Annotated in this window: 169 protein-coding genes, 2 tRNA genes, 9 pseudogenes and 2 riboswitches (1 of these 182 cut by a window edge); of the genes and pseudogenes, 74 read left to right on the top strand and 106 right to left on the bottom strand. The window is 42.2% G+C overall.

Annotated elements, in window-relative coordinates; translation table 11 throughout:
• The 6 genes from IPJ86_09035 to IPJ86_09010 all read right to left on the bottom strand — a co-directional run.
• On the bottom strand, positions 1-726 hold the 5' portion of the coding sequence (locus IPJ86_09035) for a hypothetical protein (GenBank protein ID MBK7887429.1). 579 nt of this gene lie to the left of the window's left edge; 726 of the gene's 1,305 nt are visible here — the first part of the coding sequence; its start codon is at positions 724-726; its stop codon lies beyond the left edge, outside the window.
• An 8-nt stretch (positions 727-734) separates the two neighbouring features.
• Positions 735-1,235, bottom strand: a complete 501-nt coding sequence (locus tag IPJ86_09030) for a hypothetical protein (GenBank protein MBK7887428.1) — start codon at positions 1,233-1,235, stop codon at positions 735-737.
• Positions 1,213-2,076, bottom strand: a complete 864-nt coding sequence (locus tag IPJ86_09025; GenBank protein MBK7887427.1) for a hypothetical protein — start codon at positions 2,074-2,076, stop codon at positions 1,213-1,215. The genes IPJ86_09030 and IPJ86_09025 overlap by 23 nt, the downstream gene beginning before the upstream one ends.
• A gap of 123 nt (positions 2,077-2,199) precedes the next feature.
• Positions 2,200-4,149 (bottom strand): menaquinone biosynthesis decarboxylase, encoded by a 1,950-nt coding sequence (locus tag IPJ86_09020; GenBank protein MBK7887426.1) that lies wholly within the window; start codon positions 4,147-4,149, stop codon positions 2,200-2,202.
• 55 nt (positions 4,150-4,204) lie between these two features.
• The gene (locus IPJ86_09015; protein MBK7887425.1) at positions 4,205-5,095 is read right to left on the bottom strand and encodes an RHS repeat protein; all 891 of its coding nucleotides are present in this window, start codon (positions 5,093-5,095) and stop codon (positions 4,205-4,207) included.
• Positions 5,037-5,531, bottom strand: coding sequence for a YbaN family protein (locus tag IPJ86_09010; protein MBK7887424.1), 495 nt, complete (start codon positions 5,529-5,531; stop codon positions 5,037-5,039). Before IPJ86_09010 ends, IPJ86_09015 begins: the two co-directional genes overlap by 59 nt.
• A gap of 193 nt (positions 5,532-5,724) precedes the next feature.
• On the opposite strand from IPJ86_09010, the gene IPJ86_09005 reads away from it, so the two are divergent.
• Positions 5,725-9,483: a PKD domain-containing protein gene (locus tag IPJ86_09005; GenBank protein ID MBK7887423.1), complete on the top strand. Its 3,759-nt coding sequence runs from the start codon at positions 5,725-5,727 to the stop codon at positions 9,481-9,483.
• Between the two features lie 237 nt (positions 9,484-9,720).
• Here IPJ86_09005 and IPJ86_09000 read toward each other — a convergent pair whose 3' ends face one another.
• The gene (locus IPJ86_09000) at positions 9,721-11,328 is read right to left on the bottom strand and encodes a T9SS type A sorting domain-containing protein (protein MBK7887422.1); all 1,608 of its coding nucleotides are present in this window, start codon (positions 11,326-11,328) and stop codon (positions 9,721-9,723) included.
• A gap of 205 nt (positions 11,329-11,533) precedes the next feature.
• On the opposite strand from IPJ86_09000, the gene IPJ86_08995 reads away from it, so the two are divergent.
• On the top strand, positions 11,534-11,917 hold the full coding sequence (locus IPJ86_08995; GenBank protein MBK7887421.1) for a hypothetical protein: 384 nt from the start codon (positions 11,534-11,536) through the stop codon (positions 11,915-11,917).
• Positions 11,918-11,934: 17 nt separating this feature from the next.
• A complete protein-coding gene (locus tag IPJ86_08990) occupies positions 11,935-12,381 on the top strand; it encodes a hypothetical protein (protein ID MBK7887420.1) in 447 nt (148 codons plus the stop codon).
• Between the two features lie 432 nt (positions 12,382-12,813).
• Here the strand turns inward: IPJ86_08990 and IPJ86_08985 are convergent, their stop codons facing one another.
• From IPJ86_08985 to mutS, 5 genes are all read right to left on the bottom strand, one after another.
• Positions 12,814-13,158, bottom strand: a complete 345-nt coding sequence (locus tag IPJ86_08985) for a four helix bundle protein (protein ID MBK7887419.1) — start codon at positions 13,156-13,158, stop codon at positions 12,814-12,816.
• 467 nt (positions 13,159-13,625) lie between these two features.
• Entirely contained in the window at positions 13,626-13,970 is a 345-nt protein-coding gene (locus IPJ86_08980; GenBank protein MBK7887418.1) for a four helix bundle protein, read from the bottom strand.
• 427 nt (positions 13,971-14,397) lie between these two features.
• Positions 14,398-14,481, bottom strand: a tRNA-Leu gene (locus IPJ86_08975).
• A gap of 149 nt (positions 14,482-14,630) precedes the next feature.
• A tRNA-Gly gene (locus tag IPJ86_08970) sits at positions 14,631-14,706 on the bottom strand.
• A 45-nt stretch (positions 14,707-14,751) separates the two neighbouring features.
• Positions 14,752-17,358, bottom strand: a complete 2,607-nt coding sequence (gene mutS / locus IPJ86_08965) for a DNA mismatch repair protein MutS (protein ID MBK7887417.1) — start codon at positions 17,356-17,358, stop codon at positions 14,752-14,754.
• Positions 17,359-17,415: 57 nt separating this feature from the next.
• Between mutS and IPJ86_08960 the strand changes: the two genes are divergently transcribed.
• Both IPJ86_08960 and ruvC read left to right on the top strand, forming a co-directional pair.
• On the top strand, positions 17,416-17,952 hold the full coding sequence (locus IPJ86_08960) for an RNA methyltransferase (protein MBK7887416.1): 537 nt from the start codon (positions 17,416-17,418) through the stop codon (positions 17,950-17,952).
• Positions 17,953-18,002: 50 nt separating this feature from the next.
• On the top strand, positions 18,003-18,557 hold the full coding sequence (ruvC, locus tag IPJ86_08955; GenBank protein ID MBK7887415.1) for a crossover junction endodeoxyribonuclease RuvC: 555 nt from the start codon (positions 18,003-18,005) through the stop codon (positions 18,555-18,557).
• 191 nt (positions 18,558-18,748) lie between these two features.
• On the opposite strand, the gene IPJ86_08950 is transcribed toward ruvC, so the two are convergent.
• The 6 genes from IPJ86_08950 to IPJ86_08925 all read right to left on the bottom strand — a co-directional run bounded on the left by IPJ86_08950 (position 18,749) and on the right by IPJ86_08925 (position 28,835).
• The gene (locus tag IPJ86_08950) at positions 18,749-19,144 is read right to left on the bottom strand and encodes an HIT family protein (protein ID MBK7887414.1); all 396 of its coding nucleotides are present in this window, start codon (positions 19,142-19,144) and stop codon (positions 18,749-18,751) included.
• Between the two features lie 100 nt (positions 19,145-19,244).
• On the bottom strand, positions 19,245-19,724 hold the full coding sequence (gene greA, locus IPJ86_08945) for a transcription elongation factor GreA (protein MBK7887413.1): 480 nt from the start codon (positions 19,722-19,724) through the stop codon (positions 19,245-19,247).
• Between the two features lie 83 nt (positions 19,725-19,807).
• Positions 19,808-20,872: a PorV/PorQ family protein gene (locus IPJ86_08940; protein ID MBK7887412.1), complete on the bottom strand. Its 1,065-nt coding sequence runs from the start codon at positions 20,870-20,872 to the stop codon at positions 19,808-19,810.
• 34 nt (positions 20,873-20,906) lie between these two features.
• Positions 20,907-24,839 (bottom strand): hypothetical protein, encoded by a 3,933-nt coding sequence (locus IPJ86_08935; GenBank protein ID MBK7887411.1) that lies wholly within the window; start codon positions 24,837-24,839, stop codon positions 20,907-20,909.
• 370 nt (positions 24,840-25,209) lie between these two features.
• Positions 25,210-28,227 (bottom strand): TonB-dependent receptor, encoded by a 3,018-nt coding sequence (locus IPJ86_08930; GenBank protein ID MBK7887410.1) that lies wholly within the window; start codon positions 28,225-28,227, stop codon positions 25,210-25,212.
• Positions 28,228-28,358: 131 nt separating this feature from the next.
• On the bottom strand, positions 28,359-28,835 hold the full coding sequence (locus IPJ86_08925) for a hypothetical protein (GenBank protein MBK7887409.1): 477 nt from the start codon (positions 28,833-28,835) through the stop codon (positions 28,359-28,361).
• A 203-nt stretch (positions 28,836-29,038) separates the two neighbouring features.
• Between IPJ86_08925 and smc the strand changes: the two genes are divergently transcribed.
• Complete coding sequence (gene smc / locus IPJ86_08920) at positions 29,039-32,596, top strand: chromosome segregation protein SMC (protein ID MBK7887408.1); 3,558 nt, start codon at positions 29,039-29,041, stop codon at positions 32,594-32,596.
• A gap of 2 nt (positions 32,597-32,598) precedes the next feature.
• Here the strand turns inward: smc and IPJ86_08915 are convergent, their stop codons facing one another.
• Together IPJ86_08915 and IPJ86_08910 are read right to left on the bottom strand one after the other, a co-directional pair.
• Complete coding sequence (locus IPJ86_08915) at positions 32,599-32,901, bottom strand: hypothetical protein (protein ID MBK7887407.1); 303 nt, start codon at positions 32,899-32,901, stop codon at positions 32,599-32,601.
• 94 nt (positions 32,902-32,995) lie between these two features.
• Positions 32,996-33,403 carry a hypothetical protein gene (locus IPJ86_08910; GenBank protein ID MBK7887406.1) on the bottom strand — a complete coding sequence of 136 codons (408 nt, stop codon included), beginning with the start codon at positions 33,401-33,403 and terminating at the stop codon, positions 32,996-32,998.
• 74 nt (positions 33,404-33,477) lie between these two features.
• On the opposite strand from IPJ86_08910, the gene IPJ86_08905 reads away from it, so the two are divergent.
• Positions 33,478-33,918 carry a hypothetical protein gene (locus IPJ86_08905; GenBank protein MBK7887405.1) on the top strand — a complete coding sequence of 147 codons (441 nt, stop codon included), beginning with the start codon at positions 33,478-33,480 and terminating at the stop codon, positions 33,916-33,918.
• Positions 33,919-34,081: 163 nt separating this feature from the next.
• On the opposite strand, the gene IPJ86_08900 is transcribed toward IPJ86_08905, so the two are convergent.
• Positions 34,082-35,401: an adenosylhomocysteinase gene (locus tag IPJ86_08900; protein MBK7887404.1), complete on the bottom strand. Its 1,320-nt coding sequence runs from the start codon at positions 35,399-35,401 to the stop codon at positions 34,082-34,084.
• Positions 35,402-35,567: 166 nt separating this feature from the next.
• On the opposite strand from IPJ86_08900, the gene IPJ86_08895 reads away from it, so the two are divergent.
• Together IPJ86_08895 and IPJ86_08890 are read left to right on the top strand one after the other, a co-directional pair.
• The gene (locus IPJ86_08895; protein ID MBK7887403.1) at positions 35,568-36,137 is read left to right on the top strand and encodes a 4'-phosphopantetheinyl transferase superfamily protein; all 570 of its coding nucleotides are present in this window, start codon (positions 35,568-35,570) and stop codon (positions 36,135-36,137) included.
• A pseudogene (locus IPJ86_08890) lies at positions 36,138-36,877 on the top strand (geranylgeranylglyceryl/heptaprenylglyceryl phosphate synthase).
• A gap of 80 nt (positions 36,878-36,957) precedes the next feature.
• Here the strand turns inward: IPJ86_08890 and IPJ86_08885 are convergent.
• Both IPJ86_08885 and IPJ86_08880 read right to left on the bottom strand, forming a co-directional pair.
• Positions 36,958-38,910: a S9 family peptidase gene (locus IPJ86_08885; protein ID MBK7887402.1), complete on the bottom strand. Its 1,953-nt coding sequence runs from the start codon at positions 38,908-38,910 to the stop codon at positions 36,958-36,960.
• Positions 38,911-39,053: 143 nt separating this feature from the next.
• On the bottom strand, positions 39,054-39,989 hold the full coding sequence (locus tag IPJ86_08880; protein MBK7887401.1) for a helix-turn-helix transcriptional regulator: 936 nt from the start codon (positions 39,987-39,989) through the stop codon (positions 39,054-39,056).
• 235 nt (positions 39,990-40,224) lie between these two features.
• On the opposite strand from IPJ86_08880, the gene IPJ86_08875 reads away from it, so the two are divergent.
• The 5 genes and pseudogenes from IPJ86_08875 to IPJ86_08855 all read left to right on the top strand — a co-directional run bounded on the left by IPJ86_08875 (position 40,225) and on the right by IPJ86_08855 (position 46,189).
• Positions 40,225-40,806: a nicotinamide mononucleotide transporter gene (locus IPJ86_08875; GenBank protein ID MBK7887400.1), complete on the top strand. Its 582-nt coding sequence runs from the start codon at positions 40,225-40,227 to the stop codon at positions 40,804-40,806.
• Complete coding sequence (locus tag IPJ86_08870; protein MBK7887399.1) at positions 40,803-41,402, top strand: ATP-binding protein; 600 nt, start codon at positions 40,803-40,805, stop codon at positions 41,400-41,402. Before IPJ86_08875 ends, IPJ86_08870 begins: the two co-directional genes overlap by 4 nt.
• A gap of 255 nt (positions 41,403-41,657) precedes the next feature.
• A complete protein-coding gene (locus IPJ86_08865; protein MBK7887398.1) occupies positions 41,658-43,025 on the top strand; it encodes a pyridoxal-phosphate dependent enzyme in 1,368 nt (455 codons plus the stop codon).
• A 21-nt stretch (positions 43,026-43,046) separates the two neighbouring features.
• A pseudogene (locus IPJ86_08860) lies at positions 43,047-43,862 on the top strand (ABC transporter substrate-binding protein).
• A 29-nt stretch (positions 43,863-43,891) separates the two neighbouring features.
• A complete protein-coding gene (locus tag IPJ86_08855) occupies positions 43,892-46,189 on the top strand; it encodes a patatin-like phospholipase family protein (protein MBK7887397.1) in 2,298 nt (765 codons plus the stop codon).
• 5 nt (positions 46,190-46,194) lie between these two features.
• Here IPJ86_08855 and der read toward each other — a convergent pair whose 3' ends face one another.
• The 4 genes from der to ung form a co-directional block, all read right to left on the bottom strand.
• A complete protein-coding gene (gene der / locus IPJ86_08850; GenBank protein MBK7887396.1) occupies positions 46,195-47,514 on the bottom strand; it encodes a ribosome biogenesis GTPase Der in 1,320 nt (439 codons plus the stop codon).
• Positions 47,515-47,598: 84 nt separating this feature from the next.
• Entirely contained in the window at positions 47,599-48,477 is an 879-nt protein-coding gene (era, locus tag IPJ86_08845) for a GTPase Era (protein ID MBK7887395.1), read from the bottom strand.
• 343 nt (positions 48,478-48,820) lie between these two features.
• Complete coding sequence (locus IPJ86_08840) at positions 48,821-50,656, bottom strand: BamA/TamA family outer membrane protein (protein MBK7887394.1); 1,836 nt, start codon at positions 50,654-50,656, stop codon at positions 48,821-48,823.
• Positions 50,656-51,363 (bottom strand): uracil-DNA glycosylase, encoded by a 708-nt coding sequence (gene ung, locus IPJ86_08835; protein MBK7887393.1) that lies wholly within the window; start codon positions 51,361-51,363, stop codon positions 50,656-50,658. Before ung ends, IPJ86_08840 begins: the two co-directional genes overlap by 1 nt.
• Before the next feature lie 839 nt (positions 51,364-52,202).
• Between ung and mgtE the strand changes: the two genes are divergently transcribed.
• The gene (gene mgtE / locus IPJ86_08830) at positions 52,203-53,582 is read left to right on the top strand and encodes a magnesium transporter (protein MBK7887392.1); all 1,380 of its coding nucleotides are present in this window, start codon (positions 52,203-52,205) and stop codon (positions 53,580-53,582) included.
• A 52-nt stretch (positions 53,583-53,634) separates the two neighbouring features.
• Positions 53,635-54,588: a hydroxyacid dehydrogenase gene (locus tag IPJ86_08825; protein ID MBK7887391.1), complete on the top strand. Its 954-nt coding sequence runs from the start codon at positions 53,635-53,637 to the stop codon at positions 54,586-54,588.
• Positions 54,589-54,631: 43 nt separating this feature from the next.
• On the opposite strand, the gene IPJ86_08820 is transcribed toward IPJ86_08825, so the two are convergent.
• The 3 genes from IPJ86_08820 to IPJ86_08810 all read right to left on the bottom strand — a co-directional run bounded on the left by IPJ86_08820 (position 54,632) and on the right by IPJ86_08810 (position 64,812).
• The gene (locus IPJ86_08820; protein MBK7887390.1) at positions 54,632-57,079 is read right to left on the bottom strand and encodes a penicillin acylase family protein; all 2,448 of its coding nucleotides are present in this window, start codon (positions 57,077-57,079) and stop codon (positions 54,632-54,634) included.
• Positions 57,080-57,304: 225 nt separating this feature from the next.
• Entirely contained in the window at positions 57,305-59,557 is a 2,253-nt protein-coding gene (locus IPJ86_08815; protein MBK7887389.1) for a T9SS type A sorting domain-containing protein, read from the bottom strand.
• Between the two features lie 113 nt (positions 59,558-59,670).
• Positions 59,671-64,812 carry a T9SS type A sorting domain-containing protein gene (locus tag IPJ86_08810; protein MBK7887388.1) on the bottom strand — a complete coding sequence of 1,714 codons (5,142 nt, stop codon included), beginning with the start codon at positions 64,810-64,812 and terminating at the stop codon, positions 59,671-59,673.
• 101 nt (positions 64,813-64,913) lie between these two features.
• Positions 64,914-65,005, top strand: a riboswitch (TPP riboswitch).
• Between the two features lie 31 nt (positions 65,006-65,036).
• Between IPJ86_08810 and IPJ86_08805 the strand changes: the two genes are divergently transcribed.
• Entirely contained in the window at positions 65,037-67,496 is a 2,460-nt protein-coding gene (locus tag IPJ86_08805; GenBank protein MBK7887387.1) for a TonB-dependent receptor, read from the top strand.
• Between the two features lie 598 nt (positions 67,497-68,094).
• On the opposite strand, the gene IPJ86_08800 is transcribed toward IPJ86_08805, so the two are convergent.
• The 8 genes and pseudogenes from IPJ86_08800 to serS form a co-directional block, all read right to left on the bottom strand.
• Positions 68,095-69,015 (bottom strand): hypothetical protein, encoded by a 921-nt coding sequence (locus tag IPJ86_08800; protein MBK7887386.1) that lies wholly within the window; start codon positions 69,013-69,015, stop codon positions 68,095-68,097.
• Entirely contained in the window at positions 68,925-69,680 is a 756-nt protein-coding gene (locus IPJ86_08795; GenBank protein ID MBK7887385.1) for a hypothetical protein, read from the bottom strand. The genes IPJ86_08800 and IPJ86_08795 overlap by 91 nt, the downstream gene beginning before the upstream one ends.
• The gene (locus IPJ86_08790) at positions 69,677-70,525 is read right to left on the bottom strand and encodes a DNA ligase-associated DEXH box helicase (GenBank protein MBK7887384.1); all 849 of its coding nucleotides are present in this window, start codon (positions 70,523-70,525) and stop codon (positions 69,677-69,679) included. The genes IPJ86_08795 and IPJ86_08790 overlap by 4 nt, the downstream gene beginning before the upstream one ends.
• Before the next feature lie 374 nt (positions 70,526-70,899).
• Positions 70,900-72,399, bottom strand: a complete 1,500-nt coding sequence (locus tag IPJ86_08785; protein MBK7887383.1) for a T9SS type A sorting domain-containing protein — start codon at positions 72,397-72,399, stop codon at positions 70,900-70,902.
• A 139-nt stretch (positions 72,400-72,538) separates the two neighbouring features.
• A pseudogene (rsmA, locus tag IPJ86_08780) lies at positions 72,539-73,322 on the bottom strand (16S rRNA (adenine(1518)-N(6)/adenine(1519)-N(6))-dimethyltransferase RsmA).
• On the bottom strand, positions 73,319-73,621 hold the full coding sequence (locus IPJ86_08775; protein ID MBK7887382.1) for a DUF4286 family protein: 303 nt from the start codon (positions 73,619-73,621) through the stop codon (positions 73,319-73,321). The pseudogene rsmA and the gene IPJ86_08775 overlap by 4 nt, the downstream one beginning before the upstream one ends.
• A 658-nt stretch (positions 73,622-74,279) precedes the next feature.
• Positions 74,280-76,103 (bottom strand): tetratricopeptide repeat protein, encoded by a 1,824-nt coding sequence (locus IPJ86_08770; GenBank protein MBK7887381.1) that lies wholly within the window; start codon positions 76,101-76,103, stop codon positions 74,280-74,282.
• Positions 76,100-77,374 (bottom strand): serine--tRNA ligase, encoded by a 1,275-nt coding sequence (gene serS / locus IPJ86_08765; protein ID MBK7887380.1) that lies wholly within the window; start codon positions 77,372-77,374, stop codon positions 76,100-76,102. The genes IPJ86_08770 and serS overlap by 4 nt, the downstream gene beginning before the upstream one ends.
• 75 nt (positions 77,375-77,449) lie before the next feature.
• Here serS and IPJ86_08760 point away from each other — a divergent pair.
• The 5 genes and pseudogenes from IPJ86_08760 (at position 77,450) to IPJ86_08740 (ending at position 83,227) form a co-directional block, all read left to right on the top strand.
• Positions 77,450-78,262, top strand: a pseudogene (locus IPJ86_08760) (purine-nucleoside phosphorylase).
• Complete coding sequence (locus IPJ86_08755) at positions 78,259-78,648, top strand: hypothetical protein (protein MBK7887379.1); 390 nt, start codon at positions 78,259-78,261, stop codon at positions 78,646-78,648. Before IPJ86_08760 ends, IPJ86_08755 begins: the two are co-directional and overlap by 4 nt.
• Before the next feature lie 177 nt (positions 78,649-78,825).
• Positions 78,826-80,043: a Glu/Leu/Phe/Val dehydrogenase gene (locus IPJ86_08750; GenBank protein ID MBK7887378.1), complete on the top strand. Its 1,218-nt coding sequence runs from the start codon at positions 78,826-78,828 to the stop codon at positions 80,041-80,043.
• 11 nt (positions 80,044-80,054) lie between these two features.
• A complete protein-coding gene (locus IPJ86_08745; GenBank protein MBK7887377.1) occupies positions 80,055-81,155 on the top strand; it encodes a mechanosensitive ion channel family protein in 1,101 nt (366 codons plus the stop codon).
• A gap of 128 nt (positions 81,156-81,283) precedes the next feature.
• Positions 81,284-83,227 carry a cyclic nucleotide-binding domain-containing protein gene (locus tag IPJ86_08740; GenBank protein MBK7887376.1) on the top strand — a complete coding sequence of 648 codons (1,944 nt, stop codon included), beginning with the start codon at positions 81,284-81,286 and terminating at the stop codon, positions 83,225-83,227.
• A gap of 62 nt (positions 83,228-83,289) precedes the next feature.
• Here the strand turns inward: IPJ86_08740 and IPJ86_08735 are convergent, their stop codons facing one another.
• The 4 genes from IPJ86_08735 to trmB form a co-directional block, all read right to left on the bottom strand.
• Positions 83,290-84,087, bottom strand: a complete 798-nt coding sequence (locus tag IPJ86_08735; GenBank protein ID MBK7887375.1) for a TPM domain-containing protein — start codon at positions 84,085-84,087, stop codon at positions 83,290-83,292.
• The gene (locus IPJ86_08730) at positions 84,087-84,533 is read right to left on the bottom strand and encodes a TPM domain-containing protein (GenBank protein ID MBK7887374.1); all 447 of its coding nucleotides are present in this window, start codon (positions 84,531-84,533) and stop codon (positions 84,087-84,089) included. The genes IPJ86_08735 and IPJ86_08730 overlap by 1 nt, the downstream gene beginning before the upstream one ends.
• 2 nt (positions 84,534-84,535) lie before the next feature.
• Complete coding sequence (locus IPJ86_08725) at positions 84,536-85,126, bottom strand: LemA family protein (GenBank protein ID MBK7887373.1); 591 nt, start codon at positions 85,124-85,126, stop codon at positions 84,536-84,538.
• Positions 85,127-85,212: 86 nt separating this feature from the next.
• Positions 85,213-85,878, bottom strand: a complete 666-nt coding sequence (trmB, locus tag IPJ86_08720; protein ID MBK7887372.1) for a tRNA (guanosine(46)-N7)-methyltransferase TrmB — start codon at positions 85,876-85,878, stop codon at positions 85,213-85,215.
• A gap of 56 nt (positions 85,879-85,934) precedes the next feature.
• Between trmB and IPJ86_08715 the strand changes: the two genes are divergently transcribed.
• Positions 85,935-87,029: a glycosyltransferase gene (locus tag IPJ86_08715; protein ID MBK7887371.1), complete on the top strand. Its 1,095-nt coding sequence runs from the start codon at positions 85,935-85,937 to the stop codon at positions 87,027-87,029.
• Between the two features lie 12 nt (positions 87,030-87,041).
• A riboswitch (cobalamin riboswitch) is annotated at positions 87,042-87,247 on the top strand.
• Positions 87,248-87,360: 113 nt separating this feature from the next.
• Complete coding sequence (locus tag IPJ86_08710) at positions 87,361-88,428, top strand: hypothetical protein (GenBank protein ID MBK7887370.1); 1,068 nt, start codon at positions 87,361-87,363, stop codon at positions 88,426-88,428.
• 41 nt (positions 88,429-88,469) lie between these two features.
• Here IPJ86_08710 and IPJ86_08705 read toward each other — a convergent pair whose 3' ends face one another.
• Both IPJ86_08705 and IPJ86_08700 read right to left on the bottom strand, forming a co-directional pair.
• Entirely contained in the window at positions 88,470-89,024 is a 555-nt protein-coding gene (locus IPJ86_08705) for a hypothetical protein (protein MBK7887369.1), read from the bottom strand.
• 44 nt (positions 89,025-89,068) lie between these two features.
• A complete protein-coding gene (locus tag IPJ86_08700; GenBank protein MBK7887368.1) occupies positions 89,069-90,301 on the bottom strand; it encodes an insulinase family protein in 1,233 nt (410 codons plus the stop codon).
• 157 nt (positions 90,302-90,458) lie between these two features.
• Between IPJ86_08700 and IPJ86_08695 the strand changes: the two genes are divergently transcribed.
• A complete protein-coding gene (locus tag IPJ86_08695) occupies positions 90,459-92,642 on the top strand; it encodes a TonB-dependent receptor plug domain-containing protein (protein ID MBK7887367.1) in 2,184 nt (727 codons plus the stop codon).
• A 4-nt stretch (positions 92,643-92,646) separates the two neighbouring features.
• Here IPJ86_08695 and IPJ86_08690 read toward each other — a convergent pair whose 3' ends face one another.
• The 8 genes and pseudogenes from IPJ86_08690 to IPJ86_08655 all read right to left on the bottom strand — a co-directional run bounded on the left by IPJ86_08690 (position 92,647) and on the right by IPJ86_08655 (position 99,193).
• Complete coding sequence (locus tag IPJ86_08690) at positions 92,647-93,150, bottom strand: hypothetical protein (GenBank protein MBK7887366.1); 504 nt, start codon at positions 93,148-93,150, stop codon at positions 92,647-92,649.
• Complete coding sequence (locus IPJ86_08685; GenBank protein ID MBK7887365.1) at positions 93,147-94,103, bottom strand: hypothetical protein; 957 nt, start codon at positions 94,101-94,103, stop codon at positions 93,147-93,149. Before IPJ86_08685 ends, IPJ86_08690 begins: the two co-directional genes overlap by 4 nt.
• A gap of 8 nt (positions 94,104-94,111) precedes the next feature.
• Positions 94,112-95,449, bottom strand: coding sequence for a hypothetical protein (locus IPJ86_08680; GenBank protein ID MBK7887364.1), 1,338 nt, complete (start codon positions 95,447-95,449; stop codon positions 94,112-94,114).
• Between the two features lie 17 nt (positions 95,450-95,466).
• Complete coding sequence (locus tag IPJ86_08675) at positions 95,467-95,967, bottom strand: hypothetical protein (GenBank protein ID MBK7887363.1); 501 nt, start codon at positions 95,965-95,967, stop codon at positions 95,467-95,469.
• Between the two features lie 9 nt (positions 95,968-95,976).
• Positions 95,977-96,852 carry a hypothetical protein gene (locus IPJ86_08670; protein ID MBK7887362.1) on the bottom strand — a complete coding sequence of 292 codons (876 nt, stop codon included), beginning with the start codon at positions 96,850-96,852 and terminating at the stop codon, positions 95,977-95,979.
• A gap of 189 nt (positions 96,853-97,041) precedes the next feature.
• Positions 97,042-97,401 (bottom strand): TM2 domain-containing protein, encoded by a 360-nt coding sequence (locus tag IPJ86_08665; protein MBK7887361.1) that lies wholly within the window; start codon positions 97,399-97,401, stop codon positions 97,042-97,044.
• A 10-nt stretch (positions 97,402-97,411) separates the two neighbouring features.
• A complete protein-coding gene (locus tag IPJ86_08660) occupies positions 97,412-97,732 on the bottom strand; it encodes a DUF2752 domain-containing protein (protein ID MBK7887360.1) in 321 nt (106 codons plus the stop codon).
• Positions 97,733-97,821: 89 nt separating this feature from the next.
• Positions 97,822-99,193 (bottom strand): annotated as a pseudogene (locus tag IPJ86_08655) (dipeptidase).
• 140 nt (positions 99,194-99,333) lie between these two features.
• On the opposite strand from IPJ86_08655, the gene IPJ86_08650 reads away from it, so the two are divergent.
• Positions 99,334-102,840 carry a PKD domain-containing protein gene (locus IPJ86_08650; protein MBK7887359.1) on the top strand — a complete coding sequence of 1,169 codons (3,507 nt, stop codon included), beginning with the start codon at positions 99,334-99,336 and terminating at the stop codon, positions 102,838-102,840.
• 180 nt (positions 102,841-103,020) lie between these two features.
• On the opposite strand, the gene IPJ86_08645 is transcribed toward IPJ86_08650, so the two are convergent.
• Positions 103,021-103,875 carry a hypothetical protein gene (locus IPJ86_08645; GenBank protein MBK7887358.1) on the bottom strand — a complete coding sequence of 285 codons (855 nt, stop codon included), beginning with the start codon at positions 103,873-103,875 and terminating at the stop codon, positions 103,021-103,023.
• 328 nt (positions 103,876-104,203) lie between these two features.
• On the opposite strand from IPJ86_08645, the gene IPJ86_08640 reads away from it, so the two are divergent.
• The 3 genes from IPJ86_08640 to IPJ86_08630 are packed head-to-tail and all read left to right on the top strand — an operon-like array spanning position 104,204 to position 108,968.
• Entirely contained in the window at positions 104,204-106,129 is a 1,926-nt protein-coding gene (locus IPJ86_08640) for a tetratricopeptide repeat protein (GenBank protein MBK7887357.1), read from the top strand.
• Positions 106,015-107,277, top strand: coding sequence for a tetratricopeptide repeat protein (locus IPJ86_08635; GenBank protein ID MBK7887356.1), 1,263 nt, complete (start codon positions 106,015-106,017; stop codon positions 107,275-107,277). The genes IPJ86_08640 and IPJ86_08635 overlap by 115 nt, the downstream gene beginning before the upstream one ends.
• Before the next feature lie 26 nt (positions 107,278-107,303).
• The gene (locus IPJ86_08630; protein MBK7887355.1) at positions 107,304-108,968 is read left to right on the top strand and encodes a hypothetical protein; all 1,665 of its coding nucleotides are present in this window, start codon (positions 107,304-107,306) and stop codon (positions 108,966-108,968) included.
• A gap of 238 nt (positions 108,969-109,206) precedes the next feature.
• On the opposite strand, the gene IPJ86_08625 is transcribed toward IPJ86_08630, so the two are convergent.
• On the bottom strand, positions 109,207-110,349 hold the full coding sequence (locus IPJ86_08625) for an acyl-CoA dehydrogenase (protein ID MBK7887354.1): 1,143 nt from the start codon (positions 110,347-110,349) through the stop codon (positions 109,207-109,209).
• A gap of 5 nt (positions 110,350-110,354) precedes the next feature.
• Complete coding sequence (locus IPJ86_08620; protein MBK7887353.1) at positions 110,355-111,263, bottom strand: helix-hairpin-helix domain-containing protein; 909 nt, start codon at positions 111,261-111,263, stop codon at positions 110,355-110,357.
• A 132-nt stretch (positions 111,264-111,395) separates the two neighbouring features.
• On the opposite strand from IPJ86_08620, the gene IPJ86_08615 reads away from it, so the two are divergent.
• From IPJ86_08615 to IPJ86_08595, 5 genes are all read left to right on the top strand, one after another.
• Positions 111,396-111,644: a hypothetical protein gene (locus IPJ86_08615; GenBank protein MBK7887352.1), complete on the top strand. Its 249-nt coding sequence runs from the start codon at positions 111,396-111,398 to the stop codon at positions 111,642-111,644.
• Between the two features lie 86 nt (positions 111,645-111,730).
• On the top strand, positions 111,731-112,285 hold the full coding sequence (locus tag IPJ86_08610; protein MBK7887351.1) for a hypothetical protein: 555 nt from the start codon (positions 111,731-111,733) through the stop codon (positions 112,283-112,285).
• A complete protein-coding gene (locus IPJ86_08605) occupies positions 112,282-112,614 on the top strand; it encodes a transposase (GenBank protein MBK7887350.1) in 333 nt (110 codons plus the stop codon). Before IPJ86_08610 ends, IPJ86_08605 begins: the two co-directional genes overlap by 4 nt.
• Positions 112,520-112,795, top strand: coding sequence for a hypothetical protein (locus IPJ86_08600; protein MBK7887349.1), 276 nt, complete (start codon positions 112,520-112,522; stop codon positions 112,793-112,795). Before IPJ86_08605 ends, IPJ86_08600 begins: the two co-directional genes overlap by 95 nt.
• Before the next feature lie 265 nt (positions 112,796-113,060).
• Complete coding sequence (locus tag IPJ86_08595; GenBank protein ID MBK7887348.1) at positions 113,061-114,584, top strand: T9SS type A sorting domain-containing protein; 1,524 nt, start codon at positions 113,061-113,063, stop codon at positions 114,582-114,584.
• Between the two features lie 139 nt (positions 114,585-114,723).
• Here IPJ86_08595 and pyrF read toward each other — a convergent pair whose 3' ends face one another.
• From pyrF to IPJ86_08565, 6 genes are all read right to left on the bottom strand, one after another.
• Positions 114,724-115,548 (bottom strand): orotidine-5'-phosphate decarboxylase, encoded by an 825-nt coding sequence (gene pyrF, locus IPJ86_08590; protein MBK7887347.1) that lies wholly within the window; start codon positions 115,546-115,548, stop codon positions 114,724-114,726.
• Between the two features lie 211 nt (positions 115,549-115,759).
• On the bottom strand, positions 115,760-116,854 hold the full coding sequence (gene prfA, locus IPJ86_08585) for a peptide chain release factor 1 (GenBank protein MBK7887346.1): 1,095 nt from the start codon (positions 116,852-116,854) through the stop codon (positions 115,760-115,762).
• 6 nt (positions 116,855-116,860) lie between these two features.
• Positions 116,861-118,030 carry a phosphoribosylformylglycinamidine cyclo-ligase gene (locus IPJ86_08580; protein MBK7887345.1) on the bottom strand — a complete coding sequence of 390 codons (1,170 nt, stop codon included), beginning with the start codon at positions 118,028-118,030 and terminating at the stop codon, positions 116,861-116,863.
• A 62-nt stretch (positions 118,031-118,092) separates the two neighbouring features.
• The gene (locus IPJ86_08575; GenBank protein ID MBK7887344.1) at positions 118,093-120,087 is read right to left on the bottom strand and encodes an OmpA family protein; all 1,995 of its coding nucleotides are present in this window, start codon (positions 120,085-120,087) and stop codon (positions 118,093-118,095) included.
• 959 nt (positions 120,088-121,046) lie between these two features.
• A complete protein-coding gene (locus tag IPJ86_08570) occupies positions 121,047-121,571 on the bottom strand; it encodes an NAD(P)H-dependent oxidoreductase (GenBank protein MBK7887343.1) in 525 nt (174 codons plus the stop codon).
• A gap of 303 nt (positions 121,572-121,874) precedes the next feature.
• The gene (locus IPJ86_08565) at positions 121,875-123,368 is read right to left on the bottom strand and encodes a glycosyltransferase family 39 protein (GenBank protein ID MBK7887342.1); all 1,494 of its coding nucleotides are present in this window, start codon (positions 123,366-123,368) and stop codon (positions 121,875-121,877) included.
• A gap of 293 nt (positions 123,369-123,661) precedes the next feature.
• Here IPJ86_08565 and gyrB point away from each other — a divergent pair, with 293 nt between their 5' ends.
• Together gyrB and mdh are read left to right on the top strand one after the other, a co-directional pair.
• Positions 123,662-125,632, top strand: coding sequence for a DNA topoisomerase (ATP-hydrolyzing) subunit B (gyrB, locus tag IPJ86_08560; GenBank protein MBK7887341.1), 1,971 nt, complete (start codon positions 123,662-123,664; stop codon positions 125,630-125,632).
• A gap of 309 nt (positions 125,633-125,941) precedes the next feature.
• A complete protein-coding gene (mdh, locus tag IPJ86_08555) occupies positions 125,942-126,883 on the top strand; it encodes a malate dehydrogenase (protein MBK7887340.1) in 942 nt (313 codons plus the stop codon).
• A 46-nt stretch (positions 126,884-126,929) separates the two neighbouring features.
• Here mdh and IPJ86_08550 read toward each other — a convergent pair whose 3' ends face one another.
• The 5 genes from IPJ86_08550 to IPJ86_08530 all read right to left on the bottom strand — a co-directional run bounded on the left by IPJ86_08550 (position 126,930) and on the right by IPJ86_08530 (position 133,779).
• Entirely contained in the window at positions 126,930-127,361 is a 432-nt protein-coding gene (locus IPJ86_08550; GenBank protein ID MBK7887339.1) for a DUF393 domain-containing protein, read from the bottom strand.
• 14 nt (positions 127,362-127,375) lie between these two features.
• Positions 127,376-128,860: a hypothetical protein gene (locus IPJ86_08545; GenBank protein ID MBK7887338.1), complete on the bottom strand. Its 1,485-nt coding sequence runs from the start codon at positions 128,858-128,860 to the stop codon at positions 127,376-127,378.
• Complete coding sequence (locus IPJ86_08540; protein ID MBK7887337.1) at positions 128,860-129,315, bottom strand: hypothetical protein; 456 nt, start codon at positions 129,313-129,315, stop codon at positions 128,860-128,862. The genes IPJ86_08545 and IPJ86_08540 overlap by 1 nt, the downstream gene beginning before the upstream one ends.
• Before the next feature lie 97 nt (positions 129,316-129,412).
• Complete coding sequence (locus tag IPJ86_08535) at positions 129,413-131,587, bottom strand: VCBS repeat-containing protein (GenBank protein MBK7887336.1); 2,175 nt, start codon at positions 131,585-131,587, stop codon at positions 129,413-129,415.
• Entirely contained in the window at positions 131,584-133,779 is a 2,196-nt protein-coding gene (locus IPJ86_08530) for a T9SS type A sorting domain-containing protein (protein ID MBK7887335.1), read from the bottom strand. The genes IPJ86_08535 and IPJ86_08530 overlap by 4 nt, the downstream gene beginning before the upstream one ends.
• Before the next feature lie 327 nt (positions 133,780-134,106).
• On the opposite strand from IPJ86_08530, the gene IPJ86_08525 reads away from it, so the two are divergent.
• The 9 genes from IPJ86_08525 (at position 134,107) to IPJ86_08485 (ending at position 140,860) form a co-directional block, all read left to right on the top strand.
• Positions 134,107-134,598: a YajQ family cyclic di-GMP-binding protein gene (locus IPJ86_08525; protein ID MBK7887334.1), complete on the top strand. Its 492-nt coding sequence runs from the start codon at positions 134,107-134,109 to the stop codon at positions 134,596-134,598.
• Positions 134,599-134,844: 246 nt separating this feature from the next.
• Positions 134,845-135,612 (top strand): MotA/TolQ/ExbB proton channel family protein, encoded by a 768-nt coding sequence (locus IPJ86_08520; protein MBK7887333.1) that lies wholly within the window; start codon positions 134,845-134,847, stop codon positions 135,610-135,612.
• A gap of 34 nt (positions 135,613-135,646) precedes the next feature.
• Complete coding sequence (locus tag IPJ86_08515) at positions 135,647-136,282, top strand: biopolymer transporter ExbD (protein MBK7887332.1); 636 nt, start codon at positions 135,647-135,649, stop codon at positions 136,280-136,282.
• Positions 136,283-136,297: 15 nt separating this feature from the next.
• Positions 136,298-136,921 (top strand): biopolymer transporter ExbD, encoded by a 624-nt coding sequence (locus IPJ86_08510; GenBank protein ID MBK7887331.1) that lies wholly within the window; start codon positions 136,298-136,300, stop codon positions 136,919-136,921.
• 10 nt (positions 136,922-136,931) lie between these two features.
• Entirely contained in the window at positions 136,932-137,732 is an 801-nt protein-coding gene (locus IPJ86_08505) for a TonB family protein (GenBank protein ID MBK7887330.1), read from the top strand.
• 175 nt (positions 137,733-137,907) lie between these two features.
• A complete protein-coding gene (locus tag IPJ86_08500) occupies positions 137,908-138,141 on the top strand; it encodes a hypothetical protein (GenBank protein ID MBK7887329.1) in 234 nt (77 codons plus the stop codon).
• Positions 138,142-138,287: 146 nt separating this feature from the next.
• Positions 138,288-139,223: a substrate-binding domain-containing protein gene (locus IPJ86_08495; protein ID MBK7887328.1), complete on the top strand. Its 936-nt coding sequence runs from the start codon at positions 138,288-138,290 to the stop codon at positions 139,221-139,223.
• 33 nt (positions 139,224-139,256) lie between these two features.
• Positions 139,257-139,676, top strand: a complete 420-nt coding sequence (locus IPJ86_08490) for a hypothetical protein (protein MBK7887327.1) — start codon at positions 139,257-139,259, stop codon at positions 139,674-139,676.
• Positions 139,677-139,711: 35 nt separating this feature from the next.
• Entirely contained in the window at positions 139,712-140,860 is a 1,149-nt protein-coding gene (locus IPJ86_08485) for a tetratricopeptide repeat protein (protein ID MBK7887326.1), read from the top strand.
• Between the two features lie 164 nt (positions 140,861-141,024).
• Here IPJ86_08485 and IPJ86_08480 read toward each other — a convergent pair whose 3' ends face one another.
• A complete protein-coding gene (locus IPJ86_08480; GenBank protein ID MBK7887325.1) occupies positions 141,025-141,711 on the bottom strand; it encodes a hypothetical protein in 687 nt (228 codons plus the stop codon).
• Positions 141,712-141,797: 86 nt separating this feature from the next.
• Positions 141,798-143,273: a proline--tRNA ligase gene (locus IPJ86_08475; protein ID MBK7887324.1), complete on the bottom strand. Its 1,476-nt coding sequence runs from the start codon at positions 143,271-143,273 to the stop codon at positions 141,798-141,800.
• Positions 143,274-143,425: 152 nt separating this feature from the next.
• Here IPJ86_08475 and IPJ86_08470 point away from each other — a divergent pair, with 152 nt between their 5' ends.
• Both IPJ86_08470 and IPJ86_08465 read left to right on the top strand, forming a co-directional pair.
• Complete coding sequence (locus IPJ86_08470; protein ID MBK7887323.1) at positions 143,426-145,228, top strand: hypothetical protein; 1,803 nt, start codon at positions 143,426-143,428, stop codon at positions 145,226-145,228.
• Between the two features lie 152 nt (positions 145,229-145,380).
• The gene (locus tag IPJ86_08465; GenBank protein MBK7887322.1) at positions 145,381-146,868 is read left to right on the top strand and encodes an outer membrane protein transport protein; all 1,488 of its coding nucleotides are present in this window, start codon (positions 145,381-145,383) and stop codon (positions 146,866-146,868) included.
• A 67-nt stretch (positions 146,869-146,935) separates the two neighbouring features.
• On the opposite strand, the gene IPJ86_08460 is transcribed toward IPJ86_08465, so the two are convergent.
• The 7 genes from IPJ86_08460 to IPJ86_08430 form a co-directional block, all read right to left on the bottom strand.
• Entirely contained in the window at positions 146,936-147,778 is an 843-nt protein-coding gene (locus IPJ86_08460; GenBank protein MBK7887321.1) for a hypothetical protein, read from the bottom strand.
• A complete protein-coding gene (locus IPJ86_08455; GenBank protein MBK7887320.1) occupies positions 147,738-148,844 on the bottom strand; it encodes a glycosyltransferase family 39 protein in 1,107 nt (368 codons plus the stop codon). The genes IPJ86_08460 and IPJ86_08455 overlap by 41 nt, the downstream gene beginning before the upstream one ends.
• Positions 148,845-148,860: 16 nt before the next feature.
• Positions 148,861-149,613: a 23S rRNA (guanosine(2251)-2'-O)-methyltransferase RlmB gene (rlmB, locus tag IPJ86_08450; GenBank protein MBK7887319.1), complete on the bottom strand. Its 753-nt coding sequence runs from the start codon at positions 149,611-149,613 to the stop codon at positions 148,861-148,863.
• Positions 149,614-149,625: 12 nt separating this feature from the next.
• Positions 149,626-150,924 carry a GWxTD domain-containing protein gene (locus IPJ86_08445; GenBank protein ID MBK7887318.1) on the bottom strand — a complete coding sequence of 433 codons (1,299 nt, stop codon included), beginning with the start codon at positions 150,922-150,924 and terminating at the stop codon, positions 149,626-149,628.
• Positions 150,925-150,935: 11 nt separating this feature from the next.
• A complete protein-coding gene (locus IPJ86_08440) occupies positions 150,936-151,685 on the bottom strand; it encodes a DNA recombination protein RmuC (GenBank protein MBK7887317.1) in 750 nt (249 codons plus the stop codon).
• Positions 151,661-152,299 (bottom strand): DNA recombination protein RmuC, encoded by a 639-nt coding sequence (gene rmuC / locus IPJ86_08435; GenBank protein ID MBK7887316.1) that lies wholly within the window; start codon positions 152,297-152,299, stop codon positions 151,661-151,663. Before rmuC ends, IPJ86_08440 begins: the two co-directional genes overlap by 25 nt.
• 74 nt (positions 152,300-152,373) lie before the next feature.
• Positions 152,374-152,829 carry a type I restriction enzyme HsdR N-terminal domain-containing protein gene (locus IPJ86_08430; protein ID MBK7887315.1) on the bottom strand — a complete coding sequence of 152 codons (456 nt, stop codon included), beginning with the start codon at positions 152,827-152,829 and terminating at the stop codon, positions 152,374-152,376.
• A 60-nt stretch (positions 152,830-152,889) separates the two neighbouring features.
• Here IPJ86_08430 and IPJ86_08425 point away from each other — a divergent pair.
• From IPJ86_08425 to IPJ86_08415, 3 genes and pseudogenes are all read left to right on the top strand, one after another.
• Positions 152,890-153,659, top strand: a pseudogene (locus IPJ86_08425) (AMP nucleosidase).
• A gap of 58 nt (positions 153,660-153,717) precedes the next feature.
• Entirely contained in the window at positions 153,718-154,779 is a 1,062-nt protein-coding gene (holA, locus tag IPJ86_08420) for a DNA polymerase III subunit delta (protein MBK7887314.1), read from the top strand.
• Positions 154,780-155,577, top strand: a complete 798-nt coding sequence (locus tag IPJ86_08415) for a menaquinone biosynthesis protein (GenBank protein MBK7887313.1) — start codon at positions 154,780-154,782, stop codon at positions 155,575-155,577.
• Here the strand turns inward: IPJ86_08415 and IPJ86_08410 are convergent.
• Both IPJ86_08410 and IPJ86_08405 read right to left on the bottom strand, forming a co-directional pair.
• Positions 155,545-155,832, bottom strand: a complete 288-nt coding sequence (locus IPJ86_08410; GenBank protein MBK7887312.1) for a hypothetical protein — start codon at positions 155,830-155,832, stop codon at positions 155,545-155,547. The two genes, IPJ86_08415 and IPJ86_08410, sit on opposite strands and share 33 nt — an antisense overlap.
• A gap of 41 nt (positions 155,833-155,873) precedes the next feature.
• A complete protein-coding gene (locus IPJ86_08405; GenBank protein ID MBK7887311.1) occupies positions 155,874-157,499 on the bottom strand; it encodes a PAS domain-containing protein in 1,626 nt (541 codons plus the stop codon).
• 262 nt (positions 157,500-157,761) lie between these two features.
• Here IPJ86_08405 and IPJ86_08400 point away from each other — a divergent pair, with 262 nt between their 5' ends.
• A complete protein-coding gene (locus tag IPJ86_08400) occupies positions 157,762-158,190 on the top strand; it encodes a response regulator (protein MBK7887310.1) in 429 nt (142 codons plus the stop codon).
• Between the two features lie 162 nt (positions 158,191-158,352).
• On the opposite strand, the gene IPJ86_08395 is transcribed toward IPJ86_08400, so the two are convergent.
• From IPJ86_08395 to IPJ86_08360, 8 genes are all read right to left on the bottom strand, one after another.
• The gene (locus IPJ86_08395) at positions 158,353-159,633 is read right to left on the bottom strand and encodes an aminotransferase class I/II-fold pyridoxal phosphate-dependent enzyme (GenBank protein ID MBK7887309.1); all 1,281 of its coding nucleotides are present in this window, start codon (positions 159,631-159,633) and stop codon (positions 158,353-158,355) included.
• 266 nt (positions 159,634-159,899) lie between these two features.
• Positions 159,900-161,207 (bottom strand): hypothetical protein, encoded by a 1,308-nt coding sequence (locus IPJ86_08390; protein ID MBK7887308.1) that lies wholly within the window; start codon positions 161,205-161,207, stop codon positions 159,900-159,902.
• A complete protein-coding gene (locus tag IPJ86_08385; protein MBK7887307.1) occupies positions 161,188-161,841 on the bottom strand; it encodes a hypothetical protein in 654 nt (217 codons plus the stop codon). The genes IPJ86_08390 and IPJ86_08385 overlap by 20 nt, the downstream gene beginning before the upstream one ends.
• Positions 161,842-162,063: 222 nt before the next feature.
• Positions 162,064-163,158 carry a 4-hydroxyphenylpyruvate dioxygenase gene (gene hppD, locus IPJ86_08380; protein MBK7887306.1) on the bottom strand — a complete coding sequence of 365 codons (1,095 nt, stop codon included), beginning with the start codon at positions 163,156-163,158 and terminating at the stop codon, positions 162,064-162,066.
• A gap of 262 nt (positions 163,159-163,420) precedes the next feature.
• A complete protein-coding gene (locus IPJ86_08375; protein MBK7887305.1) occupies positions 163,421-164,476 on the bottom strand; it encodes a T9SS type A sorting domain-containing protein in 1,056 nt (351 codons plus the stop codon).
• Between the two features lie 229 nt (positions 164,477-164,705).
• The gene (locus IPJ86_08370) at positions 164,706-165,239 is read right to left on the bottom strand and encodes a hypothetical protein (GenBank protein MBK7887304.1); all 534 of its coding nucleotides are present in this window, start codon (positions 165,237-165,239) and stop codon (positions 164,706-164,708) included.
• 75 nt (positions 165,240-165,314) lie between these two features.
• Positions 165,315-167,198, bottom strand: coding sequence for a membrane protein insertase YidC (gene yidC, locus IPJ86_08365; protein MBK7887303.1), 1,884 nt, complete (start codon positions 167,196-167,198; stop codon positions 165,315-165,317).
• Between the two features lie 67 nt (positions 167,199-167,265).
• Positions 167,266-168,942 (bottom strand): CTP synthase, encoded by a 1,677-nt coding sequence (locus tag IPJ86_08360; protein ID MBK7887302.1) that lies wholly within the window; start codon positions 168,940-168,942, stop codon positions 167,266-167,268.
• A gap of 113 nt (positions 168,943-169,055) precedes the next feature.
• Between IPJ86_08360 and IPJ86_08355 the strand changes: the two genes are divergently transcribed.
• The 6 genes from IPJ86_08355 to IPJ86_08330 all read left to right on the top strand — a co-directional run bounded on the left by IPJ86_08355 (position 169,056) and on the right by IPJ86_08330 (position 173,422).
• Positions 169,056-169,232, top strand: coding sequence for a DUF2256 domain-containing protein (locus tag IPJ86_08355; protein ID MBK7887301.1), 177 nt, complete (start codon positions 169,056-169,058; stop codon positions 169,230-169,232).
• A gap of 13 nt (positions 169,233-169,245) precedes the next feature.
• Positions 169,246-169,743 (top strand): SRPBCC family protein, encoded by a 498-nt coding sequence (locus IPJ86_08350; GenBank protein ID MBK7887300.1) that lies wholly within the window; start codon positions 169,246-169,248, stop codon positions 169,741-169,743.
• 60 nt (positions 169,744-169,803) lie between these two features.
• Positions 169,804-171,096 carry a DUF2851 family protein gene (locus tag IPJ86_08345; protein ID MBK7887299.1) on the top strand — a complete coding sequence of 431 codons (1,293 nt, stop codon included), beginning with the start codon at positions 169,804-169,806 and terminating at the stop codon, positions 171,094-171,096.
• Positions 171,093-171,314, top strand: coding sequence for a PspC family transcriptional regulator (locus IPJ86_08340; protein ID MBK7887298.1), 222 nt, complete (start codon positions 171,093-171,095; stop codon positions 171,312-171,314). The genes IPJ86_08345 and IPJ86_08340 overlap by 4 nt, the downstream gene beginning before the upstream one ends.
• 99 nt (positions 171,315-171,413) lie before the next feature.
• The gene (locus tag IPJ86_08335) at positions 171,414-172,457 is read left to right on the top strand and encodes a potassium channel protein (GenBank protein MBK7887297.1); all 1,044 of its coding nucleotides are present in this window, start codon (positions 171,414-171,416) and stop codon (positions 172,455-172,457) included.
• Positions 172,458-172,510: 53 nt separating this feature from the next.
• On the top strand, positions 172,511-173,422 hold the full coding sequence (locus IPJ86_08330) for an SDR family oxidoreductase (protein ID MBK7887296.1): 912 nt from the start codon (positions 172,511-172,513) through the stop codon (positions 173,420-173,422).
• 17 nt (positions 173,423-173,439) lie between these two features.
• Here IPJ86_08330 and IPJ86_08325 read toward each other — a convergent pair whose 3' ends face one another.
• From IPJ86_08325 to secDF, 4 genes are all read right to left on the bottom strand, one after another.
• Positions 173,440-174,192 carry a hypothetical protein gene (locus tag IPJ86_08325; GenBank protein ID MBK7887295.1) on the bottom strand — a complete coding sequence of 251 codons (753 nt, stop codon included), beginning with the start codon at positions 174,190-174,192 and terminating at the stop codon, positions 173,440-173,442.
• 152 nt (positions 174,193-174,344) lie between these two features.
• Positions 174,345-175,838, bottom strand: coding sequence for a T9SS type A sorting domain-containing protein (locus tag IPJ86_08320; GenBank protein ID MBK7887294.1), 1,494 nt, complete (start codon positions 175,836-175,838; stop codon positions 174,345-174,347).
• Positions 175,835-183,325: a T9SS type A sorting domain-containing protein gene (locus IPJ86_08315; protein MBK7887293.1), complete on the bottom strand. Its 7,491-nt coding sequence runs from the start codon at positions 183,323-183,325 to the stop codon at positions 175,835-175,837. Before IPJ86_08315 ends, IPJ86_08320 begins: the two co-directional genes overlap by 4 nt.
• 363 nt (positions 183,326-183,688) lie before the next feature.
• Positions 183,689-186,694 carry a protein translocase subunit SecDF gene (gene secDF, locus IPJ86_08310; protein ID MBK7887292.1) on the bottom strand — a complete coding sequence of 1,002 codons (3,006 nt, stop codon included), beginning with the start codon at positions 186,692-186,694 and terminating at the stop codon, positions 183,689-183,691.
• Positions 186,695-187,195: 501 nt separating this feature from the next.
• On the opposite strand from secDF, the gene IPJ86_08305 reads away from it, so the two are divergent.
• Both IPJ86_08305 and IPJ86_08300 read left to right on the top strand, forming a co-directional pair.
• Positions 187,196-188,152 (top strand): glycosyltransferase, encoded by a 957-nt coding sequence (locus IPJ86_08305; GenBank protein ID MBK7887291.1) that lies wholly within the window; start codon positions 187,196-187,198, stop codon positions 188,150-188,152.
• Positions 188,142-189,269 carry a glycosyltransferase gene (locus IPJ86_08300; GenBank protein ID MBK7887290.1) on the top strand — a complete coding sequence of 376 codons (1,128 nt, stop codon included), beginning with the start codon at positions 188,142-188,144 and terminating at the stop codon, positions 189,267-189,269. The genes IPJ86_08305 and IPJ86_08300 overlap by 11 nt, the downstream gene beginning before the upstream one ends.
• Here the strand turns inward: IPJ86_08300 and IPJ86_08295 are convergent.
• The 4 genes from IPJ86_08295 to IPJ86_08280 form a co-directional block, all read right to left on the bottom strand.
• A complete protein-coding gene (locus IPJ86_08295; protein MBK7887289.1) occupies positions 189,245-189,952 on the bottom strand; it encodes an ATP-binding cassette domain-containing protein in 708 nt (235 codons plus the stop codon). The genes IPJ86_08300 and IPJ86_08295 overlap by 25 nt on opposite strands.
• Positions 189,953-189,974: 22 nt before the next feature.
• Positions 189,975-190,187 carry a fructose-6-phosphate aldolase gene (locus IPJ86_08290; GenBank protein MBK7887288.1) on the bottom strand — a complete coding sequence of 71 codons (213 nt, stop codon included), beginning with the start codon at positions 190,185-190,187 and terminating at the stop codon, positions 189,975-189,977.
• A gap of 304 nt (positions 190,188-190,491) precedes the next feature.
• The gene (locus IPJ86_08285) at positions 190,492-191,934 is read right to left on the bottom strand and encodes an SUMF1/EgtB/PvdO family nonheme iron enzyme (protein ID MBK7887287.1); all 1,443 of its coding nucleotides are present in this window, start codon (positions 191,932-191,934) and stop codon (positions 190,492-190,494) included.
• 38 nt (positions 191,935-191,972) lie between these two features.
• Positions 191,973-192,983 (bottom strand): type IX secretion system membrane protein PorP/SprF, encoded by a 1,011-nt coding sequence (locus IPJ86_08280; GenBank protein MBK7887286.1) that lies wholly within the window; start codon positions 192,981-192,983, stop codon positions 191,973-191,975.
• 269 nt (positions 192,984-193,252) lie between these two features.
• On the opposite strand from IPJ86_08280, the gene porU reads away from it, so the two are divergent.
• The 3 genes from porU to IPJ86_08265 all read left to right on the top strand — a co-directional run bounded on the left by porU (position 193,253) and on the right by IPJ86_08265 (position 198,896).
• A complete protein-coding gene (gene porU / locus IPJ86_08275; protein MBK7887285.1) occupies positions 193,253-197,083 on the top strand; it encodes a type IX secretion system sortase PorU in 3,831 nt (1,276 codons plus the stop codon).
• A gap of 103 nt (positions 197,084-197,186) precedes the next feature.
• Positions 197,187-198,395 (top strand): type IX secretion system outer membrane channel protein PorV, encoded by a 1,209-nt coding sequence (gene porV / locus IPJ86_08270; GenBank protein MBK7887284.1) that lies wholly within the window; start codon positions 197,187-197,189, stop codon positions 198,393-198,395.
• A gap of 18 nt (positions 198,396-198,413) precedes the next feature.
• Positions 198,414-198,896 carry a 2-C-methyl-D-erythritol 2,4-cyclodiphosphate synthase gene (locus IPJ86_08265; GenBank protein ID MBK7887283.1) on the top strand — a complete coding sequence of 161 codons (483 nt, stop codon included), beginning with the start codon at positions 198,414-198,416 and terminating at the stop codon, positions 198,894-198,896.
• A 958-nt stretch (positions 198,897-199,854) separates the two neighbouring features.
• Here the strand turns inward: IPJ86_08265 and recG are convergent.
• Together recG and IPJ86_08255 are read right to left on the bottom strand one after the other, a co-directional pair.
• The gene (recG, locus tag IPJ86_08260) at positions 199,855-201,963 is read right to left on the bottom strand and encodes an ATP-dependent DNA helicase RecG (GenBank protein MBK7887282.1); all 2,109 of its coding nucleotides are present in this window, start codon (positions 201,961-201,963) and stop codon (positions 199,855-199,857) included.
• A gap of 119 nt (positions 201,964-202,082) precedes the next feature.
• Positions 202,083-202,277, bottom strand: a complete 195-nt coding sequence (locus IPJ86_08255) for a cold shock domain-containing protein (protein MBK7887281.1) — start codon at positions 202,275-202,277, stop codon at positions 202,083-202,085.
• Positions 202,278-202,427: 150 nt separating this feature from the next.
• Between IPJ86_08255 and ade the strand changes: the two genes are divergently transcribed.
• Entirely contained in the window at positions 202,428-204,053 is a 1,626-nt protein-coding gene (ade, locus tag IPJ86_08250) for an adenine deaminase (GenBank protein MBK7887280.1), read from the top strand.
• Between the two features lie 363 nt (positions 204,054-204,416).
• Here ade and IPJ86_08245 read toward each other — a convergent pair whose 3' ends face one another.
• Genes IPJ86_08245 through IPJ86_08230 form a run of 4 tightly spaced genes read right to left on the bottom strand, consistent with a single transcriptional unit; the run spans position 204,417 to position 207,617 of the window.
• Positions 204,417-204,617: a hypothetical protein gene (locus tag IPJ86_08245; GenBank protein MBK7887279.1), complete on the bottom strand. Its 201-nt coding sequence runs from the start codon at positions 204,615-204,617 to the stop codon at positions 204,417-204,419.
• A complete protein-coding gene (locus IPJ86_08240; protein MBK7887278.1) occupies positions 204,614-206,140 on the bottom strand; it encodes a L,D-transpeptidase family protein in 1,527 nt (508 codons plus the stop codon). The genes IPJ86_08245 and IPJ86_08240 overlap by 4 nt, the downstream gene beginning before the upstream one ends.
• A gap of 6 nt (positions 206,141-206,146) precedes the next feature.
• Positions 206,147-206,896: an ATP-binding cassette domain-containing protein gene (locus IPJ86_08235; GenBank protein ID MBK7887277.1), complete on the bottom strand. Its 750-nt coding sequence runs from the start codon at positions 206,894-206,896 to the stop codon at positions 206,147-206,149.
• Between the two features lie 19 nt (positions 206,897-206,915).
• Positions 206,916-207,617, bottom strand: a complete 702-nt coding sequence (locus IPJ86_08230) for an ABC transporter permease (protein MBK7887276.1) — start codon at positions 207,615-207,617, stop codon at positions 206,916-206,918.
• Between the two features lie 875 nt (positions 207,618-208,492).
• Here IPJ86_08230 and IPJ86_08225 point away from each other — a divergent pair.
• The 3 genes and pseudogenes from IPJ86_08225 to IPJ86_08215 all read left to right on the top strand — a co-directional run bounded on the left by IPJ86_08225 (position 208,493) and on the right by IPJ86_08215 (position 211,686).
• On the top strand, positions 208,493-208,717 hold the full coding sequence (locus IPJ86_08225; GenBank protein ID MBK7887275.1) for a ferrous iron transport protein A: 225 nt from the start codon (positions 208,493-208,495) through the stop codon (positions 208,715-208,717).
• Between the two features lie 54 nt (positions 208,718-208,771).
• A pseudogene (feoB, locus tag IPJ86_08220) lies at positions 208,772-210,887 on the top strand (ferrous iron transport protein B).
• A gap of 82 nt (positions 210,888-210,969) precedes the next feature.
• On the top strand, positions 210,970-211,686 hold the full coding sequence (locus IPJ86_08215; GenBank protein MBK7887274.1) for a SprT-like domain-containing protein: 717 nt from the start codon (positions 210,970-210,972) through the stop codon (positions 211,684-211,686).
• Between the two features lie 171 nt (positions 211,687-211,857).
• Here IPJ86_08215 and IPJ86_08210 read toward each other — a convergent pair whose 3' ends face one another.
• From IPJ86_08210 to IPJ86_08190, 5 genes are all read right to left on the bottom strand, one after another.
• A complete protein-coding gene (locus IPJ86_08210) occupies positions 211,858-212,751 on the bottom strand; it encodes an exopolyphosphatase (GenBank protein MBK7887273.1) in 894 nt (297 codons plus the stop codon).
• A gap of 99 nt (positions 212,752-212,850) precedes the next feature.
• A complete protein-coding gene (gene ppk1 / locus IPJ86_08205; GenBank protein MBK7887272.1) occupies positions 212,851-214,902 on the bottom strand; it encodes a polyphosphate kinase 1 in 2,052 nt (683 codons plus the stop codon).
• 18 nt (positions 214,903-214,920) lie between these two features.
• The gene (locus IPJ86_08200) at positions 214,921-215,238 is read right to left on the bottom strand and encodes a hypothetical protein (protein ID MBK7887271.1); all 318 of its coding nucleotides are present in this window, start codon (positions 215,236-215,238) and stop codon (positions 214,921-214,923) included.
• A gap of 110 nt (positions 215,239-215,348) precedes the next feature.
• Positions 215,349-215,846, bottom strand: a complete 498-nt coding sequence (locus IPJ86_08195) for a histidine phosphatase family protein (protein MBK7887270.1) — start codon at positions 215,844-215,846, stop codon at positions 215,349-215,351.
• Positions 215,847-215,978: 132 nt separating this feature from the next.
• Positions 215,979-217,028 (bottom strand): endonuclease/exonuclease/phosphatase family protein, encoded by a 1,050-nt coding sequence (locus IPJ86_08190; protein MBK7887269.1) that lies wholly within the window; start codon positions 217,026-217,028, stop codon positions 215,979-215,981.
• Between the two features lie 160 nt (positions 217,029-217,188).
• On the opposite strand from IPJ86_08190, the gene IPJ86_08185 reads away from it, so the two are divergent.
• Both IPJ86_08185 and IPJ86_08180 read left to right on the top strand, forming a co-directional pair.
• A complete protein-coding gene (locus IPJ86_08185; GenBank protein ID MBK7887268.1) occupies positions 217,189-219,963 on the top strand; it encodes a TonB-dependent receptor in 2,775 nt (924 codons plus the stop codon).
• 29 nt (positions 219,964-219,992) lie between these two features.
• Positions 219,993-221,489, top strand: a complete 1,497-nt coding sequence (locus IPJ86_08180; protein MBK7887267.1) for a hypothetical protein — start codon at positions 219,993-219,995, stop codon at positions 221,487-221,489.
• 66 nt (positions 221,490-221,555) lie between these two features.
• On the opposite strand, the gene hppD (IPJ86_08175) is transcribed toward IPJ86_08180, so the two are convergent.
• On the bottom strand, positions 221,556-222,707 hold the full coding sequence (gene hppD, locus IPJ86_08175; protein ID MBK7887266.1) for a 4-hydroxyphenylpyruvate dioxygenase: 1,152 nt from the start codon (positions 222,705-222,707) through the stop codon (positions 221,556-221,558).
• A 153-nt stretch (positions 222,708-222,860) separates the two neighbouring features.
• Positions 222,861-224,052 (bottom strand): annotated as a pseudogene (locus IPJ86_08170) (homogentisate 1,2-dioxygenase).
• Positions 224,053-224,252: 200 nt separating this feature from the next.
• On the opposite strand from IPJ86_08170, the pseudogene purH reads away from it, so the two are divergent.
• The 6 genes and pseudogenes from purH to IPJ86_08140 all read left to right on the top strand — a co-directional run bounded on the left by purH (position 224,253) and on the right by IPJ86_08140 (position 230,459).
• Positions 224,253-225,779, top strand: a pseudogene (purH, locus tag IPJ86_08165) (bifunctional phosphoribosylaminoimidazolecarboxamide formyltransferase/IMP cyclohydrolase).
• Between the two features lie 150 nt (positions 225,780-225,929).
• Positions 225,930-226,952: a rod shape-determining protein gene (locus IPJ86_08160; protein ID MBK7887265.1), complete on the top strand. Its 1,023-nt coding sequence runs from the start codon at positions 225,930-225,932 to the stop codon at positions 226,950-226,952.
• A gap of 73 nt (positions 226,953-227,025) precedes the next feature.
• A complete protein-coding gene (gene mreC, locus IPJ86_08155; GenBank protein ID MBK7887264.1) occupies positions 227,026-227,868 on the top strand; it encodes a rod shape-determining protein MreC in 843 nt (280 codons plus the stop codon).
• Positions 227,865-228,383, top strand: a complete 519-nt coding sequence (mreD, locus tag IPJ86_08150) for a rod shape-determining protein MreD (protein ID MBK7887263.1) — start codon at positions 227,865-227,867, stop codon at positions 228,381-228,383. The genes mreC and mreD overlap by 4 nt, the downstream gene beginning before the upstream one ends.
• Before the next feature lie 150 nt (positions 228,384-228,533).
• Positions 228,534-229,229: a hypothetical protein gene (locus IPJ86_08145; protein MBK7887262.1), complete on the top strand. Its 696-nt coding sequence runs from the start codon at positions 228,534-228,536 to the stop codon at positions 229,227-229,229.
• 564 nt (positions 229,230-229,793) lie between these two features.
• Positions 229,794-230,459, top strand: a complete 666-nt coding sequence (locus tag IPJ86_08140) for a hypothetical protein (GenBank protein MBK7887261.1) — start codon at positions 229,794-229,796, stop codon at positions 230,457-230,459.
• The last annotated feature ends 227 nt before the right edge of the window (positions 230,460-230,686 follow it).

Below are 230,686 nucleotides of genomic sequence, written 5' to 3'. Positions count from 1 at the left end.
TTCTGTATTCCTCACCATCGGGACATCCTGCAGGACAGGTTCAACAAATGAACGATTCAGAAAATCGCGCATGGTACCCATCTTTTGCCTTTCCGTTGTTGTGAAGGACCGGCAGAGATCAATGGGCTTATAGTTTCCGCTCGTAAAAACACTCAACGGACTAAAAAAATTGGCGCCGTATTGCGCGCCATAGTCGGGGCTGATGCTATAGGCGAGGTTTTCATTCTCCCCTATATGATCCGACACCCACCAGGCATTCAAGGCAGAATTGGAAGGACTATTGTGTTTGCGGTAATACTCGAACAAGGTAGGATACGCAGCCGGTTGATTGAAATTAATATCATATCCGGTATAACGGCCGGTGATAGCCGTAAAATGCCCCTGATAATGTCCGGGAGAAATATTCGCATAGCGAAACCCTTTGAACAAGGTACCATAGTCCTGCAATGGCGTTGCCAGCACCGGCGCAGGAACCGGATCAAAGCCGGGAAGGATATCCGGAGAGATGGATTCTGTTCCGCGAAGGATATTCGGCATCAGATTTCCCTCTGCTTTATCGATGGACTCCAGATTTCTGACACCACCTGCATAGAGGCAGAGCACGACATGGTTCGCGAGGCGGGTACCGGTGGCTGCAAAGAGTCGACCGGAAGGTAATATATACGGAACTGCAAATGCACCTGCGGCGGACAGTCCCAATGACTTTACAAATTTTCTACGATTCATATCTTTCTTTAGAAATAACTATATTCTTCTGCACTCATAAACACATAATACACCATGACCGGATTCATCGAAGTATCCTGCGTAATTTGATTCTGCACTGTCCATCGTTCCAGGTCAGAGGGATCTCTTTTATAGAAACGACGGTAGGTATCTCCTACAAATTTCTCAGGGTCACTGCGCATCTCTGCTACAGATGGAATGACGGCTGCAGTACGCTTCAGCAAATCGCGGATGATCATATCGCGTATCATTTCCTTATCACTATTGGCATCATAGCAATAAATGGCCTCATCCAATTCAGAAGTAGTAATCTGCTTCTTCATGACATCGGCAAAGGCTCCCGAAACAAACTGCCGATCAGTTTTCACTGCCTTCTTTTGACCACCCTGTATTTCCACAAGGATGGGTTCCACCTCATAGATCGGTTCCGGTTCCATGCAGGCGGTGAAGCAGGCAGCAAGGAGGAGAAACAGCGTATTTCTTAATTTATTCACCACGCAGGAATTCATTGGTTAAGAATATTTGACGCATCAGTAATTTATGATCCATCGTATTACTGAAACTGTTTGTATAATTCAGCAACTCTGAAGTATTGGGTTCACGATAGAGATGCTCCCTGAACAATGCTCTCACCTGGCCTTCTTTGAAAGGACGGGAAGAGAAAAATATCTGAATAAAATCTTCCTTTGATGCACCGGTCTGCAGAAAAAGATAAGCAGGGAAACCTTCCAGCATCGTACCGGACTGATCCAGTTCATCCAAAGTGGGTAAACGAAAGAGGAAGAAGCCAAACACCGCTTCGATCCAGGCATCTCCATAACCATTGGCATAAGTGAAGGCCACAGAGGCTGTCATCCGACGCTGCACTTCCGCCAGATTTATTGTTCCGTTGATATAATCCTGCTTAGCCGTCTGCAATTGCTGCATGGCAAAGAGTTGACGATTCAAAATTGCAGTATCAATCGTACTTGTACTATTTAAGTCATCCTGAATATCATCGATGATATCATTAATTTCTGAAGATGTAATTGCTTCCAGCAGCAGATCATTTTTTGACACATACTGACTCGTCTTATATAAAGGATTTGCAAACAGGCGATCCAATAAATTTGAACGATCATTCACCGAGCAATTATTCCTTGCCAGAAAATTAATCTCATTGACCATATCCGTATCGGAAGGAACGGTGCCAATAATCGCCAGATAGACTTTTTGCACATATTGCCTGATCTGCACCGATGAAACCGTAGGATCAGAAGGTGCTACATTGCCGGAGATGATCTCCGATTCCTTTTCACAGGAGGAGCAACTGAGCGCAACAATCAGTAACAGATATAGGATCCCTTTCACGAAAACAAATTTCGTTTGCGGAAGAGGTATAAAAAAGTTGAACTAAGCAAAGACCTTACAAAAGTCGATTTCTTAAAGAACAAAAAACGTTAAAACCTTACAACACCTTTTAACCCTTTAATACTATTCTGCAACCGGATTACTTAACGCTTCCGGATCAGCAACAGCACCACCTGCATACAACTGCCGACTGTACTTTCGGGAGGGCGAAGGAATCATTGGACCCAAACCCAGCTTCGACCAAATAGCATCTATACGATTCATAGTTGTTTCATCGGAAGCTAAAATATTGGGCCAATCGCGGTCAAAACCATCAAATTCTTTCAATTTACGTGTGCCGTCGAAAGCGATATGATTCACTTCTCCCTGTTTACCGGCAGGGAAATTAAAGTGATCGCGTTTAGGGTCGAAGTTATTGGAGAAACGCCAGACGGCATCGGCCACATCAGCAATTTCCATGGTATGTTCCAGAAAGATCAGCACCTTCACTAAACGAAACGCGTCCATCTCCAGTAATTTTCCGGCAAGCTCTTTTACATGACCTTTGCGATTCTTTTCTATGGAAACAAACACCAATGGAACGCCGATTTCCAGCAATGAACTATTTACTTCCCTGATTTCAGAATACATTTTAGATGCTTCCAAAATAGCAGGAACAGATTTATTCAAATCTCCGATAATTACTTTGTCAGAAAGTGCACCGGGCAATGTTTCCTCTTCCAGCTTCGCAGTTGCATCCACGCCCATCTTTCCTCCGAAAGCCATACGGGAACAACTATGATCGAGTACATCTGTAGGACCTTGTGAAAAAGTAATGTCGCGCAACGGATCCACATGATTGGCGATATACTGCGCCACTTCCACCTGATTGTGAATATTCACATCTCCATCCACAATCACCATCATTTTGGTAAACATCATTTGTCCGGCTCCCCAGAGCGAATTCATCACCTTTAACGCCTGACCGGGATAATCTTTTCTGATCTTCACAATCACGAGATTATGAAACACACCTTCAACAGGTAGAACCATGTCCACAATCTCCGGAACCATCGTCATCTTTATCGGTGCCAGAAAAATGCGTTCGGTGGCTTTTCCGATCCAGGCATCTTCCTGTGGAGGGATCCCCACGATGGTGCAGAGATAGACAGGATCTTTTCGGTACGTGATAGCCGTTATATGGAAACGGGGATAATAATCCGCGAGGGAATAATAGCCCGTATGATCACCAAAGGGACCTTCAAGAATAAACTCTTCGTTCGGATCCACATAGCCCTCAATGACAAAATCTGCATCTGCAGGTACGTGCATATCAATCGTCAGACATTTTACCAGCTCCACCCGCTTCTTGCGCAGAAAACCCGCCAGCATAAATTCATCCACGCCGTCGGGCAAGGGCGCTGTCGCGGAATAAGTATACGCCGGATCTCCGCCGATAGTAACGGCAACGGGCATACGCTGTCCAAGCTTTTTATATTCATTAAAATGACGAGCCGATACTTTATGACGGTGCCAATGCATTCCGGTCATGGTGGGTTCAAAGACCTGCATCCGATAGAGACCCACATTGCGAATACCGGTATGGGGGTCGCGGGTTTGTATGACGGGCAAGGTGACAAAGGGACCCCCATCTTCCGGCCAGCACGTCAGTACAGGCAATTTGGTAATATCCGGATCCTTCATCACTACTTCCTGACAGGCTCCTCTCCCACTCACTTCCTTCGGCATCCAGGAGGCAATTTCTCCCAACTGAGGAAGCATCTTTAACTTATCCAAAAATGAATGCTTAGGTCCCGTCATCGTTTTAAAAAGTTGTTCGATCTCCGCGGCTACATCATCCAATTTTTCCACTCCAAGCGCCATCGCCATCCGCTTCTCGGTTCCCATGGAATTGATCAACACCGGAAAATCATAACCTGTGTTCTCGAATAACAATGCGGGACCATATTGTTTGGAAATACGGTCAGCGATTTCCGTAATCTCCAACTTCGGACTCACATATTCACGAATACGCACCAACTCGCCTGCTGCTTCAAGCACCTTAATAAAATGTTGCAGATTTTTATATGCCATTCTCTTTTTCTATTACATGGATAGAACAACCGGTTGAACAGGAAGTTTTATCCTATTAAAAAAATTCATATTCATAGCGGCTGGAGAGATGTGTATCTCGCCCGGCGCGTGTTAAATCTGTTTCATACACGGTTTCCTCCAGCAGGCGACCGCCATCGTCGTACGACATGCGATTCCGCGAAATCACAAATCCATTACCATCCGACAAAGCTTCTTCCGTCACGCGTCCCAGTTCATCGTATTCGTAATCGCTCACCCGCGTATAAAAACCATTGGATACTTTTCGTTTCAATCTTCCCAATTCATCATACTCTGAAAGCTGACGTGAAACCAACTTTCCTTCACCGTTAAACTTCGCCACTATTGTTTCCTTGCCTTCCTCATCGTAATCCAGCTTCACACTCGCCACCAATTTCCCGTCCTTATCGTATTCTTCTTCACCTGCAAGATTCCCCTTTTCATCATAGCTAAATCGAAACTCACGGTTACACTCAGCCGGCGAATTAATTTTTCTGCTCATCAACCTAGACTGATCATCATACAGCAAATCTTCCTCCGCTTCAAATTCACCATCCGCATCGTAGCGATGAATTTTTACCGGTTGCGCATGGGTACCGTAGGTATATTCCGTCTTCTCACCGGGATCTTCCCCATAATACTTTATAATCATTAACGGATATCCATCACCGTTACGGGTAGTCAGAAAACGCTCGCTGATATTATCGGAAGGAATTTCAAAAATATGTTCGATGAGATTTCCCCGATCATCGTAATTGAACGTATGTACTTCTTCCAATTCACCGTTCAGGTCATACTTTTCTTCACTTACTAAAAGATTCTTCTCATCATATGATGCGACGAGCATTAAAACTTCGCCGACATCAGAATCATTTCCCCCTCGGAGTGGAGACTTGAGAGGAGTGGTGAACTTCCTTAGTGTTTTCAAGGGATTTGACAGAGCCATATTCAGTGGATTGAGGTATAGGTACTATTGCGGGTTTACTCTTTCTTGTTTTAACAGATAAAATATATGCATTGATCGCCAATATGGAGAAAAAAATAATCCATTTCACCCACACCAACTTCACCATAAATATGGCACTGAAGGAGAGACTTATGGTTACGAGTAAAATGGCCAGAACTTTTGTCTTCATGCGCATCCCCCTTCCTCTTTTCCAATCCATAATTTGTGGACCAATTTGAGGATGTGCTAAAATTTTACGCAGCATACGCGGAGAACTTTTCGCAAAACAAAAACTCGCCAAAATAAAAAACACCAGTCCCGGCATCATCGGCAAGATAAAACCGGCAATGCCCAGTCCTGTGAAAAGGAAACCGAAAACGATCCAGACGGGTTTAGGGAGATTGATTTTATCCAACATAGTTTTTGCACGGTCAGCCGACAGCCATCCAACGTGCCCACAAAGGTAAACAATGCACCCCATGACTTGTTTAATTTATCTCTATAATCATCCAAAACATGTCATTTTTTCAATGATTTTCAGTGTCTTTTCAACAATTCAAATAAATATTTATATCTTAACCCTCTATTAACCACGCAATTTATCCATCCCTATGAAAAAATTAATCTTACTCGTGCTGCTGTTATTCAGCGGCCTTAGCCGGGCACAAGTCCCGCAAAAAGCACCACTTCCCGGATGTTCCAGCGACGAGCATCGCCACTCCAAACTGTCCCGTGATCCCGATTACCGAAACCGGATGCGGGAAATGAATGACTATCTCTATCAGAAAATCCAACAATCATCCGTTAACCGGCAAAGCAATACTGTGCTGACAATTCCTGTAGTGGTGCATATCATTCACAACAACGGCCCCGAAAACATTTCAAACGCGCAAGTTAATACTGCCATACAGTATCTCAATCAGGCCTTTTCAAACACCGGACCCTTTCAAACCGCTAATGGTGTAAATACCAACATACAATTTTGTCTGGCATCGCAGGATGAAAACGGAAATTACACTACCGGCATCAACCGTGTCGTTTCCACACTAACGGATATGATATCCGAAAATGATGATGACACGTTAAAGAATCTCATCCGTTGGAATCCCAATTACTACCTGAATATTTGGGTAGTGAATTCCATCACTTCTATAGGAGGCGGTAGTGGTGTTGCAGGATATGCGTATTTACCGGCATCACATGGAAATGATGAAGACGGTATCGTAAACGAAGCGGCTTATTTTGGAAATAGCCCTGATGCCACTAAAGTATTGATACATGAAGCGGGACATTATCTCGGGCTCTATCATACCTTTGAAGGGGCTTGTGGCAACAACAACTGCCAAACCGATGGAGATAAAGTTTGCGACACGCCCCCCGATCAGAGTACAGGAGCGGTAGGATGTCCGCTCACTGCCAACACCTGCAACAGCGATGATGACGATTTAAGCCCCAACAATCCATTCCGGCCAGTTGGTGTTGGAGGATTAGGAGATCAAAATGATCTCATCGAAAATTACATGGACTATGGACTCAACAGTTGCAAAGTTCTTTTCACCACCGGACAAAGCGATCGCATGCAAGCTGCACTATCAGGTGTGCGGGCCAGTTTATTGCAATCTGTCTCCTGTCAACCCACTTGCCTAAACCCCATCATTGCTGATTTCAACATGAGTAATAATGTGGTTGTCATTGGCGGGAGTTTAAATTTCTCGGACGCTTCAACCGGTGCAATTGCCTATGAATGGTATGTAAACAACCAACTCATCTCCACTTCTGCCAATACAACGCATGTGTTTACCAGTCCGGGATACTATTCGATTACATTAACCGTAAACAGCAGTGATTCCACCTGTGAAGAAAGCATTACTAAAATCGTTGAAGTACTTTGTGATGCCCAGGCCTTCTTTGTTGTAGCCCCGGCCAGCGGACCCTATGCCATAGGGAGTACATTAAATTTTAACGACGGCAGCACCAATTCCAATTCCGCGCAATGGGTGCTGGATGGTGTAAATCAGGGGACGATACAAACATTCATACAGACCTTCAATACGCCGGGCAGTCATTACATTTATAACATTGCAAACAGCAATCAATGCAGTGATACTTCTGAAGTCTTCTATTTCAAAATTGGAGATTGCGGAGATGCGGGCATGTTAGAGAACTGGTATTTGCCGAATTTCTCTCTGCTTTTCTCAGGTACAAGTTTACCGGTAGTCGGCTATAGTGCTGTTCCCGGACAAAGTGTTGCCGACGAATGCACCTCTTCTCTCTCTGATCGTGATGGAAACCTATTGCTATATACAGATGGGTTAACAGTATGGAACCGCAATCATCAGCCCATGCCCAACGGAAGCGGACTCGCCGGATGCTATTCCTCTACACAAGGATGTTTGCTTGCACCGAAACCCGGATCTACTACACTCTACTATCTTTTCACAGCTGATTGCGGCGAGAACCAATATACAGGAGGTTTAAAATACAGCGTGATTGATCTTTCGCTAAATGGTGGTTTAGGAGATGTGATCACCGGACAAAAAAATTTACCGGTACGAAGTAAAATCAATGAACATGTTGGAGGCACGTATCATGGCAACGGCACTGACATCTGGATATCCGCAGCATCCTTTGACGGAGATACGATTTATTCCTATTTACTCAGTGCTGCAGGACTTGCAACCACACCTGTCATCTCCCCCTTTGCAAATGGAGGTTTTAACGGAGGTATCGGAGAAATAAAATTTTCAAATGACGGGCTCAAGGTAGCATACTGCATCAACTCAACCGTTTTACCCAACCGCGTACGAGTTGCAGATTTCAATAAAAATACAGGAATTGCTTCGAATCCGTTTGAAATCACCTACAGTTCTTTAGTCAATGAAACACATTACGGCATTGAATTCTCTCCAGACAATTCGAAATTATATGTTGGACTTTTGCGACAGGGAAAAGTGTTTCAGTACAATATGGCCGCGGGTACACCTGCAGCAATTCTGGCTTCTGAAATCCGTTTAGATCCATTTACCGGAACGACAACCAAACAATTTGCCAACATGAGTTTAGGCCCTGATGGACGCATATGGATTTCAAGAGATCAGTTCTATATTGACTATATTGATCAGCCCAATCTTGCCGGTACTGCGTGTGGATATACTGTAGATTTCCTAAATAATCCCAACCCGTTATGGTTTGGTTGGGCGATGCCGAATTTTGTAAAGGGCATTGAGCTCCTCAGTACGCCACGCATATCCGGACCACGAAAAATTTGTGTGAATGTCACGGAAACATTTGAAGTCGCCTATGCCTTACCGGGTGATTCTACTATCTGGATGCACCATGGTCCGGGAACGGTGAGTAACCCAACGGACAGTACCATCGAACTAACGGGATCTATTGCAGGAAGCATTGACACGCTCACCATAAAGTATTTTGGTTACTGCGGTGCCGTTATAGATACCTTCATCGTTGAAACCATCACGGCAGCCCCCATTGATTTCGGACCGGACACCATCCTCTGCGGATTCGCCTTATTATCCATTGGCAATAACTGGCAGTCGTTTGTGTGGCAAGACAACAGCACTTCTTTCTCCAGCTATGGTGTGAACACCATCGGAACCTATTGGGTCGTAGCTGTTGACACCAATCGTTGTATCGCGAGCGATACCATCACCTTCACACAAGGATTCACGTACGGCAATGTGGAGATCGGTAAAGACACTACGATTTGCGCCGGCAATGTTTATACGATCATTCCCAACACCACCTTCCTCAACTACGAATGGCAGGATGGAAGCACTGCTTCGACCTACACTGCATTTGGACCGGGCACCTATTGGTTACATGTCACAGGAGGCTGCCAGGATTCCTACGACACCATTCAGATCAGCATGACAGAGTTAAATGTCCCCCTTGCACTCGGCAGCGATACCGTCATTTGCGGCAGTGGCTATCCCTACACGCTACAAGGTGTGCCGGGCTATTCCCATCTCTGGCAGGACGCCAGCAGCAATAGCAGCTTAGTGATCAACGGACCAGGATCATATTGGGTAGAAGTCCGTGACAGCATTGGCTGCATGGCGAGAGACAGCATTATGATCACCGGTTGTGTAGGATTGAATGAAACATTAGGAAACATGCTGCAACTCTTCCCCAACCCGGCGGTAGATGAACTCATCATCCGTTTTCCATCTGCGGTATCCGTACCGGAACTTGCACTTTACGATATGATGGGACGACTACTCCGAAAAATAAACACCGGAGAACAAAAAGAAATACGAATTGACACGAGTCAGTTTCCGGAGGGAGCGTATATATTGAGGGGGACTGTGGAAGAGGGCGTTTTTAGTAAGATGTTTATGGTGGCAAAGTAAGGACAGGTCGCGACCTGTCCTTACAGATCGGGTATGTAGTGACAGGTCGCGCCCTGTCATACCTGTCATCACGACGCCCCCGTGAACGGCAACCGTAGCCGCGTTACATGTAACGCGGCTACGGTTTGCAACAAAACGGTGACAGATCGCGACCTGTCACTACGTACCGACGATACGACCTGGAACATCACTGGTGACAGGTCGCGACCTGTCACTACATACTGACGATACGACCTGTTACCATTTAACAAATCTCCCCGTTAAGACTTCCTTCTCGGTACTTAGCCGAACTATGTATACACCATCGGGTTGGAATGAAAATGAACTGCTTTTGCTAAAATAACTTCCATCTGTTCCGGCAGAAATTCGATCAATTAATTGCCCGTTGACATTATAAAACTCTAATGTCGCTTGTCTTCCATGTAACTCTTCTGCATTGACAAAAATTGTTTGCCAGGATTTGTCAAAATATAGTTTCAAATCTTTATTTTTAGGAAATAAGTCCAATAATCCAACGGATGTAAGTGTGTCACATGGACTACCTTGTAAAGTATCTAGTTCGTAGTTGTGGTTATTTGGTAAACCTACATATGTTTTATGTCCTCCTAAATTAAAACTAAAAGGTTGATAATTGCATGATGCACCAGCGCTATCAGGATAGTTTATTACTGACAAATTAGAGTTGGTTGTATTCACAGTTCCATAACAATACAAATAATTATAACAGGTATCTGGACCGGACCAATTAATACTTACGTATATTTTACCATTTGGACCTAATTCTAATAGGCCTGGTGTATCTGGTGATAAATAAACTCCTAATGTATCTGCACTTGCCAGAAAATTTGAGGCGTTCAGATCGAATTGGAGGATATAACCTGTATCTTGATTGAAGGTTTGATAAATAAGTGAAGTGTATAATTTACTTTCGTCAGGAGAAACTTCAAATCCCCAAAGTCCTAAATATGGTCCCCCAGGAACTAAATAATTCACCTGATTTGAAAATATTCCTGTACATCTATCAAAATCAAATCTATCAATAACACCTTTTATTGAAACATTGTATAAGTGTGATCCATCATTATTGAACTTTAACCTGACAGCACTGTCCAACCAAGTAAGAGTTCCAATATATTGAGTAGGGTAAGCAATGACTCCATTCGGACTGACTAAATAAGCTGTAATATCGTTAGTTGGCACATCTTTCCAACTTCTAACCACCACCCACCAATCCCTTCCATTTCCATGCCTAACTGCGGTAATCCCATCGCACAAAGTGTCATTTCTAATTTGAACATTTTTTTGAATTACTTTTCCTAAGCCGTTATTGTATGATAAATCAACAATGGTATAATAAAGTCCAACTACCGGCTGTGTTACACCTGCGCAAAAAATATAAAACCGGTTATTGTTTCCCGGATCAGGAATAATCACCATTTCCTGATACCACAAAAGACCAACAATTGAATCTCCTTTTTCCATCAATTGATGGTTTTTATTTATAACATGCCCATATGTATAATTAAATGTAGGCACCGTATTCCATTGATAAACATAAGGACTTCCACAATAAAATAATAAATCACCTGTACTATCGCAAATGCTTGCGCATGTCCCTCGAACACGAAGTATACTGTTTGCTGGCTGAGGATTGCTGAGGTTTTTAAAATTAATAGCCGCACTATCACCAAATGCCCAGTAGCGATCAGTGAATTGGGCATGGACATCCGAAGAAAATATCCGGAAAAAAAATAACAACAGAAATAATCCTCTGATCATAACCACAAGAGTGGGTTTTAATTGCAAGGTATAAAGGTATGATAATTTATCTTCAGCAATAGCCATTTTCAAACGGATAAAAGTGTTTATAAAACGGTTGCCCGTTGTGTATACAATAAATTTGTAACAGGGGCCGGGACGATACATAGTGAAGGAATCCAAACAGCAGAAATGGCTACAAAACAAGCTGCTGATAGCGTATTTAGAGAAGCAGTTATTGTATTTACAATTTTATTTTTTATTCCACTCAAAATTTTATCTGAATAACAGCATGAAACAAATTTCCATGAATGACGTTTTGGAATTGATCAAGACAAAGGAATTTGAATTAAAATCGACGCATAACAGGTTATGTTTACCTATCATCGTCCGTATCTACAAGAAAATGGTTCTTGGAATAAAATTTTCCGGAATTAATGTCGACCAAAATTTGATCATTGATGGTCATCACAGGTATCTGGCCTCTAAATTGGCTGGAATTCAGCTCGAAATAAACCCGACGAGAAGAACCTCCGCAACTGTTATAACTAATTGGAGTTCAATAGAAATCGATGTCGAAGATTGGGATACTAAGGCAAAAATAAAAAGATTAAATGAAGCGGATGCCCATTATAACAACATGAGTGTTGAAGAAATTAGCAAACAGCTCGAATAGGCCGTATCTTTGCAAACATGTTCATCTTTCTTGACATAGATGGTGTAATGGTTCCTGCTAAAGGTTGGAAAAGCCCTGAATTATTAAATGATGGGTTTCCTGCTTTTAGTCCTTTGGCTGTTCGTGCCTTACAATGCTTGATCACTGAAGATACGAAGGTAGTGCTTACTACTTCCCATAAATCCAGATTTACTCAAGATTCCTGGAAAAGTATTTTTGAAACAAGAGGTCTTTCAGTCGGTAAGCTGGAAACCTTAGCTCAAAACACCATCTTTCCTAATAGAAAAGAAGAGATTTTGAACTGGTTCAGCTTGAACATTATCAATGATGATTTTTTGATCATTGATGATGATACATCGTTGAATGATCTTCCAAAGGATTTAAAAGAAAAACTCATTCTCACCAGCCCGCTCATTGGACTTACAGAAAGAGATTTGGAGCATGTGAAATACAAGGCTCTTTAGAGATTTAAAATTGCCTGATATCATTAAAACCGTTTCAAAATTTCGAAACGGTTTTTTATTTTCCTTACCATTTTTGTCATCCGGAACCAGGCCAAACGCACAACTCCAATGACAGGTCGTGTCATGCTGGTGACAGGTGACAGATCGCGACCTGTCATAACGGATGGGATTCGTGTGTCGGGTTCGTGCGTTATTGTAGCCGCGTTACATGTAACGCGGCTACAATAACGCGAACAGTGGAATGTATTTTCGAAATATGTTTTTTTGCGGATAAATGAGTGCAATTTTAGTGATTGTGTTAAAAAATAATCTATGGACTATGGTTAAGTCGATTACCAAAAGGAACATACTTTTTTGTTTAAGAAAGTGATTACGGAAAGATGAAAATAAAGAGCGAGGAACAGAGCGAGGTAGGAAGTGTGATTTTCTTTTTCAAGATAATTTTTTGATCATCGCAAACAACATCCTGGACAATTCATCTGCCTGATTGTAGATGGAAACAAATTCATCATGATTCAGAACTGCGGTGTCACAAAGAATATCAGCAACCGCAACACACTCCAGGACCGAACCACGTGCAGTCACATAATAATTGCGCCGATCGGCATTTGAGAATTTTCCGGAGCCTTCGGCGATGTTCAATGGAACACTGAATGATGCGCGCCCTAGCTGGTCTCTGACGTAGGAATCGAGTTTGCGGGTAAGGATGATCTCCTTACAATGAAGATGGAATAATTTGGATTTCTTGTAAACTTCAAGATTTTGGAATGGGAACATAAGATTTGGGTTTGAAAAGGGGTTTATGGTAAGTAACAATACTTTAGCATATGATTTAACAACCTGTTTCTCCGCTCTGTTACTCGCTCTCGATTTTTAAGTTTAGAAGATTCTTTTTATTGAGAAAACGGGACGCAACGAGAGGAAGGAACAGTAAGAGGTAGTTTTTAGGATTGGAATATTGGAACTTTTGGTAGCCTTCAGGACTTGATTTAACCCACTGTTTCTCCGCTCTGTTACTCGCTCTCGGTTTATAAGGTTAGAAGATTTTTTTGAGTTGAGAAAACGGGACGCAACGAGAAGCAGGAACAATGCGGGGTAGTTTTATGGACTGGATGATTGATACTATTGGTTGCTTTCAGGACTTGATTTAGAAACATGATGTTTTTTTGTTTGAAAAGGAATTTTTAGTAATATACTATTTAAGAGCGAAGTTAGAGTGCGAGTGAGCAGTGTGATTTTCTTTTTCAAGATAATTTTTTAATCATCGCAAACAACATCCTGGACAATTCATCCGCCTGATTGTAGATAGTTACAAACTCATCCTGATTCAGTATTCCTATATCACAAAGAATATCAGCAACTGCAACACACTCCAGCACCGAGCCACGTGCCGTCACATAATAATTGCGTCGATCGGCGTTTGAGAATTTTCCGGAGCCTTCGGCGATGTTCAATGGAACACTGAATGATGCACGCCCTAGCTGGTCCCTGACGTAGGAATCGAGTTTTCGGGTAAGGATAATCTCCTTACAATGAAGATGGAATAATTTGGATTTCTTGTAGACTTCAAGATTTTGGAATGGGAACATAAGATGATTGGTTTGAAAAAGGGTTTATGGCAAGATACTATTTAAGAGCAAAGATAGAGTATAATAGAAATGGGAACGGTTTTTTTCAGCTAACTCATTGGATGATTGGAACTTTTCGTCGCCTTCAGGACTTGATTTAACCCACTGTTTCTTCGCTCTGTTACTCGCTCTCGGTTTTTAAGGTTAGAAGATTTTTTTGAATTGAGAAAACGGGACGAAGCGAGAAGAAGCAACAGTACGAGGGAGTTTTTAGGACTGGAATATTGGAACTTTTCGTAGACCAAAGGACTTGATATAGAAACATGGTATTATTAGTTTGAAAAAGGATTTATAGTAAGATTCTATTTAAGAGCGAGGAAAGAGTACGAGTGAGCAGGAAAAACAGAGCTGAAACATCGCTCTCGCTCAGTTTCTTCGCTCTGTTTTGTACCCGGGACGGGAGTCGAACCCGTACAGCTGTAAGGCCACAGGATTTTAAGTCCTGCGTGTCTACCAATTCCACCACCCGGGCGGTTATTTCCAAAAAATCAAATCCTTAGTTTTCAATAAGAATTGGAGGTGCAAAAGTAATAGTTTTTTGAATTGAACTAAGATATGGTATCAACTCAAACTTTGAATTCTCATAAACAAAAAAGCCTCCTGCAATGGAGGCTTTTGTTTTGGAGCGAAAGACGAGATTCGAACTCGCGACCCCGACCTTGGCAAGGTCGTGCTCTACCAACTGAGCTACTTTCGCAATGGGTTGCAAAAATACAACTTAATAGGCCTATATTTCAAATTCTCAGGCGTTTAAATTCACTTTCTCTCTCGAAATCAACTTCTTAATTTCATTTAATTTCATTAGCGCCTCGACGGGAGTGAGTGTATTTATATCAGTTTGGAGGATTTCATCACGGATTTGCTCCAAAACCGGATCATCTAACTGGAAGAAACTCAATTGCAACTCGTCCTTTTTGGCCTTTGCATCGCTGGATTTTACAATTTCATTGAGGCCATGGGCTTTTTCGAGAGTTTCGAGCATCTGCTGTGCCCGCTTCAGGACTTTGCTCGGCATTCCGGCCATTTGCGCTACATGGATTCCGAAACTATGTTCACTGCCACCTGGAATGAGCTTACGCAGGAATAGTATTTTGTTGCCGCTTTCGTGAATGGCGATGCTGAAGTTTTTAATTCTTCCAAAGCTCTCTGCCATTTCGTTGAGTTCATGGTAATGTGTGGCGAAAAGCGTTTTGGCTTTCGCTGTAGGATGATCGTGAATGAATTCGGCAATGGCCCAGGCGATGGAGATGCCATCGTACGTACTGGTGCCTCGCCCGATTTCATCCAACAATACCAGACTCCTGTTAGTGATGTTGTGCAGAATACTCGCCGTTTCATTCATCTCCACCATGAAGGTAGATTCTCCCTGCGATAAATTATCGGAAGCCCCTACCCTGGTAAATATTTTATCTACCATGCCAATGGTCGCTTCCTGTGCCGGGACAAAGCAACCCGTTTGTGCCATCAGGACGATCAACGCTGTTTGGCGGAGTATGGCAGACTTTCCCGCCATGTTCGGACCGGTGATGATGATGATCTGCTGTTGCTCATTGTCTAAGTAGACATCATTGGGAATATAGCTTTCGCCGAGAGGTAGCTGTTGCTCTAAAACCGGATGGCGGCCATTCCGGATATTCAGAATCAGCGATTCATCTAATGTGGGTTTAACATAGCCGTACTTCATCGCCACTGAGGCAAAACTGCAGAGGCAATCGAGGCGGGCCATCTCCGAAGCATTCTGCTGTAACAAAAGAATGTACGTAGACATATATTCCAGCAATTCCGCGTAAAGTGTTTCTTCAATCTTCTGAATCTTTTCTTCAGCACCCAGAATTTTCTCTTCGTATTGCTTCAGTTCTTCTGTAATATACCGCTCTGCATTGGTCAGCGTTTGTTTGCGCACCCAGGAGGCCGGCACTTTGTTTTTATGCACATTGGTGACTTCAATATAATAACCAAAGACATTATTAAAAGCAATCTTCAGTGAGGTGATGCCTGTTTTTTCACTCTCTTCGCGTTGAATTTTCAGGAGATAATCTTTTCCTTCAAAGGCCAGTTCCTTTAGCTCATCCAATGCGGCATGATAGCCTTTCCGGAATGTTCCTCCTTTGTTTAGTAAAGCAGGAGGATCATCAGACAAAGCCATCGTTAATTTATTCAATAATTCTTCGCAGGAATGTAAACGACCGGCGATGGCTTTTAATCCGGGATGGCTGATCTTTTCCAGTTGTTCCTTCATGGGAGCCAGCAAGAGGAGAGATCGCTTCAACTGCATGGCTTCCCGCGGGCCCAGTTTACGAATAGCAATTCGGGATGCGATGCGCTCGAGGTCGCCTACTCCTTTCAGATCAGCTTGGAGTTTTTCCAACAGTTCTTCACTTTTCGTTAATACCTCAACGTTATCCTGTCGCTCTTTGATGGGAATAATTTCTTTCAGCGGTAACAACAACCAGCGGCGTAACATCCTCCCTCCCATCGGTGAAACCGTAAAATCCAGTACGCTCAATAATGTCCGGGCATTTTCATGGGGAGAATTCACCAGCTCCAGATTCCGAATGGTAAAACGATCAAGCCATACATAACGATCTTCTTCCATACGGGAGAGGGCGGAAATATGGACGAGTGTTTCCTGACGTGTTTGCTGCAGATAATACAAGGCGGCTCCTGCTGCTACTACACCTGCCTGCATCTCCTCAACGCCAAATCCCTTCATAGAAATGGTTTGAAAATGCTTCAATAATGTTTCTCTGGCAAACAACAACTGAAAGGCCCAGTCATCGAGGGAATAGGTATAAAACCGCTGACCATACTTTTGTTCGAAATTCGCTTTCGCGCTACGTGGCACCAGTACTTCGCTGGGCTGAAAGCTCTGCAATAATTTATCGATATAATCACTATTGCCCTCTGCTACATAAAACTCTCCGGTGCTGGCATCTACTAAAGCGAGACCCGATTTACTGCCCGACTCTGATGCCGGATAAAAAGCAGCGAGGAAATTATTCGATTTATGATCCAGAATTTTATCACTGAATGTCACACCCGGCGTTACCACTTCGGTCACTCCGCGCTTCACAATTTTTTTTGTTGTTTTCGGATCTTCGAGTTGATCACAGATGGCTACGCGCATGCCGGCACGCACCAGTTTAGGTAAATAGGTATCGAGGGAATGATGTGGGAAACCCGCGAGCTCCATGTCGGAAGCGGCACCATTGCTTCGCTTGGTAAGCACAATGCCCAACACTTTAGAAGCTTTAATGGCATCTTCGCTAAAGGTCTCGTAAAAATCTCCCACACGAAATAATAACAGCGCATCCGGATATTTCGCCTTGATGCTATTGTACTGTTGCATGAGGGGTGTCTCTTCTTTCACGGCTATACTTAACTTTGCGCTAAGATACCCATTCGCGTGCAGAAGCTAACCAACGAAGAACTCGGTCGCCCCGACCTCACTGCTTATCAACAGATAAAGAAATTACCAATTATTTTGATATTGGATAATGTACGCAGCGCCCTCAATGTAGGCTCTGTTTTCAGGAGTGCGGATGCCTTCCGGATCGGGAAAATTATTCTCTGCGGCATTACGGCACAACCGCCTCATAAGGAAGTTTTAAAAACGGCTCTTGGTGCTACCTCTTCTGTTCCATGGGAGTATGAGACGGACACCCTTACCGCTGTAAAAAAGCTTCAGCATGAGGGGGTAAAAGTCTATGCTTTGGAGCAGGTGCAGGAGAGTATTTCGCTTGAGGATTTTCTTCCGCAATTACCCGCCACGGCCATTATTTTCGGGCATGAGATGGATGGCGTGAGTCAGGAGGTGGTTGATCTTTGCGATGGAAGTATTGAGATCAGGCAAGAGGGTACCAAGCACTCGTTGAATGTGTCGGTCTGTGCGGGAATTGTTTGCTGGGAACTTCATAAAAAACTCTCACATTTGCAGCAGTGACGAAAGCGAAAGAGAGAATCATCTTAGGTATTGACCCCGGCACGCTCGTTATGGGTTATGGTGTGATCAGTGTAAGCGGGTCGAAGCTCAAACTTATTTCTGCGGGCATTCTCAAAATTGACAAAAGCAGTTCTCATTTCGATCGGCTGAAAGATATTTTTCAATTCGTGGTGCAGTTGATCGAGCGACATCACCCGGATGAACTATCCATTGAAGAGCCCTTTTTCGGAAAAAATGTACAATCGATGTTGAAATTGGGAAGGGCGCAAGGAGTGGCTATGGCGGCGGCATTATCGCATCAGATCCCGGTGTACGGGTATTCTCCCCGACTCATCAAACAATCCATTACGGGCAAGGGGGCGGCCTCCAAGGAGCAGGTATCGGCGATGTTGCAACGTTTACTGGCCTTTGAGCAGTCGCCAAAATTTCTGGATGCTACGGATGCAGTGGGTGTAGCATTATGCCATTATTTTCAAACGAATACCGTTTTGGAGCAATCCACTTCTAAAGCTACAAAAATTGTTGGTGCGGCAAAAAAGTCCGGCAAATCCTATTCGGGATGGGCAGCTTTTATAACTGAAAATCCCGGCAGGGAAAAGAAGTAGCTGCTTGCTGCTTGCTTTTTTTGAGAAGTATTGTTAAAAAAGACAAAAATTTATACCAAACATAAGCTGTTTCAAACAAGCAGATAGCCCCTTACTTTTTTTCGAGCAGCAGCCTGAATCCGGTAGCTGGTAGCCGGAATTGCCGGTAGCCAAAAGTTGTTTGATCCAGACAAAATTTATTGACCAAGAACTTATCGTAAGACAGAAATTATTTTATCAGCAGTTGCTGCTAATTCGGATTGTGTCGGAGTAAGTTTTGGTCTTGAAAAATTTATATCACCAATTGAATTAAGCGGCACGAGGTGAATATGCGCATGAGGGACTTCGAGGCCGATAACGGCGATGCCTATCCGTTTACAGGGAATGGCTTTTTCGATGGCAGGGGCGACAGACTTTGCGAAAAGCCAGAGTCCGGAGAAAAGGTCATCGTTTAAATCAAAAATATAATCCACTTCCCGTTTAGGAATGACCAGCGTATGACCTTCCACGAGGGGCATGATGTCGAGGAAGGCGAGGAAATGTTCGTTCTCGGCAATTTTATGGCAGGGGATTTCTCCGTTAACGATGCGGGTAAAGAGCGTGGACATAGTGAATAAAGAAGATTTTTTTTTGAAATACTATTTTAGAGGGAACGCTGATTACACGGATTTAAATGATTATCGCGGATTTTTTACTGCCACTGTAGCTCTAATGATAGAGGGCGATATCGAGCACTTCAAATTTGATGATGCCGCCGGGAGTTTGGATGTCGGCTACTTCACCTACTCTTTTTCCCAGCAAGCCTTTACCAATGGGAGATGAAACTGAAATTTTTCCGGACTTCAGGTCGGCCTCATTTTCTGCTACTAGAATATACGACATTTCTGCCTTATTGCTGATGTTCTTAATGCGCACTTTACAGAGCACAGATACTTTTGAGATATCCAGTTTTGATTCATCAATGAGTCGTGCGCTTGCAACCAGCTCTTCCATTTTTGAGATCTTCAATTCCAGGAGTCCTTGTGCATCTTTTGCCGCGTCATACTCTGCATTTTCCGATAAATCACCTTTATCTCTTGCTTCAGCAATCTGACGGGAAATACTAGGACGTTCCACCGACTTCAGGTGACTCAACTCTTCCTGTAATTTCTTCAATCCTTCTTCGGTGAGGTATGTGATTTTTGACATAGTACAATTTCTTAGTTATAATAATAATGCGGAAGACCTCTCCCTGAACAGGAGAGGTCTTCCGGTTAATTTTCAAGAACGGATTAGAGATTAAATCGTGCACCGATGGTATGTGTACCATCAAATGTTTCGGTTGCACGGTAACCATAATCAATTCCGAATGTCTTTCCGGATTTTCCGAGGGGCACCATCACGCTCACGCCGGCACTTGGACCGATCAAAGCAGAAATCTCATCATCAACGATGGCATTTCTATCTTTCTTATCGAAAGTATAACCGGCACGCAGCATAAACAACTGACGGAATCCATATTCTACTCCGAGTCCGATCTGATCACGGATAAATGAATTCGCTGTGAATGATAAGGAAGGGGTAAGACGATGTTCTTCTTTCAATTTAATATCATAAGATACACCAATCGCCACCAATGAAGGCATTTCGAAACGCTCTGCGCGCTGTTGTTGAAGGACACTGATATTGCTGGAAGCATTATCATTTCTAAAAGAAAGACCTTCGCCATCAAACTTCATTGGAGTTCCTACATTACGAAGAGCAATCCCGAATTTCAGATCATCTTTTGCTTCGTTAAATCCGGTTACATACTGGATACCGGCATCAACCACGATTCCCTGAGATTTCACATCATTGATTGACTCAGAAATCATACGGACACTCAGTCCTCCGTAAATGCTATTGCTAAAACTCTTCGCATAGCTGAAAGCGATAGTAAGGAACTGAGGGGTAAACTTACCCAGTCCACCATCAGGTTGAGCTTCAGTAGTACGATCGATATCACCGAAATTCATAGAGGTAACTGCAAGACCAAGTGATCCTGACTCCCCTACTTTTTGTGCTAAACCAAAGGCTGAAATTTTGATATCAGAACCTTTCATCCAATCGGTTTGAGCGAAAGTAACTTCGGTGCCTTTATTATGCGCCATTCCGGCCACATTTAAACTTAAGGCTTCCACCCCGCTAACCAGAGCGATGTTACATCCACCCCAACCTGCCGTTCGGGCCCATGGGTTGATGAGCAGCTCATTCGCTCCGGCCTGACCTGCACGGTCTTCATTACCGGCGAAGGCAGGTGCTCCCGTCAATCCAAGAGCTACACTAACAATTGATATATAATTTAGAAGTTTTTTCATACGAATTCAGGGTTGTTATTTAACAATTAACTAATCAGAAAGAATCAAGATCTATAGGTCTCATAACTCCGAACCATTTTACCACTTTTTCACCAAGATAACCTGCATCCACATGAATAATGTAAACGCCGCTAGCCACGGTAATACCGGCAGTATTTTTCAGATCCCAATCCAGCGTTGTCGCCTGATTAAAGTCCTGACCTTCCACAACTGCAAGTCCATCCGACACATCACTCTGGAAATCTCGTTTAAACTGACGGATTAATGTTCCATTGATCGTATAAATTGATACAGTGCATTTGCTTGGCAGATTGGTTACGCGAACTCTATTATCCAACTGATCCTTACGCGTCTTTTCATACGACGAATAGGCATAATATGGATTTGGAACAACTCTAATCAGATCCAATGCTTCTTTAGCTGCTTCAGTTTGACCTGTGCTGGCCACTGATGATTGAGGAATTTCAAATTCATACAATGGATTTCCTCCATTCACCTGAGAGGTATTGCTGGAAGTAAATGTTCTGTAATTCTTCGCAACTCGTAATCGCACTTTCGCGTCAGTAGCTAACAGCGGATTTCCGCCAAGAGCCAATGGTAATGAAGTCCAGATACAATCTTTGAACACATTCCGTTGCGCAACCGCATTTAAGGTATTCAGTAATGAATCTACTCTCACACCGTTATCATAAATCGGAATATCAGTAGCGAGAACTCCATTTTTATTGAAGATGTAGATATAATGCATACCACCGAATGCTAATCTGCCATTTGCATCAGTACCGATGTTAGAGGTAGGATTCCAAATCATATCCTGGCTATTTTCTCCAACTAATGATGAATTCTCACCGAATGCAATATTCAATCGCTCTCCTGTTTCTACATTAATTGCATAACCCGGGAACCAACCCATTCCTGTTGCAGAAACGAAGTCTGCATCATTCGGATCAGTGGAAACTACACCATCACCTGCAACACCATTCTTATCCACGGAAGGAGATCTGCGTTTATCAAACTTTTTAGCAGCTCCGATGTTCGGCATAGTATCTTCACCTGTTTCAACCACAGAGCATCGTGTCCATTTATTTTTATCAGATGTAAATACCACATCCACACTTGCTAATGAAGTCCATTTTGACAATACATCCACGATAGAAGAATTCAACTTCGGTGCTCCAACAGCTGCACGTGCTACCATTTTGTATGGCGCCCATGTTCCTTCCAATACTCCTTCATAAATTGAATTGCGATCTAAAGGAATACCGGCGGAAGCCAAATCCGTTGATTCTGTTCCGGATAGAATCCAATCTTTGGTTGGTGAACCATCCAGATCAGCCACACCTGTTAACCAGGGTTTAGCCGGATTGGAGTAAGTCAAAGTAGCTTCAAGGAAACCATTTTCATCGGATCCATCACCGGGTTCCTGACCGGTGATTTTGAAAATATTGAAAGCGATTTTATTGTTCTCCAACAGTTGCTCATAAGGATTGTTCAATGTGAACAAACTGCTATCAATAAGGGTTCCTGCAGGATTATTTTCAATGAAGTATCTGGAATCATCTGCTACGCCATTGAATCGCACTCTGAAACCACCACCTTTCACTTTCAAAGGATCATAGATACTTACATCGATAGGACCCAGTCCTGCTTCATAAACAGGATTCACAGCTCTGTTATCTACACTTCCTAATATCTCTGCTACAGTTTCGCTGGTCAAATCCAATACATTACCACCATTGCCGGTTCCTTCAATACGTTTAATTTTAAATCCATCACCAAAAGAGGCATTCATTACAGTTCCACCGTTGTTTACAACAGGCTTATGCGGAATCGCTGAATAGATTTTAACATTTTTACGACCTTGAAGATAAGGTTCTGCCTGTGTTTGCACAGGATCCGGGGCAAATGCATTAAATGTTCTATAGTTATTACTTGCATAAGAAATTACCATGAAGTAGTATGGACTATAATTCGCCAAAGGCTTCAAAGTAAACTGATCCTGATTGATAATAAAATTATGAGTAATCCCTGCATTTATATCCTCGGTTTTCTGAGTTGGTATAAAGGCCTGCAGGTTATTATCAAAGGAATAATTCACCAATTTCGTAACGTCATCTTCCAAATCAATTTGTGCAAGCAATTTTGCCTTTGCAGGATCACTGATATCAGAGATAGAAACGTTTTCATCACTTACCTGATACACTTTGTACCCTTGAAACTTATAGCTTCTTTCTTCGATAGACAACGTATCATATACGATAGTAGAATCATTGATCTGATCCGCTATAACACCGGGTATATTTTTATCAAACTGTGAATACAACTCTACTTTATCATTTCTTGTATTTTCCAATGATAAAATAACCTGTTGATCCATTTCACGAATCGCTACTTCAGGAGCATCCGGACCATCCAAAACCTGGAAACAGTTATTAAATAATCGTTGGGCTAAATCGTCAGAGCGTTTGATCACTTCAACGGAAGCTAAAGGACCACCTGCTGTTGCACGACCCCAAACTACCCCTGTTGTAATGTAGTTAACAGCTCCCGGCTGTAAGGTAAAAATACCGGCAGATTGTAACCAACGCATATCAGTAGGTTGAATTCCTGCAGTTACCATTGTCCATGGTGTGGAGAATTTAGGGTCTGTAGTTCCGGGGAACATGTACTCGCAAGGTGTTGTAGTAGCACCGGGTCCTATTCCTTTTCCATTTCCGCCGTAAGTAATCGGCGCACCATCCAACCAGCTTCCGCTGAGGTATTCATAATAATCATCCGTTACTGCCGGATTACCATTCGGAACGCTGTTTACGTTTTCATAATAGACAAAACGAGACATAGTAATTTGCTCACCGGGCTCATCCACGCGACCATCTTTATTGTTATCGACACCATCATTCAAATCTGCTAAAGGTCCCTGGAAGAAATCAATACCGACTGCAGGAGGATTTAATCCATAACCACCACCACCATCATCATCCGGGTCACCATTGTAGCAATAACCTAATCCCAATCCCACATCACAACCCACATAGTCATCTGATGCATTCCCGAGATCCGGGTCACACCATACTCCAAAATAGGTTGAATCCAATTCATTACTGGATCTATTGATGACCTGGTATTTATAAAAGGTCATGAAATTCACATCATTTGTGGTATTGAATGCAAATGCCTGTGCTCTGATCTCTAAACCGATAGGATTACTATTCGTTTCCGTTTTACTGTTACCTACGTCATTAAATACCCACCAGATAGACTCATCACCGAAGATGTAATCATTACATACTGTTTCATTGGTATTCGGATCAGTAGGATAATCACCATCTAATTTGAAATAGGGATAATCACCGTCTTCATGATTATAAGTACCATCATTATTGGCATCAAAATAAGGAGCCAAAAATGGAAGTTCTCCATTAGCCACATTACCATTTCCCGGCCATGATTCAATATCCGGTGTAGTTACTCCATTGGCAAGGAAGTTCTCTACATCTTCTCTTTTGATAGTCCAGAACTTATCAAACTCCAGACATCGTGCATCTGTAATGCTGATGGCACCGGTACCGTTATCTCTGGATATTGGACCTCCCCAGAAATCATTAGCACCTTGCTGACGATAGGTTTGAGCTGCAACGAGCAACTGATTACTTTGATCAAAACCTCCGATCCACAATGCGCCTGAGTAAAGGGCGTTTTTATTAGAACCGATAGGCACTTCATAATAGGGGGTTTGTCCGAATGGATCCCACCATAAGTCTCCACCTACCAGTACACGGGCACGGACCTGATTCACATCCAGGTCAATCTGAGCTTGAGTAACAGGACAGGCTGCGGCAGTTTTTGCTCCGGTATTGGGTACTGAAGCCAAACGATTTGCACCCACGTTCATCTTAGCAAACGTAGCTGCTGATCCCGCTAACATAAGCACAAGGCTTAGCGTGATCTTATATCGAAATATTTTCATAGCGTTTTTTTACGAGTTTGTAGTGGTTCAGATTAGAAGTCAAAACGAAGACCAAGTCTTGTTCTGCGTGGTAAACTGTAGTTATCAGGATTCTGAATGCGAATGTTATATTGATCAACAAATGCCTGTGGATCTGTTTGAGCGCTTGCGAGCTGCTGTCCGTCAGGTGAATTAATAAATCCATCATCCTGCGCATTTCCTGTTGCACGGTAAACACCGGTAACATTTTGTGTATTCAGCACATTCTGCACCCATAAGTATACGTTCAATGTCGCTTTCTTCTTTTCGCTCAGTTTCAGATTGAAGTCCTTTTCAATTCGTGCATCAATTCTGAACTGCCATGGTGTACGTGCGCCGTTGATCACCCCTTCTACAACACGCTGACCATTATCCTGCCAGCCGATTGCTGCTCCCTCACGGGTGGCACGTGCCTGACGGGTATATGGTGTTCCGGAATTCGTACGGAATACCAGATTCGCTCCTGTATTCTGAAGGAAGGGCTTACCCCATAACATCGGACCATTATATTCGTAAATGCAGAACTCTTACTCACTACCTGCTTAAATCCAACCTCATAATCAGTAGTCCGCTCAGGTAATAAACCGGCATTATTGATCAATCCATCAGGATTACGGATCAATGAAAGATATTCCATCGGATCATTTCTGAGATTTGAAGTAGGACGTTGCGTCAATACATCATAATGAGCAAAGAACTGCGCCTGATCAGTAATGGAGAAACTAAATGCAACACGAGGCATTACGACGATTTGAGGTTCGTAATCCTTAAAAACAGCATCTACGTTCCAATCTTCTCCTGCAACAGTTCCGGCACCATCTTTTTTAGCAGGAAGGATAAGACCGGAAGAAGATTTCTGGGCAATCAAATCAGGGTTACTTACAATTTGTCCTGTTGCGTCATACCATACATCACCATCACGATAACCGATTACTGAAGTTAAATCATTTGCATTAGCGATATAAGGAATAAAGTCATTTCCGATATTATCCGGTTTTCCTGCAATGGCTACAGGGAAGTCTCCTACATTATAGGCATCTAACAAAAGATAACGATCCTTCAATTGCTTTTGATTCGCATCGAAACGATCCACACGTAAACCAATATTGAAGTTCAGGTTATCGATGGCGAAGTTATCCTGAATATAAGCGGCCAGATAAGTTGGACGGAAAGCATCAATTTCACGGGTATATACACCGTTTACTTTCTTGGTGAAGAAATCTTTAAAGGTGGTAGTACCGGTGAACTTATCTCCTTTATAATCGAAACCGTAATATCCACCAACTACATTGTTGAGGATAAGTTCATCAGCAGTAAACATACCGATGTCAAGCTGTTCCGGGCTAAGTGCATCGAAATCCACGTATTGATTGTTGGCAACACCAAGTCCGCTACGTAAATTTTCATAGAAACCGTTAACGATATTACCGTCTCCATCCACAACAGGAACATAACCGGTTCCATAGTCATTTCTTACAGTTCCATCCACGAAGTTCGTATCAGAACTGATCAGATTACTTTGGTCAACGAGCAACAATTTATTCAGGTCATTGGCGAATAAACGACCCAGAGTCCATAATCCACGAGGTCCAAGGCTGTAAGCACGATCGATACGTTGTTCAAATTCAAAACCAACCTGAATAGCATGCTTTTTGATATCAGCATTACCACTCAAGGTGAAACGGTACTGATCATTATCGAAATTCTGATATAAATTTCTTCCATTACCCATTGCTTCCCAAATAGCCATCACACTGGCCACACCATCACCGTTACGTATTCCACCGGGACCACGAATAGTATTAATATTATTAAAGGTAGAAGAACCGGTAGCAGATTGAAGGAAATCATAAGCCGAGATATTATAAGCCTCACTTAATGGATTTACACCAACCGGCTCATAACTGAAATTATCGAGATAAATAGGTGTTTCAACCAGGAATCCTGGGGAATCGATACTGGTAGGTACAAAACTTTTTACACGGGCATTTGGAAAACGTCCAAACCATCCATAGCGCCAAAAATCATCCTTATGATCAGGGTCCTGATTCAATTGCTGATTTTTATTGTATTCTGCCTGGAAAGAGAAGTATACATTTCTAAATGCTGAAGAAGAATTTGCTCCCTCTTCAGACTTATAAGTAGAGGCAATTCGCTGCGTAATACGAGCAAAAATCCGATAATCCGTATCCTTAATATTTGGATTTTCCTCTGAGTTATAAGCCACCCTGTTAATAGCATAACTGGTACGGTCATTCACGTTAAAGGAACCTCCTAATGTAAAGGTAGTATTATCCACCGGTTGGAAATCAAGTTTAGCTGTGAAACGATAGCCCAACTGATCCACATTATCCTTATTATCTACTTTGTCAAAATCATCTTTCGTATAAAATGCTGCTGCATTATCGAAACCGAAACCATTCGCAGTTTGATAGGGGCGAATCGGATTTTGCTTCATATCATTATATACAGCATCTTTCAACCGATACATTCCGATCGCAGAGGGATCAGGATCTTTATCTAACTGAAGTTCACCACTTATAAAGAATCCGAGAACCGACTTCGTAGCACCATTCTCCAGCTTCTTCTTTAATATGGGACCGGATAAATTACCTGAAACCAGATTATATCCAAATTGATCCAACACTTCTGAAGTTACTACTTCTATACCACCGGAGAAATCCTTAGATGGACCCCTGGTGGTAATACTGATGATACCACCCGTTGCATCACCATATTGTGCTGGCGTACCTCCAACAATAGTGGTTACCTGCTCTACACCGGCTTGAGGAAGATTAGTACTTCCTCTTATACGAATACCATCTACATAGTAATCGGTAGCTTCACTTCTCGATCCACGAACGTTAACTCCGTCACCGTCATCTTTTTGAAAGACCCCGGCAGCCTGTGATGCCACCGAACGCACATCCCGGGTTGGAGCGGCTTCAATTTCCTCACGGGTAAGAGTTGCACCTACTGAAGTATTACCTTTATCAATCAAAGGCACTTTGTAGGCAATAATTTCTACCTCTTTGGTTTCCGTCACTTTCTTACCGACTGAAAGATCCTGGAAGGTAATCTTGTCATTTGAAACCAGTACTCCGGTAATCACCAGATCGGTATAACCAACATACGTTACTTTGAGGGTGTAACTTCCCGGTTGCAGTGGTTTGATGGTGTATTCTCCTTCAAAATCCGACTGGGAACCACCAACTTGGGTTCCATTCATTTCTGCAACTACCGAGGCAAATGGTAATGGTTCCTTGGTAGCTTTGTCCAGAATTTTACCTCTGATAGCACCGGTTTGCGCTAGAGCGCCGGCAGTAGTCAGAAATAAAAGCACTAGTGTTAAGTAGACATTCCTTATCATAGGGTTTAGTTTGTAGCTTAATCAGTGTTAATGTTAGGTTAATTATTAGGGTGGGGTTAAAAATAGAAACAATTGATTTGAATTTCAAAATCCGCTTTCAAATGGTTCCAAGTTTTCAACATTATTTTTTTTCACCGGAAATGCTGGTGTTTTAATAACTCATTGATTACCACTGCCCGCTTCCAGTTAAAAGTTCCATTCCGGATTTCTTCTGAGATATCGGAACCTATTGAATTTCTGTGCTCTTCGTGATGGTCAAGAATTTGAACTTCCTGCATTACAGTCTCTTCACTAAATAATGGCTTTCTTTTTGAAAAATAGTTCTCGTAATTAACAACTTTTCCATCCCCTTCACTTTTTTTGATGGATTGGGGCACATTTCTACTCATATTTGGTTGTCGAACCTGCTTTTGCCTTGGGAGATTTACCACCGGCCTTTGCACCGGCCCCCTGTTTTCGTTCGGAACAATAACCGGACCCTCAGCCCGTTTGTTAGTTTCCCTGGATTTCTTGTTTGCTTCAAGAAATGTTGAAAGGAGCCAGATGATTCCGATCGCAACATAAAAGAGAGTCTTTATTTCCATGGGCTCAAAATAAACACTTTTCAACACAAGTATTGTCATGCTGGTATCAGAAGGTCCTGTTTTTTACATTTGCATTGCGTAAATACTGAAATTTCAACGAAAATCCGGAAACTTCCACTTGAAGGTGAAGGATCTCTCTTTGTATTCCATGCGCATTAAACCATGAATAAGCAGGTTTCCGAGGTATGCACGGGAAACTTTCTTTTCTTAATCTGAGATAAAGTAAGATGAGATTAAAGTCACTTGAAATTAAAGGATTTAAAAGCTTTGGCGACAAAGTAATTATTCACTTCGATGAGGGAGTCACCGCCATTGTAGGTCCAAATGGCTCCGGAAAATCAAATGTTGTAGATGCGATGCGCTGGGTATTGGGGGAGCAGAAAACGCGGCTGCTCCGAAGTGAAAAGATGGAGAATATCATCTTTAACGGGACGAAGCAACGTAAGCCGTCAAATCTGGCAGAGGTAAGTCTGACATTTGAAAATAATAAAGGCATTCTTCCTACAGAATATACCAATGTATCTATTACACGCAGACTCTATCGTTCGGGTGAATCGGAGTACTTATTGAATGGGCTTACCTGCCGACTAAAAGATATTAACGATCTTTTTCTTGATACAGGTATCGGACCTGACTCTTATGCTATCATAGAGCTAAATATGGTAGATGATATTTTAAAAGACAGGAACAATACCATCAAAACATTGCTGGAAGAAGCTGCCGGTATTTCCAAATATAAAATAAGGAAGCGACAAACTTTTCAAAAGCTGGAAGAAACGGATGGAGATCTGAACCGGGTGAACGACCTTCTTTTTGAAATAGAAAAAAGTTTGAAGCAACTGGAGTCTCAAGCCAAGAAGACGGATCGCTATTACCGAATCAGAGAAGAATACCGAACCATAAGTACTCAACTTGCTCTATATAGCATAAGACATCAAAGCGGTGCACTTATCGATTTTCAGAAAAAGGAACAAGAGCAACTGACTATGAAAGGGGCCTTGCAGGAGGAGTTGGAAAAACTGGAACTATCGCTTCAAAATTCAAAGACGACGGCTTCCGATAAAGAAAAACATTTTCAGGCCGTTCAAAAAGCACTGAATGAAAAGCTTATTGAAATAACACGATTTGAGAACGAAGAGAAAAACAGAAATGAGCGGCTGAACTTCCTTGTTGAAAAACAAAAGCAATTGCAATTGCAAACGGAGCAGGATGATAAATCCCTTGTAGAAATTCAGAACAACCTGCTTGAACTCCAGGATGAAAAAATCCGCGAAGAAGAACATCTGCGTCAGCTGGAAGACACCGTTAGTAAACTCAAAGCGGAATCCGAACAAAGTAAATCTGCCTATGAAGCTTCACAGGTTAGTATTCGTGAACTCAATCAACAGACGTATCAGTTACGAACCATGATCAATGAGTTCGAAACAAAACAGGCGGTGAAACAATCGCGTTTTCAATCCATAAAAGATGAAGTAAAAAGACATCAGGATCAGCAAGCAGAACATGCAGAGAAATTAATAAACTTAGAGCAGGAAATTGCAGCCATACAGCCGGATAAAGAAAAAGCGGATCAGGAATTAAAACGCCTGAAACAATTGCGCCTTGAGTTGGACGAGAATTTAAAACTCTCCGAAACGAGGTTGAAAGAACTCAATCAGGTCTTGCAAGCAGAATCAAGAAAACTTGATGCCCGACATAACGAATATCAATTAACGAAAAATTTGCTGGAGCAGATGGAAGGTTATCCTGAATCCATTCGCTATTTAAAGAAAAACCATCAGCGTTTTAAAGAAGCACCCTTGCTGAGTGAAATCATTGTTTGTGAGGAACCCTTTAAATTAGCAATAGAAAATTTCCTGGATCCTTACCTGAATCATTTTGTGGTGGACACTATGGCGGAAGCCTGGGCGGCATTACAAACGCTGAATGAATCCGCAAAAGGAAGAGCGCACTTCTTTGTATTAGAAACACTTCAACATTTTAAATCCGGATCAGTAGCTTCTCTGGAAGGATGCACTCCCGCGATGAATGCCATCGAGCGAAATCATAAATACGATGGGCTTTTTCATTTCCTTCTCGGACATGTGCAAGTGTTGGATAAAGATCGTTCACTGCAGGATTATCCCTTCGAAGGGGATCAATCTGTTGTTATTATTTCACAGAGCGGACATTTCCTGCGTCAGAAATATGCTGTCGGGGGCGGATCAGTCGGTTTGTTTGATGGAAAACGCACAGGGAAGTTTCGAAATCTGGAGAAACTCGCGGAAGAACTGAAACAGCAGGAACTCATTATTGAACAATACCGTGATCAGGTGAAACATGCTGAACAGGAATTGGCTGATATCAAACACAACACACAAGAGACTCAACAGCAAATTAACCGACAGGAAAATGACTTTATCCGTTTAAACGGACAGGTAAATACCTTGCAGAGTAACCGTGATTTCTTGTCGAATAATTTAGAGCAATCAAGGAAAAACAGTGAACGATTGGATGAGGAAGCCGGCGCCATAGAAAAATTATTACTGGAAGAACAATCAAATCCTGAATTGAGTCCTACCCTGCTGCGCGAACGATTAGAAAAACTCGTACAGCAATTGAATTTACAGCAAGACCTCACCCAAACTTTGCAAAGAGAATCCGGTGAAAAATCGCAGCTTTTCAATCAGCAAAATATTGTGTTGTTACAACAGCAGAACCGCATTCAAAATATCATTCGTGATATTGGCTACAAGACAAATCAGGCCCAATCACTTCGTAAAAACAAGGAGCAATATGCAGTTGATCTTGATACTGTAAAATCCCAGACGGACCAACTCATCGGAGGACTTGAAAACAACAGCGAAGCCTTTAAGCTCATGCTCGAAGAAAAAGTATCTTTTGAAACCGCCTATAAAGAAACCGAAACAGAATATACACAATCACGTAGTGCTATTGAAGCGGAAGAAAAAAAGCTGCATGAATTAAGGAGACAAAAAGAACAGGCAGATAATGGTTTGCAGCAAGTCCACGATGAACTGAATGAATTGAAGTTGCAGATGCATACGCTGAAGGAAAGGTTGAACATTGAATTCAACATCGATATACAGGATTTATCCGATCAGGAACCCGACCCTGAATTTAACGAAGAGGAGATGCGACCAAGAGCCGAACAATTACGAAAACGCGTAAATGAGTTTGGGCCTATCAATCCTATGGCATTAGAGCAATACAAGGAAATTAAGGAACGCTATGATTTTATCATCAATGAAAAAACGGATCTCCTCAACGCGAAAGAAGCCTTGTTAAAAACGATCAATGAGATTGATGAAACCGCCAAGACGGTATTTATGGAAGCCTTTACACAAGTACGTGCTAATTTTATCAGAGTATTCCGTTCTCTATTCACCGATGATGACAATTGCGATCTGATCCTTTCAGAGTCCTCCAATCCGCTGGAAACCGACATTCAAATTATCGCACAACCGAAAGGCAAAAAACCATTGAGTATTCACCAGCTATCCGGAGGAGAAAAAACACTAACGGCAACGGCTTTGTTATTTGGTATCTATCTCTTGAAACCGGCCCCCTTCTGTATCTTCGATGAGGTAGATGCTCCGTTGGATGACAACAACATTGAAAAGTTCAACAACATCATCAAGACCTTCAGCCACGAATCACAGTTTATTATCATCACGCATAATAAGAAGACGATGGCTGCAACGGATATCATGTATGGTATCACTATGGCGGAACCGGGAGTAACTACTGTAGTTCCTGTTGATATGCGGGCATACGCTGATTAGCACTAACGATTCTCAGGTCGCTTACGTGGAAAAATACGTTGCCAGAAATTCGGGCGGCGATCGAAAGAATCAACATGCTTATACTTACGCTTATTTTTCTTCCAACGCTTCTTCACATCCTTCGACTGCAATTTCAAATGACGCTTGCGACCGATTTCATCAGCCTTCATTTGCTTTTTTATTTGCTCCTGCTTTGCCTTTTCGGCTTGCTTTTGCTTCTTACGGGCACTGCCATCAGATTGCGCTGTGGCAAAGGCGACAGGCAATATCAAAACGAATAATAAGATCCGAAGGAAGCTTTTCATCTTTATATAACGCAAACATACACAGAAACGATACTTGCATTAAATAAAAAACCCTGTCTTTCTAACAGGGTTTTAAAGAATATTTGAGAAAACCTTAACGTGGTTGAGGAGCATCAGGTGCTCTGAACTTTACAGCGTGTTGCTGATCGTTAAAGGTATAGCTAATACTATAGAGATAAAGTGGATAATCCCGGGGTGGAACTACTGTAAAAGCACCATTATTAATTCTTACGTCTTTTTCGAAATGCTGTTTGGTCGTTTCTATAGCAACAATCGTAATATCTGCCATTTCAGGCATTACTTTCAACGATTCTCCGTTCATATCACAAGGATAAAAATTAACTTTGCTACCATCATCAACAATTTCGAAATAGACTTGTTGCTCACCACCAACGATATATCCACCACGCTTGCCTTTGACAAGTTTATCGGATTGGGCCATTAATCCAATTGGTAAGATCATCACAAGAGAGAAGATCAGAGAGAATAGTTGCTTTTTCATGTTTTGGAGTTTCAATTAACGATCAAATATATGTATATTTCATTCAAAAATACAAATAATAATTAAAAAGAATCATGAAGAATTCCGTGAATATGTTTCCGCTATGGGTGATAAGTCTATTCCTTTTCCTCAGTTCAACCGCCTGCAAAAAGAACAATGACAGGGTTCCTACCGTTGCAGTGGATGAATACCTGAACCTCAACTTACCTGAATACTTCAATTTAAACGCTATAAACAACTGGGTTTATTATAATTATGCCGGAAACAAGGGAATAATTGTTGTTCGGAAATCCAATACGGAATTTGCTGCTTATGAGCGCACCTGCACCTTCGACCCCAATGTTTCAGCTTCCATTGTGGAAGGAATCACCAATGACATTTTTGCTATTGACTCTATATGTGGCAGTAAATTCAGTTTGCTGGATGGATCAATTGTCAATGGTCCTGCCGGCCAGCCTTTATTACAATACAGGACTCAGCTCTTAAGTAACAATATACTCCATATTTACAATTGAGGTAATATACTTAATTTCAAACACTTATATCAATTCTATATCTTTTTTATATCAATTTTATATCTTTTTCATATAAATTTCTAAAGACGCGAATTGAACCAGCAAGGCGAAAAAAAAAGGCCGTTTTTCAACGACCTTTTTTTCACTGTATAGGGTTTTGTAATTAATAGCGATAGGTATCCAGTTTATAAGGGCCCTGTACTTTCACGCCAATATAATCCGCTTGCTTTTCAGAAAGAATGTCGATATCAACACCAATCTTTGAAAGGTGTAAACGCGCAACCTTTTCATCGAGATGTTTCGGCAGGGTGTATACTTTATTCTCATATGCACCGGTATTCGTCCAGAGTTCTAACTGAGCCAATGTTTGATTGGTAAATGAATTGGACATTACAAAACTAGGGTGACCCATTGCACAACCCAGATTTACCAAACGACCTTCCGCCAGAATAATGATATCTTTTCCATCGATAGTATACTTATCTACCTGAGGCTTAATGGTTTCTTTGGTGTGACCATAATTGGTATTCAACCAGGCCATATCAATTTCATTATCGAAGTGACCGATATTACAAACCACAGCATTGTGTTTCATAGCACGGAAATGTTCTTCAGTGATGATATTATAATTCCCGGTAGCTGTAACGATGATATCCGCTTCTTTCACGGCATTCAGCATTTTCTTTACTTCATAGCCTTCCATAGCCGCCTGCAACGCGCAAATCGGGTCAATTTCAGTAACTATAGTACGAACTTTAGCATCCTTCAATGACTCTGCAGAACCTTTACCTACATCACCAAAACCGGCGACAACAGCCACTTTTCCGGCAAGCATTAAATCGGTTGCACGACGCAATGCATCAACCAGTGATTCACGGCAACCGTACTTATTATCAAATTTAGATTTTGTTACAGAGTCGTTGATATTTATAGCAGGCATTGGCAGCGTGCCATTCTTCATACGCTCATACAAGCGGTGAACACCTGTAGTGGTCTCTTCGGACAGACCTTTGATTCCGGAAATTAACTCAGGAAATTTATCCAACACCATATTGGTGAGATCACCACCATCATCAAGAATCATATTCAAAGGCTTCTTGTCTTCACCAAAGAACAATGTTTGCTCAATGCACCAGTCAAATTCTTCAGCATTCATCCCTTTCCAGGCATAAACCGAAATACCGGCAGCAGCAATGGCCGCAGCAGCGTGATCCTGCGTTGAAAAAATATTACAAGAAGACCAGGTCACTTCCGCGCCCAGTTCCACTAACGTTTCAATAAGAACAGCAGTTTGGATAGTCATGTGGAGACAACCCGCGATTCGTGCACCTTTCAACGGCTTTTGCTTTCCGTATTCCGTACGGAGTGACATTAAACCCGGCATTTCATCTTCGGCAAGTCTGATTTCCTTACGACCCCATTCGGCTAAGGACATGTCCTTTACCTTAAATTTTACATACTGCGCTGTTTGCGTTTTCATCATTTTTAGAAATTTTGTGCAAAGGTACGTTTCTCTCGTCAGGAAACAATACCTTGCGGTTCTATAATTGTTAATATAAATGCCCCTGAGTTTTAATCAACTTATGCCTTCCGGAGCACATATCTGGATTTGGCACCTCACTGAAACGAAGGAAGCCTTAGAAAAGTTTGTGCGAAAAGAAGATTTTAATGAAATTTTGATTCGCTATAAACATCCCCAGCGGCAGCTTCAAAAAATGGCCATCTCCATACTCACCCAACAGCTAGGCGATGGACATATAATTGATATTCAATATGATGAACTGGGAAAGCCAGCACCAAAGGATTTTCCGGGATTTATTTCTATCTCCCATACCACGAAATATGCAGGACTTCTGTACCATCCTTTGCACCCCTGCGGACTTGATTTGGAAGAAATTAGTCAACGGTTGCTTAAGGTGGCTCCGAGATTTATTAATGAGATCGAAAAGAAGTGGTTAGATACAAAAAATCCTTTAAACGACATCGGCCTCATCTGGAGTGTCAAGGAAGCTCTATTCAAAAACATAGGTGGTGGCGGAATCCTATTTAAGGAACAATTGGAAGTGAATAAACCTTCATTTATTGATGATGTTAGTGGAAGGGGATGGGCAACCTATAAAAAGGATAATCTGCTGAGGACATTTGAATATCGGTTCATTAATTTGGAGGATGTGCTGCTAGTTCATACTATTGCAATTGAAAGCGAGAGAAACATTTAGATGATGATTTACCAACAGATTCAGGAGGCGATGAATAACGGACGACGTTTGTTGTCGGTCCTTGTTGATCCCGACAAAGTGGGAGAAGCCCATCTGAACAGGATTTGCAAAAATGCGACGGAGGCGGCTGTCGATTTCTTTTTGTAGGTGGAAGTCTCATCACACAAGGAGATATTGCCCGAACTATTGCATCGCTTAAAAAGAGGTGTGATATTCCCATTGTCATCTTTCCAGGGAATCATCAGCAGGTAGATGAACATGCCGACGCGATTCTTTTGCTTAGTCTGATTTCCGGCCGCAACCCTGATCTCCTCATCGGCCAGCATGTTCTTGCAGCCAAACGACTGAAAGCCGCCGAAATTGAGATTCTCCCTACAGGTTATTTACTCATCGATGGCGGAAACATGACCACTGTTCAATATGTAAGCGGTGTAGCTCCTATTCCGGTTGATCAGCCCGACATTGCTGCGACCACCGCTTTAGCCGGAGAACAAATGGGCATGAAATTGATTTTCGCAGAAGCCGGATCCGGTGCCAAACACCCTGTGCCTGTCGAAATGATCAAAGCCATCAAACGAGAAATCAATATCCCATTGATTGTAGGTGGCGGCATTCGCACGTCCGAAAAAGCAGAAGAAATCTACAGGGCCGGAGCGGATATTGTTGTTGTGGGGAATCAATTTGAATCCCATCCTGATCTCATTCACGAAATTGCAGCTACACGCAATAAAGTGAGTTGAGAAAATACCTGCGTCAATTTTCCTGGTTTCGACATTTACTTTTAACCCGGAAGAACTAACGCTATGCCACTAAGGTAATACTACTCCTGATTCAGCAGATATTTCTTCACAAATAAAATCGTCGAATAAAACTGGTAGTCACTATTCGTCTTTTTCCTGAATCCATGTCCTTCATCTTTGGCCTCGAGATACCAGACCGGTATATTATTTTTCTTTAACGCCTCTGCCATTTGCACAGCCTCTGTCCGGGGAACACGCGGATCATTTCCGCCCTGTACAATGAACATAGGGATTTTAATTTTTGTCACATTGGTCAGAGGAGAAATTTTTTCGAGGAAGGCATACATCTCCGGATTTTGTTCATCACCGTATTCTACACGTCGTAGATCGCGGCGATAGCTTTCCGTATTTTTTAAGAACGTATTGAAATTGGAGATACCCACGATATCATTGGAACATTTAAGGCGATCGCTGAAATGCACTGCACAGGCAAGGGCCATATATCCACCGTAACTTCCACCCATAGTCATCACACGTGAAGCATCAAGGTCAGGTTGCACCGCTATCCAATCGAGTAAGGCACCGATATCTTTTACTGAATTTTCGCGCAGGTAACCGTTATCCAATTTTACGAATGACTTTCCATAACCGGTACTTCCACGCACATTCGGAAAGATGATCGAAACACCAAGTTCATTGAGAAAATAATTATTACGTCCGAGAAAATTAGGTAAAGACTGTCCTTCCGGCCCACCGTGAATCATAATAATGACGGGTCGCTTTCCTGTAAATTTAGTCGCTGCCTTATAATAAAATCCGGAGATTTCCTGTCCGTCAAAACTCTTCCATTTAACAAGCTTTGCATCATTAAGCTGTGATGCCACCAAACCGCCCAATTCACTTTCTGTCCAACGTTCAAATTTTCTTGACTTCAGATTAAACACATAAATATCACCTGAAGAAGTTGCATTGGAATAATTGAAAACAACATCCTCTCCGTTATTGTGAAAGGCAAATCCACCAATCAATCCATCGGAAATTTCCTTCATCAATTCATAGGTATCGGTAAGAGTATTTAACAAGTACACTTTCGATAAGCCGGCTTCATTGGTACTGAAAATCATTTTGGTTCCATCTTTAGAGAGATCATAGTTAGAGATTTCCCAGGGAATGGCTTTAGTAATTGCTTTTATCTTGCCTGTGGCAATATCCATTTTCGCCAGGTATTCGAATTCATTATCCATGTCGGTGGTGAGATAAATACTCTTTCCGTCGGGTAGGTAAACTGCTCCGCCAAAAACAGCCTGATCCTTTGTTTCAGGAGATAATCTCTTTTGCGTTCCTGTTTTCAAATCGATCAACCATAGACGACTTTCATTCACAGAGATTCCTTCACCAATGATGACGCTATTATCATCAGGTGCCCAGTCATTCATTCCGAAACCTCCACCCTTTGCTTCAAAAATTAATTTTTCCGTTGAAGGATTTAAGGGATCCATCATATAAATATCACGATCGGCACCATTTCTTTTTGTGGAAGCATAGGCGACACGATCCCCTTTTGTATTCCAAACAATGCCACCATTCTGAGAACGTTTTCCATCGGTAAGCAAGGTGATATTACCATCACCCATATCGTACCGATACAACTGTGCGAATTCATTTCCACCGGCATCGCGGGAAAACAGAAAATACTTTCCTTGATTCGGTTCGAAGGTTGCATTTCCAACGGGCTCATCAAAAAAAGTGATTTGCGTTCGTGCACCCAAAGGCATTTTTAGATGATGCAACTGGCTGGTATTCCCAAAACGGGTTGACATGAGCATCTCTCGTTTAACAGGATGCCAATCGGCAAAACCTGCTCCACGGACATTGGTATAACGATTCAATTCTGACACCAATGAAAGTGGAACCGGAGCTACACCATCTACAATAAGATTATCCCCTGCTTGTAAGATTTGTGTTTGCGGGGTTTGAGCATAAACAATGACGGCAAATAAAAGTGCCGGAGCGGACAATAGAAATTTTTTCATGGATGAGATTTATACTGCGAGTTTAAGCAAAAACACAATAGCTCCGGAAAAAAATCGACATTTCTTATTATTCTACCGACCAACTTAAAAACTTACACAGTACTTCTAAAAAACCGCATTAACCAGCTTTACTTCATATATCGTTAAATGGTAATTATGCTTTCCTTCCGGATCTGGTTCGCATTCTTATTGAATTTCATCTTAAACCTCCTGCTAAAATAAGCGGGATCCTTGAAACCTATATTATGCGCGATCTCCTGCACATTATCCTTTGTAGTGCGTAACAGATAATGCGCTTTTTCCAAACGTTGATTTTCGATATAATCCTGAAGATTAGCATTGGTCATGGTTTTAAAAAATTGTCCGATATAATCCTTGGAAACATAAGCCAGTTGCGCAATGGTCTGGTTCGACAAATCACCTCCCAGATTAGACTGGATGTACTGAATGATATTCACCAATCGTTTATCCAGCAGATAATTTATTTTTTCAAAGTTCTTTTCGTACTGTGGCTTATTGGAAATATATCTGCAAATATGTACCACCAATTCTTCGGCCAGATTGCGTTGCAGTCTTTCTCTTCCTAATCTTTTATTTTCCTCTTCACTGACTAATGCTTCCATTAAATAACTCATCTCTTCATCATAGGGTATTACAAAACAGGGCAGTTCCAGTATAGAAAAAAAAGGAATGGCACCATAAATATGAACATCGAATCCGGCAATGGTAAAGATATCTTTGGAATCATCATAGCCCTCCCGCAGCAATCTCGATTTCACATATTGCTCCCGTAATTCAGGAGAGGCGAACCCTTCCTTTCCAAATGCAGGGTATTTAGTACTCTTTCCATGCCTGAAATAGATAGGCGAACCTACCGGCATAAAATAAAAATAACCCTTTTCGATTTTTGTGAAATCCCGTTCTCCATAAAAACTACCGGATTTCACTTGCACCAAAATATTGCGTGGCTCGATGGAACCATTCAACTCTACCGGCTTCAGCACTTCACGGATAGCAGCTCTGTAATACTTCACCTGCAGCGATTCGATAATCCGGTTAAAAGCGTCCTGAGGGGTCATGTAGCCTGCTAATTCAAAACAAATTTAACTTTCGGAACAATACAAAGCAAGCACATCCTTGAGATAATACAATTCTTAGAATAGTTCAAGTTGCATACTTATTGTTTTTCAGCTACTTACAGCTTAATATATTTCCCAATCTGATTAAAATACAAATAGGGGTTATCGATTATTATTCTCCCATTCAAAAAAAACGTGGCTTTGAAGATCTTAAGTTTGCAGACGAATCTGGAAGATGGAAGAAAACCTGGAACTCATAGCATTTATTACCGGCATTACAGGAATCTGGCTGACGATGCGTCAAAAAGTCTGGTGTTTTCCGGTCGGATTGATCAATGTGAGCCTGTCAATGGTTATTTTTTACGAACAACATTTATATGCTGATGCCATTCAGCAAATCATGTATATCACTTTACTGCTCTACGGATGGTACAATTGGAAACGAAAGGGAAGTATGAATGAAACGCTTCGTGTAAGTCGTCTTTCAATAAAAGAAATGGCGGGATACTCCGTGCTCATTCTTCTCTCTACCTTACTCCTTGGGGGATTGCTCATCAGGCTCACTGCTGCTATTTTCCCCTGGGCGGATAGTCTGGCTACTTCGGCGGCATTTGTGGCTCAATATCTTGTAGCGCGAAAAAAAATCGAGAACTGGTTACTGTGGATGGGTGTGAATCTGGTGTACATCGCCATCTACTATCATAAAGACCTTCAACTCTACGTCATCCTTTTTAGTGTATATCTTATTCTATCCTTTTTCGGTTTGTATCAATGGAATAAAGAATTAAAATCACAACCTGCTTCTCCACATCCATGACAACAGTTAAAATAGCAATAGTAGGTCCTGAGAGCACGGGCAAATCTGCTCTGGCCCTGGATCTGAGCCGGCATTTCAACGCCCCGTATGTACCTGAAGTAGCAAGAGATTATCTGGAGAAAAACGGGCCCGATTACGGATATGATGATTTAAAAAAGATAGCCACATTGCAATGCGAAGCGGAAGACCGGCTCCTTGCTTCAGATCCCCCACTCTTAATTTGTGATACGACGTTAATGGTGATCAAAATCTGGAGCGAGTTTAAGTATCAAAGCTGTGACGATTGGATTATTGCAGAAGAAAAAAGCCGATCGTATGATCTGTTTTTATTGACCGACATTGATCTCCCCTGGGAACAAGATCCGTTGCGGGAACACCCTGATAAACGGAAGGAATTATTTACCGTGTACTATCGCTATTTGCTCCGTTCAAACCGGCCATTTCATATCGTTTTTGGAAGTGATAAGGAAAGAACAAACCGCGCTATTCATCTGACTACAACCTTCCTGAAGCAAAGGCATTATACCGTCAATTCCGATAAACGCAATTCTGAAGACACCGATGGGAATGGGAATTGGGTGAACTTAAACTTTTAACGTTCGGTGACGGGGACCTTAGGAGTTGCAACGATAGGTCCTACTAATTAGCACCTTCAGAAGTAATTGAGTAGCCTATAAATCAACAGGAAAATCAAAATTTATTCTCCATGAAAACTTAGAATTCATCCGTAGGGCTTAACTTCGCACTCTGAAACTTAAAAACAGTTGCTATCCAAGCTCCGGTTTTACAATACTACGGCTTCAATAATAAATTACCGGGTCCTTAAATCTACGTCTAACAACTATAATTCAATGAAAATCTGCAATACCATACTCGACGCCATTGGCAATACACCACTTGTAAAGCTCAATAAAGTCACCTCATCCGTTGCTGCTACTGTGCTCGCTAAAGTGGAAACTTTTAATCCGGGCAATTCTATTAAAGACCGGATGGCGCTGAAAATGATTGAAGATGCAGAAGCTGCAGGTATTTTGAAACCCGGAGGAACAATCATCGAAGGAACTTCCGGAAACACCGGCATGGGACTGGCCATTGCTGCCATCGTAAAAGGCTATAAATGCATCTTCACCACCACTGATAAGCAATCCAAGGAAAAAGTAGATGCCTTGAAAGCTTTCGGAGCAGATGTAATTGTTTGTCCAACGAATGTAGAACCTGAAGATCCCCGCTCCTACTACTCCGTAGCTGCTCGACTCAACCGCGAAATTCCCAACTCCTTTTACCCCAACCAGTACGATAATCTTTCCAATCGTCAGGCCCATTATGAGCAGACCGGACCTGAAATCTGGGAGCAAACAGACGGTAAAATCACCCATCTGGTGGTTGGAGCCGGAACAGGCGGAACAGTAACAGGAACCGGGATGTACTTAAAAGAGAAAAATCCAAATATTAAAATCTGGGCCATTGACACCTATGGATCTGCTTTGAAAAAATATCATGAAACCGGACATCTCGACAAAAACGAAATCTACCCTTATGTAACGGAAGGCATAGGAGAAGATTTCATTCCGAAAAATTATGACTTCAAAGTCATTGATCATTTTGAGAAAGTGACCGATAAAGACGCTGCGGTGATGACGCGTGAGCTCTGCCGCCAGGAAGGCATCTGGGTGGGGTATTCTGCCGGCTCTGCTGTGGCGGGATTAATTCAACTAAAAGATCAGTTAAAGAAAGATGATGTGGTGGTCATTATTTTCCACGATCATGGCACACGTTATATTGGTAAAATCTTCAACGACGAATGGATGTTGAAGATGGGCTATCTGGACAAAGCGGGAATGACAGCACTCGATATCGTTTCCGGACGCATGAACATTGACATTACCACTGTAGAAAAACATGAAACGGTGGGTCATGCTTTGAAATTAATGATGGACAATAATTTCAGTCAGCTTCCGGTCACTTCTGACGGACGCATCGTAGGATCCATCTTCGAAAACAAAATCATGAATTTACTCATTCAATCTCCGGAAAAAAAGAACAACCGCATCGAAGAGATCATGAGTAATGCCTTGCCCTTTGTTGATATCACCACTCCTGTGGATACATTGGCAAAAATGGTTGCCGGAGAATACGAAGCGGTGCTGGTTAAGGATTTTAAGAGAGACAAGAACTACATCATTACCCGCTCTGACCTTGCGGAAATCATGATTCGTTAAACATCAACCGCATTGTCTGCAATGAATGCCGGCGAAATTTCTTTTACGGACCAATTGGGACGGGAGATTTTCATCCCGCGGTCTCCGCGACGGATCATTTCATTAGTACCTTCTCAAACGGAATTACTGCATGAGCTGGGCTTAGAAGAGGAAGTTGTTGGGATCACAAAATTTTGCATTCATCCGGAGGAATGGTATTTATCTAAAAAGAAAATCGGAGGCACTAAGGATTTTAAACCGGATGTCATTCGGGAATTACAACCGGATTTGATTCTTGCGAACAAGGAAGAAAATACAGCGGAAGGGCTTGCTGAATTGATGGGTGAGTTTCCGGTTTAGATAAGTGATGTAAATTCTTTGGAAGAGGCCTTGTCGATGATCAGATCTGTTGGAGAAATGACAAATCGGAAGGAACAATCCGGGGCATTAATCCAGCAAATCGAAGAAAATTTCAATCAACTAAAAGCATTTCTCCAACTTCTTCCCCATCAACAATCAAGGGTAGCCTACTATATCTGGAAAGAGCCCTGGATGATTGCCGGAAAAAGTACTTTCATTAATAGCCTATTACAGGAATGCGGGTTATCCTCCATCGGAACAAAGACGAGATACCCTGCAATATCCTTTGATGAACTCAAATCCGAAAAACCGGACTTCATCTTCCTTTCGTCGGAACCTTATCCTTTTAAGGCATCCGATAAAACGCATTTTTCAGAAATTATATCACCTGACAAAGTCATTCTGGTAGATGGCGAATATTTCAGCTGGTACGGTTCAAGGCTTAAAAATGCGCCTTCCTACTTTAAATCCCTCCTTAAAAGCCTTACGGATATTTAAGAAGCAGTGCTTTATCGTATTTTTACACCGTGTTCCCCGCCCCTCATTTCCGCCGAATACTGCTGGTCATTCTGCTTTGCAGTTTTTCACAGTATCTGATCGCACAGAAAGTAGGGCTCGTTTTAAGTGGTGGCGGGGTACGGGGAATGGCCCACCTGGGCGTAATTAAGGCATTGGAAGAAGCCAATATTCCCATTGACTACATCACAGGGACATCGGCAGGAGCATTGATTGGCAGCATGTATGCGATTGGCCTGCGACCGGATCAAATTGAAAAGGTAATGACGAGTAAGGATTTTGTTAAATGGGCTTCCGGTGTCTTCGATGAAGACCATAAATACTATTACCTGAGGAACCCGGATGATGCGGCCTGGGCGACGATTAAACTCCAGATCGATTCTATCATCAAGACCCAATTACCCAGCAATGTAGTGAATACTGCCGAGATTGATTTTTCATTAATGGAACAATTCGCTTCCCCTTCGGCTACGGCCAACTATGATTTTGATAGTTTACTCGTCCCCTTTCGATGTATTGGTTCCGACATCACCGCGAAAAAACCCATCATCTTTTCAAAAGGAGATCTGGCACAAGCGGTAAGAGCAAGCATGGCCTTCCCTTTCTATTTTTCACCCGTCCTCATCGGAGAAAACATCCTTTATGATGGGGGTATCTACAACAACTTTCCGACAGATATTATGCTGAACACTTTTCAACCGGATATCATGATTGGCGTTAGTGTAGCAAGTTTACCGGAAATGCCCTCCGCCAACAATTTTTTGAGTCAGCTTAAAACGATGATTACTCAAACCACTGTTTACGCTGTTCCCCGGGCACAGGATATTTTGATAGAACCAAAACTCAGTGACATCAATACCTTTGAGTTTAATGCAGTCTCTGCTACCATTGACAGTGGCTACCAGAGCACAAAGCGACTTATTGCAACCATTAAAGCCGCAATACCCCGAGCTGCGAATCCAGTTCAGTTGGAGCAAAAAAGAAAACACTTACAACAATCCGGTTATCATGTCACCGTGGACCGGATTTACGTCTATGGAGTAAATGAAGATCAGGCCACTTACATACGTTCTGTTTTAAATCCCCGCAACCAATGCCTCAACGTTACACAACTGCGTAAAAACTGGTTCAAGTTAATCGCCGATGAAAATCAGGTGTATTTGTTTCCGCGATTGATCTTTAATGCTTCCACCAATGAATACGATCTGCATGTAGACGTCAGAAAAAGCAAGGGCTTGTCGATAGATTTCGGTGGAATCATCTCGTCCAAGCCCATCAATACCGGCTTTATCAGCATCAGACATAGTTTTTGGGGACAACAAAGCGTTCGTATGCAAGGAAATTTATACTTCGGTAAACTCTATATTTCTGCACAACTGAAGATGCGACTGGATATTCCCGGCCGACTCCCCTTCTTTGCAGAACCTTCCTTTACCATCAACAAGATGGATTATTTTAAAAGCAGTACATCTTTCTTTACGGATGTAAAACCCTCTTTTTTAGTTCAGAATGACAGGAGTTATGCCATGAGTTTCGGGATACCGGTACGAAATGAAGGAAAATTGATTGGAGGAATCAACGCATTTAAAAACCTGGACAAATATTATCTCACCAGAAGTTTCAGTGAAAAAGATACAGCGGATGAAACTTCCATGGAAGGATACTCTGCTTATTTATTTTTTGAAAGAAGTACTTTAAATAAAAAGATGTATCCCAACGACGGCACCTTTTTCGAAATTCGCGGTCGCTATTCTTATGCAGAGGAAATAACAAAACCCGGCAGTACATTGATTTTACAGGACACCATTATCGAAAAGCACAATTGGTTTCAATTGAACATGCGCTATGAAAATTATTTTAAGACGGTGAAGTGGTATAAAAGCGGCTTCTTTATGGAGATGAATTTCACCAATATGCCTTTTCTCTCCAACTATATTGCCTCGAAAGCACAAACGCAGGGTTTCCAGCCAATACCGGAAATGCAAACTTTATTTATTGAAAGTTACAGGGCCCATAATTATATTGGCATAGGTCTTAAAAATGTTTTTCGGATTACAGAAAATTTAAATCTTCGACTTGAAGGTTATGCCTACCAACCTTTTCAGGAGATATTAAAGCGTGGAAATTTCAAACCTTATTATGGGGATGCTTTTAACAAACGTTACTTCATTGCAACACTCAATGCGGTTTACTACAGCCCGTTTGGTCCGGTAAGTGTGGCAGGAAACTATATAGAAGGCAGGGAAAAAGAACTCTCCTTCATGTTTCACCTGGGCTACCTCTTATTCAACAAGCGATCAACCCAGTAAACCCATTAGCTTTCCTTATTCTTTTCCTTACTACGGAAGTATAACGTGAGCGGCACTCCGCTAAAATCGAAATTCTCTCTCATCTTATTTTCCAGAAAACGTTTGTACGAAGCCTGCACATATTGCGGATAATTGCAAAAGAACGCAAAGGTGGGTGCAAAGCCGGGCAACTGCGTGATGTATTTAATATTGATGTTCTTTCCCTTGATCGATGGGGGCGGGTAATTATCGATATAAGGGAGAATTAACTTGTTCAGTTTCGATGTCGGTACTTTCTGTGTCTTATTTTTAAACACATTCACCGCTGTCTCTAATGCTTTATGGACACGTTGTTTTGTAGTAGCAGAAGTAAACACGATGGGAACATCTTCAAATGGAGCGATACGTTCACGGATAGCCGCTTCCATTTTCTTGGTGGTATTGGTATCCTTCTCCATCAAATCCCATTTATTCACGAGGATAACTACGCCTTTCCGGTTTCGTTCACAGAGGTGAAATATTTTCAAGTCCTGCGAAGTAATTCCTGCCGTGGCGTCAATCATCAGCAAACAAACATCTGATTCTTCTAATGCACGAATTGAACGCATCACTGAATAAAATTCCAGGTCTTCGGTTACATTTCTCTTCTTCCGCAAACCAGCCGTATCAATCAACAGGAAATCGAAACCGAAACTATTGTAACGTTTGTAAATGGTATCGCGGGTAGTACCTGCCATCGGTGTGACAATACTACGCTCTTCACCGATCAATGTATTCAACAGGGAAGATTTTCCGACATTAGGTTGACCAATAATGGCCAGACGGGGCACATCGGGTTCATCGAGATCTTCCGGTTCAAAAACGGCCACCATATCATCTAACAATTCTCCGGTCCCGCTACCACTCATCCCTGAAATACCATAGGGATCACCCAATCCCAGCGCATAAAATTCATTCACATCATGAATTCTTGCCGAACTATCTACTTTATTGGCGACGAGGAAAATTTTCTTGCCGGACTTCCGCAACATATTGGCCACTTCCTTATCCAGGTCAGTCAATCCATCGGCCACATCCACTACGAACAAAATAATATTGGCTTCATCAATCGCAAGATCCACCTGCTTACGAATTTCCTTCTCGAAGATATCATCCGAACCCACTACATAGCCACCGGTATCAATCACCGAAAATGTACGACCTATCCACTCCGCCTTACCGTAATGACGATCGCGGGTCACACCTGCTGATTCGTCGACGATTGCTTTGCGTGACTCTGTTAAACGATTAAAAAATGTTGATTTTCCTACATTGGGGCGGCCCACAATGGCAACGATATTGGCCATGAATTCTTTTCTTTATTCGCGATTGATCTGTTCATCATCAATCGAATTTAATTTTACTACTACTTTCAATAAATTAATTTCCCTTTACTCGTACCCGAAACGTTTTAACATTTTATCGTTATCGCGCCAATCGTCGGCTACTTTGACGGTGGTTTCGAGATAAACTTGTTTTCCTACAAACTCTTCAATCTTTTTTCTGGAATCTATTCCCAGCTTTTTGATGGCTGCGCCACCATGTCCGAGAAGAATTGCTTTTTGCGATTCACGGGCACAATAGATGACCACTTTGATACGGTCTATTTCCGGACTTTCCTTGTATTCAGTCACGATCACTTCAACAGAATAAGGAACTTCCTTCTGGTACTGCTGAAGAATTCGCCCTCTGATAATTTCAGTGACGAAGAACCTGGTATTTCTATCGCTGATATCTTCATCCTTATCGAAATAGGCAGGACCTTCCGGCAACACTTCCAGTATTTTATTCAGCAAAACATCCAGATGGAAATTATGCAAGGCAGAAACGGGCAACACTACTTCCGGATCCAGCAATTCCTTCCAGAGCTGAACGGCGGCTTCTACTTCTTCCTGATTGCCTTTGTCTACTTTATTCAGCAGCACAAACAAGGGCACATGCCGGTTTTTAAGCTTAACGGCAAGATCCTCCTCCAATTTCCTGTCGCCAAATTCGGTCACAAAAAGGATCAGATCGGCATCCGTAAATGTCTCCTCCACAGCATGTAACATCTTCTCATGCAGTTTATAAGCGGGTTTCATAATTCCGGGAGTATCCGAGAAAACAATCTGGTACTCATCGCTATTCAGAATGGCCTTAATGCGGTGCCGGGTGGTTTGCGCTTTGGGCGTTACCACGGATAAGTCTTGGCCCATCAATGCATTAAGCAAGGTGCTCTTCCCCACATTGGGCTTTCCAACAATATTTACGAAACCGGATTTATGCGACATGGGCGACAAAGATACGGAAACGGACAATGCCAATTTAACAAAAGCCTGATCTTGTACAAATTAGAGCTTGACACAAATATAATTTCCGATTCTAAAGAATGGATTTGAAAATTTGAAAATGGGTTAATCTCCCTGGCGGGAGACAGGTTTGAAGATGGGCTGATCTATTTGTCAGGAAACAGGATTGATGAATATCTTAAAGAAATTAAATTCCTGTTTTAAGAAAATTCCTCCGTGACTCTTCGTGTTCTGAGTGCCTTAGTGGTTAAAAAGGAAAATCGTTTTGAGACGATGATCTGTAAACACCAAATTGTTACTGTATTTTAGGTAGGATAATTTACAACTAAAAATAATTTACTAATCCGAAATGCACTTTCGCCGCACGGAATTCAATAGGATTACTTTGCTGTGAACCGAGGGCGTAGGTGAAGGAAAAAATACCGAGCTTGGTATCGAAGGTGATACCGGCACCGAAGCCATAAGGAGTGTCTGTAAGTATTTCTTCCCGACTTTGATCTTCATACCAGGCACGGTTGTAGAAAAGCAATAAGTAGGAATTTTGCTCGAGGATAAACCGGTATTCTATTTTTCCGACGACATAAGAAGATGCGAGTAAGGAAGCTTCGTCAAATCCCCGCAATGAACGGAGCCCGCCGAAGCGATACAATTCATTGCTGAAGATGTTTTCATTTTGCATCCATCCGCCCATCGCTCCAATGTTGACCACGGCCCGGGTAAAGAGCGGAATATAAAAATCAACAATTCCTTCTGCCTTGTATTGTGTCGCCCGCAAACTCAGACTATCATATGCTTCCGGATTTATTCTGGCATTCTTGTCAATCACCCTAACTCCTGCACCGGCATTGACATCTACAGAGAAACCCTGACGCGGATTCAAACGATAATCCAATCGTTGAAACAATACGCCGAGTCCGAAAGTATTCGCGCCAACGTCAGCAAATGGTGGCAGACTGGTAATATTCTCATACCCCTTGGTGGAAATCAGGTTACTTGTTTTTCGTCCGAAGAAGACCCGAAAGGAGTTATTCCCCGCAAAAAAATAACGGAAGCCAATCTGTCGGTTCAGCTCCAGAAAAGTGGAATCTTTTTTAAAGAGCATCAACTCTCCTTCCACCCCTACCGGCAAGGAAAAGAGAAACGGATAACTGAACTTAACTTTAAGATCCTGTGAACGGGGCAGCGGATTGCTCCAGTTGAGATCTAACAGTTCTGCCTTACCGAAAGCATTCAATAAGCGCAGTCGCACATCTCCCGTAACGAATACTTTCCCGGGATTGACATTATCCGGCTGCACCCCCACTACTCCATTAAACTGACTGGCTTTTCGCGATTGCAGAAACAAGACCGGTCGTGCTTTTCCCGGAGTAAACTCCAGTTCAAAGGGCCGGGCTTCGGTCACAAAAGGAATTTCGCGGAGACGTACAGATACTTTACTGAGGAGTGCTCCATTGAACGGTGCTCCCGGTTTAATGCCGAGGTAATTGTAGAGATAGGCTTCCGAAATTTTTACAGTCCCCTTGATCAATGCTGTATCCATCACCACCGGATCACCTTTATCCACGGTAACCCGCGCATTCAACCCTGCCCCTTCGGTCCGGACACTGTCCAGATGAACTAACGCGAAGGGGTAGCCGTTGTTGGAGCACCAGTCGAGTACTTTCTTCGCCATGATGGCATAAGCTCCCGGCGAGAAGGGTTTGTTCCTGTAAAATTTGTCCCGGATTCCTGCAGAAGTAAAAACGAACTCATCCTTGCCGCTCATCCTCAATTCCGCCCATTCATAGCGAACGCCTGTGAACCACCATGCCTTGCAATCGCCCTCTTTGCAGGAAAGACTATCGAAGCGGGCTTCCAGGTATCCTTTGGCGAACAACCATTCCAGCGATCGCCTCAATTCCGCCTGAACCAGCATCGAATCCGTCTCCTTCACCTTCGACTTCCGGAAAACCGTATAGCTTTTCTGCAGGATAGCTTTATGCTCCGGATAGCTACTTTCAAAACCAACGATATGTTGTGCGGAAATTTCAGTCACTGATAAAATACCGGCCAGACCTATAGCGAACTGCAACCTCACTAACGGCATCGACTTTCCGAAATCAATAAAAAACAGTAAAGATGACTGTAAACAACGAAAGATATAGGAGCGAATTGGCTGCATTAAAGTCTCCAGTCAATTTCTTTTTTACCCAACGATTTCAATATTTCGTTTGTCCTTGAAAAATGACGACATCCGGCAAAACCGGTACGTGCCAATGGAGAAGGATGAGCCGCTTCCAGAATAAAATGTTTGTTTTTGTCAATCAACGCCGCCTTCGCCTGAGCAAACCGGCCCCATAACAAGAAGACCAATCCCGAAGAATGGTCCGACAGTTTCCGAATGGCCGCATCAGTAAATTGCTCCCAACCTCTATTCTGATGAGAACCTGCGGTATTGGCGCGAACCGTTAAGGTCGCATTCAACAAGAGCACACCCTGAGCAGCCCATTTGTCAAGGTTTCCATTTACCGGAATGGGCAAGGCGAGATCCCGTTCCAATTCCTTAAAAATATTCAGGAGAGAAGGAGGTTTACGTATCCCGTCTGCCACAGAAAAACAAAGTCCATTCGCCTGACCTTCACCATGGTAGGGATCCTGGCCGATGATAACGGCCTTCACTTTAGCAACCGGTGTTTCATCAAAAGCCGCAAAAATTCGGGGACCGGGAGGGTAGATGGTATAGCCCGCCGACTTTTCCCGTTTAAGGAACTCGCGTAATGATTTGAAATAATCCTGTTCAAATTCACTCTTCAACAGTTCCTTCCAGGAACTTTCTAACCGGATTTCCGTTGAAGTCAGGGTGGGGTATTCCGCTAAACTATCGCTCATTTGATCGAAATTACAAGGTTTGAACGATATTAAAGCAAAAAAAGGGTGTACAACGCTTAAATTCCCGAAAAAAAGCTGGATTACACTTTTTTCAAACCATCCACGTTAAAATGTTAATAAATGCAGGATTAATTAAAAATCGCTCCCAAAAGCATAAAAAAAATCCTTTATTTTGCATCCATAAAATTGCCACTCAGCACCCGATAACATGCGCCAGATAACAGCACTATTACTTCTAGGAATGATTCTGCTCACTGTAGTTTCTTGTAAACCACGTGAAAGATGTCCGGCCTATAGTCAATATGCCAAACAAAAAGTGAATTCCCCTTCCTGAACTTCATTCCTTAGACATTAAAAGCCTCCGGTTCCTTTAAGAGCCGGATTTTTATTTTTAAGGAGGTGCTGTAGTTCGTTATTTAAAAAAATAAATTTTCTTCTTTAACCTCCACGCTTGCATCATTGTACTTATTTCTTTCACAACAAATGAAATAAAGAAGCCATGAAAACAGAAAACGTTCCTCCTTACCTTGTTTCGCAAGAGGCTGTTCCTTACTTTTGCGACGGCCATTGACAGTAAGCTTGTTAGGTGAGGTTACTGAATGAACAGAGGCTGCTGCCCGGAAATGTCGAAAGACACCAATGGGTAGAACAGGCGTTGTCGGATTAAGGCATCGCATAAAGCAGCTTTCCTGAAAAGGAATACGTCATTCTGAACTAAAACTAAACGAGGAGCTTTGCTTCCCTGGTGTAACGTTTTACGCTGTTTTTCCTCAGCCTGACTTTGCTTACACTGCCATTAGCCTGATAGAACACAATAGCATTATTCTCCTTACAGGTCTATGGATATCGATGTAGAAAAAACTTTTATCGAAGAGCTCATTCAGCGCCGCGACAAAGAACAGTTGGAATTAAAACTGGAGTCGTGGTTGCCGGAGGAGCTGGCCATGCTTTGTCAGGATTTGAATACGCATGAACAGGTTTTTGTTTTTAATGTCATCGACAGGGAACAAGCCTATCAGACTTTCGAACTACTTGATCTTAACGCGCAGGTATTGTTGCTGGATGTTCTGAGAAATCGCCAGGTGCAGTTGATCTTAAATGATATGTCGGCGGATAACCGTACCGCTCTTTTAGAACAACTGGATACCGAGCAACTCAACAAGCTCATCAAATTACTTACGCAAAAAGAACGGCGTGTAGCGTTGTCACTTTTAGGTTATCCTGAAGATTCTATCGGACGTCTGATGACGCCTGACTATATCGCCGTCAATCAGGACTGGACCGTTCGCGAAACACTGGACTATATACGACGTGTAGGTGAAAAGAGTGAAACGCTCGACGTATTATATATCGTTGATGACATGGGTTATCTCATTGACGATATTAAAGTCGGCGATATTTTAATTGCCGAAGATGCTGTTCCGGTGAAAGATCTATTGGATGGGAAATACACCTCCTTGCTGGTGACTGATGATGAAGAGGTCGCGGTGAAATCTTTTTCCACTACCAACAGAGTGGCCTTGCCTGTTACCGATGCCGGCGGATTGTTGCTTGGAATTATTACGGTAGATGATATTCTTGATCTGGCCAAGAAAGAAGATACGGAGGATATACAAAAGATTGGTGCGGTGGAAGCGCTGCAGGATCCCTATATGGATGTAGGGTTTAGTGAGATGATACGCAAGCGGGCGCCCTGGTTGGTGGTACTTTTTGTCGGAGAACTTTTCACCGCTTCTGCCATGGGTTTCTTTGAAGATGAAATTGCAAAAGCAGTGGTGCTCGCCTTATTCATTCCACTCATTGTTTCAAGTGGTGGTAACAGCGGATCGCAGGCAGCTACTTTGATTATTCGTGCGCTTGCTTTGGGAGAGATTACAGTGGGTGACTGGTGGAGAATTATGCGCAAGGAAATTCGCACCGGTTTATTGCTCGGACTCATTCTTGGCACGCTCGGTTTTGCCCGCGTGGGATTATGGAATGTATTCACCAATCTCTACGGTGAACATTGGCTCTACATCGGCTTAACAATTGGATCCTCGCTTATGTTTGTAGTTGTATGGGGAACCATTATGGGTTCAATGATGCCTCTGCTCCTGAAACATCTGGGAGCCGATCCCGCTACATCCTCCGCACCCTTCATTGCTACTTTGGTAGATGTGACAGGACTCATCATCTACTTTAGTATTGCCGCCTTACTCCTGACAGGAACGCTATTATAAAACTACCACATGAGCGCTTATCCATACCCTCTTCCTTCAACCCATCAGAAACATGAACCCAACTGTACTGCTCATTGACTCCATGCACCCTGCATTTCAACAGGAGCTGGAAGCAGGCGGCGTAACCACTGTGGAAGGCTTTAGCTGGTCCAAAGAAAAGGTACTGGATGAAATCGGGAAGTATAACGGTATCGCTATACGAAGTCGCTTTCGCATTGACGAAAATTTTATTTCACATGCAACCCAGTTAAAGTGCATAGGTCGCGCCGGAGCCGGCATGGAAAATATTGATGTCAGAGCTGCAGCCAAAGCCGGCATACACTGCCTGAATGCACCGGAAGGTAATCGTGATGCGGTGGCCGAACATGCTCTGGGAATGTTGTTGATGGGTATGAACCATTTGCTAAGGGCAGATGCAGAGGTCAGGAAGGGTATTTGGAGAAGGGAAGAAAACAGAGGTACAGAGTTACGTGGAAAAACGATTGGAATCATTGGTTTCGGAAATATGGGTGCTGCTTTCGCACAACGGTTGCAGGGATTCGGAATGACCATTCTGGCGTATGATCCGTATATTAAAATAGATGCAGAACAATATCCCTTTGTAAAACAAAGCCCGGAAGAACAAATCTTTATCGAGAGTGATATCATCAGCTTACATGTTCCGCTGACCGATGAAACTAAATATTTGGTCAATGACTCATGGATTAAAAAATTCCGAAAGAATATCTACCTCATCAATACCGCACGCGGGAAGAATATTGACACGACTGCATTGGTGAAAGGGTTAAAATCGGGGAAGATTACAGGGGCAGCTTTAGATGTATTGGAATACGAAGCGCTCAGCTTCGAACATATTGACCCCAACCAATTGCCGGAAGCCTTTCACTATCTCATTCAATCAGAAAATGTGGTGCTCTCCCCGCATATTGCCGGATGGACACATGAATCAAATATAAAAATTGCACAAACACTTGCTTTTAAAATGCTGGAGGTGTTAAAGGCTTAAGTTCTTCGATTGTCTTCTCCGGACCCCGAACTTTTAAAAAAGTTTATTTTTTCTTCAACGGAAAGAGTGTCAGATATCCGGAACGATTCGATTCTATCAAAGGTCTGTTCATCTTTTGCCGTCTGAATTTCCCCGTATTGTACATCATGGCCTGATCGTAATAATAGCGGCTCATCACATTCCCCGACTGACCGGTAGGTAAGATGCTTCTTGAATTTTCGGGGTCAGCCATATCCATCACAATGCGCATTGCCGGACCGTATTTGACACGATAAACACCCTCACCGTTCAGATCAAATCCCATTTGATTGATCACTTCCGGTCCGCCTGCTACGGGATAAGGTCCAACATTAAAAAAGACATCAAAAGGCTTCTTCATACCAATGGGATGCTTATGCTCCAGCACATGCACCCGTCCCCAATCCCACATATCCTGATTGCTCCCCAGCTGCTCTTTCAATTCAGTGATAGTCTGATCAAAAGCTTTTTCCAGAATCATATTTCTCGATTCCACTACATCTCGGGAATTCACATCATTCCACCACACCGAAGAATCATTTTGAATAAAGGGGAGTACAGAATTTTTCATCACATGGGTGGATAAATACACTTTAAAATTTTCCTCACCCAATTCATCCTGCATGGAAAGACGGAGGATATGATACAGCAATTTATAATAGACTACCGGTGCGCGATTTCTCAGGAGGTGATTCCCATCCCAGGTGGAAAGCAAATTCGCTGCATTGGCGTGTGCAGGTGATTTCTGCTTTACATCTACCCTGATCGCCTCGAGAATAGCCCGAGCAATAACCGGAGTTACCGGAGAAAGGACATCATTACTTATTCGCTGCAAATCACTACTACTGTATTTCTCCTTCTCGTCAAACAATTCTTTTATTCTAATCGCCCTGTCTTCCGGAACATAATAACCGGGATAAAAGCCAACTCCACTCATCGAGTCCGGCTGATTATTGGCGCTGTATAAAAATCCCGAAGAAGGATTTTCCAATTGAGGGTTATCTTTAAAATCATAAAAGCCCGGTGGATCCAGTTTAAAATCACTCCCATCTATCAACACAACAGGATCAACTCCTTTTGCACGCTTCATCAGTTTCCCTGCAGCCCACCAGGCAATATTCCCTGCCTTATCGCCATACATGACATTTAAACCGGGAGATATTATCTGAGATACTGCATCTCTAAACTCATCGATATCATTCGCGTGATTGAGTTGGTAGGTCACCTGTAATAAGTTGTTTGAAAACTTCAGATGTGTCCAGTACATCGCCACAGCATCACCTGTTACCTGCTTCCATTCCGGCATCACTTCACTCACCACCGGTCCGTGACGGCTTTCCATCACCGTTAGTACCACCTCCTCTTCTCCTTTCACTTTGATCACCTTCTTCACTTCCGAGAATTTGTTCCATTTTCCATTCGCCCAGTAAAGTGTTGAATCTCCCGGTTTCACTCTTTCCTGATAAAAGTCGAGATCATCATTTTCCAACATGGTCAAACCCCATGTTTTTTCCTTTGTATGTCCGATGGCGGCAAAAGGTAATCCCGCGAGATAGTTACCATAGAAACTAAAGCCGGGATATTCCATATGTGCTTCATACCAAACTGCAGGTTGGCCAAAACCAATATGCGTATCATTACCGAATAATACTTTTCCACTTGCCGAGCGTGAAGGAGACAATAACCATCCATTGCTACCTGTAATAGGTGGAACCGGGATTTTATTTAACACTTCTGCCACTGCGCCCGGTGTGGTCATAAAAGATTTAACCTGAGCTGTTGCCTCCGGTTCAAAATAAGAAGAATCATCATGGACGGGCATCCTTTCTGTACCTGTTCTATAGGAAGTGAAGATATCCGCATAATATGTTTTCCCCAGATTCTTCCGGATAAAACTCATGAGGGGGTCTGTTCGGAAACCCATTGCGAAATTAAAAGCCATAAACTCCGACGAGAGGTATAAATCTTTTATTGTATACTCTTCTTTATCGATTCCCAGCATCACGAACTCGACGGGAGTAATTCCTTCTTTAATGAAGACATTGATTCCCTTGAGATAAGATTTTGCTGCCTTTTGATAGTTTTCTGTATCCCCTGTGAGGTAGATCTTACTGGCGGCTTCTGCATGTTCTGCCAACCCAAGTGTTTTAAAAAACGCATCCACTTTTATAAAATCCTTTCCTAAAATTTCAGCCAAACGACCGGAGGCTACTCTTCTGGTCATTTCCATTTGAAAAAGCCTGTCCTGAGCATGTATATAACCCAAGGCAAAATAAGCATCTTCCTCATTTGTGGCGTATATATGAGGAATACCGTAGAAATCGTAAATAACCTCTACGGTATTGTTTAGACCATCAAGCTCCATACTGCCATCGTAATGTGGCTTCTGAGAAGAAAGATAAATCAAAACGACTACAATACCTGTAAGGACAAATACAATTAGTAAATAAAGAAGTCGACGGATAATTTTCATTGATGTTACAAATTTAAGAAATACGGCGGATTGCGATGTCTCGTGCCATTAAAAAATAGAAATTACAGCAATAATGCACATTTCCGGACTCTGCAATGAAGTTAATAAAAACAAAGGGATGACTTCTAAGGTTCATCCCTTTGCCAATTCTTATAACATTATTTGCACCTTGCCTGATCTCCAATCTCGGCGACATTTTTTCCAGACTAAATCCTCTGAAGCAGCCTACTCTATCACCAACTTTTCATAACTATTACCCATAGCCGAAGCCGCTCCGACAGTATACACTCCGGCGCTAAAGGAGGATAAGTCCAGCTGATAAAGCAGGCCATCACCGGCCTTAACCAAATTCTGCGTGTAAACTAACTTTCCTTTAGCATCAAAAATATTCAGCGATACGTCTCCTCTGTATTTTCCGGCCATGCTGAAATAAGTAAAATTACCGGAAGGATTCGGAAACAAGCGGATTGCATCAAGAGATGCATTTTCAAAAACACCTTGCGGATTCGTGATGGTGAAATTAACATTAGAGATATCAAAGAAAACATTGGCAGCTCCTTTAACCATGACCCGTGCCTGAGTGGTTGAAACAGCGGGTACAGTCACTGTCGCTACTCCTGAATTAGGAACAGCGGTAGCCAATGTTATGGGATAAGTAAAGCCTCCGTCCAGGGAGAGAAAAATATCCACGTTAGGGCTATTGATCGGGGCTATATCAGTTCCTACAACATTCCAGGTAATATTTTCCTGAGTTCCTGCTACCCAAGTGATAGAAGTATTTGGAGATGTGACAAGGAAGGGAGCGCCTGTATTGATCACCTGCAGATTCACCAATACTTCTTCATAAGTTACCCCACCCCCGTTCACTCTCCCATCACGTGCAGTCAAACGAAATTTCATATTGCGGGCGTAAGTAGGAAGCAATTCACCGATGGAAGCGGAATTGGCAACTATAGCAGATAATTTCGGGAAATAACGCTTCGGATTTGTTGTGGGATTAAACGAACGAAACAATGGAGCATTTCCTGTCGGATTAGTTGGAGCACCGGCGTTTCCGATATCGTACTGTTCCCAGCAATAGGTGACTGTATCGCCATCCGGATCTGTAGCAGCGCCTTCCAAAACAAACGGTGTTTGATAAGGAATAACATGATCTGTACCTACAGAGTTAATGACAGGAGGAGTATTTCCTGTTGGTGTTGAAAGTGCACATGTAGCTCCCGTAGAAAGCGTAATATAATCAATGATCTCATCAAAATTAGCCGTATGAAAATAAGCATCACTGTTCGCCTGAATATTCTGAGGCAAACAAATTCCGGCATAGGCCATTATCGTTGTTCCGCTTCCGGGCTCGAATGCTGTAGCTGAATTCCCATTGCCTGTGCATGCACCGGTAGTTCCGTTAAAGGTATGGTTTCCTCCAAACTGATGTCCCATCTCGTGGGCTACATAATCAATGTCGAACGGATCTCCAATAGGTGCCATAGAGCCGGTTACACCTCTTGCTTTTTGTAAAGGGTTACAGATAACACCTAAACCGGCTATTCCTCCTCCACCGGTACTAAACACATGTCCTATATCATAGTTTGAATTGCCGATTCTTCCGGCAACCGTAGCCTGATTTTGTCCAAGCATTGTTCCGCCATTATTATTTGTGTAAGGATCGGTCTGAGAATTGAGGAAAATCAATGTGTCATTGTTAGGAACCAATACTAAACGCACCGCCAGTTCCTTCTCATAAACTCCGGTCACTCTATTCAGTGTGGTCACGATTGCAGAAAGAGCACCGGGAACAGTACCACCATGATAACCTGCATATTCACCGGTGCAGGCAATGGCTGCTTCGTACCTTCTTAATGTAGATCCTTCACTTCTTAACACAGTCAAACCTCCACCATTCTGCTGCACATCTCGCCGTATATTTTGGGCGGCAATTACATTCCCGGAATCTTCCGAATTAAAACCACAAACAGAACGCGAAGCTTTATTCACGGCAGCAGATTTAAAGTACACCTGATAAATTGATTTTGTTTGTTGATTGAAAGGGTCAATGTAAACATCTCCATCCGGCGAAAGGATCATCGCATGAAATCCCCAGCGGGTAATATCAAGATGAATAGTAGCTGAAGGGTTTTCAACTCCTTGTCCTGCCCAGGTATTTATTCCCGGATACTTTTGTTTTAATGCAGATGGAATTACTGGAGTCTCCACTATTCTGAAATGCGAGGTGTTTCCATCTGGCATTGGTATTTCGAGCAATAAGGGAGTACCTGGAGACCCTTCAAAAGGTGCAGACAACAGTAGCGTGGCTAAGGAATTCAGATCTACCTCCATCAATCGTGAAGTTGTGGTTTGGATAGCGGCTTTTCCCTGAAGTGCGATATTTTCTTTAGAGATATCCTTCCAGAAAAGCGGGGTTTTACCCATAAGAGGACAAGCAATCGTCAGGATCGCCAACAGGTTCAATAATTTTTTCATTGGAATTTTAGGGTGATTTTATTGAACAAATGTAAATAGAAACCAACCATCTCGAAAGCATAAAATCAAACAGCCCCCGATATCACTTCGGAGGCTGCTCATTATCAACGCCTTTAAGGTTTCATAAATCGATAGCTTTGTGCCGCGACAGAATTTCTTAGTTGAATGGTATATATACCGGAAGACAATCCGGAGAGATCCAGTTCAAGCATATTTAAGCCACTTTGAGATGTAATATTTCCTCGATCTTGCAATAGCCTTCCAGTCATATCAAAAATCAACATCTGCAGCGCTTCTCTTGAATCATAATTATATACCAAAATTGAATAAGGATCATGAAGCAAATTGAGGATTTCAAACTTCAACGACTTTCCAAAACGAACGGGGATATAGTCAGAAATGACATTCACAGAGCCATCTCTGTCCGTTTGTAATAAGCGGTAATAGTTGATTCCATCTGCAGGATCTTTGTCAAAAGTTTCATAGTTCAGCAGATTAGAACTATTTCCCGCAGAAGGCACAGTAGCGATGACCGTATGATCTTCAAAATTCAAGGTACGCTCAACTGTAAAGAAATCACTATTTTCTTCCGAGGCTGTGCTCCAATAAATTCTCACATCTGATTCAATTGCTTCCGCATCAAAGTGAAGCAAATCTACCGGCAGTGGATTATTATTAATGCTGATCGCCCAGGGATGTGAATTGCCTATTGGTCCGCCGGGTGTAGCAAACAATGGAGGGAATGCTTGCGCTGCCTGAGGAGGAAGGTTGGGCCAATCCCAGTTAATCACACGAACAGAATCAGATGGACCCGGGGCTTGCCCATAATTTTGCAAATAGGTGAGTGAAGTATAAGGGGTTGTTAAGCGAATCCACGCTCCATTCAGCAATTGCTGTCTCCAGGGTTGAGCGGAGCCTCTGCTGGCAGGAATAATTGTATTCATACCCACCACTCGCTCTGCAGGAGTAAACCGGAACACCAGATCGGTAAGTGGATTGGGCCCTGACTTCGATAACATCCAGAAACGATCAACAGTGGCAGCGGCATTATTGACGACAGCGGTAGTTGAATTGAGATGCGTCACACCGGGAGGAAGAGGCAGGTTAGCGGGTGCTTTATATGTTGAAATACTTACATCTCCAATATCTCCACCTTTTAACTGGAAACTAAACGGCACATATACCGGAGCAGCAATAGCTTCGCTTCCGAAGGGCACTACCCGGTAACCTTGCGTAGCGTCAATATTGTTCCAGTTCACCAATGCATTCGCATTTTCACTGATGATAAAACCATTTGTTCGCGTGATCGGTCCAACAGGTGTTAGCAAACCGCCTGTTGTAACTGCCGCACCATTATTGAGCGTGATGGAATTCAGATTCATCCTTAATTGACCCTGCGTCAGTGATAATGTATCATCCACCACCACATTTCTCAACATAGTGACTGTTTGTGCAGCGGCTGATTTATTTATTTTCAACTCATGAAAAGTAGTGACATTCGAGCCACCAAGATTCTGTAATAAGGCACCTGAAAAATTCACCAGACTATTGCCTGCCGTAAACAGGCCATTGTTGTTCCAATCGAGTCCATTGAAATTCATAATGGTCTTGCGATTTGACAATAACGGAGTATAACTAAAGTCGGTCGATCCGTTATTGTTGTAAAGACCGTTCAGCGTAATAACCGATGTATCCGCATATACCTGTGAAGTATTGTTCATATTTCCGGATATAGTCAGGTTAGCAAAGCTGGACCAGAATTTACTTCCGGCATTATTGTTCAAATCGCTGCCTACAAGTCCATTCATAAAATTCTGTGGTCTGCGGAATCTGAAACCGATATTGGGTCGCAAGGTGGATGGCACCTGACCGAAATTCGATAACAAACCGGGAGAGAGTGAGGTAAGTGCACACCCAGCGGTACCGATAGTTGTTGACCCTAACCAGATACATGATTTTCGGGGTGCAGTACTGGACAAATACATGAAATCATTTCCTCCGGGCGTACCTGCTGTCATGTCATAACAGATTTGCAGGAGCAAATTGCTCACTCCGTCCCAACGCATATTGGTGGCAGGAAGTTTTAATACTCCTGAACTGGCAGAGAAGGCGGTATAAACTCCATTGGTAGGAGTTCCAATAATCAATGCGGGATTAGAATACACGGTCGTCACTCCCAATAAAGGATCATTGGTGACAAATTGATCCTGAATTCCGGGGAGTTGCATATAGGAAATGCTGAAGTTCTGATACGCCGCCGTACTTCCTCTGGTATAAAACCGAAGATAGATGGAATCGATGATATCATTGGGTAACATTCCTGCTGCCTGCATTTCAGAAACGGTATAAATTACCTGCACAATATTATCAGGTGTTGATCCTCCTCTAAAAGCCTGAATAAGTGCTGAAGTGGTTGCTGAAGTACCGAATGTAATAGAATCTGATTTCGTGGAAACAATGGCAAATCTCCCGTTATTGTTAATGCTTTGCGCAATGTTCATGATTACTGTTGTATCCGTGAGCACCGTGATGGAATCAGTAGCTGCAATGGTAATATTTCTGGAACGCATCGTATCTCCAATACCTACCACGGGGAAGTAATACGAGGCAGCCGGACGCCCGGATGCAATCAATGAAATTTGTGAATCATCTGACAAAGTTGGTACACGTCCACACCAGTTGGTTGCGTCATTCCAATCGTCGGTAAAACCTAACCAGGTAGCGGGCTGGACGGTGATGGAGACCGGAGAAGCATTTGTGGTTATTCCACTGTTAGTACAAACCACTACGCATCTGAACCATTCGCTCGCAGTAATATTAAAGGAATAAGTCTTATTTGTGGCGCCAACAATATTTGTCCATGGACCCAGCGCAGATGGTCCGCTTTGCCATTGATAAGTTAATCCGCCAAATACCGTTCCTGCGAGCGGATTCAATGACAAATTGATCTGAGTTCCCGAACAGGCTGTAGTGGCAGAAGTAAACGTACTGAATGGCCCCGGTGTTCCCGCACAAGCAGGAGGAGTGAAGGGATTGATTGTAATCAGATAATCTTCCGTCTCTCCGGAACCAAAAGTAAGACAGGCACTTGTTGAAGTATTGATATTACCCACAAAGCGTGATCGTATACGCATACCCGTTAGACCCGTTCCAGAGGTACCGGGAATAGTTATGGGAACGGTAGCTGTACTTCCCGGCGGATTGTTTATCGCCAGCTGTTGCCATTCCGTTGGTTCATACACACCATTAAAATTATAATCTATCCACACTGAAATGATAGCACTTATAATTCCACTCGTCGTCACACTAAGATTGTATGTTTGATTTTGTGTCACGGTAGTTGTTGTAGCCCCCACAGCAGGATAAACATTATACGCTAAAGTCGTATTACTTGTACATCCGGTCGAATTGTTCAAAGTATTAAAAGTCACATTCGAGGTCCACATATTATTGCAATTGGGAATATGGACGGGCACACAATAGCAGTGCGTAGCAGTATTAAGAATTACCTGAACCGGAGTGGTGAATAAAGTAGTTGCTCCGCAGGTAATTTGACATCGGTACCAGGTAGTTGCTGCTTGTGTGGTGGAAAAAGGATAGGTAGTTGCTCCGGCAATATTTGTCCATGGACCACCAGCAGCAGGTCCGCTCTGCCATTGCCATGTCATTCCTGAACCTAAGGTTACTGTATTGTTAATTCCTAATGTAAATGCTTGCAAAGGACAAACATTGGGCAAAGAGGTAGTCGCAATACCCGCGTTAGTTAGGCCGCAGGGAACACCGGGAACAATGTTAATATTATAATCTTCTGTCTCTCCCCAGGTATAAGTACCACAAGGCAGGTTGGTGTTATTTCCTCCCTCGCGAAGCACAATGCGCATCCTTGTCACTCCTGTCAATGACGAAAAAGGAATGGTAATATTACCGGTAACAAAGGTGGTAACAGGAGTTGCACTGGTAGGGCCTGTTGGTCCGCCACTGAACACTCTTTCCGTAACCGGATTAAATACCCCATCCTGATTGTAATCGATAAACACATTAAAATAAGCAGCGAAGAAAAAATTGCCGGATGTAATCTGTCGCAAGGTTATAGGATAAGTTAAACCCTGAGTATAATTCTGAACAGGAACGGTAGATGTAAAATTGGTGTAGATGTTGAAAGATGTTGGGTTATTCGTAGTCGTTCCCGGGGCAGCGGGGTTGGTCATCGCACCAAAAACCACCTGACCAATATCGGTGTCAACGCTGGAGGTCGCATTTGAATTACAGTAACAACCGGTTGGTAAATTCATACTCACTTGTGCGACCGTAGAGGTCACAATGGGTCCCATATTGCATCGAATCTGGCATTGATACCACGTGGTAGCAATCTGTCCCGGACTGGCATAAATAGCCTGAGTGGCACCAACAATTGGAGTAAATGGTCCGGCTGCACTGACTGTAGAAGACAACCATTGAAAAGTATAACCGCTATTGTAAGGAGGATAAAGTCCGCTAAGACTTACCGTGTAGGGTGTACTCGCACAAACGGAAGGAGCAGAAGGAACAGCAGTGACGCCACCGGGGACGCCGGCACATGGTGTAGCAACATTGTAATACAACTGCACATCGGGTCTGGTATTCGCAACAAATCCGTTTCCGGCAGGCGGAGTATTGTCTGCTCCCCAGTACTGAAAATAATTTCCGGCTGTTGTTGATCGCGTGAAAATTTTGCCATTAAAAGCTTCTCCACCACCTCCCCCAAAATTAGTTTCAACAATAACTTCAAGATGAGTCCCTCCTCCATTGAAATAAAAGGGACTGGTAAGAAAAATGGTCACCCAGGTATTCGGTAAAAAAGTAGCAGAACTGACAGTGCCATTGAAACACAAAGTTGCGGGAGCAGAAGCAGCAGCGTAGGTGGAAGGCGTTAACCCTGCAGGACCGGCAACTTCTTTCAACAATACTCTTACCGGGGTATTTGGTGTAGGACTATTGAAACTGGTTAAGAAAAAAGCAACTCTCGAAATAATTATACCATTTGGCACTCCGGCGGCCGTGAGTTCGGGGGCTGTAAGTTGAATCTGCCCCCTGTCATATCCCCAAAATGTTCCTAAGGGGCGATAATTAAATGCCGCTCCGGGTGCTGGTCCGGCTCCCCCTCCCGGCACGTTAACATTGATCTGCGCGAAAGAGGCAGTGTTGCATAGTAGTGCAAGCACTAAAACCAAGACGACTCTTAGTTTTTCGGTGATCGGTAGAAAATGAGGTTTCATGTTGTGGGAGTTTTGGTGAGGATAAAGTTAAAAATTTTTATGAATAAATAAGATTTTTTTACCAACATATTGATAAGGTTCGAATGGGTTTATCTACCTTTGGCCCTACACTGGGGTGCCCCGAAGGGCTGAGATTACACCCATACCACCTGATCCGGATCATACCGGCGTAGGAAGTGTATAGATGTTGCTTTTTACGGTCACCCCTTTTATCCTCTTCATCCATGAAAAAATTTACCTTTATTTCGGTGCTCTTTATCTGTCTGGCAACACAATTCTCCTTTGCACAATTCCGAATAACAGGCATTGTGAAAGATGAGAAGAGTATACCGGTTTCCGGAGTAGTGATTACATTAGAAACAACTCAGCTACAAGTCATTTCAGATATCGACGGGATGTTCATCATTAACAAGTTGCGTCCGGGAAACTATACACTCTCGCTGCGCGCTATGGGATATGAATCCAAAATAGAACAAGTCGAGATCTCCGGTGATAAAGAAATTACCGTCATGCTCACCGGAAAACCGCTTTTGACCGATGAAGTCACTGTAAGTACCACGAGAACAGGGAATAATGCAGGAATGGCGGTGAGCTTGTACAGTAAAGAAGAAATTGAAAAATTGAATACAGGGCAGGATTTGCCCTATTTGTTGCAGATGTTACCCGCTGTAGTCGCCACATCCGATGCAGGAAACGGCATTGGTTATACCGGAATCCGGATCAGAGGGAGTGATGCAAGCCGGGTGAATGTTACTATTAACGGAATTCCTGTAAATGATGCGGAATCGCAATTGGTGTATTGGGTCAATATGCCGGATTTTTCCAGTTCAGCCGAAAATATTGAAGTGACCAGAGGAGCCGGAGTCAGTACCAACGGGGCCGGCGCCTTTGGTGGAACGATTAATATTCAAACGGCTCACGTAAGTGATTCAGCATATTTACAAACTAGTCATGCCGGCGGAACCTTTAACACTTTCAAAAACAATCTCTCGTTTGGTACAGGTTTATTGCGGAATAATTTATCACTGGAAGGGAGACTTTCTTCCATTAAGTCGGATGGATTTATTGACAGAGGAAGTTCCGACTTGCAATCACTTTATCTCAGCACGGCCTGGAAAAATGCGAACACTATCGTTCGCTTCAATCTGTTTACCGGAAAGGAAGTTACCTATCAAAGCTGGTATGGAGTCCCGGAAAGTAGAATTAAGGGAGATGAATCCGCCATGCAGGAGTATATTATCCGCAATGGTTTGAATGAAGAAGAAAGTGAAAACCTCCTCAACAGCGGAAGAACTTATAATTACTACACTTACGATGACCAAACCGATAACTACCGGCAGGATCATTACCAACTCTTGTTCAGCCATAGTTTTAAATCCAACTGGCTGCTGAATATTGCACTCCATGCTACAAAAGGGAGCGGGTATTATGAAGAATTTAAAAGTAATCAGTCACTTGCAGATTATGCTATCGCAGATGTGGTACTGAATGACACCATCATCACCTCCACAGACCTGATCCGCAGGCGATGGCTGGATAATATTTTTTACGGCACAACCTGGACCTTAAAAGGAAATATCATCGACAACTTTACGCTTACTTTCGGTGGAGGGGTGAACAGATACGACGGGGATCATTTCGGCGAGGTGATATGGGCGGAATATGCCGGAAATTCGGATATCCGTCAGCGTTATTATGAAAACAATGCGGTTAAAGATGATCTGAATGCTTATTTGAGAGGAGAATGGGAAATCTCCCGTCAACTGCATCTCTTCGGAGACATGCAGCTTCGAAGGGTGGATTATCGTTTTACAGGACCCAATGAAGATGGTCTTCCCGCACCGCAAGAAGCCGGTCTTCAGTTCTTCAATCCGAAAATGGGTGTTACCTATCGTCCACAGATGAACATGACGATATACGGATCAGTCAGTATTGCGAACAAGGAACCGAACAGAAACGACTATACCGAATCGAGTGCCCTTTCAAGACCGAAACATGAAAGCATGATCGACTATGAAGCAGGATTAAAATATGCTTCAAAACGATTTAATTCAGGAATCAATTTCTATTACATGGATTACTACGACCAACTGGTATTGACCGGAAAAGTAAATGATGTGGGCAGCTATACCCGTACCAATATCAACCGCAGCTACCGCGCCGGCATGGAACTGGAATTAGCGGTACAACTGTTAAAAAAAATGATCCTGCAGGGGAATGTCACTCTCAGTGATAACAGAATTAAAAATTACGTGGAATACACCGATAGTTATGATGTAGATTTCAACTATACCGGTCAGCAGGCAGAAGTATTTAAAAATACAAGCATTGCATTTTCTCCGGAAATCATTTCCAATATCCAATTGCAATATCAACCTTTCCGCAATACAGAAGCTTCCTTCATCCTACGTCACATTTCAAAACAATATCTTGACAATACCGAAAATGAAGCAAGCATTCTTCCTGCATATACCGTAGGTGATATTCGCTTCAGTTATTCGCCGACATTCCAATTCTGTAAAAAAATCAGATTTGATTTGCTGTTGAACAATGTCTTCAGCACGCTCTATGAATCGAATGGCTATACATTTGGTTATCTTTATGACAACACCCGCATCCGGGAAAATTTCTATTATCCGCAGGCCGATTTTAACTTTATGGGACAAGTGACGCTTCGTTTTTAAAAGGGTTGTATGGGACAAAACTTCTACTACAAAAGCCCTGTAGGGGCGGTATCTCTGTAACCGACAAACTCCCCTCCCCTTACAACCGCCGGCGCCCGACCTAAGGTCGGGCGCCGGCATAGGTGGGAGAAGATGATATCCTTTCTTACCGAGATACCGCCCCTACAGGGCTTTTACGACGAAGAACTCAGGATATATCTAAAAGTTTGACTTATCACCCTTGCGACTACACACTCCTCATCCGGAAATCATGGCCAGGAGATCATCGAGGGCATGTCCCGACCAAATTATTTTTCGATAATAAATAATCTTGATTTTAAAAAAGAATATTAAACTTAAACGCTGCGTTCGCGGCGGGTTCGCGGCGGTCGCTGCGTTTAAACAGAAGATTTATTTGCAGAAATTTTTACTGCTCTGAATATTGTTAAAAAACTCTAATTTATACTCTATCTGCATCGAGTGTTGTTAAAGCTGAAAATCATTTTCTTAATCGGCTGAATGTATTTAACCTAAACTTTAACATGTGAATACAGGTACATGTCAGGAAAAGAATTAGTGGAAGGTAAATTCATTGCAAAAGTGTACTTTCAAGAATTCCTCATCCGGAAATCATGGCCAGGAGATCATTGAGGGTATGGGCACGATGAATGGGTTCGTAGGGCAGCCATTTAATAATACGAGGTGACTGTAAAATCAGTCCCGACTTATGTCGTTTACTTTGCTGCACTTTTTCAAAACCAATTTCGAAAACCAAATCCGGAACAATACTTCGTACCGGACCAAATTTTTCCACCACATTCCCCTTCACATAGTCGTTGATCTTTTGCATCTCTCCCGGTGAAAGTGTTTCCGGCCTGACTTTAGCAACGGGAATCAACAGCTCTTGCTTCCAAACAGCGAATGTAAATTCTACAGCAAATCCGCCTGTACCCGGGTTACCGGATTGCACATAAATCAAGACCCCAATGATCGAAAGCGGATCCGATTTCGGACTCCATAGATAAGTTGGTTCTCCTTCCTGATGATATCGACCTGTTAATTTTCGAATCAAAAATGAAGAACAGGAAGTAGAAAAAACAGAACCGGTACTTTGAACGTTCTCCTCCTGAAAATTCAAAATTACCGGATGAGATAAATGAAGGAGTACATGGTTTAATGTTTGAACAAACCACGTTAATTTCTCCAAACGTTGACACAAGGGTTGGGGAGAAATATCCTGCCCCTCCCATTCGAGCAGATCATCTGCATAAAAAACTACGGGCACTTCAGTCATCAGGATCTTGCTTGCTTTCCTTGCCTTCAATCTTTTTTCGAGAAACTGTATCGGAAGAAATTTATCGGCTTTAAATGCAATCAACAAACCCGTCATGACAAAACTATTCTTACTCTCACTAAAAACTTGTTTTATCTCCGGAAATAAAGGAGTGATTAAATCACCGGTTGAACTCCAGATAAAAACTTCGCCATCTCTTTTATTAGTTGAACGCGCACTCCTTCGGGTTGTATATCCACTCTCCATAAATCCTCATTTCCCAATTCAACTAAAGGTGCTTGATATATCGTGAGTGTCGTCCAGGGAAAAGGTTTCGCCAATAACTCCTTCTCCACCGCCTTGAAAACAAGTTCTTGAAATGTGATTTGATCCGGAGACCAGTTGCGTTGCAAACGAAGTCGAAGTTTCCATTCGTCAATACCGGTGAGATGGAATAGCGCTGAACATAAAATTCCTTCAGGAATGGTAGATCGAAAGGCGCCGGTTAATAATTTATTGAGCACATAGCGTTCATAGGTCTCCATTGAATTCCATAAACTGAAAAGTAATTCTTTTCTTGTCGCTGCATCTCCTGCTTTCATCGACCGCCAAACCTCCATGACCTCCGACAAAGAAATCGATTTCAAACTTGAAGGTGCAGGAAGAATCAAGGCGATGGTTTCGGAGACATCCCCTGTGAACCCTAAACATTCATCAAAGAGCCAGGAGGGCAATCCGGCCATCTCCATGGCATATTCCTTCAAACTTGCAGGAGAGAAAACCGAAGCGGGCCTCTTTCCCGAAAAAATGGCCAACATCCAAATGATATCTGCATCACTCGCGGAAGATAAATACTGCGCAATACCATCTGCCTTTTGAGCAGACGATTTAGATAGCTCGAGAGCACGACATACTGCTGCAAACGTTTTCATGAATGCGGCATTTTTAGTTCAACACTATCTCCTTCATACAATGTTTTCAATTCATCTGCATCTATTCCTTGCTCCCGCAACCAGCGCACATAGGCCGAAGTATAACCATGCGTAACGTACACCTTTTGGGCACCTGTAGCTTTTACCGCTTTGTTGAGTCCATTCCAGTCGGCATGATCACTCAATGTAAACCCACGATCTGCCGAACCCCATTTACTCTTGCCACGCAAATTTGTCCAGCCGGAAGCAAAAGCCATGGAGTACGGTTTGAATTTTTCCAACCATTCACCGGAAGAAGCAGCCGAAACAATGAGCATCGCATTTCTTAACTGCGCAGGAGGGATATTATTTTTAAAAGGTAATGTTTGTGGAAGCGAAGGAGAAAATCCGCGAATGATTTCATTCATCTCCTCTATCACCGGATGAACAATGACAGGACCGATCTGCTGATCGAGGTGTTGCAAAATGCGTTGCGCCTTTCCCAAACTATAGGCCATCATCACCGACACCACTCCATCCGCTGCATTCCCTGCCCACCAGGCATTGATTTCATTAAAAACTTCAAGAGCGGAACCGGGCACATGTCCGGCGGGATGGAAAGAAATTTTTACACCATTGCAACTAAATGTTTTTCCATACGCATAGCCCTGAGCATTAATTTTTCCGAGGCGTGCTGCGAGAATGGGCACCGAATGTTCATGGGCCATATAAAGTCCGTTGCCACCGCGGGCATGATCTGAATGCGCATGGGTAATGAGTGCATTGGGAACAGCCTGCCAGGGATCGATATAAACATCAGCAAGCGCACAATACAAACCTTTTTTAGCAAGTTCTATTAATGGCATCGTTAAATTTCCCTCTGAAATTACGAAGAAAAATTAACCTTATACCCGGAGAAATTCTCCTGCCTTCCACAAAAAAACAATTGAATTTACAATTAATAGAAAATCAGCCTGATGCTGTAAATTAACGAGTGTCTTAGGGTGTCCCACGGGTGATAAGTCATCCCTAAGCCTGAGTTGTTCAATGTAAAAGCCCTGTAGGGGCGGTATCTCTGTAAGAAAGGAGATCACCTTCTCCCACCAGTATCCCTTAGCTGAGAGCCCGAAGTCGCGAGGCTCCAACTCCCCTGGAGAATAACGCTCGCGATAAGGAGCGGCACCTCCCCACCGGCAGCTGGAAGCCGGTAGCCGGAAGCTGGCAGCCGGAAGCCGCTAGATTACTCTTCCCCACCCATCACTACCAACTTTGTTGCTGTCCTATATCCACCACTTATAAGTACAAAGGTATACAATCCTCCCGGCAAGTACGACACATCCAAATGCTGCAAGCTTGACCATGGTGGTAAATTTTGACGATACATAAGTTGCCCGGTAATGGAATTAATGCTTAACTCACCGGGTTGATTTTGTGGTAACAGATAAACCAATTTCACAAAACCATTTTGAGTGGGATTTGGTGAAAGGCCCATACGGAAATCATGGGACCGTTCTGCAATTCCTACACTCAGGCTATCACAAACACTACCCACCACCGGACCAAGGTTGTAATTGGGGTGGTTGGGGACTGCGCGTAAATGAAGGTAGCTTCCCAAATCAATCGCATGTTGCTGTACATCGCAAGCGAAGCCTGCACTATCCGGGTAGTTCATTTCATGAAGATGCTGTACTGAGCTACCGCTTGTGATATATATTTTTCCATTAGCGGCCAAATACATGTTCCAAAAGGAAGTAGCACAACAAGTTGGTCCAGGGGAGATGTATCCGTCGTAGTTGGCAACTGTGTCTATTGAAAGGCTGTCGGTGTTTATTTGAAAGACCATTGAACTGGAACAGGCATACAGATTTTTTCCAGATGCACTAAAGGCAGTACCCCATAAATAACTGCCACTGGTGAGTTGAATAGAAGTGTCATTAGTAATTAATCCTGTACACCTGTCAAAGTTAGCCGTTACCATAAAGCTGTTATTGTTAACTGAATCATTGGCAGTGTATGCAAAACGATCTCCATTAGAGTTAAAAGAAATTTGTGAACCATTAAACCATGAATAATGTGCATTGGGTAATGTTTGAGCTGAAGTTGTGACCCCATAAGGAGTGATCAATAGTTTATATATTTTTGATGACGCTTGCTCTACCATTACAACCCACCAGTCACGTCCATTTGCATGTTTTACACAGCCAACACCCCAATTCAAAGTATCTTCCAGAATAATTTCATTTTTATTAGTAACGCCACCTAAGCCATTATCCAATTGAATATCAATAGTTGATTTATACAACTGGAATGCCGGATAACCTGCTCCGTATTGCTCTTGAGAGTGATGAATTAGCATATATTTATTGGTATCTTCAGGGTGAGGTAAAAAAACCGCATTATATGACATTGGTAACCCAAATGGCCATGATGATGCTCCGGGACCAGGATTCAATCCACTTCCATTCATCATGGTATCGTTACTAGCATTGGCGATCCAGATACCATTACTACTCATTAAAAAATTTCCTTGTGCATCACAGATAGTTGCCTCAGTTCCCTTAAAAGACATCTTTCGCATCTCAGGAGCATGAACATAACTTAATGAATCAAATACAATCCTTCCATTAGGAAAACCCGCAAAAGGATTATTACCTGTGAGCCAAACATGGTCATAAAATCCCTGCGCAGTTGCAAGAACCGGAGAAAAAGCCATCAGCAATATAACCACCAGCTTTCTCATTAAGCGATTATTGATTTTACAATGCCCTGTTTTACACCCTGCATCTTTGAACAATTTTTCTTAATCCATAAAGTTAAGACAAATTCCGTAATTCAAATTTAAACTTCATCTTATTTAAAATCCCCCTCAATCACCCCCCTCACTTCCCTCCCAAAATCACCGCTAACTCTTCAAACTGTTGCCAGCTCAGGGCTTCTGCTCTTAAATCGAGATAGGGGACATGGGAGAAATCAGCGGGCAAGAGTGGACGCAAGGCATTGCGCAATGTTTTCCGGCGTTGACTGAAGCCTTGCTTTACGACTCTGGTGAAAAATGCCTGCTCGCATTTTAATTTTGTACGCGTGGTGCGGACCAATCGGATGACAGCCGATTTCACACGGGGCGGAGGTATGAATTGATGTTCATGTACCGTGAAGAGATACTCGATATCAAACCAGGGTTGGAGCAGCACGCTCATGATGCCATAGTCGCGGTTGCCGGGAGGAGAAGCAATGCGTTCGGCCACTTCCTTCTGAAACATGCCTACCACCACCGGGACTTTATCTTTATGATCTAACACACGAAATAAAATTTGTGTAGAAATATTATAAGGGAAATTACCAATCACCACAAAACGATCTTCAAAGAGTTCATTGAGATTCAACTGCAGAAAATCACCTTCCATCAGGCTACCCTTTCAATGCCGGAAAATGTTCGAGGAGGTAAGGAACCGACTCGCGGTCGAGTTCAATGGCGAAGGTTTTGTATTCCTCGTGCTGCAGTAAATATTTCGTCAGCACTCCCATTCCCGGACCGATCTCCAATACCTGATCAATGCCATCGGGTAAAATCAAGGCATCTACAATAGAGCGAGCCACAGCTTCGTCATTCAGAAAATGCTGACCTAAAAACTTCTTTGCACGAACCCCTTGTTGCGGTCTCATCCTACTACTTCCAACAAGGTTCTGAACGCAACGAATTTACCACCATATTTCTTCGCTGTTTCCTGTTGTAAAGCCGGAGCGAATTCATCACGATACTTTTCATAGGTCTCCATGTCCTTGCAGGTATATTGAATGGCATAGGTAAAACCACCGGCCTCTTCTGCCAGCACTCTGCAAATGCGCTGATCCGTAAACATACCGGTTTGCATTACTTCGGGAATATGTACTTCCTTCATCCATTGCAACCACTCCACGGCCACGTCCTCATCAATATTCACCATCACGTTGTAAATAATCATGCTCATAATATTTCTGTAAAACTACTAAAAACAAGAATGTTTAAAGGAAGAGATTCCCGGAAACAAATAGCGCGCATTAATTGTACCTGTTGGTGCGCTTTTAACCCAGGAAATCAGTCATAAACAGGAAGGAAATTATTTTTCATTTTAACGCGGCGGTCGCTGCGATCTCGCGGCGGTCGCGGCGTTAAACATAAAATTGATTCTCCCAAGACAATTTCTTTTAAAAAGATGACTTTGCAAAGGCTTCCGCACGCAGGTAAGGATAAATTTTTACATTAAAACGCGGCGTTCACTGCGATCCCGCGGCGGTCGCTGCGCCTGCCTGCCGAAGCTTCAGCATAGGTAGGTTTAAATATAGAAGTGTTTATTCTAAGACAATAGGTTATAAAGTGAGATTACTTTTTAAAACGCTGTGTTCGCTGCGATCCCGCTGCGTTCGCTGCGTTTAAATATAGAATCGTTACTCCTAGGGCAATTGCTATTAAAGAGATGACTTCGCAAAGGCTTCCGAACACAGATACGGCTTCAAAGAGGGCTGGCGCTTAGAAGGAAGACATGGCAGGTATTTTAGTTGAATGTACCGGACAAGAATGGATGAAGAAAGTGATTTCCGGAAACAAATACCGCGTTCTAAAGTCCCATATCAACTAAAAAATCAGTTGATTTTATCTCCTCTCAGCAAACGGAAACGCTTCCGCGCATCTACCACAAAAAGACTACCCGGATATTTGGTGAGCAGGGATTCGTAAATGGTTTTTGCCTTCTCCTTATCGTTGAGTTGATTTTCATAGAGCAATCCCAATTGATACATCGCATCATCGGCGAGGATATCTTCCGGATATTTTTCAGTGATCTCTGCCAGCAATGCGGCAGCCTCAGTAAATCGTCCCTGAGGTTTTAGGATTTGCGCCTTCTTATACCATACTTCATCACTCAGCATATGTCCCGGAAAAACGGTGAGAATACTATCGAGTGTAATCATCGACAAACTATCCTTATTCTGAAAATCATATAAATCAGCACGGGAATACATCAGCAAGGCTTCCATCGTGGTATCGAGGTTCGTAATATCAGTGATCAGTAGTGAAAGCGATAAGGCATCGTTGCTGATCAACTGACTGGTGGCGGCTTTTAACACGTTGAGTTGATCTTTCGCCCAATCAAATTCACCGAGGTAATACGAGAGACGGGCGTTTCTGAATTTTGCTTCTCTGCCCAGGGCATCATTCTTAAAATCTTTATCTACTTGTCCGTAAAGTAATGCCGCATCCCATACCAAACCATCGAACACATAAATATCGGCGAGCTCCAGTTTACATTCAGCTTTAAATTGCGTTTTCAGATTTGGTAAATCAATCGCTTCCAATAATAACTCAATGGCTTTATCGGTATTATGCAGATAAAAAGCCTGCAGATGTGAAAATCCACGAATGAGCGGAGCGGTAGCCACATTCTTTCCAAGTTCCTGCAAGGCGATGACATAATCACTTTCGAGACGAAGTAAATCAGCGCGCGTATAGGTGCCCGAGCCGGTGATGCGTTCATTGGTCACATTGATCAACTCCATGCGAGCAGTAACATAATTCATATTGGTGCTGCCCTTATCCACCACATACTGAAAACACTTTTCAGCAACGGGAAAATCCAGATTATTCACAGCAGTTCTTCCCAAACTTACGAGACGTTCGCCCTGCTCTCCCAAACGTTTATCGAGGCCTTTCGCCTGAATAAAAGCCGATTCAAAATCTTTCTCCTGCAGGAACAACCATAACAATAACTCACTGTAATTGGTATCCTCCGGACGCTTTTGAATTTTACGCAACAAACTCTGACGCACCAGATCACTGAGATTTCCACTCAGGTCATTTCCTATTTTATTTTGAAGTATCGTTTGAATGTTGGGCAAATAGCCGGGATTAAAATCGATCATCTCAATGTACTCATTCACCATCTCCGGAAACTTTCCCATCTGGGCATACGCCTCGGCCAACTCGAAAGAAAAAGGATAAGCACCCTTCAGCAATTTCCTTCCCTGCAAATAAGTTTCAACGGTATAATCGAGTTGTTGTCTCCTCGTAAATCCATTGCCGAGCAGGTTCACCTGATTGATATCCGGACTGAGATTCTTAATCGCATCCGCATACACTTTCTTCGCTTTCTCCGGTTCCTCCTGCAATTCATAAATTGCACCGAGATCAATTTTCAGAGAGGGATCCTGAGGAATACGTTTCATTTGCTTCTTCACCAGCTTCTCCGCCTTATCATACTCCTTCACTTTAATCAGGCATTGCATATAACCGTTGTATGCCCCAAACGGATCCTGATCATAATATTTTTCAAAGTACACCACCGCCTTCTCAAACTCGCCCGTACTGAAATACTGATTGGCCAGTTCGGCATTCGATTGCCCGGGCTGCGCGGAGATTTCCCCGTTGAAGCCGGCAAGTAGTAAAAAAAGAAGTGTGATGAATATTCTCATTTAATTTTATCAAATCCTGTATACGGAATTAACACGGCAGGGATACGTATTCCGTCTTTCTCCTGATTATTTTCCAGCAGAGCAGCCACGATACGAGGTAACGCCAAAGCAGAGCCGTTTAGTGTATGCGCAAGGACAGGTTTGGCATTTCCCTCGCGATACCGCAATTTCAAACGATTCGCCTGAAACGATTCGAAATTTGATACGGAACTCACCTCGAGCCAGCGCTTCTGAGCACCGCTCCATACTTCCATATCGTAAGTCAGCGCAGAGGCAAAACTCATATCGCCGCCGCAGAGTTTCAATACGCGATAGGGTAGTTCCAGCAATTTCAATAAACCGGTCACATAAGTGCGCATATCATTCAAAATCTCATAACTATGATCCGGATGAGCAATTTGAACAATCTCCACTTTATCAAACTGATGGAGACGATTCAAGCCGCGTACATGCGCACCATAAGAGCCGGCTTCCCGACGAAAACAAGGGGTATAGGCGGTGCACTTGATGGGCAGGTCTTCCGCTTTTACAATGGTATCTCTGAAAATATTGGTCACGGGGACTTCAGCAGTGGGAATCAGGTATAAATTATCAAGTCCTACATGATACATCTGCCCTTCTTTATCAGGAAGTTGTCCGGTACCGAAACCTGAATCCTCATTGATAAGAATCGGTGGTTGCACCTCAGTATACCCTGCACGACCGGCATTATCCAGAAAAAAGTTAATCAATGCCCGTTGCAACTTCGCTCCCATGCCCTTGTAAACCGGAAAACCCGCACCTGCAATTTTATTTCCCAATTCAAAATCGATGATATCATATTTAGTGGCTAACTCCCAGTGAGGCAAGGCTGTGTCGTCGAGCTTTGGCATGAAATGCTCATCGAGTAAAAAAACTTCATTGTCCTCGGCTGTTTTTCCGGCAGGCACCTGTGGTGATGGAAGATTGGGCAACCGGATGAGTATCGCTTTGATCTGCTCTTCCAGTTCGGTTTGTTTCTCCTCCAGACTTTTACAGGTTTCCTTGATCGCTGTACTTCTGTTACGAAGATCCTCTGCTTCTGCCTTTTTCCCGGATTTAAACAGTTCACCGATCTGCTTCGCCAGAGTATTTTGCTCTGCCAGCAGCATTTCCAATTCGGTTTGAATTCTTCGCTTTTCGATATCGAGGGTATAAATTTCCTCAATATCTTGGGTTGCATCCATATTTTTCACTGCCAGACGGGCAATGACATCCTGCTTGTTTTCACGGATATACGCTAACTGAATCATAAACGGGTAATAATGAGCTGCAAAGGTAATCGTTTCAGACGCATTAGCTGACGGGAAAGGGCTATTTTTGCAGCCATGTTGAAAGAAGCTCAGGAAAGCGCGGCATTTTTAAATCCATTCTTCTCCGAAAAACCTACGGTTGGAATTATTCTCGGAACCGGCCTTCACCGGTTGGCGGAGGAGATGCAAATCAGGGAGTCTATTCCCTATGAGCGCATTCCACATTTTCCGGTGAGCACCGTAGAATCCCACAAAGGGCAGTTACTTCTCGGCACGCTGAGCGGGAAAGAAGTCGTGGCGATGCAGGGGAGATTCCATTTTTACGAAGGGTATTCGATGCAGCAATTGAGTTTCCCGGTAAGGGTGATGAAATTGCTGGGGATAAATACCCTACTCGTTTCCAACGCGGCCGGTGCTTTAAATCCTGAGTATAAAAAGGGCGAACTGATGTTGCTGGATGATCATATCAATCTGCAAGGCGACAATCCTCTCATTGGGAAAAACGAAGATTTTTTTGGTCCTCGATTCCCGGATATGAGTGCTCCTTACGATAAGGATTTACAAAACAGGATGTTGGCGGCATCATCCCAACTGGGAATAAAATTACATACCGGTGTGTACGCTGCTGTTCCCGGACCAATGTTGGAAACCCGTGCTGAATACCGTTACCTGCGAAGAATCGGTGCCGACGTGGTGGGTATGAGCACAGTGCCGGAGATCATTTGCGCACGACATATGAATATGCGATGTCTGGCTATTTGAGTGATAACCGACGAATGCGATCCGGATCATTTACAACCGGTAACGCTCGAGGAGATCATTGCTGTTGCCGGCACTGCGGATAAAAAGCTCTCCGAATTATTTAAAGCACTCTTGACCGGATTATGAATTCGTACTGGGAGACTTGTTATCTGATTGTATTCTCGGGCTTACGTACGGGAGTGCATCTTCCACCGCTTTCGGGAGAGGAAGGGAGGGAGAAGATACTTTCCATTATACCATCGTCCTCTATTCAAATTGTAAATGCTCACAACGATGTATCTACTAACGTTGATGCATGGCCGAAAGAAGTGACTCCGCCCGGTGAATGTGAATTTATTGCAAGCGCTTACCGCAGAGGGTTTGAGGATGGTTACCGGAAAGTGGCGGGAATATTTTCCTTCCCTCCGGCGCTGGAGAAAAAACACCTCGAAGAAGCCTTCAAGAGTATTCGTCCGCTGGATTGTTGTGTTGGTGCGGATACGGCAGGCGGCATTTATTTTTTGGGGGCATGAACAGATACGACGAGGGTTTGTTCAGCCAACAACCGTGGGGACAATCCTCACTCAGCAAGTCAATAATCCGCGAAATCGGAAATCAAAAGAAAATAATGTATAAATTACCTGTGCTCGGAAGATAGCCGGATCGGCGAAAAATAGATTTCTTTGCACCAGGAAAACCAGAACTCAATAATGTTAGAACTACTGAAACGATTCGAAGACAAAAAGCCTGAAATTATATTTGAATGGAATGATCCCTTATCGGAAGCGACGGGATGGATTGTCATCAACTCTTTAAGAGGAGGTGCTGCCGGAGGGGGAACAAGGATGCGCAAAGGATTAGACCGCCGCGAAGTAGAGTCATTGGCGAAGACGATGGAAATCAAATTTACGGTAGCCGGTCCTGCCATTGGTGGCGCAAAATCAGGAATCAACTTCGACCCCACCGATCCGCGCAAGCAGGAAGTGTTGGAGAGATGGTTCAAAGCCGTATTGCCGATGTTAAAAAACTGCTATGGTACAGGAGGCGATCTTTTTGTAGATGAAATTCATGAGGTCATTCCGATTACGGCTGCGATGGGATTGTTGCATCCGCAGGAAGGTGTGGTGAGCGGACATTTCAAGAGTGTTGGCAAGGACCGTGAAGAACGCATCACCAAACTTCAAAAGGGTGTTAGCCTGATGGTGGAAGATGCCCGGTATGTTCCGGCCGGTTCCGCATACAGGGTGGCAGATATGATTACGGGGTATGGAGTGGCGCAGTCGGTCATTCATTTTTATAAAATTAAAGGAGAAGAAATAAAAGGAAAAAAGGTCCTTGTGCAGGGATGGGGAAATGTAGGAGCAGCAGCAGGATATTATCTTTCAGAAGCGGGCGCAGTGCTTGTGGGCATCATTGATCGCAGCGGCGGTGTACTTAACGCTGAGGGCTATACGAAAGAGGAAGTCATCCGACTTTTTCATTCGCGGACAAAAGACATGTTCGGTGGCTTTAAGAAAGAAGAAAACATCAACGAACTCTTCTGGCAACAGGAAGCGGATATATTCATTCCGGCAGCAGCGTCGCGGCTCGTGACACTCGATCAATTGACTTCCTTAGCCGACAGAGGGCTGAAGGTGATTGCCTGTGGTGCGAATGTTCCCTTTGCTGATCCTGAAATATTCTTCGGAGCCATTGGCAGGTACGCGGATCATCATATGAGTGTTATTCCTGACTTTATATCTAACTGCGGCATGGCCCGAGTCTTTGCTTACCTCATGAGTAATCCGGAAAAAACAGATGCAGAAGGGATATTTGAAGATGTGGCAGCAACGATACATCGGGCGATGGATGGCATTCATGCGATTAACCCCTCTAAAAAAGACCTTACGGCGAGCGGATATGAAATTGCGTTGAAGCAGTTGCTCTAAATTTTTAAAACATGGAAACACATTGGCTGGATCAGCAGTTTTTTGAGAACCGGGTAGAAGACCTACTATGGTTTGGAGGGATCATCCTCATTGGTATCATCTTCAAACGCTATGTATCGAACCATCTTTCCGGACTCATTTATCAATTCCTGAAGCGCTATGCAGCAGGTGTAGATGTAAAGGAACTGCGCGAATTACTGCGTAAACCTTTTGGTCTTTTCATTATTCTTATCAGTGTTTACATTGCCTGCAAGCAAATACACTGGCCGGAGAGCTGGCATTTGCCCAATGAAGAAAATTTCGGCTTGCGTTTTGTCATCTGGAAAGCCTTTCAGTTTTTCATTATCATTTCTGTGACCTGGATCCTGACCCGACTGATTGACTTCTTCGGCATTGTCCTCCTCCATCGCGCAAAGCAAACCTCCTCTAAATCCGACGATCAACTGGTGCCTTTTATTAAGGAGTCGATTAAAATAATTATCGTCATATTTAGTCTTTTCATTTCATTGGGCATCGTATTTAATGTCAATGTGGCCTCATTGATTGCGGGTTTAGGCATCGGAGGTATTGCGATTGCTTTGGCGGCGAAAGATACACTGGAAAACCTCCTCGGTTCGTTTGCCATTTTCCTCGACAAACCCTTCACCATAGGCGATATAGTAAAAGTGGGTGGTGTTCACGGTAAAGTGGAAAAAATCGGATTCAGAAGTACGCAAATCAGGACCTTTGAACGGACTGTTGTTTCCGTTACCAATAAAAAAATGATTGATGCCGACCTTGAAAACATCAGCATGCGTACCATGATCCGGGCATTGTTTCCATTGACCGTCCGCTATGAAACGCCGGTGGTAAAAATTGAAAGTTTCAAATCCGCTATTTTGAATCTATTGAAAGCGGATCCCGATATCATACAAGACCCCATGCCGGCCATCCGGGTGGATAAAATCACGGACTCCGGAATTGAATTGCAGTTTTTCTTCTTCATCAATACGACGGATGTGGATGTCTTTGCCACAAAACGGGAATCTGTTTTATTTGAAATACTAAGTATTGGACAAAAAATGGACTTGCGGTTTGATACCAAAATTCAGGAGTTCCAGATCAAAACCTGAATTTCCGCCGGACCATGCCAGGAATGAGCCTGAATCAGATGCACTCTGTTAAATGCGAAAGAATGGCTCAGAAATAAAATACTTTATTAACTTTAGACTTTAATATTAAACCGGATTAAACGAACTCTATGAATTATACGTCTGCCGAAGCATTTGCATACGACCTGTTAAAGAAAAATCTTCCTGCTAATCTCTATTATCATAATCTGGCACATACGATAGATGTGACGGAGTCAACTGAAAGATTATGTCGGTTGGAGAAGCTGGATAGCGACAGTACCATTCTTTTAAAAACAGCAGCGGTATTTCATGATACAGGATTTATAGAACAATACGATAAAAACGAACCCATAGGTGCCCGATTAGCCGGTGAACATCTTCCGCAATTCGGTTATACACCTGAACAGATTGCGACGATTCAACAACTGATTTTGAGTACCGCAAGTCCGAGGCAGCCGGATGGTATCATGCAAAAGATTATTTGCGATGCGGATCTGGACTATACTGGCAGAGCTGATTTCTTTACGATCAGTCAATCACTCCGAAGAGAATGGGCAGAGCATGGCAGAAATATTAAACTCACTGAATGGTACGAGCTTGAAAAAGATTTTCTCGAAAATCATTTTTTTTATACAGAGACAGCGTACTCCTTACGCAACAAAGGCAAACTCGAAAATCTGGATGATATCCGGCAACTGCTTAAAGATATTGGTCAGGCTTCCGGTAGCACTGTAGTTCCGGAAAGTGTGTTCCTGAATCTGGCCGACGACAGACTCCATCTTGTTGAATTATTAAACAAGACTTCTTTGTTTAAAACCGGAGATCGTTCCTTATTAGAGCGTATTGCGATGATGGTGGAACGCCTACATCTGAAAGCAGAAGAGCCGCTCTTTAAGAAAGGGGATCCCGGAGACTGCATGTATATTATTGAAAAGGGAAGTTTGAAAGTCCATGATGAAGGAATACAGCTGGCAGAATTGAAAGCAGGCGAATATTTTGGTGAAGCATCGCTGATCGATTCAGCTCCCCGTACGGCCTCTGTATCCGCCAAAACAGATGTCATCATTTTGCGTTTGGGAGAAAAAGATTTCTTCAGCTTATTGGGAAGTCATCCCTATATGAACCGACTGTTGATGAAGGAACTCATTAACCGACTTCGGAATCAGAATGACAATGTGGTGAATGAATTCAGAGGAAGAGAGAAAAAGTTACAGGAACTGGTGGAGTTGCGTACGATGCAGATCATGGAAGAAAAGCGTAATGTTGAAATCAAATCCATGGAACTGGAATTAGCACTCAAAGAACTGCAGGAAGCACAACGACTATTGGTACATCAGGAGAAAATGGCATCGCTCGGTCAACTCACCACAGGTATTGCGCATGAACTATTAAATCCATTAAACTTTGTAAATAACTTCTCTTCCGTTTCTATTGATTTGTTAGAAGAGATGAAAGGATCTATTACGGATGAAGATTCGCTCGAACTCTGTTCAGACCTGCTTGACAATATTAAGCGCATCTCACAGCATGGTCATCGTGCCGGTGAAATCGTACGAAGTATGGCGGAACATTCCTCTGCCTTTGGCAAAGAAAAACAAGAGGTAAATCTGCATGCATTGATTGAAGATGCAGTGGGTGTGAGTACGAAAGTTGTGGAAGGCACCCTAACCGACGAGCAGGTAAAAAGCATATTAAAATTAGAAGCGAGTCATTATAAGACCGAAGCAGTATACAGTGATCTCTTCCGGATTTTCGTCAACCTCCTTCGCAATTCAGTAGCGGCTATCCATGACCGTAAGTCTAAAGGAAATCCGGACGAAGGAGTGATCAGTGTCATTACCCAAAATATTGATGGTGCCATACAAATTGAAGTTATTGATAACGGGATAGGAATTCCGGATGAACATGTCGAGAAAATTTTCCTTCCCTTCTTTACTACTCGTCCGCCGGGCAAAGGTGTAGGCCTTGGACTCAGCATCAGCCATCAGATTATCACCGCTTACGGAGGTCAACTCCTGTATGAAAAAGATAAAGACGGGACGAAGTTCAAAGTCATTTTACCACTCGGGTAAGATAGCTAGTTTTAAGAAAGAAATTTAAGTTTCTGAAGAAGCAATTGCAGGTAGATATTTTCCTACCAACTCCCTCCTGCTCCGCCGCCGCCAAAGCTGCCGCCGCCAAATCCGCCGAAGCCACCTCCGCCACCTCCGAAACTTCCGCCGCCAAATCCGCCACTACCTCTATTAAAATCTCCCCATTTACCGGAATGCTTGTTACTTGCCGCATTCAACAATGCCCAGGCAATCCAAAAAGTAGTATTGTTTAAACGGGAATACCGCATCACACTGCTCACTTTAAAAATCAGCATGAATAGAATGATCAGTATGACTCCTAATACTTTTGGAAATCCATCTGAATTTTTCTTTCTCGCGGTTGATTCTTTATACTCACCCTTTACCGCATCCATCATTTTGGAGCTTCCGGCTAAGAGTCCTTCAAAAAATTTCCCCTCTTTAAAAAGAGGCTTAATGTCATTCTCAATGATCTGCTTGCATCGCGCATCCGGTAAAGCGCCTTCTAAACAATAGCCGGTAGCAATATAAATTTGACGATCATCCTTCACGATCAACAATAGCGCACCATTATTTGTATTCTTCTGGCCAATGCCCCATTTCTCCGCCAACTCAAAAGCATAATCACTCGAAGGATATCCGTCAAGCGTTGAGATCATCACTATCGCAATTTGGACGGAAGTCGTATCGTGAAATAAAAGCAACCTTTGTTCCAGCTCATCCAACTCCTGAGAAGATAAGGTGGATGTAAAATCATTAGCGAGTCTTGGAGGATCAGGTTTTGGAGGGAATTCTACTGCAGCCAACACTTGTCCAATTTCAAGGAAGGAGAACAATAAAATAAGAATTAGATTTTTCATCACTTATCCGGATTTCCGAAAACGATATCATCAGGGAGTTCGTTCACATCCTGCTGCTGTTTAGGGAAAAACACTTTTAATTTATTGCCTGCTTGTATGACTGCATGTTCTATCCCTTCTACTATTCGTCCATGGCGAAAATGCTCCAACATTTCTTCCTTCACATGATTCCAGAAATCATCGCCGACCTTAGCATGAATCCCTGCATCACCGATGATAGCGAACTTATGATCTTTTAAAGCCAGATAGATCAGCACTCCGTTTCGAAGATCTGTTTTATGCATTCCCAATTCTGCGAATACAAACGCTGCATGGTCCATCACATCTTCCTTGCATTCTTCGTCAATAAAAACACGGATCTCTCCGGAAGTAAGCTGTTCCGCAGCACCTACAGCATTGCGAATCGTTTCCTTACCGGCAGATCCGATGATATCAACCGCTTTCATGATCAGAATTTTACTTCAGGAGCTTTAGCAGCACCTTGATCCGCGGCAAAGAAGGCCTTCTCTTTAAATCCAAACATACCGGCCAGCAATACCTGAGGAAATTTGCGGATGTATTGGTTATAGCCTGTCACCGTATCATTGAACTTCTGTCGCTCGACAGTGATCCTGTTCTCTGTTCCTTCCAACTGAGCTTGTAACTCCAAAAAGTTCTGATTGGCTTTCAGCTGAGGATATTGTTCCACTACTACCATCCGTCGTCCAAGCGCGGCGCTCCATTGTCCCTGAGCCTGCTGGACCTTCGCCATTTCTTCCGGATTCAGGTTCTTCGCATCCACCTTTACTTGTGTCGCATTTGCTCTGGCTTCGATAACAGCAGTTAAAGTTGACTTCTCAAATTCGGCAGCACCCTTTACGGTGTTCACGAGATTGGGAATAAGATCCAAACGGCGCTGATACACGTTCTCGACCTGTGACCATGCATTCTGCACTACAACTTCCTTATCCACCATATTATTATAACTACCGGCAAACAAGCGATACAATACAAATACAACAACAAGAATGATCCCTAGGGTAATGAGTGTTTTTCTCATGATTTATTTATTTAGTGGTAAAATTAAAAGGTTAGACGATAGATCGCTTATTAAATTTTAATCTTCTGAAAAGAAATCGGAATACTTTAAGCCCACCTGAATCTCAAATAATTGATTTTCAAACCCTCCTGCAAGAATTTCTTTTCATAAGTGGTTTGAATAGATAAATTAAATCCTTCCGGAGTATTTCCATAGAGATCATTAGTGCAAGCTTCCATGGTGCCCTTCTCGCCCGATAACATCTCTAATGTATACTCAAATAAGCCATAGTTATCCGTTTTCAAATGAAAAACACCATCATCACCGGATAAAAATCTATAAAGTTGCAGGAACTTAGGATTGGTTAATCGACGGTTTTCTCTTGAGAGCTGGGGTTGAGGGTCGGGAAAAGTGACCCAAACTTCCTTTACTTCTCCGGGGGCAAAGAACTCCTTCAGCCATTCCACATGCACTCTCAAAAAAGCACCATTCAGGATGTGTTCTTCATTTATTGTTTTCGCTCCTCTCCAAATCCTGGCTCCTTTGATATCAATTCCTATAAAATTCAGTTCCGGGTAATTCCGGGCTAACTCTACTGTATACTCTCCTCTTCCGCACCCCACTTCGAGAACAATAGGATGTCTATTTTGAAATACCTTTTCCTTCCAATTTCCTCTTAATCCATGATCCGTATGCACCAATGGAAATGGAAACTGAAAGGTGCGTTCAAATCCTTTTAACTCCTCGAATCGCTGTAATTTACGTTTTGTCATAATGGCCGCACAAAATTAAAAAGCAAAGTCAAGATACAAAGGGTTAATTTTGGATCGTGTCAGGAAAGCAACCGCATATTCTATATACTGTCTTGAACTGGGGACTCGGGCATGCAACGCGAAGTATTCCCGTTATAAATGAATTCCTGCGGCAGAACGTTAAAGTGAGTCTGGCGGGAGAAGGTGATTCCATGTTTTTACTTCGTTCCGAATTTCCTACTCTGGACCATTATGAAATCAAAGGGGTGGATGTCCGGTATCCGAGAAACATGCCGCTCGCATTGGCCATGCTGCTGCAATCATTTAAAATTAATAAAGCCATAAATAGTGAACATCAGCAATTCACGGAGTTGGCAAAAAAGATTAAACCCGATGCCATTATCAGCGACAACCGATATGGTGCTTATACGGATGGTATTCCCTCTGTACTCATCTGTCATCAGCTACAATTAAAGGCTCCAACACCATTTCGTTTTATGGAACCTCTCCTTTTTCGCTTCAACCGCATTTTCCTTCGGCCATTCTCTGAAATATGGGTACCTGATATGGAAGGCAGCGAAAATCTTACCGGTGATCTTTCACATTCCTCCACCACACTTCGCACCCTACAACCAGAATTTATTGGTCCATTATCCAGGTTGAAGGATGCAACTATTTCGGATACGCAAAAGCGTTATGACATCTTTGTCACCTTCTCCGGACCGGAACCCCAGCGCAGTATTTTTGAAGAACAACTTTTACTTCAGCTAAAGGATCTGCCCTATTCAGTGTTGATGGTTACCGGTCAACCGCAGAAAAATTCCGGTCGAACAATAGGTAACGTTGATCTGGTACCTCATCTCACACCCGGCGAATTGAAATTCCATTTTATAAATAGCAACTACATTGTATGCAGAGCAGGACATTCTACATTGATGGATCTTTGTGCGTTCAAACGCAGTGCAATGGTTATACCAACACCCGGACAAACAGAACAGGAATACTTGGCTGGGATGCATGCTCAAGCGGGAAATCTGGTAACATTTGCTCAAAACAAAATGGATATCGCTTCCGGAATTAAAAACCTCGATCGTTGCAAGCCTTTAAACCTGCCTGTAAATGAGCTCATTGCACCAAGAATTACCCGATTTCTAAAGTCGCTGAATTCTTAAGTTGTTTTATTTACTTTCGCCCTGTCAATTGGTTTTCCGTTTCGCGACGGAAATGAAAAGGGAATGCCGTGCAATCCGGCAACAGTCCCCGCTGCTGTAAACAGGTTTACATTATTAATGATGTAAACAGAGAGGCAAAGCCACTTTCCGCATTCGTCGGAGGGAAGGCGCCACTGCTACTGTGAGTCAGAAGACCTGCCAAATGACCAACCATGAAGAAACCTTCGGAGGAAAGGCGGCATGAATCAGTTTAGAGCTGATGGGTATAACCTATTGCTCTTTCTTATGCGAATTTTTCTTCATGGCAGATTGTTTTTAAACCTATCATGTTATGAAAAATAAACTATCAACGCTTCTGTTTTGCCTTTCGGCTCTCTCTTTTGCTTCTTGTGAAAAAGAAAAAGACGAAGCATCATCACCTCTCCCCGATAACTTAAACGGAGTATTCGTTATCAACGAAGGCGCCTTCCTCGACGGAAATGCATCGGTATCGTTCTTCTCTTCAGATTCTGCTTACAGCACCTCTGATATCTTTGAAGCTGCCAATGGATTTCCTGTTGGTGATGTTTTACAATCCATGACTATCTTTAATAACCGCGCCTTTCTATGTGTGAATAATTCTCAGAAAGTGGAAGTGGTGTACATGGGAAATTTTAAAAAAACGGGGACTATATTTGGCGCAAACAGTCCTCGATTTTTTTGCGGATGGAATGCGTCCCGGGGATTTATTAGCGACTGGAGTACGAATAAGGTATATCTTATCAATTTGAATTCACTAAGCATCATAGATAGTATCGCTTGTGGACAGGGGCCTGAACAAATGCTCATCGACAACAATAAGCTCTTTATATGCAATAGCGGAGGATTCACTGACGACAGCACGATTACAGTGGTGGATGTAAATACCCTTAACATTATCACTGAAATTCCTTGTGGAGTCAATCCCGCGTCTATATGTAAAGATGCGAACGGGAAGATATGGGTGATGTGCCGCGGAAGTCTTGGCAGTGATTTCACGCCCACACCCGATGATCCGGGTGGCAGATTACTCAAAATAGATCCTTCTTCTCTTAATATCGAACTTGCTATTTCATTTGTTTTTGATCAACATCCCTTAAAGCTAACAATGAATTCCGGCAAAGACACTTTATATTATCTGAAAGGGAGCAGTACTTATACCGGACAGGTTTTTAAAATGGGTATTAATGATATATATGATCCGGTTATACCTTTTATCGAAAGGGAAATGTATGCATTAGGCATTCATCCGGGCGGCACCATTTACACAGGGAAAGCAAGTTTCTCTTCGAACTCTCAAATGTATAGATTCGCCAACGACGGCACCTTGTTAGACTCTGCAGAAGTGGGTATCGGCCCCAACAGCTTTGTCTTTCATTGAAAACTTCCTGAATACTAAAGATCAGGCAAAATGACTTCTACTTATTTATTGATCAAAAGATCGGCAGAATAAATTCGATTGCTTTTATTATTTGCCCGGTCACGGATATAAAAATCAAATCGTCCGGCCTGACTCAATAGAACAAGAGCAGAAGTATAATCCATCCTGTAGGTAACGGTGGCTTCAATGCCTTTGCTGTTACCTGCAGGTTCGATGTACTGCATGCGCTGATTAAAACTCACCTGAACGCTATCAAAATAAAGCAGTGTGTCGCATGTTGGAGTCACTTCTGAAACCTGAATCCATAATTTCTTTGGACGATAAGTGGTGCCGGACTTTTCTTCATAAGCGATATAAAGATTAAAATTATCAGCACCGCAAGTATTGTCAAATTCGTTTTCCCGGAAGCCGATATCGCCATCTCCATCTACAAGACTAAACACAAAATCAACCGTGGTATCCTTACCGGAGGCATCCTGATAGAATAAAAAGCGCTCAAAAGTAATTTCAGGTATCGGGCTAAAATTCTCATCCTTCCCACAGGAGAAGAATAAAGTGCTAATGAGTAAAAGAAAGATGTATTTCAACGGTTTCATACTTACGAAATTACGAAAGAATTAACTGATTTTCCAAATGAATTCTATTTTGGCTGATAGATGAGCTCAGAGCGGTATGAAGGTTCTAATATTTCATTGGCAACTTCCTGTATATCCCGCGGCTGCATATCGCTGAAGCGCTTTTTAATCTCTTCCAGTGTAAACACCTTCCCCAGATTCAATTGACTTTTCGCCAGCGACAGCATTACACTAAGTCGATTTTCCTGAACCAATTCAATTTGACCGATCATTTGTTCCTTATACTGTCGAAACCGCGAAGGTGTTATTTTCTCCTTGCAAATTTTCCTCAGCTCCTTCTCTACCAACTCCCTGGTCTTGTTGAAATGCTTCGAATCCGTTGCAAAGTAAACGTGAAAAATCCCCGAATCGGTATATGTATGATAACCTGATTCTATGGTATACGTAAATCCATACTTTTCTCTGACATTCAGGTTCAGGCGGGAGTTCATGCCCGGTCCGCCGAGTATATTATTAAACAATACCAGACTAAACCTTCTGGGGTCTTTTAATCCAAAAGCAGGACGCCCCATCATATAATGCACCTGATTCACCGCCCGCTCTTGTATAATGGACTCCGGCTTGTACTTTTTAAATGAAATTCGATTCGTCGAACTCTTTTGGCCTTTATATTCTCCAAAGTACTGCTCCGCCAATGCCAGCAATTTTTTCTCCTCTATATTTCCGCTCACCGCAAAAACCATGGAAGAAGGGTTATAATGTGACCGGGTGTAATTCACCAGATCCTTCCGGTTAAAATTTCGCACCGACTCCTCTGTTCCAAGTATGGGATGACCCAAAGGATGACCTTTAAAAAGCTGTCCCTCAAAATCATCAAAAATCTGCTCATAGGGAGTATCCTGATAAGAACGGATTTCATCAATGATGACTTCTTTTTCTTTCTCCACTTCCTTTGGTGGATAAACGGAATGAAATACAATATCGGAAATCAACTCTAATGCCCTTTCAAAATGGCGATTCATCACCGAAGCGTGGACGCAGGTTTCTTCCTTGGTAGTATAGGCATTCAATTCGCCACCCACCACTTCCAGGCGGTTGAGGATATGAAACGACTTCCTTTTTTCAGTTCCTTTGAAAAGGGAGTGCTCGATAAAATGGGCCAAACCTTCTTTCCCGGCAGGCTCATCCCTGGTGCCCGCTTTCAGGAGGATACCACAATGAACGACCTGACTTTCTTTATGAAAAAGGTGCAAAACGCATAATCCGTTTTTCAAATAATAAATACCGGGTTTATCCATTCAGCAAACATAGTGCTTAAGCGGAAATCATAAAATGGTTGTTGATAGAAAAGATTCACTGTAAATGGAGAATAAATCAGCTCGTTAAATTGAAAACTTTGTCTAAATATGCAGGATAATTCAGAACAATTCGCCGTTGAAGTTGTTCTGAAAGATTATGCTAAAGAGATACGTTTACACTTTATTCATCCTTCTACTAATATTCACAGGTCGTTCATACGGACAGGAATCCCTGCTAAAAGGTCGTATTTTAAATGTTATCAATAACGAGCCGGTACCCTTTGCAACCGTTGTTCTTAAAGATGGAAAACAGGCTTTTCCGGTGAATGCCGATTCTGCCGGTTTCTATATGATCAGCGTTCCCCAGCCCGGCCTATTTAATCTGGAAGTGATCATGACCGGATTTAAATCTTATTACCAATTTGAAATTGAACTCACTCCCAAGAGAATCACGGAGATAAACATTCCCCTTGAAGAGGATCAAAAAACGCTTGGTGAAATCACTATTACAGCACAACCCTTCATCCGCAAGGAAGAAAGTCCATTGTCAATGAGAAGCATTGGTGTTGCGGAGATCAAGAGAAATCCTGGTGGTAACCGAGATATTTCGAAAGTACTGCAGTCACTACCCGGCGTGGCTTCTGTCCCCTCCTTTCGCAATGATTTAATAGTAAGAGGAGGCTCTCCCAACGAAAACCGATTCTTCCTGGATGGAATTGAAGTCCCTAACATCAATCATTTCGCCACGCAAGGTGCATCAGGTGGACCGGTAGGCTTACTTAATGTCGATTTTATCAATGAAGTGGATTTTTATTCGGGAGCTTTTCCGGCGAACAGGGGCAATGCGCTCAGCTCGGTCCTTGATCTTAAATTCAAGGATGGCAGAACGGATAAAGCCGGGCTTAACTTCACCTTAGGAGCCACAGATCTGGCAAGTACTTTCGATGGGCCTATCAGTAAGAACTCCACCCTCATTGCTTCCTACCGCCGGGCTTATCTTCAGTTCCTCTTCGCGGCTTTGGAACTGCCCTTCCTTCCTACTTATAATGACTTTCAGTTTAAATATAAAATCAAGCCGGACAACAAACAGGAATTCACCTTCCTGGGCCTGGGGGCTTACGATGTATTTGTACTCAATAAAAAAGCGAATAAAACGGAAGAGCAGCAATACTTACTGGGCAATCTTCCGGAAAACAATCAGTGGACGTATACCATAGGCGGCAGCTACAAGCGATACAGTGAAAACAGTTATATAACGGTAGTGCTTAGCCGCAATCATTTGAATAATCGTGCTCAAAAATATCAGAATAATGACGATGCAGTGAGCAGCAATAAAATCCTGGATTATACATCCGAAGAAATTGAAAATAAATTCCGTTTGGAAAGAACAACGCTAAAAAACGGTTGGAAGACCAATGCAGGTATCAGTGGAGAGCAATCCACCTACACCAATAGCACCTTCAACCGAATTCCGAATGTGGGTACCGTCAACTATGCATCAGAAATTAATTTCATCAAATACGGCGCATTCGGACAAATCAGCAAAACTTTACCGGGTATGGGACTTGTTATCTCTTTGGGCGGCCGACTCGATGCCAATACCTTCGGCGAGAAAATGAAGAATCCTGCAGATCAGTTTTCGCCCCGCCTCTCCCTCTCAAAAACAATTACCGAACGCCTTACTTTCAATGCGAACAGTGGCATCTACTATCAACTGCCGGCCTATACTATTCTAGGCTTCAGAGATAACGACAACATGCTTGTGAATAAAGGGGTGAAGTACATCCGTTCTACACATTTTGTAGCCGGATTTGAATACCAGAACAAGAAGAATTCAAAATATACAATCGAAGGTTTTTATAAGCGCTATGCCAACTATCCCTTTGGACTCAGCGATTCCATCAGTATTGCGAATCAGGGCAGCGACTTTGGCGTAATCGGTGATGAACCGGTAGATTCCAGATCGGAGGGCAGATCCTATGGCGTAGAATTTCTATTCCAGCAAAAACTTTACAAAGGCATTTATGGATTACTCTCCTACACCTTTGTAAACAGTGAATTCACGAACCTCACCAAAGATTTTACTCCATCCAGTTGGGACTACAGGCATATTATTAGCCTGACTGCCGGTAAAACATTTAAGAAAAACTGGGAGGCGGGTATTCGTTTCCGTTATAACAGCGGAAGCCCCTTTACTCCGTTTGACGTTAGCACCTCATCTCTCAGAGAAAATTGGGATATCAGCGGACAGGGTATTAATCCGAGTCGCTATCTGGTGAAGGAACTGGATAATACCAGTGGCAGTATTATACCGAGCATTGGAATTATTGTCTCCTTGTAGTGTTCTATTGCGGTACGATTACAATCGGACCACTGGTGACCACATTGCTTTTGTTCCCTGCCCGGTCTATCACATACAAAGAAAAGGTTGCGGACTCTTGTGACAACGAGGTATCAGTTCTTGCAATGGTGTTCAGTACAACATTTAAATTTCCCTCAATGGCAACAGCTGAACCTGTCGGTGCCAATTGCTGTATTCGATAGCTGTATTCAATACCAATGCGGTTATCTTTTAGAAAAAGGTTCTTCACCGCAGGGTCATTATCGCCCAGGTCACCGTTATTATCTCTATAATAGATGGTGAACACCACTGAGTCGCTGAACTCCACGGCCGTTGTAGGAGTCACCGCCTTCAACTCAATCACCGGATCCGGATTTGCAAAAGGATCATCGTCTTCCTTGCCACAGGCGGCGAACAGTACAACAGTACTCATCCATACAAACAGGCAGCAACCCTTCAAAATTTTTGAATTATTTCTACAGCCTTCCATTCTAAAAATTTTCTTCATTGAATAATAAAGGAATAATACGTTTTAAAATAATCCAGTGAACTGCTCTTCGGAAACTCTGCGGGGCTACTCTGAAAACCATCATTCACATATATTCTGAAATAGACTGTAGTCCCTGCTGTCCAGACTGCGGTGTTCACAGTACATTGCCAAACCGCGAAAGGTATCGGCGAGAACCACGTCGCATTCATAGTCAGGGCAGATGAAAAATCATCCTTATTGGTAGAGAGACGCACCTGACTCAGGGTGAAATTAGCAGGATCGGTTGCGGCAACACCGTCCGCAGTATCCAGGGCGACAATGGGCAAATAAAAAATTGAATTCGCAGGAACTATAAATGAGTTAAATGGAATCCCGCCCACCCGTACCGTATCGATTCTCACAAACTGCTGATCGGTAGCAATGAAACCAACAATATTTGGAGGAAGATTTGGTTTCTGAGGAAGGTTACCATTGATATCGGGACAGCTATCCAATAGCCATTCTCTGATATTATCAATATCGCTATTCGGTAACCTGACACCGTTAGACGGCATATAATCGCTGGTTGATGTCAGCAATCGCTCCATCAGAAATGAATTGTTCACATCACCCGGCAGGACGCGGTAATTGAAAAAGCTAATCGAATCCAATGTGGTTTTATTGACGCCCATAAACACGAGGGTGCTGTACGTACTTTGCACCGTTCTGAAATCGGGTTCAAATGTCCCGTCATGACAACCGGGATTCGCACACTTTGGAAAAAAAATATTTTTATGCAAACCGGTGATGGATGCCGGGTCAGGAACGGTATCATTTTCGTTGCCTGAACTATAATCCACCGCGTCGTAAGGGTTCACCGGCGTCTCCTCTTTTTTACAGGCGCTCATCCACCCCATTAGCAACAAGAGTGAACAGCCGTAAATGAGTTTTCGGTGTAGAATATTACACAAGAAGGATGTCCTATCTGCCATTCGTGTTTTTAATAAAATGCCTGTGCAAGATCGCATTGATTATAGCTTTTCAATCCGGCACTACCGGGAATATTATTATCGAACCCAAGCATATTTGCAATTACGGGAACAATTTCTGTACTTTCTCCTTCCACACTATTGACCACAACACCTTGCTTCACTACAGTAGGAGGACCCACAATCAGGCAAAATATTTCTCTGGCCATCTGATCTCCACTTGTACCATCTGTAGGAGCCGTATGATCTAAAGCCAGTCGACCGTAAGCATCCACTGAAGTATTCGGGCTAAAATTTCTTCCATGTTCAGGAGCTATAACCAGCACGGTATCGTTGGCCATTCCCGGCGTACTTTGAATGATGCTCCAAAGATGTGCTGCGGCCCAATCTGCTTTGCGAAGATTATTTGCATACTGACTGAAATCAAAATGACCGATATCAACATCCTGCATATTTACTACCAGCAACTCCGGCTTAAACTGCTGAATGATTTCTTCTGCAAACATGACATTGTACATATCATTGTTCATCGATGTGCCCACTCCCCAGGGATTGATATATTGTCCGGATTGTGCCTTCCCATAGAGATCACTGATAAATTGCTGCAACTGCTGCGCTTCATTTTCGGTATTCACAATTCCCTGACCGGAATCCGTATAACTTTTATTAAAAACACCATTGGCAAACTTCCGGATATTCCTGATGGCAGCAGCTTCAGCAGTACTAAATGAAGAGGGGTCACCGAGTGTATCGAAACCATCCTGACTGATCAGGAAATTAGGAGATATGAAATTTGCACCATAAGCAGGACCATACCCCGGATCACTGCTATAATTCAATGCAGGATAAGGACCGAGGGTATTCGCTACCCACCAACTGTTCAAGGCAGTTTGTTGCGGACTATTGTGTTTTCTGTAATACTCAAAAACTGTGGGGTTCCGTGGGGCTTCACGTATATTGAGATCAGTACTTACATATTGACCGGTGACCGCGACCGTATGCCCGTTGTAATGACCGGTTGGTCCTTGCTTATAGCGAAACTGACGGAAGAGCGTCCCATAATTTTGCAAGGGTTGAGAGAGCGGTCCGGGAGGCAGGAAATCAATTGCCGGTAAAATATCAGGTGAGATGGTTCCACCGCCGCTGAGCATATTCGGCATGAGGTTTCCATCATTGAACTGAACGGATTCCAGATTCCTTACTCCTCCGGCGAACAATAAAAACACCACATGGTTCACTTTACGTAACCCACTGGAGGCAAACAATCGTCCACCGGGCAGGAGATACGGCGCTGCGAAAGCCCCTGCTGCTGCCAAACCGGCCTTACGTATGAAATGTCTTCTATTCATCTTTTCTGCTCTGGTTGCTAATAATAACGATACTCATCTGCACTCATCAACGCATACCAGATCACCGTTGCGGATATCGCAGTGTTCAATCTGATTTGCTCCTTCATATAATATTGCTCAAAAGCATCCGGACTCCGGTTATACAATTTCTTATACGTATTCTGAATAAATTTTAACGTATCTCCATTCACGTTAGTAGCGGACGGCACCTGAATTCCGGGCTTATTCAGAAGATTCAGCAGAATACGGTCTTCGATAAGCTTCTTATCTCCAAAGGAACTGTAAACAGTATTTAGCTTTACAAGTTCCTGCTGAGGAATTTGCGTGCCGAATAAATCAGCCCAGGCTATCGTCACGAACTCCACTGTACTTTTTGCATTATTCTTTGTACTTCCACCCTGTTGAACGTTCACCGGATTTACCTCATATATATAATCCTTCTCCTTTTCGCAGGAGGTCAACAAGAGCACCAGCAACAGCGGTGTAAAGAGATTTGTGATTTGGAATGCTTTCATCATTAACATCAATTAATCAACACCGGCAAACTCATCCGTTGCCAGAATATCTTTTTGAACGGATTCAAAATCGAGGGTATTTCTGTATTTAAGCGCGGCCACACTCATCTCTATGGACGAAGGCGACCGAAGCAGATAATCTTTATAGATTCTGATCACCGCACCTTCAAAATAATCATCTGAATCAAACAAAATCGAAAGATAGTCATTCCGGGAAGCACCCGCCTGTAAGAAGAGAATTGCATTATTTCCATTAACCATACTGACTCCATTTGACTGTTCATCCAGCGTGGGATTTCTATCCAGAAAATGCTGAAACGAAGAAATAACGAAATTATCGGAACCCATATTTATCTGATCATAAAAATAATTGTTGATCATCTTTGACTGCAGTTGACGTATGTTGATTACACCATTTGCATATTCATGAGCAGCGGATTGTATTTCTTCTAACCGGTCTACTTCGATTTGCAAACCCGGCCACAATGCCTGATAGGTGGAATCCGCCAGGAAAAAATTGAAGATAAATATCTGAATCGTGATATCCGCCGTATCAATATTATTCAACAATTCAATTCTATTCTTGTTGAACTGCCGCCAGGGGTAATCGGGAGATGAAAACACCTCATCTAAAAAAGCATACCTGCTTGGGCTATCCAACAATCCGGCTGTCAACAGCGTAACAGCATCATTAAATTCCGATGAATCCGGTTCTCGCCCTAAAACGAGAATATAGGTGCGATTGACATAGTCCTCATAGACATCTATTTCAATACTTGTGTCCGGAGGTGCAGTATTTCCTCTGATGGTTTCCAACTCTGATTTCTTGCAGGAAAACTGAGTCAGAACCATAAGAATAATCACCACTACTATAAGAATTCTATTCATCTTCACTCAAATATATTCAGATCAATTCAAATAAACGCAATAATTCCGGAATATTTTACACATGAAAAGTTTGATTTCATTTCTTCATCTTCACTTTCATTCCCCATCGCCCCGGGCTCGCCACTACTCCTCTTACCCATGACAAGCTAAAGCATATGAAACATACATGCCGGCGAGGATATCCCGCAACTATGCACCCATAGATCCAGCTATCAATTTACATTCTATGACCTGTCGTTGATTGAATTCAAGTGCCAATTTCTTATAGTTCATAAGGTCTATGATAGTTCCTACAAAGCAAACACCGGCAGTAAAGAAAAACAAAACGCCCATGCCTATCTGACCTACTAAAAACCGATGTACGCCCGCGACACCAACAAATCCCAACAAAGCGCATATCAAAATGGTCTGAGGATCCTTCCTCCTGCCTGAATACAAAAGGAAAAAATTCTTTTGTTGTTCTTCAGAAAGATCTTTAATAGCCTCCTGAGTAAAGAACAGTTCTTCAGATTCAATTCCCGGCAATGTCATTAAAAGATTGTTGTTCATTTTATAGTGATTAAGATTTGTGAGCGGAAGGAAGAAGACTGCTAATCGCTGCTGAGTATTTGCCATACTCCATTGTGATCAACTTTATTATTCGTGAAACCAATACGATTAATGCGAATAGTCCCAAAGGATGCGAACGAAAGGAACTCATCATTTCCCCATGCAACAGGAACGAAATAGCATGACCAATGCCACACCCCGGACACCAGGGCAAGCCTATGATTTTAAAAAAACAAAGACTAACATGCTGATCTTCGGGATTGATAAAAGCCAAATAGCAGATAGAAGATATCCATGCGATTAACTCAAAGGGCGCTTTGCTGATTCTCATTACAGGATAAAAGTAATCCAAGAAAATGAAATCACAAAAAAAATGGCATCCTCTCGAAGAAAATGCCATATGAATTGACTTAAATATAACTATCTGTTCATCTCAGCATAATACCTGAAGAAGAGTGGTATGGTCTCGATACCCTTTAAAAAATTAAAAACACCATAATGTTCATTTGGACTATGGATAAGGTCACTATCGAGTCCGAAACCCATCAGCACACTTTTTAATCCCAATTCCTTTTCAAAAAGAGCAACGATAGGAATACTTCCACCACCGCGGGTCGGAATTGGTTTTTTACCAAACGTTTGCTCCATAGCTTTGCTGGCAGCTTTATAGGCAATTGAATCAGTTGGTGTCACTACAGGCTCTCCGCCATGATGCGGCTTCACCTCTACTTTTACGCCTGCCGGAGCAATGCTTTTGAAATAATCAGAGAACAATTGCGTAATTTTTTCAGAAGTCTGGTTAGGCACCAAACGCATAGAACACTTGGCAAAAGCTTTTGAAGGAAGAACTGTCTTCGCGCCTTCACCCGTATAACCTCCCCAAATACCATTCAGTTCAAAAGTAGGACGAACACCGGTTCTCTCCAATGTTGTAAATCCTTTTTCACCAAGAACATCATTTATTCCAAGGTCGCTTTTATATTCATCGAGACTGAAAGGCGCTTTGTTTAACTCTTCTCTTTCTGCAGCAGACAGCTCGATCACATCATCATAAAAACCCGGAATGGTGATATGATTATTTTCATCCTTCATCTTTGCAATCATCTCACAAAGAATGGAAATGGGATTCGCTACTGCACCGCCGTAAACGCCCGAGTGCAAATCCCTGTTCGGACCGGTAACTTCCACTTCCACATAACTCAATCCGCGCAAACCAACATCGATACTCGGAATATCATTAGCGATGATGGATGTATCCGAAATCAGAATCACATCTCCCGTAAGTCTGCTTTTATTCTCCCGAATCCAGAGACCAAAATGCGCAGATCCTACCTCTTCTTCTCCTTCTATCATAAACTTCACATTGCAGGCTAAAGTATTTGTCTTCATCATGAGCTCGAAAGCCTTGATATGCATAAAAACCTGCCCTTTATCATCACAGGCACCCCGGGCATAAATCTTCTCCTCCTTCAGGACCGGTTCAAAAGGTGGCGAATCCCATAAATCCAGCGGATCCGGTGGCTGCACATCGTAATGACCGTAAACGAGCACGGTAGGCAACTTGCTGTCAATGATTTTCTCGCCGTAAACAATCGGGTGACCCGGCGTGGGACAAATCTCCACCTTGTCAGCACCTGCTGCTTCCAGGGCTTTTTTTAACATACTCGGCTGTTCTGACGACGTCTGCTTTGTATTTAGAGTCAGCACTAACTGATGGGATGCGCAATAACTCTATTAATTCAGAGATAAATCGCTCTTTATTTTGATCAATATAAGGTTGAATAATGTCCATAAAATGGGTAGTTTTGTTCTCGCAAAAGTAATGCATCCGGATTAGTCTGTTAAAGGTTTATTTCAATTCTACAAAAGAATATTTCCTGTGGCAAACTAATCCTGAATAAAGAATTCCAAATCAATTATTTCTAGTTTGAGATGAACATCCGCCTTCTGTGTTTAATGACTGTGCTGTTGCTGTCGTGCGAATATCTTTTCGCTCAGGCACCTCCTAATGATAATTGCGGCAACGCCAGTTTTGTTTATCTTGATCCTACCGGAAACACCTGTTTCAGTGACAATAACACAACAGGTACGGGAGATGGGATTTCAAATACCTGCGATGCGGCAGCCATCCCTCCTCTTCCTGCAGGTGGTCATGAAATTTGGTATTCTTATGTGGCCAGTGGAACGGTGAATACGATTTCAGTTTCTCCCTCCGGAGCAACTCCTGCAGAAAAATTATCTATAACGGTACTGACAGGCAATTGCTCAAGTCCGGGAGTGGTGAATGTTTGCAATACCGCAGCCACTACCTTCGATCCGGCATCTGTTGCCTTTACCGCTGCTGCAGGAACTCAAATTTGGTTTTATGTAACAGCTCTTGAAGATGATGGCGAATTTTTAGTGTGCATCAGCAGTACAAACGGGTTTATCAATCCGGCATTAACGTGTACCAATGCCTCTCCGATATGCAATACTTATGATTTTACCAGCCCGGGATCGGGTCAGCCCGGCACATCGCCGGTACCTTCCTGTTTTAATTCACCACCGGTCAGACCTTTTTGGTATAAATTCACTGTGGGCTATAACGGACCATTGGAATTTACAGGGTTTCCAACAAACATTGGCGGATTCAGATGGGCATTGTACGATATTACGCTGGGATGTCCGGGAACAGAGGTGGCTTGCAACTCTTTCTACGATCCATTTCTTCCTTTTGGGATGTCTTCTTTCGCGGTGAATTGCACGTCCAGCCCCGCCTGCCCTCCTATTAATGTCACTTCCGGAAATACATATGCCTTGATGCTGGATGATACGTCACAAAGTAATTCCGGATTTGATTTCAACTGGGGTACGGGTGTACTCTTGCTTCCAACAGCTAATTTTTCTGTAGATAGTTTGATAGCCTGCGGATCACTCACTGCAGATTTCACAGTAAGTGGCGCCTACAATGCCAGTACGAATTGGTCCTTCAATTTTGGAGATGGCTCCCCGGTGGCTACAGGTAACGGCACAAATCTGGTGATCCCATCTCATACTTATGGGCCGGGTACTTATCTTACAAGATTAACTTTAACTCAACCTACGGGATGTTCACATACCTTTAGCCGACAAATAGTAGTAAAACCTAAACCGATCGCCTCCTTTACTATTTCCGACGATAGTTTATGTTTTGACGGTACCAATCCGGTTTCAGCGGATTTCACAGCTAACAGTACCAGTTCGTTGCTCTTTTACGATTGGATATTCCCCAACAACAGTGGCGTTTTAATCAATGGATTCGGATTAGCGAATGCTACCTGGAATGTTTCGGGTAATATTCCTGTTGGTTTACAAATCACTGAAAACGGATGTGCTTCTGATACCATCACCGACACTTTACATATTATCGCTATTCCAACGGCTAATTTTTCATTGCCTGATACTGGATGTACCGGAGTGGATGTTAATGTGGTCTATTCGGGGAGTGCAGCGGCTACGGCTACATACGCCTGGACTTATGGTGGCGGAACGGTGACGACGCCGTCGAATACGCAATTTGACATCAGCTGGAATACTCCGGGCACCTATACTTTAAGTCTGGCAATAGAGGAGAACGGATGTCTCGGATTTTCTTATACAGATTCTATCCGCATCTTCAATACACCGATTGTCAACTTCAACGCACCGGTAAAGATCTGCCAGGGAGAAACGATCACTTTAACTCCGTTAGCCACGGGTGCGCCCATTGGATCTATCTATACATGGGATTTCGGTAATGCGACACTGTTGGGTGGAAATCCGGGTGATGGAAGCAGCGGCACTCTCCAATGGTCTGTTGCGGGAGCCACCTATGTCAGTGTGGCAGTACTGAGTCCGGAAGGATGCCTCTCGGCTGTAGATTCCACGCCACTCCTGGTAAACGCCTTGCCGGATGCCAACTTCACCATCAGTGACCATCAGCTTTGTGGTGATGATTCTACTGTTTTTACTTACACCGGTTTATCACCCGCCGCCACAACAAATTTCACTTTCGAATTCGGAGGCGCCAATATTCTGAACGCCTCTTCCACTCTACCGTGGGGGCCATTCCATCTGAATTACAATAGCGCAGGAACTTATCCCATTTATATCGTGGCAAACGACAATGTTTGCAATTCAGATACCATTCGGGATACGATCTTCGTGACGGATTACCCGATTTCGAATGCAGGTGCCAATCAACAGATTTGTGCCGGGCAAGGAATCGGAATCGGGACAACACCTACGGCAGGATACACGTATAGCTGGACACCGGCTCAATACCTCAGCGCCCCATTAGCATCCAACCCTATTGCTACCGTTCCCATTTTCGGTACTACAGATACGTTAGTTAAATTTATTGTCACCACTTCACAAGGATTCTGTTCTCTAAACGATACGATGGAACTCAGTGTAACCGCTGTCCAGCAGGCGTTCTTTCTACCTCCCGATCCACAGTGTTTTGAAGGCAACAGTTTTGATTTCGCTCCTTATTTTGGTGTTGTACCGGGGACTTCGCAGACATGGATCATTGCAGGTGATACCATTTCTTCTGCACAAGTTCAAAATTACTCCTTCCCTACAAGCGGACTTCAAACCATTTCATTGCAAACTCAAACCCCGGGCTGTCCCGATGATTTCTATTCCGCGTTTGTCATCATTAAGCCGAATCCGGTGGTAGCCATCGATGCAAATATTATCAGTGGTTGCGCCCCTCTGGATGTTACTTTCCAGGATCTTAGCCCGACAATTCCCGGCGCAACTCATCTCTGGACCTTTGGAGATGGAATTGTTTCCTTCCTGAACAACCCGGTGCATACCTATAGTAATCCCGGCACTTACCTTCCTACATTAACCTTGACGAGTGCCGACACTTGTTCTACAACTGACACTTTAAACACTCCTATTACTGTTTATCCCGCTTCCGATGCGACATTCCTGGCTCAGCCACTTATAGCAAGTAACCTGAACCCTGATTTTAATTTCGCTGCTGTTGTTGGAAGCACGGACTGTTATTTTGATTTTGGAGATGGAACAGGCGACAGCAGTTGTGTTGCCTCGCATTCTTACAACGATGTAGGCACTTATACCGTCACACTTTATACGACTAACGCGGGAGGTTGTAAAGATACTTTTAGTCTGACTGTAGAAGTAAGACCCAATTTCTCCCTATACATTCCCAACGCCTTCACACCAAATAACGACCAGAAAAACGATTTGTTCCAGGTTGTGGCAGAAGGGGTGCAGAATTTTGAAATACAGGTGTACAACCGTCGGGGACAAGTGGTATGGGAAAGCGACAATCTCATCGAATCCTGGAATGGCGAATACTTTAACGATGGAACAGAATGTCCTTCCGGCATCTATGTTTATGAAGCGAGCGCCCGTGATTTCAACAGAAAGAAATATAAATTCAGAGGTAGAATTACAATAATCCGATAACAAAAAAGGAGGATTCTGAAAAATTTGCATTTTTTTGAAAGTAATTGTTGGCAAAAAATTCATATCCTCTTTTTAAGAAGCGTTAAGATGATTCGCTCTACCACACACCGGAATTGGTAATCGTGTAAAAAAAAAACGCCGGTCCCTACAACCGACGTTCAAATCAACCTAATCAAATTTTTATTTTAACTGTATCGTAAAGGTATACCCGTTGATGGTTACCTGAGCCAATGCGTCGCGCTGACCATTTACATAACCATAATCAATGACACGGGTGTATTTACCTGATGGTGTAAATTCAAGCACTCCATCTGTAAAATGTTTGAATCCGATCTCTTTCTTCAAGGCTTCTGTGGTCACCATGGTATAGGTAGATCCGGCGCGGGTAGTTCCATTGGTAGAACCACTGATCAGATATACATCATCCAGCCAACCTAAAGTTCCTTCTCCCGCTATCCAAACACGTGTCCGTGTAGAGGTGAATGTACTGGTTCCACCACCGCCAAAATATTGCGGATCCCAAACAACTGAACCGTTAACGGTGACGGTATAACTTAGATTTCCGCTTGTATTACGACCGTTATTGGTCACAGTTTTAGTGCCCAGGATCTGATTGTAGTTGACAAAATAGTTATTGAATGTAATGGTTCTGACCGAGCCTGAATCTTTATAAGGTCCTGTCCAGCTCACGATAATTGCTCCACGTCGGTAGTTTCCATCTCCGCATAAACAATCACTCGGACCGAAATCTATTGTCAGAGTTTTCGGTGTCACAGTAGTATCAAATGTTATTGTAGCACAAGTTGTCATTACCTTCTCTGAAGAACCTCCATTTTGTATACGATAGGAGTCCAATGATCCATCATACGCTTCATCGGAAATACTCGCCACATCATTAAATGCTGCATCCGACATCGCATATTCTGCAACTGAAGCTGTATCGCTGTCAATAGATTCCTTCTCTTTCTTACAAGCACTCAAACTCAACGCGACGACACCCATCAATGCAAAGCCTGTTTTAATGTTTCTGTTCATGGAATATAATTTTTTAGTTTAACGATTAATATAAACCGGAGTTCCGGAATTGGTCTCTATGACATGCAAAAATCGGTAAGGTTTAATATTAATTCAGTTTAATTTTAAATAAATCTTTCAACGACATTAATAACATGAGGCAGAAAGTCCGCTTAAGAAATCCTCGAACGGAATTCAACTTTATAAATTGTGCCGGACGGAATTTTAATTTTTGTCTTCTTCTTTAATTCATAATGCCCTGTTAATAATTTAAATAAGTAGCATACGATTCATAAAAGATAAGGCGTTCCTTAGGTGTACTTTTGAAAGAATAGTATTCCCCGAACGCATGAAGAAGATATTTCATAAATTACTGATTGTTAGCTGCTTGCTGGTGTCAACCGGCTCATTCGCACAACTCACCGAAAATTTTACCGAAAAAGACAGGGACTATAAGATCGCCTGGGAATTATATGTGAAAGAAAAGTACAGTGCTGCGAAGAAAGTTTTTGAATCCTATCTGGCAGAGAATAAAGGCAGCGAGCACAATAAAATCAATGCTGAATTCTACGCTGCTGTGTGTTCGTATGAATTATTTAATCCGGATGCAGAGCAAAAATTGTTAATTTTTACAGAGAAACATTCTGAAAGCACGAAAGCTCCTCTCGCCTGGTTTTATCTGGGACGACAGTATTACAGAATCAAAAAATACACGAAAGCCCTCCCTGCTTTTGAAAAGGCGGATGTCTATTATTTATCGGGAGATGAAGTTCCGGAGTATTATTTTAAGACCGGCTATTGCTATTTCAACAAGGGAGAACTCGATAAGGCGGCGAAGAAGTTTCACGAGATTCTGAATGTGAAATCCAAATATCAGACCGCAGCACAGTACTATTATGGTCATATTGCTTATTCCAACAACAATTATAAAACAGCACTGGAGTATTTTGGGAAATTAGACTCTTCGGCCACTTTTGGTCCATTGGTACCGTACTATATTACACAGATGTATTTTGAGACGGGCAAGTACGATGACGTTATCAGCTATGCCGTTCCAGTCCTGCAGAACAAGAGTCCGCAAAACAATGCGGAGATCATGCGTATTGTAGCGGAATCTTATTACAGAAAAGGAGACTATAAAAACGCATTGGTCTATTTTGATGGTTACTCACAAGCTACGCCTACGCTTAGCCGCGATGACAGATACACCATTGCCTTTTGCGAATATAAAAACGCCGACTACAACAATGCCATTCAAAATTTTGAGAAAGTTACAGGGAAGCAGGACTCTCTCGATCAGAATGCATGGTATCACTTGGGTGATTGTTATTTAAAAACCGCCAACAAAACAGCAGCACGGAACGCCTTCCAGTTTGCATCAAAGCTGAATCACAATACTTCCATTCAGGAAAACGCCCTCTTCAACTACGCCAAGCTTTCGTATGAATTGAATCTTCCCGGTGGCTTAACGGCATTCAGCGACTTCCTCAAGAACTACCCCGATTCAAAAAATGCTGATGAGGCCAATGAGTTACTCGCTGAACTTTATCTCGGCACACGTAACTACAAAGATGCGCTCATCGCTCTTGACAATGTTAAAAACAAAACGACAAAGACGAAAGGAGCCTACCAGAAAGTAGCCTTCTTCAGAGGAATAGAGATGATGAATGATGGTGAGAACGATAAAGCCATCGGCATGTTTGAAAAAGCAATCATCAACGATATAGATCCGGACATCAGAGCAAAAGCCATTTATTGGAAAGCAGAAGTCTTATTTAAACAGGAAAAATTAGATCTGGCCATCAAGCAGTACCGGACCTTTATCTTCAATCCCGGCTCTGTCAATACGTCGATGTATAACCTGGGCAACTACAATTTAGGATACTGCTATTTTAAACTGAACAATTATCAGGAATCACAATCCTGGTTCAGAAAGTACATGGCCAAAAGAAATTCCGATGAAATCGCCATTTACCATGATGCCCTTCTTCGAACTGCCGATTGCCACTATGCGATGCGGGAATATGAATCTGCGCTGCGCTACTACAACGACGCGGTCACTGAAAAGGCAGCATCTTCCGATTATGCCCTCTTCCAGCGTGGTGTCATTCAGGGATTACAGGGAGATGCAGAGGAAAATCAAGGACGCTCACCAGTCTGTTGGGCAGCTATCCGAAATCACGATACCGTGCCGATGCCTTGTTTGAGCGGGGACGTGCTTATATGGCCAATGGCGACAGTGAAAAAGCAAAGGAGAACTTCAATCTCTTATTGAAAGAATTTCCGGGAAGCCAATATGCAAAACGGTCGCAGTTGAATATTGCTTTGGTATATTACAACAATAAACAGGATGAGCTGGCCCTGGCTCAGTTCAAGAAAGTCATTGGCACTTATCCCGGAACTCCGGAAGCTGCAGAGGCTTTGAATAGTGTGAAGAACATCTACATCTCCAATGGCAAGCCCGACGATTACTTTGCTTATGTCAAAAACATTCCCAATGCCAGCGTCAGTACCGGAGCACAGGATTCTATCACCTATGAAGCGGCTGAACAACGTTACCTCAAAGGGAATTTCGATGATGCGGCGCGCGACTTCGATAAATACCTGACTCAATTCCCCAACGGTGCCTATAAACTGAATGCCACTTTCTACAAGGCGGAATGTGATTTCAGAAATAAAAACTATTCCCAATCCCTAATAGGTTACGAAAATATCATTTCCGAACCTGCCAATATTTATACGGAGAAATCCCTCGCCAAAGCTGCTGCATTGCATTATAACGGCAAAGAATATACGAAAGCCATTACCTATTTCCTTCGTCTGGAAGCAACGGCTGAGTTAAGAGAAAACGTATTGGCTGCACAAACCGGATTGATGCGATCCTATTATTCTCAACCCAATTACAACGAAGCCATCGCTTACGCCAAAAAGCTCATCAACGGTGAAAAAGTTTCTAACGATATCGTCTCTGAAGCGCATCTCACCTATGGAAGGTCCGCGCTGCAACTCAACGATTTTGTTGGGGCTAAAAATGAATACACAGCACTTTCAAAACAATCGAGTCTGGCCGGAGCAGAAGCCAAATACCAACTCGCTTTTATCGATTATAAAATGGGCAACTTCAAAGCTTCGCAGAAGAAATGTTACGATGTCGCCAATCAGGTACCTTCTTATGATTTCTGGATAGGGAAAAGTTTCATATTGCTTGCAGACAATTACATCGCATTGGTGGACACCTTCCAGGCCAAAGCTACCCTACAGAGTATTCTCGAGAATTACGAAAAAGACCCTGCTGATCCCGAAGACATCAAGGCCATGGCGCAAGAAAAACTCGATGACCTGCTGCTCATAGAAATGAATCAAATGAAGAAGCCGGAAGAACAACCTGAACCCGAGACCGATTTAAACAAAGAAGAAAAATAGTACACTAAGCAACTGCATCTCACCCAATGAAAAATAACATCCCCTTCTATTTTCTTCTGCTCCTGCCCTCTATCGCTGCTTCACAAGGCGGCGGAACGAAGACGAACAATCTCGGCAATGAAGACATCAATGTAGTAAAGGAATATCAACCCGTGCTGAACGACGCTTTTAAAATCAATATCTATCCCGAAAGCGATACCAGCACCTTTCGTGATAAGCAATCGCTGAATTATTCACTGGAAGCACGTCCGATGAATTCGAATTACAATACTTCACCCATCAAGCCGGTGCGAATCAAAGACGATGCGATAAAAAAATTATATCATGGTTTTGTGAAAGCAGGCTATGGTCTGGAGAATATGCCCTTGCTGGATGTTTCCTTTAACAGCATCCGATCAAAAAACTTTGATGCGGGTGTTCGCTACAAACATCTTTCCACTTCCGGAAAAATCAAGGACTATGGCTTCCCCGGCAACAGCAATAACCACATCGACCTCTTCGGAACAAGATACTTCGAGAAATTCAAGTTAGGCGCGGACCTCATTTACAATCGTAACGTGGTTCATTTTTACGGATTCAAAACCCCACCTGAGCTCTTCTCCAAATCGGAAACGAAACATAGCATGAGTGATGTGGAAGGAAGTGTAAAACTGCAATCACTCGATGTGGATAAAGATAAATGGAGGTATCAGTCCGCATTATCGTTTTACAACTTCAGTGATAACCGCAAGGCTTCTGAGAACAACGCGGTATTTTCCATCGGCGGCAGTAAGCTGATGAACAATGCCACCTTCATCCTGAATGCTTCCGGTGAATTCGGAAAAATTGAACAGGAGAGTTTCAGTTTCAACAGAAGCATCATTCGCTTTCGTCCGCGGTTTAACATCACCCAGGATTTATTCAGCATCGATATCGGTGCCAACCTGGCATTAGAATCCAATAACAATAATAGCGACTACCGTTTATATCCCTATGTCAAAGCAGAATACCAGGTCATTAATGATGCGGTGAAAATATTCGCTGAACTCAGCGGCGACCTTATCCGTAACGACTTACGCAGCTTCAGCCGACAAAATCCCTTCTTCGGATCATCGGTTCCACTTGCAAACACCAATCAGCGGCTAGGCCTCAGCGGTGGTGCTTCAATAAAACTCGAACATGATTTAATGTTTACGGGAATTGTCAACTGGGCGAGACTTAAAAATCAACCTTTCTTCATCAATAATTTCGAGATCCCCACTACCTTCTCCGTGTATTATGATAAAGCCACCTTACTGCAACTCAAAGGATCTTTGGAATACAAGCAATCTGAAAAAATCGCGGCAGGCATCTCTGTCGAATACAACAATTACAATACCGATAAATTAAAAGAGCAACTCTATATTCCCTCTTTCCGCCTAGGCTTCAACAGCCACTATGCCATCGCTGAGAAAATTTTCATCAAAGCGGATCTCTTCTACAACAGCAACATTACCGGAATTGAATACACGTCTGTCAACTCCGTAGTCACCTCCGACTATAAAAACCTGAAAGGATGGATGGACGCCAACATCGGCATCGATTACCGCTACAGCAAAGTACTCTCCGCTTTTGTATCCTTAAATAATATCGGTTTCGCGCAATATTTCAGGTGGTATCAGTATCCGAGTTATCGCCTCCTTGGGCTAGCTGGAATCACTTACTCGTTCTGAAAATAACCCCATGGGGGTTACGAAATACGAATATTCCCTGAAGCGTGACAGGAAAGATGAGCGTACTCATCTTTCCTGTCTCTGCTTCAGGGATACGAATATACGAAATACGAATAGACGAAATCGCGAATAGACGAATGTACAAATTCGCGAATGAATCAGTGTACATCATAAAAAATCCGCGTATCCCGCTTTGCGGGATCAGTGTTCCTTAAAAGGTATTGATGCAAGAAAATTTTTAAGCTTTGAGAATGTCTCTTGCGATGACGAGTTTTTGGATTTCGCTGGTGCCTTCGCCGATGGTGCAGAGTTTAGAATCGCGATAGAATTTTTCGACCGGGAAATCTTTCGTATATCCGTAACCTCCGAAAATTTGTACGGCTTCTGTAGAGCAACGTACTGCTACTTCTGAAGCATAGTATTTGGCGAAAGCACTTTGTTTGGTCATCTTCTCGCCACGGATTTTAAGATCCGCTGCCTGCATCGTTAACAACTCCGCTGCTTCAATTTGTGTTGCCATATCGGCAAGCTTGAAGGAGATCGCCTGAAAATTAGAAATCGGTTGTCCGAACTGTTCGCGCTCTTGTGAATACTTTACTGATGCATCGAATGCTCCCTTGGCGATTCCCAATGATAATGCAGCAATCGAAATTCTTCCTCCATCCAACACTTTCATCGCCTGAATAAATCCATCTCCTACATTACCGAGCAACTGACTCTTATGAATACGGCAATCTTCGAAAATCATCTCCGCTGTTTCAGAGGCACGCATGCCCAATTTATTTTCCTTCTTCCCTGCTTTGAATCCGGGAGTACCGCGATCCACAACGAACGCCGTGATACCACGCGAATCGAGCAACTCGCCTGTCCTCGCTAAAACCACTGCAACATCACCGCTGATGCCATGCGTAATCCAGTTCTTGGCACCATTCAATATCCAGTGATCACCATCCTGCTTCGCCACCACCCGCATGCGCAATGCATCTGATCCGGTATTGGCTTCCGTTAATCCCCAGGCGCCGATCCATTCTGCCGTGGCCAGCTTCGGAAGATATTTTTCCTTCTGCTCCTCATTTCCGAAAGTCATGATATGTCCGGTGCACAGCGAATTATGCGCAGCCATCGACAAACCCACTGAACCACACACTCTGGCCAACTCCTGAATCGCGGTAACGTACTCAAAATAACTCAAGCCCGCCCCATGATATTTTTCCGGAACCAAAACACCCATCAGACCCAGTTCACCGAGTTTCTTAAAAATCTCAATGGGAAAACGCTGACTCTCATCCCAGTCCATGAGATTAGGGCGAATATGCTTCTCTGCAAAATCACGAACAGTTTGAGCGATAAGTTCCTGGCTTTCGGTGGGCCTGAAGTCCATACGTACTAAGGGTTAAAGGTTAAATAGGGTGCAAGTTTACTGAGGATTTCGGCATTCACCAAGGGAAGCTTACTGAGATCTTGATAAGTTTTGAAAACTCCATGTTGTTCTCTGTAAGAAACGATCATCCTTGCCAATTGTTTGTTCATATACGGATGTCGCAGACTATCTGCCGACAAATGATTGATATCGAGTTTCCTGTAAGGACCGCTCACCACTTTGAGATAGGGAAGAATGGCTTCATACACAGAGTCGGGGATCGCTTTCACCTCCATCATTTGCTCCACCGAAATATATCCTCCCAGTCGCTCCCGGTAATTCACAATCGCCCTCGCTCTCCCCGAACCGATCAATGGCAAGTCCTGCAAAGCGATCGTATCCGCCCGGTTGAGATCGAGAATGGGCAATTCTTGTTTTTTCTTCTGCAAAAACCCTGTCCGCTGTTTAATCACGGGAGCTTCCATGTTTTTCATTTTAATGAAAGGTTCCCACTGCGCAAACAACTCCGGTTGGAGCACTTTTACTTTTTGAACGGATGCTTTATCCTTGAAACCACCAATGCGATCGCGGTAACGCAACAAGGAGGCGGCCTGCTTTGGACTCATTCCCAAATCAACAAATCCGGCGGAATCTGTTTCGTTCGGATCAAATACCGATAGGACAGGTTTCGATTTAACCGAGGCTGCATCTTCCCTCTTAAACGATTTGGAATTCTTCTGACTTTCCAGTTGTTGAAATTGCTGCGCTTCTTCGGCAGACAGTTGATATTCCCTTGGTGTATCCGTATAATGCCGAAACCATAGATACGTTTGCATCACCAACAACAATCCAGTCAATACCATCGCTGCATTCTTTTCACTTCTGGTGTATGTAAAATACGACATCCATACATGACGGAATCTACTTGTTTTCATGAAGCAAAGAAAATGTATTGTCAAAACAATAGGGGGTGGGGAAGTACTTGTAGTCGTTTAAAAACGGAAAAGGATTACGAAACCTGCCTGCCGGCAGCTACTGTTTGGACACAAATGTATTAAATTAGCCTTATGAAGAAACCAAATTATATAATTGATTTCGAAGGCGAACTGAGCGATAAAAGGTTAGAAGACAGGGCAAGAAAGGTTGTTTCAGCCTTAGTAATTTCTCGAACAAGTTCTGTTCACGGTAGCACGTTAACTGAAGCTGATCAAAAAGGGTTTTACAGGTTTTTGGATAATGAAAACGTTAGTGAGGCAGAGCTCATCAGTTCTCTAACGAAACGATGTAAAAGAAATGTTCAAGGAAAGATGTATTAGTAATTCAAGATAGTAGTTCTTATGGTTTAGGGCATCTAAAGGAAAGCATAGAAGAAGATAGCGGTTTAGGATTAGTTGGCAACAAAATGGGGTTAGGCTTTTTAACTCATATTAGCTTGGTACTTGATGCCCAAACTGAAGATTTGTTGGGCTATTCCGATGTACAATTATGGCATCGAAAAGAAGATAAGTCAAACAATACAACACGGATTTATAAGCAACAACCCATTGAAGAAAAGGAGTCCTATAAGTGGATAAAAGCGAGTGAAAGCTCAAAAGCTATATTATCAGAAGCAGCAACAATCACGATAATAGAAGATCGTGAAGGTGACATTTATGATCAGTTTTGCACTGTGCCGGATGACCGGACTGATTTAATAATTAGAAGCAGAAGTGACAGGAAACTTGCAGATGGAAGTTCAATGGATGAAACCATTAAAAAGTCAAAGTCGCTCGGTCAATTATCCATTCCGATAATTAAAGATTTAAGAAAACAAAAGATTGCAAGGATAGCACAAGCCGAAATTAAAGTATGCAAAGTAGAGTTAGAACGACCACATGGGAAATATATTAACAAGGAATTACCAAAGTCAAAAGAGTTATTTGTAGTAAATGTTCAGGAAAAAAGTAATGTAAAATAAAGGATCCGATACACTGGCGAATTCTCACTACAATTGAACTACGAACAGGTGAAGATGCAGAGAAAATCATTGAACGTTATAAACAAAGATGGTATATTGAACAGTTGTTTCGATTGACTAAGAAGCAAGGATTTAAAATAGAGCAAACCCAACTTAAAAATGGATGGGGTATTAGAAAACTCTATCTGTTGGTGTTGGCAGCTGCACTAAAAGTGATGCAACTCTACCTTGCATATGGAGTGGAAAAAAAGCCAGCCCATAACAAACGTCTTCGACGAGAAAGAAATAGAATGCTTGGAAAAAATCGAGCAAAAATTAAAAGTAACTGAAGCCACAACAAACCCATATTCTCCTAAAGTACTAGCATGGGCATCATGGATAATAGGAAGATTGGGTGGTTGGAAAGGAAATCCAAATCAAAGACCACCAGGCCCAATTATATTACTAAAAGGCGTAGAAAAATTTGAGAATATTTATGAAGGATGGAAATTGGCTTCAAATTACACTTAAAGATGTGTCCAAACAGTAGCTGCCGGCAGGCAGGAACGAAAATTTACGAAATGCGAATTACGAAAGTGGGCGAAACATGATGAATATGTGGGGACTACTACGCTAACTGAGTGCGTCAAAGCTTAAGCGATGGTGTTAGCTACGAAGTCCGAAGGTTGGTCGCGGGTTTATCATAACAGATCATAATAATCATAACGAATCTGCGGCCCGCCAGAATTTTATTGAGTTAGCGGAGATTAGAAAGTTTTTCCGTAATTTTATTGTGATGAAAAAATTCTTTTGCGCTTTGCTGTTGATGACTGCGTTTTTTGGGGGTGGGAAGGTGTTGGCGCAGTTCACAAATAGAGTATGGGCTTTCGGAGATAGTGCAGGTATTTCCTGGTTGAATTCCGGTACAAATCCGATTAATTTCAAAACAAATAGTAAATGGCGCAATGGATCAGTTTCAATTTCTGATACGAATGGATTGAATTGCTATGCTGCATTATTTGATAACACATCTACGACCAATGTTTGTATTTGGAATAAGTACAATACATTAATGCAAAATGGGGATTATAATTATGGAGGCTGGTGGTATCATGTAAATTTATTCATTCCGGATCCTGGTAACGATTCTCTTCTTTATATGTTTGGAATTGGAGTTACTAATGACCCATACGGCTTTTATTATTCAAAATTGAATTACAAAGCTAACAATGATTCTGGTATTGTCATTCAAAAGAATATGCAGTTAAATAATTTTCCTGCCTTTGATGCATTGATGGCAGTTCGCCATGGAAATGGCAGTGATTGGTGGTTGATATTTCAACGATGGTATGCGCCAACTTTTACGACTCCTTCAAATGAATTTTTCTTTTATTTAATTGATGATAATGGAATAACCGGCCCATTTCAGCAGTCCATTGGATTAAGTCATACAACCAATGGTGGTCACTTAGTTTTTGATCCAACTGGTGATAGGTTCGCAAATATTTCTATTAAAGGGATGATTGAATTATGTTATTTTGATCGTTGCACAGGAACTATCACTTCAACAACACCTATTGAACAGGAGGCTACTGCTTTTCCTTATCCACATTATAGCTCTTGTGCATTTTCTTCCGATGGAACTAAATTATATGTTAGTGAATACTCACAAACTAGCGCTCCATCACATTTGTATCAGTTCGATTTGAATGCCACCAATATTAGTTCCAGTAAAACGGTCATTGATTCATTTGTGAATCCCGATATTGGTATCAACGCACTAAAATTAGCTCCGGATAATAAGATTTATCTAGCAGCAGCTGATGAAAATTTCTTTGTGACATATCCTGATACTATGTTCACTACCATCAATTCTAACCTCTCTGTCATCAACCAACCCGATTCCCTCGGCCTCGCTTGCGATTTTCAACCGTTTAGTTTTTACCTTGGTGGAGCAAGAACCTATTACGGCCTTCCCAACAATCCCGATTACGAACTCGGTGCCTGGGTGGGCTCGCCTTGTGATACGCTTGCTGTAGGGGTTGAAAATCTTGAACCCCCACAGCAAGCGTTTTTTCAGGCATGGTACAACAGCGAGTGGAATATGATTCACATCAACGCCTCCAAACTCAAAGGAAGAACGGGGAGTTTGCGGTTGTTTGATATGGAAGGGAGGTTGGTGTACGAGAAGAAAATGGAGGTGATAGCGGGAGGGTATGTGACGGGAGAGATACCGATGAATGCGGTGGCGAATGGGGTTTATTTTGTCAATTTAATTACTGAGTCGGAAAGTGTTTCGTCAAAAACTATCAAATTTTAGTTGCATAGAGATCGTCGTCTTCGAAGGAATTTTCCTTTTTAACCACTAAGGCACTAAGCGCACTAAGGAAACACTAAGGATTTTTACTTATTCTTAGTGTTCTACGTGGTCTAAGTGGTTAAGAAGAAGGTCTGGATGATTATGAAAGCAGGCTGCTTTCTTCGAGGAGAATTTTCATTTCTTGCTGGACTTTTAGTGCTTCCGTGCGGGCGGCGGAGGCGAAGTCTGGTCCGGAGGAGGCGTAGATGATTTGGCGGGAGGAGTTGACGAGTAATCCGCATTGTGCGTTCATGCCTGACCGTGAGATGGCGGATAGATCACCGCCCTGTGCTCCTACACCGGGGACAAGGAAAAAACTTTCCGGGGCTATTTCTCTGAGATGTTTAAATTCCTCTGCACGCGTAGCTCCGCAAACGAACATCAGTTGATCCGGACTTCCCCAACCTTGCGCCTTTTGCATCACGGCTTCGTAAAGTTGTCCTCCACCCTCCTGCTTGTTCAATTGAAAGTCCAGGGCTCCGGGGTTAGAAGTGAGGGCCAGGAGAATCACCCATTTGTTTTCAAATCCGATGAAGGGCTTCACGGAATCTTCTCCCATATAAGGCGCCACCGTTACCGCATCGAAATGCATCTGCTGAAAGAAGGCCCGCGCATATAACGCCGACGTATTACCGATATCTCCGCGCTTGGCATCGGCGATGGTGAAAATATCTCCCGGAATAATCTCCATGGTCTTCTCCAGACTTCTCCACCCCCCTGAACCCAGACTCTCGTAAAAAGCCAGATTGGGTTTATACGCCACACAAAGATCCTGCGTCGCTTCGATGATGGCTTTGTTGAATTCAAAAACCGGATCCTCTACCTCCAGCAAATGCTTCGGAATTTTGGTGATGTCCGTGTCGAGGCCAATACACAAGTAACTGCGTTTCCTGACGATCTGCTGAAAGAGTTCCTGACGATTCAAAGTAATCTTCGTTTAAACGCGGCGTACGCAGCGTCCCGAAGTCTCGGGATCGCAGCGAGCGCAGCGGTGTTTTCAATATTAATTCTATAATTCCACTACAATATATCATCCAAAAAAACATCCCGACAATCCTCCCTCAAACCAATAACATCAATCCCTTTCATATACACATCTTCAAATCGAATCATCTTCAAATTTTCAAATCATCAAATTACCCAACCATATTTTCTTCTTTCATTTTCTCCGCATTTTCCGCGAATTGCAATGCATCGATAAAGTCCTGAATGTCTCCGTTCATGACGGCAGGGAGGTTGTGGCTGGTGAATCCGATGCGGTGATCGGTAACGCGGCTCTGCGGGTAGTTATACGTGCGGATTTTAGCGGATCTGTCGCCGGTGCTCACGAGGGTTTTGCGTCGGCGCGCTACTTCATCCATGCGCTTGGTGTATTCTATCTCATACAATTTAGAACGCAGTAATTGCAGGGCCATATCGCGGTTGGCATGCTGCGATCTTGCGACCTGACAGGTAATGACAATACCACTTGGTTTATGTGTAAGCTGGACCTTGGTTTCTACCTTATTTACATTCTGTCCACCGGCTCCACTCGAACGTGCTGTTTGATATTCCAGATCAGCGGGGTTGATATCTACTCCATCAAACTCATCGGCTTCCGGTAACACGACTACCGTCGCAGCAGAGGTGTGAATACGACCTTGTGTCTCTGTAGCAGGGACACGCTGTACACGATGCACGCCGCTTTCGTATTTCAATACCCCGTAGGCTTTCTCTCCGGTCACTTCCATCACGATCTCTTTATAGCCGCCGGTATTTCCATCGTTGTAGTCCACCAATTCTGTTTTCCATCCTTTGTTCTCACAATAGCGCTGATACATTCTGAAGAGATCTCCCGCAAAAATACTCGCTTCATCTCCGCCGGTACCTGCCCGAATTTCAAGGATGGCATTTCTGCTGTCTTCTGGATCGGCGGGAATGAGCAATTGCTGAATATGCGCTTCCAGCTTTTCCAGTTGAGGTTCCAGCATCTCCAACTCTTCTTTCGCCATGTTACGAAAATCTTCGTCTTTATCGTTGTTCAGGACTTCCTTTGCCTCGTTGATGCGGACGAAAATATTCCGGTATTCACGAGTGGCATTCACCACCTCTTCCAGATCACGATAGGATTTATTCAGTTGTCGGAACTTTTTCTGATCTGCAATCGTCGCAGGATCGCCCAACTGCACGCCGATGTCGTTGAATCGGGCTTCTATCCCTGCCAGTCTATCCAGTAATGTATCTGTGGACATTTTCTATTACCAGGTAAATATTCCCTGATCGCTTTTAATGGTTAATTGTTTTTTCGCCGAGGTCTCTACCCTGCCGATCACTTGTGCATCTATATTAAAACTCTTTGAAATGGCGATGATCTCTTCGGCGATATCTTGCTCTACATAGATCTCCATCCGGTGTCCCATGTTAAAGACCTGATACATCTCTTTCCAGTCGGTTTTTGATTGCTCCTGAATGATGCGGAAAAGCGGAGGAACCGGAAAAAGCTGATCCTTGATAACATGCAACTGATCGATGAAGTGCAGAATTTTAGTTTGTCCTCCACCGCTGCAATGCACCATACCATGAATCTGACTCCGGTACTGATCGAAAATCTTTTTCATAACGGGGGCATAGGTACGTGTGGGCGATAACACGAGTTTACCTGCATCAATATCCAGTTCGGCTATACGCTCCGTTAGCTGGAGGTCACCGTTATAGATGAGTGAAGCGTCGATGCCATGATCAAAGGTATCAGGATATTTTAAGGCGAGATAATTTTCAAAAACATCATGTCGTGCAGAGGTAAGACCGTTGCTGCCCATGCCTCCGTTATAGGAAGATTCATAGCTCGCCTGTCCGGAGGAACTTAATCCCACAATCACATCACCGGCCTTTATATTTGCATTGTCAATGACCTCACTGCGTTTTAAACGACAGGTTACTGTACTGTCCACAATGATGGTCCTCACGATATCGCCTACATCTGCGGTTTCTCCGCCTGTGGTATAGATGTTAATTCCGTGTGTTCTCAACTGCGCTACCAGTTCTTCGGTTCCATTGATGATGGCCGCAATCACTTCTCCCGGAATCAATCGCTTATTCCTGCCAATGGTCGATGACAATAAAATCCGATCGGTTGCTCCCACGCACAGTAAATCATCGAGGTTCATCACCAGTGCGTCCTGAGCAATGCCCTTCCACACATTGAGATCACCGGTTTCCATCCAGTAGGCATAGGCCAGACTACTCTTCGTTCCTGCGCCATCCGCATGCATGATATTGCACCAAAGCGGATCATCACCGAGGAAGTCGGGGACAATTTTGCAGAATGCTTTAGGGAAAATGCCTTTATCCAGATTCCGGATAGCAGCATGCACATCATCCTTAGTGGCGGAAACTCCTCTTTGAGTATAACGATCGGAGGTATTCATAGGGCAAAGATACAAGAAGGGCGGCCTTTATGAGCCGCCCTTCATTGCTAAATCAAGTATTTTTAATTCTTAGGTACATAGGTAGTGCCGGTCACTTCGAACTCTGTGCGGCGGTTGTACTGATGCGCTTTCTCACGCAGTTCTCTTGTTTCGAGTTTGTCGATGAATTCCTTTGTCAACACGTCACCACGTTTAAAGGGCAGGTATTCTTCATCGTTCTCCACTTCTTTTGGTGTGGTTTCACCTTTTCCTTCCCATGTCAGACGATCAGCAGGAATTTTGTTAGCCACCAGGTAATCGAGTACACTCTTCGCACGACGATCAGATAGTTTTAAGTTATAAGCATCGTCAGCACGGTAATCGGTATGTGACGTGAGCTTGATGGTGATAGTAGGGTTATCGTTCAACACCTGAATCAAACCATCGAGTGCTTTCTTAGATTCAGCACGTAAAGAAGATTTATCAAGATCGTAGAAAATTTCAGGTACAGTAATTGGTTTCGCAGTAGACTTCAATGGGAAATCGAAATCCTTTACGAAATCTTCGTCTTCTTCCAGTCCAACGGTAGAAAGTTCATGGAACTTGGTAAGATAACCGGTGAATGAAGCAGAAATTTTATATTTCACATTTGGCTTCAGGTCGTAGCGATACATACCATCAGCACCTGTTTGCACACTCAGGGAAGTACCATCAGAACCGAAAAGTTCAACGGTAGCTCCGGCAAGATTTTCTTTAGTATCGGTATCATAAACACGACCGCCCACAGCCAGTTTCAAAGGTGGAACCATGAAGGAATAAATATCATCCATGCCTTTTCCGCCATCTCTGTTTGATGTGAAATATCCTGTTGTTTCTGTATTCCAGATCAGACCAAAATCATCTGCTGAAGAATTCATCGGCGACTTCAGGTTGGTAGCTTCAGCCCATACACCACCTTCATTGGTGCTGTACATCATATCTAAACCACCCATACCCGGCTTGCCATTAGAAGCAAAATACAGACGACCATTTTTACCCATCGTTGGGAACATCTCATCCCCTTCTGAATTCACACCGGTACCTAAATTGGTAGGCGTTCCCCACATACTTCCATCCCATGCAGAAACCCAGATATCTTTCCCACCTGAACCGCCCGGCATATCTGAAGCGAAGAATAATAATTTTCCATCAGGAGAAAGGCAAGGATGTCCGCAAGTATAGGTTTCACTGTTGAAAGGAAGCATCACTGCATCACCCCACTTGCCATCCGCCATAGTAGTCATCATGATTTTACACTGGGTATCCTTCTCCTTATCACTCGGACAAGTGGTAAAATACATCACCTTACCGGTTGCATCAAAAGCTGCTGCTCCATCACTATTCTCACTATTTGCCGGACCGGGGAAATTAGTAGGCGTACTCCATTTTTCATTGTTATCCATGGAAGCCTGGAAGAGGTCAAAATATTTTTCACCGTACCAGTTATCATTCTTGCTACCGGAAGCTTCCTCTCTTGAAGAAGAGAAAACAAGGCTATTCTTAACGGCAGGATTTTCGCAAACAGCAAAATCATAATACTTCGTATTCAGCACCGACATATTGTCGATTCTATGACGGGTTGGTTTATCCTTCCAGGCTTGCGCGGTTTCTGTAGACTTTACCGCATTAGCCGCTTTCGGATCGGACGGCATCTCCTCTTTATATGCATTGTATTGAACGATGGCCTCTGCATATTTTCCATTTGCCTTTAAAGCATCTGCGTAGCGCAACATTCCAATGGGATCCTTGTACTTCGCTTTAACTGCTTTTCCGTACCAATCTTCCTGTTCGAGATTATTTCCCATAAAACGGGCACATTCACCGGCAAAAAATGCTGCACGGCTCTTGTCTTCGTTCTTTTTAAATTTAGTGTAAGCTTTCTTGTAAAAGGTTGAAGCTGTGTAATATTCTCCAATCTTAAAAAACTTATCTGCCTTTTGAGTTCTGCTCTTTTTGGCTTTAACTGGCTTATCCTGAGCAAAACTGCTCATAATAGCGATGGACAATATTAATAACAGGCTTAGGGTTCTCTTGATCATAAGGACACGTACGTTAAATTTTTTCAATGAAGGACAAAGGAAACAAATTAATTTTAAAAGGAAAAATATGAAGAGAATTGTCATCTTATTGCATCGCACTGATTATTATACACTTACATTAAAAATAGAGCCAATGAAATAAAATGAAAGCATTTTTTATACACAATACATTAAAAATGACCTCTTATTCGTTAAGTTTCAATCGATATATTGGCACAGGTTAGTAATTCAGAGGACGAAATCCTAAAAAGATTACTCATTAAAGAAGAAAATATACCCCTAACTTAGCAGGCATGAATATTAAACATTTGAAAAGAATTAACCTATTGATTTTTATATTTTTATGTTTTAACCAAGTTAGTACTGCGCAATATAATTATAAGACCGCGCTTGGTTTAAGACTTAATGGTGGAGCCGGAATAACGCTACGTCATTTCATTAAAGACAATCATAGTATTGAAGGGATACTGTATACCAGATGGAGAGGTCTGAATATCACCGGATTGTACAATGTAAATTTCCCGGTATTTAACGAGCCGGGGTTTAACTTTTTATTGGCGGTGGCGGACATATTGGGTTTTGGGACAGAGATAGAAATCCATGGTGGGACAATGACAGAGACTATAATGATACCAGAACTGTTGTTGGAATAGATGGACAAATTGGACTGGAATACGTTTTTAATGACATCCCTTTAAATCTTGCCCTTGACTGGATACCATCGGTAAACATCATTGGTGTGAGCAACTTTTGGGCGGGAGATGTCGGATTATCGGTCCGATATACTTTTAAATAACCGGGAATGCTAAATTACTATACGTATACGTTCTGTTTAAAAATCAGGACTGAAGAATGCTATTGTATTATAAGATAAAGGTGTTGGATGTCACAGGAAGAGTAAGGTCTCCAAGGTAATCTGAAAAGATGTCTGATTCTTTCAACACTATTTTATTCAAAGATTAGAATTCTATAGTTCTCCGGATATGATCCTCAACTACTTTCAACGTTGCTTCCTTCAAACTATTTTCTTCGAATTCAGCTTGTACTTTACTCACCGGCAAAAGGTAAGGAAGTACAGTCACCTGCATATGCATTAATATAGAGGAGAGATGATCTAATCCCCGAAGATTCCCTGCTCTACCATTCGCAATTCCAATCAATGAAGCTTTCTTTCCTTTGAATGCAATTTTAGGATTCAAACTATCAATTAGTAATTTTAAAATTCCCGGAAGACTCCCATTGTATTCAGGAAATATGAATACATATTTTTCTGCCGGAATGAAATATTCCTCTTGCAATTGCTGTAATTCGTGAGGAGTTGAGTGGTGCTCATAACTACCATTTAAATATACCGAAGCCGGAATGTCTGCCAATGAGAGGAGCATGACTTCATTTGCGCTTCTTTCAAGAAGTTCTTTATAAATAGTGGCAAATTTTAAAGTTAGACTTTCCGGACGGTTTGTACCTGCGATTATCGTTATCATTTGTCATCATAACAATAATTGCATTGGAAAGTTCATTTGCTTCCGGCTTCGGGCTTCGGGCTTCCGGCCAACGGTCGTAAAGTGAAGTTTAATGCTCAAGGGTGAGAACTTTTACACGCGATGGGGAGCGTCGTTTGCATCAACGAACAGCACCTCGTTGCCTCGCCACTTCCGACTACCGGTAATAATGCTTCTTGCTCCATTTACAAGTTATTAAAGTATATGAATGCAGCTCGTAGACGGCAGCTTGCGGCTAAACTGGCTGGCAACCGGAAGCTGGCAGCCGGTAGCCGGTTGTAACTTTCAATTGATAAGAAAAATATACACCGGTTCATTTTTATTGCGGGGATTCAACCAATGCAATAATGCATCGAACCAACTGGGGGTCGCCTTGTGAACAAAGGTTAATTCAGCGCCGGTTACCTTCTTAAATTTTGCGATGCGGTTCCATACATGATCCTCCTGGAAAAATAATATATAATGAGGATACTCCGAGGGATGCTGTTGTATGTAGGTGACGAATCTTTCGGTGGGATACTCTTTATATATACAAAAGGCCTGATTCCATTTCCCCGAATAAAACTGAGGCGGCCATTGGGGCGAATCCCTATGACTGACTTCCATTATGAAATTATTGAAGTCGGGTTGTTGATACAAATAATACATGGCCTCTGTCATAGAGCGTTTTGAATAGGTCGTACTCAACACCAATAATCCGGCAGTGTTCAAGATCCAGAAAAAACGCCATGAAAAGAGTTCAGCTTTACTCATTAATTTGCCTTCGCGAAACATACCCCAGCCAATTGTTCCTGCGATGATAAAGAAAGGAATAAACGGCAGGATAAAACGTTCTTGCTTATTCGGAAACCAGGAATGAAAAAGAAAGAATACCAACGAAGGAAGTATGATCACCAATACTTTTTTCCAGGCCTTACAATAACCGATGATGAGAAAAATACTCACCGGTGGAATGAGCATACCCCCAACCGTTAGTAAGTATTGATACCAGGGCCGGTCGAAGTAAGTGGTGGCGTTTAACAAATTATACTGAATGTATTCGGTTACCTCCACAAAGGGGCGATGATAAAAAATCAAATCCGCACCCTGAGTAATGAAGAAGGCAAACACAAAACCTGCAGCAAGTAAAAGTCCTCCTTTAATTTTCCCTCTATACAATAAATACAATCCGGTTCCCGCCAGAAAAAACAAGGACTGAAATCGAATACTCATGGCAATTCCGGCAAATAATCCGGATAAAATAAAATGGCGTTGCCGGTTTCCTTCCTGTTCGGCTTTGATGAGATAGAGTGAAGAAAGTAAGAGTGGGACCACACATACCCATTCCACTAAATTTCTGACACTGGAAGAGGGAATAAACCACATCAAGGCTAAAAACCAGGCTACTCTGATCGCATCTTTTTCATTTCCTAAACGCCGGGCAATCCGGTAGCCAAATACGATAACACCCATTGAATAAATGGCATGTAAAAAACGAACGATGTACATTTTCCCCTGTGGATCATCGAGTCCGATAAAATTGAGTGCTTTTAAAAGGAAAAAATGTAAGCCCACATAAAACCAACTATGACCACTTGGCTTTCCGCTATTGTTCCATGGAAGCCAATTGTTGTAATCATACCCGTCAGCCCAACTCTGCGCAGCTTCAATCACCAGAAAATGATCGTCATGCATTCCAAATCCTTTCGAAAAAATTACAGCTATCAATCGAAAGAATAGCCCCAACGCCAATATTGTTCTCAGGGGATGCTCGTTGTAAAAACGTTTAATTGCGTTCATGGCACAAAATTGTAAATAATGCATCATCTTTTTTCCATTAACAATAACTTAAGGATAAATTAGTTTTACTTTGAATACTGCAGTGTTCCCCATATCGCCTTTAAAATTGCCTGGTCAAACCGGACCATCAATCGCCATTAAATTCTATTCCCTATTTCCATATAAAACAGGATTAAATAAACGTTTTCAACAGTTTTGGTAATTATTAACATCTCCACGGAAATAGCGCCTTAGAAAGCATTAAAATCCGTATCTTTGTTTTCCTTAGATAAATATAGGTTAACTAACTGATAATGAGCGAACAAGTCTTGGAAAAAGAAGAATTAAAGCACAACGAATATTCCGCCGATAGCATTCAGGTCCTTGAAGGACTTGAGGCAGTTCGAAAGCGTCCGGCCATGTACATTGGCGACATCGGCATAAAAGGTCTGCATCATCTGGTGTACGAAGTAGTCGATAACTCCATTGATGAGGCTCTTGCCGGTCATTGTAAGAATATTGAGGTTTATATTAATGCTGATAACAGCATCACAGTTAGAGATGATGGACGCGGTATTCCTACCGATATGCATCATAAGGAAGGCAAATCGGCACTGGAAGTGGTGATGACCGTTTTACATGCCGGTGGTAAATTTGACAAAGATTCCTATAAAGTTTCCGGCGGTTTGCATGGAGTGGGTGTCAGTTGCGTGAATGCACTTTCGTCCACATTGATTGCAACCGTTTATCGTAACGGAAAGATTTTTCAGCAGGAATACAATATCGGTAAACCCTTATATGATGTAAAAGTCATTGGAGATACCAATCTCACCGGAACTGAAATATTTTTCAGACCCGATGCTTCCATTTTCATCACAACAGATTATAACTACGAAACGCTGGCCACCAGAATGCGGGAATTATCCTTCCTGAATAAAGGGATCAGCATTACGCTCTCCGACCTTCGTGAATTGAATGAAGCCGGTGAAGCTGTGAACAAACAACGGTTCTACAGTGAAAGAGGACTGGTGGAATTTGTGGAATACCTCGATGCCACTCGTGAAAAGCTGATTGAAGATGTGATCTACATGGAAGGAGAAAGAGGTGGCACTCCTGTGGAAGTAGCGATGTCGTACAATACTTCTTTTAATGAAAATGTTCACTCGTATGTAAACAACATCAATACCCATGAAGGAGGAACCCACCTTGCAGGTTTCCGTCGTGCTTTAACGCGAACCCTAAAAAACTACGCAGATAAAGAAGGTCTTTTATCCAAGTTAAAGTTTGAGATCAGTGGCGATGACTTCCGCGAAGGACTAACGACTGTCATCTCCGTAAAAGTTCAGGAGCCGCAATTTGAAGGACAGACAAAAACAAAACTCGGAAACAACGAGGTTATTGGTGCTGTTGACCAGGCGGTTTCTGAAATGCTGAACAACTATCTGGAAGAGCATCCTCGTGAAGCGCGTAACATCGTCAACAAAGTAATTTTGGCTGCTACTGCCCGTCATGCTGCACGAAAAGCGCGTGAAATGGTGCAACGTAAAGGCGCATTCTCCGGCTCCGGACTACCCGGTAAATTGAGCGATTGCTCCGAACGTGACCCTGCAAAATGCGAGATATTCCTTGTCGAGGGAGATTCGGCGGGTGGAACTGCCAAGCAAGGCCGCGATCGTAATTTTCAGGCGATCCTTCCTCTGCGTGGTAAAATCCTGAACGTGGAGAAAGCCATGGATTATAAGATCTATGACAACGAAGAGATCCGAAATATCTTCACAGGCCTCGGCGTGAGCAAGGGAACAGCAGAAGATCAACGTGCACTCAATATTGAAAAATTACGCTATCACAAAGTGGTGATCATGACCGATGCCGATGTGGATGGTAGTCATATCACGACCCTGATTCTTACCTTCTTTTTCCGACATATGAAAGAACTCATCGAAGAAGGGTATATCTACATTGCCACTCCTCCGCTCTATCTCGTGAAAAAAGGAAAAGAAGAAGTGTATTGCTGGACAGATGAACAACGCATCGAAGCCATCCGCAGACTCGCCGGAGAAAAAGAAAGTACAGTGAATGTACAACGTTATAAAGGTCTTGGAGAAATGAATGCGGAACAATTATGGGAAACTACCATGCGTCCGGATACCAGAACACTTCGTCAGGTGACTATCGAAAGCGCCGCAGAAGCAGATCATATCTTCTCCATGCTGATGGGCGACGATGTTCCACCACGACGTGAGTTCATTGAGAAGAACGCGAAATATGCAAAAGTAGATATCTGATATCCACTGAAAATAATGAAAGAGGCTGTTAGGATATTTACTCCTTATAGCCTCTTTTTTGTTTCTATATCCGGATCATCCATTTCGCCGGTAGACATGATGAACTTCTCAAATTAGCATCACGCCTATTCTACTTCTACTAACTACTTCATTATCAAGATCTAATGTTATACCTGGCGCTTAAATAACTGCAACAGTCTATTCCTTTTGCCACACAATAAAAATCATATCCCGGGTACTTGTTTTGAGCCTTCTGTTTTTCCTACCTTCGCGGCTCCATTCACAATAATTTTAAAACCCTTATACCAAATGAAAGTCACTGTAGTAGGAGCAGGCAATGTTGGAGCAACCTGTGCGAATGTCATTGCAGAACGCGAACTAGTTAACGAAGTCATTCTTCTGGATATTAAAGAAGGAACTGCGGAAGGAAAATCACTTGATATGTGGCAAACAGCACCTATCAATATGTATGACACCCGTATCAAAGGGGTGACGAACGATTATTCTGCAACAGCCGGTTCAGATGTTGTAGTTATAACATCAGGTCTTCCCCGTAAACCGGGTATGAGTCGTGATGATTTAATAGCTACCAATGCAGGTATTGTGAAATCCGTAACAGAGAATATCATCAAACATAGTCCGAAGACGATCATTATTGTGGTCAGCAATCCGTTGGATGTTATGACGTATTGCTCTTACCTGACTTCAGGCTTTGACAGCAAGCGTGTATTTGGAATGGCGGGTATCCTTGACACTGCCCGTTACCGCGCTTTCCTTGCTGAGGCATTGAACACTTCACCTAAAGATATTCAATCGGTGTTGATGGGAGGTCATGGCGATACGATGGTGCCACTACCCCGCTACACCACAGTGGCAGGTATCCCGGTTACAGAACTTATCTCAAAAGAAAAGCTGGATGCTATCGTTCAACGTACAAAAGTGGGTGGCGGAGAATTAGTAAACCTTATGGGAACTTCCGCCTGGTATGCGCCGGGTGCTGCAGCCGCTCAAATGGTAGAAGCCATAGTACGTGATCAAAAGCGAATCTTCCCGGTTTGCGCCTGGTTGCAGGGTGAATATGGAATGAAAGATGTCTATCTGGGCGTTCCTGTTAAACTCGGCAAGAATGGAATTGAAGAGATCATTGAACTGAAGCTTCAGCCGGATGAAATGGATTTATTACAGAAGTCATCCGTTGCCGTGAAAGAAGTAATGTCGGTTCTCGATAAAATGACAGAGGCTGTAAAATAAAAAACAATAAAGCACCAGATAAGCCCTGCATTGTTCAGGGCTTTTTTTATGGTAAAAACTTTTCCATCTCCTCTTTAGTAGCCACCCTGCAAGTGCTCCGTCTTCCCCACCAACGGTAACGCCTTGCCGAAATAAAACGATAAACAAAATCTCGCAGCGCCGGAGGAATCAATAAAAATACAAGGGAGATGTTCCAGGGGAAACCAAGATGACCAAGTATACGAAACACGGCCGACGTATTCGAATAACATTTATCTTCTTCCACTAACAAAACAGATTCCGGCGTACTGATATTGTGTTGGGAAAACAGTCGCTTCCCTGCTTCACTTTGATTCGAAGTAAAAACAAACCTTGCCTTTTTATCCCTCTTCAGTATAAAATTCACGCTCCATGAACAGAGATTGCAATAGCCATCAAAAACAATAATTGATCGTGCTTCCATCCTACTTTCCGGATCACGTTCTCCATTTAGATTCACAATAAGAAATCGATTTAATTCTTTACCCGAACACCTACTGCATAAGGATCAACACTCACTTCGGGTTTAAAGTCAGGAACACGCTCTAATGTATTTAAATCGATGATGCTTAAATAACCATTTTTCCCGGCACAGGATGCAGCATGATGCGGTGCAGGACCACCGGTATAATTCCTGTTGGCGATGTACACCACCTGCTTTACCGGATCAACGGCAATACCATGTGGCTGCCATCCGACTTTGATCTTCTTAATTTCCGTCAATGTATTCAAATCTATAACGCTGATGGAGCCCCGCATATCCGGAAAAAAATCATCTTCTGTATTGGTCACGAAGAGCAGATTGCCATCCTCATATAAAGCAAATTCCAAGGGGACTTTGCCTACAGGTATCACTTGCACCAGCTGATCATTGGAAGTATTAAACACCCTCACCTGATTCACATTGGTATCCTGACAAGTAACAAAATACTTACTATAATCAGGACTGAAAATAATTTCATGTGGCTTCATCGGAAAGGGAAGTTGCCAGGGCCCGAGTGGATTAATATTTATATCCTGATAATTTATGATATCATTCACCGGAATTTTTAAAATCTTACTGATTTCCTGACAGGTAACGTATAGTGTATCGTCTGTCGCATTTAAAGCCACGCCATGCAGGTTTGGAGATGGATTACCCGTAATCGGAAAAGGACCAACAGTATTTGAAGTTCCGGCTTCGAGATCCACAAAGGCCACTCGTCCGCCATTGTAATCAACGGAGTATGCTTTTTTAGAATCTTTAGAGATGGTAAGTGTATTCCATCCACCTGCAATACCATTTCCAATTGGAATTGTTTTTACCAGTTGATCTGTAGCAGTACTAAATACCTGAACAATGTCGGCATTTAAAAACACCACACACCAATATAAACCATCGGGGGTCACTTTAATATTATGTGGCGATTCCGGTGGTGATGCACCCGGGTTTTGACCCACGTCTACAATTCTCATGGCTACCCTGGTATCTGCATCAAACACCGTTGCAACATCACAACCCTGATTGACCACATAAAATTTATGTCTGTTTAAGTCGTCTGAAAATTTCACAAACCCATCCTTGTTCGGTGCTCCGGCGTCAATCCAATTCTTTAATGCCATGTATTCAGCAACGGAAAGCGGATTTTCATTCACCGGCATAGTAGGTAATACCACCAACCCTAAAGTACTATCCACATTGGTAAAGTAACAGATTGTACTAAAGTCAGAACGATAAGGAATAGTGACGGCGCCATTATTGGTACCTTCAAACATTACTTCCCAATTGCTCAAATCCAATCCGGCAGCAGCATTTTTACTGATGGTATTATGACAACCTGCGGTTGCACATTTTCCGACAATAATACTTTCTACCTCTGTGGGATATCCGCTGCTCGTTACAACAACAGGCTCATACTGATCGTAGGTACAGGAGCTCAGCAGAACAAGAACAATGGCAAACCAATTATACTTCTTCATCAATCTCCTTCGGTTATGTAAACGTTCATGGAATCAATTCCGGTTACAAGTGTAGTGCTGTAAGGAAGGGCTCCTTTGCAAATCCAGTTCGAGGGATCCAGTAAGCTGTCAATACCGACTGCATAGATATAATAATTGCCACAAGTCAAACTGTCAATTGTCGCAAAGGGACTATTGGAATCCGCCGACAATTTATAATCATACTTAGTGGTGTCCTCACCGGGAAACTCAGAAGTATTGAATTTCACAAATACCCTGCATCCGGGAATGGGACGGGCATGATGCACCATTTTTACAACGAGGCTGAGGCTTCCGGTTCTTCCTTCCAGACAATTATCAATGACCTCTTCCTCCTTTTTATCTTTACAACCATAGGACAACATCACCAGTATGCCGAATATAAAAAGTAGTGACAGATTGCCTTTTAGGGGTAAATAACCTTTTGGTTTTTTCATGTACATAATAGAATAGGATCAACGTTTAATAAACTTTTGACTGAAACTTCTCTCCCCCCCCCGTCACTCTACAGAGATAGATACCGGATGGGTATGACTAGAAATCAACAGTAATATTACTGTGAATAGCCTCCCGCTGATAAATCAATTCTCCTCTGACATCAAAAAACCGGATGAGGAGTCGGTGATCAGCCGATGGACTTAGTGCAATATTTAAGAGCTGTTCTGTAGGGTTTGGGTAGAGCGTAAAGAAAGCACCGGATGAGGCAGGTTGGGCGATTGACAATGTTGCATCCTGCGTGTAAAGTACAATACCTCCTGCCAGACTACCCACAGCAAGGTCATATTTTCCATCACTGTCTACATCCGCCATTGCCGGTACCGCTACTTGTGGCTCAAAAATATTCTGAAACATGCTATCCACCAGATTGAAATTTCCTGCGAGATTCCCATCAATATTATTGTAATGATAGAGGTAGCCGCTCATCGATCCAACGATGAGCTCATACCCACTACCGTTATCAAATAAAACGGGAGCGGAAAATCCGGCGAACGAATTCCATTTCGTCACATTTAATCCGCCAAAACTGCTTGTTTCCAGGGAAAAAACAGGTACAGTAGGAGAACCGGTATTCTTATAATAATTCAGCGTGCCTGCCCTTTCGCCAATCAGGAGATCCAGATCCCCATCTCTGTCAACATCTACAAGCTGAGGTGCTGCATTGTCGCCTATATTTATGGACTGGTAATTCAGTTGAGTAAGAATAAAAATACATGGATTACCCGTTCCCGCGATGTTCTGATAATAGACCAGGTTACCATCCGATTCTCCCAGGAGCATATCTGCATCACCGTCACCATCCAGGTCACCAAACGCAGGATATATACCTAACAGACCTGTAGCTGATACTCCCGAAAAATCATCGGTCACTAGTGTATATTCTGCCTTTGTACCTGTTCCTGTATTTCTATAATATGCGATTTTCCCTACAGGAGAATTATTGTTATAATAAAAATCATTTCCTACCAGCAAGTCCTTCTTACCATCCTGATCTACATCAAAGAAAACCGGATGTGCTCCTGTACCTACTTCAATCATGCCATCAACGAGCCAACGGTTTTTCACATAGGCAAAAACGTTAGATTGATTGTTTGTGGTGTTGCGATAATACTTCACGTTATAATAATCTTCTCCTGTAAAAAAGAAATTCGAGACAATCAGATCATTGCTTCCATCGTTATTCGCATCAAAATAATGCGGGCCTGCCACATCGTTCAGATTCGCAGGAATATCATAAGAGGGAAATGCCGTGTCCTGCGCACAAACCCAGGCAGAGTCAGGAGTACCACAATTTTCAATATAGAGAAGATTGTTACCTAAAATATCACCGTTTAATATATCCTTATCGCCATCTCCATTCATATCAAGAGCCAGCAAAGTGGATCCGGCATGCCTCTGTTGCCGTGTTGCCAGTGACAAGGGACCACTTCCGGGTTCAGCTGCTTCATCAAATGGAGTTCGTGCAGAAGGATTCGCGACCCAAAGGGGACAAGTCGGCAAAACAGGAGGAAGAACAGCAGTATTGGTGTTGTTCGCTAACACAAAATATCCCCAGCATACTGGTATATTGTAATGCAGTAACTGTCCGGGCACTCCCAATGAATCCATGGAGTAACTCTTGTGACACTCCACCCATGAGCCACTGATACTAAAAGCGAGGACATCCATATCTCCATCATTATCCAGATCTGTCAATGCCGGTGCATTCACACGAGAAGCATAAATATTGGTGGAAAAACCCCCATAATGTGTTCCCATCTGATAAGTGATCGGCGTAAATGTCAAACCCGTTCCCGGGGTGTAATCATTTCGAAATAATGAAATTGCACCTCCGGCATAAGAAAACAAATCCATATCACCATCAAAATCATAGTCAAACGTTCTTATCCATCCTTCCAGATCTTTCGGAAACACTCTGGCATATTCAGGAGCATACTTATAGCTGGACATATTTGCGATGCCCAGATTAATAAAGGTATTGACTCTTAAACTGGGCGCGTCAAATTCAATCAAATCCATTTTTCCATCACCATTCAAATCCATCGTTCCAAAAACAGGTGTATTCATTCCCCCTGCCCATGCATTCTCTAATCGATTGGTATTATGGAATACCGCTATACTGGTATCCCTAAACATTGCTACCGGTTGAGCATTGATATGTACTTGCAAGAAAACGAAGCAACCAATAAGGGCAATACGGAAGTTGATCATTGTTTAATAAGTTTTTGAACTGTTACACCAAAGCCATTATTGAAATGTACCAGATACATCCCTGACGTAAGATCACTTGTATTTAGTTGCACTAATCCGGAAGTTATTTCAAGCGTCTTGACCATTTTGCCACTAATATCACTAACGCTTAAAACGCCCTTTCGGTTTATACTATCACCGTTAATTTGTATACGGCAAAAGTCGCCCGCAGGATTCGGATGAATGGTAAAATTTTGCGGTAGTTCGATTTGACTGATGGAAGAGGATGTATACTGAGAATAGAGGCGAAATCCACCGGCATTACAACCGGTCAATAAATCGTATTTTGAATCGCCATCAATATCTGCCTTGCTGAGTGTAACTCTTTTGAGCTCCTGTATACCCTGGAAAAGAGAATCCGACAATGTAAAATTTCCGGTGAGGTTCCCATCTATGTTAGTGAAATGATAAATTGCACCTTTATCAGAACCCACCAATAATTCATAACCACTCCCATTATCAAACAGGAGGGGAGCACTATATCCGGCTACTGCACCGGGCTGCAACACATTCACTCCGCCAAAATTTGCGGTATTCAGATTATAAATTGGTGCGGATGCCGTACCGGTATTTTCAAAATAATTTACCACGCCACTTCTTTCGCCAATGAGTAAATCGTTTTTCCCATCCCGGTTCACATCAATGATTTGAGGCGCACTATTGTTTCCGATATCAATACTCTGATACTGGGGAGAGGCAAAAACAAAGTTACAGGCAAGGCCAGGACCGGCTGTGTTCTGATAGTAAATTAAAGTGCCATCCGCGTTGCCCAACAGTAGATCTTCGTCATTGTCGCCATCGAGATCACCAAAAGCAGGAAAGAGTCCGTACTGGGTAATTCCTGATAAACCTAACCAATCATCAGTAACCAATGTAAACACAGGCTGCGTTGTTGTTCCGATATTTTTAAACCATGCGAGTTTTGAAAAGGCGAGGTTTGGATCAGGATTGTAGTAAAAATCATTGCCTGAAATAATATCCGTTAACCCATCTTTATCGATATCAAAAAATACAACATTTGAAGCTGTTCCCAAATCAATGGTTTCTTCCGAAAACAAACGAGGTTTAACAAAGTCAAATACATTACTGCAATTGTTGGAAGTATTCTTGTAAAAATGAATATTATTAAAATCCTCTCCTACTGTAGCAAAAGGACTCACCAGCATATCTTTTAATCCGTCATTATCCATATCCAGATAATAGGCAGCAGGAAGATTCTGCATATTAACCTGCACATCATAGACCGGGAAAGCGGAGTCTTGTGAAACTATAAAGGCAGAGTCCGGAGTACCACCATTCAATAAAAACAACATGTTTTCTCCAAGAATATCCCCATTCAACAAATCAACATCTCCGTCACAATCCTGATCAAGCGGAGTAAGCACGGAACCGGAATGTCTGCTTTTCGAAACTTCTGCACTATCACCTACCAGGTTACCGGATCTGCAATTCTGATTCAGTAAACCGATATTTGTTAAGCCGCTGAGTTTAAAATATCCCCAGCAATAAGGTTCAAGTGTAAACAGAAATCCATTGCAGGTTCCCAATGAATCCATTGCATAATTTTTATGATACTCCAGGTAATTACTTGAATTCGCAAAGGTGATAATGTCCAGATCACTGTCACCATCTACATCTACAATGGCCGGCATATTTACCTGACTCACAAAAATCGGATTATAAAAAGTACCATACCAGGAATTGATCTGATTATTAGAAATTGAAAATTGCAGTCCTGAACCGGATGAATAATCATTTCTCCAGACAAGCATTGCTGAGTTAGAATAGGTGAATAAATCCATGTCGCCGTCACAGTCATAATCAACAGAGCGTACCCAATCCTGTAAAGGAGGCAAGAGAGAGGCATAAGATGGAGCATAACTATAAGGGAAGGCACTTGCACTTCCGTTATTCAAAAAGGTGGACACTCGATTTCCTACTCTATCAAAAAAGAAAATATCCAGAATATTATCTCCATTAAAATCTACTTCTACAGGCATAATACTATTGAATCCGCCAGTCCAGGGAAAATCAAGTGTATCGCTGTTGACAACAACTTTAGGACGTTGGTCGAGAAAAAGAAAGGGATTGGTTTGTGAATGAGCAAGAGCAGTCAAACTCAGAAAAAGTACTGAGAGGAATAATAATCGCATAGTATGTATTTTGTTAATCACTTCAAAGATAAAGGTTACTATTACGAAATGTGTTCAACCTACGACTGATTTTTACACAAAAAGCACAATGAGGGCTATTTAATGAGGAAAATCATTTTTCAGCATTTCTATTCGTTGTTTTATAACTGCATAAAATGGGAAAACTCCTGCATAGTCAGAACTAATTTAAAAGCAGGCCATTTATCCCTGCCAAGCTAATTTTATGGACACAATTACATCAAATCACCGGATATTATTCACAACTACGAAAAATCAATAGGATCGTTTTCAATTAATGCAGTACTTTCGTTCCTCATTACAGAAAAGATGCCCTCCTTCGATATTGTAAACGAAATCGACCTTCAGAAACTTGATAATGCCATCAATGTTGCCATCAAGGAAATCTCATCCCGATATGACTTTCATGGCTCTAAAACCGAGGTCGAACTTGACAAAAAGACATTCATCATCAATGTTTTAACAGAAAACGACATGCGGGTGAAAGCCATTCAGGACATCCTGATTTCACGAATGATGAAGCAAGGCATTGATGCTCAGGGCTTAGATTTCGGAAAAGAACATTATGCCAGTGGAAACATGCTCAGAAAAGAAGTGACTGTGAAAAAGGGAATCGATAAAGAAACTGCAAAAAAAATTGTTAAAATCATAAAAGACAGTGGCTTAAAGGTACAAGCCTCCATTATGGACGATCAATTAAGAGTCACAGGAAAGAAGCTGGATGATCTTCAGGCCTCGATGTCTTCCGTCAAAGCCGCCAATATTGGGATTCCATTACAATTTACAAATTTTAGAAACTGATGCCCGCTATGGGCGCATTCGTTTAAAAAACAAGACCTTATTTGGGGCAAATAGAAGCCTGTATGTCAAACAATAGTAACATTCATCCCCTTCCACAACAATTTATTAACCTTTTGCAGTTTTAAGGTTCGTGGGGATTCCTTATTATTGTCGCCCCTTAATATTAGAAAAACATAAACTTAATAACCATTAAAAAAACAAAACGAACATTATGAGTCAGAACAAATCAGGATCCGGCATCCGGGGATGCTGGCCGCCATTGTGATTCCGGCCGCCTCAATTCTCTCGTGGATCATTTTCAAGTTTATTCTGGGAAGTCCGGGTAATTTCCAGGACAACAATCCAGACCTGAATCCACTACCAGGCAACTATTTGGGAATGATGTACAAAGGTGGATTTATTGTACCAATTCTTATGGCTCTTTTAGTCATTGTTATCACGTTTGTAATTGAGCGTTTTGCAACTGTTGCCAAATCAAAAGGTAGTGGAAACATCGACAGTTTTGTACACAAGGTTCGTGCAGCTCTTAGCAAAGGAGATATTGATGGTGCAAGAAAGGAATGTGAACGTCAGAAAGGTTCCATTGCTGCGGTTGTCAGTGCAGGTCTAAACACCTATAAACAGATGGAGGCTGAGAAAGGGCTGGATAAAGAGCATAAGATAGCGGCCATTCAAAAAGAAATTGAAGAGGCTACTACACTTGAACTCCCCATGCTTTCCAAAAACCTGATCATCATCTCTACTATTGCTTCTATTGCCACCCTGATGGGACTGCTTGGAACAGTAATCGGTATGATTCGTGCGTTCGCAGCACTTGCGCAAGCCGGAGCTCCGGATGCGATAGCGTTAGCAACAGGTATCTCTGAAGCCCTGATCAATACCGGTCTCGGAATCGGTACTTCTGCTATTGCAATTATCTTTTACAACTACTTCACTAATAAAATTGATTCAATTACTTATGGAATTGATGAAGCCGGATACTCTATTGTCCAGACTTTCACTACCCGTAACTAATTCAATCATTTACTAAACGCTAAAAAAGAGACGTATGCCTAAAGTGAAGATGCCAAAAAAGGGTCCATCCCTCGACATGACGCCGATGGTGGATCTGGCCTTCCTCCTGGTGACGTTCTTCATGCTCACCACCCAGTTTCGCCCGGACGAGCCTGTTATTATTGATTCACCAACCTCCATTTCGGAAAAAATTCTTCCTGAAAAAGTAATGGTTGTCAGTATCGATAAACAGAACCGTATCTTTTTTAATCTGGAAGGCAAGGAACTCCGGAAAAGTATGCTGGAGCAAATGGGTAATAAATATGACGTGAAGTTCGAAGATAACGATTTAAAGAGGTTTTCAGTAATGACCACCTTTGGAATGACTGTTCAACAATTAAAACAGTACCTTCCATTAAACGAGGAAAAACGCAAAGATTTCATGAAGCAAAGTCAGGGAATTCCATTTGACTCACTTAATAATCAACTGGGCGATTGGATTCGCTTTGGTCGATTAGCTGATGCACAAATCAATGGTGAGAAAGACAGGGATAAACAGATGCGATTTGCCATTAAAGGAGATGCTGAAGCTAATTATACCTCTGTTAAACGCGTTATCGATATATTCCAGGAAATGAAGGTGAATCGCTTCAATTTGATTACCTCATTAGAAGATAACCCTAACCAATAATCTTGATCCAAGAAAATGGCAGAAGTACAAAGCAACGAACAGGACTCCGGGAAGAAAGGGGGGAAACATAAAAAAGTCAGAGCTAAAAAGCAGAGTACGCACATCGATATGACTCCGATGGTGGATCTGGCCTTCCTGCTCCTGACGTTTTTCATGATGACCACTACCTTTGGTAAGCCAAAGACCATGGAGATCAATATGCCCGTGAAGCCTGAGAATGAAACTAAAACAGAAGTGAATAACGCGGTAACTGTTTTGCTCAGTGGTGATAATAATATCTACTGGTATTTTGGAGAATTAAAACCGGAAACTACACTTACGCCTACCAATTATTCAAATGATGGCCTGCGAAAGGTGTTTTTGGACTACAACAAATATGCGTTTGATAAAATCATGCAACTTCGCAAAGAGGGGGTAGCCAACAACGTTGCGGATACCACCTTAAAGCGATTAGAAGTAGATGTGAAGGGAGAAAAAAAGGCGCTCATGGTGCTGGTGAAAGCGGACGACAAAGCTTCCTATAAAAATGTAGTGGATGTTTTAGACGAACTCAATATCACCATGGTAGGCAAATATGCGATTGTTGATTTAGCACAGCAGGAATTTGAAATGATTAACAAACTCAACCCGGCAAAATAATATGGCTAAGATGTTTGAACCCGCCTGGGATGATGCCATTAATTCTGAAAGGAATGAATTGGTGTTTGAAAACCGAAACAAAGAATTCGGCGCCTATCCTATTCGCAAGAGTTATACCCGTACCATATCGAGAGCTCTTGGTATTTCGCTGCTGTTTTTTACGGTCTTGATCAGCTTACCTGTTGTTGTGAGATTAATTAGTGGATATGAGGTAGAAAAGAGCGATAAACCGGTAGAAGTGACTGTAGAATTAAAGGAACCACCTCCTATTGATGAAAACGAACCGCCACCACCGCCTCCTCCTCCTCCACCACCCACTATCGAGACTGTGAAATTTACACCTCCCGTAGTAGTAGACAGAGAGATTGAAGATGAAGACCAACCACCTCCACAGGAAGAACTGAGTGAAACTAACGTTGGTGTAGTAACGCAGGAAGGCGATGATAATGCCACAGAACTGCCTCCTGAAGAACCGGTAGCAGATCCGGATGCAGGAAAAGTATTTACATACGTAGAAGAACAACCTACTTTTCCCGGTGGTGAAGCTTCGATGTATGAGTATTTGCAAAAAAATATTAAATATCCTCCTCTTGCACGTGAAAATGGAATCACCGGTCGTGTATATATGACGTTTGTGGTAGGACCGGATGGAGATATTCGCGAAGTAAAAGTGCTTCGAGGTATTGGCGCCGGATGTGATGAAGAAGCCATTCGTGTTGTAAAATCAATGCCTAAGTGGAAACCCGGTAAGCAGAACGGACGATCCGTAAACGTTCAGTTCAATATGCCGATCAATTTTACTTTAAAATAGAAAATCACACTTTAAAAGAACCCCGTTTCCTAAAGGAGACGGGGTTCTTTCGTTAAGGCATTTTGCAGTTTCCTGTTGATTTTGGTGAACAAAGTGCAATTTTTCTTTCACTCTATGCATGGCAAAGGACATCGACCTTTAAATACAGCGTTGAACGAAATCCGTATATTTGCCTATGGCAAAAACCCCCGTCCTCTATTATTTCACTTTAGTGATGACCGGCTTGTATGTTGTGCTTGGTTTAATTGTAATGTTTGCCCCCCAGGTGGAGAACTTTTTACCGGGATGGAAACATTGGGTGTTGGGAGCCATGCTGATTGTTTACGCATTTATCCGTTACCGCAGACTGCAGGCGATAAAAAACAATATGGAACAAAAATTAAATGAAGCAAATCGTGAGCAAGATTAATTTGCATTATCGGAAAGCAGTTCTGACAAGTCATCCTGAGAAGCCACTTAATAACGAAAAGATAAAATGGAAACTCCTAACTTTCTGATTATTTCTGATCTTTGTACAGAGAATAAATACGGTACTTTTACGTTTAAATACTAAGCATGAAAAATACAATTATCCCTCTAATGCTGTTTGGTATTTTTTTTTCCTGTGGCACTGATTTCAACAAGCCCTACAGCGACACCCCTACTTCCGGTAACGTTAAAATTGCCGGCGATGAAACGTTAGAACCCTTATTGGATGCCACCGCAGATACCTTTATGGGATTATATCGCTATGCCAAATTAAATGTGACTTACAAATCGGAGTCCGCTTGCTTTGCTGATTTGCTGAATGATTCCGTAAAAGTTATTCTCGCTACCCGAAAATTAAATTCAAAAGAAGAAGACTTTTTCAAATCAAAACAACTCATCCCCCTCACCACGACAGTAGCCATTGACGCGCTTGCGCTGATTGTCAACCGGGAAAATGCGGACACGCTACTGCAACTGGATCAATTGAAGCAAATCCTAACCGGAAAAATGAGTGATTGGAAAGACATTCATCCCAATTCAACATTAGGGAAATTGAGTTTCGTATTTGACAACAACGGATCTTCTACTGTTCGGTTTCTAAGTGATAGCTTAATGAACGGCAGTATGAATTTTCCTGATTTTTGTTTTGCCGTAAAATCGAATGCTCAAGTCATCGACTACGTAGAACAAAACAAAAATGCCATTGGGGTGATAGGAGTAAATTGGATCAGTGACAGAGATGATCCTAAGATGCTTAGCTTTAGCAAACGCATCAATGTCGTATGGATCAGCACTGTAAAAGACCCTGTTTATCCGGATAATTATTTTGGTCCCTTTCAAGCCTATATGTATACAGGTGATTACCCACTCAAGCGTGAAGTTTACATGATCAACCGTGAGGGCAGGAACGGACTTGGCACAGGCTTTGTCTCCTTCTTCGCCGGCGAACAAGGACAACGCATTGTAAGACTATCCGGCCTCTTGCCATCATCGCCTTATACCAGAGATATTAAATTAAATTAAACTAAAATTTACTAAGTGAAACAACAAATAATAATGAAACATATTCTTCTCTTAAGTACCGTACTTGCATTCACCATTTCCTCAAAGGCACAAACATTAAAAGATGCCATACAATTGAACGAAAATGAGCAGCAAGAAGAGGCAGCTGCTTTATATCAGCAACTCATCATCAAAGAGCCGGCAAACGGAACTATTTATTACTACTATGGTGAAAACTTCATTGATGCTGAACAACCCGAGAAAGCAATAGATGTATTCAAAAAAGGACTTGAGAAAGATCCTGCCAATCCCCTAAACCTTATTGGGCAGGCAGAGCTTAAATTAATGACCGGCGATGTGAATGGTGGCAAAACCCTCATCGATCTGGCTGTAAAAAATGCTGCCGGAAAAAATGCATTGGTACTAATGGAAGCGGGAGAAGCTTTTATGCGTTATAAAAAGGACAAGACCTGATTAGTGCTCAAACTTATCTTGAAACAGCAGCTAAAATGGATCCCAAAAATCCGGAAGTATATAACTTGCTAGGCGACCTGTATTCTGAATTAAACAATGGCACTATGGCAGCGACGAACTACAACAAAGCGCTGGACATAGATAAAAATCAGGTAAAAGCATTATTACATAAAGGACAACTTTATAAACGTTCTACCAACTACGATGGTGCAAAAATTGAGTTTGAAAATACACTGAAAATCAACCCCAATTTTGCCCCTGCCTACCGTGAATTGGGAGAAGTATATTTTAAGCAACGGCAGATTGAGAAAGCAAAGGAAAACTATAAAAAGTACCTTGAACTTTCTAAAAACAATACCATGGCCCGTTTGCGCTATGCTTTTTTCCTTCACGAAAGCGATGATAATCCAAGTGCACAAGCAGAAATTAATATTATTACCCGTGTTGACTCCACCAATCTTTATATGATGCGCATCATGTCCTATGTGGCTTATGAAGTTAACCTTAATGACACTGCATTGAAAACCATTGCCAAGGTATTTGAACTTACTGAAACAGATACCAGCAGACGTATCGGAAGAGATTATGCCTACTATGGTAAAGCACTGGCGAAAGCAGGTAATGACTCTTTAGGAACTGATTATCTTTTCAGAGCAATTGCCTTTGATCAGAAAAATGGCGATTTATACGATGACCTGGGAAAGATGGCGATGAAAGCGAAAAAATATGATGTTGCTGCAAAAGCATATCAGGATAAAATAGCAAATGTCAGCAAGGTTACCAGCGGTGACTTCTTCAGCTGGGGACGAGCGTTGTACTCTGCAAAAATGTATACAGAAGCCGACAGTGCTTTCAGTAAAGTGACCGAGCTAAGCCCAACCTGGCCCAATGGTTACCTCTATCGTGGTCGTGCCAACGGACAACTGGACTCTTCTTTTACTTCTCTTTCTGCCGTGCCACATTATCAAAAATATATTGATCTGATATCAGCCGATTCTGCTAATGTTGTTAAGTTTGGCAAGGAACTCATTGAAGCCAATAGTTATATCGCGTTTGCCTATCTCAAACAAAAAGACTGCGACAATTCATTAATTTATTGGAAAAATGTTCTCGCGCTTGATCCGAAAATTCAGCAAGCCATCGATGCCATAAAAATTATTAAAGAATCCAAAGATTGTAAGTAAAACCATTCCTAAGAATCAGTGAGTCGATGCCGGGTCACTGATTCTTTTTTATAGCATTTAACTACACTAAAAAACAGCTTTACTCATTAATAGCGCTCTTCCCCTTTTTCTGCATTAAAAAAACTCATCAATTCATCAATTCATTAATTCATCAATTGGTCCCTTCAGCCTTCGACCTCGTTTTCACCTTCAAATTTAAAGCCCAGTCGTTTTCCGGTAGTAATTGAACTTTGCATGGTGTTGACCATCGCCTGAAAAACAGTTATCTCCTTCATGGCGTCAAAGGGAGGAACATTTACATCAATATCAAGACTAAAAGAAATACAACTTTCTACAAAAGTGCGGAGGAGGTTGTCGTTGACTTTCGTAGCTGCATAATCGTTATACAGAATACCCAACTGCCGTTTTCCTTCCACGAAGAAGTTGCCTTCTCTATTAATGAACATTCTACCCACCAAATGTCCTACATCATTTTTGCGATCAAACTTAAAGGAATCGGAAAGGAAATTGTAAATACTGATCATTCCAACCGTCGCCCGGCTATTATCCAGGCTTACATACGAGCTCTTCCAAACCGGATGTGCGGGCTCAAACACAAAAGCATTGGTATGCATTATGAATATGAGTAAGTCTTCTGCCACTTTAATTTCCGCTTCAAAAGTTCCGCGATCTTTGTATTGAATTTTTATCCGCGGATCCGCCTTCACCATTTCCTGTTTCAGATCACTTTCAATGCGCTGAATGACTACTTTAAGTTGTTGCATCACCTCAAAAGTTTTGTCCGTGACATCTTTTGCCAATCCGCCTTTCGACAAAATGGATGCAACAAGCTTTGATTTTTCTTCTGACATATCACGTTTACTTTAAGGCAATAATACTTCGACCATTTTACATCACCAAATCAACTTATAGGGTGGTGATGAACAGGGCTTACTAACTAATAGGCTCTGGCAAAAACTACTCTTTGAGTAGAAGGATTACCGGTAAGAATACATTTACCGGCTTCCATTTTATTATTTAAAGGAATGCAGCGGATAGTAGCCTTTGTCATTTCCTTAATCTTTAACTCCGTTTCGGAAGTACCATCCCAATGGGCATAGATGAATCCACCTTTCTCATCAAGAATTTTGTTAAACTCTTCCCATGAATCGGCACGGAAGGTATTTTCATCACGGAACGTCATGGCCTTTTTATAAATATTATCCTGAATCTGGCTGAGCAAATGATCTATTTTCACATCCAGATCCATAATCTGATACACCGCTTTTTCCTTTGTATCGCGACGTGCTACTTCCACCGTACCATTTTCCATATCTCTTGGTCCTATGGCGACACGAACAGGAACACCTTTGAGTTCATATTCAGCAAACTTCCATCCCGGTTTATGGGTATCTCTGTTATCATATTTCACACTGATACCCTTCACCTGGAGCGACTTCTTCAAAGGCTCGACGAAAGCATTTATTTGCTCCAATTGTTCCGCATTTTTATAAATCGGAACAATCACCACCTGGATGGGAGCCAAACGAGGAGGAAGAACCAAACCACTATCATCGCTATGCGACATAATAAGTGCTCCCATCAATCGGGTAGAGACACCCCAGGAAGTGGCCCAAACAAAATCCTGTTTCCCCTCCTTATTGGTAAACTTCACGTCAAAAGCTTTTGCGAAATTCTGACCCAGAAAGTGAGAAGTACCTGCCTGTAAGGCCTTTCCATCCTGCATCAGCGCCTCAATACACAAGGTATCGAGTGCTCCTGCAAAACGCTCATTTGCTGTTTTTGACCCTTTAATCACCGGAATGGCGAGGATTTCTTCAGCAAACTGCGCATAAACATCGAGCATCTGATTCGTTTCGGCAATTGCTTCTTCTGCCGTGGCATGAGCAGTATGGCCTTCCTGCCAGAGAAATTCGGCAGTACGAAGGAACAATCGGGTACGCATTTCCCAACGCACCACATTTGCCCATTGGTTGATCAAAATAGGTAAATCCCGGTAAGACTGAATCCAGCCGCGGTAAGTATTCCAGATGATGGTTTCAGAAGTTGGACGCACGATGAGTTCTTCTTCCAGTTTCGCATCTTCATCTACAATAATTCCACCACCGTTAGGATCGTTCTTCAACCGGTAATGCGTTACGACAGCACATTCCTTCGCAAAGCCCTCCACATGGCTGGCTTCTTTGGAGAAAAATGATTTTGGGATGAAGAGCGGAAAGTAGGCATTCACATGCCCGGTATCTTTAAATCGCTTATCCAGGTCTTGCTGCATACGTTCCCAAATGGCATAACCATAGGGTTTTATCACCATACACCCTCTCACAGCTGAGTTTTCAGCCAGATCAGCCTTGATCACCAGGTCCTGGTACCACTGGGAATAATTTTCATTTCTCGACGTTAGTTGTTCACTCATATCCTGTTTATCTTTACAATCTTTGGCATTGTGTTTGCCTGCGCATTCAGGCAACAAAAGTGGAAAACTGACCGCACATTGCCAATCTAAATTAAACTAAAGAAGTATTAACTTATCAAATATTCGGTCAAAAGAATAAAAGGAGGAAAATCATGAAAAAGGTAACATTCGCATTCATTTCAGCCGCCATTGCTTTCAGTTCCTGTTCATCGGGAAGAATGGCCGGTCGTGATTACGATGATGTGTATTATTCAAACCGTGATGCAAGAGCTGAAGACTATAACCGTGGCTCAAATGATGCTCAGCAAAACTCATCCAATACCAGAGTGGAGGATTATACACCATCACAGCAGCAGTCCAACGATTATCAGGGCGATGAAGGCCAAAACAATGGTGGTTATGATAACCGCAATGACAATAACCGTTTTCAAAATAACACTGATCAACCGGACTATTCAAACACCGAAACGGATCAGGATGGAAATACCTACATCACCAACAACTACTACAACGACGATGATTATTACGACTATGCTTACTCGGCACGTATTCGTCGATTTTACCATCCGGTAGGTTGGAATTATTATGATCCTTTTTACACCAATATGTACTGGTATGATTACAATCCCTATTCATGGGGCGTTAGTTTATACTGTACATACAACTGGTGGAGACCAAATATCTATGCCGGCTGGGGATGGAATTCAGGTTGGAATATTGGCTTCGGCTACGGACCTTCCATCGGCTGGGGAAATCCCTGGGGAAATCCTTGGGGGAATCCGTGGGGCAACCAATGGGGCTGGGGTGGATACGGTGGCGGATTTAATAACGGCTACTGGAACGGTTTCAATCAAGGTTACATGAACGGCTATTACGCCGGATTATACAATGGTACATTTAATCCCTATTACTTCAACAGTCTTGACAATCACAGTTATTACTATGGTCCAAGAAACGGAAGAAACAATGTAGCGAACAATGTACCGGGTGGCAGAAGTGTAGGTGAGATTTATGGCCGTTCACTTGCCGCAGAAAATCCAAAGTCTCCAAGAAGCGAAACTGCATTTGATGGTACAGCTGCGATGGGTCGACCAAAAAGAGAAATCAAATCACTGAGCAGCGAATTATCACCTCGAAACACCTCTGCCAGTGAATCTCAAGGGAAACCGAAGATTAACAGAAATGATAGTAAGAGTATCACTAATGGGAATTCTGAAATAGCCAACCCTCGTTCAAACACTCCGAAAGGAACCGTGAATGACGAAACAGGTCCAAGGTCCACACCAAGAAATTCCAACTCTGAAATTGCTAATCCCGGCGCAACTCCTAAAGACAATACAAACCCTCGCTCCACTAATCCTAAGGATAGAAACAATAGTGAAACCATTGTTCCATCCAATACACCGAAAAACTCAAACTCAGGAGATGTGAAGAATCCGGTGAGGAATAACTCTTCAAGAGATAATGACAATTACACTCCAAGAGACAATAGTCCAAAATCCATCACTCCGAGGAATACAACACCAAAAAGTAATGACGGCTATACTCCGAGAAATAACCCGGGCATGAGCACTCCCCGTAATAACGACGGATACACTCCACGAAATAACAATCCCGGCTATAGCAATCCGAGAGATTCAAGGAATGAAACTTCTCCCCGTCAGAACTACTCCACTCCAAAATCTTCTACTCCTTCCAAAGACAGGAACCAATATTCAAATCCTCCTTCCAGAGACAGCAGAACGAATCAGCGTTACGAAAGCACTCCGCCTAAAAGCAACAGAAACAACAATACCTACAGCGCACCCTCTTCGCCCGGTCGTCAGGAAATCCGGAATTCGAATCGAAGCAGCAGCCCCTCTTATAGTGCTCCTACTCCATCCAACAACCGCAGTTCCTCGCCGTCCGGTGGTGACAGAAGCGCCCCTTCGTCAGGCGGAAGAAACAGAAGATAATAAAAAATTGTTTATCCTTCAATTGTTGTGACCGGCATTGAAGTTTATAATAAGGCTGCAAAAAAATCATTGTACACATCAATAAATTCTTGAAACTGTACAATGACTAAAATTTGCAGCCTTTATATTTGTCCAAATAATTCATCACCAAAATGAAAAATAAATTAATCACCGGAATAGCTGCTTTTCTAATCTCCGCAACTGCCCATGCACAAACAGATGCGGATATTTTACGATTCAGTATGTTAAATTATGGTAGCACCGCTCGTTCATTGGGAATGGGAAATTCCTTTGGTGCCCTTGGTGCAGACTTCAGTACATTAGCCATCAATCCTGCGGGAATTGCTTTATACAGAAAATCAGAATTTAGTGTGAGTCCACTTTTTTCAAACCGGAACATAAATTCGGAATACATAAAGAATAATACCAGCGACAACTATTTCAAATTTGCATTTGGTAATTTGGGTATGGTTTGGGCAGGTAGTCGCGATAAGGAATCATCACCATGGAAAGGATTTGCATTTGGAATCGGTTACAATAAAACGAATGATTTTTCTTCCCGATACATCGCCGAAGCAGGAAACGCAAAAAACTCCCTTCTCGATAACTATATGGAACAACTGAATGGTGTTGATCCGGATGATATCCCTTCTTTCTACCCTTTTGACATTGATCTGGCCTGGCAAACTTATCTCATAGATACTATTGATGATGCAGGAACACCTTACTATTATTCTGCGCTACCCTTTGCCGGAGCTTTGCAACGGAAAACAGTGGAGACCAGAGGCGGCCAGGGCGAGTGGGATTTTACTTTCGGAGGAAATTACGAGGACATGTTTTTCTTCGGACTTACTCTGGGTGTAACAACGCTTCGCTACTTTGAAGAGAGCACCTGGGAAGAAAGAGATGATCAGGATACAATTCCCTACTTTGAAAGCTACCAATACAATCAAACACTTGAAACAAGTGGCAGTGGAATAAATGTTAAAGCAGGTTTCATTTTTAAACCTGCGGATGCCTTTCGTTTAGGGTTGGCGATACATTCACCGACCTGGCATTCGCTGGTTGACGAGTATTCTACCTCAATAAAAACTGACTTAGAGGATGGAGTAATACGCGACTATACCGGTCCTGTATTTGTTCCTTTTGATTATAATATTACGACGCCATTCCGTGTTATCACCAGTATGGGCATTATAATCGGAAAACAAATGGCATTCAATGTCGATTATGAATTCCTTGACTATAGTCAGGGAAGGATTCGTCCGGTAAATAGAAGCTTTGCTTCTGACTTCACTCCCGTCAATAAAGCAATGCGTTCCAAATACACCGCCTCTCATAATTTAAGGGCCGGATTAGAGTGGAGATTTGAACAACTTCGTTTCAGAGCCGGAGGATACTATTCCACCTCACCATTTGAATCTGCATTAAGAATATCAGACGATACAGACTTAAGTCGTTACGGCATTACCGGGGGATTGGGGTTTAGAGAGAAAAAATATTATGTAGATCTGGCTTATGCATGGTCAAAATCCGGTTCCTACTTACTTCCTTACTCTCTGAACAATCAAACCACTGAAGGAATCACATTCAGTCAGACAGATAACAGAGTCCTGATAACCGTAGGATTCTTATTCTAATACCATTATTATATATATTCCGGCCGGTCACTATTCCCAATGGAAATTGACCGGCTTTTTTATGTAGTTATGGAAGCATTTTAAACTCTATATCATCTATCCAGACTTGTTCTTTAGCGGGATTATAAAAATATACACTGACAATATCATCCGGTAAAATTTCTTCCTGAAACTTATAGCCGGAATAGAAAGTTGTCCATTCCCCCTTTTTTGAAGGATATAAACTTAAGTTATACCCTCTCCATATTAATGATGTGCCATTTCTATCGATAGAGATGACCGCCTTAAGTTCTGTCAATGAATCCAATGAAAAATACCTGCACTTTAATTGAAAGGTACTGCCCTTTCTACATCCGATATTCTCCGCTCTGTCCTTAATTCCCGGACTAAACTCCATCGCTTCGTTCAATTGCATGCAAAATTTACCTGAAAAGGAAACACTATCCGTTTTAAACAAAGAATCAGATGTCCAGTTATTGTCCTCAAATCCTGAATGTACTTCATACAAAGAAACAGGCCTTGTGACTCTATTCAATGTACTGTCCTTTGAATAAACAAGAACACCTGCATTAAAAAAAGAATCCTTTTCAATAAGATAAGGGAAAACTTCCTCTATAATCATTTCTGTTTCCGGAGCATGATAATTATTAGACCAGGCGTGAATAAAACAATCAGCCTCTGTTTCCGCTACTATTTTTTTCAATTCCAGAAAATGTTCCGGTCTGTTGCAAATAAATTGTTTGAATTGCACTTTCGGTTTCAGGCTTTCTGAATAATACAAAATATAATCCGGGTGAATAACATTCACCGTCGCCACCGGATTCTCATCTCTGTACTTCACTGTATACCGGGCACATCGTTCCGCAACATTACTGAAAAGGGGCAAAAAACTGCCAGGAATAAAACCCATTTGCAACTACTGTACTGAAAACGGTGGCAAGAAACACCACTACTATCAACAAATATTCCCTCGCTTTGAAACTAACGGGAGTAAACCAGGAAAACATCCATAAAATCAAAAACGGAAAGCTGAAGAGTAGAATAGAATACTGAAAGACCGGATTGACGAATACAGAATAGAAATAGGCGATCAATGCAGGGAGAGCAAAAAAAGCAAATGCTGCTATATGACGTGTAGTCCGGGAGGATTGATTTTTATAGCGCAGGAACATCACCACTGCAGCCGAAAATAAAAAGAAAAAAAGTCCAATACTGTCGTTCAGGCAAAATAAAATATATTTCCACAATGCATCCTTTTCAGGAGGACCGAGCCAACCTTCCGGTCCTCCCAATCCACCAATACTAAATTGGGAAATAAATACATTCCCATTGGGAATATACAATACCATCATGGCAATGCCACAACCGATATAATATTTCCATGCCGCTTTTTTCAAATAAAAAAACCCAAAGAGTCCAACTATTCCCGCAAACATAAAACTGAAATAATGCGAGTACATACACCCTACTCCACCTACGATAAACAACAAGCCATTCTTCCATTTCCACGCTACATCCTTCCAAACAATATTTGACCAGGCATAGACGGTAAGGAGACTAAAAAATAGTCCCGGGCTATAGGGCCGCGCCAGTTGTGCATACAATATCGGAAACTGAAGCGCAGAAAATACAGCTGTTGCCATCACTGCCGCGGGCTTCCCAAAGAAATTTCGTCCTGTCAAATAAAATAAGGGGATTGAAAAAATTCCGAAAATCACAAAGGGCAAACGAACAGCAGTTACCGAATTACCGAAGAGATGCGTCCACATCCATAAAAAGGACTGTACACCGATCGGATGCATATCATTGGTGCGAACACCTTTTTCAATCATCTCGCCATACGTATCATACTTCAAACGTGTAAGAGCACTTAGTTCATCATTACTGAGTGACCATTCGTTGAAATTATAAAATCGCAATGCAGCTCCTGTAGTAATCAGGAGGATGGCCAGTTTATCTTCTATGGATAATTTCATTGTACGCGTAATCAGATCATCTCACTTTCCTCTGGCACATCACCTCGTAGAGGATCATGCCGGCGGAGACTGAAACATTATACGATGCCACTGAGCCGGCCATAGGCAACCGCACCAACGCATCGCAGCGCTTGATGTACTCATGTGAAACACCGTTCTCCTCACTCCCCATTATTATAGCGAGAGGGCCCGTTAGATCTGCTTCCCGCGCAGGCAGTTCCGCTTTTTCCGTACAAGCTACAATTTTAACTCCTGACGCTTTAAGGAAATCAAGAGTTTGCTTTAAATTATCCTCTCTGCAAACAGGCAAGTGATGCAATGCGCCGGCACTTGTTTTCACAGCATCACTATTAATCAACGCTGAACCACGTGATGGAATAATCAATGCGTGCACCCTGGAGCATTCGGCAGTACGGGCGATGGCACCTAAATTCCGGGTATCCGTAATTCTGTCAAGGACCATCAGCAAGGGCACCTTTCCTTCTTCGAACAATACCGGAACAATATCCTCAGTTTTATAGTAAGCTACTGTGGAAAGATAAGCGATAACGCCCTGATGATTACTGCGGGTAAGACGGTTCAATTTCTCGGAGGGCACACCTTGAAAATGCAACCCGGCATCCTTCAAGGCTTCTTTCAATTCACGGATCAAGGGATTATTCAATCCATTCTGTAAAAAAACTCTTTCTATTTCCTTTCCGGAATTCAGTGCTTCAATTACGGCTCTAGTCCCGTAAATCATTACCAATTCATCATCCTGACTATTCATAGTGACTCTTTATCAATTTTCATTTACAATTCTTCCTTGTCTCCACTGATCAACGGCAATATACCATACATTTTCATAGAGCGGTTGTCTGATCAATGCATAATCATTTTCCGTAAACGGATTATTCATTTTTCGAAACAAAAAGAGCATATCCGGAAAGCCGGGAATATTCGAATATGTCCATTGCTCTGTTTCTGCATTGCGGTATACCGACTGTGGCTTACCGAAAATCATATGAATCATTCCCCGATCCGTTTTCCATCCTTCCAGATAGGAACTGAACAAGCGATTTGCCTCCTGCACCCGGTTATAATAAGAGCGAATAAGGTTTCGGGCCCTTTCGGGTTGCCCCCCGATTTCCAGCCAGAATCTATCAAGAGCCGCCTTCTTATCTGCCTCATTCATCAGCTGAAGGTATTCCTTTCTTGTGGTGATATACCGTGTCGATTCAATCAATTGTTCAGCTCGTGTTACTTTCGGGAAATCTGCATCAAAGCGACTCACTGTAAATCCTTCAATTCCCGATGTATCTGATTGAAAAAAATAAATTCCATTTTTTCTTAAAACCAGTTCATTCAGATCACTTCTATACAATTTAAAAACGCTATCTGATCTCATTTCAAAAACCGGGTCATCCACCACTCTAAAAGGCAAAATAGCCAGTGGATATTCTTTAAAATAACACCTTACCCAAAAGGAATCAAAAGATAAACTACCCGGATCCAACTTTAATTTCCCACTTCCGCTTACATAATTTTCGAAGACAGGATTCCCTGTTGAATCTGAAAACAAAACCCGTTGTTGGGAAATAACTTTCACCCCTTTTAGAGGAATATGTCTTTGCGCTTCAGTATTTCTATGGACATCGCGAAATACTAATTTTAATATCAAACGACTTTCTGCTATAAACTTTACATCCACGGCTCCGCTAAAAGGCGCATTCTCAGCCGGTGATTCAACCTGAAAATTTACGGAGCCCGAATCCACTATTTGCGAAGATGAATAGGAGCTATAAAACGCATATTCCAGGTTCAACAAGGCCATAAACTTATCTCCTACATTTTTAAACAAAAGGCCTTTATCAGGTATAGAAAATAAAATTCTTAAACTATCATCAGCAAATTGAAACGCCGTCACTTGTGGAGCTAAATAATCACCGGAATAGGAAAATTGAGCTGAGAGGTTTTCATTCTTTAGCTTAACAGAAGACGCACAACCTCCTAATATAAAAAGAATCAGAAAAAAGAAAAAGGGCACTCTCGTTTTATATAAACGAAACAATAACAGCCCTACAAATTTCATGGTGTTCATACTGTCCATTTTCATGACAATGGAGTTGATTCAGCAGAAGCATTCTCATCTGTATTATCTATATCTTCAGTTCTTTCAATCAGCTTTTGATTGATCTGCTTTGTCGTTTTAACTCCCAGCTTTCGAAGATTCTCCACACGCGAAATCAGGTTTCCACGTCCGAGATGCAGCTTATTCATTGTACCCTCATAGGCAGACTGAGCATCTTGCATTTTTTTACCTACGGAAACCATATCATCAATGAGCGAAACGAATTTATCGTATAAATCTCCTGATTGACGGGCAATTTCCACGGCATTTTTATTTTGGTATTCCAGGCGCCAAATACTGGCAATGGTACGAAGAGTAGCAAGTAACGTTGATGTAGTAACGATAACAATATTCCGTTCAAAAGCTTCATTAAAGAGTTCCTGATCCTGTTCTACTGCCAGGGCAAAGGCAGGTTCAACGGGAATAAACAACAGCACAAAATCGAGAGTATTGATTTCGTAGAGAGACTGATAATTCTTTCCACTTAAATCCTTGATATGTTTACGCACAGAGGAGAGGTGTTCACGCAAGGCGATTACTTTAGCCGCTTCATCCTCAACATTGCAATAACGTTCATAGGCGATTAAGGAAACTTTAGCATCTACTACCAAACTACGACCTTCCGGTAAAGAGATCACTACATCGGGTTGGAGTCTTCGGCCATCGTCAGCGGTCATACTGGATTGGGTAAAATATTCTCTGCCCTTTACGAGCCCAGAACGTTCCAGAATTTTTCAAGGATCATCTCGCCCCAGTTGCCCTGCGTTTTCGCCTGACCTTTCAAGGCGGAAACAAGATTTCGGGCCTCATCGCCAATGGATTTATTCAAGGTTTGAAGCTGACCTAATTGTTCCCGTAAACTTTGGTGTTCTTTAATTCGCTCCTCATGCGTTTGACGCACCTGCGTTTCAAATTTTTCAATCTTATCTCTCAAAGGGCTCAGGATATCATCCAGCTTCGTTTTATGATCTTCCTGGATCCGCTGTGAATTCTTCAAAACAATTTCTGAAGCAATCGTACTAAACTGTTCTTTCATGAGTTGACGGAGATTTTCCAACTCCGCCCGGTGTTCCTTCAGCCGGTCTTCCATAGCTACAACAGAGGACTCCGCTTTGATCTTTAACGAAAGAGCATCATTCAATTCCTGACGGAGAGAAATTCCGGCATCGGCAACTTTCTCCAACTCCCTGCGAACATCTTCGAGTTGCTGCAATGCGACTGCTAATTTCTTGTCAGACTCCATCAATAAAATGGGATCTACACCTTTAGCCTGACGAAGTCGAAGGTAAAGCCAAACTATGAGGCTTCCGATACAAATACCTGCTAACAAATAAATCAGATTCATATTAAACAAAGATAATGAATAGTAAAGCAACCGGATCTCCAAAACCTACTTCGTGCGAGAAGCTATTGATCAGTTCAGGGTTCCATTTCAGGGAGTGCATCCAAAAACTCGAACTTCTCATTCGTCTTTCTCAAACAATAATGTTCATGGCCATTACTTAAAACGAAGTAGGGTACATCCAACGACATATTATATCGGGCCGCCTGCAAGAATGTTTCCTGAGAAATTTTCACTGAAGATGCTTTGCATTCAGCAATCAACCAGGGGCGGCCATTTCTGTTATAGACCACAATGTCAGCCCGTTGAGAAAGTCCATTGACATCAATTTTCTTCTCAACCGCCATCAGTGAAAGGGGATAGAAAAAAACATCCGTCATGAACCGGACCAGGTTCTGTCGTACCCATTCCTCCGGTGACAACGCCACAAATCTCTTCCTGACAGAGTCAAAAATTTGCTTACTTTGCCCTTGCGTACGAACTCTGAAGGAAAAATCCGGGAAATTCAGGTGTTCTAATGACCACTCATCCATATTCCAAAATTAAAGCAAACAGCTATATCCTCTTATACTTTAAAAATTTCTCAAGTAAACATGAAGAGTAAAAAAGAAATTGTTGAAAACTGGCTACCACGCTACACTGGTGAAAAATTGAAAATTTCGGTAAATACATATTACTAACTAATTTTCAACTTTATGTAGACCTTTTTGCCAAATGGCATAAGGTAAAAGTCATTGGAATTGGTAAACCGATGACGTGTGCGACCGCGAATGATATTACCATCATAAATTTTGGAATGGGTAGTGCTAATTCTGCAACGATGATGGATTTATTAAGTGCCATTAAGCCGAAAGCCTGCTTATTCCTGGGAAAATGCGGAGGCTTAAAGAAGAAGAATAAGGTAGGAGATCTCATCTTACCGATAGCTGCCATCAGAGGGGAAGGAACGTCAAACGACTACCTTCCTCCGGAAGTACCCGCATTGCCTGCATTTAGTTTGCAAAAGGCGGTTTCTACCACGATTCGGAATTTCGGAAAAGATTACTGGACAGGTACTGTTTACACTACTAACCGAAGGGTATGGGAGCACGATACGGAATTCAAAAGATATTTAACAAAATTGAGGTGTATGGCTATAGACATGGAGACCGCCACCATTTTTATCACCGGTTTTGCCAATCAGATTCCTACAGGTGCGCTATTACTTGTTTCAGATCAACCGATGATTCCCGAAGGAATTAAAACCGCAGAAAGCGATTCGAATGTCACCAAAAAATTTGTGGAAGATCATATTAAGATTGGCATATCGGCAATCAATGAATTAATAAACAATGGCCTCACGGTTAAGCATCTTAAATTTTAAGATGAATACTGCTCACTATCAACGCCAGCAACACTAATAAAAAAGAGAAAAAGTACCAATGGGACTAAAATCTTTTGAAGAGATCAGAAGAGATTTGAAGAATAAAATATACTATCCGGTATATCTTCTTCAGGGAGATGAACCTTATTACATAGATCAACTGAGTCATCTTATTGAAAACGGTGTTTTAGATGAAATGGAGAAGGAATTTAACCAGACCGTACTCTACGGTAAGGACTGTGACCCCATGCAGCTGGTAAGTGCCGCCAAACGTTTTCCAATGATGTCAAATTATCAGGTCATCATTGTTAAAGAAGCGCAAGAAATAAAGGCCTTTTTTCCGAAAGCTAAAAACAAAGAAGACGAGAAAAAAGAAGAGAAAGAAAATGCGGGACCACTTGCCAACTATCTTGCAAATCCACAACCTTCCACGCTATTGGTATTATGTGTAAAATATAAATCAATAGATAAGCGGGGCAAGATCTATAAGGCCATTGAGAAAAACGGTGTCGTTTTTGAAATGAAAAAGTTATACGATGACAAGCTCCCAAAATGGATTGAAGATTATCTGGCAGAAAAGAAAATGAAAATAAGTCCCAATGCATCGCTGCTAATGGCGGAGCATCTGGGCAATGATTTATCAAGGATAGCCAATGAATGTGATAAGTTATTAATCAACATCAAAGCCGGAGAAACCATCGATCTCAAGCATATTGAACAGTTCATCGGCGTGAGTAAAGAGTTTAATATTTTTGAACTTTTGAAAGCATTAGGCCGAAAAGATGTTTTAAAGAGTAATAAAATAGCCAACTATTTTAAAGCAAATCCAAAGAGTTGTCCGATGCCGCTGACGATGGCGAATCTTTATAATTTTTTTTCCAAAACACTCTTGTATCATTCGTTGACCGATAAATCAAGAAACAATGTAGCGACTGCTTTAAAAATTCATTCTTTTCATCTGGACGACTACTTTAGCTGTGCAAAAAACTATTCTCCGGATAAAATTGTTCATGTTTTCAGTGTTCTCCGGGAATATGATTTACGCTCCAAAGGATTGGGAGGAAGCAATCCGGGAGACGGTGATTTGGTGAGAGAAATGGTCTATAAAATTCTACATTAGGTGAATCAGGGTCCCACAAGAATTTCGGTTGTTTCGTATCTGAATGCAAAGCCTTTTTTATATGGCCTTGAGCAAATGGGAAACGCTGCTGCCTTTTCAATAAGCAGTGATATTCCCTCAGTATGTGCAAGCAAATTGATTCATGATGAAACAGACATTGGATTGATACCAGTAGCCATGTTGTCCGCGTTGAAAGAATCCCATATTATTACTTCCTATTGTATAGCTGCAGATGGTCCGGTGGAATCCGTAGTATTGGTTAGTCAGGTACCTCTGGAGGAAATCAGTCAGGTAATACTAGACATGGAATCCAGAACATCCGTTTTATTGGTAAAAATACTTGCTGAAGAATTATGGGGAATTCACCCGGAATGGATAAAGCAGGAGGGTCATCATTCCTTTGAAAATGCCGAGAGTACCGTATCAGCGGTAATGATTGGAGACAAGGCATTAAAGTATAAATCGAAATACCGCTATTGCTATGATTTATCGGAAGGATGGAAAACACTGACGGGACTTCCCTTTGTATTTGCGATTTGGGCCAGCAACAAAAACATTGACCCTGCTATAATTTCACAGTTAGAACATGCATTTTCAGTTGGAACAAATTCGATCGACCGTTTGGTAACAGATCTTGAAAAGGACTATCCGGAAACTGATATCCTAAACTATCTCACTCAAAAAATACGATATACATTAGGGAATAAAGAAATGGAAGCGTTGCAGTCATTTTTAAGTAAAGCACAACGTTTTCAGCAACCGGATTCAGGCGCGGTGATCTCCACCGGCATTAAATAAATTCTCTGTATCGGAAGCAAGTTTATCAATAAGCTTCATCTGAGCAGGACTCAACGACTGAAGCGGCTTTCGCTGTTGCTTGCCAATTTTCTCGTTTGCTGCTTTCGGTTTTTTTCTTTCGGGCATGATGCGAACGATCAGCTGATTCATAAATGTCAGGCGAGCGGCAGGTTCCAGTTGTTGCATAATTTGATTAATCTGCAGGACACAGGCATCCATTGCTTTCTTTAAATCATCATTTGAATTCGCCTTCATGTTTATTCGTTTAGACTTTAAACGAGAAAAAATCACGATTGTTACACTACTTCCGCCTCAGAAAAGAGGGATTCTTCCACGCTCACCTTCTTCACTTTGGGCCATGTAAAAGCAAAAGTTGCACCGGCACCTTTCTCAGATTCCACCCAAATTTTTCCACCTTCTTCTTCAATTATTTTCTTCACAATGGCAAGACCTACTCCACGCGACTCCACTTCATCCCGGGCATTCAAGGTTTGAAAAATGACAAAAATTTTCTCGTGATATCTGGCTTCGATTCCCGGGCCATTATCTTTCACAAAAAACTTCCAGTCTTTTCCCTGGTCTTCAAAACCGATATCCACCTGAATATCTTCCTTATCATTATACTTTACTGCATTATGGATGAGGTTTAAAAATACCTGTTGAAGTTTCACACGTTCAGCCTTCATCACAGGCATCCCCTCTCTTACATTAATGATCGCTTTTTCGGGAGCTCCAATCAACTCGATAGCATCTTTTACTACTTCTTCTGCAGCAAAGGACAAGAGTTCGCCACCTTTCTTAGCCGCCTTGGTATAATCAAGAATGCCATTGATCAGACCTTCCATTCTAACCACACGCCCTTTGATAGTATTAAAATGACCTCTGATATCTTCAGGAAGTCTGTCGGCCATATCCTCTTCAATCCAGCCCGTTAAATTACCAATAGCTCTAAGCGGCGCTTTCAAATCATGAGAAACCACATAGGCGAATTTATCCAGTTCCGAATTGGTTTTCTCCAGATTCTTCATGTACTGATTCATCTTTTCCTCAGCGAGTTTCCTTGGAGTAATATCACTTTCAATGAAAATGAAACGCTCTTCCGTACCATCGTCAGAAACAATAGGTGTCATCGTTATTTGTGTCCAGAACGGAGATTTATCTTTCCTGAACTTTAACAATTCACCGGAGAAGGGAAGATGTTTTTCAATAGCATCCAGCATCCTGTTTAACGTTTCCGGATCAGTCCCTTTGCCGTACAGTAATTCCCTGGGCTTACGTCCGACCACTTCTTCGAAACTATATCCTGTAAGGCGAACGAAACCATCGTTCACCCATTCGGCCACTCCTTTATTATCGGTAATCACGATTGCATTATCGGCCTTACTCGCTACGATAGACAACTTATGCAACTCCTTATTTTTTTCACGCAACTCATTTCGCTGCTCTGTGATTCGTTCAATGACTACATTTTTACCGCTTTCGAGGTAATTCATTTGCGCAGAAAGGATCAACATGGCCAGAAAGAAAGTAGTCAGGTAATCAAAATTGATCATCTCAGAAGAATCCCCAATCAGTACGTTGGAAATATAGGATGTATTCTCAGTGAGGTACCAGAACAGGACTATGTGTACGGCAATTAATCCAAAGACTATTCTTCCCGCAATATTTCCCAGTAACATATACCCAAGCAACATCGTACCTGCCATGTACATAATTGCAGAAGCACGAATTCCACCGGAATAGTAAGAAATCATGTGTAGCGTTGTAAATGCGGCCAGTGTTATGACGTAATAGGCTAATTTATGATTTCGGTGTACAGGCAATAAAAAAAAGTTGGCTACCAGTACCAGATCGAGAAGGCCGATCAGAATGCCGGTAAAGTTGCCCACCTCCACAATAAATGTCGCTTGAAAAAAAAGCATAAAAAATCACGGTTCCTGCAGTTACGGTAGTGGTCCGGAAAAGACGATAGCGTTGACGGGCGATGAGATCATCAGCAGGGATGCTTTGATGATATCTTTCATTATTTTTAAACAACTTCGCTAACATCTTCCGGAATTAAACTAAATATACTTTTGGTTTGAATGAAATAATTATACTTTTGAACAGGTCAATTATCACAACTCCTAATTCTTTACGATAAATGGACATAAGTGGTTACAATAAATTCTAAAAACAAGAACCATGAGTGAAAAACCAGTAACGATTCTACACATTGAAGATGACCAGGTAGATAAAATGGTGATTGACCGTGTTATCAAGCGCCTGAATATTACCAACCAGCTTTTGCATGCACCAAATGGCGAAGAAGCTTTGGATATACTTCGGGGAACCAATGGGAAGACGAAGGCAGATCCGATGCCCAATGTTATTCTTTTAGACATTAACATGCCTAAGATGAATGGATTAGAGTTTTTAAAGGAACTTCGTGCGGATGAAGCCATCAAGTCGATTAGTGTTTTTGTTCTCACCACTTCCAATGATGATGCGGACCGTAAGGAAGCTTATGAGCACAATGTTGCCGGGTATATTTTGAAACCGGTAGACATTGCTCAATTTGAAACCACCTTTCAGGTACTTGCCAATTTTTGGAAAATATGTGAATGGCCATAGGCCACTATGTAAGGTTTTGTGAATTTTCGTTCAAAGAATTTGGCAATTTTTTGAACAAAAAACACCGGATCGCTTCACAGGCAAATCCCGAACACATCAAAGCATTTCATGTTTGACATTTCCTTTTTTTTTTGCAATGGCAGCCTTTTAAAATCAGAATTTCTACTTTGACCCCAGTTTAAAATAGCGCCTAATTTCTTTTATTGACGTTCCATTCTCTTTCATTGCCTGTGGTAGTTGCAATGCTATTTCGTTCAACAATTCGGAGATATCCTCCTTCGTCATATGTAAGGAAAGTGGAATTCGCATACCGGTATTATTATACGAAACGCTTGGGAAAACGGAGAGATTCACATAAAAACCGGCATTCATCAAACGACTCACCATATTGTAACCCATAATCGGCTTACCCAAACAAACGAATTTCACGGGTGAAATATCATCGGAAAGCATTGGAATCTCCAGCATTTTGGCTGTCTGGTTGAAAAACTTAATTCTATCCTGCAATTGCTTTTGCATGGTATAAATATCTGCAGAGAGATGGATTTTTGCAGAAGCGACGGCAGCCCCTAAAACCGGCGGTGGTACCTGAATCGAGAAAATAGATGTTTTACCATAATCGTGTACTCTCCTATAATCTTCATCATCGGGAAAGACCATTACTCCACCACTGGCTCCGAAAGCTTTACCGAGAGAGGTGGTCAGATACATTCGCTTATGAAAAGGCACCTGACTCATCACGTAACCCGCACCATTTTCGCCTGCCCAACTCATTCCGTGTGCATCATCCACGTAGAGGTAAAGCTGTTCGTAGATATCCATCAACTTGATAATATCATTCACAGGGGCGAGATCACCGAACATGGAATACACACCATCGGAGAGGTACCAAACTTTTTTATGTGTCAGACTTAACTCCTTCACTCTATCTTCCAAAATATCCAAGCGGGAATGTCTGATGATTTCGGTGTGGATATTTCTTTCTTTCAAAAGCGAAACTGCCATTTGAACACTGGAATGCACACTCACATCCATCACGATGGCATCTTCATCACCAATCAAAATGGGCAGATTACTCAGATGTCCCAGAGTAGTTGTATTAAAAACAGCGGCCGGAGCTTTAAAGATTCTGGCTAATTTCTCCTCCAGTTCACCATACAATGGGGATGATAAATAAGATCGCGAAGAAGAGAATTGCACGCCAAAGCGAGTGATGGCATCAATAGCACCGGCCATCAGGCGCTGATCAAGATCAAGACCGAGATAACTGCAAGAGCTGAAATTTTTAATGCGTTTACCATTCAGGGTAACATGTCGCCCATCGATTTCTGAATCTTCGATGGTTTGCAATATAATTCCAAGTTTTTTTCCGGAAATAGAAACTTCATCTAATAATGATAGAATCTGTTCGTGCTTGCTTTTTACTCCTGTTTCTAAGTCCATATGCGCTCTTCGATATAGTTACTTGAATCACAATACCATTATTGTAGATTTAGCAACTGTCTAAAAGTATCATTCATAGTTCTTGCATGGACATTAAATTACCTGCATTTATTAACCTACAGGTGTTAATTACAAAATCAAAAAAAACACATTAAAAACTTTGTTTACTGCCTTTTCAAGCCAAAATACTATTCAAAAAAGCCATTAAATAGCTAAAGTCTGCAGATGGCTTACCTTTTCCTGCATTAATCAAATAGGGTTCAACTTTAATTAAATCCTGCGTTCTGAGAAGAAGCCAGCTTCAATTCAAAACCATTAAAACGCAAATCGCCAAGGTTGATTTTACATTGGTCGTCTACTGATATGCTTTGTGAAAGGTTAAGCACCTGGGAAGAATGCGCTTTATTAATAATCAAACGATAGACGGCGTTTTCCTTCGGATAGGTCGTAAACACACCCGTTTGTTGCGGCTCACTGGAGGTATAATAATAGTAGGTTGATCCCGAGTGAAATTTCCGGATAGCTGTCTGAATATTCCCCATATTTCCTTTCGAATAAATGCCATCGGGATGACCAATACCCAGCAAAGATTTATCGTCCAGATGAAATGTACCCTTTCCCTGAATAATTACTTGTTCACACATCAATTCCCCCCCCTGGTTCACGTTAAAAGTCCTTCCTGCGGCAATTGTTCCAAACTGATCTCCTTTAATAACGAGTTTTCTTTTCTCTGAGAGATTAACATTTCCGAGCACCACTTCACAGGTTGGTTTTTGGATCCACCTGGAAGAGCCGGAACCGCTTAGAATTATTTCAGATTCCGGGTGGATAGAAGTATTAAACGAACCACTGAGGAAAATGACATCTCCGTTCACTTTCAACTTCAGACTCCCATTCATTTTTGCATTTTGCGAATCAGTAAAATCAGCTCCCTTCAAGATAAAATCATCGGCCACATTGCATTGCAAAGTTCCCTGCTGAGCACCGGAGAATTTACCACCTGTTAGCTGGAAAGAACCGCCAATATTCAACGTATTATTACCACTAAACACAATGCCGGTTCCGCCACTACCTGTCCTGCGTATTTCAAAATTCCCCTGAATATTTTCAATTTTCCCGCCAAAATCTGACGTTGTAGCATCTGCCGCATCAATCGATAAATTACCAAAAGCGATATCCTTTCTGAATGTATTTGGGCCATATTTAAAAAATACCTGCCCCGAGCCCGGTGCAAAATAACATTGCATTCCCGGAATCACACCTACATTGTTGTGAATATACATGGACGCATTGTCCATGTAAAACTCTACGAAGGAAAAATAATCAGTGATGGCAGTATCCATTTGCAAAACTCCACCACAGGCCACATACATGGCATTCAGTCGCAGTGGTGCTGTAATTCTCAATTCTCCTCCTTTTTCAACGACCAATGTTTGAATATTGGAACCCGTACTGCTGATCATACGATGGCCTGCCTGAATGAAATAACTATTTCTCGATTCACTCATCTGTCGAGGAGCCACACCAGAGCCATCCCGCTTCGAATTCCATGAACTAACTTTTGCCAGCGACATGCTGCCCATAGAGTAAAAAAGGAATATTCGCTTGAGTGAACCGTTTGCCCATGGGATCTGAAATAGTAGGCTGATAGGCTATTGCACCAATCCGGATCTCATGACAAGCCGCATCAATCATTCCCGGACCGGTAACAGCTTCCGGCTTGACATCCATCGTCAACCAGAAATAATTTCTACCGGGAAGAAGTGCCATATTTCCTGAAAACAGAAAGGACTGATCCGTAATTTTTAAAACTGTTGTACCCACGGTTTGCTGCAAGGAGAATTCAGGGTCATTGCCTGTATACCAGAGTCGGGCGTTTTCCACATTATTCTCCACGGGTAACGATGTACCCTTTGCCGAGAAGGTAATTGAATTCACTTTCAAAGGTGTTCCTTTTCCTGATGTTTCTATCATTACACCTATGATTTGCTGATTGATACTTCCCCGCAAAATACGGGTTGTATCCTGGGTAGTAATGGCCTGTTTGAAAGTCATTGAAGATTGTGCTCTCCCTTCCTCATCATTCGAAAGATTAAAAATTACAATTAACAACATTACCAATCCTGCGGCAGCAGCAGCAGCAGCAACCATTGTTAAACGAACCGTAGTTTTTAATGCGGTTTTCTGACTTAAATTTTTCCTTGCCATGTTGAGCTAACAGATTTTATCCTGATTTTATACTTGAAACAAGCATAAAGGTTGCAGGAAATCAGTTCCACAAACTCATTTAATTCTGTAAATCAACTTGATATGAAAAAAAGGGGCAATAGAAGTCAAGTATGAATGGGGTTATCCATCAACTTTTCCAGACGAATTTACATCCTCCGGAAATCGCTACTTCACAAAGGACCGATTACTTAAAATAGAGGTTTACAAATTACCACGCAACGCCTGCTCTCTTTCGATTGCTTCGAACAATGCTTTAAAATTGCCTTTACCAAAGGAGCGTGCACCTTTTCGCTGAATAAATTCAAAAAACACTGTAGGGCGATCCTCCACCGGTTTCGTAAAAAGTTGCAGCAGGTATCCTTCTTCATCACGGTCGACTAAGATTCCCAGTCGGGCCAGATCTTCCATATCTTCATCGATTTTGCCTACTCTGGCAGAAAGTTCCTGATAATATGTTTGGGGGACCGCCAGAAATTCAACACCACGTGATTTCAATGTGGAAACAGTTTTAATGATATCGTTGGTTAAAATTGCAATATGCTGTACGCCTGCTCCGTGGTAAAATTCAAGATACTCGTCGATCTGCGATTTCTTCTTTCCTTCTGCGGGCTCATTGATCGGAAATTTAACATACCCGTTACCGTTAGACACTACTTTTGACATCAGTGCACTGTACTCGGTACTGATATCTTTATCATCAAATGTAATGATCATTTTAAAGCCCATGACATCTTCATAGAACTTCACCCAGTCATTCATCTTCCCCAGTTCCACATTCCCGACGCAATGATCAATCACTTCCAGTCCTACCGGCTCAGACTTTACTGTGGCCGAAACCGGTTTATATCCGGGCATGAAAACACCCTTGTAATTTTTTCTTTCCACGAATTTATGAATGGTTTCCCCATAGGTATGGATAGCTGAAATCTTCACTTCTCCCCATTCATCCGTTAAGGTAACAGGTTGCGTATGCGCTTTTGCTCCGCGGGACATTGTTTCATAAAATGATTTCTCGGCATCATCCACCCATAAAGCCAACACCTTAACACCATCTCCATGCGCAGCTACGTGCCGGGTAATTTCATGATCGGGATGAAGTGCGGTGGTCAATACAAAACGAACTTTGCCCTGTTGCAACACATACGAAGCCCTATCACGGACCCCTGTTTCCGGACCGGCGTAAGCAACAAGCTGAAAACCAAAAGTATGCTGGTAATAATAAGCGGATTGCTTCGCATTACCTACATAAAACTCGATGTGATCGGTACCATTTAAGGGTAAGAAGTCGGTAGACATATTCAAACGATTTAGGTTACAAATTTAAGGGTTCTGCCTGTAAATAGCGAGGAAATACTTTAGACCAATTGGCATACATTACAGAATGTGGACACACCTCCTTAATGTTTAGTCTTTTACAGTTTTAGGAAGCAGGAGCTTTAACTGACAACATACCATAAAGGGCTGATAAGAAACCTGTCATTCAATTTAAATGCACAATTATTACCATTTTAAAATCAGAAAACGAACAGATTGGGCAAGAAAAGCACATGAAGAGAAATTACTGAATGACAATTTTCCGTGTCAGAAGGGACTGTTCGTTATAAATTTTCACAAGGTACATACCAGGTGTTTGATCACTTAAATCAATCTCTGATTTGCTATTTTTTAGTTCGGAATGATAAATCAGCTCACTCCGGTAATTATAAACTTCCAAATTAAAATGACTCCAAAACGTTACCCCAATCACTTCAATTTGAAATTTTCCGGAGGAAGGATTTGGTAAAACCCTACAATTTATTTTTTCAAAGTCATCTTCCTTAATGGATGTAAAGGTATTACAGTTTATTGGTGCAGGAAGAGGGCATTGACCAACACCCCAGAAACACCAATCCACAAAACCAAGATACTCCACAGAGCAATCTGTATTCACTTTAAATGTCCATCTTCGGTACGCATCACATCCATCAAAACAATCCTGATACTCGAAATAAAAATCATAAAATCTTGAATTCCCGACTTTGCTGTATGAAATTTTTCCCGCAACACCTACCAGACTATTTTGTTCAGCTGTAAGTACACCGGGTACCATTTCAATAGTATCTATCAGTGCAAAAATATTCCAGGATGAATCTGTAGATAACACGGCATAATTTCCAATTGTCCAATTGTAAAAATTAGAGATGGTCAAACTATACCTGGTAACAAGGGTATCAATAAGAGGATCGCCTGTAATTGTATTCAAATTTTGCCATGCGCTTGTCCATGCATAATTGGTATCAACTTTTACAAGTAAACCGTCATAAGCCCCAAAACCATCAAACGGATTCAGTTGATGAACACAATATATATTAAATACGGAATCTCTTTCCGGAACTGAAATCGCATTTAAAATAGCTGCCATCCCCTCTGAAATCGTGTCAGTATATTCCTGTGGTATTCGCACCAGAGCGGTGTCCGGACTTTGGAGTTCGAAAAGCCTCTGGACTGCCAATTGTTTAATGTCGCGGCCGTACTCATTCATCAACAATGGAGGAATTATACAAGTTGAAGGAACTTGCGCACGCGTAGTATTGAATACTGAAACAAGCACTATTAAAAGAAGGATGTTTTTCATTTTCCGGAGGTTAAAATAAAGACAGGAAAATTGAGAAAAAGGTTGCTTCTCGAAAAATAAATTTTTGGTTTTCGTGTTTTCTTCTTTTGTCAAAGCTATTTAAAATCTATTCTAACTTTCCACACCTATTTGAGCATTGCCAATTCTGCTTAATTGTCGCTATTTAAGATGAGCAGTAACGTATGTCAAAATGTTAATACACCCACTTTCAGTCACTCCATAAATCCGATTACTCCGTATCCTGACGGGGTTTGCCGGGCCCCAGGCGCCACTGCAAATTATCCAATAAGCGCTCGTAAATCTGAGTAAACTCAACGATATCCACCGGTGGGGCCTCATGGTTTATCAGAATTTCCTTACGAGGTTTTTTATCAGAGATCCAAAGAAAATAAGCCGGGTAATCTGCCAGGTACTTATTCACATAAGCAGAATCCTTTTCTTCCATTTTATAGTTGCGAATTACTTTTATTAAATCTTCTAACTGCTGAGTCGAAAGCCGGGCTGTCCATGTACCGGTCTTCTTTACATTCTTCTCTCCTTCATATACGGCAAATCCGGATTTGTAAACCGTCGCTTTAAACTGCGGACAAGCACCGAAGCAAGCCCCTCTGCTTATAGCGACTAACAAGGAATCTTCCACATTTGAAGATCCGGAATTTACAGTCGAATTATTTGTTGAGGATGATCCTGATTTTTTTGTTTTACAGGACAATGTAAGCGCTGCAGCAATAAGCAATACAGAAACAATACGCAGGTTCATCATTTAAGGATAACGTTATACTCAATAGAACTGATTATAAAAGAGGGCCGAGTGAATGCTAACGGGATATCACACTATTTATTTCGGCATCTTATAGCCTTTTTCCTTCGCCATTTTCTCGAGTCGCTGCTGAAACTTCGATTTTGTCTGGCTAGCGGGACGCTTTTTATTTTCCTGAATTTTACGATGAATTTCATCATCATCCACAAAAGACTTAAACAAAAACTGCTGACCGATACTGATCACATTCGCCAGAAAATAATAATAACTCAATCCGGCTGAATAATTATTAAATACTCCGAGGAATACAATCGGCATCAGGTACATCATCCATTTCATTTGCGGATTCGTCATTGCACTTGAGCTGTTGACCATCGTAATTAAAATTGTTGAAATGGTCATCAGCAAAGTGAATAGACTCACGTGATCGCCGTACCCCCAGATGCTAAAGGGAAGGTCAAGAATAGAATCATAAGTACTTAAATCCTTCGCCCAGAGGAAACTCTCCTGTCGCAATTCGATGGACTGAGGGAAAAATCTAAACATAGCGATGAGGATAGGCAATTGCAAGAGCATCGGTAAACAGCCACCCAACGGACTCACACCGGCCTTTCTATATAGCCCCATCATTTCCTGCTGCAACTTCATGGGTTCCTCCTTGAACTTGCCCTGAATTTCATCAATTTCAGGTTTGAGCACTTTCATTTTTGCCTGAGAGAGGTATGCCTTAAACGTTAGTGGCAACAACATCACTTTAATGGCGATGGTAAGAATCAAGATGATAATGCCATAATTCCAGTTAAAGCTATTCAGGAAATTAAAAATCGGAATTACAATAAACCGGTTCACCCAACCAAAAATGCCCCATCCCAGAGGAATTTGCTTTTCCAGATTATCGCCTGCTTTTTTCAGATACTGATAGTGATTGGGGCCGATATAAAAATGCATTGCAAAAGATTCACGTTGCCCATGATTATAAGGAAGCGTAAACGAAGCCTTCATGCGTTTCACAAATGGTTCTTCCTCCACACCGGCAATCGTTTCAATTCGTGTCGGCTTATCAAAATCCTTATCGGCAATCAGCACTTGTGTGAAAAACTGCTGTTTCATAGCCACCCACTTGACCTTCGTTTTTATCTCTTCACTTTCATCCGACGTTTCGCTCAGATAATCTACTTCTTTATCTTCATCCGCGAACATATAATACATGGTAGCATTGGTTCGCTCAGCAGTCATGTCTTTTTCCTGCTTTATCAACTCCTCCACCCAATTCAATTCCACATAGCCTGTATTCGAGGCGATAATTGAATTCAATCCCACAAAGTTCACTTTGAATCCTATAACATACTTATCACCCGTGAGGGCGTATTCATATTCGAGGTAACGATCAGGAGCACCTGCTTCCAGACGCATGGTAAAGGTTGAACTATCTTTTGCTGCAACCGAAAACCCTTTCCCGGAAGCTTTAAAATACAAGTCGTTGGTAGAGATGATTCTATTCTGCGCGAAAAAGTTTAATCCAAACCGGGTAGAGTCGGATTCAAAAAGCCGGACCGGTTTCCCTTCAAAGTTTTTATACTGCTTCAGTTCGACAGATTTAATCCTTCCACCTCTGGTAGTCAGATTTACTTTTAGAACTTCATTTTCAATACTGACAATTTCTTCCTCACCTTGCCCTGCCGCTGAGAAAACGCCTAGTTTGTCGGAAAGTAAAAGTGCATTTACCGAATCCGCATTCAGAGAGTCAGGAATTGCAGGTGCGGTGAGATTGGAATCTGCCGCGACGGTGGCTGCTTTCAATTGAGCCGATGCTTTAGCCGCAACCTCTTTTTCAATCAGGGCAATACTATCCTGTTGCTTCTTTAATGCAGCCATTTCCTCCTCAGTGGGGGCGAAAAAAATGCTACTACCTATAAGTATCAGGCCAATAAGAAATAGCCCGATCATTGACATACGATCCATTCAGGGAAATTTATTCGCAAAAATACATATCCTTAGCGGATCAGAGAGCGAAAGAGGGCGCTAAAATTCAACTATTGACAATCACAGCCGTTGCATCCGACTTTGGTTCTTGTAGAGTACCGTTGGATTTATCGAGGGCAGCCTTCACGAAGCGAACAAAAAGCGGGTGTGGATGCAGGACAGTACTTTTATATTCCGGATGAAACTGAACGCCGATAAACCAGGGGTGATTTTTCAATTCCACCATTTCTACCAATCCATTATCCGGGTTAATACCGGAGGCAATCATACCCCCCTTCTCGAAATCACTTAAGTATTTACTATTAAACTCATAGCGATGGCGATGGCGTTCCATGACTTTTGATTTCCCATACACATGATACGCCTTCGTTCCTTTCACAATTGAACAAGGAAACTCACCCAGACGCATGGTACCCCCTTTATGCTGAATATCTTTTTGATCCTCCATCATATCTATAACAGGGTAATTGGATTCCGGTGACACTTCAGTAGAATGAGCATCTGCGAATCCCAGGACATTTCTGGCAAATTCTACTACAGCGCATTGCATTCCCAGACATATTCCTAAGAATGGAATTTTGTTTTCCCTGGCAAAGCGAATGGCTGCAATTTTACCTTCGATACCTCTTTCACCGAAACCGGGGGCCACCAAAATAGCATGCATACTTCCCAGTGTAGATTTGACATTTCCGGCATCGAGCTTTTCTGAATGAATCCATTCCAGTTTCACCTTGCATTCATTAGAGACACCGGCATGAATAAATGATTCCGCAATAGACTTATAAGCATCTTTCAACTCAATATACTTACCTATCAGCGCAATACGAACTTCATAGACCGGATTTTTCAATTTGCCCAGAAAATCCTTCCATGCCAACATATCGGGCTCCTGCTTCAAAGGCAACTTCAGTTTATTGATAATTACCTTGTCGAGCTGTTCTTTTAGCATCATCAAAGGAACTTCATAAATCGTTGAAGCATCAATAGATTCAATAACTGCATTGATATTAACATTGCAGAACAAGGCAATCTTACGACGCAAATCATTCGAAACCGGTTTTTCGGTACGGCAAACAAGTACATCCGGCTGAATACCATACTCTAATAACATTTTAACGGAGTGTTGAGTAGGCTTGGTCTTGAGTTCCCCGGTTGTACTTAAATAAGGTAATAAAGTCAGATGAATAACTGCTGCATTCGAGGAGCCCATCTCCCAAATCATCTGACGCACAGACTCGATATACGGCAAGGATTCAATATCTCCTACTGTTCCACCAATTTCCGTAATCACTATATCGTATTCGCCGGTTTCCCCGAGCAATTTAATACGACGTTTGATTTCATCGGTAATATGCGGAATCACCTGCACCGTTTTTCCCAGATACGCTCCCTCCCGCTCCCGGTTAATAACGGTTTGGTATATCCGTCCGGTGGTGACGTTATTTGACTGTGAGGTTGGGATATCTAAAAAGCGCTCGTAATGACCGAGGTCGAGATCAGTTTCAGCGCCGTCATTGGTGACGAAACATTCCCCGTGTTCGTAAGGATTCAATGTACCCGGATCCACATTAATATAAGGATCCAGCTTTTGAATGGTCACCCTATACCCTCTGGCTTGCAATAATTTAGCTAGAGAAGCGGAGATAATTCCTTTTCCTAAGGAAGAGGTTACCCCTCCGGTTACGAATACATAACGGACAGAGGTTGTGCTTACAGGTGACATGGTGTGCGGGAGTTTCGGCAAAATTAAGGGAAAGAAGCCGGCAAAAAGATGAAATTGTATAAATAGGTTGAATTTGGTTAAAACTTTTTCCCTTAAAGCATTGTTTATTAACCGTGCGCGGGGTAAAAAAGCAGGATCTTCCAACTAAAATTTGCTCAACGTGCCTCCGCCCATTCACATGGAGAAAGAAATGGAGGAGGGTATGGGAGGATGTCAAATACTGTAGTGTTAAGTGCAAAGGGGGAGTAATTAAAGTTTTTCCAAAATTAACCGGGAGACCATCTCCATAAAATAAAATAAGCCATGCATCAGTTAGAAACCACACAACGTATACCCATCTCCCTTGAGAAAGCGTGGGATTTCTTCTCCTCACCGGCGAACCTCAAAACCATAACTCCACCGCATATGGGCTTTGAAATCACTACCGGATATACACCCGGAGAAAAGATGTATGCCGGCATGATCATCTCCTATATTGTGAAGCCGATATTAAACATCCCGATGCGCTGGGTCACTGAAATTACGCATGTAAAAGAAGGCGTATATTTTGTAGATGAACAACGTTTTGGTCCTTATACGCTGTGGCATCATACTCATTTTTTCAGAGAGATTGACGGTGGCGTAGAGATGCAAGACCGCATACATTATAAAATTCCATTTGGTTTTCTGGGGAGAATAGCGAACAGTTTATTTGTCAGAAAACAAGTAACAGGGATTTTTGACTATCGCCATAAAAAACTTGAAGCGCTTTTTGGAATATGGAAGGGGGAAAATAGCAGAGCCACACCGGTAGAAGCGTAATTAAACGGATATAAGCGTTTATTCGACGGGTAAAAAAAATCGGCCACCTAGGTTTGTGGCATGATCAACGAAGATTTCCTTTATTATATATGGCAACACCGGCTTCTACAAAGTCATTTGCTGAAACTAATCACAGGGGAAGAAATTGAAATTCTGCATCCCGGAAATAGAAATTTTGAAAGCGGACCTGATTTCTTCAACGCCCGACTTCGGATAGGCGGCATCGTTTGGGCAGGGAATGTAGAAATACATACAAAAGCCAGCGATTGGTACAGACACCATCATACGGGAGATCTTTCGTACGATAACATCATCCTCCATGCCGTTGAAATTTCCGATACCGAAATTCTGCGTTTGGATGGGAGCGCGATGCCAACGCTCGTGATGCAAGGTAAATATCCGGCACATTACCTGGAACATTATTATAATCTGATGCAGGGAGCATCGCCTTTTGTCTCCTGCAGCCGACAACTACCGGAGGTGCCCCTCCTCGACCGTTCACTCGTACTGGATCGCCTGTTAACAGAGCGGCTGGAGAGCCGATTTGAAGATCTCCATAAATTACATCTTCTACAAGAAAAGCGGTGGCCGGATAGTTTATACCATTTGCTGGCCCGATCCTTCGGATTCAAAGTCAACGCCGGCCCTTTCGAAGTGTTGGCCAAAGCCGTCCCATATCCCCTCATAGCACGACACCGGCATAAAGCCGAGGATCTGGAAGCCTTACTTTTCGGACAGGCGGGACTGTTACCTGTACAGAGTCCTGAAGCCTATCCGGAAAGGTTAAAGAGGCAATATCGTTTTTTTAAAAACAAGTATCTGCTTAAGCCCATGTCGCCCCATGTCTGGAAATTCGGAGGACTCCGACCGGCCAACTTCCCTACGCTCCGCATCTCCCAATTTGCCATGCTCCATGCGGGTCAAGATTTTTTGCTCGACCGGATCATCACTGCTGGTGAAATCAACGATTTAGCGGAGATACTCGATGTGGCAGCTTCCGATTATTGGTACCAACATTACCGTTTCGGGTTACCTTCAGATAGCTATGCCAAGCGCATTGGAAAAGAGGCCATCCTGACACTCATCATCAATGCGGTAATCCCCTTTCTTTTCTTTTACGGACGACAGCAGGGATTGGCATTCCTCTGCGAAAAATCCCTCTACTGGATGGAGAAATGCCGGCCTGAGAGCAATCGTATCATACGCGGATGGCAGGACAGTGGATGGGAGGCTTGTAATGCCGGAGAAACACAAGCGTTACTTCACCTAAAAAAAAACTATTGCGATTATAAAAAATGTGTAAATTGCGGCATCGGACAATACCTGTTACGGCAACCATGCAAAACATTATAAATACTATTAAATCCTGGTTCGAGCGACAAGCGTTCGGGGTATGTGATTGGTGGGGAGAGAAGCTACGCATCAAATCAGCGGCCATCCGGATGTTTTTTATCTACGCTTCGTTCCTGACCGTGGGTTCCCCTATTATCATTTACATGATCATGGCTTTTGTGAAGAAATTGCGAAACATGATGCAGGTTCAACGGCGCGGCAGTGTTTGGGATTTATAAGTAAAAAATGTTGTAATGACCCTGTTGCCCTGAAGCCAGATCCTTTTTTTCAAGCCTCTATCCACCATTATTTTGGAAGACCCGCGACAAAAATCATAAATGTCTGTTGGCGAATACTACTATCTTCGCCACATGCATAAAAAGCATTTTCATTTTATCCGGAAACTACAGATTGCCACTGCAATGGTAGCCGGAATCATGATTATTGGCATTGCCGGATTTATGCTCATAGAGGGGTATAGTCTGAGCGAATCGATTTACACTACCATCATCATTTTATCTACTGTAGGATTAGGTGTTGTACATACGCTTTCAGATGCAGGACGATGGTTTGTTGTCGGATTAATCATCATCAGTATCGGAACCTTTGCTTATGCCATCTCCCTGATCACCTCCTATATCATGGAAGGGGAATTACAACGCTATTTCAAATATAAAAAAGTCTTGAAAATGATTAGTAAAATCGAAAACCATGTTATTGTTTGCGGGTTTGGAAGAAATGGCAAGCAAGCCTGTGATCAGTTATTGGCCCACAATCAGACTTTTGTTGTAATAGAGAATGGCGAAAAAGCATTACATGATCTCCGCGAACAAGCCAATTATCTTTTCATTGAAGGCGATGCTACGCGGGATGAAATTCTTCAGGAAGCCGGCATCGAAAAGGCCACTGCATTGATCACCACCTTGCCGGTGGATTCTTCCAATGTCTTTGTCGTTTTGACGGCACGGGAACTAAATCCTGAATTAAAAATTATCAGTCGTGCATCGGAAGATACATCTGAAAGAAAACTGCGAAGGGCCGGCGCCAACAATGTCATCATGCCGGATAAAATCGGAGGAACGCATATGGCGGCATTGGTCACACGGCCCGATGTACTTGAACTTATTGATCATATTACGGGCAGAATAAATATCCGGCTGGAAGAAATTCAATGCAACAAACTCAAGCAGGAATTAAAAGGTAAATCATTAGGCGAATTAAATATCAGGAACAAGACAGGTGCCAGCATCATCGGTTACAAAAATGCTTCCGGAGAATACATCATCAATCCCGGACCGGATACATTGATGCAACCCGATTCGAAATTTTTCGTATTAGGGAGTGTAGAGCAAATTGAAACCTTGCTGCAAGTTTTAGCATAAGTCAACCTATGTTTCTTTATGCATTTCATCCTCCAAAGCACTAAACAGTATTCATGAAAATTCTCGTAACAGGTTCTAACGGCTTACTCGGACAAAAACTGGTGTATGCCTTAATGCATCGCAAAGACATTACTCTTATTGCTTGCGCGCGAGGTGAAAACCGTATTCATTTGAAGGAAGGATACATTTACGAAAGTGTTGATTTAAACAACCCACAGCGGGTAGAGGAAATTATCCATACCCATCAACCCCATTGTATCATCCATACTGCGGCCATGACCAATGTGGACACTTGCGAATTGGATCCCCCGGCCTGCAGGATAAATAATGTTGATTCCGTAAACACTTTACTAGTTGCAGCGAAAAAGCATAAGTCACACTTCATTTACATCAGTACTGATTTCGTTTTTGACGGCACTTCCGGACCTTACAGGGAAACAGATCCTATAGGCCCCTTAAGTGTTTATGCGCAATCCAAAGCTGATGCTGAGCAACTCGTCATGGACAGCGGACTTCCATGGACCATACTGCGCACGATGATCATTTATGGAGTGACGGATGATACTCAACGCTCCAACGTTGTACTCTGGACAAAAAAATCACTTGAAGCGGGCACTGACATCAATGTCATCAATGATCAATACCGCGGACCTACCTTAGCGGAAGATCTTGCCGAAGCCTGTATAACCGCCGCGATGGATAAAACAGAAGGCCTTTTTCATGTTTCGGGAAAGGAAGTTTTATCCATTCTTGACATCGCGTATAAAATTGCCGATCACTTTGGGCTGGATAAAAAATACATTCATCCGATCACAACAGCCTCTTTAAAGCAACCGGCTTTACGTCCACTGAAAACCGGCTTTATCATTGATAAGGCTACCAAAGAATTAAATTTTCATCCACATACACTGGAAGAAGGATTAAAGATTGTAGAGGAGCAGCTCAGCAAAAAGCAGGTGATTTAGAAAATAATAGTGTTTCACTATTGTCCACCCATTCGATAGCCGATATTGATTCCCACTTCAAACATGGCTGATGTTTTCTTATAATCAGACAATACTGATCCATGCGTAGCCACGGCGGGAGAACCGTTATACTCCACTCCGTTATCCCGTTTGGTAAGGGTAAAATGGCGGGTACCCAATCCACCATACCATTCGAGAATAAATCCTCCACCCGAAAATCTGCCTCCATAAACAAACAGGAAATTCAACTGTCTCTCTTGCTCTTTCAATTCTGATTTTCCGGAATACTCCAATTCATTTGAAGGCAACAATGCATCGGCTCTCCAGTTATACTTACGGTATTCAAACTTCAATCCGATAAACGGAGCCTGAGCCGATACCATAGAGGAGAATGCCAGGCGAGGCATTACACTAAAATACCAGCCACTTTTCGCTTTGCGGTTATCATAATCGTAGAAGAAGTCTTCAATATCGCTTTGGTTCGGCTTATCCCAATAGGGCGAATTAAATGATCTCGAGAAGAACCCATTACTCTCCTCCGTTGTGGCTGTAGAGAACAGCAGATTTTTTCGGGTCACACCAATCCCAAACTCAACCGATGCATTGGGAGAAAATTCCGGTTGAAAATAGATACCATGCAGCCCTGAAACAGGATCCAGGATATTGTATTTTATAGACAGGGCAGTAGCAAAATCAGCCGTTGGCGACACCACTGTTGTTGGAGCACCGACAGGGTTGACGGGGGTTTCGACTTGAGCAAAAGCACTCATTGAACTCAAGTATAAAACCCACCCCAACAAACCATTTTTCAATAAATACAATTTACATTCTGACACTTTCATCTTAACAAAATTAGGTAGTATTATTTAAAACTTCAAAAAATATTCATTAAAAGCAATATTGATTTATTTTTATTCACTACTCATCGCATCACCACCAACTTTTTCCCCACTCTCTCATACCCACTTTTAATTACACAGGTGTACACTCCATTACTTAGCTCCGGTAAGTGAATATACTGCAAGGTACTCCAGAGCGGTAAATTCATTTTATACACCAACTGCCCTGTTATATCATATACTTCAAACAGGCCGGGTTGGTTTTGAGGGAGCAAATACACTAATTTTATACTACCATCATAAGTAGGGTTAGGTGAAATCCCAAACCTGAAATCATGCCCTTGCTCAGGTAAACCCACACTCAGGCTATCACAAATACTTCCTACTAACGGACCGAGGTTGTAATTAGGATGGTTGGGGACAGCTCGTAATTGTGCGTACCCAAGGTTTATTGCATGCTGTTGAACATCACAGGCAAGACCAGCACTGTCGGGATAGTTCATTTCGTGCAAATGCTGAACTCCACTACCACTGGTGATATATATTTTTCCGTTTGCGGCTAGATACATATTCCAGAAGGATGTGGCGCAACAGGTTTGCCCGGGAGGAGAAATAAAGCCATCGTAGTTGGCTACTGTGTCAACTGTCAGGCTATCCGTGTTAATCTGGAAAATTCGTGAACTACTACAAGCATAAAATAGATTATTTATAGGACTTTGACAAAGCCCCCATATTAATTGACCATTGGTAACTTGAAGTGTTTGAGTATTTGAAAAAATTCCAGTACATCTATTAAAGTCCGAAAAAACTACGAAACTATTTATTGTAGTTGTATCGTATGTATTATATATAAATTTTGTTCCATCTAAAGAAAAGGTTGGTTGCGCTACGTTATACCAAGGTTTAGGAAGAATAAGATGTTGCGTATTCATAAGAGTTAATCCCAAAGGCGTAAGAAGTAAAGTGTAAATTATATCACTATTATTTTTACTAGCTACAATCCACCAATCACGACCGTTTGCATGTTTGCAAGCCCCTATACCCCAATTCAATGTATCTGATAAAAGTATTTGATTTTTCACTGTCACCCCACCTAATCCATTATCAAGTGACATATCTATAGTACTATTATAAATTTCATAAGCAGGATAGGAATATCCATCAAATGTGGCAGAATGATGAATTAATAAATATTTTGTTGAATCTCCAGGAAAAGGAATAAACATTGCATTACTAGTCATCGGCAATCCGAAAGCCCAGTTAGATGTTATTCCATTTGGATTCAATCCTGACCCATTCAACATCGTATCGTTGTTGGCATTGGCAATCCAAACTCCATTACTACTCATTAAAAAATTTCCTTGTGCATCGCAGATGGTGGCTTCGGTTCCCCAAAACACCATTTTTCTAAACTCAGGAATATGGGAAAATGAACTAGAATCGAACACAATTCTTCCTTTAGGGTCTTGCAAAAACAAATAACTACCCAACAACCACTGATGATTATAAAATCCCTGGCCAACAATTTGATTGCTGAATAAAAGCATAAATAGTAAGAGTTTTATTGTTTTTCTCATCGCGACATAATAAACTTTGAACTTACATTTATACCTTCACTATCGCGAACTAACACATGAAATAATCCATTGGAAAGAGAATACGTATTCAGATAATATGCACCTGAAGTAGAAGTGAACTTTTTCGATATAATTAATTTCCCGGAACTATCGTGTATTTCTAAATTATATTCTGAACCAATTAGCCCATCAAAAAGAAGTTGTAGTGAAGACGAAGCAGGATTGGGGAAACAGATTAGTTTTGGTTCTAAATTATTTTTACTATTCGGATTAGACATTCTGAAAATTCCTATAGTTGAACACACCTCTCCATCATTGTATTGCATACTGTCATTTACTTGCGAAATAAATATCATTGCTTTATGAACAACAGGCCCTCCAGATGAAGGGCATTGTACAGCGACCTGAAGAATATTTTCGTATTCCTTAATTATCACCGCTAATCCTTCTTTTCTATACCTGAAATGGACTTCATTGATATACGCTTCATTTGCATCAGGAATACCGGCGGGTGCAATTGTTTCATTTATGTTACGAGCGCCTAAAAATATTGAATCAGTTTTCAGAATTAACTGATCAACTGAGGTTGATATTGTATTTCTTAAAGTTGCAATTTCCTCTATTAAATCATCTTTAAGCATACGTAAAGCAGAAGAGGTATCGGTCTTTATCAATTGCGCTAAAACAATAAGACTGTCAACATAAACTTGGTATAAACTGCGGTTATTAACTATTGTACTTGATAGTAATGAGTCACTAACAGCCAACTCTCTAAGCTTTGATTCAACCTGATACAGCTTACCGATGGATGTGACAGATTTATCAGAAATAAAATCACTGTACCTGGTATTTGAGGAGGAGAGCACACTGTCCTCAATTAATTCTTTATATACTTTTTGCTGAGCAATTAATTTAGATTCCTCAATAAAAATACTGGTTACCGAACTGTCCTCAACCACCATCATGCGAAACTCTTCATCCCCCCCACCATTTAATAATGTTTGACAAGTCTCGTTGTGAATACAATCAAAATGACCTCCTGGATTTTGTGGTGAAAACCAATTCTGATCATTTACATAAAAAGGTCCTTGACTTGCACTATCCGGAATTACCGGATTGTGACCGGATACATTTTGGTTGGTTGTGAATAGACTATTAGATAAATTGATTGGTGGAAATTCATTCAAATTCACTGCACCAAAACCGCTTGAATATCTTGATGAGTCTTCCCAAACATTTCCATGATAAGCTAAAAGCGGAAGTTGTATAACTGGTTGTTGACCAATTATCGCTGCACTATTCAAATACAAGCCCGAATAACTTTTCCCAATATAATTCCCCTTAAAAAGGGTGCCGGTACATCCGGCGCCTTCAAAAAGATAAGCATAGCCAATACTATCTGATGAATTACACAGTAGCTTATTCCCTAAGGATTGTGACACTTTATAACCGTTTCGAAGGGTGTCATCATCGCCAAATCCCAATACATCATTACAACTCACGGTATTGTTTTGACCGGCTTCCACTAAAATACCGTTGGAAGTGGGAGCTGTAGAAATTGTTCCGGGAAATAAATTAATTCTATTGTAGGAAACTGTTGACTTGTCCAGATTGATCATTTCAATACCGGCCTTTCCATTTGTTACATCAATTTGGTTTGAAACAATGGTGCAATTAAAACTGCTTGCCGTTTTCAGCTCCTGAGCCAATATTCCTACACCACTCTTTTCACCGTCAATGGTTATTCGATTTGATTCAAAATTTTGATATAATCCTCCATAATTATCAAAAAGATAGATGCCATGATGGCGTGCATTGATTTCATTCCCGTTCACACCTGTTACGAGGTTATCCTTACAATGATATACGGTTACCCCATCGAACATATGATCCATAAAACATCCATAAACTGCTAAATTCGAATAGAAAGAATACACACCTGTTTGACAATAATCCATGTTTTTCAAAGAAGGATCGATGGGATGCACACGTAGACTGGAAGCCACATTATTGGCTGTATCTCCGATAATCACCACCGCACTAGCATTTCCTTTGGAATTGTAGAAATAAATGGCCCGTATACTGTCAAATGTACAGTTGTACACATTCAAATCACTTCTGAATCCCCTCACGCCAATATTCATATTGTGAAAAGTGTTGGTGCCATAACTATCATCACCAATACTTAACACAGCATCACTGACATCAACTCCCGCATAGGGAAGAACACTATCGTGCATTGGTTGTCCATGATAATCCGGAAGGAATGAAGATGCATACATTCCAAAACGAGCTTGTCTGAGATCAACTGTCCCTCCAAATAATGAGGGATAGGTGGGTGGAACTTTTATACCGGTTACCGAGTTGATGATCTCAGAATTGTTCATCAGCAGATTTCCTTTGGGCCCCAGATTAATCGCTTCATGGGCATCCTGAATGCTGTTGAGGTCTTCTAAAATCACTGTGCCGATATAATCTACGATGAGCCCTTGCCACATGGTGTCGCAGCCGGAGATGGTGGTATTGTAAAAATTGATCGTGTTACTACCTAACAAAACTATAGATGAGCCGGCCCTAGTTTTAATAATACAATTTTCGAAACTCATATTCGTGTCAACATAGAAAATGCCATCTAAGTAAATATGCTCATTTGAGTAAGAAGAACCATAAGATGTAGCTAAACCACCGTTTTCAAAAATAATGGTGGAGTCATTAATGCAAGGACTTATAACTTCTATGCAGGCATAGGCTGAGTCTAAATAATTATTCCCTTCTACCACCACCTTATTGAAACTTGAAGAATCATTACAATCAACATAGCTGGAAAAGTAACCTTCTACAATCAGTGTATCACACGTGTCGGCAGGTACATAAATCCATAGTGGCAGGGAGTCTGTCAACACAAATGAAGAAGGCAGGTATTCATAAATCACTACCGGCTGTATGGAGGAGTTGTTTCCGCATATTATTATATAAAATTCAACGGTATCGCCGGGAAAAGCAGGACTTTGACTCACCAGTTTCTCTACTGTAAAACAGTTGGAACAATGGCTGCTATCAATAGTGATGGCATTATTATGGGTGGCCTTGCTGGTATCCATATTGCCACAATAATCAATGGCATACAACGATATGGAAGGCATGGTATCACTTTCAAATTTGCAGGTCGGAATTACATTTACCCTCACCTGCAGGCATTCACCGCCGGAGAGCGCGCTGTCGCTTATTCCCACGGAATCCAATGCCCAGGCCTCAATGGGATAATATCCCAAAGAGTCGTTATAGGTCAATGGGCAGGTGTTGGAACCGGAAGAACTACAGGGCGAAGCAATAAATACATTTAATATTTCCAATGCATTTGGAATATTATCCAGTGTCACGAATAGTGGATATGAAAACCCTCCCTCTGTATTTTTAAAGTCCGCTTGGACAAGAATCGTATCACATAAAGAAAATGGTCCGGAGCTCAAGGGGGCCTTTCCAAAATTACCCAAATTGACATCTTGTGGGGAAATATCAAAACCAAAAGAATCTACGTGACAAAGTGAGGGATCAGGAACAAATGGAGTATCGGGATAGCTCGCACAGTTCCATCCCGTATAAATGGTGAAAGGGGTATTTTCCAATTCACAATTAACAAACGAAGCACAGAGTAATCCGGTAACAATGCGATCTACAGCAAACACTGTATCTATTGGAATTATACCACCAACGGGATATATAGTATCCTGGCCATAAAAAACCCAATTGTTAAGGTAAGGAAGTGTCAGCGTATCGGGTACCGCTATAAATACATGGGCTGCTTGAGTTGAATAGATACCATCTTCCAATACCAAATTATTTGTAATATACAATTGGGTACATATCCTGTTTTCAAATGCCGGAATATTCAATGGAGCAGCCTGAACCATTAAATTGGGACGATTTACAATCTTCACATTGGTATTAGCATTCGAGCCGCGGATGAGCTGTGGATTTGGGGAGCAGGCTGTTGAATCCACACAAGCATATCCTTCTGCTGTAAATAGGATGACCGCCATTGAATCATGTGTGATAAACACGCCTGTATCACAATCCAACGGGGTAAGGGTAAATTGCAGGGTCCGCTCCGTCATTCCCGAATGTACGTATAAATTTGTATCAGATGGGGCTAAAGGGTAAAAAATTTCTGAAAGACAATTTGCCCCGGGAAGGCTGTCATCAAATAGTATAAAGTTTCCGGTGGTATCAATTACGTCAAAAGAATGCCAGGGCAAGATTTTAGTGGAATCATTATGTCTGTATTCATGGCGAACCCGTGCTGAAGAAATATAATATCCAGGCGGTACATTGATTTCATAGGTCTCCGGCCAAAGTCTTGCCGGACGGTATTCAAAAGGATAAATATTTATGACATAGGGATAACCAGCTCTGACGGAATATGCTTTTACATTTAACAGTTTTGTACAACCGGGTCCATTCTCCATAAGCGTAAAGTTCTTGGCATCCTGAGAAAAGAAATAGTGAAGTCCTCCAAAAGTCTCACAAAAAAATAAATGATCATTCGTGAAAGTTGTATCCATTAAATCATAGGGTGGGACGCTATTTGTATCAAGTGTGATACCCAAAGAATCTCTTAGTATCGATACCGTATTAGCCATTTGGGCCACAGTTTCAAAAGCATTATAAGGCTGCTTCTTCCCGCTTAACCACATCTGATTTAAGATTTCTGATTTGATGCTTGTATTTTCAAGGGTCATGACATCGGCATTACCGGTTATAAAATTACCACAAACGGAATATTGTACCTTTAGCCGGAATCGCTGCCCCTCATAAAAGCCTTCAAAAGGAGCTAGCGAATCTAAAAAATCAGGATTATCAAGGTTACCTATAAGTTGAAAAGCAGAATCCACTGATCCATCAAAAGTAAATAATAACCGATTGGCATTTTGAACTGTATCCAGAAAGGTATACATAGCATTTCCGGATTTTGTAATATGGTACATGGTTCTGGTTCTTGCCGGGTCGAGAGCAAAACCGCTACAGTCGATGCAATTTGCATTGGTGGAATCAGTGAGCGTATCTATAAAAAAGGTGAAGGAAACCGGCACCAATTTCATCGTATCAAAGCCCGCAGGAATCAATCGGGACAACTGCAGAAATGGCAAGGTAAGTCCGACATTTTTCATTTGAAGATAGCTATATCCGTCACTGCCAGGATCCCCTTCTTGAAAAAAAGCTGAAAGTCGGTCTTCTATGGTATCACCATATGAGGAGTATAATAATTTTAGATTGTTTTTATTGGTGTTATACCAGCTAGTGCTCTCTGCAATTTGTGGCAACGATGTGTCTGCTATACCATCGTTATCACTATCCTGAATACCGAAACTGGTCCTGTGCATTTTATAGTCTTTGACAATCACCCCCGGGGCCAAACATCCCGGACAATGTTTAAAAATACGACTCTCTGCTGATGAAAGCGGTATCCAACTATTACAAGCTATGCCTGTACAATTGGGCGGTTGTATATGCAAAGTGTCTGTGTAGGTAAGTGCAATGCAGGAATCAGGATCAGGTATGACATAAAATTTTACATCGAAATCCACTGTTCCGGATGACCCACTGCAACAGGCCTGCAGAGTAAAAATAAAATCACCACCAGTTATTGCATCGAACATCAGCGTATCATTCAAATCAAAGTAAAAAACATAATCTCCTGCCATGCAGGTATCTTTTGGAATCAGGGTATGATAGAAGTCGGCATTTATGATTACTTTATTTCCACTCGCATTAAAATACTCAAAATAAACCTGATTCTCCCTGTCTCTGATAACCAGCCCTTGTTCACAATGAACAACTGCTTTTAGCCATCCCGATAATTTAAATTCTTCTGAACTATTACTACCAAAAAGCTGGTAATCATACTTACTGTTTACAATTTCCCTGCAGGTAATATTAAACAGTGAAGTATCTCCAAAAACGGAATCCTTTGGTACGCTCAAATCCGTCACTGTAGGTAAAAACTGAAGTTTAAGGTCCAAGTCATGCAAGGAATTGTACGGATTAGAATAGCTTACATTATTGACTGTGTCGGGAGAAACACTTACAGATTCACCACAAATAGTTTTACCTAATACTTTTAATTTCCAATGATTAAAGTACTTAGGTACATTTAATAATGCCTGATCATCTTCTTCGCCACATCGAACTGTAGTAAAGCTAATCCAAACCGTATCTTTTGGACTAAATGCTGTTACGACAGTACTTGCATTAAACAAAGCATCCGGTACTAATCCCGTACATAAAACAATATCTCGATGTGTAGTGTCAGTAGTTATCTGACAACCGCTACAATTTGAAGAAACCGAAAGTGAGGATCCGGGTATCAATGTTAAATGACCAAAACTTTCTGTATCGAAATAATTTAGAGAAATCTTAAGCGAATCAAGAGCAGCCATTCCGTTATTAGTGATGCTGTATCTCCAAAAAAGAACAGTGGTATCATTTAAACAGCTATGGTCATAAAAGGCAGTTTGCGGGTCCGGGTCAAGCCTATCCACTCTCACATTATGAACAGATGCATTAACTACATTGTACGTATTCACATATTCACTTAGACAATCGGTACAAAACAGACTGTCCGTTGCAGGAGGGATATTGCAATGCCATTTTAAAATGGCTGATCTTGTACAGGAATCATTGGTGCAAACCGTATCACAATAAATACATAATGTATCAAAGCTGAGTTGTTCAAAAATCAAGGTATCACCCGATGGTAAAACGGTGGTTGCAGCATCCCCCGGTACATATGGAAATGGAGTGCCATTTTTACCGATCTTATAATTTAAGGCCAGCATGGGTAACGCACCGCAATAATCCGATGCATCCGGGTAAAATCTAAAAAGAATATTCGCCGTACCGGAATTTGTGTTTTTATACATGAAATTCATGCGAACGGTATCAAGATAATTAGCCGTAAATCCTGTGACTGGTATCTGATACAGGTATGGTTTTAAAACGCTGATTGGAACTGAAGAAGCTCCGCTTGAATCTAAATTATATACAGCAAGAAGTGAATCCGTCCATGTTTGAAAAAAATTCAATGTAGTACTCGAACCGGACCCCTCCGGTATTACGGAACAATCAATATACACATGGTAGAACAGTTCACAGAACCCGGAGTCAATTGTGGCTGTCCAAGTGCCAGAGGCAGTATCTACATCAATATTAGTAACCTGAACAGTTGAACTATCCAATACAAAGAGTACCTGAGGAGGATTCCCCGCGGATTGACAAGAATTAACTGTTGGCCCATTAAAATTTAAAGTCAAGGCAATAGTGATTCGCCGCTCCTGCGTCAAATTAAATGCAGCTTTAAAAAGATTATCCGTGCACGATCCAAGCGAATTGGGTTCTGTAATCGAAACCGGTATTGTTTGCGCTGAAAAAGGGGCATTGAACAGAAAGCAAGTTGAAATGATAAGGGTGATTAGAAATAATTTTCTCATGGCAGAGCTTAATAAGTTTAATTTAAACATTACAACTTTAAAGGAACTGTAAGAATAGAGCTGAGAGTATTAACTCAAGATCAAAGAAAGTTAATACCCCAAATCAGGTTAGAGAACATTCAATTCTGCAGGTCTTAGCACGTAAAGGAGGGTAAAAATCGCAAAGCTATGTTACTGTAAAAGTAAGAGAAAAAGTAAATTAATGGCAAGTTATATCTAGAATTAATGTGAATTTAATTTAAAATTCCAAAAATAAAGTCTCATCGGTATAGTAACTCTAATAAAATTCGATCATTTCAACCCTCATTAAAAAGCGAAAGGCCCTCATTTTCATGAAGACCTTTCGTTTCTATTTTACAATTATCAATTCGTCTTTTTCTTGTCCAAATCGATTACAATCGGTGTAGCTATACAAAGTGAACTGTAGGTTCCAACGATGATACCAATCAACAAGGCGAAGGTAAATCCACGGATGACATCACCACCGAAGATAAAGATCGCGAGGAGTACGAAGAAAGTCGTTAACGAGGTATTCATCGTACGGCTCAAGGTAGCGTTGAGGGCGTTGTTAATGATCAGTTTCTTATCGGAATGGGGGTGAATGCCCAGGTACTCTCTTATCCTGTCAAATACCACTACGGTATCGGTCATGGAGTAACCCATAACGGTCAGCACTGCTGCAATAAAGTCCTGGTTGATCTCCAGAGTGAATGGAAGGATACCATTGAAGATAGAGAAGATGGAGAGAATCATCAATACGTCATGCACCAGGGCGACAGTAGCACCCAAACCATATTGCCATTTTTTAAATCGCAGAAGGATATATACGAACATCAACGCACAGCCAAACAATACGGAGCCCAATGCGGAAGATTTAATATCATCGGCCACTGTTGGTCCAACCTTTTGGGAGTTGATGATTTTGCTCGCTTTAAATGCGGCCATATCCATGTTTCCAAAATAGCCCTTCAACCCTTCATACAATGCACCGGTAACTTTCGCTTCAGCCTCTGCAGTATTCTCTTCAATCTGAAAAGCAGTTGTAATTTTTAACCGGTTATCTGTTCCAAATGTTTTCACATCCGGTGCTTCTCCGAACGGAGCTGCCAAGGACTGACGTACTTCCTGAGTAGAAACCGATTTGTCAAACTGCACTACATAAGTACGTCCACCTTCGAAATCCACACCAAAGTTGAGCCCTTTAATCATGATCGATACAATACCGGCCACAATTACAAGTCCGGAAATCATGTAATACTTCTTCCGGTTTTCAACGAAAGGAAGGTTGATGTTCTTGTAGGCGTTCTTTGAGAATTCATTCCAGAAAGAAATTTCTTTATTTCTATCCAGCAACCATTCAAATACCAGACGACTGATGAATATCGCGCTGAACAATGAACAGAGGATACCAATGATCAATGTAGTGGCGAAACCTTGTACCGGACCACTACCGAAAGCGTAGAGGATGATACCCAATAACATCGTAGTTACGTTTGAGTCGATGATAGAGGAAAGTGCATGCTTGTAACCATCCGAAATGGCGAGTCGGATACCTTTACCCAGACGCAGCTCTTCACGAATCCTTTCAAAGATGAGGATGTTGGCATCTACCGACAAGGCGATGATCAGCACGATACCTGCGATACCGGGTAATGTTAAAACGGCACCGAGAGAAGCTAGAACACCCATGATGAAAAACATATTACAGATAAGGGCTATATCAGCAACGATACCCGCTTTACTATAATAGATGGCCATGAAGATGAATACGATCAACAGGGCAACAAGGAAGGAAATCAATCCATTGTTGATGGCTTCCTGTCCCAAAGACGGACCAACAACTGCTTCTTCAACAATACGTGCCGGAGCAGGAAGCTTACCGGCTTTCAGAATATTTGCCAGATCTTTCGCTTCGTTAATTTCAAAGTTACCGGTGATACTTGAATTTCCACCCGGAATTTCACCCTGCACATTCGGGAAACTGTATACATAATTATCAAGAACGATAGCAATAGATTTACCCACATTCTCTCCTGTCAGACGCTTCCAGATTTTAGCGCCTTCGGGATTCATACGCATACTGATTTCAGGCTTGCTGTTAAATTGTCCGAAATCCTGACGCGCATCCGAAATAGCAGACCCATCTAAAGGAGCATTCCCATCACGGCTTGTACCTTTAATAGCGATTAATTCAAGGGTTGGGGAATCTGCAGTGCGGGGCTTAACTGTCCAGAGCAATTGAAGATTTTTCGGCAACGCTGCTTTCACATCTGTACGCGCTAAAATCTCATTCACTTTAGCGGTATCCTTAATCAGGGAATAACCCACCACACATTGCTTATCCACGATATTTTTTTCATCCTGTGTTCTTACCTGACCATCTGCAGGGAATAAAACAGCAAACAAAGGATTCTCACGGGCAAACTCTTCAAAAGATTTTCCACCGGCAGTATCCTTCTTCGCAGTAGTGTCCGTGCCCATTTTCTCCAATAAAGAAGAAGTGGAATCCGCCTTTACCGAATCAATAGTTGCAACGGCAGCGGAAGTATCCGGAGTAGAGGAACCGGTCAAACTTTTTAGCAGTGAATCTTTCTTGTTTTCATTGGCCAGCAAGGTATTCACCGCTACCAATCCGGGAGCTACTTCACCGAAAGTATAGGTCTCCCAGAATTCCAGTTTCGCTGTTCCTTGAAGCAGTTTACGCACGCGATCCGGTTCCTTCACGCCGGGAAGTTCAACCAAAATACGACCGGAGCCGAGCTGTTGAATATTCGGCTGAGATACTCCGAATTTATCGATACGCGTACGAAGAATATTAAATGAACGACTGATGGCAGACTCTGCTTCTTCCTTCAGGACTTTCAGCACTTCCTCATTCGTCGACTTAAATTTAATTTTATCCTGATTCTCGATGTTCGCGAAAACGGCTGCGAGACTGGCATTCGGATCTACCTCAGTAAAGGCCTGACCAAAGAGGGTCACGAAATCCTTATTACTGTTTCGTTGAAGTTCTAAAGCTCTGTCGATCGCCTTTTTGAAGGTGGGGTCTACCGCGTTCTGGCCGGCCATTGACCGCACCATATCCACCACAGAAACTTCCATGGTCACGTTCATTCCACCTTTTAAGTCGAGACCGAGATTCAGCTCTCTTTCTTTACACTCCCGATAGGAATAGTCCTTAACACCCAGATTATAAACGCCTTTCGACGCAATCGAGTCCAGATAACCTTTTTCTTTGTTTAGATCGCCGTTGGCATATTCCCTTGCATCGCTTTCAACACCTTTTGTAACGAGTGTAAACGAAAGTTGATAGAGGCAAACGAGTGCCAGAATGATAGCAAATAGCTTAATCGCACCTTTACTTTGCATTGATATTTCAGATTAATTTATAGAGCCGGCAAATATAGGAGATGGCGGCTTACGAAACAATTTAATGAAAGGTTTAAAATCAACCCCTTTAAGAATACAAACATCTGATAATCAAAATTCTATTTGATTGGAAGTAAAATCGGAGCTTCTGTTATCAAATTAATATGAATGCAGATACCCTTTGAACGTCATTTCATAAGATACCGGTGATTCAGTGTGTTGCAAAAAAGGAATCCACACTTTCGATTCATTTTTATGCTTTCTCTTCTTTTTGAATGGGTGAAGAAGAATCAGAGGATGCAAAGAAGCTTATTCCTAATTTCGAACCGTGTCATTAAGGATCATCATCAGCGTCACTTCCGATCTGGTCACCGACCAACGGGTGAACCGTACTGCATCCACTTTAAAGGAGGCCGGTTACAAAATCCCGGTCATCGGTCGGCGTCTGGCGGATTCTCCGGAACTTGCGGGCAGACGCTATCGCAGCTTAAGATTCCGGCTATGGGCAAACAAAGGAGCTGCCTTTTACGCCTTTTACAACATCCGACTTTTTGGTATTTGTTATGGCATCATGCCGACATTCTGCTCAGCAATGATCTGGATACTTTACCCGCCAACTATCTTATTTCAAAAATTAAAAAAATTCCGCTCGTTTACGATAGTCACGAGTACTTCACAGGAGTACCGGAGTTGACCAACAGAAAGAAGATTCAAGCGATCTGGAAAAAAATCGAGTCGGCGATTTTACCGCATATTAAATATGCTTTTACCGTTAATGCTAGTATCGCCTCGCTCTATAAACAAGAATATGGAATTGACTTCCATGTCATCCGTAATCTACCTGAAACCAATCGCACGATTAACAGAGATAAAACACTTCTTCGCAGAGATCTGGGCTTACCTGCAGATCAGTTTCTGATTATCCTTCAGGGGGCGGGGATTAATATTCAGCGCGGAGCGGAAGAAGCGGTGATGGCCATGCAATATCTGGACAACACCTTGCTGCTAATTATTGGAGGTGGAGATGTTTTTCCGGTATTGAAAGAGATGACTATCACTTTAGGACTGCAAAACAAAGTACGCTTTGAAAGCAGGAAACCGCCCAACGAATTAGCACTTTATACCTATGCCGCGGACCTGGGATTAAGTCTCGACAAAGACACGAACATCAATTACCGGTTCAGCTTACCCAATAAACTATTCGACTACCTGCATGCCGGAATTCCCGTTTTAGCGAGTGATCTGCCGGAAGTAAAAAACATCGTTGAAAAATATGGTATCGGACGTATCTCCAAAAGCCATGATCCAAAAGCTCTCGCTACCATTATCCATGAGATGCTGAATGACAAAGAAGCGAATCAGATTTGGACAAAAAACATTGCTGATGCATCCCGAGAGTTGAATTGGGAGACGGAAAGAAACAAACTATTGGCCATCTTCAACTCCATTGAAAAATAAAAATCTACATATCATTTCCTTTGATGTCCCTTATCCGGACAATTACGGCGGCGTCATTGATGTGTTTCATAAAATAAGACATCTGCATCAGGCCGGCGTGAAAATCACACTACATTGCTTCACTTACGGTCGCGACAAGAGCGTGGAATTAGAAAAATTTTGCGAAAGCGTATATTATTATCCCCGCCACACCGGCAAGTTGAAGTTGTTCAACACTCTTCCTTATATAGTCATCTCCAGAACGCATCCGGAGCTTTTAAAAAATCTTCGTAAGAACGATGACCCGATTCTCTTCGAAGGTTTACACACCACCAATCTTCTATCGGAACCGGATATACGAAAAAGAAAAACGATTGTACGAACCCATAATATCGAGCACGAATATTACAGTCATCTTGCGCAACTGGAACGACATCCGTTTAAGAAAATATATTATACAACAGAGTCTAAAAAATTATGGAAGTACGAATCCCTATTGAAACATGCCGGACGAATTGCAGCTATCAGTAATGACGACTTTCACTATTTTCAAAACAAATATGGAAATACAATATCAGTACCTGCCTTTCACGCTTTTGATGAAGTTTCGTCTCTGACAGGACAAGGAGACTTCTGCCTGTATCACGGGAACTTATCCATTGCAGAAAATCACGAGGCAGCACTCTGGCTAATAGAAGAAGTACTACCTCTCCTCCATCAACAAATTGTTATAGCGGGGCAACATCCCAGAAGCGAACTTCGACAAAAAGCAGCCAGGCACCCGAAGATTAAACTGATCCAAAACCCTGATCATCTGGAAATGGATCGGTTGATTCAACAAGCACAGGTACATCTGCTTCCTGCTTTTCAAAACAGTGGTATAAAGCTCAAGTTACTGCATGCCTTATACCGGGGGAGATTTGTCGTCGCGAATGCTATGATGACAGGAGGCAGCGGGTTAGAAAGCATTTGTCAGGTCGCGGAAACCCCAACGGATTTTGCCCATGCTGTACAATCCGTATTGGAGAAAACATTTAGTTTGGAAGAAATATCCTTTCGTAAAAAATTACTGGAAGAAAAATTTTCAAATGCAGCGGGGGCCGCTCAACTCATTCAGTTATTGGACAGCGACTGGTGACCGGAAGCAGAACCTTCCACATGCGAAAGACGTCCTTGCTCTACCTTCTCCACTCTGGAGGGGAAACGTTCAATCAGGGAATAATTATGCGTCACCATCACCACGGCACGACTATTACGACTCACATCAAAAAGCAAGTTCATAATTTCATTGCTGGTCTCCGGATCCAGGTTTCCGGTGGGCTCATCGGCAAGAATCAAATCGGGATCATTCAGCAAGGCCCGGGCAATCACCAAACGCTGTTGTTCCCCTCCTGATAATTCATGCGGCATCTTAAAGCCTTTCGTACCCAGACCTACCTTTGTTAATACTTCCGAAACCCGTTCTTCCATTTTTGCCTTTTCTGTCCAACCGGTAGCTTTCAGATAAAACATCAGATTTTCCTTTGCTGAACGATCTGTCAGGAGTTGGAAGTCCTGGAAAATAATTCCCAATTTCCTTCTCAACTTAGGAACATCGCCATTCTTCAGATTATGCAAATCGAATCCGGCCACTCGTCCTTCACCCTGAGGCATGGGAAGATCACCGTACAGCAACCGCATCACACTACTTTTACCACTCCCTGTTTTACCGATCAGGTACACAAATTCCCCGCGTTGCACTTCAAGATTTACATCATTCAGTACAAGGTTCTTATTTTGAAAAACACTGACATGTTTCAAATCGATAATAGTATCAGACATTCTATTTGTATTTATGAAAGCGTTAAAGTTCTAATTTATGGACTTTACCGAATGCAATTTCATTCAGAAAGTTCATGATTTTTTGTTCATGTACAGCAACGCCGGCTTTCACCAATGCCTTTTCCGGCCGGTCGAGACGGAAATAAGCCAACAGGGTAAACTGCTCGTCACGCAATTGGACATAGTCCGGAATCTTTGCTTTTCCCTGAATTTTAAGAAGGTAATAGATGGCCATTGTTGCTTCAGAACATTCAGGGACATCGGACAGATCTTTCTCTATTTCCGGATTTTCCGATTACCTTAAATGTTAATAATGCAAACTTAAGACGAAAATCCACCATTTTAACCTAAAATCAGGTCATCAAAAGCCAACTTATCCACTATAAAAGCTAAAAAAGTAATCGAATGGAAACGTTCATGAAGACCAGGCTCCATCGTGAGTTTATTAAATGAGAGAGACCTTCTTGTCCTGAATCGTATCGATGTTCACGATGCTGCTTCAGGGCAGGAAGGTCTCCGCCAACTATTTTATTAAGTAATTATCGTTTACTTGTCTTCTTACTTCCAAATCCAACCGGGCTACCTACACGTGCCATAGCACAGCGGAATCCGAGCCAATCTGTTGCTTGCTCCTGATCGAGGAAACGACGGGCACCGGGAGTCATGTAGTACACACGATCTTTCCATGAACCACCTTTTACCACACGAGCTTTATCATCGATAAGCGTAGTATTTCCGGATGCATACGTAGCGTAATCCGGCTCATCACCATCGACATAATTGATATTATCTGCCTTTTGGTAATTTCTACGGCTAGCTGCTTCCTGTTCAGTTACATCACGCAATTGAATTCTGCCCAACGTATCTTTCTCCGTCACAGAACCTTCTTCATCCGTCACCTGAGTTTGGAAAACGTTTCCGCGGAACGACCTGAAATCTGATTTATCTTCGTGAGAAAGTGGACGATATACATCCATTACCCATTCTGCTACGTTACCGGCCATATTATAAATACCGTAATCGTTCGGCACATAGGAGTACACAGGTGTAGTGATATCACCATTATCGTTCAGGCGACCGGAAACTCCCATATTGTCACCTCGTCCACGTTTAAAGTTGGCGAGCATTTCTCCCTGCCATTTATCTTCAGAATTACGTACGCCGTGACCATTCCATGGGTATAATTTTCTTTCGTTTACATTTTCAAACACGGTATTGCCAATCAAACTCAGGGAGGCAAATTCCCATTCCGCTTCGGTGGGCAGGCGATAACGAGGTAAAAGAATACCATCTTCCATTCTCACTTTACGCGAATCTACGTTGGGATTCAGATCCTGAAGGGGACTCTTAACAAGACCTTCATACTGACCGGCGAGGTAGGAGTCGGTATTAAAATTATCTTCATTCACCTGAGCGGGATTAACACGAAGGATCCCTTCTCTGATCAGAATTTGTTCGTTCACACGATCCGTTCTCCAGGAGCAGAAGTCATTGCATTGCAACCAGTTCACACCCACAACAGGATAATCCTGATAAGCAGGGTGACGTAAATACAATTCTACATAAGGTTCATTGAATGCCAAACGATCACGCCATACTAATGTATCCGGTAAGGCTTTACGCTGCACCTCGGGATAATCCGTTCCAAAAACGCGACCCAGCCAGTAGATATATTCCAGCCAGTAGGTATTTGAAACTTCGGTTTCATCCAGATAATAAGAAGAGACCGTTACACGACGAGGGATATTATCCCAGTCCTGAACGACATCCTGTTCGGTTCGACCCATAACGAAAGTACCACCTTCAATCAACACAAGCCCGGGCCCGGTTTCCTGTTCAGTGTACGGAACGACTTCAAAACCGCCGTTACGTTCATCGTTATAATTCCAGCCTGTAGATCCGGATTTTTGGTAGTTGTTACAGGCTGTAAAAACCATCATTCCCAGTCCGAGGAAGGGAAGAAAATGATTTTTAATGTTCATGTTTATGAGTATTTGGGTGAGACAAATATGCGAAATAACTAAAAACTAGGGCAGCTTATTGCACGGAATCTTTTCTTTTTGGGTCTGCATTCGAATTGCAATCCCAAGCTCAGTTCGTGCGAGCCACCTGTGGCATTACTTAAGGCTGAGACAGTTACGTCATAACTATAGCCGAATTTGAAGATGCCTTTTTGAAGTCCGATCAGGGCAATAAAACTATCACTGGATAGAAATTTATCGCTTCCGAAGTTACCTCTGTACCATAATCCTCCAACAATAGGTGAATGAAGGATATACATTCCAATATTTATTTGATTGAACGCTGCTTGTTGCTGATAAAGTACATTGGGAGAAATAAATGTTCCTTCGTCGCGGTTGATTCTTCCTCTGTAACCACGGCTATACGTATCCCCGATAGGCAGCATAGCACCAAGGTGAGCAGTATATTTTCGGGGTAATTTTGAGGTGCCTTTAACAATAAAGGCTTCATCCGGTTCAGTCAGATGGTGCGCTGCAAAACCTCCGTACACTTTACTGGTATAAGCGAGGACACCGGCACTGAAATCCATGAAATTCCTTGATTCGGTTGGTCTTAATTCCTGTGTTGAATAAACGAATCCATAACGGGGATCGATCATATCACCGAAAGTCAACTTATTAAAATCCAATCTCTTTTGAACATAAGTGGCCTGAAGCCCCATACGCATGGAGAACTTTCTGTTCACATTCAACTGATAAGCATACATCCCGCTGATATTCGTGGTAGAAATCGTACCCTCCCCTGCTTTATCATTCAATACCAATAATCCAACACCTCCATTAATAATGTCAAAATGCTGATCATAGCTCGCACTGGTAGTAATGTAAGTCTCTTTTAAGGCCGGCCATTGATTACGGTAATTTATGTTCACACGCGGGCATCGTGAAGACCCTGCAAAAGCCGGATTAAGATAGAGCGGGTTTGCATAGAACTGGGTAAATTGAGGGTCCTGTGCATCGGCCACAAGGCTTACTGCTATCATCAGACACAGGAGTACACGTTTGAGCATATTCAGATCTTTTTCTATTTGTTATACGAAGAATCCTATTTTTGTTTCGAATCTAACGTATAATAACTGCAATAATTCCAATGGGCAGGCGTTGATAATGGAACTTGCACCAAACTTCAAAGATGCAAAATCCGTTGTAGATATAGCACAAATTTATACTATTATTTAAATACGAAATGCGGAATCGTTCACAAACCTTACCTACACCCCCTGATTTCCACAGCAAATTTTACTTTAATAAAACAATTAAGGACCTCCTTATATTGTTTTTGCTTGCAATTTTTCCCGGTCAGGTATCGGCTCAAAAGGAAGGATTAATTCAACTCAACTGGCAGGAGGTTCAAATTCAGGAAGATGGGAAGTCAAGAATTTATTTTGACGGGTCACATTTTCTATTGGAACACACCACCTTGCCCTATTTTCATATAAAATTCAATACCAGTGTTTTAAATATAAATATTTTGCAGCCGGTTTATATCCCATTAACCAATGAGGAGCAAAAAGCGGTGACCGGAAAACTATCCACTACTCCAGAAATTAAAATAATTGAGTCGTATGAACGCAAGGTTCCGGTGAGTCTGGTGTATATTTTACCTTTTCGTTTGAACCCAACAACAGGAGTTCCTGAAAAGCTTATATCTTTCAGTTTAGCCCCAGTGCAAAATTCCGGCTTTAATTCCAGAGCAAAATTCAATAACACTCAAAGCTTTGCTACGAATTCGGTTTTAGCAAGTGGGGATTGGTACAGAATCGGAGTAACACGGGATGGCATATATAAGGTCAGTTTTGATGATTTGATGGACCTTGGGATTGACCCGGCCACACTTAGTTTTGCCAGCATCCGGCTTTTTGGAAACGGAGGCGGACCTTTACCCTTATTGAACAGTGCGCCCAGAAAGGATGACTTGCAGGAATGCGCAATCGAGACCATTGATGAAAATCAGGACGGACAATTCAATAACAACGACTATTTTTTATTTTACGGACAAGACCCAACCCGTTGGACCTACAATTTTAGTGAGAAGCAATTTGTACACAATAAAAATAATTTTACCGATACTACTTATTACTTTCTCACGACTAACGTTCCCGGCATTCCGAAAAGAATTCAAACCGTTCAAAGTTTACCTGCTATAGGCAATGAGCCCCTCGTTTCGAGTTTTACCGATTTTAGTTATCATGAGGAAGATGAAATAAATTTCATTAAGTCAGGAAGAGAATGGTACGGTGAGATTTTTGATGTTATACTTAACCAAAAATTCAACTTTTCATTTCCCAATCTCATTCCGGGAACCGCAAAGTTAAAGTCAAGCGTGGCTGCCCGGACTTCCACCTCCTTTTCCAGTAGCAGCAGGTTTGTTGTCAGTGTTAACAATTCAACCATTCTTACCCATACAATCAGTAATGTAGGCGTGAGTTATACGGATGACTTTGCACGGACCTCTGCATTAAACGCCTTATTTAATGCTACATCTTCTGACCTCACCCTTGACTATACTTTTCAGCCTTACAACGCTGCTTCAACAGGATGGTTGGATTACATTGCCATAAATGCCACCAGGGGATTATCCATGACCGGAAATGAACTCCTGTTCCGTGATCTTGACACCAATAATCAGCCGGGCAACAGGAGATATGTAGTCGGTAACGCAAAAAATGACTTGAAACTTTGGTCATTGCGTGATCACAATACTGTAACAAATCAACAATACGCCTTGAATAATGGAATCCTGGAATTCATTCAATCCATTGATTCTTCGCAGATGATCGAATACTATCTCTTCAATGAAAAGGCATACAGAACCCCTTTCTTTACCGGGAGAATCGCTAATCAAAATCTACACGGCTTAGCCCAGGCAGAATATATTATTATCTCACACGAAAATTTTTTAGCGGAAGCTGAAAGGTTGGCTGAATTTCATCGTGACAATGATAGCTTAACCAGTATTGTTGTCAGCAGCCGTCAGGTTTTTAATGAATTCTCCAGCGGCGCTCAGGATGTAAGCGCCATCAGGGACTTCCTTAGAATGTTTTACGAACGGGCCGGCACCCCGGAAGAACTGCCTAAATATGCATTACTATTAGGCGATGGTTCTTACGATTTAAAATACCGGACCGGTGGAAATTCTAATTTCATACCCACGTTTCAGTCGGAGAATTCTGTCTCACTTCTTATATCATATACCTCGGATGACTTTTTTGGTTTGATGGATCCTACCGAAGGCAACCTTACCGGACCTGAACTTATCGATATTGGCATCGGACGTTTTCCTGTAAGAACTGCTGAAGAAGCGAAGGCAATGGTTAATAAAGTCATTACTTATTCTACCCCCGGAATCATCACCGATCAAACCTATTGTGCCGGAACAAACAGCAGCCGCCTCGGCGACTGGAGAAACATATTATGTTTTGTGGCCGATGACCAGGACAGGAATTTACATCAACGGCAGAGTGAGCGAATCACTGCATTTGTACAACAAAACAATCCTGTTTATAATATAGATAAGGTGATCTCTGATGCCTATCAACAGGTCTCCACACCGGGAGGATTACGTTATCCCGAAGTGAATGATGCCATCACAAAAAGAGTAGAGAGAGGAGCATTGCTCATTAATTATACCGGTCATGGAGGGGAGTTAGGATGGGCGTCTAAGGCCATATTAAACAATGACATGATCAACAGTTGGAGAAATACCAACAATATGCCGGCCTTTATAACTGCAACTTGTGAGTTCAGTCGTTTCGATGATCCTTTGCGCACTTCGGCCGGTGAATTTGTATTTTTAAATCAGCAAGGGGGCGGCATCTGCTTATTTACAACGGTTCGCCTTGCTTTTGCCATTGACAATGAATTAATCAATACCGACATGATGTCACATTTTTTCAAACCTGTAAATGGAAAGATGCCCAGAACAGGCGATATTCAGCGGCTGGCAAAGCGTGATAACCCATCCAACAGAAATGTTACTTTATTGGGAGATCCGGCACTTATGCTCGCCTATCCTAAATACAAAGTGGAAACAACAGGTATTGAAGAAACGGGCAACGGTATCACGCTGGACACACTTTCTGCACTCAGCAAAGTCACTATCAAGGGTAAAGTAACGGATTCGAATGGAAATACTTTAACCGGATTTAATGGCGTTGTCTTTCCTACAATATATGATAAAACCAACAAGGTTTATAATATAGTTAATGACGCTACCGGTAATGATATTAGTTTGCCGGATAGTTTCAATTTAAGAAAAAACATATTGTACAAAGGTAAGGCCAGTGTGAGCAACGGAGAGTTCAGCTGCTCCTTTATTGTACCTAAAGACATTTCTTTTCAATATGGCTCCGGCCGCCTCAGCTATTATGCACATGATGGAAACAATGATGCAAATGGTTTCAACGAAAACTTCACCATTGGCGGCATCTCCGGCAATGGGCTCCAGGACAACCTTGGACCGGAAGTAAAATTATATATGAATGATGAAAATTTCATCTACGGAAGCATGACCAATTCGAGTCCAAGAGTATATGCTATTCTGTTTGATTCCAGTGGCATAAATACCGTAGGCAATGGTATCGGCCATGACATCACTGTTCAACTGGATGGAAAGCCACAGCAATTATATGTATTGAATGATTACTATGAATCAGATTTGGATTCTTATCAAAAAGGAAGGGTAATATTTCCCCTGGATGCCTTATCAGAAGGCCCCCATACATTAACATTCAAGGCATGGGATATCAACAACAATTCATCGGAATCCACCACAGAATTTGTTGTCAGCTCATCAGCCGGCCTGGCCCTTGACAGAGTATTAAATTACCCCAACCCCTTCACTACCTATACCCGATTCATGTTTGAGCATAACAAACCTTGTACAGGTATGGCTATTCAGGTTCAGATATATACGGTGAGCGGAAGACTCGTCAAAACCATTGATGCCTATCAGGTATGTGAGGGATTCAGAAATACCGCCATTGAATGGGATGGAAAGGACGATTTCGGCGATCAACTGGCGCGCGGGGTTTATGTTTATCGATTGAGAATCAGAACAGCAGAAGGAGAAACCGCTCAAAAGCTGGAAAGACTGGTTTTGCTACGATAAGCTAACTATTTGGAAACATTTCACTACTAAAATTCGTTATATTTGCCATCCTTCCTGCTTAAATTGCTACTTATCTGTAATTTATCAGGAACAATTAAACTCAATGATGAACAAGCAATTAACAAAATTCTTCTTCGTTCCTGCTCTTTTAGCGCTACTTACTGCAAACTCTTCTGCGCAGAACACTAATTTATTAGGACAATTAAACACCATTACAACGGCGGTACCTTTCGTTATGATATCACCGGATGCGCGGGCAGGAGGTATGGGTGACCAGGGTGTTGCTTCAGCACCTGACGTAAATTCAATTCACTGGAATCCGGCCAAGCTTGCATTTGCTGAAAAGAAAATGGGATTTGGAGTTTCTTACACTCCCTGGTTGAGAGCTCTCGTAAATGATATGTTCATCGCCTATTTATCAGGTTACAGCAAAATGAAAGGAGATCAGGCTATCGGCGCATCTTTACGCTATTTTTCACTGGGAAATATCACCTTTACAGATGTTAACGGCAATACGATTCGTGATTTCAAACCCAATGAATTTGCTCTTGATGTGGCCTACTCCAGAAAACTCAGCGAATACTTTTCGGGAGGTATTGCCTTACGTTTCATTCATTCGAATTTAACAGGAGGCACACAAGTAGAGGGTCAGGACTCCAAAGCAGGAAACACTGTTGCAGCCGATGTCTCTGTTTATTTTCAAAAAGAGATTGAGTTGGGCAATAAAGAAGCCATTCTTACCAGTGGGTTGAACATTTCTAATATTGGTGCAAAGATTTCCTATACCGAATCCGGAGTAAAAAACTTTATCCCCACCAATTTGCGTTTAGGTCCTGGATTAAAATTAAAACTCAACGAGTACAATGAGCTTGGATTCATGTTAGACATTAACAAACTCCTGGTTCCTACTCCTCCTATTTACACGCAGGACACTGCCAACAGTGCTGACAACATCATCCTCTATGGAGAAGATCCGGATGTGAGTGTAGCACAGGGAATTTTCCAATCCTTCAGCGATGCCCCGAATGGTTTCAAGGAAGAATTACAAGAAATCAATCTTGGTTTCGGAATGGAATACTGGTACGACAAACAGTTTGCATTTCGTGCAGGATATTTCCACGAAAATCAGCGTAAGGGAAATCGTAAATATTTCACCCTCGGTGCAGGACTTCGTTACAATGTTTTTGGCATCGACCTCGCTTATCTGATTCCAACTGATCAACGCAACCCATTAGAAAACACACTTCACTTTACATTGACCTTTGATTTTGACGCGATGAGCGGTGACAAAGACAAAGATGCTGAAGAATAGTTTTCTGACAAATCCCCTATGAGATTCCGGGTAGGTTTTGGTTTTGATGTGCACCAACTTACTGAAGGTCGCGACCTGATTGTAGGCGGAGTAAAAATTCCACATAGTAAAGGGGCTTTAGGACATTCGGATGCCGATGTCTTGATACATGCCATATGCGATGCATTACTCGGCGCTGCCGGCTTAAAAGACATCGGCACTTATTTCCCTGATACATCTGCTGAGTTTAAAGGCATCGACAGTAAAATCCTTCTCGATCGTGTTGTTAAACTCCTTTCCGAGAAAGGCTATACCATCGGTAATGTTGACTCTTCACTTGTTCTGGAGCAACCCAAGATCAAACCCTATATTGATCAAATGAGAAACACTTTGGCTCCCATTTTACGAATCCAGGAGGATGAAATCAGCATTAAAGCCACCACCAATGAAAAAATGGGGTTTATCGGACGCGAAGAAGGAGTAGCAGCCTATGCAGTTTGCATGATTGAAAAGAAGGTTTAAAGTTTAAGGTTTAAGGTTCAAGGTTTAAGGTCTAAGGTTAGAGATTAGGGTTTAAAGTTTGATACAAAAGCCACAGCGTGGCATCATTATTCTATCAAAGCAAATTCCATTTCCCAAAGCTCCGTAGGAGCGACAGGATTATAGCATCTAGATGCGAAATATGGGTAGCTCCGAAGGAGCGACAGGATATAGCATCGTAGATGCGAAATATGGGTAGCTCCAGGAGCGACAGGATATAGCATCGTAGATGCGAAATATGGGTAGCTCCGTAGGAGCGACAGGATTATAGCATCGTAGATGCGAAATATGGGTAGCTCCGTAGGAGCGACAGGATATAGCATCGTAGATGCGAAATATGGGTAGCTCCGTAGGAGCGACAGGGATATAGCATCGTAGATGCGAAATATGGGTAGCTCCGTAGGAGCGACAGGATTATAGCATCGTAGATGCGAAATATGGGTAGCTCCGTAGGAGCGACAGGATTATAGCATCGTAGATGCGAAATATGGGTAGCTCCGTAGGAGCGACAGGATTATAGCATCGTAGATGCGAAATATGGGTAGCTCCGTAGGAGCGACATTATTCTGGCAACAGCGAGGCGACAGGATTATTCGCATCGTGGATTATTATTATCCAAGGCTTCACAGGCAAAGCGAATCGGTATGATTCTATAAAATATTGTCTTGCTGTAATAGCTTCAGCTATGCAAAAACATGATCGTTTCTATTTCCAGGGATCGTACGCTACAGATTTTCTTTATGCCTGCTATTCCTCGGTTCAACCCCGTTGGGGTTGTGGGTTGGAGTTGGTGTGCTAACCCCGGATTGCATCCGGGGTTAGCGATGTTGAACCCCTTCAGGGTTCTGGAGCGGTCTCGTCAGAATCATTACATTGAAGATGAAATGAGCATGACAAGAGATCGTTCCCCCAATCTCGTCAGTTGACGAGAGGTCCTCCCTTAACTCACCCTGCTAAAATTAGCATCGGTATCATCAAGGATTTTTAGTTGATGGGCAAGCAGGATATTTTCGTTAAGTTGGAGATGTTCATCTTCAGCCAACTTTTCTATGGCTGCTGTGCGGGCTAATTCAAGGATGCGCTGATCTTTGGCGAGATTGGCAATACTCAAATTCAATACACCACTTTGTTGCGTCCCTGCCAAATCTCCCGGACCACGTAACTCGAGATCCACTTCTGCAATTTTAAATCCATCATTGGTTTCCGTCATCGTTCGCATTCTTAGTCTGGCATCATTGCTCAGTTTATTACCAGTCATGAGAATGCAAAAGCTTTGTTCTGCTCCCCTCCCTACCCTTCCCCTAAGCTGATGCAATTGAGAGAGCCCAAAACGTTCTGCACTTTCAATCAGCATCACCGAAGCATTGGGAATATTGACACCCACTTCAATCACCGTAGTGGCGACCATGATATGCGACTTCCCTTCTTTAAAGCGATTCATTTCAAAATCTTTATCAACCGCTTTCATTCTTCCGTTCACAATGCTCACCTGGTATTGCGGTAAAGGAAACTCTTTGCATATGGTATCATACCCTTCCATCAGGTTCGTATAATCCAACTTTTCAGATTCCTCAATCAATGGATATACAATATATACTTGCCTGCCTTTTGCAATTTCCTGTTTTAGAAACCCAAAAACAGCCAAACGGTGTGATTCCGTTCTGTGAATCGTTTTAATGGGTTTACGTCCCGGAGGCAACTCATCAATCACTGAGGTATCCAGATCTCCGTAGAGTGTCATCGCGAGCGTTCTTGGGATAGGTGTGGCTGTCATCACCAACACATGTGGTACAAACTCATCCTTCATCCATAGCTTCGCCCGTTGTTCTACTCCAAAACGATGTTGTTCATCGATAACGACCAATCCAAGATTCTTAAACTGCACGCGATTTTCAATTAAAGCATGGGTGCCGATAAGAATCTGCAGACGACCTTCTACCAATTCCTGCAAAAGAAATTTACGATGAGCAGTTTTAGTACTGCCCGTCAGTAAACCTATACGGATATCCTGATTTTGTAAATATTCTGAAATGGCATGAAAATGCTGATTGGCCAATATCTCCGTCGGTGCCATCAAACATCCCTGATAGCCGCTATCCAACACCATGAGCATACTCAGCAATGCTACCATTGTTTTACCACTTCCCACATCACCCTGCAGCAGACGATTCATCTGCTTTCCGCTCCCCATATCCACACGAATTTCCTTCAGCACCCTTTTCTGAGCATTGGTCAATTCAAAGGGAAGATGGTTCGTATAAAAAGTATGAAAGCTCTCGCCGATTTTTTCAATTTTTCGTCCTTTATATATTTCCTGTCGGGTACATTTTGCTTTTAGCAGGCGCAGTTGAATAAAGAACAGCTCTTCAAACTTCAAACGATACTGAGCTGCTGCAAGAATTTTTTCATCCGAAGGAAGATGAATGTGAAATAAAGCATCTCTTCTGCTCATCAACTTATACTTACTCAGAATATCGGAAGTAATTGTTTCCGGAATCTGAGCAGGCAATTGCGAAAGGAGCGTCTTCAATAGTTTTTGCAAGCCTTTACTATCCAATCCTCTGCTCTTGCATTTTTCAGTAGTACTATAGACACCGGTGAGTGAACCTCCACTCCACTTTTCAGCAATCGCGGCTTCTTCGAGTTCCGGATGAATAATGTTAAACCGTCCGTTAAAGAAACCCGGTTTACCAAAAACAACATACTCCTTGTTAGGATGAATAGTATCCTTTATCCAGCGGATTCCCTGAAACCAAACCAGGTCCATTTGCCCGGTGTTATCACTAAAAACCGCAGACATTCTTCCCGGCCGCTTTCCACCATGTACTTGTAATCGGGAAATCGTTCCTTTTAACTGTACTAATGGTAAATCTTCATTCAGTTCGGCAACGGTAAAAAATTTTGAACGATCTATATAGCGAAAGGGGTAGTGTTTAACCAGATCAGAAAATTGAGATATACCCAGTTCTTTACGAAAAAGTTCGGCGCGTTGCGGACCTACTCCTTTCAGGTATTCGATGGGTGTATCTAAAAATATATTCTGACGCATTTCAAACAAAAATAAGCAAGGAGGGAAACAAGAAGGATAGAAGTTGAATTATTTTCGAAAAAGTATTGAAAATAAAAATCCCGCTTTTCGGGCGGGATTTTCACGTTGCAAAATACAAATTATTGCACTTTTTTAACGTTCACAGCATTGGCACCTTTACGGCCTTCAATCACCTCGTAGCTGACATTGTCATTTTCACGAACCTTGTCTATTAGACCGCTGTGATGCACGAAGATTTCCTTGTTGGATTCATCCTCTACAATAAAACCATATCCCTTGGCTTCATTGAAGAACTTTACTTTACCTGTTTTCATTTTAATGAATTAATAATTGAATATTTTCCAAAAATAAGTATAAAATCGAACTTGGGCATTTATTTGATATATTTTTTTAGATCGAAAAAAAATAGAAAGTTGTGAAGGTTAGGATGATACCTTTGCGGTTCATCATTAAGTAAGAGCAATATGCTACAAACAATCAGTGGAAAGTGGGTTGATATTCTGAACAGAAGAATTTGCGAAGGGACATTTACCATCAGGAACGGTCATATCTCCTCCTTTAAAGAAGAGGCTGTGGCAGAGGAAATTTATATTCTTCCCGGTTTTATTGATGCGCATATTCATATTGAAAGTTCCATGCTGGTACCTTATGAATTCGCAAGAATAGCTTTGACACATGGAACTGTTGCGACAGTGAGTGATCCACATGAAATTGCCAATGTGTTAGGTTTGGAAGGAGTTTATTACATGTTGGAAAATGCAAAAGATGCAAAACTTAAATTTCATTTTGGTGCACCTTCCTGTGTGCCCGCCACTTCTTTTGAAAGTTCAGGTGCTGTGATGGGGCCGGCTGCCGTTGAAACACTATTACAACGCGACGATATCTTCTACCTAAGCGAAATGATGAATTATCCCGGAGTACTGTATAGCGATCAGGAAGTGTTACAAAAAATAGCTCTTGCTAAACAATATAACAAACCGGTTGACGGACATGCTCCCGGATTGCGAGGAAAAGATGTTAAACACTACATTGATGCAGGAATCAGTACCGACCATGAATGCTTTACATTGGGGGAAGCGTTAGAGAAGATAAGTTATGGAATGAAAATTCTCATTCGTGAGGGTTCGGCTGCGAGAAATTTTGACGCCCTGCATCCTCTTTTAAGAAGTCATCCGGGATCGTGTATGTTTTGTTGCGATGATAAACATCCCGACGAACTGTTGTTGGGACATATAAATTTACATGTATCAAAAGCAATAGCCCTGGGTTACGATCTCTACGATGTTTTATATGCGGCTTGCATACACCCCGTCATGCATTACAACTTACCGGTGGGTCTACTGCGCCCCGGAGATCCTGCCGATTTTATCATCACAAGAAATCTGGTTGACTTCCAACCTGAGATGACAGTTATAAACGGAGAAGTGGTTGCCGAAAAAGGGATATCTTTTTTACCGGAGAAGAAACACCACATTATAAATAATTTCAAAAGTTCACTACTATCGCCTTCTTCATTGGAAGTAAATGATTTAGGGAATATTATGCGTGTCATTGAAGCCTATGACGGACAACTGATCACAGGAGAATTCCAGGCAAAGGTCAAGGTGGAGCATGGGCTTTGCGTTGCGGATCCCGAAAATGATATTCTAAAAATTGCTGTAGTCAACAGATACGCTCCTTCTCCACCATCTATAGCCTTCATAAAAAATATCGGATTGAAAAGAGGTGCAATTGCTTCGAGTGTTGCCCATGATTCACATAATATCATCGTAGCAGGTGCAGATGATGCTTCCATGTGCAAAGCTGTAAACCTGCTCTTTGAACACCGAGGCGGATTGAGTCTGGTAGACGGGCCGGAAGAGTTGGTCATTGCATTGCCGGTGGCGGGCTTGATGAGTGACAAAGATTGTGAAACCATTGGAAAAGCCTACGCCCATATTGATCATAAAGCCAAGGAGCTGGGATCTTCCTTACGTGCGCCATATATGACATTATCCTTCATGGCCTTATTGGTAATTCCTTCTCTAAAAATCAGCGACAAAGGATTATTTGATGGCCATTCGTTTCGCTTCACTTCATTGTTTGTTTAGAAAACTGCAATATTTAACGCTTAGCACTACAGCATCTCATCTCTGTTAATCGTCGTTAGTTACGGGGTATCCTTTAGGAAATCACAAGGGAAGTGTAATAATTCCTCTACGGAACAACATTTCCTGTTTATGATCGTATGACTACTAGTAAGCAGTTTATGATCGCCATAAAGAAATATCTTATTACACCTTTACGATACACCATGCTTACCGGCATTTGTATTTTTATCTATTCGCTTTTTGCGTCAACCTCTTTAGTGAGTCACTTACTTCAGAACCTTCTTCTCCCAACGCTCTTCTATTTACTTCTTTTTGCGCTTGGATTCCTCGTCCTTTTACTCCTTACGTGGATCAGCACCTCCACTACGGAAATGTAGCGGTTACTGAAGTTGCATCTGCGCCAATCAATTCCTCCTTCAATTTCCGATCGCGGTTATAGATATCATTTCTGAAATGCAATTTCCCGTCATTCTCCACCCAGGCGGTAAAGTAGACGATGAACACCGGAATTTCGGTCGACAAGGGCACCCACAATTCTTTACCCGGTTTTAACGACTTACTCACCTTCTCCGGTGACCAATTCTCTTTTCGAGAATATAATTGGCCAGTTTCTCCGGATCGCTGACACGAATACAGCCATGACTAAATGCTCTTTTTTCCTCGCTAAAAAGAGAGCGGGAAGGTGTATCGTGCAAATAGATACTGAAGCTATTCGGAAACAAAAACTTCACTCTTCCCAGGGAATTGTTTGCACCCGGGCGCTGACGAATAGTATACGGAAATCCGGAATTGGAATACTTAGACCATGCTATTTTAGAGGGGCTTATCACTTTAGATGATCTATCTACAACTTCCATATTATGTTTTTTCAAATAGGATGCATTTTTAACCACTCCCGGAATAATTTCATTGTACAAAATTCCCGGAGGAATCACCCAATAAGGATTGAACACTACATGCTTCAACACGCCTTTGAAGGTGGCGGTTTCGTGCACTTCTTTTCCAACAACCACGGGCATCGTCCAGACTTGCTTTCCATCTTCATAGGCATACAAATTAAAATCCGGGATGTTCACAATCAAATAATCCGGCGGATAATCAGACGGCATCCAACGGCTCCTTTCCATATTCAGTAAAATCTCCTCTATACGAATATTTACCGGCACATTCAATTGCCTGAAGAAGGCAGGACCTGCTACGCCATCCGGTTTCAGTCCATGCCTGGCCTGAAAATTTTTTATTCCTTCCGAGAGCATGGAATCCACCACCATGGATGAATCTGCTTTCGGGAGATCGCCATGAAGAAACAAGCTTTGTGATAATGCCGGAACGATACTATCTGTATCGCCTATACGAAGCGACTTTCGCGTCATGTCAACAATAGGCCAACCTCCATTTTTTTCAAGGCTGTCATACTTCACAAGATAACTCCTTAACCAGTAGTACTGACGGAAGACCGCCTTTGACAACAGTCTACCATCCGGAGAATGAGACAACGCTGAATCGAGCCATTCGCTCTTATCAACATGATATCGTGGAAGAAACCACCCCATCGCTTTCGTCTTCTCCTCCGGCAATCCATTCCATGCCGCATCAGTATACCAGAAAAAGGAGGTGGTAAGCAGCAGATCTAATATCGGATCAGGAGGGGACAGACTGTCTTTGCCGGCTTGAATATTCATTCGCTCCTGAAGTACAGACATTACAGGGAAGGTATCCTTCACTCCCTCCAAATTGACCATCTCAAGGAACTGCAATAGAAATCCGGCATGCTCCCGCAGGCCATTCTTACCAAACCATGCAAACTTCCATTCCCGGTTGGTGTAAAAACTACGGACTCTTGGTTCATAGTTTTTCAGGTGAAAACTATCTGAAAAAAGAGAATCCAAAATCAGACTATCCAAAACGGAAGGCCCCTTCTTATCAAATACACGAACAATGGTATCTTTGGGAGCAATGTTTTCCTGATTGGAATTTCCACCGGAAGAACAGGAAAAGAGAAAACCCGAAACGAAGAAACCCACAATTATTTCAAGGAAATGTTCGATGAAAAATTTACAAATTTTATTTAGCTTTAAATACTGCATACCTTCTTACTTTGCTTTCATCTGCTTCATGATTCTGGTTGCAAAGACAAAATCATTCAACTCTTGATTATCCGAATGCACAATTTCATCATAGCTACCTTCCCACCATTTCCTTCCTTTAAAAATAAAAACAATTTTCTCTCCCATCTCTGTAAGGGAATTCATGTCGTGTGTATTCACTACGGTCGTGGTTTGAAATTCAGAAGTGATTTCCTTTATGAGATCATCAATCACTATAGAAGTTTTGGGATCAAGTCCGGAATTGGGTTCATCGCAGAATAGATACTTGGGATTCATAGAGATCGCTCTTGCAATCGCCACCCTCTTCTTCATTCCTCCACTTATTTCAGAGGGAAATAATTTATTTACATTCACCAGATTCACCCGTTGAAGGCAAAAGTTAACTCTATCCAGTTTCTCTGCGAGACTCATGTGCGTAAACATATTCAGTGGAAACATCACATTTTGTTCTACCGTTAACGAATCGAACAAGGCACCTCCCTGAAAAACCATTCCAATCTCCTGACGAATTGGTTTACGTTCTTTAAAGTCCATTTCACTAAAATTTCTTCCATCAAAATAAACTGCTCCGCGATCCACTTCAAAAAGTCCGACGGTACATTTCATTAAGACCGTTTTACCCATCCCACTCTGCCCAATGATCAGATTCACTTTACCACTCTCAAACGTACATGAAATATCTTCAAGAACTGCTTTCCCATCGAAGGCCTTATATATCCCCTTTACCTCTATCATGCTTTATAGCTATTTCCTTTCAGGCGAGAATTAACTGTGTAAGAATATAATCAAAGATCAGAATAATAATACTGCTATACACCACTGCCTTAGTACTGCTTTGACCTACTTCAAGAGCACCGCCATCAGTATGATATCCATGATAAGCGGAAACGCTGGTGATGATAAAAGCGAAAACCAATGTTTTAATCATTGCAAAAACAATATTAAAAGGAACAAACTGATCTTGCAATCCGCGGACAAAATCTGCAGAAGGTACTGTACCGCTCAAGTCGCCGGCGAACCATCCACCAAGTATGCCCAGAAACATACTCAGAATAACAACGAATGGAGTGATGATGAGTCCCGCAATGATTTTAGGTAAGGTGAGAAAACCTGAAGAGTTGATTCCCATAATTTCCAGCGCATCGATCTGTTCGGTGACACGCATCGTTCCTATTTCAGAAGCGATACCGGAGCCCACCTTTCCTGCCAGAATTAACATAATGATTGTAGGAGAAAATTCGAGAATGATAGAATCACGGGCAACGATTCCAACAGCATAAATAGGAACTAATGGATTAACGAGATTATAGGCACTTTGAATCGTGATTACCGCCCCCATAAAAACCGAAGTAAGCGCTACAATACCCATAGCTCCAACGCCAATGTTGACCAATTCGTGTAATACCTGTCGATAGTAAACTACAAATTTCTCCGGTTTCATGAACAAACCTTTCATGAAGATCCAGTAACGACCGATCTCAAATATGCTTCGGGAAATCACAGGTGCCAAGTTAGGTATATGGATTAAAGTTTCCCTTTAAAATATCCATTCTTACGAACAGCAAGCGTTTATTAAACGTTTATTGTTGCTGCTAACCGTTTATTCAAAAGTTGCCGTCAATTTTATATTGAAAATAGCGAAAGAAAACCAATCAACTTATTCATTGAATTTCAAAACATTGCCTTCGACTAAAAAATTAACCATTTGCAAATGATTGTATTCGTATATAAATACTTAAAACCTGGCTCGTATTTGCCCCGCCGCTAAGTTTGTGCCGGGGAGGAGGAGTGGTGGCCCCCTTCCTACTAAAATGCCCGAAAAAAGGAAGTTCGACTTTGTTTTTTTGCGATGGTTTTTATGCGAGGTTCAGCCCAAAGTTCACTATGGATCTTTTGCATTCATTGCTATACACCTTTAAAAGAAGTCTTAAGACTCATCCGGTTTCTTCTATTTCACTGCTTCTGTCTTCTTGTAAATGACTGCAAGATTCAATTTTAAATTTTCAAAATGTGTGATCAACATGCTTATCTTTGATTTATGATCCGACGGAGAACTTATCGCCTTCTTATAATTATGCTGATTTCCGGACTTTTTTCTTCCTGTAGCCTTTTTAAGAAAAAGTGCGATTGTCCGAATTGGGGGCATGCTAAAAAGGTAGAAAACCAGCTCCAGGCTGCAGGCTGATAAGAATCAATTTGGCGTAAAGTCTTGAAATTTAATCATATAAAATTAATTATGACTTAGCGCAGTTGGTTATATGACTGTTGTATCTATCTTAGCACTTTATTTAGAATGATTCTAAAAAGGTAGGGTGTATGCAAGTAGAAACAATTCGTCTGTCAAGTTTACACAAGGGAGAAAGTGCGATCATCGATTCTTTTATGGATGACACTATGAAGCAAAAATTACTGGAGATGGGTTTTCTTCCCGGCGACACTGTCACTTTAGATAGATTCGCACCATTAGGCTGCCCCATAGCTATTGAAGTGAACGGCTCAACATTAGGTATCCGATTAGATGAAGCTGCGTCTATTATTGTCAAACCCATCCATTAAAAATTTCACTTGGTTCAGTCTGTAGCTGTGGATGCGGATATCCGTAAACGTTATGTGAAGGTTGTTCTTGCAGGAAATCCCAACAGCGGAAAAAGCACTTTATTTAATATCCTCACGGGCTTACATCAAAAGGTCGCTAATTTTCCCGGTGTTACTGTTGAAAAAAAAACCGGTCATTGCCGGATTTATAATTCCAATACAGGGCAGCCTACATCCTTTGAAATCATAGACCTGCCGGGCACCTATAGTCTTTATCCAAAATCACCTGACGAACGTATTCCCTTTGAAATTCTCTGCGACACGTCGAATGAAAGTCATCCGGACATTGTTGTTTTAGTGGTGGATGGCACCAATCTCAAACGGAGTCTGTTTCTGGCCAGTCAAATCATTGATCTGAAGATTCCCTGCGTGTTGGCGTTGAACATGATGGACATGGTGAAGAAAAACAAGATCGACATTCAGGTGGCTGAACTAGAAAGTCGATTGGGTGTCCGCGTTATTCCTATTAATGCCAGAAATGAAGAGGGGATAGAAGAACTTAAGCAGGCTTTGCTCAGTCCTATTCCTGTACCTCTAAATGCCATTTTTGAAACGGATCAACTTGCTCCAAAACTATTGAAGAGTCTGAGCGAATTGCTAGAACTTAAAAGCAACTACGCGGGACTTCAAATTGCTCATCATGCAGATGCACTGGATGATTTTCATTATTCCGCTGAATTAAAAACCAAGGTACGATCACTATTGCAGGAACAGACTGGCGATTTCAATAAACTGCAATCCTTTGAAACGCTGGAACGCTATAAAGTCATTCAGGAGATTCTAAGTCATGCGGTAAGACAAGAAAAAAACACAGGGAAATCTTCTGTCACACAAAAAATTGATCGTTTTTTAATGCATCGTTTCTGGGGATATTTTTTCTTTTTGCTGGTTCTCTTTTTAATCTTTCAAACCATTTTTAGTCTTTCCGAATTTCCCATGAATTTCATCGATGAAACATTTACCCTGTTAAGTGATGCGATGAGAGAATCATTACCTGCCGGAATGCTGAATGATTTATTGGTGGATGGGGTGCTTGCCGGTGTGGGTGGTATTGTCATTTTCATCCCTCAAATCGCTCTTCTATTTATGTTTATCGCACTTTTGGAAGACACGGGTTATATGGCACGTGTCAGTTTTCTGATGGATAAACTGATGCGCAAATTTGGATTAAATGGTCGATCTGTAATTCCACTGATGAGTGGTGCGGCCTGTGCTGTCCCTGCCATTCTTTCAACAAGAACCATCGGAAGTTGGAGAGAACGTCTCATCACCATCTTTGTAACCCCACTGATGAGTTGTTCCGCCCGATTGCCGGTATACATTACTCATTGCATTGGTCGTCCCACAGAAAATGTTCTTTGGTGTAATCGGATTACAGGGAGTGGTAATGATGTCGCTATATCTAATTGGTTTTATAGCTGCTATTGCTTCGGCAGCTCTCTTTAAAAATTTCGTAAAAGCAAAAGAAAAAGCCTATTTCATCATGGAAATTCCGGTGTACCGGATGCCCAGGTGGAGTAATGTTCTTTATTCCATTGTTGAAAAGGTACGCATCTTTCTCTTTGATGCAGGGAAAATTATCATTGCGATTAGTATTATCCTTTGGTTTCTCTCTTCACGCGGACCCGGAGAAAAATATGCTCAACTGGAAGCGCAAATGGAAATGATCTCCTTAAAAGAAGGAATTGATTCTCCTCAAACTTATGCTATTCAATCAGAAATGCTGGAAGCCTCCTATGCCGGTAAGCTCGGACATATTATTGAACCGGCTATTCGTCCTCTGGGTTTTGACTGGAAGATTGGTATCGCGCTGGTCACCTCTTTCGCAGCGCGAGAAGTTTTTGTTGGCACGATGAGTACCATATACAGTGTGGGACAAAATGAATCCGACGCTTTGACCGTAAAAGATAAAATGCGGAGAGAGGTTAATCCTGATACCGGCGGACCACGTTATACATCCGCTGTGGGCTGGTCGCTCATGTTATTCTACGCATTTGCCATGCAATGTATGAGCACGATGGCCGTAGTGAAGCGTGAAACCGGTGGTTGGAAATGGCCATTGATTCAATTTGCCTATATGTCGGCTCTCGCCTGGTTGAGCAGTTTTCTGATCTATAATTTGCTGAAATAAACAGCAGCGCTTAAAACTGTTTATTACTTTTCCGGAAGTTCGTTTTTGCACTCCCTATATTTGTCGCATAGATTAATCAGTCATGTCAAGCCCGGTAACAGGAGAGCATTTACGAATAGCATTAGGTAAATATTTGCCTGCGGAAGCCGTAGACACCTGCTTTGACTGGATTCATCAATACCGAATCAGGGTAAGGATTAAGAAAAGTCGACAAACAAAATTTGGTGATTATCATCCGCCACATGAAGGGAAAAGCCATACCATTACCATTAATTACGACCTCAACCCTTTTGCATTCCTGATCACATTCACACATGAAGTAGCACATCTCACCTGTTTCCTAAAACACCGGGATAAAGTTGCTCCTCATGGACCGGAATGGAAAAGTCATTTCCGATTTCTCATGCAAGGATTTCTTGATCGAAAAATTTTTCCCGAAGATGTATCTCACGCCTTGGCCAACTATATGCGCAATCCGGCTGCCTCCAGTTGCGGTGACATAGAGATGATGAAGGCCTTGCGACGGTATGATCAACACGCCCCGGATTGGGTACATCTGGACGAAATCCCTTTTAATTCCGCCTTTGCTCTAAAAAACGGAATGCACTTTGTCAAAGGCCATAAACTTCGAAAAAATTTTGAATGTTTTGAAAAGCATTCCAGACATAAGTACTTTATACATCCGTTGATGGAGGTGAAACTATTAGACGAAGTAGGGTTACGAATACGAAGATTTACGAAAATACGAAATACGAATATTTCGAAATCGCGATGCAATGTACGAAATACGAATGTTTAAGAATTTTGGAATTTACGAATGTAGGAATGGAAATACAAGAATATGAATTCTGAAATTTGATGATTGAATTTACGAAATCTATTTGATTTCAGGTACGAAATTGTGAATTTTACGATTTGAGATGAAGAAGCTAATTCTAAATTTGAAATTATTTTCTTTAGAAAACATCTGTTAAAACAGCTGTGGCATTCGGCGATGTTTTTCATAGAGCAGGTGAATAATGCCATCGGACAAACCAATTTGCGGGACCAGAATTTTATCTATCTCAGCTGTCTTCATTACTGCAAGAAATATTTTTGCAGCCGGCACAATCACATCGGCACGATCAGGATTTAATCCGAGTGTGGTGATGCGCTCCTCCACAGTAAATTCTTTTAGAAAATAATACGTTTCCTGGATTTTAGAAAACAGCAAGGGCTTATTCTCCTTCCGGTCGGCCATCTTAAAAATCTTATTGATATTTCCACCGGAACCAATGGCAGTAAGAGGTTGATGCGCCTTCGTTTTTTCCCGAATCCAATCTTTAAAATATCCCCAGGTTTCCTTGCTCACCTGATCATGCAACAAACGGATTGTGCCGATATTGAAGGATTGCGATGCGGCGATATGTCCCTCGGCGAATAAAGTCAGTTCCGTACTTCCACCACCTACATCGATGTATAAATAAGATTGATCATGCGCCAGATGTTCGGCGATATGATTGGAATAAATAATCTGTGCTTCAGTTTTCCCGTCAATAATTTCAATCTCTACACCGCTTTGTTGTTTCACATAACGAATGATTTCCAGATTATTTTCTGCTTCCCGCATTGCGGCGGTTGCACAAGCTCTGTAATCAATGGCTCCGAAAACATCCATAAGCAATTTAAAAGCCTTCATTGTTTTCGCCAGTTGATTTTTCTTCTCCTCAGAAATTCTCCGGAAACGAAAGGCATCCTCTCCCAGACGAATGGGCATCCGCACTAACTCGGCCTTTTTAAATACAGGCTCCGGACCACCTTCGTAGACATTACAAAGCAATAGTCGCACTGCATTAGAACCAATATCGATAGAAGCAAATCGCAAGTTGTCAGTAGATAATTTGATACGTGCCGAATTTACAGTTAATAATTTAAACTTTCCAATTGTTTCATCAGCAGTGGAAGCAATTTCACCTTTTCTTTTTCACAATCCGGTGAATTTCGACAAATAGTTGTAAATAGCTTCCTGCGTTCGGATCTTGGTTCGGGATCGGGTATGTCGATACTGATTATCCTGTTGAACATTAATAACACGGGCTTTCACATTGTCCTGCCATTGAATCTCCAGCATATCCAGCAATTGCTTCTGAATCCCCTTATCATAAATGGGCACACCCACTTCCGAACGAAAGTCGATGTTTCTCGGCATCCAGTCAAAAGAGGAAATATAATACCGCGGATCACCGTCATTCGCAAAAACAAAAACACGGGCATGCTCGAGATATTTATCTACGATGCTGACCACCTCAATATTCTGACTGAGTCCTGTCACACCGGGAATCAATGAACAAATGCCACGGATAATCATCCTGATCTTCACTCCTGCCTGACTGGCTTCATACAATTTCCGAATCATCTCTGCATCGGTCAGACTATTCATCTTTAAAAACATCCAGGCTTCTTTACCTTCTGATGCGTTGTCAATTTCCTTTTGTATAAACTGCAAAAACTTTTTACGCGTATAAAAAGGAGATACAATGAGATGCTTATACGTACCGGTTTTATAATTGTCGTTATAAAACTGGAAGACCCTCGACACCTCTTCAGTAATTCTTTTATCACTCGTTATCAAACTATGGTCACAATACAATCTTGCCGTTTCTTCATTAAAATTTCCGGTACCGATATGTGCATACAACACTTCCTTATTCTGTTCATGTCTGCGAATAAGGAAGAGTTTGCTATGCATTTTTAGTCCGGGGACACCATAGATGATCTTGGCACCTTCTTCATTCAAGCGATTGGCCCACTTGATATTATTTTCTTCATCGAAGCGCGCCTGCAATTCCACTACCGCTGTGACATGCTTTCCATTCCGGATGGCATTGATGAGCGCATTGACGATATGTGAATTTTTAGCCAGGCGGTATAATGTAATATCGATGCTTTTTACTTTGGGATCAATCGATGCCTCCCTTAAAATATCAATGATATGGTTGTAACTTTGATAGGGAAATGAAAGCAGAATATCTTTCTGTTTTATTACGCGAAGCACACTTTCACGAGGCTTTAGTTCCGGATGAGATAATGCCGGCGGATTCTTTGAACGCAATTCTGCTCTGTTCAAAGAAGGGAATTTCATAAAATCGACGAAATTGTGATAGCGTCCGGCGGGAATGGGAAGATCTTCCATACTGAACTTAATACGGCGCGTAAAATATTTCACCGCATCCTCCGGTAACTCTTCATCATACACGAGTCGTGTGGGCTGACCTTTACTTCTTCTCTTCACACTCTCCACTACTTTCTTCACCAGACTTTTCGTCACATCCTGCTCGATATCCAACTCAGCATCCCTGGTCAATTTAATCGTATAGGCGGAGATGGTATCATATTCGAAATTGAAAAACAAGTCATCCAGGCAATAACGAATAACGTCATCCAGCAGAATAACGTACTTATTGTCTTTCGGAAGCACAGTAAATCTGGGCAGCACATTGGATGGAATTTCAACAAGAGCATAGCGGGGCTTTGAATTCTTTCGTTGCATCACCACCATGAAATAAATACTCTTATCGCGCAGGTACGGGAAACGCTTTACATTATCGAGAAGGATAGGCACCAAAGTTGGCAACACCTGCTCTCTGAAATAATCTTTAACAAACTTTCCCTGATCTGTTGTAAGTTGCTTTTCATTCAAAATAAAAATGCCACTTTTTTCCAGCTCCTTCAAGAGATTTTCATAACTCTCATCAAAATACTCCTGTTGCTTCACGATAATCTTCTGGATACGCTCCAGCAACAAAACAGGATCCTCACCCACAATATCCACCCCTTTTTTCCCTAAACGAATCATTCGCTTGATAGTAGCGACACGGACTCTAAAAAATTCATCGCGGTTACTGGAAACAATACCCAGAAATTTCAATCGCTCCAGCAAGGGCACACTTGGATCATTCGCTTCCTGCAACACACGATCGTTAAAGGCCAACCAACTGATATCACGGTTGACCAATAACACTTTATCATTCTTCATACTCCTCTCCCGGAATTTTTACTTTGATTTCTTCCCGGAAACTTTTTTAACAGGGGCAGACTTCTTCACTGCTTTTTTAGCTGCAGTTTTTGCTTTCTTAGCGGCAACTTTCACTTTCTTCACCACAATCTTCTTCTCCGTTGTCTCCACTTTCTTCTCAGCAGGTTTAACTTCCAGTGATAATTTATGCTTCACAAATTTCTTGGCTACTGATTTCGCTGCCGATTTAATGGCCTTTGACATACCTGCCGCAGCTTTTTCATCCGACTTCTTCAGAATATAAGCAATACTCATCGCCAATTGATGTTCAATTTCCTTTCTGTATTTTTTGTCCATAATAAAGTTTGTTTTGTTTTAATAACGCGCAATTCAGTGAATTATCTGCAAATGTTCATAAAACTTAATGAATAGCCGGCTTCCTAACGTAAAATTAATATTAGCTTAACTTAGAAAGGCTTGTGGCCGGAATAAATTACTTGCAGTTTTGCCGATCCTTGAGAGGGAAGCTCCCCTTGTTTTATGGGAACATTCATAATTGCGACACCGGATGTTGGCAAGTGAGGACATACCGATCCACAAAGGTGATTGATAAAATCGGTAAAACCGGGATTATGTCCGAATAATATTGCTCTACCAATAGTGGGTGGAATCTGAGCAATAACATAGAGCAACTGTCTGACCCCGTCTTCATAAATCGCCGCATCAAGTTGGATACTATCCATCTTATAACCCAAACGATTTGCAAAGATTAAAGCTGTAGAGTATGCCCGGATGGCAGGACTGCTTATAAGTAAGTCGGGGTTGCTAATTTTTGAAGCTAACCAATTTGCTGAATCAGCAGCATCCGAATAACCACGATCACTCAGATGCCGTTCAACATCATTCTGTACATAGTCATTGTATAAGGATTTTGCATGGCGGACTAAAATCAATTCTAAATTCATTTTACTATTAAATTTGATTGAAGTAAAAATAAGGATAATGTCGACTTCACTGAGCTCGAAAGTGAACTATCAATCGGGCATAAGAGTTAAAATTGACCAATACCAACACGAATACGATCGATGTTCAGTCTTCTACTTTTCCCGCAACAACATAAGATACGTTGGAAAATGGTCAGAATAACCTCCCATATATACACCAAAGTCAAATGTTCTCTTGGGGTACCCCTTGTATCTGCCGGAGTTTTGTAACATAAATTCCTTTTTGAAAATCAATGCTTTATGAAGAAAGAAACCCTTTTGGTCTTTGGGTATGAAGGCTTGAGAAACGATGATCTGATCAAAAAGATTCCAGGCATCGTTGTATGCTAATGTTCCAATACCTTCTTTATAGTAATCCACCCATGGATTATACATTCCACCGGACTTAACTTTTTCTTTGTTTCCTGTTGCACCCAACACCTTGGTGACTGATGGGCTTACCGGATCATCATTCAAATCTCCCATTAAAATCACCTTCGCATTGGGATCGGCCGACATAATGGAATCAATTTTAGCCTTTGCAACACCTGCAGCCTTCGCGCGACCGGGTGCAGAAGCTTCCTCTCCCCCTCTCCGGGATGGCCAGTGATTCACAAAAAAATGCATCGGCTCACCGTTAAAGAGTCCGTATACATACAATATATCCCTGGTAAAATAGGGCTTGCCATCCCTTCCCTCCAAAGGGACGAATAAAGATTCCGCTTGAAGCACCTTGAAATATTTAGGATTATACATCAAAGCCACATCAATCCCCCTGACATCAGGGCTGTTAAAGTGTACAGGGGTATAATTGCGGGATGCTAATTTGGGCTGGCGAGCCAGATCCTTCAAGACAGACTCATTTTCAATTTCAGCCACTCCAAAAACGGCTAAACCATCGGGACTCAAATCAGTACCTATCTGGCTTAGCACCTCTTCCAATTTGCCCAATTTGTCAATATAGACTGTTGGTGTATATAAATTCGCTCCTTTCGGAGTAAACTCTTCATCATTGACATCCGGCTGATCTATCGTATCAAACAGATTTTCAAGATTATAGAAACCGACTAAGCTGACATGATATTGTTTTTCCTGCCCCTTGCAGAAACCATTAACAGCAAGTATAAGAAGGAAGGTGAGTGGTAAACGGAGAACTTTTTTCATCATCATTAGAGGATACAAACCTACAAAAAGCCCTTACTTCATCGCATCATTTTAAAGATTTAATGTTTAGGTTACATGCTTCCTTACAATATTCATAGTTTGGTAAGGGAGTATTTCTTTATTTTTGCCCTCCCTGCAATAATTATTAATCAACTCAACTATGAAGTTATGTAAAGCCTTTCTATGGCTATTGTTTTTCTTACCATTCTCCTTATATGCTCAAAATTCATTGGTAAAAGGAATTATATTAGATCGTGATACCCGGGCGGCATTAGGAGGAATTGAAGTCCGTCTCAGCGGAAATTTAACTTTTAAAACTCAAAGCACCTTAGAAGGCACTTTCGAAATAAGTGATGTTCCTTTTGGAGATTATCTTTTTGAAATCATTGCAGTGGGCTATGATAACGCTCCTTTAAAAGTAGGTGTCACTGCGGTAACCACTGATTTAGGTCCGATTCAAATCACACCTTCTGATAACTCTCAATTAAATTTACAGGAGAATCTTCCTATTGTCACCTTAAGTGAGACGGACATGAGAGAGTCTTCCTCTCAAAGTGTTGCAGGTGTGCTGACTGCCGGCAGAGATCCTTTTGCAGCAGCGGCCGCTTTTAACTTCAGTGCGGCCCGTTTTAGGAACAGGGGTTACGACAATGAAAATCTAACGCTTTTGAATGGAATTCCGGTAGAAGACCTGAGCAGCAGCAGAACTTTGTTTGGAACATGGGCAGGACTGAATGATGTGACCAGAAGCCGGGAAAGCACTTATGGATTAAATGCATCAAATTATACCTATGGAAGTCTGGATGGGTCATTCAGCATCGACACCAAAGCTTCGAAGCAACGTAAGCAATTTTCATTGAGCTATGCCAATTCCAACAGAACTTATAATAACCGTTTGATTGCTTCATACGGCACCGGTCTTCTCACTGGGGGATGGGCTTTTGCTGCCTCTATTTCCCGCAGATGGGGGGATGAAGGATATGTTCCCGGGACGTTTACCGATGGATGGTCATGGTTTGCTTCAGTAGAAAAGAAGTTTGGCACCAATCATTCTCTGAGTTTAACGCATATGGGTGCGAACACGATGAATGGAAGAGCCAATCCCGCTGTGCAGGAAGCCTATGATCTTGCAGGAACCAATTACTACAATCCGAACTGGGGTTATCAGAATGGTGAAGTCAGAAATGCCAGAATAGGAAAACAGCAACAACCTTTAACTATATTGAGTCATGAATGGAAAATCGGTTCAAAATCTGAACTCGAAACCTCCTTCGGCTATCAATACGGAAGTACGAGTCTGAGTGGATTCGATTGGTTCAATGCTTCCGATCCAAGACCCGATTATTACCGACGTTTGCCGAGTTATATTTTAGATCCGCAAGCCGCCGCCGCAACAGCGCAATTATGGCAAACGGATGAAAATTTCAGACAAGTAGATTGGGAAGGTATTTACAACACCAACAAAAACTCTTTTGAATCCGTTCAGGATGCCAATGGTATCATCGGAAATACTGTTTCGGGCAGACGCTCCCGTTATATCATTGAAGAAAGAGTGACCGATAATAAGCGTATTTCATTTGCGACAAACTACAATACCGTTATCGGCGACCACTTTATTTTTAGCGGAGGGTATTTGTATCAATTCCAGGAGTCAGAAAATTACAAGAGGGTAAATGATTTACTCGGCGGTGAATTCTATGTCGACCTTAACCAATGGGCGGAACAGGATTTCCCGGACTCCTCCGAAGCTTTACAAAACAATCTGGAAACACCAAACCGCATCCTGAAAGAAGGAGATAAATTCGGATACGACTACCTTTCAACAGTGAAGAAAGACATGGCCTGGGTGCAAGGACAGTTTAAATTTAACAAGGTTGACTTTTTCATGGCTTTCCATCTTGCTTCTACGGAATTCTTCAGGACCGGCAAATACAGAAATGGAATCTTTGCGGAAAATTCATTAGGCGATTCTAAGAAAGAGAACTTTAATACATTGGGTGTAAAAGGCGGTGTCACCTATAAACTCAACGGAAGAAATTACTTTTTCCTCAATGGCGCGTATGAAACCAGAGCACCTCTTTTTGAAAATGTCTATGTCTCTCCCCGTACCCGCAATGATGCTGTGGCTGACCTGACAGAGGAGAAGATCACCTCTGTGGAAGGCGGTTATCTTTTAAGAGCGCCAAGAGCAAAAATCAGAGCAACACTTTATTATACTCAACTCAATGACGGATATAATGCAGTAAACTTCTGGCATGATGACTTCCGAACCTTTGTCAATTACACGTTGAGTAATATGGACAGAAGACATGTAGGTTTGGAGTTTGGAACGGAAATCACATTAGGGAAAGGATGGAGTACGAACATGGCTGCAGCAGTCGGTCAGTATTATTACACGGATAGAATGATTGCACAAATCACTCAGGACAATAATGCCGAAGTACTTGCAGTAGATGAGACCATTTATTCCAAAAACTTCTTCGTTTCCAACGGCCCGCAAAACGCCTTTATGGCTGGTATTATGTATCGCTCAAAGAAATTCTGGATGGTGAACCTGTCCGCGAATTTCTTCAGCAATAATTATGTGGATTTCAATCCGGCCAGACGTACAGTTGCAGGCCTGGACTTAATCAGCGATACGCAGGCAAGAGAAAACATCATTGATCAACGTAAGGCTGATGCACAAATGACTGTGGATTTATTCGCAACAAAATCCTGGCGCGTGAGTGATTTCATCAATGGTATGAGGAGAAACACCTTTCTGGTATTGAATCTGGGTATTTCTAACATTCTTGACAATCAGGATATGATGATTACCGGATTTGAACAACTTCGCTTCGATTACACAGATAAAAATCCTGATAAATTCCCCCCTCGTTACTACTATGGCTTCGGCAGAACCTACTTTGCCTCCGTCATTGTACGTTTCAATTAATCCCTCACTCTAAAAATCTCCAATATCACATGATATCCTTCATCCGATTAAAAAAACATTTACTGACAGTTCTTCTGTTCACAGTAGTTGCTCTTAGTATTACTTCTTGCCGCAAAGACGATTTCGATGAGCCGCCATTGAACGGTGCCGATCCCAATCTGACGGTAAACATGACGATTGATTCATTGAAGCGTCTCTACAAAGACAGCATCATTGTTTTCAATAAAATTGTTACCATCAAGAATGACTGGATCATTGCCGGTGTCGTAACTGCCGATGATAAATCCGGTAATTTCTACAAAACGATGGTCATTGAAGACAATACTGCGGGTATCTCTATTCGACTGGATCAATCCGAATTTCATGTGGATTACCCGGTTGGTAGAAGAGTTTTTGTAAAATTAAAAGGCCTGGTGATGGGAGATTATGGCAACCTTATTCAGCTGGGAGGTTATATCGACAATACCGGCACCAGTCCTGAAGCTGCACCAATTCCATTGAGTCTGGTGCAGGAGTACATTGTTGGAGGAGTTTATGGAGTGAATTTACAACCTGCACAAGTTTCCATTCTGGATTTAAACAATACCGATAAATGGCAGAATCGCTTTATTGAAATTCAAAATGCAGAATTTGCCACTGCTGATACCAGTCAACCCTATGCAGATGCTGCATTGTTACAATCTGTGAACCGAACTGTGAATGATTGCAACGGGGGTTCTATTATAGTTCGTACGAGCGGCTACTGCAATTTTGCGACCAAGCTCACACCATCCGGAAAAGGAACCATCAAAGGAATTTTCTCGATTTACAATTCCGACTTGCAATTGATCATTCGCGATACCACCGATGTTAAAATGGATAGTATTCGCTGTAACGGTGCCGGCGGACCTGCTTCTTACATTGACATCAGTGATGTACGTGCTTTGTATTCCGGAAGTACAGTACCTGTAAATGGCAATTTCTACATTCAGGGAGTAGTGATCAGTGACCGCACTACGTCTAACCTCAATGGACGAAATTTATTCATTCAAGATGCTACCGGTGGAATTTGTGTTCGCTTTGCGGCTAACCACACTTTCAATCTTGGTGATTCGTTAGAAATAAATATTGGCGGACAAAGTCTGGGAGAGTTCAGCGGACTACTTCAATTGGGTACCAGCACTCCGAGCGTTCCACTTGCCAATGTTACTACACTTGCAACAGGAAAATCGGTAACACCTCAGGTCGTAACGGTGAGTCAGATTCTCACGAATATGTCTACTACTGACTCCTGGGAAAGTTCATTATTAAAAATTGACAATGCTACTATCAGTGGCGGGGCTACGTATTCAGGATCAATTCAAATTACAGATGCCTCCGGAACGATGACACTTTATACTGCCAGCGGAGCGACCTTCTCAGGGACTTCCGTTCAAACCGGCAATGTCAGCATTACAGGCATTTTAACTGATTATAATGGTACTGTGACTGCTCCAAATACGAATGCGCAATTGCAGATCAGGTCGACAAGTGATGTTCAGCCATAACAGGTCGCGACATCTTGTAGTCACAGGTTGCGGCACATTGTAGTGATGACAGGTCGCGACCTGTCACTACAGGGTGCCGCGGCGGGCTTGTTCGGCTTCGATGGATTCAAAGAGGGCTTTGAAATTTCCCTTGCCGAAGGATTTGGCACCTTTGCGTTGAATGATTTCGAAGAATAAGGTGGGACGATCTTCAACAGGCTTTGTGAAAATTTGCAGAAGATAACCTTCTTCATCCCGATCAACCATGATGCCCCATTTCTTAAGGACTTCCATATCTTCTTCAATGATGCCTACTCTGTCCTTTACTGTATCATAATAGGAACCTGGAACATAGAGGAATTCGATACCACGCTTGCGCATCTCTGAAACTGTAAACACAATGTCATCGGTGGCTACGGCGATATGCTGACAACCCGGACCTTTGTAAAAATCGAGATACTCTTCGATCTGTGATTTCTTCTTGCCGTGAGCCGGTTCATTGATCGGAAATTTGATATAGCCGTTACCGTTAGTCATCACTTTACTCATGAGTGCCGTGTACTCGGTGCTGATGTCTTTATCGTCGAAAGTAACGAGGTTAGCGAATCCCATCACGTCATTGTAGAACTTCGCCCATTGGTTCATGCCACCCAATTCTACATTGCCTACCATATGGTCAATGTATTTTAAGCCCATATTTCCGGGACGATATTCGGTTTCCCATTTTTCGAAGCCGGGGAGGAATAAGCCGGTGTAATTTTTCCGTTCTACAAAAATATGGACAGTATCGCCATAGGTATGAATCCCTGAACGGCGGATGACACCATCCTTATCATTAATTGTTTCCGGTTGCAGGAAGGCTTTCGCGCCACGCTTAATGGTTTGTTCAAAAGCGTCGTAGGCATCGTCCACCGTGAGGGCAATCACTCTGACTCCATCACCATGGCGGCGGATATGATCGGAGATTTCTGATTCCGGATCAAAAGGAGAGGTGAGTACGAGTCGGATTTTTCCCTGTTGCAGCACATAGGAACATTTATCGCGCTGACCTGTTTCAAGTCCGCTGTATGCCAGCTCCTGAAAACCAAGTGCAGTTTTGTAGAAATGCGCGGATTGCTTGGCGTTGCCTACGTACAATTCGACGTAATCGGTGCCGTTGATGGGAAGGAAGTCCTGGGCTTTATCGAAGATTTTAGCTCCGGAGTATTGATAGTTTTTTACTTCAGTTAGATTATCCATACTTTAATATTTTCGTTTCTATACTTTAATTCTATTCAAATTTAAACTCCAGTCTAAACGCAACGTTCGCAGCGGTTTCGCAGCGAGAGCAACGATTTGCTTTGAGATTTTTCAATGAGGATCGCAGATAATTCTCATGGATCCTCTTTGATTTTAAACTATAACACTATTCTTTTTTTCCTGACCGTTAGTACTCATCCAGCTATGGTAATAATCGCCGAGTTCGAGGGCGAGGGCGGCTTGGGTAATTTTTACGGGGTTGAAGGGATCAATCATGACGGCCAGTTCATTGGTTTCCTTCTTACCGATGCTGCGCTCGATGGCTCCGGGATGTGGTCCGTGAGGAATGCCGCCGGGATGTAAGGTGAATTGTCCTTGTTTGATATCGTTGCGGCTCATGAAATCACCATCTACATAATACAATAACTCATCGCTGTCGATGTTGCTATGGTGATAAGGTGCGGGTATTGCCTGAGGATGGTAATCGTACAGACGCGGCACGAAGGAACAGATCACGAAATTTCTTCCCTGAAAATGCTGGTGAATGGGAGGCGGCATGTGAATGCGTCCGGTGATGGGTTCAAAATTGAAAATAGACATGGCATAGGGATAAGAGCATCCATCGTAACCCACCACATCGAAGGGATGATTGCTATACACATAAGGATACATCAATCCACGCTTTTTAATTTTTACGAGGAAGTCACCGGTTTCATCGTGCGTTTCCAGGTTCACCGGCAGACGAAAATCGCGCTCACAGAAGGGAGAATTCTCCATGAACTGACCATACTGATTGCGGTAACGGGGTGGTGTTTCTATCGGACTAAAGGACTCTGTAATCTGCAAACGGTTATCGCTCGTATCAAAACGCATTTGATAGATGGTACCACGGGGAATGACCAGATAATCGCCATAACCAAAATCAATGGATCCATACATCGTACGGAGTGTGCCGGAACCGCGGTGGACAAAAATCAGTTCATCGGCATCCGCGTTTTTATAGAAATAATCATCCATGCTCTTCCGCGGGGCTGCGATACCGATAGTCATGTCGCCGTTCAGAAATAAAACCGTTCGGCTTTCCAGATAATCATCCATCGCCGGTAAATCGAAACCGAGATAGGAACGGGCCTGCAGGTTATCCTCAATGGCAATCGTCGGGCGGACAGAATAAGCTTCTCCCCTCCTTTACCTGTGTAGGCGGATAAAGATGGTACACCAGCGATGACATTCCCGAAAAGCCTTCTGTACCAAACAATTCTTCATGGTATAAGTTGCCATTGGGTTGACGAAATACGATATGACGTTTTGGTGGAATAATTCCGACTTGACGGTAGATGGGCATGATAGAGATGTTTAAGCGCACGAAGCTAACTCACCCCAAATTTTATTGAAATGACAGAAATCAGTGTGGGAGTATGATTTAGTTTTAAAAACAGCTTGTTCGCACTTTTCAACAAATGATGATAAATCAAACCACACCTACAGCAAAAATTAGTTGCTTTTATATCCTACTTTTGCGCCCTCATTCGCCCCACCCATCTCATGGAAATTCAGCTTCGCTCCGCCCTGTTATCTGTTTATCATAAAGAAGGACTCGACCCGATTGTGGAGGGTTTACACCGACTCGGCGTCCGACTTTATGCGACCGGCGGGACTTATGATTTTATCCGTGAAAAAGGAATCCCCGTTACCCCGGTGGAAGATATTACCGGCTATCCCTCAATTCTCGGAGGCCGTGTAAAAACCTTGCACCCGGCAGTTTTCGGGGGGATTTTGGCGAAGAGATCCGATGAAGTCCATCAAAGTGAGATGCAACAACATGCATTGCCCTTTATTGATTTGGTGGTAGTGGATCTTTATCCCTTTGAGGAAACGGTAAAAAGCGGTGGGAGCCCGGAAGCCATCATTGAAAAAATTGATATCGGTGGCATCAGCCTGATTCGTGCGGGAGCCAAAAGTTTTAACGATGTTTTGATTATACCTTCTCTTACAGACTATCCTTTGCTTAAAGAAATAATTGATAATCAAAACGGTAAGACAAGTTTAGACCAACGTCGCCTCCAGGCTTTAAAAGCTTTTGGCGTAAGTAGTCAATATGATGGAGCCATCAACACCTGGTTCAACCAAGGAGATCTCAACAAAAGTACAGTTCAATTTCCGGCGGATTGGAGCAGTCGTTCCCTTCGTTATGGAGAAAATCCACATCAAAAAGCAATGTTCCACGGCAAACCGGAAGAGGTATTTACTCAACTTCATGGCAAGGAACTCAGCTACAATAACCTTTTGGATGTTGATGCGGCCATCTCCCTCATCTCTGATTTTTCCGAGCCTACGGTTGCCGTGATCAAACATAACAATGCCTGCGGACTTGCTTCTGCACCCCTTCTCCTCACTGCCTGGGAAAAAGCGCTGGCCGGTGATCCGGTCTCTGCTTTTGGAGGGATTATCATTACCAACCGGGAGATCGATAAAGAAGTCGCCGAAGCCATGAACAGCCTCTTCTTTTAAGTCCTGCTGGCACCGGCTTTTACTGAAGATGCCCTCGCGGTTCTTCAAACGAAGAAAAATCGCATGTTGCTTAAAACCAATACTTTTAACCCTCCAAAACAAGTGTTTCGAAGTGTTTTAAATGGTATACTGGAGCAGGAAGCCGATCATCAAACGGAAACAGAAAAAGATCTGAAAACAGTTACCCAACAATCCCCTTCGCCTTCTGAAATCAGTGACTTATTGTTCGCCAATAAAATAGTGAAGCATAGTAAGAGTAACGCCATCGTCTTAGCGAAAAACGGACAACTGCTGGCCAGCGGTGTGGGACAAACCTCCAGAGTGGATGCGCTCCAACAAGCCATTGCCAAGGCCCAACATTTCGGTTTTTCCCTCTCAGGAGCAGTGATGGCTTCCGATGCGTTCTTCCCTTTTCCGGATTGTGTAGAGATTGCCCATGCAGCAGGTATTACCGCCGTGATACAGCCGGGAGGATCCGTGCGTGACCAGGACTCAATTGATAAATCGAATGAACTGGGACTTGCGATGGTCATTACAGGCTATCGTCATTTTAAACATTAATGCGTTCATAATTCAAATTATTCTCTCCACTTTTGCATACCTGATAAAACTACCTTGCAGCGATCTAAGGAAATATCCTTTCTCAGCAACACATCACCATAATCACCCGTAGGTTCTCCGGAACAGACATTAACAAGCAAACGCGCAAGCATGGGACTCTTTGATTTCCTTACACAGGAGATCGCCATCGATCTGGGGACAGCAAACACCCTCATCATTCACAACGACAAAGTAGTTGTTGATGAACCATCCATCGTAGCCATCGACCGTACAACGGGCAGAGTCATCGCAGTAGGAAAACAAGCGATGATGATGCACGGTAAAACTCATGAAAACATTAAAACTGTTCGTCCTTTAAAAGACGGTGTTATCGCCGACTTTGAAGCCGCCGAGCAGATGATCAAGGGAATGATCCGAATGATCAGTTCCGGAAATAAGCTTTTCACCCCCTCCCTCCGAATGGTAATTTGTATTCCTTCGGGGATCACGGAAGTGGAAAAACGGGCAGTACGTGACTCGGCCGAACATGCAGGAGCTAAGGAGGTTTACCTCATCCACGAGCCTATGGCTGCCGCGATCGGTATTGGTATCGACGTAGAAGAGCCGATGGGAAATATGATCATTGATATTGGTGGTGGTACCAGTGAGATTGCAGTTATCGCCCTGGGTGGTATCGTTTGCGACCAGAGTATCCGTGTGGCGGGAGATGGTTTCACGACAGATATCTGGGATTATATGCGACGTCAGCATAACATCCTCATTGGAGAACGCACTGCGGAGCGCATAAAAATTGAAGTAGGTTCAGCACTTCCTGAACTTGAAAATGCTCCTCCTGATTTTGCCGTACATGGTCGTGATTTGATGACCGGTATTCCAAAAGAAATTACGGTAAGCTATCCGGAAATTGCACATGCTTTGGATAAATCCATCAGTAAAATTGAAGAGGCGATTCTGAAAGCACTTGAGATCACCCCTCCTGAGCTTTCTGCCGATATTTACCGCACAGGCATCTACCTCACCGGTGGCGGCGTCTTACTGCGCGGACTCGACAAACGGATATCCATGAAGACCAAACTACCGGTACATGTAGCCGAAGATCCGCTTCGTGCCGTAGTACGTGGTACCGGAATCGCCCTGAAGAACATCCATCGCTATAAGTTCCTTCAGCATTAATATTTCTTTGCTGACTTCATTTGATTTCAGCGAATCATCCTGCCGCAACACAGCGCTATCGTAAAGAAAAAACATGAGGCTACTATTCCTCCTTCTCTGGCGCAATAACTTCACCATCTTCTTTATTTTATTGCAGTCCATATGTCTGTATCTGCTGGTGCGCAACAACCGGTTTCAGCAGGCATCTGTACTCAATGCCACGAACAAAGTGGTCACCACCACTATGGAAGGGGTTAATTATGTGAAAGAGTATATCCATCTCCGCGATAACAATAATTTACTGGCGGAGGAGAATGCCAAACTCCGAGCTTTGCTAAATGAAGCCCAGTATGATAATGACAGTACGGCAATAACCATAAAAGATTCTGTTTCCGTTCAGCAATACACCTACCTGGATGCGAGGGTCATCAATAATTCGATCAACCACCGGAATAATTTCATCACGCTCAATAAAGGCCGCTTGCAGGGAGTACATCCTGAGATGGGCGTCATCACCGACAAAGGAGTTGTAGGAATCGTCAATCATGTTTCGGATCATTATTGCACGGTGATGTCCTTGTTGCACAAAGAAACCAATATCAGTGCGATGATTAAGCGGAATAAATTTTTCGGTTCACTGAAATGGGAAGGGAATGATCCCAATTATGCTTACCTCAATGAAATTGACAAGACGGTTCCGATCCAAAAAGGCGACACCATCGTTACTACATCCTTCTCCACCGTTTTCCCTGCAAATATTATGATTGGTCGTGTGGAACAAACCCTGACCGAACCCGGATCACCCTTCTTCAAAATAAAAGTGAAGTTGTCGATGAATTTTGGCAATCTCAGCCATGTGTACATTGTCAAGAACCTGATGAAGCAAGAGCAGGAGCAATTGGAAGTCATCAATAAACCAAAGGAGGACGAACAATGATTCTGCTTATCCTCCGGCATATTCTACGATTCATTGTATTGATTACGGTGCAGGTTATCGTCCTGAACAATATTCAATTGGGTACTTTTATCAATCCATTCCTTTATGTTCTCTTTTTACTCTCCTTACCGGTTCAGCTGCCAAAAGGATTGCTTCTTCTCGTTGCCTTCCTCACCGGCTTAACCATTGACATGTTCCAAAATACTCCCGGCATGCATGCGTCAGCATGTGTTTTGCTGGCCTATGTAAGGCCTGTCTGGTTGAGAATAATTGCACCTCGTGACGGCTACGAAACCGACGCTGAACCTTCCATCCGAAAATTCGGATTTCCCTGGTATCTCGCTTATGCGGCACTCCTCATCTTTATACATCACTTGTTATTGTTCTTTGTAGAGGTTTTCCGGTTCAGTGAATTTTTTGATACACTCCTGCGTATATTGCTGAGCAGTGCGCTAACTTTGCTGCTGGTGGTAATTTCTCATTATCTGACCATGAAACCAAAGAGTAATGCATAATGCAAGATGTTGGTTTCTTCTTTTAAGGAAATATCTCTTTGAATTAGTATCATTGAAAGGAGAATGGAACTGTATCAACCTTGATCAAAATCAATAAACATTTGCACCCTTTGTCAAACCGGACAAACCATATAACCCTTTACCCGATCCATGTATAATCCCGGGTCAGGACAGCGATTTGTCATCCTCAGTATTTTCACTGCGGTGGTGATCATTTTTATGATCCGCTTATTTTACATTCAGGTGGTGAATGAAACGTATTCGGTTTCTGCTACTAATAATGTATTGCGTTATATCACAGATTACCCGGCGCGGGGAATGATCTATGATCGTAACGGGAAAATCCTTGCTTACAACCAGGCCGTATATGATCTTATGGTCATACCGAAGCAGGTGAAAGACCTCGATACTGCCGAATTTTGTCGCTTGCTCGATATGCCGATCGCCTCCTTCATCGAAAAAATGAACAAAGCGAGAACCTTTTCAAGAATGAAGGCCAGCATCTTTGAAAAGCAAATCTCCGCTGAAACTTTTGCCACCTTTCAGGAAAAGCTCTATAAGTTTCAGGGATTCTTTGTCCAGCCCAGAACATTAAGAAAATACCCCAACAACACTGCGGCGCATGTCCTCGGTTATATTGGTGAGGTGAATGATGCGTTGATTGCCAAAAAACCCTATTACCGTCAGGGGGACTATATCGGTATCAGCGGGATTGAACAAAGCTACGAGCAAGAGCTCAGAGGCCGGCGAGGCGTACGCATCATTATGGTAGATGTGTTTAACCGTGAAAAAGGCAGTTACAAAGAAGGCATTTACGATACCATAGCAATTGCAGGAAAAATCTGATAGCTACTCTGGATGCTGACTTGCAAGCTTACGGAGAACAATTGCTTCAAAATAAAATCGGATCATTGGTGGCTATTGAGCCGGCGACGGGTGAAATATTAGCCATGATTTCCAGTCCCTCTTACGATCCCAATTTACTCGTGGGAAGGGTACGCTCTAAAAACTACTCCCAGTTACTCAAGGATCCTTTGAAACCACTTTTTAATCGCGCCATGCAAGCCTATTATCCTCCCGGCTCTACTTTTAAATTGACGAATGCCCTCGTCGCATTGCAGGAAGGCATTATCAACCCCGGCACGATTTACCCGCATTCATTCGTTGTAGGAAGTAAGAGTGTGAAATGTCATCCCCATCCTCCCATTGCTTTAGAGGGTGCGATTCAATATTCCTGCAATCCCTATTTCTGCAATACGTTTCGGTCATTCATCGACAATAAAAAATTTGGAAGCAGTGAAAAGGGCTATCGCTTATGGCGCGAGTACCAGATGAGTTTTGGTATTGGAATAAAAATCGGAGTAGATATGCCGCATGAACTCAAAGGATTAATTCCTTCCGTTGAGTTTTATGATAAAATTTACGGGCGAGGGAGATGGAAGGCTTCTACGATTTATTCATTGGGAATTGGTCAGGGAGAGTTGGGCATTAACCCAATGCAAATGGCAAATATCCTCTGCATCATCGCCAACAAAGGCTATTTTTATACGCCCCATGTCATTAAAAAAAATTGACGGAAAACCCAATACCTCCCGGAACCTCGACACCAAACATTTCAGTAAAGTTGACAAACAGTATTTTGATATTATTCAGGATGGCATGCAAAAAGTGGTAGAAGCCGGCACTGCCAGAATAGCCCGATTCGACACGGTCATCATTTGCGGAAAAACCGGTACGGCGCAGAATCCGCATGGGAAGGACCATAGTTTGTTCGTGGCCTTCGCACCAAGGGAAAATCCGAAAATCGCTATTGCCGTGATGGTAGAGAACGCAGGATTTGGTGCAACCTGGGCCGCACCTATTGCCAGCTTGATGATGGAGAAGTATTTAAATGACAGCATTAAAATTAAAAGACTGCCACTGGAAGAAAGAATGTTGAAAGGCAATCTGCTTCCATTGGAAAACAAAAGTCTGGAAAAGCCGGGTGGCCTGCTACGTGATTCCTCGAAAGTTGTCTTAAAGCAAAATAAGCAGAAGGCTATTGGTAATCGACAAAAAATTCTGACGAAGAATTAGGAATTCAGAATTCAGAATTCAGAATTCAGAATTCAGAATTCAGAATTTAGAATTTAGAATTTAGAATTTAGAATTTAGAATTTAGAATTTAGAATTTAGAATTTAGAGTTTAGAATTTAGAGTTCAGAATTTAGAATTTAGAGTTTAGAGTTTAAAGTTCAGAAATAAGTTAATAACAATTTATACAAACTAATTCCTTGCGTAAGCAGAAAAGCATATTCGAAAAT

It is taken from the genome of Bacteroidota bacterium (assembly GCA_016713925.1).
Taxonomy (GTDB): domain Bacteria; phylum Bacteroidota; class Bacteroidia; order AKYH767-A; family OLB10; genus JAJTFW01.
The sequence above is the reverse complement of the archived record's forward strand: the minus strand, read 5'-3'. Positions and strand labels throughout refer to the sequence as shown.

Excerpts from the sequence above, each read along its gene's own strand:
- IPJ86_08640 (MBK7887357.1), top strand. The coding sequence starts at position 104,204 with ATGAAGAAGATATTTCATAAATTACTGATTGTTAGCTGCTTGCTGGTG.
- IPJ86_08680 (MBK7887364.1), bottom strand. The coding sequence starts at position 95,449 with ATGAATAGAAGACATTTCATACGTAAGGCCGGTTTGGCAGCAGCAGGG.
- IPJ86_08265 (MBK7887283.1), top strand. The coding sequence starts at position 198,414 with ATGAGATTCCGGGTAGGTTTTGGTTTTGATGTGCACCAACTTACTGAA.
- mutS (MBK7887417.1), bottom strand. The coding sequence starts at position 17,358 with ATGCAACAGTACAATAGCATCAAGGCGAAATATCCGGATGCGCTGTTA.
- IPJ86_08345 (MBK7887299.1), top strand. The coding sequence starts at position 169,804 with ATGATCAACGAAGATTTCCTTTATTATATATGGCAACACCGGCTTCTA.
- mgtE (MBK7887392.1), top strand. The coding sequence starts at position 52,203 with ATGGATATCGATGTAGAAAAAACTTTTATCGAAGAGCTCATTCAGCGC.
- IPJ86_08215 (MBK7887274.1), top strand. The coding sequence starts at position 210,970 with ATGTCAAGCCCGGTAACAGGAGAGCATTTACGAATAGCATTAGGTAAA.
- IPJ86_08395 (MBK7887309.1), bottom strand. The coding sequence starts at position 159,633 with ATGGACTTAGAAACAGGAGTAAAAAGCAAGCACGAACAGATTCTATCA.
- IPJ86_08645 (MBK7887358.1), bottom strand. The coding sequence starts at position 103,875 with ATGAACAGAAACATTAAAACAGGCTTTGCATTGATGGGTGTCGTCGCG.
- IPJ86_08695 (MBK7887367.1), top strand. The coding sequence starts at position 90,459 with ATGCTAAAGAGATACGTTTACACTTTATTCATCCTTCTACTAATATTC.
- gyrB (MBK7887341.1), top strand. The coding sequence starts at position 123,662 with ATGAGCGAACAAGTCTTGGAAAAAGAAGAATTAAAGCACAACGAATAT.
- IPJ86_08815 (MBK7887389.1), bottom strand. The coding sequence starts at position 59,557 with ATGAAAAAATTATTGAACCTGTTGGCGATCCTGACGATTGCTTGTCCT.
- IPJ86_08285 (MBK7887287.1), bottom strand. The coding sequence starts at position 191,934 with ATGAACATTAAAAATCATTTTCTTCCCTTCCTCGGACTGGGAATGATG.
- IPJ86_08280 (MBK7887286.1), bottom strand. The coding sequence starts at position 192,983 with ATGCTCAAACGTGTACTCCTGTGTCTGATGATAGCAGTAAGCCTTGTG.
- der (MBK7887396.1), bottom strand. The coding sequence starts at position 47,514 with ATGGCCAATATCGTTGCCATTGTGGGCCGCCCCAATGTAGGAAAATCA.
- IPJ86_08595 (MBK7887348.1), top strand. The coding sequence starts at position 113,061 with ATGAAAAAATTCTTTTGCGCTTTGCTGTTGATGACTGCGTTTTTTGGG.
- IPJ86_08255 (MBK7887281.1), bottom strand. The coding sequence starts at position 202,277 with ATGAAAACAGGTAAAGTAAAGTTCTTCAATGAAGCCAAGGGATATGGT.
- IPJ86_08490 (MBK7887327.1), top strand. The coding sequence starts at position 139,257 with ATGAAACATATTCTTCTCTTAAGTACCGTACTTGCATTCACCATTTCC.
- IPJ86_08940 (MBK7887412.1), bottom strand. The coding sequence starts at position 20,872 with ATGAAAAAACTTCTAAATTATATATCAATTGTTAGTGTAGCTCTTGGA.
- hppD (MBK7887306.1), bottom strand. The coding sequence starts at position 163,158 with ATGTCTACCGACTTCTTACCCTTAAATGGTACCGATCACATCGAGTTT.
- IPJ86_08750 (MBK7887378.1), top strand. The coding sequence starts at position 78,826 with ATGTTAGAACTACTGAAACGATTCGAAGACAAAAAGCCTGAAATTATA.
- IPJ86_08675 (MBK7887363.1), bottom strand. The coding sequence starts at position 95,967 with ATGATGAAAGCATTCCAAATCACAAATCTCTTTACACCGCTGTTGCTG.
- IPJ86_08575 (MBK7887344.1), bottom strand. The coding sequence starts at position 120,087 with ATGATCAAGAGAACCCTAAGCCTGTTATTAATATTGTCCATCGCTATT.
- greA (MBK7887413.1), bottom strand. The coding sequence starts at position 19,724 with ATGTCAAAAATCACATACCTCACCGAAGAAGGATTGAAGAAATTACAG.
- ung (MBK7887393.1), bottom strand. The coding sequence starts at position 51,363 with ATGAGCGATAGTTTAGCGGAATACCCCACCCTGACTTCAACGGAAATC.
- IPJ86_08745 (MBK7887377.1), top strand. The coding sequence starts at position 80,055 with ATGGAAACACATTGGCTGGATCAGCAGTTTTTTGAGAACCGGGTAGAA.
- IPJ86_08370 (MBK7887304.1), bottom strand. The coding sequence starts at position 165,239 with ATGATGAACCTGCGTATTGTTTCTGTATTGCTTATTGCTGCAGCGCTT.
- IPJ86_08325 (MBK7887295.1), bottom strand. The coding sequence starts at position 174,192 with ATGAGTGCTTTTGCTCAAGTCGAAACCCCCGTCAACCCTGTCGGTGCT.
- IPJ86_08160 (MBK7887265.1), top strand. The coding sequence starts at position 225,930 with ATGGGACTCTTTGATTTCCTTACACAGGAGATCGCCATCGATCTGGGG.
- IPJ86_08540 (MBK7887337.1), bottom strand. The coding sequence starts at position 129,315 with ATGAAAAAACCAAAAGGTTATTTACCCCTAAAAGGCAATCTGTCACTA.
- IPJ86_08460 (MBK7887321.1), bottom strand. The coding sequence starts at position 147,778 with ATGGGTTTTATTCCTGGCAGTTTTTTGCCCCTTTTCAGTAATGTTGCG.
- IPJ86_08350 (MBK7887300.1), top strand. The coding sequence starts at position 169,246 with ATGCATCAGTTAGAAACCACACAACGTATACCCATCTCCCTTGAGAAA.
- IPJ86_08795 (MBK7887385.1), bottom strand. The coding sequence starts at position 69,680 with ATGAAAACGTTTGCAGCAGTATGTCGTGCTCTCGAGCTATCTAAATCG.
- IPJ86_08725 (MBK7887373.1), bottom strand. The coding sequence starts at position 85,126 with ATGAGAAAAACACTCATTACCCTAGGGATCATTCTTGTTGTTGTATTT.
- IPJ86_08470 (MBK7887323.1), top strand. The coding sequence starts at position 143,426 with ATGAAAAAGGTAACATTCGCATTCATTTCAGCCGCCATTGCTTTCAGT.
- IPJ86_08385 (MBK7887307.1), bottom strand. The coding sequence starts at position 161,841 with ATGGCAAGGAAAAATTTAAGTCAGAAAACCGCATTAAAAACTACGGTT.
- IPJ86_08315 (MBK7887293.1), bottom strand. The coding sequence starts at position 183,325 with ATGAGAAAATTATTTCTAATCACCCTTATCATTTCAACTTGCTTTCTG.
- recG (MBK7887282.1), bottom strand. The coding sequence starts at position 201,963 with ATGCGTCAGAATATATTTTTAGATACACCCATCGAATACCTGAAAGGA.
- IPJ86_08900 (MBK7887404.1), bottom strand. The coding sequence starts at position 35,401 with ATGATGAAAACGCAAACAGCGCAGTATGTAAAATTTAAGGTAAAGGAC.
- ruvC (MBK7887415.1), top strand. The coding sequence starts at position 18,003 with ATGGGTTATGGTGTGATCAGTGTAAGCGGGTCGAAGCTCAAACTTATT.
- IPJ86_08145 (MBK7887262.1), top strand. The coding sequence starts at position 228,534 with ATGTATAATCCCGGGTCAGGACAGCGATTTGTCATCCTCAGTATTTTC.
- IPJ86_08185 (MBK7887268.1), top strand. The coding sequence starts at position 217,189 with ATGAAGTTATGTAAAGCCTTTCTATGGCTATTGTTTTTCTTACCATTC.
- IPJ86_09000 (MBK7887422.1), bottom strand. The coding sequence starts at position 11,328 with ATGGCTATTGCTGAAGATAAATTATCATACCTTTATACCTTGCAATTA.
- IPJ86_08195 (MBK7887270.1), bottom strand. The coding sequence starts at position 215,846 with ATGAATTTAGAATTGATTTTAGTCCGCCATGCAAAATCCTTATACAAT.
- IPJ86_08820 (MBK7887390.1), bottom strand. The coding sequence starts at position 57,079 with ATGAAAATTATCCGTCGACTTCTTTATTTACTAATTGTATTTGTCCTT.
- IPJ86_08910 (MBK7887406.1), bottom strand. The coding sequence starts at position 33,403 with ATGAAAAAGCAACTATTCTCTCTGATCTTCTCTCTTGTGATGATCTTA.
- IPJ86_08885 (MBK7887402.1), bottom strand. The coding sequence starts at position 38,910 with ATGAAAAAATTTCTATTGTCCGCTCCGGCACTTTTATTTGCCGTCATT.
- IPJ86_08710 (MBK7887370.1), top strand. The coding sequence starts at position 87,361 with ATGAAAAATAAACTATCAACGCTTCTGTTTTGCCTTTCGGCTCTCTCT.
- porV (MBK7887284.1), top strand. The coding sequence starts at position 197,187 with ATGATGAACAAGCAATTAACAAAATTCTTCTTCGTTCCTGCTCTTTTA.
- IPJ86_08390 (MBK7887308.1), bottom strand. The coding sequence starts at position 161,207 with ATGTCGCTGGCAAAAGTTAGTTCATGGAATTCGAAGCGGGATGGCTCT.
- IPJ86_08190 (MBK7887269.1), bottom strand. The coding sequence starts at position 217,028 with ATGAAAAAAGTTCTCCGTTTACCACTCACCTTCCTTCTTATACTTGCT.
- IPJ86_08730 (MBK7887374.1), bottom strand. The coding sequence starts at position 84,533 with ATGAAAGCGGTTGATATCATCGGATCTGCCGGTAAGGAAACGATTCGC.
- IPJ86_08545 (MBK7887338.1), bottom strand. The coding sequence starts at position 128,860 with ATGAAGAAGTATAATTGGTTTGCCATTGTTCTTGTTCTGCTGAGCTCC.
- IPJ86_08320 (MBK7887294.1), bottom strand. The coding sequence starts at position 175,838 with ATGAGAAAAACAATAAAACTCTTACTATTTATGCTTTTATTCAGCAAT.
- IPJ86_08650 (MBK7887359.1), top strand. The coding sequence starts at position 99,334 with ATGAACATCCGCCTTCTGTGTTTAATGACTGTGCTGTTGCTGTCGTGC.
- IPJ86_08985 (MBK7887419.1), bottom strand. The coding sequence starts at position 13,158 with ATGTTCCCATTCCAAAATCTTGAAGTTTACAAGAAATCCAAATTATTC.
- IPJ86_08475 (MBK7887324.1), bottom strand. The coding sequence starts at position 143,273 with ATGAGTGAACAACTAACGTCGAGAAATGAAAATTATTCCCAGTGGTAC.
- IPJ86_08500 (MBK7887329.1), top strand. The coding sequence starts at position 137,908 with ATGGCAAAAACCCCCGTCCTCTATTATTTCACTTTAGTGATGACCGGC.
- IPJ86_08375 (MBK7887305.1), bottom strand. The coding sequence starts at position 164,476 with ATGAAAAACATCCTTCTTTTAATAGTGCTTGTTTCAGTATTCAATACT.
- IPJ86_08620 (MBK7887353.1), bottom strand. The coding sequence starts at position 111,263 with ATGAAAACAAGTAGATTCCGTCATGTATGGATGTCGTATTTTACATAC.
- IPJ86_08660 (MBK7887360.1), bottom strand. The coding sequence starts at position 97,732 with ATGAGAATCAGCAAAGCGCCCTTTGAGTTAATCGCATGGATATCTTCT.
- secDF (MBK7887292.1), bottom strand. The coding sequence starts at position 186,694 with ATGCAAAGTAAAGGTGCGATTAAGCTATTTGCTATCATTCTGGCACTC.
- IPJ86_08785 (MBK7887383.1), bottom strand. The coding sequence starts at position 72,399 with ATGAGAAAGCTGGTGGTTATATTGCTGATGGCTTTTTCTCCGGTTCTT.
- IPJ86_08775 (MBK7887382.1), bottom strand. The coding sequence starts at position 73,621 with ATGATTATTTACAACGTGATGGTGAATATTGATGAGGACGTGGCCGTG.
- yidC (MBK7887303.1), bottom strand. The coding sequence starts at position 167,198 with ATGGATCGTATGTCAATGATCGGGCTATTTCTTATTGGCCTGATACTT.
- IPJ86_09005 (MBK7887423.1), top strand. The coding sequence starts at position 5,725 with ATGAAAAAATTAATCTTACTCGTGCTGCTGTTATTCAGCGGCCTTAGC.
- IPJ86_08690 (MBK7887366.1), bottom strand. The coding sequence starts at position 93,150 with ATGAAGAAAATTTTTAGAATGGAAGGCTGTAGAAATAATTCAAAAATT.
- holA (MBK7887314.1), top strand. The coding sequence starts at position 153,718 with ATGGGACTAAAATCTTTTGAAGAGATCAGAAGAGATTTGAAGAATAAA.
- IPJ86_08810 (MBK7887388.1), bottom strand. The coding sequence starts at position 64,812 with ATGAAACCTCATTTTCTACCGATCACCGAAAAACTAAGAGTCGTCTTG.
- IPJ86_08880 (MBK7887401.1), bottom strand. The coding sequence starts at position 39,989 with ATGACCCCTCAGGACGCTTTTAACCGGATTATCGAATCGCTGCAGGTG.
- mreD (MBK7887263.1), top strand. The coding sequence starts at position 227,865 with ATGATTCTGCTTATCCTCCGGCATATTCTACGATTCATTGTATTGATT.
- IPJ86_08510 (MBK7887331.1), top strand. The coding sequence starts at position 136,298 with ATGGCAGAAGTACAAAGCAACGAACAGGACTCCGGGAAGAAAGGGGGG.
- IPJ86_08990 (MBK7887420.1), top strand. The coding sequence starts at position 11,935 with ATGTTCATCTTTCTTGACATAGATGGTGTAATGGTTCCTGCTAAAGGT.
- IPJ86_08995 (MBK7887421.1), top strand. The coding sequence starts at position 11,534 with ATGAAACAAATTTCCATGAATGACGTTTTGGAATTGATCAAGACAAAG.
- IPJ86_08665 (MBK7887361.1), bottom strand. The coding sequence starts at position 97,401 with ATGAACAACAATCTTTTAATGACATTGCCGGGAATTGAATCTGAAGAA.
- ade (MBK7887280.1), top strand. The coding sequence starts at position 202,428 with ATGCTACAAACAATCAGTGGAAAGTGGGTTGATATTCTGAACAGAAGA.
- IPJ86_08935 (MBK7887411.1), bottom strand. The coding sequence starts at position 24,839 with ATGAAAATATTTCGATATAAGATCACGCTAAGCCTTGTGCTTATGTTA.
- IPJ86_08400 (MBK7887310.1), top strand. The coding sequence starts at position 157,762 with ATGAGTGAAAAACCAGTAACGATTCTACACATTGAAGATGACCAGGTA.
- rmuC (MBK7887316.1), bottom strand. The coding sequence starts at position 152,299 with ATGAATCTGATTTATTTGTTAGCAGGTATTTGTATCGGAAGCCTCATA.
- IPJ86_08790 (MBK7887384.1), bottom strand. The coding sequence starts at position 70,525 with ATGCCATTAATAGAACTTGCTAAAAAAGGTTTGTATTGTGCGCTTGCT.
- IPJ86_08290 (MBK7887288.1), bottom strand. The coding sequence starts at position 190,187 with ATGGCCATCTATTACCTTCTTAAAATTCAGGGAAAAGCAAAGATTCCG.
- IPJ86_08805 (MBK7887387.1), top strand. The coding sequence starts at position 65,037 with ATGAAAAAATTTACCTTTATTTCGGTGCTCTTTATCTGTCTGGCAACA.
- mreC (MBK7887264.1), top strand. The coding sequence starts at position 227,026 with ATGAGGCTACTATTCCTCCTTCTCTGGCGCAATAACTTCACCATCTTC.
- hppD (MBK7887266.1), bottom strand. The coding sequence starts at position 222,707 with ATGGATAATCTAACTGAAGTAAAAAACTATCAATACTCCGGAGCTAAA.
- IPJ86_08865 (MBK7887398.1), top strand. The coding sequence starts at position 41,658 with ATGAAAATCTGCAATACCATACTCGACGCCATTGGCAATACACCACTT.
- IPJ86_08330 (MBK7887296.1), top strand. The coding sequence starts at position 172,511 with ATGAAAATTCTCGTAACAGGTTCTAACGGCTTACTCGGACAAAAACTG.
- IPJ86_08915 (MBK7887407.1), bottom strand. The coding sequence starts at position 32,901 with ATGAAAAGCTTCCTTCGGATCTTATTATTCGTTTTGATATTGCCTGTC.
- IPJ86_08525 (MBK7887334.1), top strand. The coding sequence starts at position 134,107 with ATGCCCTCCTTCGATATTGTAAACGAAATCGACCTTCAGAAACTTGAT.
- IPJ86_08980 (MBK7887418.1), bottom strand. The coding sequence starts at position 13,970 with ATGTTCCCATTCCAAAATCTTGAAGTCTACAAGAAATCCAAATTATTC.
- IPJ86_08495 (MBK7887328.1), top strand. The coding sequence starts at position 138,288 with ATGAAAAATACAATTATCCCTCTAATGCTGTTTGGTATTTTTTTTTCC.
- IPJ86_08235 (MBK7887277.1), bottom strand. The coding sequence starts at position 206,896 with ATGATAGAGGTAAAGGGGATATATAAGGCCTTCGATGGGAAAGCAGTT.
- IPJ86_08870 (MBK7887399.1), top strand. The coding sequence starts at position 40,803 with ATGACAACAGTTAAAATAGCAATAGTAGGTCCTGAGAGCACGGGCAAA.
- IPJ86_08570 (MBK7887343.1), bottom strand. The coding sequence starts at position 121,571 with ATGATAACGATAATCGCAGGTACAAACCGTCCGGAAAGTCTAACTTTA.
- era (MBK7887395.1), bottom strand. The coding sequence starts at position 48,477 with ATGTCGCATAAATCCGGTTTCGTAAATATTGTTGGAAAGCCCAATGTG.
- IPJ86_08705 (MBK7887369.1), bottom strand. The coding sequence starts at position 89,024 with ATGAAACCGTTGAAATACATCTTTCTTTTACTCATTAGCACTTTATTC.
- smc (MBK7887408.1), top strand. The coding sequence starts at position 29,039 with ATGAGATTAAAGTCACTTGAAATTAAAGGATTTAAAAGCTTTGGCGAC.
- IPJ86_08700 (MBK7887368.1), bottom strand. The coding sequence starts at position 90,301 with ATGGATAAACCCGGTATTTATTATTTGAAAAACGGATTATGCGTTTTG.
- IPJ86_08685 (MBK7887365.1), bottom strand. The coding sequence starts at position 94,103 with ATGGCAGATAGGACATCCTTCTTGTGTAATATTCTACACCGAAAACTC.
- IPJ86_08360 (MBK7887302.1), bottom strand. The coding sequence starts at position 168,942 with ATGTCACCTGTAAGCACAACCTCTGTCCGTTATGTATTCGTAACCGGA.
- IPJ86_08630 (MBK7887355.1), top strand. The coding sequence starts at position 107,304 with ATGAAAAATAACATCCCCTTCTATTTTCTTCTGCTCCTGCCCTCTATC.
- IPJ86_08600 (MBK7887349.1), top strand. The coding sequence starts at position 112,520 with ATGGAGTGGAAAAAAAGCCAGCCCATAACAAACGTCTTCGACGAGAAA.
- IPJ86_08305 (MBK7887291.1), top strand. The coding sequence starts at position 187,196 with ATGGGCAAACAAAGGAGCTGCCTTTTACGCCTTTTACAACATCCGACT.
- IPJ86_08485 (MBK7887326.1), top strand. The coding sequence starts at position 139,712 with ATGGATCCCAAAAATCCGGAAGTATATAACTTGCTAGGCGACCTGTAT.
- IPJ86_08535 (MBK7887336.1), bottom strand. The coding sequence starts at position 131,587 with ATGATCAACTTCCGTATTGCCCTTATTGGTTGCTTCGTTTTCTTGCAA.
- IPJ86_08515 (MBK7887332.1), top strand. The coding sequence starts at position 135,647 with ATGCCTAAAGTGAAGATGCCAAAAAAGGGTCCATCCCTCGACATGACG.
- IPJ86_08905 (MBK7887405.1), top strand. The coding sequence starts at position 33,478 with ATGAAGAATTCCGTGAATATGTTTCCGCTATGGGTGATAAGTCTATTC.
- trmB (MBK7887372.1), bottom strand. The coding sequence starts at position 85,878 with ATGACAAAACGTAAATTACAGCGATTCGAGGAGTTAAAAGGATTTGAA.
- IPJ86_08930 (MBK7887410.1), bottom strand. The coding sequence starts at position 28,227 with ATGATAAGGAATGTCTACTTAACACTAGTGCTTTTATTTCTGACTACT.
- IPJ86_08200 (MBK7887271.1), bottom strand. The coding sequence starts at position 215,238 with ATGGACAAAAAATACAGAAAGGAAATTGAACATCAATTGGCGATGAGT.
- IPJ86_08565 (MBK7887342.1), bottom strand. The coding sequence starts at position 123,368 with ATGAACGCAATTAAACGTTTTTACAACGAGCATCCCCTGAGAACAATA.
- prfA (MBK7887346.1), bottom strand. The coding sequence starts at position 116,854 with ATGTCCACAGATACATTACTGGATAGACTGGCAGGGATAGAAGCCCGA.
- serS (MBK7887380.1), bottom strand. The coding sequence starts at position 77,374 with ATGATTCAGTTAGCGTATATCCGTGAAAACAAGCAGGATGTCATTGCC.
- IPJ86_09020 (MBK7887426.1), bottom strand. The coding sequence starts at position 4,149 with ATGGCATATAAAAATCTGCAACATTTTATTAAGGTGCTTGAAGCAGCA.
- IPJ86_08950 (MBK7887414.1), bottom strand. The coding sequence starts at position 19,144 with ATGTCCACGCTCTTTACCCGCATCGTTAACGGAGAAATCCCCTGCCAT.
- IPJ86_08755 (MBK7887379.1), top strand. The coding sequence starts at position 78,259 with ATGAATTCGTACTGGGAGACTTGTTATCTGATTGTATTCTCGGGCTTA.
- IPJ86_09030 (MBK7887428.1), bottom strand. The coding sequence starts at position 1,235 with ATGAATTCCTGCGTGGTGAATAAATTAAGAAATACGCTGTTTCTCCTC.
- IPJ86_08610 (MBK7887351.1), top strand. The coding sequence starts at position 111,731 with ATGGGGTTAGGCTTTTTAACTCATATTAGCTTGGTACTTGATGCCCAA.
- IPJ86_08405 (MBK7887311.1), bottom strand. The coding sequence starts at position 157,499 with ATGCTTTTTTTTCAAGCGACATTTATTGTGGAGGTGGGCAACTTTACC.
- IPJ86_08465 (MBK7887322.1), top strand. The coding sequence starts at position 145,381 with ATGAAAAATAAATTAATCACCGGAATAGCTGCTTTTCTAATCTCCGCA.
- IPJ86_09010 (MBK7887424.1), bottom strand. The coding sequence starts at position 5,531 with ATGTTGGATAAAATCAATCTCCCTAAACCCGTCTGGATCGTTTTCGGT.
- IPJ86_08625 (MBK7887354.1), bottom strand. The coding sequence starts at position 110,349 with ATGGACTTCAGGCCCACCGAAAGCCAGGAACTTATCGCTCAAACTGTT.
- IPJ86_08670 (MBK7887362.1), bottom strand. The coding sequence starts at position 96,852 with ATGAATAGAATTCTTATAGTAGTGGTGATTATTCTTATGGTTCTGACT.
- IPJ86_08240 (MBK7887278.1), bottom strand. The coding sequence starts at position 206,140 with ATGCAGTATTTAAAGCTAAATAAAATTTGTAAATTTTTCATCGAACAT.
- IPJ86_08430 (MBK7887315.1), bottom strand. The coding sequence starts at position 152,829 with ATGGATGAGTGGTCATTAGAACACCTGAATTTCCCGGATTTTTCCTTC.
- IPJ86_08735 (MBK7887375.1), bottom strand. The coding sequence starts at position 84,087 with ATGAAAAATCTAATTCTTATTTTATTGTTCTCCTTCCTTGAAATTGGA.
- IPJ86_08840 (MBK7887394.1), bottom strand. The coding sequence starts at position 50,656 with ATGCAGCCAATTCGCTCCTATATCTTTCGTTGTTTACAGTCATCTTTA.
- IPJ86_08800 (MBK7887386.1), bottom strand. The coding sequence starts at position 69,015 with ATGGAGAGTGGATATACAACCCGAAGGAGTGCGCGTTCAACTAATAAA.
- IPJ86_08140 (MBK7887261.1), top strand. The coding sequence starts at position 229,794 with ATGATAAAATTTACGGGCGAGGGAGATGGAAGGCTTCTACGATTTATT.
- IPJ86_08295 (MBK7887289.1), bottom strand. The coding sequence starts at position 189,952 with ATGTCTGATACTATTATCGATTTGAAACATGTCAGTGTTTTTCAAAAT.
- IPJ86_08180 (MBK7887267.1), top strand. The coding sequence starts at position 219,993 with ATGATATCCTTCATCCGATTAAAAAAACATTTACTGACAGTTCTTCTG.
- ppk1 (MBK7887272.1), bottom strand. The coding sequence starts at position 214,902 with ATGAAGAATGATAAAGTGTTATTGGTCAACCGTGATATCAGTTGGTTG.
- IPJ86_08505 (MBK7887330.1), top strand. The coding sequence starts at position 136,932 with ATGTTTGAACCCGCCTGGGATGATGCCATTAATTCTGAAAGGAATGAA.
- IPJ86_08335 (MBK7887297.1), top strand. The coding sequence starts at position 171,414 with ATGTCTGTTGGCGAATACTACTATCTTCGCCACATGCATAAAAAGCAT.
- IPJ86_08615 (MBK7887352.1), top strand. The coding sequence starts at position 111,396 with ATGAAGAAACCAAATTATATAATTGATTTCGAAGGCGAACTGAGCGAT.
- IPJ86_08480 (MBK7887325.1), bottom strand. The coding sequence starts at position 141,711 with ATGTCAGAAGAAAAATCAAAGCTTGTTGCATCCATTTTGTCGAAAGGC.
- IPJ86_08740 (MBK7887376.1), top strand. The coding sequence starts at position 81,284 with ATGAATTATACGTCTGCCGAAGCATTTGCATACGACCTGTTAAAGAAA.
- IPJ86_08825 (MBK7887391.1), top strand. The coding sequence starts at position 53,635 with ATGAACCCAACTGTACTGCTCATTGACTCCATGCACCCTGCATTTCAA.
- IPJ86_08455 (MBK7887320.1), bottom strand. The coding sequence starts at position 148,844 with ATGAAATTATCCATAGAAGATAAACTGGCCATCCTCCTGATTACTACA.
- IPJ86_08445 (MBK7887318.1), bottom strand. The coding sequence starts at position 150,924 with ATGAACACCATGAAATTTGTAGGGCTGTTATTGTTTCGTTTATATAAA.
- IPJ86_08230 (MBK7887276.1), bottom strand. The coding sequence starts at position 207,617 with ATGAAAGGTTTGTTCATGAAACCGGAGAAATTTGTAGTTTACTATCGA.
- IPJ86_08580 (MBK7887345.1), bottom strand. The coding sequence starts at position 118,030 with ATGAATACCTCCGATCGTTATACTCAAAGAGGAGTTTCCGCCACTAAG.
- mdh (MBK7887340.1), top strand. The coding sequence starts at position 125,942 with ATGAAAGTCACTGTAGTAGGAGCAGGCAATGTTGGAGCAACCTGTGCG.
- IPJ86_08530 (MBK7887335.1), bottom strand. The coding sequence starts at position 133,779 with ATGCGATTATTATTCCTCTCAGTACTTTTTCTGAGTTTGACTGCTCTT.
- IPJ86_08520 (MBK7887333.1), top strand. The coding sequence starts at position 134,845 with ATGCTGGCCGCCATTGTGATTCCGGCCGCCTCAATTCTCTCGTGGATC.
- rlmB (MBK7887319.1), bottom strand. The coding sequence starts at position 149,613 with ATGAATAGTCAGGATGATGAATTGGTAATGATTTACGGGACTAGAGCC.
- IPJ86_08410 (MBK7887312.1), bottom strand. The coding sequence starts at position 155,832 with ATGAAGGCGAATTCAAATGATGATTTAAAGAAAGCAATGGATGCCTGT.
- IPJ86_08770 (MBK7887381.1), bottom strand. The coding sequence starts at position 76,103 with ATGAGAATATTCATCACACTTCTTTTTTTACTACTTGCCGGCTTCAAC.
- IPJ86_08875 (MBK7887400.1), top strand. The coding sequence starts at position 40,225 with ATGGAAGAAAACCTGGAACTCATAGCATTTATTACCGGCATTACAGGA.